The 192370-nt window shown below is 65.8% G+C and carries 149 protein-coding genes, 2 tRNA genes and 2 pseudogenes; 53 read left to right on the top strand and 100 right to left on the bottom strand.

Features of this window, described 5'->3' with window-relative positions; all coding sequences use genetic code 11:
- Window positions 1–72 precede the first annotated feature (72 nt).
- Entirely contained in the window at window positions 73–1557 is a 1485-nt protein-coding gene (gene prpD, locus HU735_RS11200) for a 2-methylcitrate dehydratase (RefSeq protein ID WP_186713564.1), read from the top strand.
- Between the two features lie 183 nt (window positions 1558–1740).
- Here the strand turns inward: prpD and acnB are convergent, their stop codons facing one another.
- Window positions 1741–4350, bottom strand: coding sequence for a bifunctional aconitate hydratase 2/2-methylisocitrate dehydratase (acnB, locus tag HU735_RS11195; RefSeq protein WP_186713568.1), 2610 nt, complete (start codon window positions 4348–4350; stop codon window positions 1741–1743).
- Window positions 4351–4759: 409 nt separating this feature from the next.
- On the opposite strand from acnB, the gene HU735_RS11190 reads away from it, so the two are divergent.
- Window positions 4760–5239, top strand: a complete 480-nt coding sequence (locus tag HU735_RS11190; protein ID WP_186713563.1) for a DUF1289 domain-containing protein — start codon at window positions 4760–4762, stop codon at window positions 5237–5239.
- 67 nt (window positions 5240–5306) lie between these two features.
- Here HU735_RS11190 and queD read toward each other — a convergent pair whose 3' ends face one another.
- On the bottom strand, window positions 5307–5663 hold the full coding sequence (queD, locus tag HU735_RS11185; protein WP_023630589.1) for a 6-carboxytetrahydropterin synthase QueD: 357 nt from the start codon (window positions 5661–5663) through the stop codon (window positions 5307–5309).
- A 53-nt stretch (window positions 5664–5716) separates the two neighbouring features.
- Window positions 5717–6796, bottom strand: coding sequence for a patatin-like phospholipase family protein (locus tag HU735_RS11180; protein ID WP_186713562.1), 1080 nt, complete (start codon window positions 6794–6796; stop codon window positions 5717–5719).
- 311 nt (window positions 6797–7107) lie between these two features.
- Here HU735_RS11180 and HU735_RS11175 point away from each other — a divergent pair, with 311 nt between their 5' ends.
- From HU735_RS11175 to HU735_RS11155, 5 genes are all read left to right on the top strand, one after another.
- Window positions 7108–7416, top strand: a complete 309-nt coding sequence (locus tag HU735_RS11175; protein WP_186713560.1) for a PepSY domain-containing protein — start codon at window positions 7108–7110, stop codon at window positions 7414–7416.
- Window positions 7416–7730: a PepSY domain-containing protein gene (locus HU735_RS11170; RefSeq protein ID WP_186713558.1), complete on the top strand. Its 315-nt coding sequence runs from the start codon at window positions 7416–7418 to the stop codon at window positions 7728–7730. The genes HU735_RS11175 and HU735_RS11170 overlap by 1 nt, the downstream gene beginning before the upstream one ends.
- Entirely contained in the window at window positions 7731–8399 is a 669-nt protein-coding gene (locus HU735_RS11165; protein ID WP_186713557.1) for a response regulator transcription factor, read from the top strand. It abuts the gene before it with no gap.
- Window positions 8396–9715 carry an ATP-binding protein gene (locus HU735_RS11160; RefSeq protein ID WP_186713555.1) on the top strand — a complete coding sequence of 440 codons (1320 nt, stop codon included), beginning with the start codon at window positions 8396–8398 and terminating at the stop codon, window positions 9713–9715. Before HU735_RS11165 ends, HU735_RS11160 begins: the two co-directional genes overlap by 4 nt.
- A gap of 403 nt (window positions 9716–10118) precedes the next feature.
- Window positions 10119–11276: an HPP family protein gene (locus HU735_RS11155; RefSeq protein WP_186713553.1), complete on the top strand. Its 1158-nt coding sequence runs from the start codon at window positions 10119–10121 to the stop codon at window positions 11274–11276.
- On the opposite strand, the gene HU735_RS11150 is transcribed toward HU735_RS11155, so the two are convergent.
- Both HU735_RS11150 and HU735_RS11145 read right to left on the bottom strand, forming a co-directional pair.
- Entirely contained in the window at window positions 11250–12116 is an 867-nt protein-coding gene (locus tag HU735_RS11150; RefSeq protein WP_186713552.1) for a LysR family transcriptional regulator, read from the bottom strand. The genes HU735_RS11155 and HU735_RS11150 overlap by 27 nt on opposite strands.
- A 61-nt stretch (window positions 12117–12177) precedes the next feature.
- A complete protein-coding gene (locus HU735_RS11145; protein ID WP_186713551.1) occupies window positions 12178–13467 on the bottom strand; it encodes a leucine-rich repeat-containing protein kinase family protein in 1290 nt (429 codons plus the stop codon).
- A 153-nt stretch (window positions 13468–13620) separates the two neighbouring features.
- Between HU735_RS11145 and HU735_RS11140 the strand changes: the two genes are divergently transcribed.
- The gene (locus HU735_RS11140; RefSeq protein WP_186713549.1) at window positions 13621–15510 is read left to right on the top strand and encodes a propionyl-CoA synthetase; all 1890 of its coding nucleotides are present in this window, start codon (window positions 13621–13623) and stop codon (window positions 15508–15510) included.
- Between the two features lie 96 nt (window positions 15511–15606).
- Here HU735_RS11140 and zapE read toward each other — a convergent pair whose 3' ends face one another.
- Both zapE and HU735_RS11130 read right to left on the bottom strand, forming a co-directional pair.
- Window positions 15607–16692, bottom strand: a complete 1086-nt coding sequence (gene zapE / locus HU735_RS11135) for a cell division protein ZapE (RefSeq protein WP_186713548.1) — start codon at window positions 16690–16692, stop codon at window positions 15607–15609.
- A gap of 106 nt (window positions 16693–16798) precedes the next feature.
- Window positions 16799–17041: a hypothetical protein gene (locus HU735_RS11130; RefSeq protein WP_050705088.1), complete on the bottom strand. Its 243-nt coding sequence runs from the start codon at window positions 17039–17041 to the stop codon at window positions 16799–16801.
- A 320-nt stretch (window positions 17042–17361) separates the two neighbouring features.
- Between HU735_RS11130 and HU735_RS11125 the strand changes: the two genes are divergently transcribed.
- Window positions 17362–17436 (top strand) — tRNA-Gln (locus HU735_RS11125).
- A 55-nt stretch (window positions 17437–17491) separates the two neighbouring features.
- On the opposite strand, the gene HU735_RS11120 is transcribed toward HU735_RS11125, so the two are convergent.
- The 3 genes from HU735_RS11120 to HU735_RS11110 are packed head-to-tail and all read right to left on the bottom strand — an operon-like array spanning window position 17492 to window position 22642.
- Window positions 17492–19876 (bottom strand): hybrid sensor histidine kinase/response regulator, encoded by a 2385-nt coding sequence (locus tag HU735_RS11120; RefSeq protein WP_186713547.1) that lies wholly within the window; start codon window positions 19874–19876, stop codon window positions 17492–17494.
- A gap of 10 nt (window positions 19877–19886) precedes the next feature.
- Window positions 19887–20348 carry a response regulator gene (locus HU735_RS11115; RefSeq protein WP_050705090.1) on the bottom strand — a complete coding sequence of 154 codons (462 nt, stop codon included), beginning with the start codon at window positions 20346–20348 and terminating at the stop codon, window positions 19887–19889.
- Window positions 20349–20359: 11 nt separating this feature from the next.
- Entirely contained in the window at window positions 20360–22642 is a 2283-nt protein-coding gene (locus HU735_RS11110) for an ATP-binding protein (RefSeq protein WP_186713546.1), read from the bottom strand.
- A 257-nt stretch (window positions 22643–22899) separates the two neighbouring features.
- Here HU735_RS11110 and HU735_RS11105 point away from each other — a divergent pair, with 257 nt between their 5' ends.
- The 7 genes from HU735_RS11105 (at window position 22900) to HU735_RS11075 (ending at window position 29224) form a co-directional block, all read left to right on the top strand.
- Window positions 22900–23427, top strand: coding sequence for a spore coat protein U domain-containing protein (locus HU735_RS11105; protein ID WP_186713545.1), 528 nt, complete (start codon window positions 22900–22902; stop codon window positions 23425–23427).
- Between the two features lie 24 nt (window positions 23428–23451).
- A complete protein-coding gene (locus tag HU735_RS11100; protein WP_050705101.1) occupies window positions 23452–23985 on the top strand; it encodes a spore coat U domain-containing protein in 534 nt (177 codons plus the stop codon).
- Between the two features lie 17 nt (window positions 23986–24002).
- Window positions 24003–24536 (top strand): spore coat U domain-containing protein, encoded by a 534-nt coding sequence (locus tag HU735_RS11095; protein WP_186713544.1) that lies wholly within the window; start codon window positions 24003–24005, stop codon window positions 24534–24536.
- Between the two features lie 3 nt (window positions 24537–24539).
- The gene (locus HU735_RS11090; RefSeq protein WP_186713543.1) at window positions 24540–25043 is read left to right on the top strand and encodes a spore coat U domain-containing protein; all 504 of its coding nucleotides are present in this window, start codon (window positions 24540–24542) and stop codon (window positions 25041–25043) included.
- A 34-nt stretch (window positions 25044–25077) separates the two neighbouring features.
- Window positions 25078–25857 (top strand): molecular chaperone, encoded by a 780-nt coding sequence (locus tag HU735_RS11085; RefSeq protein ID WP_186713542.1) that lies wholly within the window; start codon window positions 25078–25080, stop codon window positions 25855–25857.
- Between the two features lie 68 nt (window positions 25858–25925).
- Window positions 25926–28259, top strand: coding sequence for a fimbria/pilus outer membrane usher protein (locus tag HU735_RS11080; RefSeq protein WP_186713567.1), 2334 nt, complete (start codon window positions 25926–25928; stop codon window positions 28257–28259).
- The gene (locus tag HU735_RS11075) at window positions 28256–29224 is read left to right on the top strand and encodes a spore coat U domain-containing protein (RefSeq protein ID WP_186713541.1); all 969 of its coding nucleotides are present in this window, start codon (window positions 28256–28258) and stop codon (window positions 29222–29224) included. The genes HU735_RS11080 and HU735_RS11075 overlap by 4 nt, the downstream gene beginning before the upstream one ends.
- 215 nt (window positions 29225–29439) lie before the next feature.
- Here the strand turns inward: HU735_RS11075 and HU735_RS11070 are convergent, their stop codons facing one another.
- The 6 genes from HU735_RS11070 to HU735_RS11050 form a co-directional block, all read right to left on the bottom strand.
- The gene (locus HU735_RS11070) at window positions 29440–30588 is read right to left on the bottom strand and encodes a carboxypeptidase family protein (protein ID WP_186713540.1); all 1149 of its coding nucleotides are present in this window, start codon (window positions 30586–30588) and stop codon (window positions 29440–29442) included.
- Between the two features lie 54 nt (window positions 30589–30642).
- Window positions 30643–30996, bottom strand: coding sequence for a DUF6708 domain-containing protein (locus HU735_RS11065; protein WP_310889557.1), 354 nt, complete (start codon window positions 30994–30996; stop codon window positions 30643–30645).
- A gap of 13 nt (window positions 30997–31009) precedes the next feature.
- Window positions 31010–31282 (bottom strand): DUF6708 domain-containing protein, encoded by a 273-nt coding sequence (locus HU735_RS27385; protein WP_346655360.1) that lies wholly within the window; start codon window positions 31280–31282, stop codon window positions 31010–31012.
- Window positions 31283–31479: 197 nt separating this feature from the next.
- A complete protein-coding gene (locus HU735_RS11060) occupies window positions 31480–34737 on the bottom strand; it encodes a T6SS effector BTH_I2691 family protein (protein WP_186713539.1) in 3258 nt (1085 codons plus the stop codon).
- A 344-nt stretch (window positions 34738–35081) separates the two neighbouring features.
- Complete coding sequence (locus HU735_RS11055) at window positions 35082–35597, bottom strand: DUF4880 domain-containing protein (protein WP_186713538.1); 516 nt, start codon at window positions 35595–35597, stop codon at window positions 35082–35084.
- A 431-nt stretch (window positions 35598–36028) separates the two neighbouring features.
- On the bottom strand, window positions 36029–36343 hold the full coding sequence (locus tag HU735_RS11050; protein ID WP_028692517.1) for a hypothetical protein: 315 nt from the start codon (window positions 36341–36343) through the stop codon (window positions 36029–36031).
- Window positions 36344–36432: 89 nt separating this feature from the next.
- On the opposite strand from HU735_RS11050, the gene HU735_RS11045 reads away from it, so the two are divergent.
- Entirely contained in the window at window positions 36433–37140 is a 708-nt protein-coding gene (locus tag HU735_RS11045) for an XRE family transcriptional regulator (protein WP_186713537.1), read from the top strand.
- A gap of 46 nt (window positions 37141–37186) precedes the next feature.
- On the opposite strand, the gene HU735_RS11040 is transcribed toward HU735_RS11045, so the two are convergent.
- The 4 genes from HU735_RS11040 to HU735_RS11025 are packed head-to-tail and all read right to left on the bottom strand — an operon-like array spanning window position 37187 to window position 42739.
- Window positions 37187–39139, bottom strand: coding sequence for an acetyl/propionyl/methylcrotonyl-CoA carboxylase subunit alpha (locus tag HU735_RS11040; RefSeq protein WP_186713536.1), 1953 nt, complete (start codon window positions 39137–39139; stop codon window positions 37187–37189).
- Window positions 39136–39945 carry a gamma-carboxygeranoyl-CoA hydratase gene (locus HU735_RS11035; protein ID WP_028692514.1) on the bottom strand — a complete coding sequence of 270 codons (810 nt, stop codon included), beginning with the start codon at window positions 39943–39945 and terminating at the stop codon, window positions 39136–39138. The genes HU735_RS11040 and HU735_RS11035 overlap by 4 nt, the downstream gene beginning before the upstream one ends.
- 3 nt (window positions 39946–39948) lie before the next feature.
- Entirely contained in the window at window positions 39949–41556 is a 1608-nt protein-coding gene (locus HU735_RS11030; RefSeq protein ID WP_186713535.1) for a carboxyl transferase domain-containing protein, read from the bottom strand.
- A gap of 19 nt (window positions 41557–41575) precedes the next feature.
- Complete coding sequence (locus tag HU735_RS11025) at window positions 41576–42739, bottom strand: isovaleryl-CoA dehydrogenase (protein WP_186713534.1); 1164 nt, start codon at window positions 42737–42739, stop codon at window positions 41576–41578.
- Window positions 42740–43024: 285 nt separating this feature from the next.
- Between HU735_RS11025 and HU735_RS11020 the strand changes: the two genes are divergently transcribed.
- Complete coding sequence (locus HU735_RS11020) at window positions 43025–44719, top strand: AMP-binding protein (protein ID WP_186713533.1); 1695 nt, start codon at window positions 43025–43027, stop codon at window positions 44717–44719.
- On the opposite strand, the gene HU735_RS11015 is transcribed toward HU735_RS11020, so the two are convergent.
- Together HU735_RS11015 and HU735_RS11010 are read right to left on the bottom strand one after the other, a co-directional pair.
- On the bottom strand, window positions 44670–44936 hold the full coding sequence (locus HU735_RS11015; protein WP_186713532.1) for a phosphopantetheine-binding protein: 267 nt from the start codon (window positions 44934–44936) through the stop codon (window positions 44670–44672). The two genes, HU735_RS11020 and HU735_RS11015, sit on opposite strands and share 50 nt — an antisense overlap.
- Window positions 44937–45040: 104 nt before the next feature.
- Window positions 45041–45208 (bottom strand): hypothetical protein, encoded by a 168-nt coding sequence (locus HU735_RS11010; protein WP_186713531.1) that lies wholly within the window; start codon window positions 45206–45208, stop codon window positions 45041–45043.
- 138 nt (window positions 45209–45346) lie between these two features.
- Between HU735_RS11010 and HU735_RS11005 the strand changes: the two genes are divergently transcribed.
- The 3 genes from HU735_RS11005 (at window position 45347) to glgB (ending at window position 53046) form a co-directional block, all read left to right on the top strand.
- Entirely contained in the window at window positions 45347–47365 is a 2019-nt protein-coding gene (locus tag HU735_RS11005; protein ID WP_186713530.1) for an alpha-1,4-glucan--maltose-1-phosphate maltosyltransferase, read from the top strand.
- A gap of 152 nt (window positions 47366–47517) precedes the next feature.
- Window positions 47518–50835, top strand: a complete 3318-nt coding sequence (gene treS / locus HU735_RS11000; protein ID WP_186713529.1) for a maltose alpha-D-glucosyltransferase — start codon at window positions 47518–47520, stop codon at window positions 50833–50835.
- A complete protein-coding gene (glgB, locus tag HU735_RS10995; RefSeq protein WP_186713528.1) occupies window positions 50836–53046 on the top strand; it encodes a 1,4-alpha-glucan branching protein GlgB in 2211 nt (736 codons plus the stop codon). It abuts the gene before it with no gap.
- Window positions 53047–53118: 72 nt separating this feature from the next.
- Here glgB and HU735_RS10990 read toward each other — a convergent pair whose 3' ends face one another.
- The 9 genes from HU735_RS10990 to HU735_RS10950 all read right to left on the bottom strand — a co-directional run bounded on the left by HU735_RS10990 (window position 53119) and on the right by HU735_RS10950 (window position 66846).
- On the bottom strand, window positions 53119–54195 hold the full coding sequence (locus tag HU735_RS10990; protein ID WP_186713527.1) for an autotransporter outer membrane beta-barrel domain-containing protein: 1077 nt from the start codon (window positions 54193–54195) through the stop codon (window positions 53119–53121).
- 320 nt (window positions 54196–54515) lie between these two features.
- Window positions 54516–55298 carry an endonuclease/exonuclease/phosphatase family protein gene (locus tag HU735_RS10985; RefSeq protein WP_186713526.1) on the bottom strand — a complete coding sequence of 261 codons (783 nt, stop codon included), beginning with the start codon at window positions 55296–55298 and terminating at the stop codon, window positions 54516–54518.
- 175 nt (window positions 55299–55473) lie between these two features.
- Window positions 55474–57627, bottom strand: coding sequence for a glycogen debranching protein GlgX (gene glgX, locus HU735_RS10980; protein WP_186713525.1), 2154 nt, complete (start codon window positions 57625–57627; stop codon window positions 55474–55476).
- 145 nt (window positions 57628–57772) lie between these two features.
- Window positions 57773–58012, bottom strand: a complete 240-nt coding sequence (locus HU735_RS10975) for a DUF2934 domain-containing protein (RefSeq protein ID WP_186713524.1) — start codon at window positions 58010–58012, stop codon at window positions 57773–57775.
- Between the two features lie 20 nt (window positions 58013–58032).
- Window positions 58033–60807, bottom strand: coding sequence for a malto-oligosyltrehalose synthase (locus tag HU735_RS10970; RefSeq protein WP_186713523.1), 2775 nt, complete (start codon window positions 60805–60807; stop codon window positions 58033–58035).
- A complete protein-coding gene (malQ, locus tag HU735_RS10965; RefSeq protein WP_186713522.1) occupies window positions 60804–62873 on the bottom strand; it encodes a 4-alpha-glucanotransferase in 2070 nt (689 codons plus the stop codon). The genes HU735_RS10970 and malQ overlap by 4 nt, the downstream gene beginning before the upstream one ends.
- Window positions 62870–64612 carry a malto-oligosyltrehalose trehalohydrolase gene (gene treZ, locus HU735_RS10960; protein ID WP_186713521.1) on the bottom strand — a complete coding sequence of 581 codons (1743 nt, stop codon included), beginning with the start codon at window positions 64610–64612 and terminating at the stop codon, window positions 62870–62872. Before treZ ends, malQ begins: the two co-directional genes overlap by 4 nt.
- A 14-nt stretch (window positions 64613–64626) precedes the next feature.
- On the bottom strand, window positions 64627–66186 hold the full coding sequence (gene glgA / locus HU735_RS10955) for a glycogen synthase GlgA (protein WP_186713520.1): 1560 nt from the start codon (window positions 66184–66186) through the stop codon (window positions 64627–64629).
- Window positions 66187–66678: 492 nt separating this feature from the next.
- The gene (locus tag HU735_RS10950) at window positions 66679–66846 is read right to left on the bottom strand and encodes a DUF6026 family protein (protein WP_220037411.1); all 168 of its coding nucleotides are present in this window, start codon (window positions 66844–66846) and stop codon (window positions 66679–66681) included.
- A gap of 160 nt (window positions 66847–67006) precedes the next feature.
- Here HU735_RS10950 and gnd point away from each other — a divergent pair, with 160 nt between their 5' ends.
- Together gnd and zwf are read left to right on the top strand one after the other, a co-directional pair.
- Window positions 67007–68026 carry a phosphogluconate dehydrogenase (NAD(+)-dependent, decarboxylating) gene (gene gnd / locus HU735_RS10945; RefSeq protein ID WP_256206016.1) on the top strand — a complete coding sequence of 340 codons (1020 nt, stop codon included), beginning with the start codon at window positions 67007–67009 and terminating at the stop codon, window positions 68024–68026.
- The gene (zwf, locus tag HU735_RS10940; RefSeq protein ID WP_186713519.1) at window positions 68027–69520 is read left to right on the top strand and encodes a glucose-6-phosphate dehydrogenase; all 1494 of its coding nucleotides are present in this window, start codon (window positions 68027–68029) and stop codon (window positions 69518–69520) included.
- A gap of 60 nt (window positions 69521–69580) precedes the next feature.
- Here the strand turns inward: zwf and HU735_RS10935 are convergent, their stop codons facing one another.
- From HU735_RS10935 to tssF, 11 genes and pseudogenes are all read right to left on the bottom strand, one after another.
- The gene (locus tag HU735_RS10935; RefSeq protein WP_186713518.1) at window positions 69581–70630 is read right to left on the bottom strand and encodes a 3-oxoacyl-[acyl-carrier-protein] synthase III C-terminal domain-containing protein; all 1050 of its coding nucleotides are present in this window, start codon (window positions 70628–70630) and stop codon (window positions 69581–69583) included.
- Between the two features lie 388 nt (window positions 70631–71018).
- The gene (locus HU735_RS10930; protein ID WP_186713517.1) at window positions 71019–71282 is read right to left on the bottom strand and encodes a PAAR domain-containing protein; all 264 of its coding nucleotides are present in this window, start codon (window positions 71280–71282) and stop codon (window positions 71019–71021) included.
- Between the two features lie 708 nt (window positions 71283–71990).
- Window positions 71991–72245 carry a PAAR domain-containing protein gene (locus HU735_RS10925; protein WP_186713516.1) on the bottom strand — a complete coding sequence of 85 codons (255 nt, stop codon included), beginning with the start codon at window positions 72243–72245 and terminating at the stop codon, window positions 71991–71993.
- Window positions 72245–72688: an SMI1/KNR4 family protein gene (locus HU735_RS10920; RefSeq protein ID WP_186713515.1), complete on the bottom strand. Its 444-nt coding sequence runs from the start codon at window positions 72686–72688 to the stop codon at window positions 72245–72247. Before HU735_RS10920 ends, HU735_RS10925 begins: the two co-directional genes overlap by 1 nt.
- A gap of 180 nt (window positions 72689–72868) precedes the next feature.
- Entirely contained in the window at window positions 72869–73336 is a 468-nt protein-coding gene (locus HU735_RS10915; RefSeq protein WP_186713514.1) for a hypothetical protein, read from the bottom strand.
- A 209-nt stretch (window positions 73337–73545) separates the two neighbouring features.
- Window positions 73546–73807 (bottom strand): annotated as a pseudogene (locus HU735_RS10910) (PAAR domain-containing protein).
- Window positions 73808–73829: 22 nt separating this feature from the next.
- Window positions 73830–74420, bottom strand: coding sequence for a hypothetical protein (locus HU735_RS10905; RefSeq protein WP_186713513.1), 591 nt, complete (start codon window positions 74418–74420; stop codon window positions 73830–73832).
- Between the two features lie 13 nt (window positions 74421–74433).
- Entirely contained in the window at window positions 74434–79029 is a 4596-nt protein-coding gene (locus tag HU735_RS10900) for an RHS repeat-associated core domain-containing protein (protein WP_186713512.1), read from the bottom strand.
- A 10-nt stretch (window positions 79030–79039) separates the two neighbouring features.
- Window positions 79040–81775: a type VI secretion system Vgr family protein gene (gene tssI / locus HU735_RS10895; RefSeq protein ID WP_186713511.1), complete on the bottom strand. Its 2736-nt coding sequence runs from the start codon at window positions 81773–81775 to the stop codon at window positions 79040–79042.
- A gap of 412 nt (window positions 81776–82187) precedes the next feature.
- Window positions 82188–82991, bottom strand: a complete 804-nt coding sequence (gene icmH, locus HU735_RS10890) for a type IVB secretion system protein IcmH/DotU (protein ID WP_186713510.1) — start codon at window positions 82989–82991, stop codon at window positions 82188–82190.
- Window positions 82992–83006: 15 nt separating this feature from the next.
- Complete coding sequence (tssF, locus tag HU735_RS10885) at window positions 83007–84770, bottom strand: type VI secretion system baseplate subunit TssF (protein WP_273018702.1); 1764 nt, start codon at window positions 84768–84770, stop codon at window positions 83007–83009.
- A 358-nt stretch (window positions 84771–85128) separates the two neighbouring features.
- Between tssF and tssM the strand changes: the two genes are divergently transcribed.
- On the top strand, window positions 85129–88701 hold the full coding sequence (gene tssM, locus HU735_RS10880) for a type VI secretion system membrane subunit TssM (RefSeq protein ID WP_238349794.1): 3573 nt from the start codon (window positions 85129–85131) through the stop codon (window positions 88699–88701).
- 210 nt (window positions 88702–88911) lie between these two features.
- On the opposite strand, the gene tssG is transcribed toward tssM, so the two are convergent.
- Window positions 88912–89922 carry a type VI secretion system baseplate subunit TssG gene (gene tssG, locus HU735_RS10875; protein ID WP_186713507.1) on the bottom strand — a complete coding sequence of 337 codons (1011 nt, stop codon included), beginning with the start codon at window positions 89920–89922 and terminating at the stop codon, window positions 88912–88914.
- Between the two features lie 225 nt (window positions 89923–90147).
- Between tssG and HU735_RS10870 the strand changes: the two genes are divergently transcribed.
- Together HU735_RS10870 and HU735_RS10865 are read left to right on the top strand one after the other, a co-directional pair.
- A complete protein-coding gene (locus tag HU735_RS10870; protein ID WP_186713506.1) occupies window positions 90148–91947 on the top strand; it encodes a glycoside hydrolase family 15 protein in 1800 nt (599 codons plus the stop codon).
- Window positions 91948–92306: 359 nt separating this feature from the next.
- The gene (locus HU735_RS10865) at window positions 92307–92561 is read left to right on the top strand and encodes a hypothetical protein (protein WP_186713505.1); all 255 of its coding nucleotides are present in this window, start codon (window positions 92307–92309) and stop codon (window positions 92559–92561) included.
- A 214-nt stretch (window positions 92562–92775) separates the two neighbouring features.
- Here the strand turns inward: HU735_RS10865 and HU735_RS10860 are convergent, their stop codons facing one another.
- Window positions 92776–93192 carry a hypothetical protein gene (locus HU735_RS10860; RefSeq protein ID WP_186713504.1) on the bottom strand — a complete coding sequence of 139 codons (417 nt, stop codon included), beginning with the start codon at window positions 93190–93192 and terminating at the stop codon, window positions 92776–92778.
- A gap of 437 nt (window positions 93193–93629) precedes the next feature.
- Here HU735_RS10860 and HU735_RS10855 point away from each other — a divergent pair, with 437 nt between their 5' ends.
- The 4 genes from HU735_RS10855 to HU735_RS10840 all read left to right on the top strand — a co-directional run bounded on the left by HU735_RS10855 (window position 93630) and on the right by HU735_RS10840 (window position 96792).
- Window positions 93630–93827 (top strand): DUF1737 domain-containing protein, encoded by a 198-nt coding sequence (locus HU735_RS10855; RefSeq protein WP_186713503.1) that lies wholly within the window; start codon window positions 93630–93632, stop codon window positions 93825–93827.
- Between the two features lie 5 nt (window positions 93828–93832).
- Entirely contained in the window at window positions 93833–94297 is a 465-nt protein-coding gene (locus HU735_RS10850) for a GNAT family N-acetyltransferase (RefSeq protein WP_186713502.1), read from the top strand.
- A 539-nt stretch (window positions 94298–94836) separates the two neighbouring features.
- Window positions 94837–95124 (top strand): HigA family addiction module antitoxin, encoded by a 288-nt coding sequence (locus HU735_RS10845; RefSeq protein ID WP_186713501.1) that lies wholly within the window; start codon window positions 94837–94839, stop codon window positions 95122–95124.
- A 63-nt stretch (window positions 95125–95187) separates the two neighbouring features.
- Window positions 95188–96792, top strand: coding sequence for a mechanosensitive ion channel domain-containing protein (locus HU735_RS10840; RefSeq protein WP_186713500.1), 1605 nt, complete (start codon window positions 95188–95190; stop codon window positions 96790–96792).
- A gap of 48 nt (window positions 96793–96840) precedes the next feature.
- Here HU735_RS10840 and glpT read toward each other — a convergent pair whose 3' ends face one another.
- The 10 genes from glpT to HU735_RS10790 all read right to left on the bottom strand — a co-directional run bounded on the left by glpT (window position 96841) and on the right by HU735_RS10790 (window position 107404).
- Window positions 96841–98193, bottom strand: coding sequence for a glycerol-3-phosphate transporter (glpT, locus tag HU735_RS10835; RefSeq protein WP_110739658.1), 1353 nt, complete (start codon window positions 98191–98193; stop codon window positions 96841–96843).
- A 174-nt stretch (window positions 98194–98367) separates the two neighbouring features.
- Complete coding sequence (locus HU735_RS10830) at window positions 98368–98745, bottom strand: cytochrome c (RefSeq protein WP_186713499.1); 378 nt, start codon at window positions 98743–98745, stop codon at window positions 98368–98370.
- 76 nt (window positions 98746–98821) lie between these two features.
- A complete protein-coding gene (locus HU735_RS10825; protein ID WP_186713498.1) occupies window positions 98822–99127 on the bottom strand; it encodes an NIPSNAP family protein in 306 nt (101 codons plus the stop codon).
- Window positions 99128–99289: 162 nt separating this feature from the next.
- Window positions 99290–99865, bottom strand: coding sequence for a hypothetical protein (locus HU735_RS10820; protein WP_186713497.1), 576 nt, complete (start codon window positions 99863–99865; stop codon window positions 99290–99292).
- Window positions 99866–100030: 165 nt separating this feature from the next.
- The gene (locus tag HU735_RS10815) at window positions 100031–101047 is read right to left on the bottom strand and encodes an XdhC family protein (RefSeq protein WP_186713496.1); all 1017 of its coding nucleotides are present in this window, start codon (window positions 101045–101047) and stop codon (window positions 100031–100033) included.
- Between the two features lie 47 nt (window positions 101048–101094).
- Window positions 101095–102429, bottom strand: a complete 1335-nt coding sequence (locus tag HU735_RS10810; RefSeq protein WP_186713495.1) for a cytochrome c — start codon at window positions 102427–102429, stop codon at window positions 101095–101097.
- A 17-nt stretch (window positions 102430–102446) separates the two neighbouring features.
- Complete coding sequence (locus tag HU735_RS10805; protein WP_186713494.1) at window positions 102447–104693, bottom strand: molybdopterin cofactor-binding domain-containing protein; 2247 nt, start codon at window positions 104691–104693, stop codon at window positions 102447–102449.
- Window positions 104693–105148, bottom strand: coding sequence for a (2Fe-2S)-binding protein (locus HU735_RS10800; protein WP_186713493.1), 456 nt, complete (start codon window positions 105146–105148; stop codon window positions 104693–104695). The genes HU735_RS10805 and HU735_RS10800 overlap by 1 nt, the downstream gene beginning before the upstream one ends.
- 149 nt (window positions 105149–105297) lie before the next feature.
- Window positions 105298–106800 carry a glycine betaine/L-proline transporter ProP gene (proP, locus tag HU735_RS10795; protein WP_186713492.1) on the bottom strand — a complete coding sequence of 501 codons (1503 nt, stop codon included), beginning with the start codon at window positions 106798–106800 and terminating at the stop codon, window positions 105298–105300.
- Window positions 106801–106945: 145 nt separating this feature from the next.
- A complete protein-coding gene (locus HU735_RS10790) occupies window positions 106946–107404 on the bottom strand; it encodes a GNAT family N-acetyltransferase (RefSeq protein WP_186713491.1) in 459 nt (152 codons plus the stop codon).
- A 142-nt stretch (window positions 107405–107546) separates the two neighbouring features.
- Between HU735_RS10790 and HU735_RS10785 the strand changes: the two genes are divergently transcribed.
- Window positions 107547–108122 (top strand): hypothetical protein, encoded by a 576-nt coding sequence (locus HU735_RS10785; protein ID WP_062360973.1) that lies wholly within the window; start codon window positions 107547–107549, stop codon window positions 108120–108122.
- Window positions 108123–108146: 24 nt separating this feature from the next.
- On the opposite strand, the gene HU735_RS10780 is transcribed toward HU735_RS10785, so the two are convergent.
- Window positions 108147–109868 (bottom strand): amidohydrolase, encoded by a 1722-nt coding sequence (locus HU735_RS10780; RefSeq protein WP_186713490.1) that lies wholly within the window; start codon window positions 109866–109868, stop codon window positions 108147–108149.
- Window positions 109869–110053: 185 nt separating this feature from the next.
- On the opposite strand from HU735_RS10780, the gene HU735_RS10775 reads away from it, so the two are divergent.
- The 8 genes from HU735_RS10775 to HU735_RS10740 all read left to right on the top strand — a co-directional run bounded on the left by HU735_RS10775 (window position 110054) and on the right by HU735_RS10740 (window position 123374).
- Complete coding sequence (locus HU735_RS10775) at window positions 110054–110971, top strand: LysR family transcriptional regulator (protein WP_062574456.1); 918 nt, start codon at window positions 110054–110056, stop codon at window positions 110969–110971.
- A gap of 100 nt (window positions 110972–111071) precedes the next feature.
- Complete coding sequence (locus tag HU735_RS10770; RefSeq protein WP_186713489.1) at window positions 111072–112142, top strand: C45 family autoproteolytic acyltransferase/hydolase; 1071 nt, start codon at window positions 111072–111074, stop codon at window positions 112140–112142.
- A gap of 28 nt (window positions 112143–112170) precedes the next feature.
- Entirely contained in the window at window positions 112171–113496 is a 1326-nt protein-coding gene (locus HU735_RS10765) for an MFS transporter (RefSeq protein WP_186713488.1), read from the top strand.
- Window positions 113497–114025: 529 nt separating this feature from the next.
- The gene (locus HU735_RS10760; protein WP_186713487.1) at window positions 114026–115735 is read left to right on the top strand and encodes a ShlB/FhaC/HecB family hemolysin secretion/activation protein; all 1710 of its coding nucleotides are present in this window, start codon (window positions 114026–114028) and stop codon (window positions 115733–115735) included.
- A 38-nt stretch (window positions 115736–115773) separates the two neighbouring features.
- Window positions 115774–120009: a hemagglutinin repeat-containing protein gene (locus HU735_RS10755; RefSeq protein WP_186713486.1), complete on the top strand. Its 4236-nt coding sequence runs from the start codon at window positions 115774–115776 to the stop codon at window positions 120007–120009.
- 305 nt (window positions 120010–120314) lie between these two features.
- Complete coding sequence (locus HU735_RS10750) at window positions 120315–120671, top strand: c-type cytochrome (protein ID WP_186713485.1); 357 nt, start codon at window positions 120315–120317, stop codon at window positions 120669–120671.
- 15 nt (window positions 120672–120686) lie between these two features.
- Complete coding sequence (locus tag HU735_RS10745) at window positions 120687–122081, top strand: D-arabinono-1,4-lactone oxidase (protein ID WP_186713484.1); 1395 nt, start codon at window positions 120687–120689, stop codon at window positions 122079–122081.
- Between the two features lie 84 nt (window positions 122082–122165).
- Window positions 122166–123374 carry a DSD1 family PLP-dependent enzyme gene (locus HU735_RS10740; protein WP_186713566.1) on the top strand — a complete coding sequence of 403 codons (1209 nt, stop codon included), beginning with the start codon at window positions 122166–122168 and terminating at the stop codon, window positions 123372–123374.
- Between the two features lie 124 nt (window positions 123375–123498).
- Here HU735_RS10740 and HU735_RS10735 read toward each other — a convergent pair whose 3' ends face one another.
- Window positions 123499–124401, bottom strand: a complete 903-nt coding sequence (locus tag HU735_RS10735; RefSeq protein ID WP_238349798.1) for a transporter — start codon at window positions 124399–124401, stop codon at window positions 123499–123501.
- 283 nt (window positions 124402–124684) lie between these two features.
- Between HU735_RS10735 and HU735_RS10730 the strand changes: the two genes are divergently transcribed.
- Window positions 124685–125719: an AraC family transcriptional regulator gene (locus HU735_RS10730; protein ID WP_186713482.1), complete on the top strand. Its 1035-nt coding sequence runs from the start codon at window positions 124685–124687 to the stop codon at window positions 125717–125719.
- A 9-nt stretch (window positions 125720–125728) separates the two neighbouring features.
- Here HU735_RS10730 and glsB read toward each other — a convergent pair whose 3' ends face one another.
- From glsB to HU735_RS10695, 8 genes and pseudogenes are all read right to left on the bottom strand, one after another.
- A complete protein-coding gene (glsB, locus tag HU735_RS10725; RefSeq protein WP_050705163.1) occupies window positions 125729–126646 on the bottom strand; it encodes a glutaminase B in 918 nt (305 codons plus the stop codon).
- A gap of 335 nt (window positions 126647–126981) precedes the next feature.
- A complete protein-coding gene (locus HU735_RS27070; RefSeq protein ID WP_346655359.1) occupies window positions 126982–127488 on the bottom strand; it encodes an N-acetyltransferase in 507 nt (168 codons plus the stop codon).
- A 6-nt stretch (window positions 127489–127494) separates the two neighbouring features.
- Window positions 127495–128055 (bottom strand): annotated as a pseudogene (locus HU735_RS27065) (HD domain-containing protein); the annotation flags it as partial.
- A 25-nt stretch (window positions 128056–128080) separates the two neighbouring features.
- Window positions 128081–129250 (bottom strand): MerR family transcriptional regulator, encoded by a 1170-nt coding sequence (locus tag HU735_RS10715; protein WP_186713480.1) that lies wholly within the window; start codon window positions 129248–129250, stop codon window positions 128081–128083.
- 104 nt (window positions 129251–129354) lie between these two features.
- On the bottom strand, window positions 129355–130023 hold the full coding sequence (locus HU735_RS10710; protein WP_186713479.1) for an HD domain-containing protein: 669 nt from the start codon (window positions 130021–130023) through the stop codon (window positions 129355–129357).
- Between the two features lie 17 nt (window positions 130024–130040).
- Window positions 130041–130259 carry a hypothetical protein gene (locus HU735_RS10705; protein ID WP_189656992.1) on the bottom strand — a complete coding sequence of 73 codons (219 nt, stop codon included), beginning with the start codon at window positions 130257–130259 and terminating at the stop codon, window positions 130041–130043.
- A 50-nt stretch (window positions 130260–130309) separates the two neighbouring features.
- On the bottom strand, window positions 130310–130693 hold the full coding sequence (locus HU735_RS10700; RefSeq protein WP_186713478.1) for a tautomerase family protein: 384 nt from the start codon (window positions 130691–130693) through the stop codon (window positions 130310–130312).
- A gap of 99 nt (window positions 130694–130792) precedes the next feature.
- Window positions 130793–131110, bottom strand: a complete 318-nt coding sequence (locus HU735_RS10695; RefSeq protein ID WP_050705170.1) for a hypothetical protein — start codon at window positions 131108–131110, stop codon at window positions 130793–130795.
- Between the two features lie 205 nt (window positions 131111–131315).
- Between HU735_RS10695 and bla the strand changes: the two genes are divergently transcribed.
- The gene (gene bla / locus HU735_RS10690) at window positions 131316–132191 is read left to right on the top strand and encodes a class A beta-lactamase (RefSeq protein WP_186713477.1); all 876 of its coding nucleotides are present in this window, start codon (window positions 131316–131318) and stop codon (window positions 132189–132191) included.
- Between the two features lie 108 nt (window positions 132192–132299).
- On the opposite strand, the gene HU735_RS10685 is transcribed toward bla, so the two are convergent.
- From HU735_RS10685 to HU735_RS10645, 9 genes are all read right to left on the bottom strand, one after another.
- Complete coding sequence (locus tag HU735_RS10685; protein ID WP_186713476.1) at window positions 132300–133163, bottom strand: sensor domain-containing diguanylate cyclase; 864 nt, start codon at window positions 133161–133163, stop codon at window positions 132300–132302.
- 163 nt (window positions 133164–133326) lie between these two features.
- Window positions 133327–134244 carry an arginase family protein gene (locus HU735_RS10680; protein ID WP_186713475.1) on the bottom strand — a complete coding sequence of 306 codons (918 nt, stop codon included), beginning with the start codon at window positions 134242–134244 and terminating at the stop codon, window positions 133327–133329.
- 27 nt (window positions 134245–134271) lie between these two features.
- Entirely contained in the window at window positions 134272–135312 is a 1041-nt protein-coding gene (locus HU735_RS10675) for a hypothetical protein (protein ID WP_186713474.1), read from the bottom strand.
- Window positions 135313–135403: 91 nt separating this feature from the next.
- Complete coding sequence (locus HU735_RS10670) at window positions 135404–135934, bottom strand: hypothetical protein (protein ID WP_186713473.1); 531 nt, start codon at window positions 135932–135934, stop codon at window positions 135404–135406.
- Between the two features lie 20 nt (window positions 135935–135954).
- A complete protein-coding gene (locus HU735_RS10665; RefSeq protein ID WP_186713472.1) occupies window positions 135955–136770 on the bottom strand; it encodes an isocitrate lyase/phosphoenolpyruvate mutase family protein in 816 nt (271 codons plus the stop codon).
- Between the two features lie 109 nt (window positions 136771–136879).
- Window positions 136880–137350, bottom strand: a complete 471-nt coding sequence (locus HU735_RS10660; protein WP_186713471.1) for an arsenate reductase ArsC — start codon at window positions 137348–137350, stop codon at window positions 136880–136882.
- Window positions 137351–137365: 15 nt separating this feature from the next.
- Window positions 137366–138649, bottom strand: coding sequence for an arsenic transporter (locus tag HU735_RS10655; RefSeq protein ID WP_186713470.1), 1284 nt, complete (start codon window positions 138647–138649; stop codon window positions 137366–137368).
- Window positions 138650–138670: 21 nt separating this feature from the next.
- Window positions 138671–139015 carry a metalloregulator ArsR/SmtB family transcription factor gene (locus HU735_RS10650; protein WP_186713469.1) on the bottom strand — a complete coding sequence of 115 codons (345 nt, stop codon included), beginning with the start codon at window positions 139013–139015 and terminating at the stop codon, window positions 138671–138673.
- 143 nt (window positions 139016–139158) lie between these two features.
- Window positions 139159–139539: a hypothetical protein gene (locus tag HU735_RS10645; protein ID WP_186713468.1), complete on the bottom strand. Its 381-nt coding sequence runs from the start codon at window positions 139537–139539 to the stop codon at window positions 139159–139161.
- 293 nt (window positions 139540–139832) lie between these two features.
- On the opposite strand from HU735_RS10645, the gene HU735_RS10640 reads away from it, so the two are divergent.
- Complete coding sequence (locus tag HU735_RS10640) at window positions 139833–141491, top strand: colicin-like pore-forming protein (protein ID WP_186713467.1); 1659 nt, start codon at window positions 139833–139835, stop codon at window positions 141489–141491.
- A 21-nt stretch (window positions 141492–141512) separates the two neighbouring features.
- On the opposite strand, the gene HU735_RS10635 is transcribed toward HU735_RS10640, so the two are convergent.
- The gene (locus HU735_RS10635; protein WP_186713466.1) at window positions 141513–141845 is read right to left on the bottom strand and encodes a hypothetical protein; all 333 of its coding nucleotides are present in this window, start codon (window positions 141843–141845) and stop codon (window positions 141513–141515) included.
- Between the two features lie 298 nt (window positions 141846–142143).
- On the opposite strand from HU735_RS10635, the gene HU735_RS10630 reads away from it, so the two are divergent.
- The gene (locus HU735_RS10630; RefSeq protein WP_346655358.1) at window positions 142144–142896 is read left to right on the top strand and encodes a FecR domain-containing protein; all 753 of its coding nucleotides are present in this window, start codon (window positions 142144–142146) and stop codon (window positions 142894–142896) included.
- 68 nt (window positions 142897–142964) lie between these two features.
- Here the strand turns inward: HU735_RS10630 and HU735_RS10625 are convergent, their stop codons facing one another.
- The 4 genes from HU735_RS10625 to HU735_RS10610 form a co-directional block, all read right to left on the bottom strand.
- Window positions 142965–143573: a hypothetical protein gene (locus HU735_RS10625; RefSeq protein ID WP_186713464.1), complete on the bottom strand. Its 609-nt coding sequence runs from the start codon at window positions 143571–143573 to the stop codon at window positions 142965–142967.
- Between the two features lie 72 nt (window positions 143574–143645).
- Window positions 143646–144974, bottom strand: coding sequence for a TolC family outer membrane protein (locus HU735_RS10620; RefSeq protein ID WP_186713463.1), 1329 nt, complete (start codon window positions 144972–144974; stop codon window positions 143646–143648).
- Between the two features lies 1 nt (window position 144975).
- Window positions 144976–146313, bottom strand: coding sequence for an HlyD family type I secretion periplasmic adaptor subunit (locus HU735_RS10615; RefSeq protein WP_186713462.1), 1338 nt, complete (start codon window positions 146311–146313; stop codon window positions 144976–144978).
- 6 nt (window positions 146314–146319) lie between these two features.
- Window positions 146320–148056: a type I secretion system permease/ATPase gene (locus HU735_RS10610; protein WP_186713461.1), complete on the bottom strand. Its 1737-nt coding sequence runs from the start codon at window positions 148054–148056 to the stop codon at window positions 146320–146322.
- Between the two features lie 658 nt (window positions 148057–148714).
- Between HU735_RS10610 and HU735_RS10605 the strand changes: the two genes are divergently transcribed.
- Window positions 148715–159541: a peroxidase family protein gene (locus HU735_RS10605; RefSeq protein ID WP_186713460.1), complete on the top strand. Its 10827-nt coding sequence runs from the start codon at window positions 148715–148717 to the stop codon at window positions 159539–159541.
- A gap of 66 nt (window positions 159542–159607) precedes the next feature.
- Here the strand turns inward: HU735_RS10605 and HU735_RS10600 are convergent, their stop codons facing one another.
- From HU735_RS10600 to HU735_RS10565, 8 genes are all read right to left on the bottom strand, one after another.
- Entirely contained in the window at window positions 159608–162049 is a 2442-nt protein-coding gene (locus HU735_RS10600) for a TonB-dependent receptor (RefSeq protein ID WP_186713459.1), read from the bottom strand.
- Window positions 162050–162182: 133 nt separating this feature from the next.
- Entirely contained in the window at window positions 162183–164423 is a 2241-nt protein-coding gene (locus HU735_RS10595) for a TonB-dependent receptor (RefSeq protein ID WP_186713458.1), read from the bottom strand.
- 182 nt (window positions 164424–164605) lie between these two features.
- The gene (locus HU735_RS10590; RefSeq protein ID WP_186713457.1) at window positions 164606–165664 is read right to left on the bottom strand and encodes an ABC transporter substrate-binding protein; all 1059 of its coding nucleotides are present in this window, start codon (window positions 165662–165664) and stop codon (window positions 164606–164608) included.
- Window positions 165661–166728 carry an ABC transporter substrate-binding protein gene (locus HU735_RS10585; RefSeq protein WP_186713456.1) on the bottom strand — a complete coding sequence of 356 codons (1068 nt, stop codon included), beginning with the start codon at window positions 166726–166728 and terminating at the stop codon, window positions 165661–165663. The genes HU735_RS10590 and HU735_RS10585 overlap by 4 nt, the downstream gene beginning before the upstream one ends.
- An 11-nt stretch (window positions 166729–166739) precedes the next feature.
- The gene (locus HU735_RS10580; protein WP_186713455.1) at window positions 166740–167888 is read right to left on the bottom strand and encodes an LLM class flavin-dependent oxidoreductase; all 1149 of its coding nucleotides are present in this window, start codon (window positions 167886–167888) and stop codon (window positions 166740–166742) included.
- 233 nt (window positions 167889–168121) lie between these two features.
- A complete protein-coding gene (locus tag HU735_RS10575) occupies window positions 168122–169942 on the bottom strand; it encodes an ABC transporter ATP-binding protein (protein WP_186713454.1) in 1821 nt (606 codons plus the stop codon).
- Entirely contained in the window at window positions 169935–171716 is a 1782-nt protein-coding gene (locus tag HU735_RS10570) for an ABC transporter ATP-binding protein (protein WP_186713453.1), read from the bottom strand. The genes HU735_RS10575 and HU735_RS10570 overlap by 8 nt, the downstream gene beginning before the upstream one ends.
- A 111-nt stretch (window positions 171717–171827) precedes the next feature.
- Window positions 171828–173060 (bottom strand): acyl-CoA dehydrogenase family protein, encoded by a 1233-nt coding sequence (locus HU735_RS10565; RefSeq protein ID WP_186713452.1) that lies wholly within the window; start codon window positions 173058–173060, stop codon window positions 171828–171830.
- A 320-nt stretch (window positions 173061–173380) separates the two neighbouring features.
- Between HU735_RS10565 and HU735_RS10560 the strand changes: the two genes are divergently transcribed.
- Together HU735_RS10560 and HU735_RS10555 are read left to right on the top strand one after the other, a co-directional pair.
- Window positions 173381–174427: an ABC transporter substrate-binding protein gene (locus HU735_RS10560; protein WP_186713451.1), complete on the top strand. Its 1047-nt coding sequence runs from the start codon at window positions 173381–173383 to the stop codon at window positions 174425–174427.
- Between the two features lie 15 nt (window positions 174428–174442).
- A complete protein-coding gene (locus tag HU735_RS10555; protein WP_186713450.1) occupies window positions 174443–175174 on the top strand; it encodes a class II aldolase/adducin family protein in 732 nt (243 codons plus the stop codon).
- A 132-nt stretch (window positions 175175–175306) separates the two neighbouring features.
- Here the strand turns inward: HU735_RS10555 and HU735_RS10550 are convergent, their stop codons facing one another.
- The 5 genes from HU735_RS10550 to HU735_RS10530 form a co-directional block, all read right to left on the bottom strand.
- Entirely contained in the window at window positions 175307–175672 is a 366-nt protein-coding gene (locus HU735_RS10550; RefSeq protein WP_186713449.1) for a type II toxin-antitoxin system RelE/ParE family toxin, read from the bottom strand.
- A complete protein-coding gene (locus HU735_RS10545; RefSeq protein ID WP_186713448.1) occupies window positions 175669–175941 on the bottom strand; it encodes a type II toxin-antitoxin system ParD family antitoxin in 273 nt (90 codons plus the stop codon). The genes HU735_RS10550 and HU735_RS10545 overlap by 4 nt, the downstream gene beginning before the upstream one ends.
- Before the next feature lie 216 nt (window positions 175942–176157).
- Window positions 176158–177327, bottom strand: a complete 1170-nt coding sequence (locus HU735_RS10540; RefSeq protein WP_186713447.1) for an LLM class flavin-dependent oxidoreductase — start codon at window positions 177325–177327, stop codon at window positions 176158–176160.
- A 15-nt stretch (window positions 177328–177342) separates the two neighbouring features.
- Window positions 177343–178566, bottom strand: a complete 1224-nt coding sequence (locus HU735_RS10535) for a lipase family protein (protein ID WP_186713446.1) — start codon at window positions 178564–178566, stop codon at window positions 177343–177345.
- A 15-nt stretch (window positions 178567–178581) separates the two neighbouring features.
- Window positions 178582–179649, bottom strand: coding sequence for a PhnD/SsuA/transferrin family substrate-binding protein (locus tag HU735_RS10530; RefSeq protein WP_186713445.1), 1068 nt, complete (start codon window positions 179647–179649; stop codon window positions 178582–178584).
- Between the two features lie 328 nt (window positions 179650–179977).
- Here HU735_RS10530 and HU735_RS10525 point away from each other — a divergent pair, with 328 nt between their 5' ends.
- Window positions 179978–181039, top strand: coding sequence for a sigma-54 dependent transcriptional regulator (locus tag HU735_RS10525; protein WP_186713444.1), 1062 nt, complete (start codon window positions 179978–179980; stop codon window positions 181037–181039).
- A gap of 213 nt (window positions 181040–181252) precedes the next feature.
- Here HU735_RS10525 and HU735_RS10520 read toward each other — a convergent pair whose 3' ends face one another.
- The 4 genes from HU735_RS10520 to HU735_RS10505 form a co-directional block, all read right to left on the bottom strand.
- Window positions 181253–182098, bottom strand: a complete 846-nt coding sequence (locus HU735_RS10520) for a hypothetical protein (RefSeq protein WP_186713443.1) — start codon at window positions 182096–182098, stop codon at window positions 181253–181255.
- A gap of 267 nt (window positions 182099–182365) precedes the next feature.
- Entirely contained in the window at window positions 182366–183112 is a 747-nt protein-coding gene (locus HU735_RS10515; protein ID WP_186713442.1) for a zeta toxin family protein, read from the bottom strand.
- A complete protein-coding gene (locus HU735_RS10510; RefSeq protein WP_186713441.1) occupies window positions 183084–183362 on the bottom strand; it encodes a hypothetical protein in 279 nt (92 codons plus the stop codon). The genes HU735_RS10515 and HU735_RS10510 overlap by 29 nt, the downstream gene beginning before the upstream one ends.
- A gap of 222 nt (window positions 183363–183584) precedes the next feature.
- Window positions 183585–184049, bottom strand: coding sequence for a DUF1348 family protein (locus tag HU735_RS10505; protein ID WP_050705204.1), 465 nt, complete (start codon window positions 184047–184049; stop codon window positions 183585–183587).
- Between the two features lie 182 nt (window positions 184050–184231).
- Here HU735_RS10505 and HU735_RS10500 point away from each other — a divergent pair, with 182 nt between their 5' ends.
- Window positions 184232–184423, top strand: a complete 192-nt coding sequence (locus HU735_RS10500; RefSeq protein WP_186713440.1) for a hypothetical protein — start codon at window positions 184232–184234, stop codon at window positions 184421–184423.
- Window position 184424: 1 nt separating this feature from the next.
- On the opposite strand, the gene HU735_RS10495 is transcribed toward HU735_RS10500, so the two are convergent.
- The 3 genes from HU735_RS10495 to nhaR form a co-directional block, all read right to left on the bottom strand.
- Complete coding sequence (locus HU735_RS10495) at window positions 184425–185066, bottom strand: DUF480 domain-containing protein (RefSeq protein ID WP_186713439.1); 642 nt, start codon at window positions 185064–185066, stop codon at window positions 184425–184427.
- A gap of 123 nt (window positions 185067–185189) precedes the next feature.
- On the bottom strand, window positions 185190–186401 hold the full coding sequence (sstT, locus tag HU735_RS10490) for a serine/threonine transporter SstT (RefSeq protein ID WP_186713438.1): 1212 nt from the start codon (window positions 186399–186401) through the stop codon (window positions 185190–185192).
- A gap of 95 nt (window positions 186402–186496) precedes the next feature.
- Window positions 186497–187390 (bottom strand): transcriptional activator NhaR, encoded by an 894-nt coding sequence (nhaR, locus tag HU735_RS10485; protein WP_050705208.1) that lies wholly within the window; start codon window positions 187388–187390, stop codon window positions 186497–186499.
- 132 nt (window positions 187391–187522) lie between these two features.
- Here nhaR and HU735_RS10480 point away from each other — a divergent pair, with 132 nt between their 5' ends.
- Together HU735_RS10480 and HU735_RS10475 are read left to right on the top strand one after the other, a co-directional pair.
- On the top strand, window positions 187523–187762 hold the full coding sequence (locus HU735_RS10480) for a hypothetical protein (RefSeq protein ID WP_050705209.1): 240 nt from the start codon (window positions 187523–187525) through the stop codon (window positions 187760–187762).
- A gap of 15 nt (window positions 187763–187777) precedes the next feature.
- Complete coding sequence (locus HU735_RS10475; RefSeq protein WP_186713437.1) at window positions 187778–188533, top strand: TerC family protein; 756 nt, start codon at window positions 187778–187780, stop codon at window positions 188531–188533.
- A gap of 78 nt (window positions 188534–188611) precedes the next feature.
- Here the strand turns inward: HU735_RS10475 and HU735_RS10470 are convergent, their stop codons facing one another.
- Window positions 188612–188791 (bottom strand): hypothetical protein, encoded by a 180-nt coding sequence (locus HU735_RS10470; protein ID WP_186713436.1) that lies wholly within the window; start codon window positions 188789–188791, stop codon window positions 188612–188614.
- A 204-nt stretch (window positions 188792–188995) separates the two neighbouring features.
- On the opposite strand from HU735_RS10470, the gene HU735_RS10465 reads away from it, so the two are divergent.
- The gene (locus HU735_RS10465) at window positions 188996–189688 is read left to right on the top strand and encodes a peptidase C39 family protein (protein ID WP_052896440.1); all 693 of its coding nucleotides are present in this window, start codon (window positions 188996–188998) and stop codon (window positions 189686–189688) included.
- Window positions 189689–189741: 53 nt separating this feature from the next.
- Here HU735_RS10465 and HU735_RS10460 read toward each other — a convergent pair whose 3' ends face one another.
- Window positions 189742–191025 (bottom strand): FAD-binding oxidoreductase, encoded by a 1284-nt coding sequence (locus HU735_RS10460; RefSeq protein WP_186713435.1) that lies wholly within the window; start codon window positions 191023–191025, stop codon window positions 189742–189744.
- A gap of 203 nt (window positions 191026–191228) precedes the next feature.
- Between HU735_RS10460 and HU735_RS10455 the strand changes: the two genes are divergently transcribed.
- A tRNA-Val gene (locus HU735_RS10455) sits at window positions 191229–191305 on the top strand.
- Window positions 191306–191399: 94 nt separating this feature from the next.
- Window positions 191400–192209, top strand: a complete 810-nt coding sequence (locus HU735_RS10450; protein ID WP_186713434.1) for a hypothetical protein — start codon at window positions 191400–191402, stop codon at window positions 192207–192209.
- The last annotated feature ends 161 nt before the right edge of the window (window positions 192210–192370 follow it).

Raw genomic sequence — 192370 nt, 5'->3', positions numbered from 1 at the left:
TCGCATAACCTTGTGGGAGCCGGCTTGCCGGCGATGGGCTGCGCAGCAGCCCCTGTTATCAAGGAGCCACGAATGAGCGCAAACGTAGACCTCAACACCCGCCCCGACTACGACCAGGTCCTGCAGACCCTCGCCGACTACGTGCTCGGCTACCGAGTCGATTCCCCCGAAGCCCTGAGCACCGCCCGCCATTGCCTGATGGACACCCTGGGCTGCGGCCTGCTGGCCCTGCGCTTCCCCGAATGCACCAAGCACCTCGGCCCGCTGGTCGAGGGCACCCTCGTCCCACATGGCGCCCGCGTGCCCGGCACCAGCTACCGCCTCGACCCGGTCAAGGCCGCCTGGAACATCGGCTGCATCGTCCGCTGGCTGGACTACAACGACACCTGGTTGGCGGCGGAGTGGGGCCACCCCTCGGACAACCTCGGCGGCATCCTGGCGGTCACCGACCACCTGTCGCAGAAGCGCGTGGCCAATGGCGAGGCGCCTCTGGTCATGCGCGAGGTGCTCGATGCCATGGTCATGGCCCACGAGATCCAGGGCGTGCTGGCGCTGGAGAACTCGTTCAACCGGGTTGGCCTGGACCATGTGCTGCTGGTCAAGGTCGCCTCCACGGCGGTCTGTGCCAAGCTGATGGGCGCCAATCGCGAGCAACTGCTGTCGGCACTGTCCCACGCCTTCGTCGATGGCCAGGCCCTGCGCACCTACCGCCACGCGCCCAACGCCGGGTCGCGCAAGTCATGGGCGGCGGGGGATGCTTCCAGCCGCGGCGTGCGCCTGGCCGATATCGCCCTGCGGGGCGAGATGGGCGTGCCCGGTGCGCTGACCGCCAGGCAGTGGGGCTTCTACGATGTGTCGTTCAGCCACACCAACAAGGACCTGGCGCTCAAGCCTGAGTCGCTGCGTGAACTGCGCCTGCCGCAGCCGTTGGGCAGCTACGTGATGGAGAATGTGCTGTTCAAGATCAGCTTCCCCGCCGAGTTCCACGCCCAGACCGCCTGCGAAGCCGCGGTGACCCTGCACCCGCAGGTGCGCAACCGCCTGCACGAGATCGACCGGATCGTCATCACCACCCATGAGTCGGCGATTCGCATCATTTCCAAGGAGGGGCCGCTGGCCAACGCCGCGGACCGCGACCACTGCCTGCAGTACATGACCGCCGTGCCGCTGATCTTCGGCGACCTGGTGGCCGAGCATTACGAGGATGCCTTCCACGCAGCGCACCCGAGCATCGACCGCCTGCGCGAGAAGATGGTGATCGTCGAGGAGCCGCGCTTTAGCCGCGAGTACCTGGAGGCCGACAAGCGCTCCATCGCCAATGGCGTGCAGGTGTTCTTCAAGGATGGCTCGCACACGCCGCAGGTGGTGGTGGAGTACCCGATCGGGCATCGGCGGCGGCGGGAGGAGGGGATGCCGTTGCTCGAGGCCAAGTTCCGCGAGAACCTGGCGACGCGATTTGCGCGGCAGCGCTGTGAGGCGATCGTGGCGTTGTGCAAGGACCAGGCGAGGCTGGAGGGCATGCCGGTGCACTGGTTTGTCGATCTGTTCGTGATTTGATGTTGCCTGTTGCGGCCTCATCGCTGGCAAGTCAGCTCCCACAGGTTTGGCGCAGACCTTGAGCACTGCGAGATCCTGTGGGAGCTGGCTTGCCAGCGATGAGGCCGGCGGCGCTAACAAAAAAGCCCCGGTATCTCTACCGGGGCTTCTTCTTACCGCTTGTAACTTACCACTTGCAGCTGCTTACGCCTGAACCACCGGGATCTTGGCGTTGGCCGCCGCTTCGCGGAACTCGGCGATCTGGTCGAAGCTCAGGTAGCGGTAGACGTCGGCAGCCATGCTGTCGATGTCTTTGGCGTACTGCATGTACTCCTCGACGGTCGGCAGCTTGCCGATGATCGAAGCCACGGCAGCCAGCTCGGCCGAGGCCAGGTACACGTTGGTGGCGTCGCCCAGACGGTTCGGGAAGTTACGGGTCGAGGTGGAGACCACGGTGGAACCGGTCTGCACACGTGCCTGGTTACCCATGCACAGCGAGCAGCCTGGCATTTCCATGCGCGCGCCAGCCTTGCCGTAGATGCCGTAGTAGCCTTCCTCGGTCAGCTGGTGGGCGTCCATCTTGGTTGGCGGAGCCAGCCACAGACGGGTCGGAATACCACCCTTGACCTTGTCCAGCAGCTTGCCGGCGGCGCGGAAGTGACCGATGTTGGTCATGCACGAACCGATGAACACTTCGTCGATCTTCTCGCCCTGTACCGAGGACAGCAGGCGGGCATCGTCCGGGTCGTTCGGCGCGCAGAGCACAGGCTCCTTGACGTCGGCCAGGTCGATCTCGATGATCTCGGCGTATTCGGCATCGGCGTCGGCCGACAGCAGCTCAGGCTTGGCCAGCCAGGCTTCCATGGCCTGGGCGCGGCGCTCCAGGGTGCGGGCATCGCCGTAGCCTTCGCCGATCATCCAGCGCAGCAGGGTGATGTTGGACTGCAGGTACTCGGCGATGGCCTTCTCTGGCAGCTTGATGGTGCAACCGGCGGCGGAACGTTCGGCCGAGGCGTCGGACAGCTCGAAGGCTTGCTCGACGGTCAGGTCGTTCAGGCCTTCGATCTCCAGGATGCGGCCGGAGAAGGCGTTCTTCTTGCCTTTCTTCTCGACGGTCAGCAGGCCCTTCTGGATGGCGTAGTAAGGGATGGCATGGACCAGGTCACGCAGGGTGATGCCAGGCTGCAGCTTGCCCTTGAAGCGAACCAGGATCGACTCCGGCATGTCCAGCGGCATGACACCGGTGGCGGCGGCGAAGGCTACCAGGCCGGAACCGGCCGGGAACGAGATGCCGATCGGGAAGCGGGTGTGCGAGTCGCCACCGGTGCCGACGGTGTCAGGCATCAGCATGCGGTTCAGCCAGCTGTGGATGATGCCGTCGCCTGGACGCAGCGACACGCCGCCACGGGTGCGGATGAAGTCTGGCAGGGTGTGGTGGGTGGTGACGTCGATCGGCTTCGGATAGGCCGCGGTGTGGCAGAACGACTGCATCACCAGGTCGGCGGAGAAGCCCAGGCACGCCAGGTCTTTCAGCTCGTCGCGGGTCATCGGGCCCGTGGTGTCCTGGGAACCGACGGTGGTCATCTTCGGCTCGCAGTAGGCGCCTGGACGCACGCCCTGGCCTTCTGGCAGGCCGCAGGCGCGACCGACCATCTTCTGCGCCAGGGTGAAGCCCTTGGTCGAAGCGGCTGGCTGCTCGGGTTTCTTGAACAGGTCCGATGGGGCCTGGCCCAGTTCGGCGCGGGCTTTCTCGGTCAGGCCACGGCCGACGATCAGCGGGATACGGCCACCGGCGCGGACTTCGTCGAGCAGTACTTCGGTCTTCAGCTCGAAGTTGGTGACCAGTTCGTCGCTGCCGTGACGGCGCACTTCACCCTTGAACGGGTAGACGTCGATGACGTCGCCCATGGCCAGGTTGGTGCAGTCGAATTCGATCGGCAGGGCGCCGGCGTCTTCCATGGTGTTGTAGAAGATCGGGGCGATCTTGGTGCCGAAGCAGAAACCACCGGCGCGCTTGTTTGGCACGTACGGGATGTCGTCGCCGAAGAACCACAGCACCGAGTTGGTGGCGGATTTACGCGAGGAACCGGTACCGACCACGTCACCGACGTAGGCAACCGGGAAGCCTTTGGCTTTCACGGCTTCGATCTGGGCCAGCGGGCCGACCGAACCTGGCTGCGAAGGCTCGATGCCGTCGCGGGCCATTTTCAGCATGGCCAGGGCGTGCAGCGGGATGTCAGGGCGCGACCAGGCGTCCGGGGCAGGGGACAGGTCGTCGGTGTTGGTTTCGCCAGGCACCTTGAACACGGTCAGGGTGTACTTGTCGGCGATCGCCGGACGGCTGGTGAACCACTCGCCGGCAGCCCAGGATTCCAGCACGGCCTTGGCATGGGCGTTGCCAGCCTTGGCTTTTTCAGCCACATCGTGGAAGGCATCGAACATCAGCAGGGTGTGCTTGAGCTGTTCGGCCGCGACGGCGCCCAGTTCGGCGTCGTCCAGCAGCGCGACCAGCGTCTCGATGTTGTAGCCGCCCTGCATGGTGCCCAGCAGCTCGGTGGCGTGCTTGCGGTCGATCAGCGGCGACTTGGCTTCACCCTTGGCGACGGCGGAGAGGAACGCGGCCTTGACGTAGGCGGCTTCGTCCACCCCTGGCGGAACGCGGTTGGTGATCAGGTCTACGAGGAAGGCTTCTTCGCCGGCCGGCGGGTTTTTCAGCAGCTCGACCAGGCCTGCAGTTTGTTCGGCGTTCAGCGGCTGGGGCACGATACCCAGAGCGGCACGCTCTTCGATGTGTTTGCGGTAGGCTTCAAGCACAGTTATTACCCTCATCAGTGGTCCCTAAAGGGAGTCCGGGACGCTCATCCAGCATTCCCATGCACCCATGCGCTCAAGACGGCTTTTTGGGCCGGCAAGCCAGGGTCGCAGAGAATCCTTACAGAAGCTGCTTTCAAAGTTTTACGCCTGTAGAACGGAAGGCTGATGAGGGGTTGGCCGTGGCCATGCGCGCTTGCATGGACAGGGCCAACGCCGTTCTACCGGATGAACTGTGCTCGTGACGCTTTGAAAACAGCTTCCAACGGACATTGTTGCCTTGAAAAGGCGGAGTGATTCTACGGCAAAAATAAGCCGAAGGTAAGGCGGCGTAGATGACTTTAACGGGTGACCCTGGTTAGACAAAGGGCTAACATGAACCGGTGTTCCACCGCCAAGCCGTTGTTTCTACATGTCCAACCAATCCATCAAGACCCCTTGTGTCGGCCTGTGCTCCACGGTCTACGGCGACCTGGTGTGCCGCGGCTGCAAGCGCTTTCACCACGAAGTGATCCACTGGAACGGTTACGACGACGAGCAGAAGCGCGCGGTCTGGCTGCGCCTGGAGCAATTGCTGGTGCAGGTGATGATGGCCAAGCTGGAAGTGTTCGACAAAGCGCTGCTGCGCCAGCAGCTGGAGCAGCGTTCGATCCGCTTCGTGGCGCACCAGTCGGAGTACTGCTGGGCGTATCAGCTGATCGCCCGCGGGGCGCGGATGATCCGTGACCTGGAGGCGTACGGGATGGCGCTGCTGCCGGAATTCCGCGACTGGGAACTGCCGCAGTTGCGCGATGCCATCGACCGGGAATTCTTCCTGCTGTCGGAGGCGCATTACCAGCGCTACATCGCGCCGAGCTTTTTGCGAGACGCGCTGGATCGCGGGCAGGGCTGACGCTCTGGGGTGAGCGTGTTGGCCTCTTCGCGGTTTTACCCGCGAAGAGGTCGGTGACGATCCGGGATCAGTCGCCGGTGTACTCGCACCCGCTGGTGCAAGTCTCATGGATCCGCACTTTCGACAGCTCCGGCAGCAGCGGCTTGACCTGATCCCAGATCCACTTGGCGATCACTTCGCTTGTGGGGTTTTCCAGGCCGGGAATATCGTTCAGGTAGTTGTGGTCCAGTTGCTCGTAGATCGGCTTGAAAATCGCCTTGATCTCGGAGAAGTCGCGGATCCAGCCGGTGTGCGGATCGAGCGGGCCGGTCAGGTGCAGGGCGACCTTGAACGAGTGGCCATGCAGGCGGCCGCACTTGTGGCCGGCAGGGACGTTGGGCAGGCGGTGAGCCGATTCGAAGGTAAATTCCTTAAAGATTTCCACGCTGGCATAACTCTGTGTGAATCAACAATGCGCGCAGTCTACCAGCATGCCCGCTACAAGGCTTGCAACCGATCCTGCAACCGCCCGGTGGCGATCAGCTCCAGCAGTTCGTCGCCCAGGCGCCGGCTTTCGGCCATGGCCTGGTACCAGTAGCGCCTGCGGCCCGGTGCGTCGCCCATGAAACGCTTGAAGTCGTTGCGGTCCGGCAGCTTGCCGTAGGGCAGGGCGGCCAGGTACTGCGGCGACGGGGTCATCAGCAGCACGTTCTGCAGGCGCGTGGCGTCGCCCTTGCGCCAGGGCAGGGCCTTGTCGAACCAGCCGGGTACCACCTTGTCGGTGAAGTGCGGGTAGAGCACCAGGTCGTCGCCCTGGTAGGGCAGGTCCAGGTGATAGTCGAGCAGGCCGCCGTCGCGGTAGGTGCCGGCGCCGGCGCCGGGGATGTCGCGCACGCCTTCCATGACCATGGGGATCGAGCCCGAGGCGAGCAGGGCGTGGCGCAGGTTGGTCAGCTCCAGCGGCAGGCTGCGCGACGGGAAGTCGGTCAGTGGCTCCAGCGGCGGGGCGGCGCGTTGGTCGTGGAGGATGACCCGCTCGAAATGCCGGCCCAGGCGCGAGCGCCCCAACAGGTTGCTGGCGATCACCGAGGACAGGCCCATGCCCAGGCGGCCACGGTGGTCGTGGGCGAGCTGGCCATGGCTCTTCACCACCAGGATGTTCAGGCGGTAGTGCGGGTTGGCCAGGACCTGCCCGTCGCGGCCTTGCAGCAGGTCGTCGAGCATGCGCTGGCAGCTCTGGCTGATTTCTTTCGGCGTCACGCCCTTGGCGAAGTCCTGCTCGGTGTACAGCTCGCCCAGGCGGCGGAGGCCGGCGACCGGGTCGTCGAGGCAGGCGCTGGCGAAGCGCCAGGCACCGATCGAGGCGCCGATCAGCGCACGCTGGCGCGGCGCGCTGGGCAGCCATTCACCGAACAACGCCAGGTCCAGGCCCTGGATCCCCAGCGGCTTGGGGCCACCGGCGGCGCCGGGCAGCACACCGACATCGGCGGCCCGCAGGCCGCGCTCGCGGATCTGCCGCAGGGCACGCTGGCCGGCCTTGAAGGTCAGGGCGGGGTACTTGATGTGGATGGCGCTCATGGCGGGGTCTCGGGTGAGGCAGGCGGGCAGTATAGAGCGTATCGCTGGGCTGGACGTACACATCCCCCTGTAGGAGCGGCCTTGTGCCGCGAAAGGGCTGCGAAGCAGCCCCAGGATTTCAGTGTTGATGCAAAGATCGCCGGGGCTGCTTTGCAGCCCTTTCGCGGCACAAGGCCGCTCCTACAAAGGGACTGCGTACGGGCACCCACGCGCTGCGCTATCATGCGGCCAGCTGTTTTCAGGTTGAGTTAAGGACCGGTGGTTAATCTTAACCCCGTAGACAAATTACATATCTCGCTGGAGAGAACCTCATGAAAACGTTGACTGCCCTGTTCACCGCCGCTGCCCTCGCTTTCGGTGCCAACGCCGCCTTCGCCAAGGACGTGCAGCCCGACGAAGTGGTCAAGCTGGTGAACGCCAACACCATCAAGTCGCTGGACGAGCTCAAGGCCGCCGCCGTCGCCAAACACCCCGGCGCCACCGTGACCGACTCGGAACTCGAGAACGAGTATGGCCGCTACATCTACAAGGTTGACCTGCGCGATGCCCAGAACGTCGAATGGGACGTGGACCTGGACGCCAAGACCGGTGAAGTCCTGAAGGACGAGCGAGACAACTGATGCCTGCACTACCGCGAACGGCACGCTACCTGGCCTTGGCCCTGATGGCCGTGTGTTCGCTGGCCGCCGCGCGCGACCTGGATCAGGATGAAGCCCTGGCCCTTCGGCAAAAGGGCATCATCCTGCCGCTGGAGCAACTGCTCGAGTCCGCCCTGGGGCGTTACCCCGGGGCGCGGCTGTTGGAAGCGGAGCTGGAAGAGAAGCACGAGCGCTACGAGTACGAGGTCGAACTGCTGACCCCGGCCGGCGTGGTGCGCGAGATCAAGCTCGATGCCCGCACCGGCGAGTTGCTCAAAGACGAGGAAGACGACTGAATGCGCCTGCTGCTTGTCGAGGACAATGTCCCCCTGGCCGACGAACTGACCGCCGCCCTGCAACGCCAGGGCTACGCCGTGGACTGGCTGACCGATGGCCGCGATGCGGTGTACCAGGGCCAGAGCGAACCCTACGACCTGATCATCCTCGACCTCGGCTTGCCCGGCCTGCCGGGGCTCGAGGTGCTGGCGCAGTGGCGCGCGTCCGGCCTGGCCACCCCGGTGCTGATCCTCACCGCCCGTGGCTCCTGGGCCGAGCGGATCGAGGGGCTCAAGGCCGGCGCCGACGATTACCTGAGCAAGCCGTTCCACCCCGAGGAGCTGCAGCTGCGTATCCAAGCCCTGCTGCGCCGGGCCAAGGGGTTGGCCAACCAGCCGAAGCTGGAAGCGGCCGGCCTGCACCTGGACGAATCGCGCCAGTGCGTGAGCCGCGAGGGTGTCGATGTCCAGCTCACCGCCGCTGAGTTCCGCCTGCTGCGCTACTTCATGCTGCACCCGGGGCAGGTGCTGTCCAAGAGCCACCTGGCCGAGCACCTGTATGATGGCGAAACCGAGCGCGACTCCAACGTGCTGGAAGTGCACGTCAATCACCTGCGACGCAAACTCGGCCGCAGCGTGATCGAGACCCGTCGCGGCCAGGGCTACGTGTACGCCGGGAGCGCCGCGTGAAGTCGATCCAGGCGCGCCTGAGCCTGGGCCTGGTGGCGGTGCTGGTGGTGGTGGGGCTGGCCCTGGCGCAGTTGACCCTATGGCTGTTCGAGGCCGGCCTGCAACGCTACCTGGAAGCCGGCCTGCGCAAGGAAAGCGAGAACCTGCTGGTGGCGCTGGTGCGTGGCCCGTCCGGCTTGCAGTTGGACGAGCGACGACTGTCGGCGGCTTATCAGCAGCCGTTCTCGGGCTATTACTTCCGTATCGATTTCGACCAGGGAACCTGGCGCTCGCGTTCGCTGTGGGACATGGACATGCCCAAGCCCGGCAAGCCGGGGCTGGACGATGGCCACGAACTGGGCCCCGAGGGTCAGCAACTGCTGGCCTATCGTGGTGATTACCGGCGCCTGGGGCAGGACATCTCGATCAGCGTGGCCCAGGACTATTCGCCAGTGCGCGAGGGCTTCCGGCACATGCAGCAGATCGGCCTGGGCTTGGGCCTGGTGGCGTTGCTGCTGGTGCTGGTGCTGCAGCGCATCACCGTGACCCGCTCGCTGCGCCCGCTGGAACGGGCGCGCCAGCAGATCGCCCAGTTGCAGCAGGGCCAGCGCTCGCAGCTGGACGCCCAGGTGCCCAGCGAGCTGCAACCGCTGGTGGACCAGATCAACCACCTGCTGGCCCACACCGAGGACAGTCTGCGCCGCTCGCGCAATGCCCTGGGCAACCTCGGCCATGCCTTGAAGACGCCGCTGGCGGTATTGCTCAGCCTGGCTGCCAGCGAGCGCCTGCAGGGGTTGCCCGAGGTGCGTGCGCAGATGCGCGAGCAGCTGGAGCAGATCCAGCAGCGCCTGGCCCGTGAGCTCAACCGCGCGCGCCTGGCCGGCGACGCGCTGCCGGGCGCGCAGTTCGACTGCGACGCCGAGTTGCCGGGGTTGTTGGCGACGTTGGGCATGATCCATGGCGAGGGCCTGCTGCTCGAACGCGATGTACCGCCCGGGCTGTTGTTGCCCTGGGACCGCGAGGACCTGCTGGAGTTGCTCGGCAACCTGCTGGACAACGCCTGTAAATGGGCCGATAGCGAGGTGCGCCTGGGTATCGCACCGACCGCCGAGGGTTACCGGCTGTGGGTGGACGACGATGGCCCGGGCATCCCCGAGACGCAGCGGCTGCAGGTGCTCGAGCGCGGCTCGCGGCTGGATGAACAGGTCGACGGCCATGGCCTGGGGCTGGGCATCGTGCGCGATATCGTCGAGGCCTGGGACGGGCGGATTGCGCTGCTGGAAAGCCCACAGGGCGGGCTGCGGGTCAGCATTGATCTGCTGCGTAAAGGGCGTTGATCCGAGGTACGCAATTCCCTGTAGGAGCGGCCTTGCCGAGGCGTCGGACCGGTCGGAAAGGGCTGCGTAGCAGCCCCAGGATTTCAGCGTTGACGCAAAGATCGCTGGGGCCGCTTTGCGGCCCTTTCCGACCGGTCCGACGCCTCGGCAAGGCCGCTCCTACAGGATTGCGCATGGCCTCAAGAGGAACGGATCAACCCTGCAAAAAAATTGCAGCACAGCCGCAGTTTTTTGAATTGGCCCGTCACTGTCCACACCCGGCACAATCCCTCCCCACGAAACCCTGCGGTTTCCATCTCTCCATGGACGGAGCCCCTTGCGCCATTGCATTGCGCAACACAGGGCCCAGGCCGGTCGCGCTGGGCTTTCTTTTTCCGCACAAGAACACGATCCGAATACCTCGATGCCTGCCTCGCGTCCCCCATCCCGCTTGCAGCGCCTGCTTCCGGCGCCCCTGAACATTCCCCCGAAAGAGTGGCTGCGCGCTGGCCTCGGCGCGCTGCTCGGCCTGTTTCTCGCCGGCTATCTGTGCAGCCTGGCCTACGGCCCATCCATCGCCCTGCACCTGCTCGGCCCGCTGGCGGCCTCGGCGGTGCTGGTGTTCGCCGTGCACTCCGGGCCCCTGGCCCAGCCCTGGCCGGTGCTGGGCAGCTATGCCATGGCCGGCGTGGTGGGCCTGGCCATGCGCCACGGTTTCGGTGATGGCCTGTGGGTCGCGGCGGCGGCGCTGGGTGTCGCGATCCTGGCGATGTGCCTGTTGCGCTGCCTGCACCCGCCCGGTGGCGGCGTGGCGGTGAGCGCGGTGCTGGCCGATCCGGGCCTGGTGGCCATGGGCGACCATCTGCTCGAACCGGTGCTGCTCAATGCGCTAGTGCTGGTGGGCGTGGCGGTGCTGTACAACCGTCTGACCGGCGTGCGCTACCCCAAGGGCGCGGCGCCGCGCAAGGATCCGCACCATACCCACGATCCATTGCCGGGTGAACGGGTTGGTATCCGGGGAGAGGACCTGGACCAGGCCCTGGCAGAGATCGGCGAATTCGTCGATGTCACCCGCGACGAGCTGGAACGCATCATCCTGGCCACCGAGCAGCATGCCTTGCAACGCAGCCTGGGCGGCATCACCGCGCGTTCGGTGATGTCCCGTGACGTACAGGCCGCCACCCCGGCCACCACCCTGGAGCAGGCCTGGCGGATGCTTGCCGACCACCACCTGAAGACCCTGCCGGTGCTGGAAGATGGCCGCCTGGTCGGCATCGTCAGCCTCAGCGACCTGGTCGGCGCGGCCATGGCCCGTGGGCGATTCAGCTGGCGTGGTCTGTTCCGTCGCCAGCCCGTGCGCCTGGAACAGGTGATGAGCCGTCGGGTGGTCAGTGTCGACGGCGCGCAGCCGCTGGAACGCTTGCTGCCGTTGCTCAGTGAGCGAGGCTTGCACTGCCTGCCGGTACTCGACGGCGAGCGCCTGGTGGGGGTGATCACCCAGACCGACCTGATCGCCGGCCTCAAGCGACACCTGCTCAGCGCCGCCGCGTCGGGCTCAGATCAGCGGGTCCCAGCGCTGTGACCAGTCACTCTCGCCGGCGGCCACCAGCCGGCGCAGCACTGCGAAGGCCTGCTGCAGCGCCTCGCTGTCACGCTCGCGGGCATGCACCAGGAAGGTCGGGTAGGTGAACTCTGGTGCCTGGGGCACGCGCTCGAACACGCCGCTCTGCAGGTAGGCCTGCACCACTCGCGTGCGGAAATAGCCGCTGCCGCCGCGGTCTAGGAGGAACTGCAGGGCCAGCGGCCCGAGGTTGAAACTCAGGGCCGGGCGTGACAGGTCGGGCAGGGCGGCATCGTGCTGGCGGCGGAACGCCTCGCCCCAGTCGATGTAGACATAGGGATCGGGCGCATCGACCCGACGCACGCGGATCAGCTTCTCTTCCATCAGTTGTTCGACCTGCAGGCCCGGACCATAGGTCGGCTGATAGACCAGCGCGGCGTCGAGCAGCCCCATCTCCACCTTGCGCAACAGCGATTCGCCGTCGCTGACCTCGCTGCGGATGGCGTGGCTGGGCAGCTCGCAATGCAGGGCGCTGACCCAGTCGAGCAGCATCGGATTGCCCAGGCTCACCTCGGCGCCCACGTGCAGCATCTGCTGGCAGCCCTGGGGCAGCGGCAGGTCGCGGCGCGCCGCTTCCCAGGTCTGCACCAGCTGGTTGGCATAGCTGACGAACGCCTCGCCGTCGCTGGTGAGGCTGGCGCCATTGCGGCTGCGCACGAACAGCTGGCAGCCCAGTTGCTGCTCCAGGCGCTGGACCCGGGCGCTGATCGCGGTCTGCGACACGAACAGGCGCTCGGCGGCGGCGACCAGGCTGCCGCAGCGGACGATTTCCAGGAAGGTGCGGGCCTGCTCGATATCCATGGGGCGGTTCTGTGGCGGGAGGGGTGGCCTATTCTAGAGGCTTTGCACCGTTGTGGGGCGCTTAACCGCGTAATTGCGCCGCCAGGCTGGCGAAGGACGGGCGAGCCATCACATCGGCCTGTTGGCAGCTTAGCGCCAGTGCCAGCAGCACGTGTTCCTGCTCGGTGCACTGCTGCAGCAGTTCCTCCAGGAGGATGCCGAAGGCGCGCACCTCCAGGCGTTCGAGCGCCTGGGCCTGGGCGCCGCCGTCCTGCGGATGGAACGAGGCGGCGCCGAAGTCCCCCAGCAGGCACTGGCCATCGTCGTCGAACAGGATGTTGTGGGCATAGAGGTCGCCATGGCTCAAGCCACGCTCATGCAGGTGGGCGCAGACCGAGGCGATACCGCCGACCAGGCGGCGCAGGGCGGGCAAGCTCAGGCGGCGGTTTTCCGGGTAGCGGTCGCGGGTGCAGCTGTCGAGGCTGGGAGGACCGGCCAGGTTCGACCAGTGCGCGTCGATCAGTTGCATCACCAGGGCCGGCAGCTGTTGCGGGTGGTCGTCGATGCGTCCGGCCAGGCGCACCAGTTGCGGGTGGTCACCGGCGGCGATGCAGGCGCTCATTTCCGCCAGCGGCGAGCCATCGCTGGTGATCGCGCCCTTGTACAGCTTGACCGCCACCGGGGCATCCTGGTCGCGCAGGTGGGCACGGTGAATCACCCCGGAGGCGCCGCGGCCGAGTTCCTGTCCAAGGTCGATGTCCTGCCAGTGCAGCACAGGGCAGTGCCCGTCCGTGGCAGGAGCCACCAGGCCCGGCGACAGTGGGTTGTCGGCATACGCCAGCCAGGCCAGGCGTGGCATGCGCAGCAGCCAGTCGGGCAGGGCCTGCAGGCGGTTGCTGGCGATGCGCAGCAGCTCCAGCCGTTGGCAGCGCGCCAGGCTTTGCGGCAGGCCGCGCAGGCGATTGCCGGCGAGCATCAGTTTCTGCAACTGAGCACAGTCGCCCAAGGCTTCGGGCAGTTGCTCCAGTGCGTTGTCGGTGAGCACCAGCGAGCGCAGCGAGGGCGGCAGCGCCTGGGCGTCGACCCGGGTGATGCGGTTGCTCCTGAAACCTGCGGTCTCGAGCGCCTGGCAGCGGCCGATGGCGTGGGGCAGGTGGGTGAAGCGGTTGTTGGAGCAGAACAGCACCTTGAGCCGGGTCAGGCGGTGCAGGTCTGCGGGCAGGTCGCTCAGCCTGTTGCCGGTGAGGTCGAGCACCTCGAGGCTGTCGGCCAGGTCGAAGATCTCCCGGGGGAAATCGGTCAGTTCCTGGCAGAGGTTCAGGCGGGTGATGCCGCGCAGGCGGCCGGCGCGCAGGTCGTCGAGGGTATGCATGGGACTGTTCTGTATTCAGGGCCGAGCATTGTAAGCGCTCGGGTGCGGCAAATCTGCATATGGGTTGCGACTTAAGTCCGATGGCGGCGCTGTCACCCCGGTCCATACTCAAGGTTCGCCCTTCAATAACAACAAGTACCGGGTTGCGAACCAATGACCTATCAGCACAGCTACGCCCATTCCATTTCCGATCCCGCCGCCTTCTGGCAGGCCCAGGCCGAGCAACTGGCCTGGCAGCGCAAGCCGACCCAGACCCTGCAGCAGAACGCCGACGGCACTCACCGTTGGTTCGCCGACGGCCGCCTCAACAGCTGCCACCTGGCCCTCGACCACCAGATCGAGCTGGGCCGTGGCGAACAGCTGGCGCTGATCTACGATTCGCCGGTGACCGGCGTGCAGCAGAGCTTCACATATAACCAGCTGCGCGACGAGGTGGCGTGCCTGGCCGGGCTGCTGCGTTCGCTGGGCGTGGGCAAGGGCGACGGGGTGATCATCTATATGCCGATGGTGCCCCAGGCGGCCATGGCCATGCTCGCCTGCGCCCGCATCGGCGCGGTGCATTCGGTGGTGTTCGGCGGCTTTGCCGCCAACGAGCTGGCCCTGCGCATCGACGATGCCCGGCCGGCACTGCTGCTCACGGCCTCGTGCGGGCTGGAGTTCGACCGGGTGATCGAATACAAGCCCCTGGTCGATCGCGCCCTGCAGTTGGCCCGCCATCAGCCGCGGCATGTGCTGGTGCTGCAACGCCCGCAGGCGCGCGCTGAACTGCAGGCCGGGCGCGACCTGGACTGGCAGCAGGCGCTGCTCGGCGCCGAGCCGGTGGCGCCGGTGGAGCTGGACGCGGGTGACCCGCTGTACATCATGTACACCTCCGGCACCACCGGCAAACCCAAGGGGATCGTGCGCGAGAATGGCGGCAACGCGGTCGCCCTGTGCTACGCCATGCGCCATGTCTACGGCATGCAGGCGGGTGATGTGTGGTGGGGAATTTCCGATGTGGGCTGGGTGGTCGGCCATTCGCTGATCGTCTATGGGCCGCTGATGAGCGGCTGCACAACGGTGTTCTACGAGGGCAAGCCGATCCGCACCCCGGATGCCTCGGCCTACTGGCGGGTGGTGGAGCAGTACAAGGTCAATGGCTTGTTCTGCGCGCCCACCGCCATGCGTGCGATCCGCAAGGAAGACCCGGAAGGCGAGTTGATCCGCCGTCATGACCTGGGTTCGCTGCGCCAGCTGTTCCTGGCTGGAGAGAAGCTTGATTCGAGTACCCATGAATGGCTCGAGCGGGTCAGCGGCAAGCCGGTGCACGACCACTGGTGGCAGACCGAGACCGGCTGGCCGGTGACCGCGCCCTGCGTCGGTCTCGAAGGCAGCGCGGCACGGCCGGGGTCGAGCAACCGTGCGGTGCCGGGTTATCACGTGCAGGTGCTGGACGACGACGGCAAGCCGCTGGGGCCCAACCAGCAGGGCGCGATCGTCATCGCCCTGCCGTTGCCGCCGGGGTGCAGCCAGACGCTGTGGGGCGATCACGAGCGCTACCTGCAGGCCTACCTGCACAGCTACTCGGGCTATTACCACACCGGTGACGGCGGCTACCTGGACGAGGACGGTTTCGTCTACATCATGGGGCGCACCGACGATGTGATCAACGTCTCCGGGCATCGGTTGTCCACCGGTGAAATGGAGGATCTGGTGGCGCGTCATCCGGCGGTGGCCGAGTGCGCGGTGATCGGCGTGCACGACGAGATCAAGGGCCAGGTGCCGTTGGCGCTGGTGGTGCTCAAGGACGGCCAGGGGATTGGCGAAGCACAGTTGCAGGGCGAGCTGGTGGCCAGTGTGCGCGAGCAGATCGGCGCGCTGGCCTGCTTCAACCGGGTGCGCCTGGTCAAGCGCCTGCCCAAGACCCGCTCGGGCAAGATCCTGCGGGCGGTGCTGCGCAAGATTGCCGATGGGCAGGACTACGTGCCGCCCTCGACACTGGATGATCCGGCGGTGCTGGGCGAGATTGAAGGGGTGCTGGCGGACCTGCCCAGGGCAGGTTGAACTCATCGCGGGGCAAGCCCGCTCCCACAGAAGTGGTGCCGATCTTAAGAGCGGTGCGGACCCTGTGGGAGCGGGTTTACCCGCGAAGAGGCCCGCTCAGCCGATAGAGCACCGTGGCCCCACCTGATGCAACTGTCCCAACCGGCTGCGGGTGCGCATCAGGTCGGCAAGCGACCCGCCCAGGCTCTGTTCCAGTGGCCGTTTGCCGATCACCGTCACCTGGCGATCCTGGTCATACAGCACGTCCACCAGGTTGACGAAGCGCTGCTGCGCCGCCAGCGAGCATTCGGCCAGGTCGTCCAGGCCCTCGATGATCCAGTGGTCATAGCGTTCGGCCAGGGCCAGGTAGTCGATCACCGCGGTGGGCTGCTCGCAGAGGTCGTCGAAGGCAAACATTACCAGCCGTTCCTCGCAGGCCAGGGCGCGCAGCGGCCGCTTGTTGATCTCCAGCACGCATGGCGAAGTTGTCGGCAGCGCCATCGCCTGACGCTGCTCCGGGGTGCCCGGCCAGACATAATGCCCCTGGGTAAACCGCTGATGCGCGCGGTTGGCCGGCAGGCTGCGAAAATCCGTGTCCCCGTTCACTTCCAGCACCTGCATGCGGCTGTTGATCAGGCGGATCACCGGCAGGAAGCGCTGGTGGTACAGTGGGTTGGGCAGCAGCCCCTCGGGGGCGTAGTTGGAGGTGACCAGCAGGAACACGCCACGGGCGAACAGGGCATCGAACAGCCGGGTGAGCAGCATGGCGTCGCCGATGTCGTGGACGTGGAACTCGTCGAAACACAATACCCGGCAATCCCCCAGCAGCTCGTCGAGGGTCGCCTCCAGGGCATCGTCCTGCGCCTGATGGCGATGCATGCCCTGGTGCAGGCGGGCGAAGAAATCATGGAAGTGCAGGCGACGCTTGGCCACGGTCGGCACGGCCTGGAAGAAGCCATCGAGCAGCCAGCTTTTGCCGCGTCCGACCGCGCCGTGCAGGTACAGGCTGCGTGCCTGGCCTGTCGCGAGCGTGGCCAACTGCGTGGCCATTGCCGCGATTACCCGGCGTTGCCCGTTACTCAGGGTGTAGCCGCGCGCCGCCGCGCGATCCTGGAAGTAGCCCGCAAGGGCGCTGTCCGCAGGTGGTTCGTGGCGCAGGCGCTGGCCGAGCAGGCGCAAGGGCGCGGGAATCCAGGTGGACAAGTGGCAGGCTCCTCGGGGCGGATCTGGGGCAGGGCGCAGCTTGCGCGACGCCGGGCATTTTGAGCAATCGAGAATGTGTCGGGCAATGATCGTGAAATGCGATAGGTCAGGCCTTGTGCTCCAGCTGTCGCTCGATCATGTACTTGATCGCCAGGCGGCGCTCCTTGAGGTGGCGCAGGTCGTCGTCCTGGAAATTGCCCGCCGAGATCGACTCGGCGGCCAGCACCTGGTTGTCGATGTCCATGTACTCGTCGAGCAGGCGGTCGAGCTGCGGGTCGTGCTGGCGTCGCTGCTGGACGATCTCGCGGGGGTAGTGCAGGTCCTGGTAGAGGTCATGGGAAACGGGCATGGCGTCCTCCTTGTGATGCGCCGATGGGGTCTATCTGATTGGAAGGGAGGAATGCGATTGTGTTGAAGCGGGGCGGGGGAATTACGACGAATGGTTGTCGTGGGGACTATCGCGGGCTTGCCCCGCGATAGGGCCGGCAGAAACCCAACAAAATCGGGCTGGTACTACTAACCTTCTGTTTTTCTGTGATTTTTTTAAAAAAAAGCTTCCCACCTCGAAAAAAGGTTGTTAAAGTGCCGGCCATTCCCGAGCAGCAACACACGGAGCTGCAAGGGGGTTGTCAGTGAGGCGGTGAATCAGTCACTCGCCAGATCCGATACAGGGGCGTCGCCAAGCGGTAAGGCAGCAGGTTTTGATCCTGCCATGCGTTGGTTCGAATCCAGCCGCCCCTGCCATTCTCAAGCTATACCATCTCCCTAAATCGCCTTTCGGCGATTTTTTCGTTTCTGCCTACCGGTTTTCCAGCAACTCGGCCAGCGTCTGGGCGAGGGCGTGTTCGTGCACCGGTTTCTGCAGCACCTGGCACCCCGGCAATTCCAGCCCTTGCAACTGCGCGTAGCCGGTGAGGAACACCACGGGCAGCCGTGGGTAGCGCTCGCGAGCCGCCAGGGCCAACTGCGCACCGTTGAACTCGGGCATGGCGAAGTCGGTAAGCAGCAAGTCAATGCGCTCGTCGAGCAGCGCCATGGCCTGCTTGCCGTCGTGTGCCTGTTGCACCTCGTAGCCTTGGCGTTGCAGCAGGTCGCAGATCATTTCGCGCACCAAGTGGTCGTCATCCACCAGCAGAATGCGCCGTTCGCTGCCTTGCCTGGACAGCGGACGCAGTTCGTCCTGTCCCGCCGTCAAGGTGTCGGCGCGGGCCTTGACCGCCGGCAGGTAGACACTGACCAGGGTGCCACGGCCCGGAGTCGTGTCGATGCGCACGCCGCCGCCGGACTGCTTGGCGAAGCCGAACACCTGCGCCAGCCCCAGCCCCGAGCCCTTGCCGATATCCTTGGTGGTGAAGAACGGCTCGAACGCCTTGGCCAGCACGTCCTCGCTCATGCCGCAACCATTGTCGCGGATGTTCAGCACCACGTAGTCGCCGGGCTCCGGTTCTTCCGGACGTTGCGTACGGGTGCTGACCCGGGTGTTGCGTGTGGCCAGGGTCAGTTGGCCACCTTCGGGCATGGCGTCGCGGGCGTTGATCGCCAGGTTGAGGATGATCATCTCGGTCTGGGTCGGGTCGGTCAGCGCCTGCCACAGACCGGCGTCCAGCTCCAGGCGCACGGTGATGCTGCCGCCCAGGGTGCGGCGCAGCAGCTCTTCCAATCCTGCGAGGGTCTGATTGAGGTTCAGCGGCACCGGTTCAAGCCGCTGCTTGCGGGAGAACGCCAGTAGCTGGGCGGTCAGCTTGGCCCCGCGCTCGCCGGCCTCGCGGATGTGCTGCAGACGCTTGCTGGCCTTGTCCAGCTGGCCCTTGTCCAGGTCGCTCTGCAGGAAACTGGCGCCGGTGAGAATCACCGTCAGCAGGTTGTTGAAGTCGTGCGCCACCCCGGCGGTGAGCTGGCCGACTGCTTCCAGGCGCTGCATCTGCTGCAGCGCGGCCTCGATGCGTTCACGCTCGGTGATCTGCTCGCGCAGGCGCTTGTTGGCCTCGGCCAGGTCCAGCACCGCCTCGCGTTCGCTGGAGATGTCGCGGGCGACCACGTGCAGCAGGTTGTCGTCCGCCACCACCACCCACGACAGCCAGCGCTGCTGGCCTTCGGCATGCAGGATGCGGCCGACGAAGCGAGCGCTGGTGCGTCCCTGGGACAGCGTGGCCAGCTCGGTGAGGAAGCTTTCCTGGTCGTTCTCTGGCAGCAGCTGCAGCAGCGAGATCTGCGCCAGGCGCTCGCGAGGGAAGCCCAGCGCTGTCTCCCACGCAGGGTTCAGCGCCACGGGAGTCAGGTCCTTGTTGAGTACTGCCAGCAGGTCCTGGGACAGTTCCCAGGCTCGGTCACGCTCGCGGGTGCGGCGCTCGACCCGCTCGCCGAGCATCTCGTTGAGCTGCTCCAGCGCCTGGGTGGCCTGGCGTTGCGGGTGGATGTCCTGCAGCACGCCGGAAAAACGCACGCACAGGCCGTCGACGAACTGGGTCTGGCCGGTGGACAGCAGCCAGCGCGGCTCCAGCGCACCGGCCGGGGCGATGCGGAACTCGGCGCGGTAGTGGCCGTCGCTGTCCGGGCGCATGGCCTGCTCCACGTTGTCGCGCACGCGCGGCAGGTCTTCGGGATGGATGCCAGCGTAAAACACCTCGAGGTTCATCCGCGTGTCGCTGGGCAGCCCGAACAGCATCTTGCAGCGATCATCCCAGACCATCTGCCCGTCCTGCGGGCGGTAGTCCCAGGTGCCCATGCCGGCGGCGTCGATGGCGATGCGCGCACGCGCCTCGGCCTCGGCCAGGGCTTCCTCGGCGCGGCGCCGGCGCTGGCGCTCCTGCACTTCGGTCAGTGCCCGGCGCACCGCCTTGGGCAGCAGCGGCAGGTTCTTCTTCAGCACGTAGTCGGTGGCACCGAGGCGGATCATCTCCACCGCGTGCTCCTCGCCGTAGATGCCCGAGAGGAAGATGAACGGTACGTGCGGGGCGATGCGCTGGGCGGTGGCCAGCACATCGGCACCGGAGGAACCCGGCAGCACACAGTCGCACAGAATCAGGTCGTAGGTGGCTTCGCGCAGGGCGTGCTCGGCGCCGACATGGTCGAACACCAGCCGCGACTGCACCTGCAGCCCGCTGCGCTCCAGGCGCACCAGGATCAGCTCGGCATCCATGGCGCTGTCTTCGACCATCAACAGCTTCAGCGGGGTGTGCTGCATCGTGTTCGCCTCAATTGCTGCCGCGTCGGTTCAGGCGCAACGAACCGGGTGGTGGTTCATTGAGCACCGCCCAGAACATGCCGAGGTCGGAGATGGCGGTGACGAACTCCTTGAACTCCACCGGCTTGACCACGTAGGCGTTGACCCCCAGCTCATAGGCCCGGCGCAGGTCGGGGCCTTCCCGCGAGGAGGTCAGCATGACGATGGGGATGCTGCGCAGCTCGGCGGTGTCGCGCACCACCTTGAGCACTTCCAGGCCATCGACCTTGGGCAGCTTGAGGTCCAGCAGCATCACCGCCGGGTTGCCGTCATCGCGTTCGGCATAGGCGTTGCGTCGCAGCAGGTAGTCCAGCGCGTCGGCGCCGTCGCGCACGACGATGACCTCGTTGGCCAGCTGGCTGCGCTCCAGGGCGAGCAGCGTCAGTTCGAGGTCCCTTGGGTTGTCTTCGACCAGCAGGATAGGCTTGAGCATGGTGTCCGGCCTCAGGCAGACGTGGGTTGAAGGGGGAGGGTGAAGTGGAAGCTGGCGCCCTGGTCGATGCGGCCCTCGGCCCAGACCCGGCCATCGTGGCGCTCGATGATCCGCCGCACGCTGGCCAGGCCGATGCCGGTGCCCTCGAACTCGTCCATGCGGTGCAGGCGCTGGAACACGCCGAACAGCTTGTCGACGTAGGCCATGTCGAAACCCACGCCGTTGTCGCGCACCAGGAACTCGATCTCGTGCCGGTGACGCACGGCGGCGATCTCGATGCGCGCCGGGTCGCGGCCACGGGTGTACTTGATGGCGTTGGCGATCAGGTTGTGCAGGACCATGTTGATGAAGGCCGGGTCGGCGATGACCTTGGGCAGCTCGGCGACTTCCCAGGTGACGGCGCGGCCTGCGTAGTCCGGGGCCAACTCCGTGCGGATGGCATCGATCAGGGTGTTGAGGTCGACGTCGGTCAGGCGCAGCGCCGAGCGGCCCATCTGCGAGAAGTTCAGCAGGTTGTCCACCAGGGTGCCGGCGAACTGCGCGGCGTCCTCGATATGACCGAGGAAGCGCTTGCCGCGTTCGGACAGCTGCGCGCCCTCGATCTCGCCGAGCAGTTCGCTGTAGCCGGCGATGTGCCGCAACGGCGCGCGCAGGTCGTGGGACACGCTGTAGGAGAACGCTTCGAGTTCCTTGTTCGAGCGCCTCAGTTCGCCAGCCAGTTGCGCCATTTCCTCGGCCTTGCGCAGGACGATGCCGAGCACCGCGCCACGCAGTTCCTGCACGCCTTCGATGATCAGCGGGTCCCAGGGCGCGCTGAAGCCGCGCACTTCCTCCTGCCAGCGCTCGAAGCTGTGCCGTGGGTTGAGGTTGCCCTGGGGCGCCACGGTCTTTTCCGGGCGGCCGGCCCAGTTCACCGTATGGGCCTGCTCGGGACGGAACCACAGCAGGTAGTGCGAATGGATCTGCGAGATCGCCACCGCCAGCACGCCGGCGGCATGCCGGGCCAGCTCCGGCAGCTCGTCGACGTCGCGCCGCACGTTGTCGGTATGGAACACCGCGTCGCCGCCACGCTGTGCCAGCCAGTGCGCCAGGGCGTTGACCTGCGCCGCCGGCGGCGTGGCGCCGATCAGGTCGCAGCGCTCGGCACTGATGATCGCCGCGCCCGTGGCCCCGGCGAACTGCAGCATCACCTCGGGCAGGGCCAGCAGGCCGTCGCTGACGCTGTCGTGGTCGGCCATCGCGGCGAGCATGCGCACGATGCGCTGGCGCAGGTCGAGCAGCTGGCGAGTGCTGTCGTGCGACTCGATGGTCTCGATCTGCAGCGACAGCACGTTGGCCAGCAGCTCGCAGGCGGTGCGGGTCTTGAAGTCCACCGGGCGCGGTTGCTCGTGGTGGCAGGAGACCAGCCCCCAGAGCCGGTCGTTGACCACGATGGACAGCGACATCGAGGCCAGGGTGCCCATGTTACGCATGTACTGCAGGTGCACCGGCGAGACGCTGCGCAGCGCGGCGAAGCTCATGTCCAGGGCCTTACCGGTGCGCGGGTTGGCGGCCGGCACCAGGGGCGAGGGCTGGTAGTTGGCGTCCTCGATCACCCGGATACGGTTGATCCGGTACAGCTCGCGGGCCTGGCGCGGGATGTCCGAGGCCGGGAAGCACAGGCCCAGGTAGCTGGGGTAACCGGGGTCGGCGTCCTCGGCCAGGACCGTGCCGGTGCCCTCGGTGTCGAAGCGGTAGGCCTTGACCCGGCCGAAGCCGGTGATGCGCTTGATCTGCCGCACCGACTGCTGCAACAGCTCGTCGATCCGGGTGACCTGGTGCAGGGTGCTGACGAAGGCGCGGACCAGGGGGTAGTAGTCGTCCTTGCCGGCGTTGCCCGGCGAATCGCGGTGGGGTTCGAACTCGAGGATCAGCACCTGGTCGTGACGGTGGGCCAGCACCCGCAACGCGGCCGGCCAGGGGGCGCCTTGGTGCAGGCGCGCATCGCCGATATGAAACGGGAAGATTTCATCGCCGGGCAGGTTCGCCAACCGTTGGCGCAGGTCGAAACCTTCGCCGACCAGTTCGGCGAAGGCCTGGCCGGCCAGGGCGCGGGCCGGCACGCCCAGCCAGCGCTCGGCGTTCTCGCTGGCCTGCAGCACGCGCAGGTCGGTCTCGTCCAGCACCAGCAGGAAACCCTGGGGCTGAATGCTGCCCGGAACCTGGATCGGCTCCTGGGCACAGCGCTCGATTGCCTGCTCGAGCGAGGTCGGGTCGGTCGTCACGGGACTCTCCTGTAGGGTCCGTCCACGCATGGGCCATGCGTATGCACAGGATATTGTGGGTGAACGGTATCAGAATGGCGGCCGCTTTGCCGGGATCTGGTTATTTGAAAGGTGGCGGGCGCCAGGGTTTCGTTGCTGGGGCGGGAAATTTTCGGGGGCGCCTGTGCACTGGCCTGGCTCCCGACTCCGTCCTTTTCATTAATGCCAAAGAGGGGTAGGCCTTCCCCGGCCCTGATCCAATCGCGCTGCTACGCTCAAGCTCAACCCATACGCACAAGGATCGACCGGTGACGGAGCGCTTAGTGGCCATGCTGTTGGGCCTGTGGTTGAGTGGCAACGCCATGGCAGCGGATTTTCTCGTTGAAGTGCAGGTGCGCGTGCAGCGCGGCTGCATGCTGGTCACCCAGCAGCGCGAGGCCGGCCCGCAGGCGCTGGGACGCATCGACCTGGGCAGCGTGGCGCGCCTGGACGGCCCGGGCGCGCCGGCCAGTGGCGTGCTGCTTGCCCAACGCCCGCCGCGCCTGGAGTGCAACCCGGACACCCCATACCAGGTGCGTGTCGATGGCGGCCAGCACGGCGGCGTCGGCGAAGTGCGCTACCTCGCCAGCCCCGATACCCAGGCCCGGCCGATTCCCTACCGCCTGTACCGTGACGCCGCCTGGCGCCAGCCACTGGCGGTGGACGTGGCGCAATCGGCGCGGGTGCCGGACAGCGGCTCGGTGGAGCTGCCCCTCTACGCACGGATCGACACGCTGGCCTGGGCGCCCCGCGCCGGGTTGTATGCCGACCTGCTCAAAGTCACGGTCACCTGGTAGGGAGGCTGCATGCTCATGGACGCGTTGCACCGTGGTTCGATCCTGCTGCTGACCCTCGGCCCGCTGCTGCTGCCCAGTGGCGCGGCCCACGGCACCACCACCGGCTTCATCCAGGCGCGGCTGGTGATCAGCGCCGCCTGCCAGATCAGCAGCGACCCGCAACCGGCCACCCTGGGCAACCCGGGCCTGATGGACTTCGGTGCCCGCGGGCCGACCTGGGACCAGCCGCTGACCAGCCGGGTAGACGAAGCCGGCGGCGAGGGCAGCCTGCAGATCAGCTGCTCGCCGCAGGTGCGCGCCTTCAGCGTGCGCATCAACGGCGGGCAGAACGGCAACGACGGCGTGCGCCGCTTGAGCAACGGCCGCGAACTCATTCCCTATCAACTGGCCATCGACCCGGGCGGCAACAGCCGCTACGGCATCGGCCAGGCCCGTACCTTCACCATCAGCGGCACCCAGCAGGTGCCTGTACCCATCTACGGCGTGGTGGTCGCGCAACCGCGCGCGCTGCCGGCCGGGCTGTATCGCGACACCCTCAGGGTGACCCTGGACTGGTAACACGCAAGGAGATTCCGATGCCCAAGCACCTCACCCGCTGCATCCTCGCCGCCCTTGGCCTGGCCCTGGCCGCCCAGGCCCAGGCCGCCACCGTGACCGGCACCATCAGCTCGACCCTGACGCTGACCGCCGCCTGCCAGGTCAACGGCAGCGGCGGCACCTCGGGGCTCAACTTCGGCAGCCTCAACTTCGGCACCCAGGACTCGCTGTTCACCACCGCCAATGGCCAGGTGCTCGGTGGCGGTGGCGGGGCCATGAGCATCCTCTGCTCGGCAGGCACGGTGCCGACGATCAAGGTGCGTGCCGGTACCCACGACTCGCAGTCCGCCGGCGGGACCCGGGCCCTGGCCGATGGCGCCGGCAATTTCGTGCCCTACGACTTCTACACCGACGCCGGGCACACTCAGCTGCTGGCGATCGACGGTACCATCACCCTGCCGACCAGCACCGGCGTGGCGCAGACCGTCAACCTGTACGGTCAGGCCCGCGGCAAGGCCGGTCTGCCGGCCGGGGTGTACACCGACACGGTGGCGGTCGAGCTGAGTTTCTGAGCCATGCCGGGCACGGCGCGGCTGCTGGCCGTCGGGCTGTGCCTGGCGCTGACCCAGGGTGCCCACGCGGTCACCACCAGCACCTTCCAGGTGACGGCGCAGATCGTCGCCGGCTGCCTGGTGGTCGGCGGCGTGACGGCCTATGGCGTGCTCGACTACGGCACCAGCTCGGCGTTGTCCACCGCCACCCTGAGCACCTCGCTCGGCGGCAGCACGGTGACCTTCCAGTGCACCCCCGGCGTGGCCCTGAGCATGAGCCTGGACGGCGGCCAGAACAGCGCCAGCGGCACGCGTAATCTCAAGCGTTCGGGGGGCACGCAGCTACTGGCCTACCAGCTCTACCGCGACGCCGCGTTCAGCCAGAGCCTGGGCATCGGCAGCAGCGTGGCGGTGAGCTACAGCGACCCGACGGCGATCAAGCTGCCGGTCTATGGCCGTACCACCTTGACCGGCACCCTGCCGGCCGGGACCTATACCGATGTCGTGCAAGTGACGGTGACCTGGTGACAGGCCACTGCGGATAACCGAGAAGGAGAGGGGCATGGGGGCAGGCGCGAAACGGGCGCGTGGGATCATCGGGCTGCTGCTGTTGGCCAGCTGCGCATCGGCCTTCGCGGCCACTTCGGTGCTGATCTGGCCGATCGACCCGGTGCTGGAGGCCGACCAGAAGGCCGGCGCGCTGTGGCTGGAAAACCGCGGCTCGGCGCCGACCAGCCTGCAGGTGCGGGTGTTCGCCTGGAGCCAGGGCGAGTACCAGGAGCAGTTCCAGGCCCAGCGCGAGATCATCGGCAGCCCGCCGGTGGCCACTATCGCGCCGGGGCAGAAGCAGCTGATTCGCCTGACCCGCACCGGCAGCTCGCCCGCAGGGCAGGAGCAGGCCTACCGCATCATCATCGACGAGATCCCTTCGCCGCTGCCGGCCGATGCCGCCAGCGAAGGGCCGAAGGCAGCGATCCGCCTGCAGATGCGCTACTCGGTGCCGCTGTTCGTCTACGGCGAGGGACTGTGGGGCAAGCCCGACCCGGACGGCAGGCGCAGCGTCGAAGGCGTGGGCAAGCCGCAGTTGAGCTGGCGCGCGGTGACGGTGCAGGGCAAGCCCTATGTCGAGCTACGCAACACGGGGCCGGTGCATGCGCGGCTGACCGATGTGGTGCTGCAGCAGGCCGGCCAGGACCGGCCGCTGGTCGAGGGACTGCTCGGCTACGTGCTGCCTGGCGCCAGCATGCGCTGGCCGGCACCGGCCGCGCCGGGCGCCGCCAGCGTGCTCAAGGGGCGGGTCAACGGCCAGGAGGTGGCACAGGCCATCAAACAGGGGCAATGAGCCGCGCTTGAACGGATCACAGGGGCCAGGGAGGACCCGGTAATGGTTGGAAGTCGTGTGTGAGCTGGGTGCGGGTGGCAACGCACCGGTTGTGGCTGGGCCTGGCGGTGCTGGGGCCCGGCCTGGGCGTGGCCGACGAGCTGCCGCCGCCACCCTCGGAACAGACCGCCATCGCCGACGCCACGCTGTACCTCGACCTGCTGGTGAACCAGGTGGCCAAGGCTGAGCTGGTGCCGGTGCAGCAGCGCGCCGGGCGCCTGTACCTGGCCAGCGAGGTGTTGCGCGAGGCGGGCATCAGGCTGCCGGGCGAACCCCAGGGCGAAGTGGCCCTGGACGAGATCCCCGGCCTGCACAGCGACTACGACAGCCAGAACCAGCGCCTGCTGCTGCAGGTGCCGCCGGCCTGGCTGCCCGACCAGCAGGTCGGCGAGCGCAACCTGTACCCGGCCAGCGACGCGCGCAGCAGCTTCGGCGCCTTGCTCAACTACGACGCCTACCTCAATGACACCGACGAGGGCGGCAGCTACCTGGCCGCCTGGAACGAGCTGCGCCTGTTCGACGACTGGGGCACCTTTTCCACCACCGGGCAGTGGCGCCAGTCGTTCAATGGCGCCCAGGCCCAGGGCCGCCAGGGTTTCCTGCGCTACGACACCACCTTCCGCTACACCGACGAGCAGCGCCTGCTCACCTATGAGGCGGGCGACCTGGTGACCGGTGCGCTGCCTTGGACCACCTCGGTGCGGGTGGGCGGCCTGCAACTGTCCCGCGACTTCGGCGCCCGTCCCGACCTGGTCACCTATCCGCTGCCGGCCTTTGCCGGCGAAGCCGCCGTGCCGACCTCGCTGGACCTGTTCATCAATGGCTACAAGAGCAGTAGCACCGAACTGCAGCCGGGCCCCTACACCCTGACCAACGTGCCGTTCATCAACGGCGCTGGCGAGGCGGTGGTGGTGACCACCGACGCCCTTGGCCGCCAGGTGTCGACCACCTTGCCGTTCTATGTCACCAGCAGCCTGCTGGCCAAGGGGCTGTCGGACTTCTCGGTGGCCGCCGGTAGCCTGCGCCGCGACTACGCCGTGCGCGATTTCGCCTATGGTCCCGGCGTGGCCTCGGCGACCTTGCGCCACGGGGTGTCCGACTACTTCACCCTGGAAACCCATGCCGAGAGCGCCGAGTCGATGATGCTCGGCGGCCTGGGCGGCAATCTGCGCCTGGGTACCTTCGGCGTGCTCAACGCGGCGCTGACCCAGAGCCGTTTTGAAGGCGATACGGGCCAGCAGGTGGCGCTGGGCTACCAGTACAACAGCCGGCGCATCGGCTTCAACTACCAGCGCGTGCAGCGCCACGGCGACTACGCCGACCTGTCGTTGGTCGACAGCCCCTTCACCCGCCTGAGCCAGCGCAGCGAGCAGGCCACCCTGAGCCTCAATCTGGACCGCTACGGCAGCCTTGGTGCCGGCTATTTCGACGTGCGCGCCGGCGACGGCACGCGCACGCGGCTGATCAACCTGAGTTGGAGCAAGCCGCTGTGGCGCAACAGCAGCCTGTACCTGTCGGCCAACCGCGAGGTCGGTGACAGCCAGTGGGCGGTGCAGGCGCAGCTGGTGATCCCCTTCGACCTGCGCGGCACCCTGGCCTTCAGCGCCGAGCGCAGCAAGGACGGCCAGGACCTGCAGCGGGTCAACTACAGCCAGGCGGTGCCGGTGGGCGGCGGGGTGGGCTACAACCTGGGCTACGCCACAGGCGGCAACCGCGACGACTACCGCCAGGCCGACCTGACCTGGCGCCTGCAGTCGGTGCAGCTGCAGGTGGGCGCCTACGGCAGCAGCGGCGAGATGACCCGCTGGGCCGACGCCAGCGGCTCGCTGGTGTTGATGGACGCAGGCTTGTTTGCCGCCAACCGCATCGACGACGCCTTCGTGGTGGTCAGCACCAGCGGCTACGCCGACGTGCCGGTGCGCTACGAGAACCAGCAGATCGGCCGCACCGACCGCAACGGCCACCTGTTGGTGCCCTACAGCAGCGGCTACTACCGCGGCAAGTACGAGATCGACCCGATGGACCTGCCTGCCGATGTGCTGGCGCCGCAGGTGGAGCAGCGCGTGGCGGTGCGCCGTGGCAGCGGCTACTTGCTGGAGTTCCCGCTCAAGCGTGTGCTGGCGGCGAGCCTGGTGCTGGTCGATGCTGACCAGCAGGAGCTCAAGCTGGGCAGCCGGGTACGCCATCAGGAAAGTGGTGGCGAGGCGGTGGTGGGGTGGGATGGGTTGGTCTACCTGGAGAACCTGGCGCCGCACAATCGCCTGCAGGTGGACAAGGCCGATGGCGGCCAGTGCCAGGTGGCGTTCGACCTGCCTGAAGGGCAGGGGCCGATCCCGCTGATCGGCCCGCTGGTGTGCCGATGAACCGGCTGATCCGCGGATGCCTGGCAGGGCTGCTGGCGCTGCCGGGAGCGGCCTGGGCGTTGTGCTCGTCGGTGGCCACCGCGCCGGCGGCTTTCGGCTCGGTCAACTCGACGCTGGTGCGCACCACCGTGCAGAATGCCTCGACCACCAATGCCGGCCTGCAGTGCACCGGCTCGCTGTTGTCGCTGTTGACCAGCAATGACCATTTCTATGCCACCTTCACGTCGTCCAGCAGTGGACTGGTGGGCCCGACCGGCGATGTGATTCCCTATACGATCTACGCCGACAACACCACTAGCTACCCGATCAGCCGTGGCGTGCAGTTCGACTTCGCCCGCAACGGCATCATTGATGCCCTCGGCCTGCTCAACGGCAGTACGCCCAAGACCGTGCCGCTGTACCTGAAGACCGTGGTCGGCGCCAATGTCGCCGCCGGCCTGTACCAGGAAACCCTGAACATTGCCTGGAGCTGGAACTACTGCTCGGGTATCGGTATCGGTGCCATCTGCCTGGGGCGCGACATCGGCAGCGGCAACCAGACCCTGCTGGTCAGCCTCACGGTGACCAACGACTGCCAGATCACCACGCCCAACATCAGCTTCGCCAGCGCGCCGGTGGTGGCCGGATTCGGCACGGTGAGCCAGAGCGTGAGTGTGTCGTGCACCAAGGGTAGCAACTACACGGTCGGTCTGGACGACGGGCAGAACGTCTCGGGCGGGCGGCGGCGGATGAAGTCCAGCGCCAACAACTACCTGGCCTATGACATCTTCAAGAGCGCCGGCGTGGTGCGCTGGGGCTCGGTGGGCGCGGCGCGGCGTTCGAGCAGCGATGCCGAGGTGAACCCCGGGGCGGGGACCGGGACCGGGAGCCAGGTGTTCAACTACAACGCCAAGGTGTACACCGACCAGGCCACGCCGCCGGCGGCGACCTATACCGACAGTGTGATTCTGGATGTGCAGTTCTGAGTAGGCTGCCTCGCCTTCCACGGAACAGAACGTAACCTTGTGATTTCACCGGGACAGCGTGGGAGCGGGCTTGCCCCGCGATGTGGTGTATGGCACCGGCTATGCCGGTGATCGCGGGGCAAGCCCGCTCCCACGCTGGTGATGTTTCAACATTGCTCTCTGTACGACAGCGCAGCCTGAAGGGCAGGGCGATTTCCGATAGGAGATCGCGTTGCTCAGCGCAGATCGCCGACCATCTTCAGCAACGTCTCCAGCACCGCCCCGGCCAGCGCCTTCGAGCGCTCGCCCGACCAGCCAGTGCGCGGATTCGGCGCATCGTCATGGTCCTTGAACGGCATTTCCAGGGTCAGCGACAGGCAGTCATGGGCCTGGCCCACGGCATTGCAGGCCAGGGTCATGTTGGCCCGGCCCGGCTCGTCGCGGGTATAGCCGTACTTCGTCTGGAAGTCCGGGGTCAGGCTGCACAGGGTGCTGCGGAACTGCTCTTCCAGTTTGGCGATGCGCGGCGTGTAGCCGGGGTTGCCCTCGCAGGCCGCGGTGAACACATGGGGGATCTCCTCGTCGCCATGGGCATCGATGAACGCATCCACACCATGCAGCTTCATCTGGCTCTGGGCGAAGAACACCTCGGGGCTCAGTTCGACGCTGGCGTCCTGCCAGGCGCGGTTGAGGTCCTTGCCCTTGAAGTTGGTGCGCAGGTGGCCGAGGAAGGCACCGTCCGGGTTCATGTTGGGGATCAGGTACAGGTCGGCCTTGGCCAGCAGTTGCTGGATGACCGGGCCGTTGGCTTCGAGGGCGTCAATCACGCCTTCCATGAACCATTCGGCCATGTGCTCGCCCGGGTGCTGCTGGGCGATGATCCACAGCTTGCGCTTGCCGGTTGCGCCACTGCCCGCGCGCAGCAGCGGAATGTCGCGCCCCTGCACGCTGCGCCCGCTGGCCAGCAGTTCGACGCCGGCGATCTGCCGGGCGCGCTCGATCAGCTGGTTGTGCCGGGCGCGCGGGTAGGGCTCGAAGTAGGCGAACCAGGCCTGCGCCTGTTCAGCCTTGAAGTCGAAGCTCAGGGCCTTGCCGTCGAACTGGCTGGGCACGCGGAACCAGGTCTGCTGGTCGTAGGAGGCCACGGCGTGGTAGCCGGTCCAGGCGTTCTTGTAGGAGGACTCATGGGCGTTGTCCAGGCTGAAGCGATGGACTTGGCCCGGGGTCAGGCCGCTGGCCTTGAAGTGGAACCACTGGAAGTGGTCGCTGTGGCTGTCCTTGCGGATGTTCAGGTGGACGTGCGCAGGGTTGCTGGCGTCCAGGACCAGGATGTTGCCGGAGTCGAAATCGCAGTCAATGTGCAGCGGGGAGAGCGTCACGGTCATTGCCAGCCTCCTGTTGGCGTTGTTGTGGGAGGTACTCTACACCGCGAAAGGTGTTCAGGGTGTCACTTTGTTCGTGGCCTGTGAGTCGGTGGAGGGCTCAGGGGCGGTGCGGGATTCGCGGTCTATGGCTTCCGGCCATTGCACCCTGGGGGCTAATCGGCGAATGGGGGTGAGTTCGAAGTCATTGTCCCAATCGCGGGGTGGGCGAACAAAGGTGGGAAGTGCGTCTGGGCCCTGTTGCATGAACAGTCTGATGATCTCCCAGTATTGCTTGCCATCCTCAAGGTCATGACTGAAGAACAGGCGGTCGATTATTTCGTTGGTACCTGTCTTGCGTACGGCGATGACGATATTCTCAACGAGTCCGCCGTTGCCCATCGGGGCATAAAGGCTATAGACCTCGGCGATGAGGTCGCTCCAGTTATAAACGACAGGGCGTACCCCCCCAGTGCTTTTTGCTGAGTACCCGAACCCTGTCTTGTCTGTACTCGTAAAAATAAACTTTTTGTCGGAGCCGGTTAAAACGGATTGGCTCGTCGCGCGGTAGCTCAATGTCCAGGCGTACGAGAGGTATCGTTACCCAGTAGGCAGCGGTAATTATGGTTAGAATTATTGCGAAGTCTAATCCAATTTTCTCTCCTTCGATTAATGTGGTATGAGCTAAGGTTAAGATTGGTAGTAAACCCAGCAGCATGGCGATGCTTCCACCGATGAGGCCGATGCCCCTGATTTTTAGTGTTGATCTTGGGATCTCTATATAAATATTATTTATTTTGTTTGGAGTTGGTGGTAGTAAGGTTGCGTTGAGTTTCTGTGTGGGCTCCTCATTGGGAAGAGGTAGGTCATACTTCCAGCCTAGAGTACGCTCAGGTAAGTCGTCATTGGAGGTAGTCATTTGTGGGTTTCCAGGATTTCCAGATTTGCATAGGCCTCTGGGGAATTACGATCTGGCCAGTAAGTGACGTTTAAAGTTGCAGCCTGTATGCTGTGCCTGCCAAGGCTTGGGGTGAGTTCTATGTGGCCGGTTATGAACTCGGTGGTAGTGGAATCACCGAAGTGCAACACTGCGGATTTTTTGCTGGTGTTTTGGATGAGGGTATCTGCTCTGTAGTCTTTCACTTTGCGAGAGGGGCGCGACGACGGCTTTTTCTGCGAGGTTGGCAATGGATGTAAAACTGCATGGGATCCTGTGGCGATGATCTCGCCGCTCGTGTAGTTGGACGGAACCCCATCGCCATGTCGGTGAACGGTCAGGGACCAGTGATAGCTGTAGCTTGAAGCATTGACATTGGGCAGCAATATCTTGAATGTTAGTTTTTGCTCGGTGGCTGCCTGAGCAATCCATCCTATTTTAGCCGTGAGCGTGGGGTCGGCTCTTTGGGTTTCGGATTTTACGCCCGCCTCAACACCCAGTGTGGCGGCGTTTAACGCTGCAAAAGCGATGTCAGCATGTTCAGGGAACTCCCAGTGGATGGCAGGGGTTTCATTGGCTTTGCCGAAATAACACCGTCTTGCCCAACGCTCTAATGGAGTTGATTCTTTGCTCTCTGCCCACTTCTTAGTGCTGTAAGCACCTATTGCAAGGGTGATTGCTATACCTAGTGGGCCAAATAGTGCTGGGCTGAAAACTGCATAGATAGCATAGATTGTTCCGGTTAATGATATAAATGCCGTCGCACTATAAGCATTCCGAGCGGTTGTATCCCCATTCGCCCATGTTCGCCTTGAGGCAAACACTGCCTGTGCCGTATCGTAAATCCCGGCCACGGCCCCCATGACGGCACCTACCCTGACTGTTGCCCGCCCCATTTCTATGACTGTGGCCATCCGGGCCGTCCCCGCAGGCGTCATGGGTATCCTGGTGTTGATCTGCGTGGCGCCGGTCCTGATGATCAAACCCAGCGCCTCGATCCCTCCGCCAAGGATCGCCAGCTTGGACCCATGCAACGCTATCACCGCTTCCCTGGATTTCTCGCCGATCTCGATTTCCGCCTTTTCCAGATTCTTCGCCAGGCTGTCGTGGGTCAGGTACAAGCCGCCCAGGGCCAGCAGGAGCTCCCAGCTGCCCGCCACGCCGCGCACGCCGGTGAAGCTGGTGCGCACCAGCTGCGCCGCCTGTTTCGCGGTGATGCGCATGCCGTGGAGCAGTTGCCGGGCGTTGGCGTCGAGGGTTCCCGCGGCGACCGAGAGGTTGACCAGGCTGATCTGCGCGGCGTCGCTGAGCTGGTTGACGCGCAGACCGGCTTCCTGGGCCAGGCGCTCCTGCAGCACGTCGGCGGTGCCCTCGACCCAGACGCTGACGGTGATGACGCTGTGCGCCAGCTTCGGGTCGAGCACCGCCAGGCTCAGCAGCCCGTGCTGGATGACCGGCCGCACCCAGCGCCTGGACGCGCTCACCTCGGCATCGAATTCGCGCAGGCCCAGGAGCATGCGTTCGCGGGCCTTGGCGGTCTGCGCGCTGGCCTGGTGCTGCAGCTCGCGCAGGTGGGCACTCTGCAGGGCGTAGTACTCGCTGAGCTTCATCTGTACCTGCAGCTCGATCAGTTGCACGCCGTTGTACAGCCACTGGCTGGCGCTGTTCAGGCGCATCACGGCGCGCTGCACGCCGGGCGGCAGCAGGGGCTTCAGGCGCAGGCTGGCGCCATTGATCGCGCCTTGCGTCTCTGCGATGGCCTGGCGCAGGGTGTCACGCAGGTTCAAGCCGGCATCGTCACTGGCGATGACCTTGCTCAGCGCCCCATAGAGCTTCTCGCTGTCGCCCCAGTCGGTGGGGTCGGTGGTGGAGAAACTGGGCAGCAGCGCGGCGAGCAGGGTCCGGTCGCGCAGGAGCACGGCGCGGTAGGGCGGGCTGTTGGGATCCTGCAGCCAGCGCTGCCACAGCGCCGCGCTGCTGCCCGGGGCAGGGGCGCGGGCTTCGCCGTCCGCGTCGGGGGCCTCGGTGACGCCGCCGGCCAGGCACAGGGCCATGGTCTTGCTGTAGGCGATGCCGGACTCGCGGTCGTCGCCGTCGTAGTCGTGTTCCTCGATGGCGTGGAACAGGCTGCTGTCGCAGAGTTGGGTGTAGGCCTGGGTGTTCAGGTCGATGTAGCGCTGGTACTCGGCTTCCTGGCGTTCGTACTCGGCCTGGAAGCCTGCGCGCAGGGGCTCGTGGTAGCGCTCCTCGAGCCGGGCGACGCCGTCTTGGGCGCGCCGTTCGACCTCGCGCTGGCGCTCGACCTGCGGGTCGACGAACACCGGCGGGCCATCGCCGCTGTGGGGCTCGAAGGACGGGGTCTGCTGCTCGGCCCAGGGCCATTGCATGGCGCGCAGGGTCTGCAGGATCTGCGAGGTCTGCAGCTGATAGGCGCGCAGCGGGTCCTCGCGCCATTGCTGGCGCCGGGCGATCCAGTTGAGGCGCTGGTGGTTGTACTCCTGGACCAGGCCGACGGTGTCGTCGAGCACCAGGGCGAGCACGCCGTGTTCGAGCTGGTGGCGGGCAATGGCGTTGATCAGGTAGCCGCGGGTGGCGGTCTGGCGCAGGAGGCGGCTGTGAAAGCCATGGACACTGTCGAAGGCGCCGGGCAGTTGCTGGTTGTACTCGAAGACCTCGCGGTCCACCTGCAGCTCGCTGAGGGTCATGGCCATGCCCACCTGGGCGGGGGCGCTGCGGGCGAGGGCGAGGTCCAGCACCTGGAAGCGCTCGGGCGGGGTCTTGGCGTTGCGGTAGGCATTGAGCACGCTGGGCGGCCAGGCGTCGCTGCTGAAGGCGATCCAGGCGGTGGAGAAGGCCTCGGTGTCGACGGTGAGGAAGGAGGAGGGGATGTCGTGGTTTTCGCCCAGGCACTGGCGGGCGAGCAGGCGCGGTGGCGCGGGTGGCGGCTCGATGGGGTTGAAGCGGCGCAGGTGGGCCTCGTCGGTGACTTCGTAGGCGTACCAGATGCGCTGGTCGAGCAGGACATACAGGTAGCCGGTGCGCAGGGTGCGCAGCCCCATGCGGGTGGCGATCTGATCGCCGCCGGCCAAGGGGTAGCGGTAGGCCGGGCGCAGGTCCGGGACCAGGGCGCGGCGAAGGGGCAGGATGGGCAGGCCCTTGCGTTCGCAGGCCTGGCACTGGTCGTGGGGCAGGACGGATTCGGCGATGACGTGGGCGATTCGCTTGCTGAGGGTCATGGGCGTACCCCCTTTGCGTATCGTTGGGGCAGTATGAGTCGCTGGCGCGGATCGCTTGAAGGCGCAATCTCGCAGTCGTTTTTAGCAATGAAGGGCGTTGACCTGTAGCGCAGGTCGGAATGGTTAAGCATGGCGGTCCCTGTCCATTGTTGTCGGGCGCCTCAATGTGGAGAAGCGCGCTCGATGCGTGGCACAAGGCTAGGACCATAGGGGGCGTGCAGGAGGAAGTCTTGCCAACGGCTTCCTACATTGCTGTAGGAAAGTTCTCTTTGAAGGGCTGTTATGACTTCAAACCGCCGGCTAGAGCGGTCGGGGCAGGAATTTTCAGGGGCTGCGCCCCGGGTTCAGGTCAGCAGTCCCAACGCCACGAGGGCGGCAACACCAAGCCCGACGGCAATCGAGCAGCCACCCAGCGATAGCGCCGCACGCCCTTGCCGGTACCAGCCGTCATGGCCGAGCTGTTGCGCCGGGGCGAGCAGGCTGCGCCAGCGCAGTTCGGTTTCGTGGAAGGCGCGCAGGTGCTCGGGGTCGGCATCCAGCCAGCGGCGGAAGTCGATGCGTTCGCTGGCGGTCACCTGCGGGCTCTGCAGGCGCACGTACCATTGGCCGGCGATGCTGGCCAGCGCGTCGCCGGGGGCGCGGGCGGTCTGCAGGGCCTGGTTCATGTGGCGCTCGATGCTGATCAGCGGCAGGTCCAGGCGTTCGGCGATGGCGGCGAAGCCCTGTTGGTCGAGGCGGTTGAGCAGGAAGACTTGCTGGACCCGGCGCGGCAGGCGCTTGAGTGCATGCAGCAGTGCGTCATCGCCATGCTGTTCGGCGGTGCGCGGGTTGTGCTCGAGGGGCAGCAGCAGGCGGGTCATGGACAGCTCCTTGCTCATTAAGGAAAGGGGTGGGGGCATCTTCCTTGACGCGAAGCCAGCTTAGGCTAAACGAGATTGATTCTCAAGTGCTGATTCCGCAAAGATTTGTAATGAGCGTTCACGTCCTGACACAGTTTTGCTATCATCGCCGCCATCAACGATCTTCATTAGCCTGAAGAGCAAAAAAAATGACCCGGCAAAAAGCCGGGTCAAAAACCGTGATTAGCCTGATGAGGAGATAATCTGAGCGTCCGACCTGAGGACGTTGCAGGTTATCCAGCGGGTCTCGCGACCTGCTGAGTGCAATAATAATCGTTATCATTTGCCAGTCAAATGATTTTTCCGCGATTTGCTAAAAATTATCTAACTGACGCACACCTCGTCCCCGGCAATCGGGGCTTTTGCCGTTCGTCGGCTATCACGTTCTCCCTTCAGATCGATGCCTTTTCCGTGGCGTGGCACTGCTCCAGCAGTGCGCGGGCCATGTTGACCATGTGCATCAGCGCAAACACCACTTCCCGCGTCGTGCCCTGCAGATGGTTGCCGGTTTCTTGCGCCGTGGCCGACGCGCAGCGCAGCAGGGCCATGGCATGGTCACAGGCCTGGGCGTTGCTGACACCTTCGCGCAGGGTCCATAGCGAGCGCTCCAGATCGCGGGGCGTGGGGGTGGGGTTGAGGTAGAAATCGAGGGCACGGCGGGCTGCTTCTTCGTCGAGATCTGTTTCCGTTTCTTTCGAGATGCTCATCCTGATTACCTGCGAATACCAATAGGGGAAAGGTGAAGTCTGATTCTAATACCTAAAGTATTGAAATGTGTTTTGGCAAATACTACTTGATGTGTATTGAACGCAGGGAGGCAGTCCGTATCGTGCCTGCGATGAATATGGACAAATGGATAGCCCTGGTCCGGGAACGGATCGAGGAGCTCGATATCTCCCAGGAGCAGCTTGCCGAACGCGTTGGGGTCTCCCAGGGCAGCATCGGCCATTGGCTGAAAAAACGCCGTCAGCCTCGGGTCGACTCGATGAACCGCACGTTCATTGAGTTGGGCATGCCGCATTACCAGGTCAGCATGCAGCTGCGTGTGCTGGGACAGGTGGGCGAGGAGCGGGCGCGTTATGGCCTCGAGGACGAGGATGACGACGACGGGCTGGCGAAATACTTCGTGTGTTTCCGCTATCCGGTACGTGACTGGAGCACGTTGGGTCAGCAGGAGCAGGAAGCGCCGGAGGTCTTCGAGCAGACCGACTACCTGGCCCAGGGCAAGGCGTTCTGGCTGACGGTCGAGAACGACACCATGAGTGCCGCCAGTGGCAGGAGCGTGCCCGAGGGGGTTCGAATCCTGATTGATGATGGTGTGCCCGCCGAGCCGGGGCGTCTGGTGATTGCCCGGCTGCCAGGCAAGTCCGCGATCTTTCGGCAGTTGACCGAGGAGGGTGGGCAGCGGTATCTGAAGGCGCTCAACAATGCCTATCCGAACCTGGTGTGCGAGGAGGGGTGCGAGCTCCTTGGTGTTGTGGTGCGGATGCACGGGGTGCTCTAGATCGTCGGGGCTGCGCAGCAGCCCCTAGCTCAACCTTGAAAGCTCGTTATGCCTCCAGCTCCACCAGCACTGTCCCTTCGCTGACCATATCCCCCTCCTGGCAGAACAGCGCTTTCACCGTCCCGGAGTGGGGCGCCCGAATGCTGTGCTCCATCTTCATCGCCTCCAGCACCACCAGCGCGGTACCAGTCTCGACCACCTGCCCCGGCTCCACCAGCACTCGCACGATGCTGCCATTCATGGGCGCACCCAGCCCGCCCTGGTGGCTGTGGCTGGCTTCCGCCGCCGCAATCGGGTCATGGACGCTGATGGCGTGCAACTCGCCGGCCCACTGCAGGTACAAGGTGCCACCCCGACGCACCGCCAGATGCCGACGGCGCAGGCCATCCTGGTCATGACACAGCTGCTCCCCCTCCAGCCGATAGGTCGAAGGCGCACTGCGCTCCAATGCCACCGCCTGTTCATGCCCTTCGCACTGCAAATGCAGGCTGCTGCGCGCCGGCAAGCCCAGGCGCAGGCCATCGCGGGCCGCCCACGGTGAAGCGCGGTCGTCCTGGCGCAGCAGTGCAGGCTCGCCTTGCAGCCACGCCTCGGCGGCAGCCTCCCAGAACTGCGCCGGCAGCGCCTGGGGCGCAGGCAGCAACACGTCCTGGTGACGCGGAATGAACCCGGTGTCCAGCTCCGCCTCGGCAAACGCCGGGTGCGCAAGGATGCGGCGCAGGAAGGCGATATTGGTCTTCACCCCGCCAATGGCGAACTCATCGAGCATCGCCAGCAAGCGCAGGCGCGCCTGCTCGCGGTCCTGCCCCCAGGCAATCAGCTTGCCCAGCATCGGGTCATAGAACGGCGACACCACATCGCCCTCGCTGACGCCGCTGTCCACCCGACGGCCTTCGCCCGGCGCCGACTCGCGGTACAGCGCCAGGGTGCCGGTGGCCGGCAGGAACTCATTGGCCGGATCCTCCGCGTACAGCCGCACCTCGATGGCATGGCCGATCAGCGGCACCTGCTCCTGGGTGATCGGCAGCGGCTCGCCGCAGGCCACGCGGATCTGCCAGGCCACCAGGTCGAGCCCGGTGATGGCCTCGGTGACCGGGTGCTCCACCTGCAGGCGGGTGTTCATTTCCATGAAGAAGAACTCGCCACGGGCATCGAGCAGGAACTCGACGGTGCCGGCGCCCACGTAGCCGATGGCCTGGGCGGCGCGCACTGCGGCCTCGCCCATGGCCTTGCGCAGCTCGGGGGACAGGCCCGGTGCCGGGGCTTCCTCGACCACCTTCTGGTGGCGACGCTGGATCGAGCAGTCACGCTCGTTGAGGTACAGGCAGTTGCCGTGCTGGTCGGCGAACACCTGAATCTCCACATGACGTGGCTTGAGCACGTACTTCTCGACCAGCATCCGCGCATCGCCGAACGACGACTGCGCCTCGCGCTGCGCCGAGGCCAGGGCGTCGGCCAGCTGGCTCTCGTCCTCGACCACCTTCATGCCCTTGCCGCCACCCCCGGCACTGGCCTTGAGCAGCACCGGGTAGCCGATGCGCTCGGCGGCGGCGCGGAAGGTCTCCAGGTCCTGGGCCTCGCCGTGGTAGCCCGGCACCAGCGGCACGCCGGCGGACTCCATCAGTGCCTTGGCCGCCGACTTGCTGCCCATGGCATCGATGGCGCTGGCCGGTGGGCCGAGGAAGATCAGCCCGGCCTGTTCGATGGCGCGGGCAAAACCGGCGTTCTCCGACAGGAAGCCATAGCCCGGGTGGATCGCCTGGGCGCCGCTGGCCTTGGCGGCGGCGAGCAGCTTGTCGATCACCAGGTAGCTTTCGGCGGCCTTGGTGCCACCGAGATCGACACGGATATCGGCCTCGCGGCTGTGGCGCGCGTCGCGGTCGGTGGCGCTGTGCACGGCCACGGTGGTCAGGCCCATGGCCTTGGCGGTGCGCATCACCCGGCAGGCGATCTCGCCGCGGTTGGCGACCAGCAGGGTGGTCAGCGTGGGTCGGCTCATGGGCGCGGCTCCTTGTTGTCTTGCCAGGCGGGGCGGCGTTTTTCCAGGAAGGCGCGCAGGCCCTCCTGGCCTTCGGCGCTGACGCGGATGCGGGCAATGGTGTTCTCGCAGTAGCGGCGCAGGGCCGGGCTCAGTTCTCCGGCGTCCACCTCGCGCAGCAGGTCCTTGGTGGCGCGCAGCGCTTGCGGGCTGTTGTGCAGCAGGTTGTCGACCCAGGCCTCGACCTGGGCGTCCAGCTCGCTGGCCGGGTACACCTCGGCCAGCAGGCCCAGCTCACGGGCGCGCACGCCGCTGAAGCGTTCGGCGGTGAGGGCGTAGCGGCGCGCGGCGCGCTCGCCGATGGCCTTGACCACGAACGGGCTGATCACTGCCGGGGCCAGGCCGATGCGCACTTCCGACAGGCACAGCTGCGCGTCTTCGGCGCCGATGGCCATGTCGCAGCAGCTGATCAGCCCCAGCGCGCCGCCGAAAGCGGCGCCTTGCACCACGGCCAGGGTCGGCGCCTTGAGCCGGTGCAGGGCGTACATCAGCTCGCCCAGCTCGTGGGCGTCGTCGAGGTTGGTGTTGAAGTCCAGCTGCGCCGACTGCTGCATCCAGGCCAGGTCGGCGCCGGCGCTGAAGTGCCGGCCACGGCCGCGCAGCACCACGAAGCGCAGGCTGGCGTCCTCGGCCAGGCGGTCGAGGGCGACGATCAGTTCGCGGATCATCTGCGCGTTGAAGGCGTTGTTCTTGTCTTCCCGGCTCAGCCACAGGGTGGCGAAGCCGCGAGGGTCCTTGACCAGTTCCAGGGTGGCGAATTCGCTCATGGGTCACATCCGGAAAATGCCGAAGCGGCTCTGTTCGATCGGGGCGTTCAGCGCGGCGGACAACGCCAGGCCAAGCACATCGCGGGTCTGCGCCGGGTCAATGACGCCGTCGTCCCACAGCCGGGCGCTGGAGTAGTAGGGGTGGCCCTGGCGCTCGTACTGGTCGAGGATCGGCTGCTTGAGCTTCTTCTCGTCTTCGCTGCTGAACACTTCGCCACTGCGCTCGCTCTGCTCGCGCTTGACCTGGGCCAGCACGCCGGCCGCCTGTTCGGCGCCCATCACGCCGATGCGGGCGTTGGGCCACATCCACAGGAAGCGCGGATCGTAGGCGCGGCCGCACATGCCGTAGTTGCCGGCGCCGAAGCTGCCGCCGATGATCACCGTGAACTTCGGCACCTGGGCGCAGGCCACGGCGGTGACCAGCTTGGCACCGTGCTTGGCGATGCCGCCTTCCTCGTACTTCTTGCCGACCATGAAGCCGGTGATGTTCTGCAGGAACAGCAGCGGGATGCCGCGCTGGCAGGCCAGTTCGATGAAGTGCGCGCCTTTTTGCGCAGCTTCGGCGAAGAGGATGCCGTTGTTGGCCAGGATCGCCACCGGGTAGCCGTGCAGGTGGGCGAAGCCGCACACCAGGGTGGTACCGAACAGCGCCTTGAACTCATCGAACACCGAACCGTCGACCAGGCGGGCGATCACCTCGCGCACATCGAACGGCTGCTTGGCGTCGGCCGGGACCACGCCGTACAGCTCCTCGGCGTTGTACAACGGCGCGATCGGCGCCTGGCACTGCAGCTTGCCCTGCTTGTGCCAGTTGAGGTTGGCGACGCTGCGCCGGGCGATGGCCAGGGCGTGCTCGTCGTTGTCGGCGTAATGGTCGGCCACGCCGCTGGTGCGGCAGTGCACGTCGGCGCCACCGAGGTCCTCGGCGCTGACCACTTCACCGGTCGCGGCTTTCACCAAAGGCGGGCCTGCGAGGAAGATGGTCGCCTGCTGGCGCACCATGATCGCCTCGTCGGCCATGGCCGGCACATAGGCGCCACCGGCGGTGCACGAGCCCATCACCACGGCGATCTGCGGGATCCCCAGGGCGCTCATGTTGGCCTGGTTGAAGAAGATCCGCCCGAAGTGCTCGCGGTCGGGAAATACCTCGTCCTGGCGCGGCAGGTTGGCGCCGCCGGAGTCCACCAGGTAGATGCACGGCAAGCGGTTCTGCAGGGCGATGGTCTGGGCGCGCAGGTGCTTTTTCACCGTCAGCGGGTAGTAGGAGCCGCCTTTGACCGTGGCGTCGTTGGCCACGATCATGCACTCCACGCCTTCGACCCGGCCGATGCCGGCGATCACGCCGGCGGCCGGCACGTCTTCGCCGTAGACTTCATGGGCGGCCAGCTGGCCGATCTCGAGAAACGCCGAGCCCGGGTCGAGCAGGCGGTCGATACGCTCGCGGGGCAGCAGCTTGCCGCGGGAGGTGTGCCGCTCCTGGGCCTTCGGCCCGCCGCCCTGACTGACCTGGGCGAGCAGACCGCGCAGGGCCTGGACCTGTTCGAGCATGGCCGCGCTGTTGGCGGCGAATTCCGCCGAGCGCGGGTTGATCTGGGTATGCAAGGTAGCCATGGACGCCGGTTCCTTGTGCTCAGCGGGTTTCGTTGAACAGTTCGCGGCCGATCAGCATCCGGCGGATCTCGCTGGTGCCGGCGCCGATCTCGTACAGCTTGGCGTCGCGCAGCAGGCGGCCGGCCGGGAACTCGTTGATGTAGCCGTTGCCGCCAAGGATCTGGATCGCCTCCAGGGCCATCTGCGTGGCGCGCTCGGCGGTGTACAGGATTACCCCGGCGGCGTCCTTGCGGGTGGTTTCGCTGCGGTCGCAGGCCTGGGCCACGGCGTACAGGTAGGCGCGGCTGGCGTTGAGCTGGGTGTACATGTCGGCGATCTTGCCCTGGATCAGCTGGAACTCGCCGATGCTCTGGCCGAACTGCTTGCGGTCGTGGATGTACGGGACCACCAGGTCCATGCAGCTCTGCATGATGCCGGTGGGGCCGCCGGCGAGCACCACGCGCTCGTAGTCCAGGCCGCTCATCAGCACGCGCACGCCGCCGTTGAGCTGGCCGAGGATGTTTTCTTCCGGCACTTCGACGTCATCGAAGAACAGCTCGCAGGTGTTGGAGCCGCGCATCCCGAGCTTGTCGAACTTGTTGCTGCGGCTGAAGCCTTTCCAGTCGCGCTCGACGATGAACGCGGTGATGCCGTGAGGGCCCTTGTCCAGGTCGGTCTTGGCGTAGATCACGTAGGTGTTGGCGTCGGGGCCGTTGGTGATCCAGGTCTTGCTGCCGTTGAGCACGTAGTGGTCGCCGCGTTTTTCGGCGCGCAGCTTCATCGACACCACGTCGGAGCCGGCGTTGGGCTCGCTCATGGCCAGGGCGCCGATGTGTTCGCCGCTGATCAGCTTGGGCAGGTACTTGAGCTTCTGCTCGTGGGTGCCGTTGCGGTTGATCTGGTTGACGCACAGGTTGGAGTGGGCGCCATACGACAGGGCCACCGAGGCCGAGGCGCGGCTGATCTCTTCCATCGACACCACGTGGGCCAGGTAGCCCAGGCCGGCGCCGCCGTATTCCTCAGGGACGGTGATGCCCAAGAGGCCCATGTCGCCGAACTTGCGCCACATGTCGGCGGGGAACAGGTTGTCGTGGTCGATCTGCGCGGCGCGCGGCGCCAGCTCGGCGACGACGAAGGTGCGCACCTGGTCGCGGAGCATGTCGATGGTCTCGCCCAGGGCGAAGTTCAGGCTGGGGTAATGCATGTGCGGGCACCTTCTTGTTCTTGAAATGGGAGCGGTTGTTGCGGCGTTGTGGGAGCGGGCTTGCCCCGCGATGCCCGTCAGAACGGCCAGCGGTATTGCCTGGTCCGGCCTCATCGCGGGGCAAGCCCGCTCCCACAACGCCGTCATGTCTGTGGTTGACGTTAACGTAAACCTGCCTTCCGGGGCTGTCAATCGGAACATCACCTTTACGTAAACGTAAATCTGCGCCAGAGTAATTGCCGCCTGCTTCAGTCATGCCCAGAACAACCACAAGAAGGGACAACCATGCCTCAACCAAGCTACACGCGCGGCCGTCAAGACAAACCATTGCTCACCCTGACCATCGGCCAGGCCTTCGATGCCACCGTCGCCATCCACGGCGAGCGCGAGGCGCTGGTGGTGCGCCACCAGGGAGTGCGCTACAGCTGGCGCGAGCTGGCCGCCGAGGTCGACGTGCATGCCCGGGCCTTGATGGCGCTGGGCGTGGAGGTCGGCGAGCGGGTCGGCATCTGGGCACCCAACTGCGCCCAGTGGTGCATCCTGCAGTTGGCCACGGCCAAGGTCGGCGGGATTCTGGTCAATATCAACCCGGCCTATCGGGTGGGCGAGCTTGAATACGTGCTGCGCCAGTCCGGCTGCCGCTGGCTGGTGTGCGCCGATGCCTTCAAGACCTCCGACTACCACGCGATGGTGCGGGAGGTGGTACCTGAGCTGACGCTACATGCCGTGGGCGAGTTGGCCAGTGAGCGCCTGCCCGACCTGCGCGGGGTGATCAGCCTGGCCGCCGAGCCGCCCGTGGGCTTCTTGCCCTGGACCGCGCTGGCTGGGCGGGCAGGGCAGGTGGAGCTCGCCGCCTACGAGGCCCGGCAGCAGGGCCTGCAGTTCGACCAGCCGGTGAACATCCAGTACACCTCCGGCACCACCGGCGCGCCCAAGGGCGCGACCCTGAGCCACTACAACCTGCTCAACAACGGCTACATGGTCGGCGAGAGCCTGGGCCTGACCGAGCAGGATCGCATGGTGATCCCGGTGCCGCTGTACCACTGCTTCGGCATGGTCATGGGCAACCTGGGCTGCATCACCCACGGCAGCGCCATGATCTACCCCAACGACGCCTTCGACGCCGAACTCACCCTGCGCGCCGTGGCCGAGGAGCGCGCCAGCATCCTCTATGGCGTGCCGACCATGTTCATCGCCATGCTCGATCACCCCAGCCGCGCCGCGCTGGACCTGTCCACACTGCGCAGCGGCATCATGGCCGGCGCCACCTGCCCGATCGAAGTGATGCGCAAGGTCATCGAGCAGATGCACATGGCCGAGGTGCAGATCGCCTACGGCATGACCGAGACCAGCCCGGTGTCGCTGCAGACCGGCCCCGACGACGGCCTGGAGTTGCGCGTGACCACCGTGGGCCGCACCCAGCCGCAGCTGGAGACCAAGCTGGTGGACGCCGACGGGCGTATCGTTGCCCGTGGGGAGATCGGCGAGCTGTGCACCCGGGGCTACAGCGTGATGCTCGGCTACTGGGACAACCTGCAGGCCACCCATGACGCCCTCGATCCGGCCGGCTGGATGCACACCGGCGACCTGGCGGTGATGGACGACGAAGGCTACGTGCGCATCGTCGGGCGCAACAAGGACATGATCATTCGCGGTGGCGAGAACATCTATCCGCGCGAGCTGGAGGAGTTCTTCCACACCCACCCGGCGGTGGCCGAGGCGCAGGTGGTGGGGATTCCGTGCAGCAAGTATGGCGAGGAGGTGGTGGCGTGGATTCGCCTGCACCCCGGGCACAGTGCCAGTGCCGAGGAACTGCAACAGTGGTGCAAGGCGCGGCTGGCGCATTTCAAGACACCGCGGCATTTCCGCTTCGTCGATGAGTTTCCGATGACGGTGACGGGGAAGGTGCAGAAGTTCCGGATGCGCGAGATCAGCGTGGAGGAGCTGGGGGAGCAGTTCGCGCCTTGCGGACCAGCTTGAGCAGTTCATCCAAGGTGACGTCGACGGAGACAGCTTCTTCGATTAGGACATTGAATTCTTCTTCGATCCGCGCCTGTAGCTCGACCATGTCGAAGCTGTCGGCGCCCAACTCGCGCATGCCATAGCCTGCATCTAGGTGTCTATGCCTGCCGTTGAGTTCTAGGAAGTCGTCGATGATCCATTTCAGGATAGATGTATCGCGGTCGTGGGTAGGCATGGCGGATGCCGAAGACAGGAGAAATATCCTGTTTACGCAGCTTTGATACGGCCCGCTACTGGCAAAAATACCAGGTCTCCTGTCAACCTCATCCGCCAGCTTGTCTATCCTCTACCTTTCACTGGCGGCTCCTCGCTCGGCGGGTCGCCCACGGTCGGCGGCAGGGTCGGCTTGATTGGCAGCTCGTCCGGATCCTCTTCAGGCACCGGCGGCGGCAAGGTCGGGTCGTCGATGTTCGGGTCGGGAGTCTCCGGTGGAATGGGAATGTTCATGGGCCTGGCCTCGCGGGATGAATGAAGAGGTGTCGCAGGCTTTGACCCAGGCCTGCGCCCGACGCTCATTTTTTTTGAACCCCCGCGCGCCAACACGGCTCTGAACCCTTACCGCCACCAGCCCAGGGGAGCAGGTCGATGTCTGGTAAAGAGCCGTTCGAAAGCGTGCCCATGGCCAACGATCACCCGGACCAGGCCATCAGCCTGTCCCAGGCGCTGCTGGCGCCGCGCATCGTGATCGAGGACGCAAGCCCGGTGCTCGACGGCGGCACCTTCGCCGCCAAGGCGGTGCGCGGGCACAAGGTCGAGGTGGCGGCCAAGGTCTACAGCGATGGCCACGACCGCCTGGCGGTGAGCCTGAACTGGCGCCAGGCCCACAGCCGGCGCTGGCACTGCGTGGCGATGCACTCGCCGGGCAACGACCTGTGGCTGGCAGCGTTCACCCCCACCGATCTGGGTTTGCACCTGTTCAGCATCGAGGCCTGGATCGACCCGTTCGCCACCTACTGCCACGACCTTGAGAAGAAGTACGCCGCTGGTGTGGATGTGAAACTTGAGCTGGAGGAGGGCCGTCTGCTGCTGGGCCAGGGCATCGAGCGCAGCGACGGGCTTTTGCGCGAGCAGCTTGAAAGCCTGCAGCAGCGCCTGCCGGATTTGCCGGTGGATGACCAGGTGATGTTGCTGTTGCACCCCTACGCGGCCCAGCTGATGGCCGAGGCCGAGCACCGCAGCTACCTCACCCGCAGCCGCGAGTTTCCCCTGGATGTGGACCGCGAGGCGGCGCTGTTCGCCAGCTGGTACGAACTGTTTCCTCGCTCGATCACCGACGATGCCGAGCGCCACGGCACGTTTGACGACGTGCACCAGCGCCTGCCGATGATCCGCGACATGGGCTTCGACGTGCTGTACTTTCCGCCGATCCACCCCATCGGCATGAAGCACCGCAAGGGCCGCAACAACGCCTTGCAGGCCGAGCCCGGCGATCCCGGCAGCCCCTACGCCATCGGCAGCCCCGAGGGCGGGCACGATGCCATCCACCCGCAGCTGGGCAGCCGCGAGGACTTCCGCCGGCTGGTCGCCGCTGCCGCCGAGCATGGGCTGGAGATCGCCCTGGATTTCGCCATCCAGTGCTCCCAGGACCACCCCTGGCTCACGGAGCACCCCGGCTGGTTCAGCTGGCGCCCCGACGGCAGCATCCGTTACGCCGAGAACCCGCCGAAGAAGTACCAGGACATCGTCAACGTCGACTTCTACGCCCCCGAATCGGTGCCGAGCCTGTGGCTGGCCTTGCGTGACGTGGTGGTCGGCTGGGTGGAGGAGGGCGTGAAGACTTTCCGTGTCGACAACCCGCACACCAAGCCGCTGCCGTTCTGGCAATGGCTGATCGCCAATGTGCGCAGCCAGCACCCTGAGGTGATCTTCCTTGCCGAGGCCTTTACCCGCCCGGCGATGATGGCGCGCCTGGGCAAGGTCGGTTATGCCCAGAGCTACACCTACTTCACCTGGCGCAACAGCAAGCAGGAGCTGCGCGAGTACTTCGAGCAGCTCAACCAGCCGCCGTGGAGCCAGTGCTACCGGCCCAACTTCTTCGTCAACACGCCGGACATCAACCCGTTCTTCCTGCAGACCTCGGGCCGTCCCGGCTTTCTCATCCGTGCCGCGCTGGCGACCATGGGCTCGGGCCTGTGGGGCATGTACTCGGGCTTCGAGCTGTGCGAGGGCACGCCGCTGCCGGGCAAGGAGGAGTACCTGGATTCGGAGAAGTACGAGATCCGCCCGCGCGATTTCACCCAGCCCGGCAACATCGTCGCCGAGATCGCCCAGCTCAACCGCATCCGTCGGCAGAACCGTGCCCTGCAGACTCACCTGGGGGTGGTGTTCCTCAACTGCTGGAACGATCAGATCCTGTACTTCGCCAAGCGCACGCCCGAGCGCGACAACGTGATCCTGGTGGCCATCAGCCTCGACCCGTACAACGCCCAGGAGGCCAGTTTCGAGCTGCCGCTGTGGGAACTGGGGCTGGACGATAACGCCGATACCCAGGGCGAGGACCTGATGAATGGCCACCGCTGGACCTGGCACGGCAAGACCCAGTGGATGCGCATCGAACCGTGGCACCAGCCGTTTGGTATCTGGCGCATTGAAAGGGCCCAGTGATGGTCTTGCGCGATCCCTGTGGGAGCGGGTTCACCCGCGAACACCGGCAAAGCCGGTGCCATGCACCGCGGTGTCTGCTTCGCGGGTGAACCCGCTCCCACAGGGATCGCGCAAGGCCGAGAAAGCAAATCTGCAATTGAAAGGAGTCGCACATGGCCAAGCGTTCCCGCCCGGCAGCCTTCATCGACGATCCGCTGTGGTACAAGGACGCGGTGATCTACCAGTTGCACGTGAAATCGTTCTTCGATTCGAACAACGACGGCATCGGCGATTTCGCAGGGCTCATCGGCAAGCTCGACTACATCGCCGAACTTGGCGTCAATACCCTCTGGCTGCTGCCGTTCTACCCCTCGCCCCGGCGCGATGACGGCTACGACATCGCCGAGTACAAGGCCGTGCACCCGGACTACGGCAGCATGGCCGATGCCAAGCGCTTCATCGCCGAGGCCCACAAGCGCGGCCTGCGGGTGATCACCGAGCTGGTCATCAACCACACCTCCGACCAGCACCCCTGGTTCCAGCGCGCCCGCCACGCCAGGCGCGGCAGCAAGGCCCGGGACTTCTACGTGTGGTCCGACGACGACCAGAAATACGACGGCACGCGGATCATCTTCCTCGACACCGAGAAGTCCAACTGGACCTGGGATCCGGTCGCCGGCCAGTATTTCTGGCACCGTTTCTACTCGCACCAGCCGGACCTGAACTTCGACAACCCGCAGGTGCTCAAGGCGGTGATCGGCGTGATGCGCTACTGGCTCGACATCGGCGTCGACGGCCTGCGCCTGGATGCCATCCCGTACCTGATCGAGCGCGACGGCACCAACAACGAGAACCTTCCCGAAACCCACACCGTGCTCAAGGCGATTCGCGCCGAGATCGACGCCAACTACCCCGACCGCATGCTGCTCGCCGAGGCCAACCAGTGGCCGGAGGACACCCGCCCGTACTTCGGCGAAGGCGACGGCGACGAGTGCCACATGGCCTTCCACTTCCCGCTGATGCCGCGCATGTACATGGCCCTGGCCATGGAGGACCGCTTCCCGATCACCGATATCCTGCGCCAGACCCCGGAGATCCCGGCCAACTGCCAATGGGCGATCTTCCTGCGCAACCACGATGAACTGACCCTGGAGATGGTCACCGACCGCGAGCGCGACTACCTGTGGAACTACTACGCCGAGGACCGCCGCGCGCGCATCAACCTCGGCATCCGCCGGCGCCTGGCGCCATTGCTGCAGCGCGACCGGCGGCGCATCGAACTGCTCACCAGCCTGCTGCTGTCGATGCCCGGCACCCCGACCCTGTACTACGGCGACGAGCTGGGCATGGGCGACAACATCTACCTGGGCGACCGCGACGGCGTGCGCACGCCCATGCAGTGGTCGCCGGACCGCAACGGCGGTTTCTCCCGGGCCGATCCGCAGCGCCTGGTGCTGCCGCCGATCATGGACCCGCTGTACGGCTACCAGACCATCAACGTCGAGGCCCAGGCCCACGACCCGCATTCGCTGCTCAACTGGAACCGCCGGCTGCTGGCGGTGCGCAAGCAGCAGAAGGCCTTTGGCCGTGGCAGCCTGAAGATGCTCACGCCGAGCAATCGCCGGGTGTTGGCGTACATACGTGAATACACCGATGCCGACGGCAACGGCGAAATCGTGCTGTGCGTGGCCAACGTCTCGCGGGCGGCCCAGGCGGCGGAGCTGGAACTGTCGCAATACGCCGACAGGGTGCCGGTGGAAATGCTTGGCGGCAGCGCCTTCCCGCCCATCGGCCAACTGCCGTTCCTGCTGACCCTGCCGCCCTATGGCTTCTACTGGTTCCTGCTGGCCAGTCACGACCGCATGCCCAGCTGGCATGTCCAGCCCGCCGAGGGTCTGCCCGAGCTGACCACCCTGGTGCTGCGCAAGCGCATGGAGGAGCTGCTCGAGCCGCCATCGCGCGAGACCTTGCAGGCGTCGATCCTGCCGCAATACCTGCCCAAGCGCCGCTGGTTCGCCGGCAAGGAAGGGCCGATCGACCAGGTGCGCCTGAGCTATGGCGTGCGCTTCGCCACCACGGCGCTGCCGGTGCTGCTCGCCGAGTTGGAGGTGCACAGCGAGGGCGTCGTCACTCACTACCAGTTGCCCTTCGGCCTGCTGCCGGAGGAGCAGATCAACGCGGCGCTGCCCCAGCAGTTGGCGCTGTCGCGGGTGCGCCGTGGCCGCCAGGTGGGGCTGATCACCGACGCCTTCGTGCTCGAACCGTTCATTCGCGCCGTGCTCAAGGGCTGCCAGGAGGGCCTGCGCCTGCCCTGTGGCGATGGCCTGGGCGAGCTGCATTTCCATCGCACCGAGGCCTTGGCCGCGCTGCAGCTCGATGAGCAGAGCGAGGTGCGCTACCTGGGCGCCGAGCAGTCCAACAGCTCGGTGGTGGTCGGCGGCAGCCTGGTGCTCAAGCTGATTCGCCGGGTGAACCCGGGGGTGCATCCGGAGCTTGAAATGAGCGCCTACCTGACCGCCGCGGGCTTTGCCAATATCTCGCCCTTGCTGGCCTGGGTCAGCCGTGTCGATGACAGTGGCCAGCCCCATCTGCTGATGATCGCCCAGGGCTACCTGAGCAACCAGGGCGATGCCTGGGACTGGACGCAGAACACCCTGGAGCGGGCGATCCGCGACCAGATGGAGCCCGGCAGCGTCGAGCAAGAGGCGCATACCGATGCCCTGGCCGAGCTGACCGGTTTTGCCGCCTTGCTCGGCCAACGCCTGGGCGAGATGCACCTGCTGCTGGCCGCGCCGAGCGATGAGGTGGCGTTCCAGTCTCGTCCGAGCGATGCCCAGGACAGCGAGCGCTGGAGCCGGCAGATCAGCACTGAGCTGACCCGCGCCCTCGACCTGCTGTCCCAGTACCGCGACACCCTGGACCGCGACAGCCAGGCCCTGGTCGACGACTTGCAGCAACAGCGTGAAGGCCTCCAGCAGCACGTCGACAACCTCGCCCGCCAGGCCCGGGGCGGCCTGCTGATGCGCGTGCACGGCGACCTGCACTTGGGCCAGGTGCTGGTGGTGCAGGGCGACGCCTACCTGATCGATTTCGAGGGCGAGCCGGCGCGCCCGCTGGACGAGCGGCGGGCGAAACACAGCCCGTACAAGGATGTCAGCGGCGTGCTGCGCTCCTTCGACTATGCTGCTGCGATGATCCTGCGCAGCGCCTCGGCGGTCGACCTGTCCGATGCGGCGCGCCAGGCCCGGCAGCGGGTCTCCCGGCAGTACCTGCACCAGTCGCGTCACGCCTTCGTCGAAGCCTACGGGCTGGCCACCGCCGCCATGCCCCACGCCTGGCAGCAGGCCGAGGGCGAGCGCGCCGCGCTGGAGCTGTTCTGCCTGGAGAAGGCCGCCTACGAAATCACCTATGAAGCCGAAAACCGGCCAAGCTGGCTGGCCGTGCCTTTGCATGGCCTGCATGGACTGATCAGTACCTGGGGAGAGTCATAAATGAACGCAACCACGCGTGACAACGGCGGCCTTCGGCAACGGGATCTCGACGCCCTGGCCCGCGCCGAGCACGCCGATCCATTTGCCGTGCTCGGCCCCCATGGCGATGGCGCGGGCGGCCTGTACGTCCGCGCTTTCCTGCCCAATGCCCTGAACGCACGACTGCTGACGCGCCACGATGGGCAGGTACTTGCCGAAATGGTGCAGGGCAGCGTGCCGGGGCTGTTCACCGCGCACCTCGATGAGGCACGGGCCTACCTGCTGCAGATCGGCTGGGCCGGCGGCGAGCAGGTTACCGAGGACCCTTACAGCTTCGGCCCGCAGTTGGGCGACATGGACCTCTACCTGTTCGCCGAAGGTAATCACCGCGACCTGTCCGGGCGTTTCGGCGCCCAGCCGACCGTTGCCGACGGTGTCGCGGGTGTGTGCTTCTCGGTGTGGGCACCCAATGCCCGACGGGTCTCGGTGGTCGGCGACTTCAACAACTGGGACGGCCGCCGCCACCCCATGCGCCTGCGCCACAGCGCCGGGGTGTGGGAGCTGTTCGTGCCCAGGCTCGGCGTGGGCGAGGCCTACAAGTTCGAAGTGCTGGGCGCGGACGGCGTGCTGCCGCTCAAGGCCGACCCCCTGGCCCGCGCCACCGAGCTGCCGCCGAGCACCGCCTCGAAGGTGGCCGGGGCCCTGGCCCACGCCTGGCGCGACGGCCAGTGGATGGAGCAGCGCGCCCAGCGCCACGCCTACAGCGCGCCGCTGTCGATCTACGAACTGCACGCCGGCTCCTGGCGCTGCGAGCTGGACGATGCCGGCGAAGTCGCGCGCTTCTACAACTGGCGCGAGCTGGCCGAGCGCCTGGTGCCCTACGTGCAGGAGCTGGGCTTCACCCATATCGAGCTGATGCCGATCATGGAGCACCCCTTCGGCGGCTCCTGGGGCTACCAGCCGCTGTCGCTGTTCGCGCCGACCTCGCGCTATGGCAGCGCCGAGGACTTCGCCTGCTTCGTCGATGCCTGCCACCAGGGCGGCATCGGCGTGATCCTCGACTGGGTGCCAGCGCATTTCCCTACCGACGAGCATGGCCTGGCGCGCTTCGACGGCACCGCCCTGTACGAGTACGACAACCCGCTGGAAGGCTTCCACCAGGACTGGAACACGCTGATCTACAACCTCGGTCGCAACGAGGTGCGCGGCTTCATGCTGGCCTCGGCGCTGCACTGGCTCAAGCACTTCCATATCGACGGCCTGCGCGTGGATGCGGTGGCCTCGATGCTCTACCGCGACTATTCGCGCAAGGCGGGCGAATGGGTGCCCAACCGCCATGGCGGGCGCGAGAACCTCGAGGCCATCGACTTCATCCGCCACCTCAACGGCGTCGCCGCCCATGAGGCGCCGGGCGCGCTGATCATCGCCGAGGAGTCCACCGCCTGGCCCGGCGTCAGCCAGCCGGTGCAGCAGGGCGGCCTGGGCTTCGCCTACAAGTGGAACATGGGCTGGATGCACGACACCCTGCATTACATCCAGAACGACCCGGTGCACCGCACCTACCACCACAACGAGATGAGCTTCGGGCTGATCTACGCCTATTCCGAGCATTTCATCCTGCCGATCTCCCACGACGAGGTGGTCCACGGCAAGCATTCGCTGATCGACAAGATGCCCGGCGACCGCTGGCAGAAGTTCGCCAACCTGCGGGCGTACCTGGCGTTCATGTGGACCCATCCGGGCAAGAAGCTGCTGTTCATGGGCTGCGAGTTCGGCCAGTGGCGCGAGTGGAACCACGACCAGCAACTGGACTGGTACCTGCTGCAGTACTCCGAGCACCAGGGCGTGCAGAAGCTGGTGGCCGACCTCAACCGGCTGTACCGTGAACTGCCGGCGTTGCACGATCAGGACTGCCGGGCCCAGGGCTTCCAGTGGCTGATCGGTGATGACGCGCACAACAGCGTGTACGCCTGGCTGCGCTGGAGCAGCCAGGGCGAGCCCCTGCTGGTGGTGGCCAACTTCACCCCGGTGCCGCGGGAGGGTTACCGGATCGGCGTGCCGTTCGGTGAACAGTGGCAGGAGTTGCTCAACAGCGACGCCGGGCTGTATGCCGGGTCGAACGTGGGCAACCTGGGGGCGGTGGCCAGTGAAACGATCGCCAGCCATGGCCAGCCGTTGTCGCTGGCGCTGAACCTGCCGCCGTTGGGGGTGTTGGTGATGAAGCCGGCCTGATGGTTTCCTCTCTCCCTGTAGGAGCGGCCTTGTGCCGCGAAAGGGCCGCTCCTACAGGAGTGCGGTGGTCGTCTACCAACGCATCCTGACCCCCAGGCTACCAATCAACCCATTCAGGTCATTGTCATCCACATCGGAGCTGTAGTCGGCACTGACGAACAGCGCCACGTTCGGCGTCACCCGGGCCACCAGGCCCAAGCCCAGTTCAACCGTGGCGGCGCTGCGCGAGCTGGAGATCTTGTCGACCTGATCCAGCTTCACCGGGTCGGCGTTGCTGAAGTCGTACCAGACGTTGGTGCGCACATAGGGTTCGATGGGCATGCCGCGCACTTCGTAGCGCGCCGACAGCTTGGCACCGACCCGGCCGCTCCAGCTGGGCTGGCTGTCGAAGGCCTGCAGGGTTTCCTCCTGGACCTGGCTACCCGGGAAGAACTGCTGGTTGATCAACTGCGCCTGGGGCTCGATCACCCAGCCGGCGCCCAGGCCGATGGGGTAGCCGCCTTCCACCGAGAAGGTCATCGCGTGGCCGCTGTCGTCGAGCCGCTGGCCGGCCTGGGAACGGCCGTTGACGTCGATGCGCGTGCCCATGGCCACGGCGTCCACGTGCCAGCCCTGTTCGTGGGTCATGCTCCAGTACACGCCCAGGCTCTCGCCGCTGAGGTTGACCGCGTCACGCTGCTTGTCGCCCAGCAGCGGGCGCATGCCGTTGAAGGTGCTCTGCAGGTTGTTGTGGCCGACGAAGATCCCCGCGCGGTGCACGTTGCCGCCACTGGTTTCACGCACGAACAGGTCCGGTCCGATCATCATCTGCTGGCTGGGCGCCTCCACCTGCGCCGGCGGCTGAACGCCCTGGCGCGGCGCGCCGGGGAAGAACTGCGCCCACTGGCTGGCGATATGGTCGGTGTCGGGCTGGCCGTGGCGTTCACCCATGCGCTCGGAGAAGGCGCTTAGCAGGCCCTGGTTGAGGCCGCTGACGCTGACCGGATCGAGCGACAATCGCGGCACCTCGGGCTGCGCCAGGACGGGGGCGAAGGGTTCGCCCTCCTGTGTTTCGAAGGCGAAGGTTTCCACCGGGGTTGCCAAGAGCAGCGACGTGGAAACCGCACAGAAAAAAGCGTCGAAGCGCGAGGGATTCGAGGTGCTTTTCATGGCGGATCTCCTGTTGATGTATGAGTGAACAGCCCACGACCTGGCCTGATGTCACGAGCTGTACGACAAGAACAGGGGGCGACAGGTACCAGCGCACCAGCCTTCTGCAGAGCGCACGAGGGCGCGCGCTAGAGGCCCGGCACGAGTTTTTACGTCTGGTGATTACTGTTCAGCTAAGGAGAGGACGGCGCTTGCGTCAAGAAAGCGTGAAAGGATCGCAAAATGCCTGTTTGACTATGCAACCTGTTGAATTTGCAAAAATTTGAAAGACGCATATCGATAATGGTGATTTGCCGCCACGTGGCTATGCCGAATCGTTGCTACAACCGCACTTCCACCGCCAGCGGCAGATGGTCGGACAGGTGGGTCCAGGGCTTGTTGCCGAGGATCCTCGGTGCGTGGCTGTCGGCGTTGCGCAGGTAGATGCGGTCCAGGCGCAGCAGCGGCAGGCGCGCGGGGTAGGTGCGGGCCAGCAGGCCATGGTGACGCTCGAAGGCCTCGTGCACGCCGTGCTGCAGCCCCAGGGTGTGGTTGCCGCGCAGCTGCCAGTCGTTGAAGTCGCCGGCGATGATCACCGGGGCGTCGGCGGGCAGGGCGTCGAGCAGCCGGCGCAGCAGGTGCAGCTGTTGCTGGCGGTGGCGCTCGAGCAACGACAGGTGCACGCAGATGGCATGCACCTGGCGCTGCCCTGGCACGTCCAGCACGCAGTGCAACAGGCCGCGGCGCTCGGGGCCGGTGATCGACACGTCGAGGTTGCGGTGCTCGATGATCGGGTACTTGGACAGCAGCGCGTTGCCGTGGTGGCCGTCTGGGTAGACCGCGTTGCGGCCGTAGGCGAAGTCGCTCCACATGCTGTCGGCGAGGAACTCGTACTGCGAGGTCCGTGGCCAGCCGGGGTAGCGCGCGGCGTGGCGGTCGTGGCTGCCGAGCACTTCCTGGAGGAACACGATGTCGGCCTCGGTGCTGCGCACCGCCTCGCGCAGCTCCGGCAGGATGAAGCGCCGGTTGAAGGCGGTGAAGCCCTTGTGGGTGTTGACCGTCAGCACCTTGACCCGGTGCACGGCCGGGGCCTGGTTGACGTTGGCGAAACCTGGACTGCTCACGACGGCTCCTGCTGGTAAGTCCCGTTGCGGGGGCGGGTTTCGTGGGAGCGGGCTTGCCCCGCGATGGGGTCCACCTGAACAGCTCGATGGCCTTCTCGGCCCTCATCGCGGGGCAAGCCCGCTCCCACGAAGCCCTATCCCACGCAGTGTAGGACCGAAAACGCCCATTGCAGGTTCAGTCCTCCTCCCGCTGCAGCACCAGCAACAGCAGCGATCGTCCCTTGACCTCGAACACCGTGTCGAACGCCAGGTGCTGCGGCTTGCGCAGCTCGGGTCGGTCGGTGTCCACCAGGCAGCTCCAGTAGTCACCCTCCGGCACCGCCGGCAGGGTGAACGGCACCACATCGTGGTAGGCGTTGACGATCAGCAGCATGGTCGCCTCGGCGCCGGGCCGGGCGATGCCGCTGACCTGGGCGCGGCCGTCCATCAGCATGCCCAGGCAGCGCCCGTGCGGGTCCTCCCACTGCTCGACGGTCATCTCGCTGGCGTCCGGGGCCAGCCAGGTGACGTCCTTGACCCCGATCGCCTCGTTGTAGTCACCGACCAGGAAGCGCGAGCGGCGCAGAATCGGGTAGGCCAGGCGCAGGCGGGTCAGGCGCTTGACGAAGGTCATCAGCGCCTTGCCGTCCTCGTCCAGGTCCCAGTTCACCCAGCCAATCTCGCTGTCCTGGCAGTAGGCGTTGTTGTTGCCGTGCTGGGTGCGGCTGAACTCGTCGCCGGCGACAATCATCGGCGTGCCCTGGGCCAGCAGCAAGGTGGCGAAGTAGTTGCGCATCTGGCGCATGCGCAGGGCGTTGATCGCCGGGTCGTCGGTGGGGCCTTCGACGCCGCAGTTCCACGACAGGTTGTTGTTGGTGCCGTCCTGGTTGTTCTCGTCGTTGTCTTCGTTGTGCTTGTCGTTGTAGGAGACCAGGTCGCGCAGGGTGAAGCCGTCGTGGGCGGTGACGAAGTTGACCGAGGCGTAGGGGCGTCGGCCACGGTTGTTGAACAGGTCGCCCGAGGCGGTCATGCGTGAGGCGAAGTCGGCAAGCATGCCTTCGTCGCCTTTCCAGAAGCTGCGCACGGTGTCGCGGAAGCGATCGTTCCACTCGGCCCAGCCGGGGGCGAAATTGCCCACCTGGTAGCCGCCCGGGCCGCAGTCCCAGGGTTCGGCGATCAGCTTGGTCTGGCTGAGCATCGGGTCCTGGCGGCAGGCGACGAGAAAGCCGTGACGCTCGCTGTAGCCATCGTGATAGCGGCCGAGAATGGTTGCCAGGTCGAAGCGAAAACCATCCACGTGCATCTCGCCGGCCCAGTAGCGCAGCGAGTCGGTGACCAGTTGCAGCACCCGGGGGTGGCTCAGGTCGAGGGTGTTGCCGGTGCCCGAATCGTTTATGTAGAAACGCCGGTCGTCGGGCATCAGGCGGTAGTAGGAGGCGTTGTCGATGCCGCGCATCGACAGGGTCGGGCCGCGCTCGTTGCCCTCGGCGGTGTGGTTGTAGACCACGTCGAGGATCACCTCGAGCCCGGCATCGTGCAGGTGCGCGACCATCTCCTTGAACTCGGCGATCTTGCCGCTGGCCAGGTAGCGCGGATGCGGCGCGAAGAAGGCGATGCTGTTGTAGCCCCAGTAGTTGTTCAGGCCCTTGTCCAGCAAGTGCTGGTCGTTGACGAAGGCGTGGATCGGCAGCAGCTCGATGCTCGATACGCCAAGCTCCTTGATATGCGCCAGCAGCTCGTCGTTGGCCAGCCCCGCGAAGGTGCCGCGCAGGTGCTCGGGCACCGCCGGATGGCGCATGCTGATGCCGCGGGTGTGGGCCTCGTAGATGATCGTGCGTTCCCAGGGGATCAGCACGCGCTGGTCGCGGCCCCAGGTGAAGGCCGGGTCGATGACCTTGCACTTGGGCACGAACGGCGCGCTGTCGCGCTCGTCGAACGACAGGTCGGCGTCGGGGTGGCCGATGGTGTAGCCGAACAGCGCCTCGGACCACTTCAGCGTGCCCACCAGTTGCTTGGCGTAGGGGTCGATCAGCAGTTTGTTGGGGTTGAAGCGGTGGCCGTTCTCGGGTTCGTATGGGCCGTGCACGCGGTAACCGTAGACCAGGCCCGGGTGGGCGTCTGGCAGGTAGCCGTGGTAGATCTCGTCGGTGTATTCGGGCAGCTCGATGCGCTCGATTTCCTCCTCGCCGCTGGCGTCGAACAGGCACAGCTCGACCTTGGTGGCGTTGGCCGAGAACAGCGCGAAGTTGACCCCCAGGCCGTCCCAGCTGGCGCCGAGCGGAAAGGGCAGGCCTTCGCGGATGCGCGACGGGGCGACGGAGCGGGTCTTCTTCGGGGTGCGGGGGCTCATGGCGGTCCTCGGGGTCCGGGGGGAGGGGGGGGGGGGGGGGGGGGGGGGGGGGGGGCAAGCCCGCTCCCACGCACGAACGCTCAGTCACAGAGGCGTGGGAGCGGGCTTGCCCCGCGATAAGGCCGGTACAGGCGCTACACGGCATTCAACTTGCCGGCTTCTTCACTGCCCTGGGCTTCTTCACGGCAAGCGGCTTTTCCACGGAAGTAGCGGCCTTGGGCTTGGCCGCCGCCTTCTTGCGCGGTGCGGCCTTCGGCGCCAATGCCTCGGCCTCGGCCAGCTTGCGCGCCATCTGCCAATGACGGTCCTCCTGGCCCGCCGGCTTACCCTCCGACTCCCAGATCTGATAGGCGAACTCGCGAATACGCTTTTCTTCGACACTCATCTCGACGCTCCTGAATGCAGTTAGGCATGTTCAATCAACACATTGACCGGAAATTCCATCAGCACGGTGCTCAACATCAGCTCCCTTGAAGGGGTGACAGCACCGCCGCCGAAAAGTCCCGAGCAGTTGGCAGGCGACAAGGCAAACGGCAGGACAAGCCGGGTATCGTCCCAGTTCTGTGCCGGGATCAACGGGGTGGCGGCCGGGCCCAGCAGGGTGCTGGCCAGCCGTGGTACGACGATGAGAGCGCGGGCGTCCTCGCCCAGGCGGGCGAAGGCCAGCACCTTGTCGGCATGGCGCCCGCGCACGGCAAGCGGCAGGTAGGCGCCACGCTGGAACAGTTCGGGGTGGGCCTGGCGGGCGTCCAGCACCCGGGCCACCAGGGCCTGCTTGAGGCGGCCGTCGCGCCAGTGGGCGAGCAGCTCGGCCAGGGGCGTGGCGTCGTCCAGGCTGGCCCGTCTTGCAGGGTAGTCCACCGGGCGGCGGTTGTCCGGGTCGACCAGCGACAGGTCCCAGTACTCGTTGCCCTGGTACAGGTCCGGCACGCCGGGCGTGGTCATGCGCAACAGGCATTGCGCCAGACCGTTCAGGGCGCCGGGGCAGGCCAGGCGGCGCGCCGCTTCGTGCAGGGACTGGCGCAGCTGCTGGTTCTCGTCGTCCAGCAGCAGGCCGTCGACATAGGCCGCGCAGGCCTGCTCGTAGCGTTCGTTCGGCGCGGCCCAGCTGCTGCGCAGCTTGGCTTCACGCAGGGCCTTGCGCTGCCATTGACGGAGGCGTTCGGCATAGGCGCGCAGGGCCGCCGGGTCATGCAGGTCGAGGGTCAGTGGCCAGCTGCCGAGCAAGGTCTGCAACAGCAGCAGCTCGTCAGCGGGGCTGGGGGCCTCGCCGTCGTCCAGCGCTTCGCGCAGCGGCGCGGCCAGCTCGCGCCAGTGCTCGACGCGGCTGGCCAGCCAGGGGCCGTGCTCGCTGAGCACGGCCAGGCGCGCGCGGCAGTCCTCGCCGCGCTTGTGGTCGTGGGTGGCGGTGGCCAGCAGGTTGTCGGGGAAGTCGCGCAGGCGCCGCTGGGCCTCGTTGTGGAACCAGGCCGGCGCGGCGCTGAAGCGCTCGGCGTCGAAGCCCACATCGTTGCGCGACAGCAGGCGGGCCGAGCGATAGAACGCGGTATCCTCGACGGCCTTGGCGGCGCTGGGCGCGGTCAGTTGCTGGAAGCGCACGCAGGCATGGCGCAGGTGCTTGCGCGGTCGGCCCGGCGGCAGGCGGCGCCACGGCTGGCCACCGAGCCAGCGCTCGAGCTGCTCGAGCAGCGGCCAGTCGGCTTCGCCCAGCGACTGTCGCGCCCCGGCCAGCGCCTGCTGGAAAAATGCCTCGTCCTCGGCGGGGCGGCCACAGGCGTTGATATAGGTGCGATACACCGGGTAGTGCTCGACCAGCGCCTGCAGCGCCCGGCGAATGGCGCCGAGGGTGAGGTCGCGGGTCATCAGGTCGTCGCGGGCCACTTGCAGCAGGGCCTGGGCCACCGACTCGCAGTCGCCAGCCAGGCTGGCGTTGAGCACCAGGTGGCGGGCCGTGCGCACCTCCTCGGCGAATTCAGGGCGCTCGCTGATGGCGCTCCACAGCTCGCCCAGCGGCCCCTCGCCGGCGGGATCGTGCTGCAGCAGCGATACCTGGTTCATGAACTCGTAGCCGGTGGTGCCGTCGGTGAGCCAGTCGCGGTGCAGGTGCTCGTCGGCGCCGAGGATCTTCTCCACATAGATCGGGAAGTGCGCCAGCGCGGTATCCAGCGGCCGTCGCGCCAGCAAGCGGTCGACCCGGCGGCGCAGGTTGCGGCAGTAGCGGCGCGGGTCGGCCAGGCCGTCGATATGGTCGATGCGCAGGCCGTCCACCAGGCCACGTTCGATCAGCTCGAACAGCTTGGCATGGGTGGCCTCGAACACCACCGCGCGCTCCACGCGCAGGCCGCCGAGTTCGTTGATGTCGAAGAAGCGCCGCCAGTTGATGTCGTCGGCGGCGGTGCGCCAGCTGGCCAGGCGGTAGGTCTGCCGTTCGAGCAGCAGGTGCAGGCGCTTGAAGCCGGCCTCGGTGCGGCTGTCGAAGGCGCCGAGGGCCGATTGCAGGTCCGCGCCGGCGGCGCCCAGGCGCGCCAGCTCGTGGTGCAGGGGCAGGGCCGCGGCCAGTGGATCGTCGGCCTCGCCAAGGGCACTGAAGTGCGCGGCCAGTGCTTGCAAGCGTGGGTCCTCGGCCTGGCCGAGGATGCGCCCGTAGTCCAGCGGGCAGATCGGGAAGCGATGCTCATGGTGGGCCACCTCGAAACGCCCCTGTGGCGCGTCGACGGTCAGCGGGATCTCGCCGTTCTGCAGGGCCGCGCCATAGTCGCTGCCGAGAAACGGCAGCAACAGCTGCCCGGCCAGCAACGGGTCGCTGGAGTGCCACTGGATATCGAAGAATTCCGCATAGGGGCTGCGCCGCCCCCAGGCCAGCAGGCTCTGCCACCAGGGATTGTCGGCGCCGCCCACGGCCATGTGGTTGGACACGGTGTCGAGGATCAGCCCCATGCCGTGCTGGCGCAGGGCGGCCACCAGGCGTTCGAGCGCCGCCTCGCCGCCAAGCTCGGGGTTGACCCGGGTCGGGTCGACCACATCATAACCATGCCGGGAGCCGGCGCGGGCGGTGAGGATCGGCGAGGCGTACAGGTGGCTGATGCCAAGGCGGGCGAAGTAGGGCACCAGCGGCACCGCGTCATCCAGGGTGAAGTCGCTGTGCAGTTGCAGGCGCAGAGTGGCGGTCAAGGGTTTCATCGATCACGCTCCCAGGCCTGTTCGCGGGCCTGGGCCAGCAGCTCCAGGCGGCGGGCGGCGTCCTCGTCGTCGAGCAGGTCGCGTACCGGCGCCTGGAAGCGCCGGCGCCAGTTGGGGTGGCCTTCGGTGGTGCCGGGCAGGTTGGCTTGCTCGTCGCTGCCCAGCAGGTCTTCCAGCGGCACCAGCACCAGCGGCGCGCGGGTATGGCCAACGTAGCGGATCGCTGCGTCGATCAGCGCGTCGTCGCCGCGCAGTGGCCCGTAGTTCTGCTCCAGGGTGCGGCGCAGGCCGTCGCGTTCCAGGGCCCGGGTATGGCGCCAGTGCAGTTCGGTGGCGGCGTCGATCAGTTGCAGGCGATGGCTCCAGTCGATGTCGCGACCCACCAGCCAGCCGGCCAGGGGCGCCAGGTCATGGGTGCCGGTGGTGGCCAGGGCGTTGTCCGGCCAGTCGAGGATCGGCTTGAACTGCCCGGGCCCGGCCTGCTCGAACGGCAGCACGCACATGCCCAGCACGGCCTTGTCGGCCAGGCGTTCGCGCAGGCCCTCGGGCACGGTGCCCAGGTCCTCGCCGAGGATGATCGCCTGGTGCCGCGCCGATTCCAGCGCCAGCAGGCGCAGCAGGTCGTCCAGCGGATAGTCCAGGTAGGCGCCTTCGCTGGGTTTGGCGCCACGGGGGATCAGCCACAGCCTGCGCAGGCCCATCACATGGTCGATGCGCAGGCCGCCGGCATGGGCCAGGTTGGCCCGCAGCATCTCGATGAAGGCGCGGTAGCCGTTGCGCCTGAGGCCCTCGGGGGAGAAGGCGCAGATGCCCCAGTCCTGGCCGGAGCGGTTGAGGATGTCCGGCGGCGCGCCGACCTTGAGCTCGGCCAGCAGTTCGTCCTGGCGGCTCCAGGCCTGGCTGCCGGCGCCGTCGGCCCCCACCGCCAGGTCGGCGATCAGGCCCACCGCCATGCCGTTGCCGCGCGCCGCCTCCTGGGCTCGTTGCAGGCTGCGTTCGGTCAGCCACTGGCAGAAGGCGTGGAACTCGACCCGCGCCGGGTAGGCGTTGGCGAAGGCCTCGACCTCAGGGTGATAGGGATCGTGCCAGGCCTTGGGCCAGCGGCGCCAGTCGGCGCCCAGGCCCGTACTGACCGCTTCGGCCTGCAGCACTTCGAAGCGGCAATGGTGCTCCAGCTGCTCGCCGGCGCTGGCGCGGAAACTCTCAAAATCCTGGCGAAGCGGATGCTCGCCCTGGCTGAACTGCCGGTAGAGCGCCTCGAGCAGGCGCAGGCGGGCATCGGCGGCCCGGGGCCAGTCCACCAGCGTCTGTTGTTCCAGCGTGTCGAGGCTCCCCTGCAGGTCGCAGGCCTCGATGGCCATGCGCACCTCGCGCTCGCCGAAGACGACACCGGGGCTGGCGTAGAGCACGTTGCGCAGCAGCCGGCTGGAGGGCGAGTAGGGGCTGAAGTGGCGCTGGTCGAACGCCGACAGGGTGTGGATCGGGCTGATCGCCAGGGCATCGGCGCCGCGCTCGGCGGCGTTGCGCGCCAGTTGCTCCAGGGCCAGGCAGTCGCCGTAGCCGCCATCGCCTGGGCGGCGCAGGCTGTACAGCTGCGCCGCGATGCCCCAGCAGCGCGGCGGTTGCTGCTCGACGCGGTCCTCCAGGGCATGGCAGCGCGGCGGCGCCACGGCCACGGTGAAGGTGCGGCCATCGATGTCCACGCGGTGGTAGCCCAGCGGCAGCTCGCCCGGCAGGCGCGCCTGGGCGTCCAGGGCCAGGTTGCGCTGGCTGCCGTCCTCCAGGGTGCAGTGCGCCTGGCAGTCGGCGCTGAAATAGCGCTGCAGGTCCAGGGGCTGGCCGACATCGACGGTCAGCAGCGGCGGCAGGTGTTCGCTGTCCCCGGCCTGCTCGACGGCGCGCAGGCTGGCGGCGATGGCGGCGGCATCGTCGGCCGGGTGGCCGAGGCCTGCGAGCACCCGGCGCAATACCTCGTCGCTGACCTGCTGCGGGCGGTTGTTGGCGTCGATCCAGTCGCGGGCCAGGCCGACCCGCGCGGCCAGGCGGTGGAGGGGCTGTTCGCTCATGGCGTCTCCTGGTCGGGGGGCAGCAGGCTGACCACGCAGCTGTGCGCGGCAAGGGTCGAGTCGGGGTGGGCGTTGTCGCTGCTGTCGTACAGGCGCCGTTGCAGGGCGGGCAGCGCGACCGGCTGGGGCTGGGCGGCGAGGTTGAGGTCGATGCGCAGCTCGCAGCCGTTGCCCAGGCGCCAGCGGGCGGTCAGCGCCTGCTCGCCAAGCACCTCGGCACCGAGGGCGCGGGTGCCGGGCAGGTGCGCGACGACATGGCGCCGGCGCAGGTCGAGCAGTTGCTGGTACAGGCCGTGCCAGCCGGCCAACACATCCTGATGCCGGGGCCGGGACGAGGTGAAGGTCGCCTCGGCATTCGGGTCGGGGATCTGTTCGCGCTTGTGCGGATCGGCAAAGGCATCGAAATGGGCAAACTCGCCGCGCCGCCCCTCACGCACGGCGTCGGCCAGCTCATCATGGAAGTCGGTGAAGAACAGGAACGGCTCGCGGCTGCCGTCGTCGTCGCCCATGAACAGCAGCGGGATCATCGGCGCCAGCAGCAACAGCGCGGTGGCGGCGCGCAGGGCCGGCGGCGGGCAGAGGCGGGTGAGGCGTTCGCCCAGGGCGCGGTTGCCGACCTGGTCGTGGTTCTGCAAAAACAGCACGAAGGCGCTCGGTGGCAGGTGGCCGCTGGGCTCGCCCCGGGGCGTGCCGTGGCGGTCGGGCTGGCCCTGGAACACGAAGCCTTCGGCCAGGCAGCGGGCCAGCTGGTCGATCGGCCGCTCCTTGTAGTCGGCGTAGTAGCCTTCGGTCTCGCCGGTCAGCAGCACATGCAGGGCGTTGTGGCCGTCGTCGTTCCACTGCGCGTCGAAGCCCTGTTGCAGCAGCGCGGCCTGGTTGTGCTCGTTTTCCAGCACCAGCCACACCTGCCGCCCGGGCTCGACGGCGGCGCGTACCCGCTGCGCCAGTTCGACGAGAAAATCCGGTTGGTCGATGGCGTGCACCGCGTCCAGGCGCAGGCCGTCGCAGCGATAGTCGCACAGCCACATCAACGCGTTCTGGATGAAGTACTCGCGTACCTCGGCGCGGCGAAAATCGATGGCCGCGCCCCAGGGCGTCTGCCGGTCGTCGCGGAAAAACGGGCTGGCGTAGCGGTGCAGGTAGTTGCCGTCGGGGCCGAAGTGGTTGTAGACCACGTCCACCAGCACCATCAGGCCGTGGCCGTGGGCCTGGTCGACCAGGCCGCACAGCGCCTGCGGCGTGCCGTAGCTGTGCTGCGGGGCGAACGGCAGCACGCCGTCGTAGCCCCAGTTGCGCGCGCCGGGGAACTGCCCCAGGGGCATCAGCTCGATGGCGCTGATGCCCAGCTCGGCCAGGCGCGGCAGCACCTTGGCCACGCCGTCGTAGCCGCCGAGCAGGCCCACGTGCAGCTCCTGGATCACCGCCTCGTGCCAGGGCCGGCCCTGCCACGGGTGCCGCCACGGATAAGCGCCGACATCCACCAGCGCGCTGGGGCCGTGCACGCCCTCGGGCTGATAGCGCGACGCGGGGTCGGGCACCTGCAGCTCATCGTCGATGCAATAGTGGTAGTGCTCGCCCGCCTGGCAGGGGCCGACACCGGTGTACCAGCCATCGCCGTCGGGCCGCAGCGCCAGGGGCGGCCGCTGCCCGATGGTCACGCTCACGCTGCGCGCATCCGGCGCCCAGAGGGCGAAGCGCGCCGACGTGGCGTCCAGCAACTGTGCGCCATGCTTGTGCATCGCCGGCTCTCCGCTCAGTAGTGGGCGTGCTGTGCCTGCCTGACCAGGTCTTCGTACAGCCGGGCATAGGGTTCCACCGCCTGGCACCAGTTGAACGGCTGGGTCATCGACAGGCAGCGCATGGCGTTCAGCAGGTTCTTCTTGCCGTACACGTAGAAGGCACGGGCCAGGGCCTCGCGGTAGCTGTCGACGGTCGAGTCGTCGAACAGAAAGCCTGTTACACCGTTCTCGATGGTGTCGGCCAGCCCGCCGGTGTTGCGTGCCACCGGCAGCGAGCCAAAGCGCTGGGCGTACATCTGGCTCAGGCCGCAGGGCTCGTAGCGCGACGGCATCAGCAGGAAATCGGAGCCTGCGAACATGCGCCGGGCGTCGGTTTCGTTGAAGCCGATGCGCACGCCGATACGGCCCGGATGCCGCAGGGCCAGCTCGCGCATGGCCTGTTCCTCCTCGGGTTCGCCACGGCCGATGATGGCGATCTGACCACCCTGCTGGACGATGTAGTCGGCCACCCCCAGGGTCAGGTCCAGGCCTTTCTGGTAGACCAGCCGCGACACCACGGCGAACAGCGGCCCGTCCGACGGCTCCAGTTCGAACAGTTCGCGCACCTGCTGGGCGTTGCGCGCCTTGCCGGCCCAGTCGTTGAGGCTGAAGTTGTGGTGCAGGTGCTGGTCGGTAGCCGAGTCCCAGCTTTCGTCGATGCCGTTGGGGATGCCACCGAGCAGCCCTTGCTGGGCCTTGCTGGCGAGGAAACCGTCCAGGCCGCAGCCGAACTCGGGGGTGGTGATCTCGCGGGCGTAGGTGGCGCTGACCGTGGTGATGTGGCTGGAGTAGGCCAGGCCGGCCTTGAGGAACGACAGCTTGCCGTAGAACTCCATGCCTTCCTGCTGCATGGCGTGGTCGGGGATCGCCAGCTCCGGGCTGCAGCCGCGGCTGTACACGCCCTGGTAGGCCAGGTTGTGGATGGTGAACAGGGTCGGGGTGCTCAGGCCGCGCCAGTGCATGTAGGCCGGGGCCAGCCCGGCCGGCCAGTCGTGGGCATGCACCAGGTCGGGGCGCCAGTGGGCCATGCCTTCGCCGGCGGCGATTTCCGCCGCCGCCAGGCCCAGGCGGGCGAAGCGGATATGGTTGTCGGGCCAGTCGCGGCCGTTGTTGGCGCCGTAGGGCGTGCCGTCGCGCTGGTACAGCTCGGGGCAGATCAGTACGTAGATCACCAGGCCGTCAGCCAGGTCCATGCGGCCGATCTTGCACGCTGGCAGGGCCGCGTGGCCGCCCAGTTCGCCGACGATATGGATGGGGTTGTCGCTTTCCATCACCTGGCGGTAACCGGGGATCAGCACCCGCACGTCGTGCAGGTGCGCCAGGGCGCGGGGCAGGGCGGAGGACACGTCGCCCAGGCCGCCGGTCTTGACCAGGTCGGCGATCTCCGAGGTGACGAACAGGATCTTGCGCTTGTTCGGATTGTGCTGGCGCTGGGCGCCGGGTGCCTTGACTGTCGGGGCGAGCGCCGATGGCAGCGGCTCGCGGCTATCCGGGTTGAATGACTCTACGTGAGGTTCGACAGCGGCACTGATCATACTTCTCTCCGTCCCTTGTTCTGGTGTGTGCTTAACGTTGGCTCGTGGGTGTGCTCTCTGATCGTTGTTGCATCTTCGTAGTGCGGTCCTTGCCCCAGATTCGTGCGCGCAGGCACGGCACGTTCGGCATTCCGGCCGAAAGACGTATGGACTGGTTGGGGTGGGCGGGCCTGACGTGAGGAAGTCCTTTTGCGTCGGCCCACTTAAGTCCTGACCTGCCCGTGTTTTGCAAAGTTCGACTTTTTTACGTCACTTTTTTATGAGCAAAACGCGGGCCGAAACTGGAGTGTAGGAGACGAAATGCGAGAAAAGTGACCCGTTGGTCATTTTTCTCGAGGACGTTTGCCCGCGCAAACGTTGGCGAGTTGTTGCAAAATATGAGGGTCGCAGCACAACGCAACGGGTTCGACCCGCGACGGGCGCGATACGGCAACAGGAAAGGGCGTCAGCGAGAGGGTGGGAGCCAGGGTGCTCCCACACGGGACGGGTGAATCAGAGACCGGCGGCCTTGCCTTGCACGCGGGCCTGCTCCAGCAGCAGGTTCAGTTGGGCGACCTGCTGGCGCAGCTGGTCACGTTCGTCCTTCAACTGGCGCAGCTCGTCGCGGCGCACGGTGACGTAGAGGGTCTGGGTGGGAGTGGCTGGCATCAGGGTACCCATGGCACACCTCGCATGGCTGGTGACAATTTGAAGCGTAGTCGCTTCGCGCGGCGCGCATTCTGAATTCTTCGCAGGCCCTTGGGAACTTTTTTGTTTATCGTTGTCGCCCCGTTCGTCGGTGAACCCTACGCCAGAACGCTGGACTAATCTGAAATCGTCAATTGTTGTAAAGCAAAACCAACGGGAGCGTCGTCACATGCAACTGGGAATCATCGGGCTTGGCCGCATGGGCGGCAATATCGCAAGGCGCCTGATGCGCGCAGGTCACAGCACTGTGGTCCACGATCGCAACCGCGAAGCCATCACCACCCTGGAAGGCGAAGGTGCCGTGGGCGCCCACGACCTGGGTGCGCTGGTGCAGAAACTCAAGGCGCCGCGGGCAGTGTGGGTCATGCTGCCGGCGGGCGAAATCACCGAGCAGACCATCGCCCAGCTGGCCGACCTGCTCGAGCCGGGCGACGCCATCATCGATGGCGGCAACACCTTCTACAAGGACGACGTGCGCCGCGCCGCCGAGCTGGGCAAGCGTGGCCTGCACTACCTCGACGTCGGCACCTCCGGCGGCGTGTGGGGCCTGGACCGTGGCTACTGCATGATGATCGGCGGCGAGAAGGCGGTGTTCGAGCGCCTGGAGCCGCTGTTCAAGGCCCTCGCCCCGGGCGTCGGCGACATTCCGCGCACCCAGGGCCGCAGCGGCGAGCACGAGCGCGCCGAGCACGGCTACATCCACGCCGGCCCGCCCGGTGCCGGCCACTACGTGAAGATGGTGCACAACGGCATCGAGTACGGCCTGATGCAGGCCTACGCCGAAGGCTTCGACCTGCTGCGCAGCAAGGGTGGCCCGGAACTGCCGGAGGACCAGCGCTTCGACCTGAATGTGGCCGAGATCGCCGAAGTGTGGCGCCGCGGCAGCGTGGTCACCTCCTGGCTGCTGGACCTGACCGCCGACGCGCTGGTCGCCGACCCGCAACTGACCGAATTCAGCGGCTCGGTGTCCGACAGCGGCGAAGGCCGCTGGACCATCGACGCCGCCGTCGAGCAAGCGGTGCCGGTGCCGGTGCTGTCCAGCGCGCTGTTCGCCCGTTTCCGCTCGCGCCAGCAGCAGGGCACCTACGGTGACAAGATCCTTTCCGCCATGCGCCTGGGCTTTGGCGGCCACGTCGAGAAGAAGAAGGACTGAATGAGCAAATCGACCATCCCCGCTGCGCCGCCGTGCACCCTGTTCCTGTTCGGCGCCAGCGGCGACCTGGTCAAGCGCCTGCTGATGCCGGCGCTGTACAACCTCAGCCGTGACGGCCTGCTCGATCGCAACATGCGCATCGTCGGGGTCGACCACAACGCCGCCACGGCCGAGGCGTTCGCCGAGCGCCTGCGTGCCTTCATGGCCGAGCGCAACGCTGGCAAGTGCCTGGACGAAAAACTTTGGGCACGCCTGGCCAAGCGCCTGGACTACCAGACCGGCGATTTCCTCGATCCGCAGACCTACCAGGCCCTGGCCCGGCGCATCGACAAGACGCGCCACGGCAACGCCATCTTCTACCTGGCCACCTCGCCACGTTTCTTCCCCGAGGTGGCCCAGCGCCTGGGCGATGCCGGCCTGCTCGACGAGTCGGGCGGGGGCTTTCGCCGGGTGGTGGTGGAAAAGCCCTTCGGCACTGACCTGGCCAGCGCCGAGGCGCTCAACGCCCGCCTGCTCAAGGTGATGAACGAGCGGCAGATCTACCGCATCGACCATTACCTGGGCAAGGAGACCGTCCAGAACATCCTGGTCAGCCGTTTCTCCAACGGCCTGTTCGAGTCGTTCTGGAACAATCATTACATCGACCACGTGCAGATCACCGCCGCCGAAACCGTCGGCGTCGAGACGCGCGGGGCGTTCTACGACAACACCGGCGCCCTGCGCGACATGGTGCCCAACCACCTGTTCCAGCTGCTGGCCATGGTCGCCATGGAGCCGCCGGCGGCCTTCGGCGCCGACGCCGTGCGCGGTGAAAAGGCCAAGGTGATCGGCGCCATCCGCCCCTGGTCGCAGAAGATGGCCCTGCGCAATTCCGTGCGTGGCCAGTACAGCGCCGGCAAGCAGGGCCGCAAGCAGCTGCCCGGCTACCGCGAGGAGGCCAACGTCGCCCCGCACAGCCAGACCGAGACCTATGTCGCCCTCAAGGTGATGATCGACAACTGGCGCTGGGCCGGGGTGCCGTTCTACCTGCGCACCGGCAAGCGCATGAGCGTGCGCGACACCGAGATCGCCATCTGCTTCAAGCCGGCGCCCTACGCGCAGTTTCGCGAAAGCGAGCTGGAGCGGCCCAAGCCCAACTACCTGAAGATCCAGATCCAGCCCAACGAGGGCATGTGGTTCGACCTGCAGGCCAAGCGCCCGGGGCCGGAGCTGGTGATGGAGAATGTCGAGATGGGCTTCGCCTACAAGGACTTCTTCAAGATGACCCCGGCGACCGGTTACGAGACGCTGATCTACGACTGCCTCACCGGTGACCAGACCCTGTTCCAGCGTGCCGACAACATCGAGAACGGCTGGCGCGCGGTGCAACCGTTCCTCGATGCCTGGGCGGCCGAGGGCGGCGAGGTGCACGGGTATGCGGCGGGGGAGGATGGCCCCGAGGCCGGCGACGAGTTGCTGGCGCGGGACAAGCGCGAGTGGCACACGCTGGGGTGACGCCAGTGGGGATAGCGACCTGCCGCCGTTGCAGCACGGCGGCAGGTTTTCACAGTAGCCCTACAAGGTAAACGACAGCGCCGAGAACACCATCCCGCCACTGCCCGCCCAGCCCATGCAGAACTGGCCTGGCTCGGCTTCGCCCCGGCTCATGGCATCAAAGATGCCGAAGGGGATCGACGCGGTAATGATGTTGCCGGTCTTGTGCCCGACGTGATGCAACTTGTGATCGACGCCGATCATCTGGCCAATGTGTTCCCACATCTTTGGCGAGCCGGTATGGATGAACACCTTGTGCACGTCGTCCGCGGTGAGTTTCTGCAGGTTGAAGACTTTGATCGCTTCGTTGCGCCCGTCTTCGTGCAGGGCGGCGGCATAGGAGTTGAACTGGTACTGGCCACCGGTAGGCTCGATCTTGGCGATATCTTCTTCGTTGCAGAACAGCTTCCAGTCCGGCAAGGAGATCGTCGACAAGTCACTCAGGTCGGGCCTATTGATATAGGAGAACTTGAAGTTCCCCGGTGCCTCGTTACTCAGGATGGTGACGACGGCGGCCTCGCCAATGGTAAAGCTCGGGAACTTGTAGGCCAGTTCGGCCGGCGACTGCAACGAGAAGTTCTTGGGCATCACCGGCCCGCCTTCCGACATGCCGAACTCCATGTTGACGATGGCGGCGTAGCGGATTTCACCGGCTTGCATCTTGCTGTTGATGACGTCCATGGCCGTCACCCAGCCGTTGCAGGCGTCGACCACATCGAAGTTGCGGCAGTTCAGGCCCAGCGCCTTGGCGATGAAGGTGCTGTTGGCCGGCTCGATGAAGCCGCGGGTGACGTTGGGATAGATCAGCAGGTCCAGGTCGGCCTTGCTGATATTGGCCTGGGCCAGCGCCGCGTCGAATGCCGCTTCCATCAGGGCCATCGGCGTCTCGTCAGCCGCCAGCCAATGGCGGGTGTCGCTGCCGCTTTTCTCCAGCAACTTGCCGATGGTCTTCAAGGTTTTCGGCAAGTCCTCCTGGAAGGTGTCCCTGGAGTGTTGTTCGACCAGGTTGATGACGTCCTGGTTGGTGACTTGGCGTGACGGCAGTATTGCGGAAAGCCCGACGATCTTCATATAACGTCCTTGTTGAGGGGATTGATCCTGCGCGGTATGTGCGCATGAGTGGAGGCGTGCTCATCCTTGTAAGCAGCCAATGGCCTGATGCCTGTCAGTCAAGCGAAAAGGGGCCGCTCTGCGACCTTTCGCCGGCAAGCCGGCTCCCACAGGGCGCGTGCATTCCCTGAGCCTGCGCTGTATCCGTGGGAGCCGGCTTGCCGGCGATGGGCTGCGTAGCAGCCCCGGTGACGCCAACTGACCGGCCTATTTCTAGCACAGGGCATTTGCGAACCCATGTCGTGGATCAATGTTCCCGCGTCTCGCCAACGGCACAGCCCAAGTGCTGAGAGTGGCGTGGGAGCGGGCTTGGCCTTCGATGAGCGCCGGGCGGCAAAGTCCAAGAGGCTCAACGTTCGACACTGCCGTGGGATGCGCTTGCAACCAGGCGCGCTCCGCAGGCGGTCTTCATACCGTCGAGCGCGACGGGGACGCCATTGATGCGGTAGGTGCTGCTGCCTTCGATGATTGGGAACTCGCCTTTGCAGAGCGGGCATAGAACCAGGTTGCCTTTGCCTGCTATTGGCTTGCCATTGAGGTTCGTGTGTGGAATAGATTCGATGACCATTCCTCCATGGTCAGTTGTATCCCCCAGCCTCACGATGTTTTTCATTGTCGAAGGTCTCTTTGGGAGGGTTAATAATCAGCTACCGTTATCGTGCTGAATTCGTTCTCTAAAGCTAAAATTTGGCTGATTAGTTGCAGGTCGTTAAATTTTTTGAACTCTGGGAGAGAGTCGTATTCACCGAATTCTTTTTCTGATATCAAGTGACCTTTATGGATGACCATTCGAAGATCTGGCCTGATCTTTGAGACCTGCTTTTTGGGACCGGGCCAAGCGGAGTCTGTATCATTAAAAGGAATATTTCCAATTTGCGGCCATTCGTTTTTTTCAATGGCCGTTCGGAATGATAAGCAGTCTGTGTGGGTGTCGGTATTTTTATGTCGCTGATTTTAATGAGGCCACCTATAGATATTATTGGCAAAATTGCGATATTAGGCTCGATGTACATTCGCACGTAGCCAAATTTTGTCTTTCTTTCATTTAAAGGCACTGCGTAAATGTCGCCTGGGGCTGGCTTCTTTTTGATAGGCTTTTTCATCTTCTCAATTGCCTTTCTGCGCATTTTATATAGGTCGGTTTTTTCTATTTCGGCCCCCTATGGGATTGTTCTTGATGGCGCTCAGGCGGAACTGGTTGCCGTAGCACTGGTAGACCTCCTGGCTTTCATGGCCGCGAAGCAAGGCAGGCTTGGAGCGGAGGCCACAGACATACTGCTTGGATGTCTGTTGTTCGTTTACCCCACTTGGGCTGGTTGGCTCAGCGATGGACGCTGCCATGTGATGCGCTGGCAATCAGGCTGGCGCCGCACGCGGTCTTCATGCCGTTGAGGGCGACAGGTACTCCATTGACCCTGTAGGTCTCACTGCCTTCGATGATTGAGAACTCGCCTTTGCAGAGTGGGCAGAACACCATGTTTCCTTTACCTGTCATTGGTTTTTCGTTGAGGTTAGTGTTTTCAATCATGCCGGTGACTATTCCTCCATGGTCAGTTCTGTCTTTGGTTCTAATCATTACCTTGATGCTTGTGCCGTGTTGAAATACCACTCCAGGAATGCTTGGAAGCTAGCCCATTCCGGATTGCATTTGCCAGATGTAAATTGATCGTGATCGCGAAGGTAGTAGTTGTATACTTCGCCCGTAAATTTTTCATATAGATACATGCCCTCACCCTCATCGGATGTAAGAGGTATGTAGTTTGCTGGTATTTCATATCGATCCTGTATGTATTCCGTCTGATCTGGGATTGTAGGTATTCCAGACCCGATAAGATCCAGGAGTTCAAGCTTTCCCGGGGAAGAAGGGAATCTTCCTTTGAATTTTGTATAAAATTGTCCAAAGTCGCTGAGAGACTTGACCCCGAGTGAATTCAGGATGCCTGTTACTTCGTGTGCATTGCCTCTGAGCCGATCCGGGTATTTACTGGATATCCTATCCGTTAGCCATTTTGTGATCATTGCTAACAGCCTCCTCGTTGCTTTATCTCTGATTCAGTGCGATCTCGTCAGTACTGCTCGTGGTCCTTTCCAAACCCGGCTCTGTCCACAGGATAATCTGGAAGCTGTTTTTTCCATATGGATGCAGAGCTTCGCGGTCTGCCAACTTTATTCGCCCTTTGAGTACTCGTATTTAGTCGCTTATTCAATGACAGGAAATCGCGTAGAGATTCTTTCGATTTGTTCTTTCAGCCCCTTGTCATCTAGCCTGATCATCATTGGAAGGTTATCGTACTCCCCATAAGCCTCCGCTGAAATTATTTGCCCTTTGACGATTACTGTTCTTCTTGTGTCTGCTTTGAATACGGGAGCCTGTCGCCTTGGAGGTGCCCACGAGGACTCTTCGTCTGGGAATGGGATGTTCGCAATTAGCGCCCATTCGCCACTCTCTATGGCATTCCGTAGGGATGAAACATCTAGATTGCTTACTAGAGAAGGCAGCTCAGATTTAGATAGAACTCTTCCTTTAGATATGATGGGAAGTATGGCGACATCTGGGTCCTGGTAGGCACGAATATACCCAAAAACATGACTACCACCAAAGAGCGGGACGGAAAATATATCTCCAATATTCACATGGATTTTCTTCTGGTTTTTTTGATTTTTCATTTCGAAAGATGCACTCCATATAGGTTGGTTTGTTTCTATTTCGGCCCACTACGGGATTGTTCTTGATGGTGCTCAGGCGGAATTGGTTGCCGTATCGCTTGTAGATATCCTGACCTTCATGACCGCGAAGCAGGGTAGGCTTGGAGCGGTGGCAACAGACATACTGCTTGGATGTCTGTTATTCGCTTACCTCGCTTGGGCTGACTGGCTCAGCAATGGACGCTGCCATGTGATGCCCTGGTGATGAGGCTGCCACCGCACGCGGTCTCCATGCCATCGAGTGCAACGGGGATGCCGTTGACGCGGTAGGTGTGGCTGCCTTCGATGATTGGGAACTCGCCCTTGCATTAAGGGCAGAAGACTATGTTGCCTTTGTCCGCCATGGGTTTGCCGTTAAGATTTATATTGTCTATGGAGTCGATCACTACGCCACCGGTCCGTTGTGTCGCCTGTCATAACTATATTGTTCATTATCGAGTTCTCGTGGCGTACATTATAGTTGAAGAAAAAACTTTCCGACTTCCATGTTGCTGGTTGATTCGAAATCGTGGCGCAGGAGTAAATAACCCATGCCGTCAGAAAGAGTCCCTTTATCATGCGGGAGGCATATATCCAGGTCTGCACCATAGATAGATGCGCGCCGGCAGTGATTATCGATAACAATTTCGCGCTGTAGCCAAGCATCTATGCCGTCGACCTTTGATGCTAGGTTTTCATCGTCATCGGCGTCAAGATTTATTGAAATAAAAGCGCTTCCGCCAGCGCTGATTTGATGCGCCTTATCAACGGGCTTTTGGGATTTTTTGTATCCTATAACCACTGCAGGATTGTTAGTGTTTCTCGCGCTCAGGTCTCTATAGTGTGCAGATGAGTTTTTGGTGTACGGTATGAAGATGGAAATGTAGTGATTTCTGAGGCTTGCTTTTTTGGAAAACCAAGACATGGGGATAGCCATTAGATGGCTAAGCGGTTGTCCTTGCTCATTGGTTGGCCAGTTGATCTCTGATGGAAGCCAAACTTCCGGCCCCACATACGCCTGCCCCTCTAAAGGATGGGATGTGCTAAAGATAATTTCATTGTACATAATGATTCCTGTGTTAAGGGCAGCAGCAGGTGAGGCTGCTTAGGAAAGCGTTAGAGTCTTGGCGTAACTTTCTAGCTTGCGATGCTGACATGCCTGATTGCCGAAGGGCGCCTTGCCATACGTCCATCTGTCGCTTTGATGGACTTCCAGTCTTGGAGTCAAAATCAAACTCATTTGGATTCAGGTTAAGATGTAATTTGGCGAGAGAATTCTCGACTATGTGAGTTTCATCGTGATGTGGCCCATCTAAGGCTATTGAAGGATTTCCTCTCATTCTTCGATTTTTAGGGGTGCACCCCATCTGAACAAGCGCCTCGTGGCGAACTAGTTCATGCGCTTCCAACTCATCCCCGACATCGCCTTGTTTACCTCGGCGATTAAGGCTGCCCCACGTCCCAATTTGACCCTTGGCGGCCAAGCCAAGAGGATCTAACCATCCGATGGGGTTCAATCCATAAGCGTAAACATTCATACCCCCTGCGAGTAAAATTGGATCCTTGCCAATATATCTTCCTATTCTGGGTGAGTAGTAACGATAGCGATTGTAGTGTAGCCCAGTCTCAACATCAAAATATTGGCCTTGAAAGCGAATCTCGTTGCGTACATTCTCCCTCGCCCTGTTGGCGTTGATAAGATTAATTGTGGATCCCCAGGCATTATGCATGCCACTCCACGCGACTTCCCTATGCTCGTTAGTAAGCTCTTGAGGCGTGCCAAGGTGGTCACACTGATACCATACAAAATTATCAAATGGCTTCGGAGTCGGCTTGTGTTGCCAAACTGGATCTTGGTCGATGTCATACGGAAACTCATATCTCGGTTGATACAGCATTTCCTCAATATGATTCATCACGCCTTGCGCGACCGGAACGAAGGTCCCAGGCTCAAACACATAGTGTGTAGTCCGCCCCTTGCCACCCCGACCGCGCTGCTCAAACGCCAGTGTGTCGCCGTCCCAGATGAACAACGTCAGATCGCAGCCCAGCTTTTCATCCAGCGCACGCCGCGCGTTCTCGTTCCAGACTGTCCCCGCCTGTACCCGATTGCGGTACTTCGAACGCGAATCCTTGTACACACGGCGACCTAACGCGTCATAGCCAAACTCGACAATCAGCCGGTCATCTTCATACCGCCGCAGCCGGTCATAGAGGTCCCAGGTGAACTTGCCGGTCTTGCCGTTCTCAATCCGCTCCAGCAGGTTGCCGCGTTCGTCATACCGGTACTGCGTGCCGCAGTAGCTGCGCAGCACGTTGTCCATCAGCTTGCGTGGCGAGTGCGGATTGGGGCCCGGTGGTGCCTCGGGGTCCAGCAGGTTGCTGGCCGGGTCGAAGGCGAACGTCTCTTTCTCGTAGTTGCGGCTGGCTTCCAGCAAGCGACCTACCGGGTCATAGCGATAGTGCAGATTGCCGCGGTTCAGGTCTTTGATGTGGTGTAACTGACCCGCTTCGTCGTAGTGATAGCTGCGCGCCGCGATGCGTATGGACTCTCCTTGCCTGGCCAGTGTCTGCTCCAGCAACTGGCCATTCGGGCTCCAGGTTTGTCGCTGGACCAGGCCATTGCCTTGCACGCGGCCGATCTCCCGGTGCAGGTCATCACGCTCGTAGCTGATCAGCTCCTGGTCATCGAGTTTGAGCGCGAGCAGGTGGCCACTGCCGTAGGTCAGCCAGCTGACCCGGTGGCCATCGGGGCGCGTGGTGGCGATGCGTTGGTTGAGGACATCGTACTCGTGCCTGAACACGGCAACCTGTGGTTTGACCAGGTAATCCAGCCACTGATGCTCGCGCGTATTGTTGCCTGCCGCGTCGTAGAACCAGTGCAGCCGGCAGATACCGTTGTTGGCCGCCAGCAGGTTGCCATTGCCATCGTAGGCAAAGGTTTCAACCTCCCACTTCTCACCGCCACGCCGTGCGGCCTTGCGCTGGATGAGCCGGCCCATGGGGTCGTATTCGAAATGGGTGGTCCTGTCGCCATCCACACGGCGGGTGGGCAGGTTGCTGCCGTTGTCGTAGAGGTAGTGGGTGGTTTCCTTGTCGAAGCCGGTTTCCTTCAGCAGGCGACCTGCGGGGTCGTACTTGAAACTGGCTTCGCTGTTGTTCTCGTTGTGCAGGCGTACGAGTTGGCCGAGCTTGTCCCAGTGGTAGGTGAGGGTGGTGTCGTTGGCGTTGAGGCGTTGGTAGATCAACCCGGCTTCGTTGTAGGTCCAGGCGGTGCGACGGTAAAGGGCATCGGTGTGGCTGAGCAGGCGGCCTTCGGCATCACGCTCGAAGCGTTCCATGGTCTTGTCGGGATGGACTAGCGACACCAGCTGACCCGCTGCGTACTGGTATTCGGTCACCTCGCCGGCGGCGTTGATGAGCTTGGTCAGCTGCCCGAGCGCGTCGTACTTCCACTGCGTGGTCTTGCCTGAGCAATCGGTGTAGCTCGTCAGTTGCCCGTCACGGTTGTAGGCCAGCTTCTTTTCACCGCCATTGGCATCGGTGATGGCAACGGGCAGGTTGTCGCTGTTGTAGGTGTAGAGGGTCTTGTTCTCCAGCGGGTCCTGGGTTTCGATGATGTTGCCGCGCTGGTCGTAGTCGTACCGCCACAAGCCGCCCTCGGCATCGCGGGTCTTGAAGCGCTGGTCCAGGTCGTCATAGGCATGGTGGACCGATGGGCCGTCCGGGCGGGTGTGCTGCAGCAGGTTGCCGCGCTCGTCGTAGGCATAGACATCGCTGCTGCCATCGGTATGGATGTGCTGGGTGACGTTCTTGGCGGCATCGCGGTAAAGCCACTCCTCGTTCCTGTCGGGATGGATGATGCGATAGGGGTAGCCGAGAATGTCGCAGAAGTGCAGGGTTTCATGGCCGTTGGCATCCACGATGCGGGTCAGGCGGATGTTCGGGTCCCAGCTCAAGCGGGTGTCCAGGCTGCCATCGTCGCCCCACTCGCGCACCGCTTTGGCATCAGCGCCTTCGCCGAGCCATTCGAGGTTCATGCCCCGGCCGGTGCGATCGGTGTAGCGCGTTATCAGGTGGTGCTGGTACTGGTAGGTCCATTCGGCGCCATGTTCGTCCCTGGCGCTGCACAGGTCGCCTTGGGGGTCATGGGTATAGGACGCCAGCTGGCGTTGCGGCTGGCCTTCGTGCATCAGCCACAGCGCGATGATGCGGCCCTGGTCATCAACCTGCGTGTGAATATGCTGGTGCGGTGTGTCGTGTTGGTAGGTCACCAGGTCGGAGAGGACGGCAGTGTCGGCCACGCGATGTTCGTAGTGCAGGGCAATGCTGGAACCGCCCTTGTTCCTGATGGTGCTCAGGCGGAACTGGTTGCCGTAGCGCTGGTAGATCTCCTGGCTTTCATGACCGCGAAGCAGGGCAAGGGTGTCTTTGGCGATGCGAGCGATAACCACGTTCTCGATGGCATCGTAGTGGCTGGCGTTGAGCTTCGGCAGTGAGTACGTTTGACTGCGGCCGTCAGTGCCATGGTAGGTGAGCTGGTCGTCGTTGAGATCGAAGCGAGCAGCGAACGGCGTGATCCAGCGCGCTCCATATGGCCCGGTATCAAATGCTGCAAGCGAAGAACGGTAGGTGCGGTTCCACTCGATGGGGAAGACGCCAGGCAGTTGGAAATCGGTATGCACGATCGTTTCGCTGCCCGTGGCGAAACTGATGCTGCAATTGGTACCCGCTTTTGCCCCGCGCTTTTTGCAGTTCGGGTCTGCCTTGGTTGCCCGCTGGCCAGGCGCCGCCTCGGTGGCCTGGCGCCCCTGCACGTAGCGGCTTTGGCTGGTTGAGCCAGGTGCGATGTTGCTTTGTCTTGGTGTGTTCGCTCTTCTACTCAATGCCAGGCTGAGCACGCTCAGGATAGAGGCGATGCTGCCTGGGGCCGCCTTGTTACCGATGGCAACGATCTTGTCACCGGCCATCCGGCCGATGCTTTCGAGGCTTTGCGCGACAGGTTCAAGCAGGGCGCGTAGCTTTTCGCTTTCTCCGAAGCCCAGTTCATTTTTGCTGAAGCCAAACCCGGTCTTTCGTTTGAAGTAGTCAGAGGCTTCTGCCACCAACCGCATACCTGGGAACAGGGCCGTCAGGGCAACATCCTTCACCGTTCCATCTGCCACCGAGCGGATCAAGTCGGCGAGGAACCTGCACACCTCGACAATCTTCTCGGCAAAGCTGGTCAGAATGCTCTGCAGCCTGGATTCGATCTCGCCGATGAATGCTTCAAGCTCGCCCGGGCAAACATGGGCAAGTGCGCCTTCAATGGCTTTGAGAAGCGCTTGAGGAATGCCGTCCCTGGATGCGGTTCTCAGCGATTTCAGCGCTGGGCGCATGACCACCCGTGCGGGGCCGACGCCAGGGAGTGGTGCGAGCGCAAACAGATTGATACCCAAGCCCACCCAGTTGAACGGGTCAGCCCGATAGGCGTTGTCACCCTTGGCCAGTTCGATGATGTCGCCAATGGCATCTGTCGCGGCAAAGATGGACCCGGCGACAGGTAGCATCTCGCCTACGGAAATAACGGTCCTCCAGTTGACGGTGTCTCCCGTGAGATCGGTGAGCCATTCGGCCAGCATCTCGGTCCCGACTTTTACGTCTTCTTCATCGAAGGTCTCTTTAGGGGCAACCACCCCGCTGCACCTACCCATGTTGGTTTGTCCTTGCAGTGGGGAGCGGGAGCTCTTTCGACGGGGCGGCGGTAGTGAGCGGTGCCTTCAGGGCGGATTGGAGAAAACGCTTGGCATCGTGAGCGTCCATCTCGCCTGATTGGATGAGTTGGCTCACAGCTTCCTGCATCGCCGCTGCGGGGCTGAGGGGCGTGCTCTGATCGGAAGGCTGTTGCGCAAAGGGTGCCGCGGAAACGGCGTTGGTCTGATCACGGCCAAACCGGACTTGTACGGGCCCCGATGCGAGTCCGGATATGGCGGCAAAGCCATTCTCGTCCAAGGTGCCTTTGACGATCTGGCCCAGTGCATCCTCAACTTCGTACTTGGCACCCTTGAATGCATGGTTGTTCGCGTAGTGCTGGAACAGTTCCAGGTTGCCATTGCCCGCTTTGATGTCTTCGGGAAACGCCGCTGCCTGGCTCTTCGAGCCCTTGTAGATGAAGTCGGTCGCGTGCCCGGTGTACTGGCCGGCCGTGGCGTGAGTAATCCCTGCCGCGTTGTAGGTCGTGCTGCTGCCACCGGCCTGGATCACCAGCTCTTCCTTGGCACTGAGGGTGATGCGCTCTGCCGTGACGCTGACCTTGAGCTTGGCCAGCAGGTTGATGTTGTCCTTCAGCGCGCGCAGGTCGATGTCGCCGGAGGCGGCCACCAGGCGCCAGCCCAGGCTCTGCACGAACTGCCGTACGCCCCGGCTGGCACTCACCAGCAGGCGCTTGCCGATGGCCAGGCTGGTGTGGCCGCCGCTGCTCAGGCCCAGGTGTTCACCGCTGGCGATATGGGTGCAGCCGGGGGTGCTGGTGGCGATCCCGGCCGGGCTGGCGATCACCAGCTGCGGCTCGGCCAGTTCGGGAAAGCGGTTGGCCTGCGGGTTGCCCGCCGCGCCGCGGATGGCGTCATGCTGCGCGGCGAGCGCCTGGCTCACCTCGTCCTGGTCGCCGGCGTCCTGTGCCTGGTGCTCGCGGGCTTCGCTGGCGAAGCTGTGGTGATATTCCTGCGCGGTCTTCAGGCGCTCGGCGGTTTCTGCAAGGTCGGTGTGATGCCCGCTGGCACGCGGGCGCGCTTCGCTGGTCAGCAGCAGCCCGCCACCGGCACGCACCACGCCGTGGCTGTCGCTGCGCAGCTCGAAGCCCTGGCCGCGGGGCTGGCCGCCGCCGTGGCGCGGGTGGGTCAGGTAGCCCAGGTGCAGGGCGCAGTGGTCATGGTCGCTCATCAGCGCGGCGCTGATCTGCCCGGTGGTGTCGTCCAGGCGCAGCTCGTTGTGGCGCTGGCCGTGGTGCTCCTTGCTGCGGATCGGGCTCACGGCCTTGAATTCGGGCAGGCGATACGGCGTGCGGTTGACGACGTGGTAGCTGCGCCCGGTGATCATCGGCTGGTCGGGGTCGCCGTCGAGAAAGCTCACCAGCACTTCCTGGCCGACCCTGGGGATCGCCAGCTGCCCCCAGGTGGCACCGGCCCAGCCCTGGGTCACCCGCACCCAGCACGAGCTGGCGTCGTTGTCCTGGCCGAGGCGGTCCCAGGGGAACTGCACGCGTACCCGGCCATGTTCGTCGCAGTAGATTTCCTCGCCGGGTGGGCCGACCACCTTGGCCATCTGCGGGCCTTCGATCAGCGGCTTGGGCCGGGCCGGGGCGTGCCAGTCGACTTGGGCCGGCACCAGCGTGGCGGTGAGGGTATAGGTGGTGCCTTGCTCGGCCTCGGCGGCATCCTCCTCCAGCACGGTGAACTGGCGGCCGGTGTGCTTGAGGTGTATCGGCCGCCAGAGGATGTTCATGTCCTCGCGGGCATGGCCGGACATCTGGAAGGCAATGCCGGGTTGCAGGCGCGCATCGTCGCCTTCGACCTCGGCGACACGGGCATCGCTGAACAGGGCGTCGACGCGGACCTGGGTGAATGGCCTGCCGCGGGTGTCGTGCTTGTAGCGGCCCGGGTAGTCGTAGCGCTCGTAGTCGTTGCCCTGGTTGCCCGTGTCTGGCACACGCTGGGTCTGCTCGAGGTTGTAGCGCGGGTGGGTGAAGGTGTAGTCGCGCTGCACCTGGCAGCTGCTGCGCACCTGTTCGCTGTAGCTGAACTGCCTCAGGCACGGCTGGGCGGCCTGGCCGCCTTCATTGGCGACGAACAGCACCGGCTCGCCCTCGAGGCGACCGAAGCCGTTGACGCGGTCGACCTGGACCACGCGGTGGCCGCCGGGCGCGTGCTCGAAGATCGAGACCAGGCCTTCCTCGGCCGAGAGGCGCCAGAAGAAGTCCAGGTCCAGGTCGCCGGCCTGGACGCAGAACTCGCGGTGCGCGTGCGGGTGTGCCAGGCGCTGGGCAAGCGAGCCCCACTGGCGTGCCTTGAACAGGTCCTCGAGGATTTCCGGCACCGAGCGGTGCTGGAAGATGCGCCAGTCCGACTGCAGGCCGGCGCGGGCCAGTTGCGGTTCGATGATGGCGCGGTAGCGGGTACGCCGATGGCCGGTCTTGCCCTGTTCGAAGCGGCTGATCAGGCCATGGATGTGGCGCACCGGCTGCTCCTGCTGCCAGATGGTCAGGGCGGCGGGCTGGTCGAGCAGGGTGGCGAAGTCGGCGTCGGCCGAGGCGCTGACCAGCTCGATGTCCAGGCGATACAGCTCGCTGACGCCTTCGGTGAATTCGAAGGCGACCACCTCGAACGCGATTATCGCGTCGGCGGGGGTGCTGAAGGTGAAACGGATATCGTGCAAGTTGCTCATGCGTGCTCCTGCTGATCATTCCTTCGGGCAGTTTTGTGGTGTGCAGTGCAGTTGTTGGATAGGTGCGGTAAGTGCACTCAGGACCGTAGCGAGGAATCCGTTCCGTGTCGCCGAAGTTGCTTCCTAAAGGGCTGTAGGAAGTTTCTCTATAAAGGCTGCTTATATGTTTCTGGATAAGACGCCAATGCCTTAGCGCGGGGGCTGTTGTGCCTACTTCTATTTCAAGACATACCTCAAGGCGGGCACGATTCATTCACAGGAATAACTGGCCCGAAATAAATATGGGAGCGGCCTTGCCGGGGCTGCTGCGCAGCCCTTTCGCGACGCAAGGCCGCTCCCACAGGGACCGGCTAAATCAATGAGTTACGGTTTGTTCCATGAGAGCGGCCTTGTGCCGCGAAAGCGCCCCGCCTCAAGGCGGCAACATCGCCTCCAGCGACGCCAGTACCTGCCGGGTAATGCCGTCGAGCGTGCTGGCCAGGTACAGGTAGATTGCGCAGCAGCACACCCCAACCACCACCCACGGCGTCCACCAGGGCACCTGGCGCTTCATTCGGTAGTGGCGGGGCGCGACATTCGCCAGCGGGTCGGTCAAGGGTTCGCACGGGCGCGCCACCCCGCGCTGGGCAACGATCTGCTCGTGCAGCCGCTTGAGCCACAGGTCCAGCTCGTCATCGCCCCGGGTCTGGTTGGCGTACTTGCCCTGGTAACCCAGGGCCAGGCACCAGAACAGGAAGACAAACAGGTCGTGGCGCCCTTCGGGCGCTTCCAGCAGGCGTTCGAGGACGTTGAAGAAGCGCTCGCCGCCCCCGGTTTCCTGGTGGATGGCGCCGAGCAATGACTGCGCCTTCCACGGCGAGTCGACGCCCCAGGGCGTGGCCATCACCGCCTCATCGACGACACAGCACAGGCAGTAGGAAAACACCACGGGATCACGGGCATCGTGGTGCTCGAGCCGACGCACCTGCTCGACCATCGTGTGGATCTGGTTCTTCACATAGGCGTAGAGCTGCTCGACGTGGTCGTAGCGCTCGGTGCCTTCCAGGCGAACGACCAGGCCAAGCAGGGGCGAGGCAATGTCGAGAAGCGGGTTGTTGGTGTTCGAGCAGGTGTCGAAACCCAGCTCGTCGACCGTGGGGAACAGTTCGTTGATCGGGGGAGACTCACGAACCGTTCGATTGTCCTTGTCATAGGACGTATGTGCGTTGACAGCCATACACGGACCTCCTGGTCACATCACCGGCTGCCGCCCGGTACGGGCGGGCCACAGCTGGCGGTTGTTGTTGCTGGCATTGATGATCTGCAGCTGATGGAATGCATTGCCGCTGGCATACACCGCCATGAAGTGGGACAGCACATTGCCGAACAGCTGCAGCTCGCCCTCGCAGTCGAACCCTGCGGGGTCGATGTGCAGGGTGGTGCGCATGCCGCGCACGGGACGGCCCTTGATCAGCCAGTCACAAGGTTCGTTGGCTACCTGGCGGATGGCCTCCAGGCGCCTGGCGGTCCGGCGTTGCTGCTGCAGGTCATGCGGGGCGACCAGGTCGTAGGCGCGCAGCACCGAGGCAAGGGCGGCCGGGGAGGACAGCGACAGGTTGTTCAGGGCCAGGTTGGAGATCAGCGCCCAGTGCTGTTCGCCATGCCCGGCGCTTTGCAGCAATGGCGGGTAGCTGCGGGTGGGGCGGGTCAGGTTGCGATAGGTGACGAACGATGGGGTGTCCTGGGTCATGGCGTCGATCTGGCCAACGTCCAGTTGCCGGGCCAGGGCACCGTTGCTGCAGGTCAGGTCGATGCTCAGGGCTTCCAGCTGGCCGAGGTAGGGCGAGAGGTCGTGATGCACCAGGCGGATCTGGTGGCGCACCTGGTCGCTGATCGGATCCTGCTCGATATCCACCTTGAAGTAGCGGGAAGGGTCCTGTTCCGCCAGCGGAAATCTGGGCTCCAGGGATTCGTATGGCTTGAAGTGCCTGCGCGGGGTCCTGGCGTTCTGCTGCCGGCTGCTGACCCGATCGACGCTGAATATCTCCGGGTCGGGGCCGTTGCGACGGCTTACCCGCAGCGGCTCGCAGATTTCCTCGCCGTTCAGGACGATGGGGTCGCCCGGGGTACTGAACAGGTTGATGGCGGGGACGCAGTTGAGCAGGATCGACGTTCGGTCGATCCGCAGGTCGGCGGGGAAGGGGGCGTCGAAGCGCAGCTCCAGCTGGAGGTGTTGCGCCGGCTCATCGGGCCAATAACCTGCCAGGCCGTCGATGCGAAATCCAAGGAAGCGCTCGGGGAACAGGAAGTACTCCTGCAGGATCCGGTAGCCGTCCAGCTGCTCGCCCGGGCTGGGCAACAGCGACTCCTCCGGCTCGAAACCCACGAAGGCCACCGACGGCGGCAGGGCAAGGCGCTGCTGGTTGACATGCAGGTAGAGCTTGTCGAGGTGCCGCGCCAGCCACAGGTACAAGCTCAACGCATGGCGCGTGTCGCCGGCCAGGTGAAAACACAGGTGTTCGCAGCGCATGCGCCGCAGCGGCTGCTCGGACAACGCCTCCAGGTCGATGCGCAGCACCGGCGTCTCGGTGCCGCGCTGTGCCGTGATGGCGCTGATCCGCAGCGGTGCCAAGGCCAGCTCCGAGCAGGTGCGGAATTCGCAGCTCACGCCTTCTACCGGCCGGGAGAACACCGGTGTGCCCCTGGCCAGCACCTGGGTCTCGCTCAAGGCGTGTTCGATGGGCTGGAACTGCATCAGCGTGAGGCTGGGCAAGGGCCGCAGGACATTGGGGTAGACCCGCTGCAGCAGCGGATGGGTGATCTCGGGCAGGTGGTCCTCGAGCTTCATCGCCTGCCGTGCGGTCAGGAATGCGAAGCCTTCCATCAGGTGCTCGACATCCGCCGCCGAGCTGTTGGCACCGAGGAACGGGGCCAGCCGTGGCTCGTCCTCGACGAAATCGTCGCCCAGCTCGCGGAGGGTTGCCTTCTCGTGCATGAACCAGTCTTTAAACTTCATGTTTATTGTTTTGAGGCTCTATCTTGAGGTTTGTTTAAAAGGTTGAGTGGTTGTGAATTAAGCTCGTAGGAAGTTTCCGATAGTTGCTGGTTTGTAAGCGCGTGGCGTAATGGGTTTGCATATTTTCTATTGCAAGTAAGTGTGGTGTGTCTGCATAAAAAATGTTAGCTGGTGTTTCTTCGTTAATTTGATTGAACTGAATTTTTAAGTGCTGTTACTGTCTTTGCGCTCATGCGCCGCAATGGCGTTGGAACTCATCAGGATGCAGTGGGTAGGGTTTGCCGCCATGAAGGTTGAAAAGGACAGTCTGCTTCGGGGTTTATCGTTATTGCAGCGCCACGCCGCGCCTGTGCTCGTCATGACGCTGATGCTCGGCGTGGCCGCCGCGCTGGTCTGGTTATGGTGGTGGGGGCCGACGTGGCGTTGGCACGATCGTCAGCCCCTGGCCGAGCTGTCGCTGCGTGTCGCGTTGACCCTGGCGCTGGTGTTGTTGCCGTTGCTGGCCTGGAGCGTGCTGGTGCACCGCCGCAACCGCCAGATCGTCCGCGAACGCCAGCGCCAGGCACGTGAAGAAGTGGATCCGTGCCTGGTACATCTTCAGGCCCAGCAGCGTCTGCTCGACGCCAGCCTGGCCCGGTTGCGTGACTGCCAGGGCGGACGGGGCCATCTGTACGATGTGCCGTGGTACCTCATGCTCGGTGACGAGAACGCCGGCAAGTCAAGCTTTGTCAGCCGCTGCGATCAGCGCTTCGCATTGACCCGCACCGAGCGCAGCGCGGCTCGGCGATCCGCCAGCGACCCTGACCTGGCCTTCGCCATCGACTGGTGGATTGGCGACGAGGCAGTGCTGATCGATCCTCCCGGGGTGTTCATCAGCCAGCCTGAGCGGCCCGTGCCGGTCGAACCCATGGCCGGTGATGCCGAGTCGGACGGGGAGGACGGGCAGGCGGCAGTCGGGCCTGGCGAACCGCCGGGCTTGCCGGTGGACCTCGAGCGACGCCTGTGGCGCCACATGATCGGCTGGCTGGCGCGCAATCGCAGCCGGCGCCCGCTCAATGGCGTGGTGCTGGTGGTGGACATGGTCAGGCTGTTTACCGGCACGCCCGGGCAGCGGCGCGACCAGGCGTTCGTGCTCAGGGCTCGCCTGACGGAGCTGGGGGCCGAGCTGGGTACACGCCTGCCGCTTTACGTGGTGCTGAGCAAGTTCGACCTGCTGGAGGGGTTCGACGCATTGTTCGCCAGGATGGCGGCCCAGCAACGCGAGCAGGTCCAGGGCTTCACCTTCAGCCTGGATTCGGTGCGCGATTTCGATGCCTGGCTGGAGGAACTGGGCCAGGCCTACCTGGCCTTCCTCGCCCGCCTCGGCGAGCGCCTGATGGAGGCCGCGGTCGATGAGCCCCGTGCCGGGCGCAAGCGTGCCTATGCGCTGCTCCGCGAGTTGAGCGGTGCGCAGCACATCCTGCGGGACTTTCTCGGCGATGTGCTGGGCAGTGACCGTTACACCACGCCGGCCCTGGTGCGGGGGGTGTATTTTTCCTCGGTCTACCAGCGCGGTGAAGTGCGCAATCTGCTGGCGGACGCTTCGGCCCGTGCTTTCGCCTTCGCCCCGCCGGTCCTGTCGAGCAGGCCGCAGGGCGCTGGCGTGGTGTACTTCGCGCAGCAGCTGCTGCAGCGCGTGGTGTACCCCGAGGCGGGGCTGGCGGGCGACAACCAGAAAGTCACCCAGCACAAGGCCCGCCTGTTGAAGGGCGGCGCCGTGGCGGCGGGCTGCCTTGGGCTGGCCGTGAGCAGTGGCTGGGTCTACTTCCATGGCGTCAACCGTGACAAGGCCGAGCATGTCCTGGCCAAGAGCCGGGCGTTCAGCAACACCCACGCGGATGCCAAGGACGATCCGACCGGGCGCAGCCTGCTGCTGCCATTGGATGAGATTCGCGATGCGGTGAGCCTGTATGGCGATTATCGCTCGGGCTGGACGATGCTCACCGACATGGGCCTGTACCAGGGCAAGGCGATCGGCCCGCAGGTGGACCAGGCCTACCTGAATGCCCTGTCCCTGCGTTTCCTGCCGGCAATCGCCGGGGGCGTGGCCGCGGCCATCCAGCAGGCCGCGCCCGGCAGCGACGAGCAACTGGCGGCACTGCGCGTCTACCGCATGATCGAGGAACGCGGCCAGCGTCGGCCGGCGCTGGTCGAGCAGTGGATGGCGCGGGCGTGGCAAAAGGCATATCCGGGGCAAGGGCAACTGCAGGCAGCGCTGATGGGCCATCTCAAGTACGCCCTGGCCTATGCCGATGTCGAGCTGCCGGCGTATCGCCAGGTCGTCGGCGAGGCGCAGCAGCAGTTGCGCAAGTTGCCGCTGCCCCAGCGGGTCTACATCGCCCTCAAGCAGCAGGCGCGGGACCAGCTGCACGGCGAGCTGGACCTGCGCAACGAAATCGGCCCGGCATTCGACATCGTCTATGTGCCGTTGGCCGCCCGCGACCACCAGGCGACGGTGGATGCCAACCTGGCGCTGGCGCCCTTGCTGACGGCGCGTGGCTATCGCGACTACTTCGACCAGCACAGCGAGCAGTTGGCCGACCTGGCCTTGATCGACCAGTGGGTGCTGGGTGAACGGCAGGCGGCGGACTATTCGCAGGTCGATCGCCAGGCCCTGACGGAGCGCCTGCGGGCCTTGTACAGCGCCGACTACATCGACAGCTGGCGACGCGTGCTGAACCGCTTTTCGGTGACCCAGTTCAATGACCTTGCCCATGCCTTGAGCGTGCTGGAGCAGGTCACAGGGCCTGCCGCGCCGTTGCGCAGGCTGCTGGAAACGGTACGCGGCAATACCCAGATCTACCCGCCGGCAGCGGGCGGCAGTGAAGAGGCCTTGGTGGACCAGCAGGCCCGCGTCCAGGCCATGGGCATCGCCCGAGCCTTTGCCGGCCTGTCCGGCCTGCTCGATGTGCAGGGCGACAAGCCGTCGTATTACGATGAAACGTTGCAGGCCATCGGCGCCGTGTACGACTACGCCAAGGCGGTGCAGGACCACCCCAACCGCGGCAAGGCCGCCCTGGCGGTGGCCTTGAGCCGTTTCTCGGAGCAGGACCCGGACCCCATTCGCAACCTGCAACGCATTGCCGGCGGTCTGCCGGAGCCGCTCAACCGGCATGTTCGCCAATTGGCGGAGCAGACCTCCCAGGTGCTGATGGTCATGGCCCTGCGTGAACTGGAGCGGCGCTGGGACGCGCAGGTGTATAGCGTCTATCGCGAGCGTCTGGCCTGGCGCTATCCGTTCGACCCTGCCGGGCCGGATGTCTCGCTCAAGGACTTTGTCGCGTTCCTTGGCCCAGAGGGCCAGCTCAAGCGCTTCGAGGAGCAGTACCTCACGCTGTTCCTGAAGGACAACCTCGATGCCTTGTACTCCAGTGCCGATGAGCGTTCCCTGGTGCGTCCCGAGGTCCTGGCCCAGCTCAAGCAGGCAGAAACGATCCGCGATGCGTTCTTCGACCATCGCGGGGAATTGAACGTGGGCTTCGCCCTGGAAGCGCTGGCGGTCAGCCGTGGCGTGCAGGGCAGCGTCTTTGACCTGGATGGGCAACTGCATGGGCTTGCAGGGGTGAGCAGGGCCCCCATGGGCATGACCTGGCCCGGCCCTGCCGGGGAGAACGGGTCCAGCCGCGTCACCCTGCAGCGCGGAACAGGCACCAGCCTCAGCCTGGGGTACCAGGGGCCGTGGTCGTTCTACCGCCTGCTCAGCCGCGCAAGTCTCAATGCCCGGACCCGTACCAGCGTGGACCTGAACTTTCACATCGCCGGTGAGGTGGTGCGCTACCGATTCCACGCCAGGGATGCCAACAACCCCTTCACGCGGCCACTGTTCGCCGGGTTCGCACTGCCGCAGCGGCTGTTGCGTGATGCTCCGGGTAGCGAAGTGGCGCAACAGTAGAGGCGCAGCCGCTGCATAGGGGTTGGAGATCGCCCAGCCCTGCGAGGCTGCGCTGTCGCGCAGGGAGTAGAGTTCCAGCGTGGGAGCGGGCTAGCCCCGAGATCACCGGCGTAGCCGGTGCCAAACGCCGCATCGCGGGGTAAGCCCGCTCCCACGCTGCCCCAGTCAAATCAAAGAATTGTGTTTTGCCCCAGAAGAGTACATTTGTACTCATGCGCGTACCCTGATGCGCACGGGTGGCGGTGTGGCGTCGTGTCGATCGGCAATGAAGCTGGTCCAGCCCAGGTGGGTGCCGTGCTCGGACCTCAGGCTGAAGGGCGGCGCTTCTTCGGCGCGCATGCGCAGTTCCAGGTCGTAGGCACCGACATCCCGCAGCAAGAAGTCGACCAGGCTGCCCAGCTTGGCAAAGTCATCACCGCTGGGCAGGAAGTCGCGAAAGCGCTTCTGGTCCAGGCCGCCGATCACGATGGTGAATTTGCTGCTGCGCGATTGGGTGCTGGCACCGAGCAGGAAGTCCTCGCCGAGCTGACAGTTGCGCGCGCCCAGGCTGTTGCGTTGATTCGGCGCAATCGGCACGGTGCGTTTCTCGAACTCGCGGATGGCGACCTCCTTGAGGTCGAAGCAGTGCGCGATCATGCCGGCCACCATGCTCGGCGAGCGGTTGTGGCTGGCGACGATGCCCACGAAACTGAGCAAGCGGCTCCAGGGCAGCGGCGTGGCGCCGCGCAATTGCGCGTCGTCCAGGCCGATCAGGGCAAACAGATAGCGCGAGAAGCGGTCCCGGGCGCCTGGCTGGAAGCGCCGGTAGTAGCGGTACTTGCGCCAGCCCTGGTGCAACAGGGTATGCAGGCGATGATTGAAGAAGTCGAAGAACGCCGGACGCAGGCCGATGTCCTGGACGTATTCGTAGGCGACCTGTTCGAGGTAGTAGCTGGGCAGCGGCGAGTCCGTGCCGTGCAGGCCCAGAAAGTTGGCCTGGATGCGGTAGCGATCTTGCGCGAGCCGCTCTGCACGCTGCACATCGGCGGCGGGGAAGGCCAGGCTGGGAGAGACCTGCAGTCGCAAGCGCCGACGTGCCTCGGGTGAGAGGGGGCGCTTTTCCAGGTCATCACCGTGCAGGCGATGGAGTGCTTCGAGCAGCTCGAAGTAGGCATACCCGTGGGCACTGTTCAGTACGATATTGGCCAGGTCGCCTTGCAGCGGCTGAGGTTTTTTTTCCATGTGAAGTTCACTGTGGTCTGCTCATCCATGAAGCGGCGAATTGAGTGTATTGGGCGGGGCATTGGCGTTCTTATTCTAGGGCGAAGCGGGCGGAGGCCTCTCAACAGGAAAGGTCTTGATTTCCTGTAGGATTTATCGCGGCGCAGGACTTCACCCCAACGCTCAATGGAACGACCAGCCGTAGCGAAGCATCCAAACCCAGGCCCACCCGCCAGAGGATGCCCGATGCCCGCCCCGATCGAAGACTACGCCCTCATCGGCAACTGCCGCAGCGCCGCCCTGATCAACCGCGACGGCGCCCTCGACTGGCTGTGCCTGCCACGCTTCGATGCCCCTGCGGTGTTTGCCGCGCTGCTGGGCAACGAGGAAAACGGCCGCTGGCGCATCGCCCCTAGCGACCCGGTCGAGCACAGCACCCGCCGCTACCTCGACGACACCCTGGTACTGGAAACCACCTGGACCACCGCCAGTGGCCGCGCCCGGCTGCTCGACTGCATGCCCCTGGGCGAGCGCAACGCCGTGCTGCGCATCGTCGAGGGCCTGGCCGGCGAAACGGCGTTCGAGATGGACCTGGTGCTGCGCTTCGACTACGGCCGCAGCGTGCCCTGGGTGGAAAAGATCGACCCGCTGACCCTGAGCGCCGTCGCCGGCCCCGATCGGCTGATCCTGCGCAGCAGCACCGAAACCCATGGCCGCGACCACCACAGCGTCGCCCGTTTTCGCGTGCGCGCGGGGCAGCGCCAGGTGTTCAGCCTCTGCCACCAGGCCTCGCACCTGCCCGTGCAGCCCGATTGCGACATCGACCACGACTTCGAACAGACCCTCGAGCAGTGGCGGGCCTTCGCCGCCCGCTGCCCTGATGTCGGTCCCTACACCGAGCGGGTGCATCGTTCGCTGCTGACCCTCAAGGCCATGACCTACGCGCCCACCGGCGGCATGGTCGCCGCCGTCACCACCTCGCTGCCCGAGCGCGTCGGTGGCGAGCGCAACTGGGACTACCGCTACTGCTGGCTGCGCGACGCCACCATGACCCTGCTGGCGCTTATGAACCTGGGCTATTTCGACGAGGCCCAGGCCTGGCGCGAATGGCTGCTGCGCTCGGTGGCCGGCAACCCCGAGCAGATGCAGATCATGTACGGCCTGGCGGGAGAGCGGGATCTTCCCGAGTTCACCTTGCCCTGGCTGCCGGGTTACGAGGGCTCGCAGCCGGTGCGGGTCGGCAATGCCGCCGCCGGCCAGTTGCAACTGGACATCTACGGCGAACTGGCCGATGCCATGACCCAGGCGATCAAGGGCGGCCTGCCGCGCCACCCGCGCGGCGCGGCCATCGCCCGCGCGATCCTGCCGTACCTGGAAGGCATCTGGCGTGAGCCGGACGAGGGGCTGTGGGAGGTGCGGGGCGGTCGCCAGCACTTCGTGCACTCCAAGGTAATGGCCTGGGTCGCCTTCGACCGGGCGGCGGGCCTGGCCGGCACCACCGAGGAGGGGCGTGAGCGCAGCCGGCATTACCGCCAGGTGGCGGACGAGATCCGTGACGAGGTCTGCCGGCGTGGGCTGGACGCCGGCGGCCGGCACTTCGTCCAGGCCTACGGCTCGACGGAGCTGGACGCCAGCCTGCTGCAGATCGCCCTGACCGGCTTTCTGCCGGCCGACGATCCACGCTTCCTGCGCACCCTGGAACAGATCGAAAGGCGCCTGCTGCGCAACGGCCTGCTGCTGCGCTACGACAGCGACAATTGCAGCGATGGCCTGACGCCGGGGGAGGGGACGTTCCTGGTGTGTTCGTTCTGGCTGGCGGATGTGTATGTGCTGCTGGGGCGGCAGGACGAGGCGCAGGTGCTGTATGAACGATTGACGGGGTTGTGCAATGACGTGGGGCTGCTGGCGGAACAGTACGATCCGGCGGGGAAGCGCATGCTGGGGAATTTCCCGCAGGCGTTCAGCCATATCGGGATCATCAATACGGCGTTGAACCTGCACCGGGCGCAGTGTCCGGTGCGGGATCGGGTTAAGGGCGGTGACTGAGCCTGCGACTTCTGACGCTGGGCAATCAGTTTTTCCTCATTGCTTGTAGTCCATTTCCGAATCATCCTTTTGCCGCCTTTCAGCCATTGCTACGGCTTTCCCTGCAACCTAGGCTCCCCCGGTCGTTGCCAATTCAGCGACCGGGTCTGCAAGCCCGAGCCAAAGAAGAAGGATGCCGTTGCCAGGCCCCAGGTGCATCAAGGCACCTGGAGGCTTGTTTCATGGTGGCTGCGTGCGGGAGGTCTTCGGACCTGCCGGGTTACCTTCTTCTGCCCCGGTTTTTGCAGCCTGTACGTAGCCGCCACCCCTCCACTGCAAAGGAAGGATGGCGGCGTATCCTTACCGCAGGAGAAGTCGAAATGTTGAAGATCGTCCCCGATCCACCGCCATCCAATCCTTCCCCTCATCACCTTGAAGACACCCTGATCCAGGCCGCGGAATATGTGCGTTGCGCCCTGATCGTGGCCCATCAGTCGGTGCTGGCCTCACATCCGCATTCGCTTGGTGCAACGCTGGCGCTGACGGCGGTGCACGAGATGGAAACCGTGCGTGCGCTGCTGGAGTCCGCGTTGGCGCAGGTGCAGGTGCCAGTTCAGGCGCAGACACACCATTGAGTTTGCGCATCTCGCGTGGAATGTAGTGGTTGAAGTGGGCATGTCTGGCGATGATTGACGTTGGCTGCGTGGGTGGCCGCGCTGGCGCTATCGCGGGGCAAGCCCGCTCCCACAGAGGTGCAGTTCCCAGAGCGACAGCGCAGCTCTAAGGTCCGTGCGATCTTCTACAGATGCCGTGCAGTTTTTGGGTCGCTGGTCAGGCCAGGGCCGACGGCTATGGCACGGACTGAGTGGAAGCAGGTATATGCAGATGCTTTGGACAAAGGGTGGCGTGGGGGGGCGGCTTGAACTGCGTTGGTACGTCATCCAGGCTTTCCAGGCGCCAGGCCATGGAGGGAGACAGGTCGTAGTGCATATCGACGACCCAGAGCCAGTTCTGCTTGAGCAGGTCATGTACAGATTTGTACCCAGCCTTCAATTGCTGGATCTGTGAGGGGCTTGCCGGGGTGACCAGGTAGCGAATCAGCTGCTCTTCCCGGTCTTCCTCGCTTTCGTACCAGAAATATAGGAGGACACCGCTGCCAAGCGTGGTGAATATCTTGGGGCCGTCGAAGTCGTAGAGGACCTCCACAATGTGCAGCCCCTCAAACGACTGTGTGCAGATAGGGGGCGAGGCAATGGGCCACATCATGCTCAAGTCTCCGTCATAAAGAATGGAAGGCTGTACTTGACGTTCTTCAGCAGCCACCAGGTATGCGGCGGGGTCTGATATTGTCGGCGTCTGGAGAGACGTTCTGTGGCTTGGATCGTGTCTGGCATTCTAGGTCCATGGGCGTAGTGCGTCCTTGTAGCATCTTTGCCGAAGTCTGTTCGCATGCCTGATGCATCGGACATGACTGTAGATGCAAATGGATGAGACTGGGGCTGATCTGAGCGTCAGAATCTCTGTCTTCGTTGTAGGGCATTTCCGTGCCGCTGCTGGCGCCATCGTTATCCCGCAATGACGCTGCATGGTTCCGATACCCACCAATGGATTGCGCAGGCCTTACCTAGGCGAATGAAGTGGCAGCTATGGCATGATGCCCGGCCCCGCACGCGATAGACGCCTGCCATGAAAGGAATACTCAGATGCCCTCGACCCCACCCAACGGCCTGCCGGTCTATCGCCTGATCACCGGCAAGGACGACGCCAGTTTCTGCCAGCGCATTTCCGAGATCCTGGCCTTGGGCTATCAGCTTTATGGTTCGCCCAGCGTGACCTTCGATAGCGGCAAGGGATATGTAGTGGCTGCACAGGCGGTGCTGTGGCCGGTAGCCATGGACTGAAACGGATGGATGCCGCAATCCGCCTGCGCCGGGCCATGCTCGACGATGCCGATGAAGTTGCCGTCCTGGTCGCAGAGGCCTACAGCCCCTACATCGCGAGGATCGGTCGGGCACCTGCGCCGATGCTTGATGACTATCGGCAAGTCGTGCAGGACGACGAGGTGTTCGTTGCCATTCAAGACACACGAATCGTCGGGATGCTGGTGTTGCGCCAGGAGGGCAGTGTGATGCTGCTGGTCAACGTCGCGGTGCTGCCGGACTTTAAAGGGCAGGGGATTGGCAAGCGGTTGATGGCGTTTTGCGAGGAGCATGCCCGTGCAACAGGTTGCATGGCCGTTCGGCTCTACACCCATGAGCGGATGGTGGAGAACATCGAGATTTACAGGAAGGCGGGCTATCGCGAGACGCATCGGGCGACAGAGGATGGGTTTGCCCGGGTATTTATGGAAAAGACTATTTTGTTGCCCTGAGGGGTAGGCCTTTTAGAAAAAATGGGCGCTATGGCTATAGACCGAGTGAGGGCCGCAAGGTGTCCGCCGCAAGCCTTGCAGCGCCTATGAGATCGAGCGCCGCCCGCGCGGCGCATCGCGACGCAAGGCCGCTCCCACATTTGTTGCAACGTGCCGAACCTGTCAGGCCATGGTTGCCAGCCTTGGTGCATGTCTTGATACCGGTGGGGCGGCAGTGGCGCCCATGCTGAAACTGCGTCGGGCCAACAAGGCGGACCAGGTAATGGCACAGGATTGACTGGCCCGAAACAGATGTGGGAGCGGCCTTGCGCCGCGATGCGCCGCGCGGGCGGCGCTCGATCTGATAGGCGCTGCAAGGCTTGCGGCGGGCACCTGGTGGCCCTCACTCGATCACTAGTCCTACCACCCAAAGACTTCGAAAGGATAGTTCCTGCGGCTGATGCACCACCATGTGTGAAGCATTGCGTCACAGTAAGCTGCTGGTACGCACCTGATGTACCGGGTGACACTCTCTCGCTCTGAATTGCGAGGACTGGACCATGGCTATGCACAACCCGCCTCACCCCGGCGAAACCCTGCGTGAGGATGTCCTGCCCACCTCGGGTTTGACAGTAAAGGCATTCGCCGAGCACCTGGGCTTTTCCCGGGAGGCGCTGTCCCGGGTCCTTCATGGACGTGCGGCGGTTTCTCCGGACCTGGCGGTACGCCTGGAAATGGCCGGCATCAGCACGGCGCGGCTGTGGCTGACGATCCAGGTGGACTACGACATCTGGCAGGCCCGCCAGCGCCAGCAACCGGTGATCAAGCGGCTTCACCAGGCAGCCTGAAGCCCCCGCAAGGAGCAGCTACGCTTGCGTGCTATAGGTCACGCAAGGCCAGGGAGCTGCCTGATGAAACGCCTGTACTACCTGCTGTTGTCGCTGTTGTTGCTGATACCCGTCGCCATGGCCGACGATGCCGATGGCACAGCACCTGTCGCGGCGCAGCTGACGGTGGCCAACCGCACGGTCTTCACCTTCCATGCCAGCGTGCTCGGCGAACCTCCGGCGGTGCGTGCGCAGCGCGCCCGGGCGGTGGTCGACGAGGCTCTGCGCGGTGCCGAGGGGTTGCAGGTGCGGGTCGATCCGATGATGGACAGCCAACTGGTCCTGATCGGTGACCGGCGCGCCTTCATCGTTGCCCCGCAGGACTTGCCGGGCGGCTCGGGCGATACCCGGGCGGCCGCCGAGCAGGCCGCCGTGGTGCTGCGCCAGGTGGTGGACGAAACCGGCGAGGCGCGCAACCTGCATTTCCTGTTCGTGGCCCTGGGCTACTCGCTGCTGGCCACGCTGATCTACCTCGCGCTGCTCAAGGGCGCCCATGTTGCCCGGCGCAAGCTCACTGGCCTCTTGCCCAGGCTGATGCGCAACCGCGCCTACCAGCTCAAGGTGGGGCAACTGCCGTTGTTCGACATGCAGTACGTCTATGCCCTGGTCGACCGCTTGCTGCGCCTGTTCTATTGGCTGCTGGTGGCGCTGTTCAGCTACCAGTGGCTGAGCTTCGTGCTGTCACGCTTCCCCTACACCCGCCCTTGGGGCGAGAGCCTCAACCTGCACCTGCTCGACCTGTTGCGCTACCTGCTCGACGGGATCGTCCATGCCATCCCGGGCATCGCCGTGGCGATCACCATCTTCTTCATCGCCCGTGGCATCAGCAGCTTCAGTCGCCGCCTGCTGGAGCGCCTGGCGCGCCCCGGCAGCGTGCCCTGGCTGACCGGCGAGACCCTGCAACCGACCACGCGCCTGACCTCCCTGGCCATCTGGCTGTTCGCCCTGGTGATGGCCTATCCGTACCTGCCGGGCTCGGGCACCGATGCGTTCAAGGGCTTGTCGGTGCTGCTGGGCCTGATGATTTCCCTGGGCGCCTCCAGCGTGGTCGGCCAGGCGGCGGCGGGGTTGATCCTCACCTATTCGCGCACGCTCAAGGCCGGCGAGTACGTGCGGGTCGGCGAGCACGAGGGGACGGTGACCGAGGTGGGGATGTTCAACACCACCATCCGCACCGGGCTGGGGGAAGTGCTGACCTTGCCCAACTCGATGATCACCGGTTCCGTGACCCGCAACTATTCACGAGCGGTGCAGGGGCCGGGCTATATCGTCGATACCGTGGTCACCATCGGCTACGACACGCCCTGGCGCCAGGTGGAGGCAATGTTGACCGAGGCGGCGCGGCGCACCGACGGCATCCTCGCCAGCCCCAGGCCGCAGGTGTTCCAGACCGGGCTGTCGGACTTCTACCCGGAATACCGCCTGGTCTCCCAGGCGGTGCCGAGCGAGCCCAGGCCGCGGGCGGAGCTGCTGAGCCTGCTGCACGCCAATATCCAGGATGTGTTCAACGAATACGGCGTGCAGATCATGTCGCCGCATTATCTGGGCGACCCGGCACAGGAGAAGTGGGTGCCGCTTGAGCGCTGGTACAGCGCGCCGGCACGGGCGCCGGATGCGCCCGGGGAGTGAGACCAGCGGCACCGTTACAAAAGGCGCCGCCGATTCAGGGTTTGGCTATCAGGCCACCGCCTCGCGACTGGCAGTTGCCGCCTTGGTGTGCCAAAGGGTCGGCACCATGAACGCGATCGCCAGCACGCACGCGCTCACCAGCAGCACGAAGCCGCCGTCCCAGCCGAAGTGGTCGACGGTGTAGCCCATCGCCGCGCTGGCCGCGACCGAGCCGCCCAGGTAGCCGAACAGGCCGGTGAAGCCGGCCGCGGTGCCGGCGGCTTTCTTCGGCGCCAGCTCCAGCGCCTGCAGGCCGATAAGCATCACCGGTCCGTAGATCAGGAAGCCGATGGAGAACAGCGCGATCATGTCGACAGTCGGGTTGCCCGGTGGGTTGAGCCAGTACACCAGGGTGGCGACGGTCACCAGGGCCATGAACACGATGCCGGTCAGGCCGCGGTTGCCGCGGAAGATCTTGTCGGACATCCAGCCGCACAGCAGGGTGCCGGGGATGCCGGCCCACTCATAGAAGAAGTAGGCCCACGAGGTGGTGTCGACGCTGAAGTGCTTGGCTTCCTTCAGGTAGGTGGGCGCCCAGTCGAGCACGCCGTAGCGCAGCAGGTAGACGAACACGTTGGCCAGGGCGATGTACCACAGCAGTTTGTTGCGCAGCACGTACTCGACGAAGATCTGCTTGGCGCTGAACTCCTGCTCGTGGCTTTCGTCGTAGCCCTCGGGGTAGTCGTTCTTGTACTGCTCGACCGGCGGCAGGCCGACCGACTGCGGCGTGTCGCGCATGGTGGCGAAGGCGAACACGGCCACCAGCACCGCCACGGCGGCGGGCACGTAGAAGGCGGCATGCCAGTCGTTGGTCCAGCCCAGGCCCAGCAGGAACAGCGGGCCGATCAGGCCGCCACCGACGTTGTGGGCGACGTTCCACACCGAAACCACGCCACCGCGCTCCTTCTGCGACCACCAGTGCACCATGGTCCGGCCGCTCGGCGGCCAGCCCATGCCCTGGGCCCAGCCATTGATGAACAGCAGCACGAACATGATCGTCACGCTGGACGTGGCCCAATGCGCGAAACCGAAAATGAACATCACCCCGGCCGAGATCAGCAGGCCGAAAGGCAGGAAGTAGCGCGGGTTGGAGCGGTCCGAGACCAGGCCCATGAGGAACTTGGACAGGCCGTAGGCGATGGCGATGGCGGAAATCGCCACGCCCAGCTGGCCGCGCGTGTAGCCCTCTTCCTCGATCAGGTAGGGCATGGCCAGGGAGAAGTTCTTGCGCAGCAGGTAGTAGCCGGCATAGCCGAAGAAGATCCCGGCGAATATTTGCCAGCGCAGGCGGCGATAGGTGCTGTCGACGCGCTCGTCGGGCAGCGGCGCCTGGTGCGCGGCAGGGCGGAAGAAGGCAAACATGTGAAGCTCCCAACTTGTTATAGGTATGCGAAAACGAATTTTACATTTTCGTTACAGAAAAAATACCGGTTTCGCTGGGAGATTCTGTTGTTTTGTGAACGTGGTCGGCGATGGTCTGCGTGGCAGACCTCGTGACGCGGACTGATAGGGCTCGGGCCGTCACCCGATTCCAGCTCATCGGCTTCTCGCGATCACTCCACTCATGTAGCTGTGCAGGTCGCGCAGGTCCTGAACGCTCCAGGCGTGTGGCGGGATCTTCACGCCATTCTCCTGCAAGGTGCGGGGGATGAGGTTGCCGTTCGGACGCAGGATGACCGAGGACACGATGACCCCCGGGTACTCGTTCAGGCGTTTCTTGAAGGTGGAGGTCGTCAGGTCAGGTGTGGGCGGATTGCTTTTGCCAGCCAGGGGGCCGGTGCCCTTGATATCGGCGCCGTGGCAGACGGCACATCGTTGCGAGTAGAGCTTTTGCCCATTGGCATTGTCCGCAAAGGCCGTTGAAGCCTGGGCGAGGGGCACAAGCGCCAATAAAGCGAGGAACAGCGTTTTCATTGTTGTGCGGCCTTGTTTCATACACGCCCCCTGGCCTGCATCAGAATGCCGGTGTGGGGGCGGCGAGGGCGTTGGCTCAGTTGAGTACGGGGCGCAGGAAACTGCGTTCGTAGCTGAGGATGAAGCGTTGCTCGCTGGCCAGGGCGAAGGCGGCGATGCATTCCGGGTCGGTTTCCGAGGCTTTGCGGTACTGCTCGTAGGCGGCCAGGCTGGGGAAGCTGAACAGGGCGTAGGCGACATTGTTGGCGCCTTCGCTGGGCAGGAAGTAGCCGTGGTGGGTGCCGCCCATGCGGTTGACCAGGCCGATCCACAGCTTGCCGTAGGCCTCGAAGGCTGGGATCTGGTAGGGGTCGATGATGTACTTGAGGTGGCAGGTGATCATTGCACACAATCCTTTGGGTGAGCCGGGTGGCTCACCTTACAGCGGGCGCGGGCGCGGGTGAAGACGCAACAAAACGGCACGGCCAGGCGCATCGCCATGGGAAACCTCCTGAAGGGGGGGAAGGGCTCACATGATGTTCGATGCGCGGGCCGGCCAAAGGTTTTACTGGGCTGGGCGTGAGGTCTCCACGCTCAGCACTTCGGTATAGATGGCTTCGACGGTCTGGTCGAGCTTGAGGTTCTTCATGCGTGCCTGCAGTTCGGGGTCTTCGACCTTGACCACCTGCAGCTTGCCTTCCGGTGGCAGCAGGGTGACTTCGTGGGTGTTCAGGTCGATTTTCTTGATCTGCGAGGTGACCTTGACCTGGCGGAAAGCCTCGCCACCTGGGTTGGGGTTGGTCGCGGTGGCGCGGATGGTGCCCGATTCCTCGGAGGCCTTGGGCGCACCGCCGACATTGGTGTTCAGTACATAGGCGATGGCACGGGTGACTTTGATGTCGACCTGGTCACCGACCTTGAGGTTGGGCAGGGCCTTGGCCTGTTCGGTGAGCTGGAAGGTCACGTCCTTGTCGTGGGGGCCCTTGACCGTGACCTGGCGGTTGGGCAGGTCGATCTTGGTCACTTCGGTGGTGACATGGCTTTCCAGCGCTTCGCTGGCAATGGGCAGTTCGGCGGCGTGGGCGGTGAGGCTGGCGGCAAAGATGAGCGAGGCGAGAGCGATGGCGCGGGTTGGGTTCATTGGCCTGTCTTCCTTGTGGTCGAGGGTGTATGCGAGAAGAAGCATAGACACTGGTTGGCAGATGTGTGGCCAATGCTGCCCTCATCGCGGGGCAAGCCCGCTCCTACAGGCCGGTGCAACTACCTGTGGGAGCGGGCTTGCCCCGCGATGAGGTCCCTGCAGGCATTAAAAAGGTTGGCCGAGGTACTCACCTTTGGCCCCGGACACACTCACCGCCCCCGGCAAGCTCACGGCGTTCTTCGCCGCCAGCACTTCGGCCATCACGCTTACCGCGATCTCCGCCGGGGTCTTGCTGCCGATGTAGATACCAATCGGCCCATGCAGGCGCTCGAGGGACTGTTCGGTTTCGCCGAAGTGCTCGATCAGCCGCTCGCGGCGCAGCTGGCTGTTGCGCCGCGAGCCGATGGCGCCGATATAGAACGCCGGGCCATGCAGGGCCTCGAGCAGCGCCAGGTCGTCGAGCTTGGGATCGTGGCTGACGGCGATGATGCAGGTGCGCAGGTCGGCCTTGAAGTCGCGTACCACATCGTCCGGCATGCCCTTCAGGTATTCGACGCCGGCGACCGACCAGGTGGCCATGTGCTCGGGCCGGGGGTCGCACACCGCCACCCGGAAGCCGTTGAACAGGGCCATGGTCGCCAGGTACTCGGCCAGCGCGCCGGCGCCGATCAGCAGCATGCGGTAGCCGGGGCCGAGGGTGTTGGTCATCTGCCGGCCATCGAAGCAGAACTGTTCCGGGGTGGCGGTGGGTTCGAGGTCCACCGCGCCGTCGGCCAGGGTCAGCTGGCGACGCATCAGCTGGCCGTTGTCGAGTTGCCCCAGCAGTTGTCGCAGCGGGGCGATGGCGGGCATGAATTCGAGGATCAGCTCCAGCGTGCCGCCGCACGGCAGGCCAAAGCGGTGGGCGTCGTCGGCGCTGATGCCGTAGCGGATCACCTCGGGCGCCCCCTCGGGCAGGCCGGGGCCGCCATAGGCGGTGGTGTAGCGGTGGATCAGGTCGTCCTCGATGCAACCGCCGGATACGCTGCCGACCACCCGGCCGTCGTTGCGCAGGGCCATCATCGAACCGACCGGGCGCGGCGACGAGCCCCAGGTGCGGGCGACGGTGGCGAGCAGCACGCGGTGGCCGGCCTGGAGCCAGTCATGGGTGGTGCGCAGGACCAGCAGGTCGATGCTTTCCATGGTGTCCTCGTGAGTCTGTAGCTCGCGCTTTACCCGTGGGAGCGGTATCAGCGCATATGCAGGATGATCGGGCTGCTGCTGGCCGGGTCGGTATGCCCGCGCAACGTGCCCACCGCCTTGGCCTCTACCGCGCCGCCGTGATTGCCCCACGCACTGCGGGCGAAACTCAGCACCTCGGCGATCTCCTGGTCCGACAACTGCTCGCGGAACGCCGGCATGCGGTAGGCGTCCGGTACCCCGGCGGCGACGATGCGCTGCGAGCCGTTGAGGGTGATGTTGATTGCCGAGGCATTTTCCGCGGCCAGCATCGAGGTGGCTCCCGCCAGTGGCGGCATCCACTCGGCCTGGCCCTTGCCGTCCAGGCCATGGCAGCTGGCGCAGCGGGTCGCGTAGGTATGCGCCCCCGGCGTGTCGGGCCCCGCGACAGTCGTTTGATACTGCCAGGGCGCGCCGTCACGCCCCGGGTCGCCGGGCAGCGACTTGAGGTAGCGGGCGATCGCGTTCAGGTCGTCGTCGCTCATGAACTGCGTGGAGTTGTTGAACGCCTCGGTCATCGAGCCGTACACCACCGCGTGCTTGTTTCGCCCGGTCTTGAGGAACTGCACCATCTCCGGCTCGCTCCAGCGCCCGAGCCCGGTGTTGTGGTCCTGGCGCAGGCTCGGCGCGTACCAGCCATCGAGCAGGGCGCCGGCGAGGAACGGCGCGCCGCTTTCGTCCAGGGCCTTCTCGTTGAAGGCCAGGCCCCGAGGCGTGTGGCAACTGCCGCAGTGGCCGGGGCCCTGGACGATGTAGGCGCCGCGATTCCACAACGGGTCCTGGTCGGCCTTCTGCGCATAGGCGCTGGTCGGCGCGAACAGGCCGTTCCACAGGGCGATGGGCCAGCGCAGGTTAAGCGGCCAGGGAATGTCGCTGGGGACATTGGCCTCGGCGACCGGCTGCACGCCCTTCATGAAGAACGCATAGAGCGCCCGCACATCGTCGTCGCTGAGCTTGACGTAGGACGGGTAGGGCATGGCCGGGTACAGCCGTCGCCCACCCGGCGCGACGCCCTGGCGCACGGCGCGGTCGAAGTCGGCCAGGCTGTAGGTACCGATGCCGTGTTCGCGGTCGGGGGTGATGTTGGTGGCATGGATGGCGCCCAGCGGCGTGGCCATTTCCAGGCCACCGGCAAACGGCGCCTTGCCCGGCAGGCTGTGGCAGGCCACGCAGTCGCTGAGCCGGGCGACGTATTCGCCACGGCTGACCAGGGCGGCGTCGGCGCTGTCGGTGGCGCTGAAGGGCGAGGCGGGCTCGCGGGTGACGTACCAGGCCAGCAGGCCTGCCGCGACCAGGCACGGCAAGGCCAGCCAGCCTGCGGTTCTTGCGAATCGGCTGTTGTTCATGGGCTGTCCTTGTCGTGTCAGCTGAAGGTATGGCGGCTCAGGGGCATGCTGCGCACGCGCTGGCCGGTGAGCTGCGCCACGGCGTTGGCCACCGCGGGCGCCACCGCCGGCAGCGGTGGCTCACCGATGCCGCCCATCTTCGCCCCGCTCTCGACGATGCGCACATGCACCCGGGCCATGCGCGACGGCGGCAGCACCGGGTACAGGTCGTAGTTGCGCGCCCGTGGCATGCCGTTGAGCCACACTGATTCCTCCAGCAGCACCTGGGACAGGCCCAGGGATACCGCGCTGTTGACCTGGGCCTCGATGATCGCCGGGTTGACGATGCTGCCCGGGTCGATGGCCTGCCAGATATCGTGCACCCTGACCTGGCCGCCCTCCAGCGACACCTCGGCGATCACCGCTGCCTCCGAGCCGAACGGCGAGGCCATGGCCACGCCACGGGCGCGCTTGCTACCGTCCTCGGCGGTGAACGGGCCGCGTTTCCAGCCACCGGACAATTCCGCCACCGCCTGCAGCAGGGTGGTCAGGCGCGGGTTGCCCTGCAGCAGCTGCAGACGCAGCTCGAAGGGGTCATGGCCGCCCTTGTCGGCCAGCTCGTCGAGGAACGACTCGTAGAAGAAGTCGTTCAGCGAGTTGCCCACCGAGCGCCAGTAGCCGAGCATGGCAGGGCCCTTGACGTAGATCTGCGCGGTGCGCTTGTTGGCGATGGCGTAGGCCTTGCCCGACAGACCTTCGAGGGCGGTGGGGTCGACCTTGTCGCCCTGCTTGCCGGCGAGCGCCTCGGTCGGACCTTCGGTGGCACTGATTGCCTCGATGGCTACCGGCAGGCCTTTTTCGTCCAGGCCGGCGCGGAACTTGACCACGGCCATCGGCCGCATGGCATCGCGCAGGAACTCCTCTTCGCGGCTCCAGATCAGTTTCACCGGCCGGCCCACGGCCTTGGCCAGGGCGATGGCCTGCGGGTAGGGGTTGGCCGAGTCGTACAGGAAGTGACGGCCGAAGAAGCCGCCGAGCAGCGGCGAGTGCAGGGTGATCCGCGCCGGGTCCAGGCCGGTGCGCTTGGCGATGTCATCGCGGAACATGTCCTGGGCCTGGTTCGGCAGCCACACCTCCAGGCTGCCGTCGGGGTTGAAACGGGCGGTGGCGGAGGGCGGTTCCAGCTGAGCATGGTTGAGGTACTGGTTGTGGTAGGTGGCCTCGACCGTGGTCTTGGCGCTGGCCAGGGCGCCCGCCACGTCACCCTGGTTTTCCTCGTCACGGCTCGGCCCGGTCTGGGCGGCCAGGTGGTCGCGCCAGCCGTCAGTGGAAAAATCGGCGGGCATTGGCCGCACCTGGCTGTCGGCTGCCGCCTCCTTCCAGTCTACTTGCAGGGCCTCCACCGCGCGCTTGGCGTTGAACCAACGCTCAGCGACCACCGCCACCGCGCCGGGCAACTGGTGCACCGAATGCACGCCCTTCATGGTCTTGACCTGCTCTTCGTTGCGCAGGCTGCCGACGGTCATGCCCAGGCGCGGTGCGTGCTGCACGGCGGCTTGGAGCATGCCGTCGACCTTGATGTCGATGCTGTAGATGGCCTTGCCGGTGGACTTGTCATGGGCATCGAGGCGTTGCACCGGCTTGCCGATCCAGCGGAACTGGCTGGGGTCGCGCAACTTGACGCTGGCCGGGTCCGGCACCGGCAGGTCCATGGCCTTGGTGGCCAGTTCGCCGTAGCCGAGCGAGCGGCCCGAGGCGGCGTGCACCACCTTGCCCGGCTCGGTGCTGAGTTCGGCGGCCGGCACGCCCAGTTGTTCGGCACCGGCCTGCAGCAGCATGGCCCGGGCCAGGGCGCCGAGGCGGCGCATGGTCGGGTAGCTCATGCGCACCGACATGCTGCCGCCGGTGATGCGCCAGCCGTTCTCCAGCACTACGTAGGCCTCGCCCGGCGGCGCGCTGTCGACCACGAAGGTGGCCGGGTCGGCGTCCAGTTCCTCGCCGACGATCTGCGCCATGGCGGTGTTGATACCTTGCCCGCCCTCCATGAACGGGCTAAGCAGGTGCACGCTGCCGTCCGGGCGGATCTCCAGGAACGCCGGCACCTGGGTGCCGCGCTCGGTGGTCGCGGCGGCGGCCTGCACCCGCGCCGAGCCCAGCGGCAGGCCGAAGCCCAGCACCAGGGCGCCGATGGCGGTGCCGGCGAGGAAGCGCCGGCGCGACAGGTTGACGGTTTCGCCGTTGCGCAGCCGCAGCAGGTCGTCGGGGGAATCGATACGCGCGTTCATCAGGCGTTCTCCCCTTGGGCCAGTTCGTGCACGGCGGCATGGATGGCGTTGTAGGTGCCGCAGCGGCACAGGTTGATCATGGCCGCGTCGATCTGCGCAGCGCTGGGCTTGGGCGTGTGCTTGAGCAGCGCGGTGGCCGCCATCACCTGGCCGGACTGGCAGTAGCCGCACTGGGCCACCTGGTGCTCGACCCAGGCGGCGACCACGCGCTTGCCCACGGCATCGTTCTCGATGGCCTCGATGGTGGTGACCTCGCGGCCGACCACGCCGGCCACCGGGGTGACGCAGGCGCGCACCACGTTGCCGTCCACCAGCACCGAGCAGGCGCCGCACTGGGCCAGGCCGCAACCATACTTGGTGCCGGTCAGGCCCAGGTCGTCGCGGATCACCCAGAGCAAGGGCGTGTCGGCGTCAGCCTCGACCTGGTAGGTCTGCTGGTTGATTCGTAGTTCCATGGGCTCACCTGCTGATCATCGGTGGTGGAAGCGGGGAATACGCTGTTCCCCAATCCAGAAACGCTAGCACAGGGGCCCATTGCGCAACCGATACACCCCGCAGATTCAGAGGATCAGGCAAGCAATCCGGCGGAATGCACAAGTAGCCCTCAATCGATGCGCGGATGCTGTTGCGCGAGGGTCTTGCGCCGGGCCTCGAGCTCGGCGATCTGCGCGTCGATGTCCTCGATCTTCTGCTCGATGTTGTCGTGGTGCTCCTGCAACAGCTCGCGGGCTTCCTCGATATCCGAGGCGGCCGGGGCGGCGCCGCGCAGCGGGCGGTTGGCGGTCTCCTTCATGGTCAGGCCGGTGAGCAGGCCGACCACGGCGATGACCATCAGGTAGTAGGCCGGCATGTACAGGTTGTCGGTGGTCTCCACCAGCCAGGCGGCCAGGGTCGGGGTGAGGCCGGCGATCAGCACCGAGATGTTGAAGGCGCTGGCCAGGGCGCTGTAGCGGATGTGGGTGGGGAACATCGCCGGCAGGGTCGAGGCCATCACGCCGATGAAGAAGTTCAGCAGCACGGCGAGGATCAACAGGCCTGCGAAGATCACCGCCAGCTTGCCGCTGGTGATCAGCATGAACGCCGGGATCGCCAGCAGGAACAGGCCGACGCTGCCAATGATGATGAACGGCTTGCGCCCCCACTTGTCGCTGAGCAGGCCGATGATCGGCTGCACGAAGAGCATGCCGACCATGATCGCGATGATGATCAGCACGCCGTGGTCTTCGCTGTAGTGCAGGTTGTGCGAGAGGTAGCTGGGCATGTAGGTGAGCAGCATGTAGTAGGTGACGTTGGTGGCGATCACCACGCCGATGCAGGTCAAGAGGCTGCGCCAGTGCTGGGTGGCGACTTCCTTGAACGACACTTTCGGGCCGCTGGCCAGTCCTTCGCGGTCGCCTTGCTCGAGCTTGTCGACGTGTTGCTGGAACGCCGGGGTTTCTTCCAGGGCGTGGCGCAGGTACAGGCCGATCAGGCCCAGCGGCAGGGCCAGGAAAAACGGCAGGCGCCAGCCCCATTCGAGGAACTGCTCCTCGCCAAGCACCGTCGAGATCAGCACCACCACCCCGGCGCCAAGGACGAAGCCGGCGATCGAGCCGAAGTCCAGCCAGCTGCCGAGAAAGCCGCGCTTGCGGTCCGGGGCGTACTCGGCGACGAAGATCGACGCCCCGGTGTATTCGCCGCCCACCGAGAAGCCCTGGGCCATCTTCGCCAGCAACAGCAGGATCGGCGCCCAGATGCCGATGCTGGCGTAGGAGGGGATCAGGCCGATGGCGAAGGTGCTCAGCGACATGATCACGATGGTCGCCGCCAGCACCTTCTGCCGCCCGTAGCGGTCGCCCAGGGCGCCGAAGAACAGCCCGCCCAGCGGGCGGATCAGGAACGGCACGGAGAAGGTGGCCAGGGCGGCGATCATCTGCACGCCGGGGCTGGCATTGGGGAAGAACACCTTGCCCAGGGCATAGGCGACGAAGCCGTAGACACCGAAGTCGAACCACTCCATGGCATTGCCCAGGGCGGCGGCGGTGATGGCCTTGCGCATCTTGGCGTCGTCGACGATGGTGATGTCCTTCAAGCCGATGGGCTTGACGGGTTTCCTGCGTGATTTCATGGGCCGTTGTCCTTGAAGGCTTGGGGCGTGGCCATGGTTTGGCCAGCCTTGTACCTAGGGTCAGATACGACGGCGCGCTAAATAATTCCCTGCGGGGGCATTTGCGTAGGTAAACCATGCGCGATTCGTGTAGGAGCGGCGCTGGTCAGAGCGTGCGATACATCAACCAATGGCTATGCCCCCAGGCCTCGAACGGCGCCATGCGCGTCCAGCCGCGCTTGGCGTAGTAGGCGTCCTGGTCGTGGGTATGCAGGTAGAGCGTGGCAACTCCGTTGCTGCGGGCATGCTCGCAGACACCTTCGATGAGCCGCTCCGCCAGGCCTTGGCCACGCGCCTCTGGGGCGACGAACACGCAGGCCAGCCAGGGACCGAGATCGTTGCGTTCGGGCAGATCGTCGCTGGCCAGGGCGGCACTGCCCAGCAGGCGGTCGCCGTCCAGGGCGACCAGGCATTGCCATTGACCGTTGTGCTGGCCTTCGGCGAATTCGCGTTGCCAGTCGGCCAGCGGCACATCCGCGTACTCATAGTGGAACTGTTGGTGCAGCCACTGGGCGAGGGTGTCGCTGTGGGCCATGTGGTGTTTCAGCCAGTCCAGGCGGAGCATGATGATGTCCTTTTCAGGGGCAGGAGGGGCGGACCTTTGCGCGAAGCATACACCGCGGTGCGTGCTCGACGAGGGTGATGGCGTTTTGATTTTAAGGGCATGCAGCCGCTATCCTTGCGCCTGCATTCATCAAGGAAGAACCATGCGTCTGTCGTCCCGCCTCAAATCGCTTGTCGCCCTGTCACTTGCCAGCCTGCTCGGTGCCTGCTCCAACTACCACTACAAGGAGTATCAGGGTGACTGGGCGCCTGAGACGATGACGCCCTATGATCTGTCCGGCAACCAGGCCGACGCACCGGTCGTGTACTTCGCTACCGTCCGTTACCGCGCCCTGGGCGTGCCGTTCCATCGCCTGCTGCTGGCCACCCATGTCGATGACCAGTTGCTCGAAGGCGCCGGGCGCCGCTCGATCCTCGATATCGCGGGCAAGCAGGCGCTGCGGCTGACGCCGGGCAAGCACTCGCTGAGCTGGTGCTGGGCCTCGATGAACGCGCTGGGAACCGGTGGCGGCAAATGCGGTTTCACCGCGCGCGACGTCGAGTTCCGTGCAGGCAAGCGCTACATCGTCGACTTCGACACCGTCGATGCCATCAACGGCCCGCCCGGGCGAGAGACGATGACCATCACCATCACCTCCGAGATTCGCGACCTCGACACCCGGGAGGTGGTCTACCCGCCCAAGGGCAGCGAAGCGTTGACCAAGAGCATGGACGGTTGATCGACCCGCCCCGCGCAAGCGGGCTCAGCGCGTGTAGATGCGTTTTCCGGCAAACCAGGTCTGCAGCACCTGGGTGTCGCGCAGCGCCTGGGGTGCGACGCTGAAGACATCGCGGTCGAGCACGATCATGTCGGCCTGCTTGCCGGCCTTGAGCGAACCGATCTGCCGTTCCAGGCGCATGGCCCGGGCGGCGTTGAGGGTATAGGCCTGGAACATCGTCTCGCGGTCGAGGGCCTCGGCGGCGTTGAGCACGCCCTTGGGGCCGACGCGGCTGATGGCCTGGTAGATGGCCTGCCAGGGATCGGGGGTGCTGATCGGCCAGTCGCTGGCGCCGGCGATGGTGGCGCCATGGGCAAGCAGCGAGTGCGCCGGGAAGGTGTGCAGGAAGGCCATGGCATCGACATAGGGTTTGACCAGCTCCAGATTGGCCTCGTCGGCGCTGGCCCAGTACAACTGCATCGAGGCGATCACGTCCAGCTGCTTGAAGCGTGCGTACTCCTTCGGGTTGACCATCTGCAGGTGGGTGATCGAGTGCGCGATGCCGCTGGCGCGATCGCGGCGGGCCTGGGCCACGCCGTCGAGCGCCGCGCGCACGGCGCGGTCGCCGATGGCGTGCACATGCACCAGCCAGCCACGGGCGTCGGCGGCGCTCACCAGCTCGCCGAAGTGCGCCGGGTCCAGCAGCAGTTCGCCGTGCTGCCCCGAGTTGCGGTAAGGCTCGAGCATCGCCGCGCTCTGCGCCGGCATCTCGGCGACGCCATCGGCGAATACCTTGATGCCGGGCAGGGTGAGGTTGGGTACGCCGAGGAACTGCCGGCGCACCTTGTCCAGCTCATCCAGGTCGGCCGGACGTGCTTTCGAGTCGGCCATCAGCAGCGCGGCCACATGGGCGGTCAGTTCACCGCGCAGCGCGAGGTCCCTGTACACCGGCAGCACGCCGAGCGAATCGTTGTGTACCTCGGCACCGGGCAGTTCGTTGGCCAGCGGGTCCATCCAGCCGGTGACGCCCAGGCTTCGATAGTGCGCCAGGGCCTGGCGCCCGGCGCTCATCAGGGTGTCATGGGTCAGTGCCGGCAGCAGGTCGGTGACTGGGTACAGCCCGGCATCGACGAGAAAGCCGTTCGGCGTGCCGTCCGGGTGCTGGCCGATGGTGTTGCGGGCCACGGCCGGCAGGGCGGCGATCCTTGCCGCATCGATGCCGGCACGGGCGAGCATGGCGCGGTTGGCCCAGCCGGTGTGCATGTCGTTGGCGGCGAACAGGATCGGTTGGTCGGCCCACTCGCCCTGGTTGAAGCGCTGCTCGAGCGCGGCCAGGTCGTCCCAGTAGGTTGGCGGCAAGCCGCCGACGCTGAGGAACTCGCCGCGCCGTGCCTTGCCGTCGTCACGCCACTGGCGCAGGCGTTGTTCCAACGCGTCGAGGGGGATCTGCACACCGGCCAGGTCGGCCAACTCCAGCTGCAGGCCACCCTTGATGGCATGGGAGTGGGAGTCGAGCAGGCCGGGCATCAGCACCTTGCCGCCCAGGTCGATGGTCCGCGTGCCATCGACCTTCAGGCGCAGCACGGCCTGGTCGGAGCCCACCGCGACGATCTTCTCGCCCTCCACCGCCACGGCCTGCTGCAGTGGCTGGCCCGGCTCGGCGGTGTAGACCTTGGCGTTGTGCAGGATCAGGTCGACGGCGGCGAAGCCGGGCAGGGCGGCGCAGGCCAGGCCGGCGCCGAGCGCGATCTTCAGGAACTGCTTCATGCGATGCCTCGTGCTTGATGGGGAGGCGGCAGGCTAGCCAAGCGGGAAGGGCGTTTAAACGGCACGGCAGGCACAACTTTATTCGCGTTCTGGAAAGAGTGCTTGCTGTTCCCCGTCGATTGCCGCCTGCGCATGAATCCATGGATACTCCACGGCGCCCCACGTGTGCCAACCAGGAAGCAACCATGGACAAAATGACGGCCCTGACCATCTTCGTCGCCGCCGCCGAGCACGGCAGCTTCAGCCGTGCCGCCGAGCAGCTGGGCAAGACGCCGTCGGCCATCACCAAGGCCGTCGCCCATCTGGAAGCCGAGCTGGGGGTGCGCCTGTTCGAGCGCACCACCCGGCGCATGGCGCTGACCGAAGCCGGCACCCTCTACCTGGAAGGCGCGCGCCAGGCCTTGATGCACCTGCAGCGGGTCACCGAGGAAGTGGAGCAGTTGCAGCATGAACTGCGCGGCACCTTGCGCATCACCGCACCACCGTCGTTCGGCCCGGCCTTCCTCAACCAGGTGTGCTGCCGCTTCATGCGCGAGCACCCGCAGGTGCGCCTGGAGGTGAACCTCAACGATGCCAACGAGGACCTGATCGACGGCGGCTACGACCTGTCGCTGCGCGACGGTCCCACCGACCAGCCCGAGCTGATCGCCCAGCCGTTGATCGAGAACCGCGTGATCCTGTGCGCCAGTCCCGACTACCTGGCCCGACGCGGCGAGGTCATTACCCTGGACAACTATGCCCAGCACGACTGGCTGCTGCTGCGCCACCCGTTGCTCAACCGCAGCTTCTGGTGGATCGAGCACGAGGGCCAGACCCAGCGCGTGCGCCAGCCGACGGCCAGGCTGGTCAGCGACAGTTTCGACTTCCTGCTGGCCTGCCTGCTCGATGGCCAGGGGCTGCAGTTCATCCCCACCTGGTGCGCGGCACCTTACCTGGCCAGCGGGCAACTGCTGGAGGTGATGCCTGATTACTGGCGGGCGCTGAGCGCGTTCGGCCCCTGGGTGCATGTTCTGTACCTGCCGCATCGGCGCAATACGCGCAAGGTGCAGGCATTCATCGCCCTGTTGCATGAGCACTTGCGCGGGCAGGGCCTGCGCGCCTGAGTTTTTCCTGGTGGGCACAAAAGTTGTGCGGGGCCTGGCGATGATCGGGGCGCGCTCTCGCCGCTAGGCTTGCCGCTTGCGTCCCATCAGGAAAGCCGTCGTGAAGATCCATACCTGCGTCACCGATACCCTCGATCCCCATGCCCGCGGCCGTCAGGTCGGCGAGCGCTTTGCCGGACAGATCGGCGAGACCACCCAGCTGTACCTGGACTTCTTTCCCCGTGTCGGCGTGACGCTGGGCGAAGCGCAGCGTATCGGCGAGAACAGCCTGGCCGCCCTCGAGGCCTGGAGCCCGGACCTGGCGGCCGAGATCGCCGGCTTGGCCAGTGGCAGCGGCCTGCCGTTGTGGCAGTTGGCGAGCCTCAACGCCCGCACCGAGGTGCTGGCGGCACGCACCCGCCACAGCGAATGCTCCACCACCGTGCACGCCCCCCGTGGCCCGCGAGCGCCGCAGACCCTGCAGACCTGGGACTGGCACGACAGCCTGTGCCCCCATGGCCTGATGCTGGCCTTGCGTAGCCGCCAGGGCCTGGCGGTCAAGCTGTTCTGCGAGTTCGGCATGCTGGCCAAGCTGGGGGTCAACAGCGCGGGCTTGGGCCTGCACTTCAACATCCTCCACCACCGCAGCGACAACACCGCAGGCGGCGTGCCGGTGCATGCCATCGCCCGACGGCTGCTGGAGGAGGCACGCAGTGTCGACGAGGCCATCGAACTGGCCCGTTCGGCGCGTGTCAGCGCCTCCACCGTGCTTACTGTGTTCTCCCGCGAGGACCGCAGCCCGCGTGCGGTGAGCATCGAACTGAGTCCCGAGCGCACGGCGCTGGTGCTGCCCCGCGAGGATGGCTGGCTGTTGCACACCAACCACTTCCTCGACCCGCAGCTCAGCGCCGGTGAGCAGGTCGCCGACCGGGCCGAGACCGAGGGCCGGCTGGCCCATCTGCAACAGGTGGTCGGTCAGATGACCAGCGCCGACCCGCGAGCCCGCGCCGAGGCCATGTGCGGCGCCGCGGGTGATGCCGCGCCGATCTGCTTCCATCCGGACCTGGCGCTGCCCGACACCGAGCGCTGGGAGACCCTGCTCAGCGTGGCCATCGACACCGAGCACAGTCATCTCGACTACGTGGCCGGCACCCCGCTGCAACTGGCCAAGGCTGGCTGCCAACGTTTCTGAGCCCATCCGCATCACGAGAACAACAACAATGCATGCACAAGCTTCCCGCTCCGCCTTGCGCACCTTCTGCGTCTCCGGCCTGGGCACGGCCCTCGAGTTTTACGACTTCATCATCTATGGCACCGCCGCCGCGCTGGTGTTTCCCCAGGTGTTCTTCCCCGGGCTGGACTACCTGACCGCCACCCTCGTGGCGTTCAGTGCCTTCGGCGCGGGGTTCCTCGCCCGGCCCTTGGGCGGCCTGGTGTTCGGCCATTTCGGCGACCGCGTCGGTCGGCAGAAGGTGCTGGTCACCACCTTGCTGCTGATGGGGCTGAGCACCTTCCTCATCGGCTGCCTGCCGGGGCACGCCAGTCTTGGCGTGGCTGCGCCGGTCCTGCTGGTGCTGTTGCGCCTGGTCCAGGGCTTTGCCGCCGGGGGCGAGTGGGGCGGCGCCGCGCTGTTCGGCATCGAGTCGGCGCCGCCTGGCCGGCGCGGCCTGTGGGGCAGTTTCACCAGCATGGGCATCGGCGTGGGCGGCATTCTCGGTGCGGCGGTATTCGCCCTGGTCAGCGCCGCGTTCGATGACAACCTGGTGGACTTCGCCTGGCGGATCCCGTTCTGGCTGGGAGGCACCCTGGTGCTGATCGGCCTGTATGCACGGCTGAAGACGCCGCTGACCGCATCCACCGTCAAACCCGTGCGGGCGCCCCTGGCGCAAGCCCTGCGGCAACGGCCACGGCAATTGCTGTTGTGCACCGGTATCGCCTTCGGTTACTGCACCATCGCCTACATCGGCAGCACGTTCTTCCTGACCTACGCCACCCAGGCGGGGTACGGCAGCACCGAGGCCCTGATGTTCGACCTGACCCTGTCGGTGGCCATCGTGCTGTCGGCACCGCTGTTCGGGCACCTGTCGGACCGCCTGGGGCGACGTGTGGTGATGGTGTTCGGGGCGCTGGTCATGGCGCTGGGCCTGTTCGCCTTTTTTGCCCTGGTGGACATGCGCCACTTCGGTATCGCCCTGGTCGCCTACAGCCTGGTCGGTGCACTGATGGGCGCCACACAAGGGCCGATCCCGGCGTTCCTGGGCGAACAGTTTCCCCGGGAAATGCGCTACTCGGGCATTTCCGCCAGCTACCAGGTCGGCGCGGCGCTGGGGGGCGGGACGGCGTCGAGCATTGCCACGGCGATCCTGATTCTCACCGGGCATGACCCACTGGGCGTCGCGTTGTACGGGGCGGCGGCGCTGGCGCTGGTAGCGCTGTGTTCGTTGGGTTTGCAGGAGACGGCGCGGCTGAGCATGGCGCAGATCGATGGGCTGGGCGAGGGGAGTGAAGAGGGCGGATTAATGCGCGGTTCGGCGCTGGAGCGGTGACGGTCAAGTGCTGAATCACGCTGTTCTCGAGATCGAGTGCCGCCTGTGCGGAACTCGATCTTGTTTGCGTTGCAATGCGCCCTCCGACGATCACGGAAAATACAATGTTCAGAGCACAACGCACTCCGCTATATAGCTCGGTTGTTGCGTGATTTTTAATCAGTTCATGTTTTGCTCAATCTGCCCGAAACCAGAAATTTGAACCAGCAGATCGCGTACGACTAAAGTCAGGTGTCTCCCACTCGTGTCTACAAGTACTGTGGGGCCAGACAGTCATCAAGTTCGATTGTTGGACAATTCGATCTCGTCAACCCATATACCCGCTTTACCACAGGCTATCCAGTGACCCTGCGGTCATTCCCGGAGCCATGTAGTAATTAGCAGTCGTTAACTTTTCCGCGAGCGTTTCAACAAACAACGCTCAACTTTCTAAAGTTATTGCGCGTGTGCCGATAACCCTCGGTGACCGTGCTGGGAAGTTCCAAGTACTGCGATTCTCGCTGTGCCTTTGCCTGCGAATGGGTGTTGTATGTCGTACCTGTCTGCTGTTGATCGTCGTCAATTAACGCTGTCTGTCGTACTGGCTTGCCTGTGCGCCGGCAACCTGCATGCCGAGACATTTACCCCCGGCCAGGAAGTGTTGCGTCAACAGCAACAGCAGCAACACGACCTGCAGCAACTGCAACTGGAACAACGTCGCCGGCAACTGCAACGCGGCGCGTTCACCGCGCCCGACACCACCCCACAGGCTCACAAGGCCGCGGCCCCGGATGCGCGTTGCTGGCCGCTGGCCGGGGTGCGCATCGGCGGTGTCACGCTGATCGACCGCGCCACCCTCGATGCCCGCATCGACCCCCTGGTGGCCGCGTGCATGGGCGTGGGGCAGATCAATCAGCTGCTGTCGGGCATCACCGCGCTGTACCTGGAAAAGGGCTATATCGCCAGCCGCCCCTACCTGAGCAGCGCCCCGGCGGCCGGGCAGTCGCTGGACATCCTGGTGGACGAAGGCTACCTGGAAGCCATCGAACTGGCCGACCAGCGCCTGCCGGTATCCCTGGCCGGGGCCTTCCCCGGCATGCTCGGCGAGCCGCTGAACCTGCGCGACCTGGAGCAGGGCCTGGACCAGCTCAACCGCCTGCGTTCGGTCGACCTCACCGCCGACATCGCCCCCGGCAGCCAGCCGGGCGCCTCGCGGATCATCCTGCGTCCGCGCAGCGCCGGCCAGCCACGGGTTTCCGTGGGCCTGGGCCTGGACAATCTCGGCAGCGCCAGCACTGGCCGTGACCGCAGCGTGTACAGCCTGAGCCTGGACAATCCGCTGGCGCTCAACGACCTGCTCAGTCTGTCGGCCAGCGACACCCTCAACCAGGGCGATCGCTACAGCCGCAATGCCAGCCTGTACTACGCGATTCCCTACGGCTACTGGACGTTCAGCCTGTTCGCCAGCCATGCCGAGTACCGCTCGCCGATCAAGCTCAGCACCCTGACTCTGCACAGCACCGGCATCACCGACCAGCTCAGCCTGCGCGGCGAGCGCGTGCTGTGGCGCGACCAGCGCCATCAACTGAGCGCCAGCCTGCAACTGGCGCACAAGGATGTCGACAGCGAGTTCGCCAAGGTCCGCCTGGACGTGCAGAGCCCGACGCTGACGGTGGCCGAGGCCGGGCTCAACCTGTTCTGGCTCGACAGCGCGGTGTGGAACCTGGACCTCAACTACGCCCAGGGACTGCACTGGTTTGGCGCCGACGACGATGCCGACCGGCCGGTGCCCGACCTGCCCATGGCGCAGTTTCGCAAGTACCGCGCCGGCCTCGGCCAGTGGCGCAATGGCCAGCTGCTGGGCCAGGCCTGGCAGTGGCAGAGCCAGCTCAACCTGCAGTACAGCCCCGACCCGTTGCCGGCCATCGAGCAGTTGCTCGGCACCGACGATTCCGCCGTGCGCGGTTACCGCCTCAGCAGCCTGTCCGGGGCCAGCGGCGCGGTGTGGCGCAACACCCTGCGCCTGCCGCTGCAGCCCCAGGGGCCGCTGACCATCACCCCGCGGCTGGGGCTGGACCATGGCTGGATCAAGGCCGACCACGGCGCCGCCAGCCAGCGCCTGAGCGGCGCGAGCCTGGGCCTGAACCTGAGCTGGAAGGCGCTGCAGCTGGACGTTGACTACCAGCGCAGCCTGACCACCCCCAGCGGTTACCACCGCGAGCCCGAAGTCTGGCTGCTCAGGGCCGCCGTGCAGATTTGAGCGCACCGAATTAGCAGTACCGACATGGAGAGTGACCTATGCCCAAGACCCCCTTTACCTTCAACCTGTCCCCGCAAGGCAAGCTGCGCTGGGCGATAGCCAGCCTGTTCCTGGCCGCGAGCCTGCCCCAGGCGCTGGCCGGCGGCGTCGTGGTCGCCCCCGGCCCCGGGGGCACGGCGCAGTTGCAGACGCAGGGCGGCGTGCCCATCGTCAATATCGTCGCCCCCAACGGCGCCGGCCTGTCGCACAACCAGTTCCTCGACTACAACGTCGACCGCCAGGGCCTGGTGCTGAACAACGCCCTGCAGGCCGGCCACTCGCAGCTGGCCGGTGAGCTGGCGGCCAACCCGCAGTTCCAGGGCCAGGCGGCGAGCGTGATCCTCAACGAAGTGGTCAGCCGCAACGCCTCCGCCATCAATGGCGCCCAGGAAATCTTCGGTCGCGCCGCCGACTACGTGCTGGCCAACCCCAACGGGATCTCGGTCAACGGCGCCAGCTTCATCAACGCACCCAATGCCAGCCTGGTGGTGGGCCGCCCTGAACTGGACGCGGGCCGACTCAAGGCCCTGGGCACCCAGGACGCCAACGGCCAGTTGCAGGTGCAGGGCGCCGGCCTGCGCAACGACGGCGGTTCGGTCAACCTGATCGCCCCGCGCATCGACAGCCAGGGCCGTCTGGATGCCCGTGACCAGCTCAACCTTACCGTGGGCCGCAACCAGGTGGACTATGCCAGCGGCCAGGTCAAGGTCGTCGACCACGGCGCGAGCAGTGGCGAGCAGCGTATCGACGCCAGCCTGTTCGGCGCGATGCAGGCCGGGCGCATCAATATCGTCAGCACCACGCAGGGTGCCGGGGTACGGGTCGGGTCGGGGCAGATCGACGGCCGCGACGGCGTGCGCATCGACTCGGCGGGTGACCTGAACGTCAGCGGCGCCGCCGTGGCCGACTCGCTGGACGCGACCCGTGCCGGCGTGCGCAGCAGCCAGGGCGATGTCGAACTGCGTGGTGCCCAGGACCTGACCCTGGCCGCCGCCGACGTGGCCGGGCGCGACGTCAAGCTCGACGCCGGGCGCAACCTCACCCTGAGCACCGTGCAAAGCCGCAAGCTCCAGGAAAAACGCGAGAACTGGCGCAGCGGCGCGCTGGGCATCGACTGGGAGACCTACCAGCGCACCCAGACCGACAGCGACACCCGCGAGCACGCCACCCGGGTCGTGGCCCAGCGTGATGCCGGGTTGCACGCCGGCCAGGATCTCACCCTCAGCGCCGCCAGCCTCGAGGCGCCCGGCAAGCTGAGCCTGGACAGCGGCGCCGACCTGCGTCTGACCGCCGCCACCGAGCGCCAGGTGCAGACCGACCAGGGCAAGCACGCCAAGGGCTTCTGGAAGGCCGACTGGGACAACCGCAATGAAACCCAGCGCAGCGTCACCAGCCAGCTCAAGGGTGGCGACATTGCACTGCACGCCAAGGCCTCGGTGCTGGCCGAAGGTGCCCAGCTGACCAGTGGCCAGGACATCCGCATCGCCGGCAAGCAGGTGCAGATCAGCAACGCCTCGCGCACCGACCAGCGTGACAGCCAGAACCAGCAGAGCAAGTTCTTCGGCGTCAGCCACAACGAAGCCAAGCAGAACAGCCGGGAAAGCACCGCGGTGCGCAGCGAGCTGGTGGCCGGCGGCAGCGTCGGCCTGAACAGCGCCGAGGGCATCGACGTGGTCGGCTCGACGGTCAAGGCCACCGGAGCGTTGAACGCCGAGGCGGCCGGGGATCTCAAGGTCGCCTCGGCCCAGGATACCCACGAACACAACAGCGCCAGCAGCAACCGTGGCTTCGTCGCCTCGGCCAAGGAGACCGCGCCGGGCTCCGGGCAGTATCGTGCTGGCGTCGGCTATGCGAGCGATCGTCAGAGCACCAGTGGCAGCCAGGTCAGCCAGCAGGGTTCCAGCCTCAGCGGCAGCGAAGTTCAGTTGACCGCCGGCGGTGACCTGAGCGTCAAGGGCGCCGCGGTGAAGTCCACTGCGGGCGATACCAACCTGGCCGGCAAGCAGGTGTCGCTGCTGGCCGAGCAGGACAGCCGCAGCGAGTCCCGCGACAGCAGCCACACCGGCGGTGGCGTCTACCTCACCGCCGGCCTGGACCGTGCCGGCGCCGGGGTCGACTTCGCCCATGGCACCCAGCAGGACGCCTCGAGCAGCACCACGGCGAAGACCACCGGCCTCGACAGCGCCGGCAGCGTGAAAATCAAGGCCGACACACTGGCCAGCGAAGGCGCGCAGGTGAACAGCGCCGGCACCCTGAGCATCAGCGCAGGCCAGGTGGACAACCGTGCGGCCCGCGACACCACCAGCAGCAGCCACCAGCAGAGCAGCTGGACGGCGGATGTCGGTGTCAACGTCGAGTACAAGGACATCGCCCGGCCGATCGCCGGGGCGGTCAAGGACGTGGTGGACGGCAAGGTGTCGGTCAAGGATGCGCTCGACGGCAAGCTGCCGCTCAACGACGTCAAGGACGTGCTGGACGGCAAGACTTCGCTGACCGCCGCCCTGGGCAAGCTCGGCACGCCGAACCTGGGCGTTGACCTGGCCGTGGGCCATGCCAGCCAGCAACAGGGCGAGCAGACCGGCACTGCGGTGGTCAGCCAGTTCAATGGTCAGGGCGTGCAGCTGGACGTGGCCGGCGCGCTGAAGGACCAGGGCACCCGCTACAACGCCAACGGCGGCGTGCTGGACGTCAAGGCCGGTTCGCTGCAGGCCGACGCGGCCAGCAACACCCACAGCCGCAGCGAGCAGCAGGTGAACGCCGATGTGTCCGCCCGGATCTACACCAAGACCGGCGAGGACCTCAACGTGACCGCCAACGGTTCCGGTGGCAGCAAGCACCTGAGCGAAGATACATCCACTGCCGTGGTCGGTACATTCAGTGGCAACCAGGGCCTGAACATCCAGGTCGGTGGCGATGCCCGCTTCGAAGGCAGCCGTCTCGACGGTGGCCAGGGCGCGGTGGCTGTCAACACCGGTGGCAAGCTGGCCCTGGACCAGGCCAGCAACCAGGCGCGTCGCGACACCGGCAGCCTCGCTGGCAGTGGTTCGCTGACCGTGGGCACCTTGCCGGTGGGCGACAAGGTCGACCTGGGTGCTGGGTTCCAGCTCGACCATGCCGGCGAGCACAGTGTCGACAGCAAGGCCCAGGTGGCGAGCATCAGCGGCAACGGCCCGGTGCGACTGGGCAGTGCTGGCGACCAGACCTTGCAAGGCACGCGCATCGACGCGGGCGGCCCGGTCGAACTCAAGGCCGGTGGCGCCCTCGACCTGCAGGCCGCCAGCGACACCCGGACCGTCAGCGGCAGCCATCTGGGCGGTGGCCTCAACCTCGGCGGCAAGGCGGCTACCGGTGAGCAAGGCCGTGACTTGAGCGGCAAGCTGGGCGGCAACTTCAATGTGGGCCAGACCAACGAACGCTCGCAGACCCTGGCCGGCGGCCAGCTCAGCAGCCGTGGCAACGTGGACCTGGCCGGCCAGTCGGTGCATTTGCAGGGCACCCAGGTCGGTGCCACGGGCGTCAACGTCGGCGCAGGCGAGGGTGGCCTGGCGCTGGAGTCGGCGCAGTCCACCCAGGGCCGTACCAACTGGGGCGTCGAGGTGAAGGCCGGGAGCAACCTGAGCCGAAATACACCGGCGGACGCCGGGCAAAAGGTCAGCTCGTCCCATGACTTCGACCTGGGCGGCAAGGTGCAGGTGGACCATCTGCAGGCCACCACCCAGCAGAACAGCCATATCACCGCTGGCGATGTGACCCTGAACAGTGCCGGTGCGGCGCAACTCAGCGGCGCACGGGTCGACGGCCAGCAGGTCGGCGGCAAGCTGGCGGGCGGGTTGACGGTCGCGGAACGCCAGGACACCACCACCTCGGTGCGGGTCGACCTGGGCGCGGGCCTGGCCGGCAAGCCGGGCGAGGCGAAGGAGGGCCAGGAGAAGCCAGGCTTCGACTACACGCCATCGTTCAATGCCCAGGGCGAGTTCGTGCGCAAGGCCGGGGTCACGGAGGCTTCGGGCATCTCGGCACAGCGTGGGCTGGAACTGCAGGTCAAGGGCGTGGAGCAGGGCGGTACCACGCTCGGGGCCGAGGTCAAGCCGCTCGGCTACCAGGTCAAGGCCACCCTCGACCTGCCCAAGCTGCCGGAGGCAGGCCTGCCCAGCGTGTCGCTGGAAGGTGGCAAGCTGAAGGTCGGGCCGGTGACGGTCGAAGGCCAGGTTGATGGCCTGACCAACAAGGGCTGACAGGGGCCGCCTCGTGCCTCCAGCCTGAAGAGAGACTACGTGGGAGCGGGCTAGCCTCGCGATCACCGGCGAAGCCGGTGCCATGCACCGCACCGCCTGAATCGCGGGGCAAGCCCGCTCCCACGCAGCGCTTGTCATCTTCTGCTCCCTGCAAGCGGGCTAGACCCGCCTTGCAGGCTTGTCCGATCCCACCCCCCTCGCTGTCCGCCATTGCCCTGAACCCCCAGCCTGTCCCCGCCTTACTGTTGCCCCCTACCCACCACAAGAAAACACCGTGCCCAAGCACGGTAGAAGAGGGGAGCACCATGCCGCTTTTCCCACCGCTGCTGCCTGCAGCCGTCCTGACCACCCTGGCCCTGCTGCTCGGCGGTTGCCGGGACGACAGCAAGCCCGCCGCCACCCAGGCCGCCCCTGCCGACCCTGCATTGGCCGCGCTGTACGCCAACACCTGCCAGACCTGCCACGCCAACCCTGCGTCCGGCGCGCCCCTGGCAGGCGACGCGGCGGCCTGGGCACCGCGCCTGGCCCAGGGCGTCGACCGCCTGCTGGAGCACAGCATCAACGGCTACCAGGGCATGCCGCCCATGGGCCTGTGCATGCAGTGCAGCGAGGCGCAGTTCCTTGCCCTGATCGGCTACATGTCCGGCCAGCCCCTCCACTGAGCGCAAGGTACTTCCATGACGATTCACCTTTCCCGTCGTCGCTGGCTGCAACACTCCGGCGTGGCCTGCGCGTTGCTCGCACTCTCTACTAATCCGGCACTGGCACAACTGCTGCGCGCGCCACGGCTGATCCCCTGGCGCAACTGGTCCGGCGCGCAAAGCTGCCTGCCCGAGGCGCGGCTGGCGCCGCAGAGCCTCGACGAACTGGCCCAGGCCATCCGCCAGGCCCCCGGCAGGGTGCGTCCGGTCGGTTCGGGGCACTCCTTCAGCGCCCTGGTGCCCAGCGACGGCACCTTGCTGTCGCTGGGCTACTTCAACGGCTTGCTCGACCACGACCCCGCCACCTTGCAGGCCGAGTTCGCCGCCGGCACGCCGATGTCGGCGATGGGCGCGGCGCTCAAGGCGGTCGGCCAGGCGCTGCCGAACATGGCCGACATCGACTACCAGACCCTGGCCGGCGCGATCGCCACCTCGACCCATGGCACCGGTGTCGGCTTTGGCTCGTATTCCTCGAAGGTCACCGGCCTGCAACTGGTCACCGCCAGTGGCGAGGTCCTCGACTGCGACAGCCATCGGCACCCCGAGGTGTTCGCCGCGGCGCGGGTGTCCCTCGGCGCGCTGGGCGTGGCCACCCGGATCCGCCTGCAGAACCGCGAGGCCTTCCGCCTGCGCGAACGGCAATGGATCGCCCGCACCGACGAATTGCTGGAGGACGTGGAGAAGAACACCCGGGAAAACCAGCATTGGGAAATGCTGGTGATCACCCATTCCGACTATGCGCTGTCCATCGCCCTCAACGAGACCAATGATGCCGCCACCGCTGACCAGGATACGGCCGGCGGCAGTGGCAACGAATTCGTCAGCCTGATCGAGAAGCTCGACAAGTACGGCAGCGACTTTCCCGAAGCGCGGCGCGTACTGCTCAACAGCCTGCGGCATGTCGCCAGCTTCGACGAGCGGGTCGGTGACTCGTACGAGATCTTCGCCAACGTGCGCAACGTGCGCTTCAACGAGATGGAGTACTCGGTGCCCGCCGAGCACGGCCCGGCCTGCCTGCGGGAGATCCTCGCGCTGATCCGCGAGCGCGACCTGCAAACCTGGTTCCCCATCGAGTACCGCTACGTCAAGGCCGACGATATCCCGCTGAGCATGTTCGAAGGGCGCGACAGCTGCTCGATCTCGGTGCACCAGCACTACAGCATGGACCACCACAATTTCTTCGCCGCCATCGAGCCGATCTTCTGGAAATACGCCGGGCGCCCGCACTGGGGCAAGCTGCACACCCTCAATGCGCGCACCCTGCAGCCGCTGTACCCGCGCTGGAAGGACTTCACCGAGGTGCGCCAGGCGCTGGACCCGACAGGCAAGTTCCTCAATAGCCACCTGGCCTCGATCCTCGGCGTGGGCTGAGCACAAGGAGATGTGATGAACAGACGCAAATTCCTGGTCGGCGCGGCCGGTGCCGGCGTGCTGCTGGCCGCTGCCGGCGCCTGGCTGCGCCCGGGCGCCGAGGGCGCCCCGCACGACGACTATTTCGCCAGGTTGCAGCGCGAGCTGCGCGAGCACGGGCCGATGCGCCCGGTGATGCTGATCGACCTCGACCGCCTGGACCACAACATCGACGTGGTGACCCAGTCGGTGCGCCGTGCCGGCAAGCAGCTGCGCCTGGTGGAGAAGTCGCTGCCCTCGCCGCAGTTGCTCGACTACATCGCCCGGCGCGCTGATACCCGCCGGCTGATGTCGTTCCACCAGCCGTTCCTCAACCACGATGCGCTGCGCTTCCCGGATGCCGACATCCTCCTTGGCAAGCCGCTGCCGGTGCGTTCGGCGCAACTGTTTTACGAAGAGCACCGCGGCGGCTTCGACCCGGCCAGGCAACTGCAATGGTTGCTCGACACCCCCGAGCGCCTGCAACAGTACCTGGCGCTGGCCCAGGGACTGGGCACCCGGCTGCGGATCAATATCGAGCTGGATGTCGGCCTGCACCGGGGCGGGGTCAAGGACTCGGCGCAGCTGGAGCGGATGCTGGCCATCATCGCCGCCAATCCCCGGCACCTGGCCTTCGCCGGCTTCATGGGCTACGACCCCTTCGTCGGCATGGGCGTGCCGGGCATCCTCGGATCGCCCCAGGCGCTGTTCGCCAAGGTCATGGGCTTGTACGACGGCTTCGTCGACCACGCCCGCAGCCGCTACCCCGGGTTGTGGCGTACGGACCTGACCCTGAACACCGCCGGCAGTCCGAGCTACCGCATGCACGAGCACGAGCGCACCAGCAGTGAGGTATCGGTGGGCTCGGCGTTGCTCAAGCCCACCCACTATGACCTGCCGTCGCTGCAGGACCACCAGCCGGCGGCCTATATCGCCACGCCGGTGATCAAGCGCACGGGGGCGGTGCAGATTCCGGCGCTGGACGGCAAGTCGGCGTTGTTCGCCTGGTGGGACCCGAATCAGCGCGAGACCTTCTTCATCTATGGTGGCAACTGGCTGGCCGAGCCCGAGTCGCCCAAGGGACTGCGCTTCAACGGCCTGTACGGGCGCAGCTCCAACCAGGAAATGCTCAACGGCTCGGCGGCGGTGGACCTGCAGGTCGACGACCAGGTGTTCCTACGGCCGACCCAGTCCGAAGCGATCCTGCTACAGTTCGGCGACCTGCTGGCGGTGCGCGGCGGGCGGATTGTCGAGCGCTGGCCGGTGTATGCGTAGCGGTCGTGAGGGGAACAATGATCAGCGCATCATCACCGCCGCTCCCACGCTGGTGACGCTTGCAACTCTGTTCCCCGCGCGACAGCGCAGCTAAAAAAGGGCTTGGTGATCTCCTGTATAGGGATTACAGGCTAAACGGCAAACTCAGCTTGACCCACAGCATCTCCCCCTCCGGCATGTTCTGCACCGCAAATTCCTTGGCCCAGCGCGCCTCGATGCTGGCGTACTCGAGGAAGGTGTAATGCAGCGCCGGGCCGATGGCGAACACCTGCCCGCGCACCCCATCATCGACATCCTCACCCATGAAGCTCACGGTCCGACCAAACTGCCTGTCGTCGCTGGTCTGCTTCACGTAGTAGCCATTGACCCCCAGGCGCAGGTTGTCGGTCACCCGGTAGCTGGCCGAATAGTCGAAGTGGAACAGCTGCCCCGAGCGATAGTCAGTGTCATGGTTCTCTTCGTTGAAGCTGTAGGTGGCCTTGACCGACAGCTCACTGCGTTCACTGGGCAGCCAGGTCGCCGACAGCAGCGGCTTGTAGGTGTAGAAGTTGTTGCTGGTGTTGGCCATGCGCGTGGCCTCGTAGTCGCCGGTGGGCAGGGTGATCTCCAGCGCCGCGCCGAGGGTGAGGTCCGCGCCCATGTCCCACAGGATGATCGGTGCGAGGGTGACATCGCCCTGGCTTTCGCGGCGGCTGCGCTGGCCGAACATCGCCACCTGCTGGCGCATGTAGGGCTGCGCCACGTAGCCGCCGACCCGCCCGCCGAACAGGCGCAGCGGGCTGAGGTAGTCCAGCCGCGGGATGATCGCATCGGAGGTGATCTTCACCTGCTCGACCTTGCCGCCGAGCGAGCTGATATCCAGCTTTCGCGCCTGATAGTGGTTGTAGTAGAGGTTGAAGGCGAACATGTGCGCCGGCAACTGGTCGACGTTCAGCGGCAGGACGAAGAAACCGTCGGTGCCGGGGCCGATGTTGTCCACGCCGTTCTCGGTGGCATGGGCGGGGAGGGTGAGGCTGGCGCTGAGCATCCAGGCGGCTGCCGGGGGCAGCCAGGCGAGGCGGGTCGGGTTCATGGTCGGGCTCGTTCTTATTGTTGTGGGCGAGCGGCGTTGTGCCGCCCTATACAAATAAGCGCTGGCCGCCAGGTGGCGCAGGGCCGTGCCGGACAGGCAGGGGGGCTTTGCCGGACACTCTGCAATATTTTGTTACTCTCGCCTTCGGGGCGCGCCCCTGCGCGATATGATGACGGCGCCGAGCGCAGTGCCCCCGACAATTAGAACCTCAGGCGCCTCGGCCCGGGAGTAGCCTTTCATGCCCAGTACCCCCCTCGACCCGCAACTCGACCTGGCGCTGGCGTCGCCGTTCATGTTGCAGACCCTGGTCCAGCTTGCCAGCGACCGTGGCCTGGATGGCGAGCGGTTGTGCCGCGGCCTGGGCTTCACTCCGGCCGAGTTGCAGGATCCGGCCCAGCGCATCGCCTGTCGTCAGGCGGTGACGCTGATCCAGCGTGCCCTGCAGGCCTTGCCCGGGCAGGGCCTGGGGCTGTGGGTCGGGCATCGCAACGTGCTGGGCACCCTGGGCCTGCTGGGGCACGTGCTGTCGCTGTGCCGGACCCTGCGCGACGCCTTCGAGGTGGGCGTGCGCTACCAGCACGCCAGTGGTGGTATCGCGGTCTACAGCCTGGACGAAGGCGTGCGGGAAACGCTCATCGAGGTCGAATGCCGGCTGCCCTACGCCGATATCCAGGTGTTCGCGGTGGAGGAGTTCTTCGCCAGCATGCTGGTCTACGGCCGGGCGCTGATCGGTGCCGAGTTCCAGCCACTGCGCTTCGAGTTCACCCATGCCGCGCCGGCTTACCGGGACACCTACATACATCTGCTAGGGCCCGCGGTGACGTTCGGCTGCCTGCACAACCGCATGGTGATTGCCAGCCGCTGGCTCGACCGGCCGTTGCCCGGGCACCAGCCGGTCGCCCTGCGCCAGGCGCTCAAGCTGTTGGAGCTGGAATGTGCGCCGCTGCAGCACAAGGCCAGCCTGCTGCAAAACGTGGAGCGCGCCATCGCCCGCGATCTGCCCGAGGGCTGCCGGATCGACAGTGTCGCCGCTGACCTCAACATGAGCAGCCGTACCCTGCGCCGACACCTGACCGAGCACGGCGTGACCTTCGAAGGCTTGCAGGAGCAGGTGCGCCAGTCGCGGGCGATGAGCCTGCTGGGCAACCCGAACATGCCCATCGAACGCATTGCCGAGGCGCTCGGCTACAGCGATGTGCGCGGCTTTCGTCGGGCGTTCAAGCGCTGGACCGGACAGAGCCCCTCGGGTTGGCGCGACAGCCCGGTCCTTTAGGATGTTCGCTCAGACCGCCGAGAACACCGACCCGGTCATCCGCTCGCTCAACAGCTCCAGCGCGCGCAGCCCCGCCAGCGAGTTGCCCGAGGCGTTCAGCGCCGGCGACCACACGCAGATGCTGTAGCGCCCCGGCACCACCGCGACGATGCCGCCGCCCACGCCGCTCTTGCCCGGCAGGCCGACCCGGTAGGCGAAGTTGCCGGCCTCGTCATACAGCCCGCTGGTGGCCATGATCGCATTCACCTGCTGTGCCTGGCGCGGGCTGAGCACCTGCTCGCCGCTGTGCGGGCAGTAGCCGCTGTTGGCCAGAAAGGCAAAGCCGCGGGCCACGTCGGCGCAGCTCATCGACAGCGCGCAGTGGTGGAAGTAGCTGCGCAGCACCGCGTCGACATCGTTGTGGAAGTTGCCGAAGGCCTGCATCAGGTAGGCCATGGCCGCGTTGCGCGCGCGGTGCTGGTATTCCGACTCGGCCACCACGGTGTCGCTGACGATGCGCGGGTTGGCCGCCAGGCGACGGACGAAGTCGCGCATCGACAGGGTGGGGGTGGCATAGCGCGACTGGTTGATGTCGCAGATCACCAGTGCCCCGGCATTGATGAACGGGTTGCGTGGCCGGCCTTTCTCCACCTCCAGCTGCACCAGCGAATTGAACGCCTGGCCCGAAGGCTCGTAGCCCAGCCGCGACCAGATGTCCTCGCCGCTGTGGTTGATCGCCTGCACCAGGCTGAACACCTTGGAGATGCTTTGGATCGAGAACGGCGTGTGCGCATCGCCCGCGCAGTGCAGCTGGCCGTCCAGGCTCTGCACGGCGATGCCCAGCTGGTTCGGGTCGACCTGGGCGAGGGCGGGGATGTATTGCGCCACCTGGCCCTGGGCGAGCAGGGGGCGGACGTGGTCGAGGATCTCTTGCAGGAGTGCTTGCATCGGGAAACCTGGTGCGAAGGAAAGGCGCGTTCGAAAACGTTCAGGTAGACGATGGCTGCTGGCTGCGGAGCACATCTGTTCGCGTTGGCTCGCGTGATGATGCACAGCCTGTAGGCGATCACACAGCCCCTCCGGGCTGCGCTGTCGCGCAGGGCACAGGGTTCCAGCGTGGGAGCGGGCTTGCCCCGCGATAGCGTCGGCGTGGTTGACAAGGTTGTGGCTGCCGACGCCGTCGCGGGGCAAGCCCGCTCCCACACGGGTGATGCTGGCAACCTTGTTCCCTGTGGGATAGAGCAGCCCGGAAGGGCTGGGTGATCGCCTACAGTGAACGCGTTTTACGCGTTGGCGGTTGCCTCGAACGCCGTGGAGTATTGCACGCTGCCCTGAGCCACATCACCGCTGAAGGCCAAGGCCTGGAAGTACTCGGCCGGCACGCCCGGCAAGCTCAGGCCCGGTTGGGCCTTGAAACCGAACCGGCCATAGTACCCCGGGTCGCCCAGCACCACGCAGCCCTGGCCACCCAGCCCGTGCAGGCGGGCCAGCGCGGCGTTGATCAGCGCCGAGCCGATGCCCTGGCCCTGGCGCTGCGGCAGCACCGAGACCGGTCCCAGTCCGTACCAGCCAGCGACGCTCGACGACAGGGTCACCGGGGAAATCGCCACATGGCCGACGATGACACCGGCCTCCTCGGCCACCAGCGATACCGTGAGCGCTCCGGCGCGGCGCAGGGCGGTGACGATGAACTGCTCGGTGTGGCTGCTGTGTTCGGCGTTGGCAAAGGCGGCCTCGGTCAGGTGGCCGATGGTGGTGGCGTCCTCCGGGCGCTCGTCACGCAGGCTGATGCCATTGTCGAGATGCCGGCGCGTATCGGCGTCGATCAGGCCGCGCAGGGCCTCGAACAGCGGCGTGGCGGCGGTATAGCGCTTGCCGTAGTCGAGGTTGAAGGCATAGTCGAAGCCTGGCGGGTTGCGCCCCTGGTTGTGCTGCAGCAGGGTTTCCAGCTTGTCGAGGGCCTTGACTGCCTGCGCTTCGACTGAGGTCGCTGCCTCGTATTCCTCCCACAACGCCATGATCTCGTCGCGCAGGACGGTGTCCAGACTCGACATCAGGTGCAGCAGGTCTTCGCGCTCTTGCCGGCTCTTGTCGGGGAAGCCCTGTTTGCTGACGGCCGGGACGTCGCCGCTGATGGCCTCGCCCAGGTCGTGGACCAGGCACATCTTCAGCACCTTGAGCAGGTCGAGGTCGCCCAGTTCGTCGGCGAAGGTGATGGCCATCAGGCACAGCCGCCAGGTGTGTTCGGCGGTGCTTTCGGCGCGGCCGCTGGAGGTGTGGGCGCTGCGGATGACGCTCTTGAGTTGTTCGGCCTGGCGCAGGAAGGCGAGGCGGTTCTGCAGTTTTTCGATATTCATGGTGACTCCATGTCCTGGGGCGGATTCAGCGTGTCTGCATGACGAACAGATGATACCCGTACTCGCCCAGGTGGTTTTCGTGGATCTCGAGTTCGCGGCGGATGTCGGCCAGGGCCTGGGAGGCGAAGGTCTCGCTCGCCAGGCTGGCCACGCGTTCGCGCAGCGGCTCCAGATAGTTGGCCCAGGCCTGCGCGCTCAAGGGGAAGTGCGACAGGGTGCGATAGCCCAGGCGGGCGATGGCGGCCAGGCGCGTGTCGACGCTGTGCAGGTCGGGGTAGGCGGCCTGCCAGAACGCCTCGGCCGACGGGGCGAGCCTGTCGGCCACCTGCACCAGGTCGCTGACCACCAGGTAACCCTGGGGTTTGAGAAAGGTGCGCCAGTACGCCAGGGCGTTGTCGAAGCCCATGATGTAGGCGCAACCCTCCGCCCAGATCGCGTCGAAGTGCCGAGGCGCGAACGGCAGCTGGGTCATGCTCGCGCAAATCGGCGTGACCCGCGCCTGCAGGCCCTTGGCGACCAGGGTCGCGCGCAGGCAACCCAGGCTGTGCTCGTCGTTGTCCAGCGCAGTGATGTGCGCCTGGCTGTGTTCGGCCAGCAGCACGCTGGAGGCGCCACGACCGCAGCCGATGTCCAGCAGTGTCGCGGGGGCGTGGGGCAGGGCGCGCAGTGCTTTGAGTGAGTCCTGTGCCGAGCCCGGGCCGAGGTACTCGAGGCCATCGAAGATGCGTTCGAAGTCGGCCATGTAGCGGTCGTGTTCGTTCATGTCGCGGGACAGCCATTTCAGGCGCAGGGCCTGTTTCTCATTGAATCCCTGCCGGCGCAGCCACGCCAGGTGGGCGCCGGGTGCCTGCTGCTCGAGGGCCTGGTGCCAGGGGCGCATGGACGACAACCCGAGCATCGCCGCCAGCAGGTCACGCGAGCGTTGCCGGGCGGCGATCTCTTCGTCCAGGGTGTGCAGGCGTTCGAGCAGGGCTGCGCGGTCCAGGCGCGCTTCCAGGCAGGCCTGGCATTCCTTGAGGCTCAGGCCGCCGGCTTGCAGTTGCTGCAACAGCCGCAGCTGCTGCAGGTCCTGCTCGCCGTAGGTGCGATAACCGTTGGCCTGGCGCCGCGAGGACACCAGCCCGAGTTTTTCGTAGTAGAGCAGCGTGGAGCGGCTCAGGCCCACCTTCGCCGCCAGTTCGGAAATGCGATACACCAGTCTTCCCCTCATGCAGTGGGGCGATGATGAACTATGAAGTTATAGACAGGTAAAGCGAATTCTCGCAGAAAGGGACGCGCTGGAGCCCTTCAAGCCTGGTTCTACAGGACGCAGGCCGGATCCATACCGATTTCCTCCATGAATTCAGCCAGGAACGACGCCAGCCGCTGATGCCTGATGGCGGCCAGGCGCGCGCCTTCGCCGGTCTGCAAGCCCGAGGCGAGCTTGAGCAGCTTGGTGTGGAAATGCTCGATGGTGAAGCGGTTGTCGCGATAGTCCCGGCCTGCGGCGGTGGGGTTCTCGACGTCGTAGAGCGCCGACCCCGTGCGCCCGGACACATAGAAGCAGCGGGCGATGCCGACGGCGCCCATGGAGTCCAGGCGATCGCTGTCCTGGAGGATCTTCGCTTCCAGGCTCTGCGGCGAAAGGCCCGCCGAGTAGCTGTGGGTCATCACCGCATGGGTCACCTGCTCGATGCGCGGTTGCGGCCAGCCCATGTCGGCAAGGATCGCGGCGGCGCGTTCGGCCGAAAGCGTCGAGGCCTGCGCACGCAGGGGCGAGTTCTTTTCCACTGCCACGCAATCGTGCAGCACGGTGGCGGCGAGCAGCACTTCGAGGTCGCCGCCTTCCCTGGCCTGGATACGCCGGACATTGCTCCAGACCCGTTGCAGATGGGTGAGGTCATGGGAGCCGTCGTTACTGTCGGCGGGCAGGTGGGGCAGCAACTCGGCCGCGAGGCTCTGCAAGGGGAAGAAGGGCGCGTTGGTCAATGAAGGGCTCCAGCGGATCAGGGGAAAGGCGCAACGTTGAATTGCCCCAGCAACAGCATCAGTAGCAGCAAGAGTACGACAAGGCCGATGGCCGCCGTCCACTCGGACTCGGCACGCTCCGCGTACCAGGCGCCTCTGGACGGGTACCTGCCCAGCGTAGCCAGCTTCACCAGCGGCCAGCCGAGCGGATAGCACAGGCTGCGGAACAGGACATGAACGGACAGTTCGCTGATCATCGGAGGCTCCTGCGGCCAGGGTAAGGACGGTGCCAGGCTGCCCACCGCCGTCAACTGGCGTACTGGGCGATACCGTTGCCGAACGACCAGTTCTCCTTGCGCACCTCGACCAGGTTGATGAACACATCCTCCGGTCGCACGCCGGCCTCGCGCTCGAAACCTTCGGCGATGGCCAGATACAGCGCCTTCTTCTGCTCCAGGGTGCGGCCCTCGTTGAGGGTGATCTGGATGAACACCTGGCCGTCGGAGCGTTGGATGCCCAGGTACTGCGGGTCGTTCACCAGGCGGTCGCCGTCGTGTTCGGTCAGGACCTGGAAATTGTCGTGCTCGGGCACATTGATCGTTCGCCGCATGCAGGCGTAGACGATCTGGCCGAGTGTGCGCAGATGAGCCGGGTCGGGGTGGCGCTTGATATCGATGCGTACCAGTGGCATGTGGACTCCTTGGGCGATGGCCAGGCGAGACGCAGAAGCTGGTAGGGCAGGATCAGGCATGAGCCCGGACAGGCGCCGGGCTCGGGAAGGCAACTACCGTTACTGTGGCAGCAGCTTGAGGGCACGCTCGCTCGCGTTATTGAAGACCTCGATCAGCCTTTTCGCCAGGGCGTCTTCGATGGCCGCGGCGGTGAGCAGGCCCTGGGTGAAACCGATGCCCTGGTCCTTGGCGACAGCCAGCTGCTGGCTGTTCTCTGCCTCGGCCATGTCGCCCAGGTAGTGGGCTGCACGATAGGCGTAGCGCTCGGGGAGTGTCAGCTGTTCGAGGTCCTTGAGCGAGAGGGCGAACTGGCTGGCGGCGGCGGGCTTCAGGCTGAGTTGCTCGAACTGGAGCAGGCTCAGGCGATCGGTAGTCAAGGCGAATCTCCGTTTCATTGCGGGAACACCCGGTTACTGTCCTGCCTTTTGCCGGTCAACGCAAGGGTGGCCAGGGCAGTGGCGCGAAAAGAATCCGCTTTCCCACGGCATGGGTGGTCCTGCTGGAGGGACAAGGCGGTGCTTGGCTCAGGTGCTAAAACGTTCTAGCCTTCGCGTTTTGCTCATTTTCTCAAGGAATGCCTGCATGATCCCCACCCTCAGCCGCCGCCGCGTGCTCCAGGGCGCGCTCGGCTGCTCGGCCCTGCTGACCCTGCCCACCTGGGCGGACAATTCGCTGCGCCAGGCGATGCAACAGCTCGAGGCGGCCAGCGGCAGTACCATCGGCCTGTGGGCCCTGGACACCGGCAGCGGTCGGCAACTGGCCTGGCGTGGCGAAGAGCGCTTCGCCTTCTGCAGCACCTTCAAGGCTGTCCTTGCCGGCGCCGTCCTGCACCGCAGCGTATCCGAGCCGGGTTTGCTGGCGCGGCGCATCGCCTATGGCGCCGAGCAGTTGGTGGTCTATTCGCCGGTCACCGAAAAGCATGTCGGCCCTGGCATGACCGTCGCCGAACTGTGCGCCGCCGCCGTCCAGTACAGCGACAACACCGCTGGCAACCTGCTGCTTGAGCTGGTCGGCGGTCCGCCCGGGTTGACGGCGTTCGTCCGTGGCCTGGGCGATCCGACCTTCCGCCTCGATCGCAACGAGCCGACGCTGAACACCGCCTTGCCGGGGGATCCGCGTGACACCACGACGCCCCTGGCCATGGGCATGACCCTGCAGCGCCTGTTGCTCACCGATGGCCTGCCCGCCGCCGCGCAACAACAGCTGCAGGCCTGGCTCAAGGGCAACACCACCGGCGATGCGCGTATTCGCGCCGGGCTGCCGAAGGACTGGGTGGTGGGCGACAAGACCGGTTCGGGCGACTATGGCGTGGCCAACGATGTCGCGGTCATCTGGCCCAAGGGCCGGGCGCCGTGGATCCTGGTGGTGTTCAGCCGCAGCACGAAACAGGATGCGCCGTGGAACAGCGAGACGATCGCGGCGGCGACGCGGATCGTGGTGCAGGCCTGGAAGGGCTGAGTAAGTATGCCGGCCTCATCGCGGGGCAAGCCCGCTCCCACGAGTGGTTGGGCGCGCGCTCATCAGCGTGGGAGCGGGCTTGCCCCGCGATGAGGCCACAACAGACCATCACCCCACCCGCACCCGCCGCCGCTTCTTGCGGTACATCTCGCCATCGGCATGGCTGAGCAGGGTGTCGGCATCCTCGCCATCGGTGGGATAGCAGGCCACGCCGATGCTGCAGGACGGCATCCTGACATCGCCGAACTCGGCCCCGAGCGGCTCCTCCATGACCATGGCGATCTGCTCGACCACCTCGTACACGGCGTCCTCCGACGGCACGTCGGTCAGCAGCACGATGAACTCGTCGCCGCCGATCCGCGCCACGGTGTCCGCTTCCTGCACGCTGTCCTGCAGGCGTTGGGCGATGGTGCACAGCACGCGGTCGCCGGCCGCATGGCCGTGCACATCGTTGATGCCCTTGAAGTCGTTGACGTCGAGGAACAGCAAGGCCAGTTGGCGCTGCTGATGGCGGGCGGTGCGCAGGGCCGTGGCCAGGCGGTCGTTGAACAGCGAGCGGTTGGTCAGCTTGGTCAGCGGGTCGTGATGGGCGAGAAAGCGCAGCTCCTGCTCGGCCTGGGTGAGGGCGGTGATGTTGCGCGCGACGCCGATCCGTGCGCCCACCTCGTCGGACCAGAAGGCCGCCCAGAGGATATGCACGATATCGCCATCCTTGCGTACATAGCGGTTGCGAAAGTCGAAGTGCGGGGTGCCGTCCATGACCCGGACGATCGAGGCGCGGGTGGTTTCCAGGTCGTCCGGGTGCATGTAGCGGGTGATCGGGGTGCCGGTCAGTTCGTCGGCGCGATAGCCGAGCAAGGCCTCGCAGGCGTTGCTCACGAACACGATGGTGTCGTCCCGGTCGACCACGAACACGGTGTCCAGCATCAGGTGGATCAGCCTGGGGTAGAGCGCTTGCAGGTCGACGGGCATAGGGCAGGGGTGTCCGATACGGGTAGCCCGGTCATGGTCCGATCACGCAGGGCGGCCGCGCGAGGTCCTGCAAGCCGCCGGGGGCCGCTCGCCGCGCCCGTGCAGCATACACAGGGTCGGGGGCGTGGCACACTACCTGTGGGCAAGCAGACCGTCGGCTGCTTCAAGTGCCCTTGTCTGGCGGAAACGGCAACCGCCCCAGCAACTCGACGATTGTCGTCGCGCAGCGCCCATCGGGGTCCAGGTCGGGGTCGAAGACCGTGACCGTCATGCCCCGGCAGCGTCGGTCCGCCACGAACGGGGTGAGGATCCTCGCCAGGTCGTCGGGGGCGATGCCCGGTGACCCGGGGCTGTCGACCGCAGGCATGATCGCCTGGTCCAGCACATCGATGTCCAGGTGTATCCAGAACCCCTGGCCAGGCTCCTGGTCGAGCGTGTCCCGGATTCGAGCGATGACTGCGTCCGGACCGATGGCCAGCGCCTCGAAGACGTCGATGCGGTTGATGGCAGTGTTGTTGATGTCGGGCCAGGCGAAGTCGTGGTCACGGTTCTCGCGCTCGCCCAGCTGGATAACCTGGGCATCGGCCACGAGCGGGCCTGCTATGCCGGGCCAGTCGGTCGCCAGCGCCTCGCCACGGCCAGTGGCCAGGGCCAGGTCCATGCCGGCGGCGGCGCCCAGGCTTTGCGCCGGGTCGTAGTTGCCGGGGTGGCGGAAGTCGCTGTGCCCGTCGATGTGCAGGAGCGACAGGTGGCCTGCGTGGCGCGCACCGGCCAGTGCGCCGAGCAGGATGGAGCAGTCTCCGCCGATGACCAGTGCGAAGTCATCCTCCTGCATGACGGCACGCACCAGGTCCGCCAGGGCGAGGTTGAACGCGCGCAGGGCGTGGCCGTTGCGCAGGCGGGTGCCGGGTTGTGCCTCGGCTGAGTAGAGCGGGCGTGGCAGATGCCTCACGGTGCTGGCGCCGATCGCCTGCAGCAGGCCCGCTGCCAGCAGGGCTGACGGGGCACGCCAGGTGCCGGGTTGATGGCCTGGCCTCAGGGGACTGAGGCCGAGGTTCGAGGGGGCGGCGATGACTTGCATGAGGCAGACCTTCGCTCGGTTGACGGCCTAGAGTTTCCAGCATCCGGCGAAGCGCTTGCAAACCCCTTCGCGTTGATCCAGTTCAGCCATGCTGCGCAGGTGTTCGAGGTTGATCTGCGCAATCGTCTCCTGCAGGACATAGTTGTAGTAGTAGGCCATGTCGCGCATGCGCTGGGCCTTGCTCGGCAGGCCCGCGTCGTTGTTGCCACCGGCCCAGACCTGCAACTGCTCGTCGCGCACGCTGCGCAGGTAGGCGCGGCTGTCGGCATCGTAGCGTTCCAGCGTACGTGCCTTGAGGTTGGCGAGCGCCTCGGCGAGCGTTTGCAGGTTCTGCTGGTACTGCTGCCAGTAAGCCTCTGGCAGATCGAGGCCCAGTTCCCGCTTGCGCGCCGCTACCTGGACTTCGGGGGAGTCTTGCCGAGTGAGGGCGACGGCTTTACGCAACGTGGTCAGTTGCTCCATCTGCGGGGTGACGCTGTCGCGGATGATGCTGTCGATCAACGCGGTGCGCCTGGCAGTGTCGGGCAGCGGCGTGGGTTGTTTCGGGAATAACGCCGAGGTACCCCAGCAGGCGCTCGGGATGGTGTCGATCATCGGATAGGGCTGGCGCTGGTCCTTGCCCTCGACCCGTTGCAGGCGCACCAGCGTCGCCTGGCAGTAGCCAGGCGACTGGTCGAAGCGCAGTTCATATTCAGAGCCTGCCTGCGGTGTCAGGGTGAACGAGGCCGAGCAGACCGTGTTGGCGCCCTGGGTGTTGGCGCGAACATGTACCGGCTGGCCGGGCTCGAGGCGGATCTCGTAGTAGCTGTTGCTGTTTGCCGGCGGCGGCACGCTCATGTCGGCGCGCCGACGCGAGTCGGGCACGAAGAGGTTGTTGAGGATGCCGGTGGTCCGGCCTTCACAGCGCGCGCTGTCGAACAGGTCGAGAGTGGCGCTGCCATTGCCCGAGATGTAGCGCAGCTTGGCGGCATCAGGGCGGGTGCTGTCGATGTAGGTGCCATTGATACTGCAGGCACTGACCAGGGAGAACAGGGCGAACAGGGTAAGCAGGCGGGCGGCGGGGGGCATGATCATCCGTGAGTGAGGCCGTGGGGCGCCGATGCTAGGGCGATTCCGGCGATTCGTCCAGTGGGCCGGCAGCAGGTCTGCTGACGTGTGCCTAGCCACCCGGGGATGGGCAGTTGTCGAATGTGTCGCGCTCCGGCAAATAGTGCATGGGCGGGCTTCGCTCGAGGAACATGTCCGCAAAGCCATCCCCATTTACATCCTCGAAATGCACGCCGGTCTTGGTGCTTATCGTGCAAAGCGCCTTGCCACGCATTGAAATGAGGTTGAAGTTCTCGCTGCCACTGGACCACAGGGTCGCCTCGCTGAGTCCGTATCGATCCAGGTAGACATTGTCCATTACCGCCTGCGACGCCTGAAGAGCCAGGGCCGAGCAGGCCAGCAGGGTGATCAGGCGCCGGCTGCGGCTGTGGAGCGTATGCACCAGCTCACGGCGCAGGACACCGATGCCCCAGAGCAGGCCCGCCGGCAAGGCAACGAGGACCAGGCCGAGGATGATCAACCCAAGGTAGTAGAACTCTTCTCCTTCCTTGTAGAACACCCACTGGTTGTTCAGGTAGAGGAGAGCGTTCGCCAGCGTACAGACACCGACGAGGGCCAGGTATTTCGCGGTCAGCTTGAACACGTACAGCTTTTCCCTACCGTTCAGGAACCATCGGCCTGGCTGGCCATCAGTGCGTTGAGTTCTGCATAGCTGTGGGCCTTCAATCCGTGGGTGTCGAACTGGCCGCTTTCCAGGAAGCGCTGGGCCAGGCCGCTCATGGCGCCATAGAGAAACTCGGCGATGCTCGATCCGGCACTCAGGCGGCGAACGCCAAGCTGTTGCAATTCGGCCGGGCCGGGCAAGCCTGCGCGCCAGAGCAGGTTGACCGGCAGCGTCACCTCCCGGCACAGCGTGGCGATCTCGCCGGGCTCTACCACGCCTGCGGCGAACAGTCCGTTCGCGCCGCCAGCGGCATAGCGCGCGGCACGCCGCAGGAGCTCCTCGAGGCGCTGCTCGGCGGGCAGCAGGTTCTTCAGGTAGACATCGCTGCGCACGTTGATGAACAGGTCGACCCCGCGCCGGCTCGCGGCGTTTCTGGCGGCGTCGAGCTTGCGCAGGAGCTGTTCGGGAGGCTGTGTGCCGTCCTCGATGTTGATCCCCACCGCGCCGGCGGCGATGACCGTGTCGACGACCTTGGCGACCTGTTCGGGGGCGTCCGAATAGCCGCCTTCGATATCCACCGTCAGCGGCACGCTGAGCACCCTTGCCATCGACTCGACGGTGCCGGCCAGCAGTGCCAGGGGCAGCTTGTCGCCGTCCTGGTAACCGTGCGACCAGGCCACGGCGGCGCTGCTGGTGGCGACCGCCTGGCTGCCCTGGCGCTCGACCAGGCGCGCGCCGCCGGCGTCCGCCACGTTGGCCAGGAGTAACAACCCTTGCTGGTGAAGCCCATGAAAAACGCGATCCAGTGCTGCCATGACGACATGACTCCCTTGAACATCCTGTTGATGGTTCACTGCGGGGCCTAGATTGCCATTTTCCCTGGGGTTCGACGAGCGTGTTGCAGCGCCTCGAAAGGACCAGCCCTCAAAGCCTGCCGATCTTCTCCAGCTCAACCCCAAGCTGATCGCGTCCGAGGCGGTCCAGGGGCAGGGCGAGGAACGCCCGGCAGCGCCGTTCGATATGCGCCAGGGTGGCACGGAAGGCGGCGTCGATGGCCTGCTCGTCGCCCACCACCTCGGACGGGTCCGCCAGCCCCCAGTGGCACTTCAGGGCCGGGCCGAAGTACACCGGGCAGGTTTCTCCGGCGGCCTTGTCGCACACGGTGATGACGATGTCCGGCGGGGTGTGCGCGAAGGCGTCGTTGCCTTTGCTGCTCAGCCCCTCGATGGCGATGCCGGCCTGCTGCAGGGTGCTCAGGCTGCGCGGCAGCACCTGGCCCCTTGGAAAGCTGCCGGCGCTCACGGCCTGCAAGCCCGGCGGCGCCAGGTGGTTGAACAGGGCTTCGCTGAGGATGCTGCGGCAACTGTTGGCCGTGCACATGAACAGGACTCGCATGGGGCGCTCCGGGTATCAAAGGCTCAGGCGCAAGGCCAGGGCCGAGAGGGTGATCAACAGGACCGGCAGGGTCAGCAGGATGCCGACCTTGAAGTAGTAGCCCCAGGTGATGCGCATGCCCTTGCGCTCCAGCACGTGCAGCCAGAGCAGGGTGGCGAGGCTGCCGATGGGGGTGATCTTGGGGCCCAGGTCGCAGCCGATGACGTTGGCGTAGATCATCGCTTCGCGCACCAAGCCCTGGGCATCGCTGGCCTGGATCGACAGCGCGCCGATGAGCACGCTGGGCATGTTGTTCATCACCGACGACAGCAAGGCGGCGAGCAGGCCGGTGCCGAGGGTGGTGCTCCACAGGCCGTGCGCGGCCAGGCGGTCGAGCAGTTGCGTGAGCAGGTCGGTGAGGCCGGCGTTCTTCAGGCCGTACACCACCAGGTACATGCCCAGCGAGAAGATCACCACCTGCCAGGGCGCCTCGCGCAGCACGCGGCGGGTGGAGATGCGATGGCCGCGGGCGGCGACGGCGAACAGCATCGCCGCGCACACCGCCGCCACCGCGCTGACTGGCACGCCCAACGGTTCAAGGGCGAACAGCCCGACCAGCAGCACCACCAGCATCCAGCCGCCGACCACGAAGGTGGCGCGGTCATGGATCGCCGCCTCGGGGGCCTTGAGCGCATCGAGGGCGTAGTGACGGGGCAGGTCGCGGCGGAAGAACAGCCACAGCACGCCGAGGGTGGCGGCGACGCTGACCAGGTTCACCGGGACCATCACTGCGGCGTACTCGCCGAAGCCCAGGCCGAAATAGTCCGCCGAGACGATATTGACCAGGTTCGACACCACCAGCGGCAGGCTCGCGGTGTCGGCGATGAAGCCGGCGGCCATGACGAACGCCAGGGTCGTGGCCGCCGAGAAGCGCAGGGCCAGCAGCATCGACATGACGATGGGGGTTAGGATCAACGCGGCGCCGTCGTTGGCGAACAGTGCCGACACCGCCGCGCCCAGCAGCACGCAGAAGGCGAACAGTCGGTAGCCGCTGCCATTGGCCCAGCGCGCCACATGCAGGGCGGCCCATTCGAAGAAGCCGGCTTCGTCGAGCAGCAGGCTGATGATAATGATGGCGATGAAGGTGGCCGTGGCGTTCCAGACGATGGCCCAGACCGCCGGGATATCCTGCAGCGAGACCGCGCCGACGGCCAGGGCGATCAGCGCGCCGAGTGCCGCGCTCCAGCCCACGCCCAGGCCACGGGGTTGCCAGATCACCAGCACCAGGGTGAAGACGAATACCGCGATCGCGATCAGCATGGGTGTTTTCCGGGGGCAGGTTCAGCAGCAGGCGGCGCGTTGCGGGCGGCCGTCCATGTGCTGCAGGCGGGTGGTGTTGTCATGCAGCCAGGCTTCGTTGGCCCGCAGGGTCAGCTGCAGCAGGTCATGTACCCAGGCGGGGAGCTGCGGGGCGAGGCGGTAGTACACCCACTGGCCCTGGCGGCGGTCTTGCAACAGGCCGCAGTTGCGCAGCTGGGCCAGGTGGCGGCTGATCTTCGGCTGGCTGTCGCCAAGGGCGCACATCAACTCGCAGACGCACAACTCGCCCGACTGGGCGATCAGCAAGGTGGCGCGTGCGCGGGTCTCGTCGGCGAGGCATTTGAAAACCTCGGGGGGCGTGAGCATGGTGATGGCCTGTATATATGGAAAATCGAATATACGAATTTCCATATGTAAAGCGCAACCCCATCGCGGGGCAAGCCCGCTCCCACGCGGTGTCAGCTCAAGTCATGTTTGTTCCAGAGGGAAGCAGGCAGCGCATGGACTGTTCAGCGGCGATAGTAGCGGTGGTCGTCGTCATAGCGATGTCGCAGGGCGCGTTCGTGATGGCGCTCCCAGTAGCGCTGCCGTTCCATTTCCCGGCGGTGCTGTTCCCGGCGCCATTGTTCGCGGCGCCACTGTTCCCGACGCCAGTCGTCGCGGTGATCGTGCCAGCGCTCGTCGTGCCGGTAGCGATCGTCATGGGCCAGCAGCGCTGCCGAGGGCGTGCTGGCCAGGCTTGGCCAAGGGGTTTCGCTGGCCTGGCGGTCCGCCAGGTCGAGGGTGTGGGCGGGAGGTGTCGAAGTCTTCATCGGTGTGGCGGATGCCGAGCCTGCGGCCGCGAGTGCGAACAGGCCAACGAGCAGCATGCATGGGGCAGGGAATTTCATGAGTGAAGACAACCTCTGATTGGCAGTTGAGCGTGCGTTTGGTGGCTGTGAAACCACCGTGGAACGCACTCACCCAATAGACCGGTAAAACAAAAAAAGTTCTGCCGGGCCGGTGCCGGCGTAGTCGACGAATTCGACGCGTTACGCTGACAGGGCGGGAATGTATTGGTCAGAAATATGCGTTAATGCATTTATTTCTATTGCATAAATGCATGCAAATGCATAGAATATCTACCTGACGGCAAGCCACATGGCACGCCGGCAGGTATCAGTTTTAGCAAGGAGCAGTACCGATGGCACAAAAAGGATATACAGAACTGCAACCCCTGGTGATCGTTCCGGATCGCGTACAGACCTACGGGCCTGGCGGTGGCGGCGGTTACGTCGGCAACGCCGGAGGGTGGGGATTGCAAGAGGGACCGCGCCGAGGCGAGGGCTCGGGCGGCACGATTCGCGACATCGCCACGCCGAACGTGATGTCCGAGTTCATGAACGAGCAGATCGCCAACCAGGCCGTGATCGATACCGAGTACACCGCTCGTTTCAAGACCCTGACCGCCGACACCGAACGTGAGCTGGAGCAGAACAAACTGGCGGCCAAGGCAGGCCAGGCACTGACCCCGGCCCAGGCGGCTGCGGCCGAACAGCAGGCGGCGGTGAAGTTGATCGAGGCGAAGAAGGCCCAGTACATCACTATTGCCCCCAAGATGTATGGCATGTACGGCCAGAGTCCGTACTTCCTCATGGAAGTACTGCCGCAGCAGATGATGCGTGAGCTTCTCAACTCCCGAAAAATGACCCCCGACAGCCTGATGAAGCTTTGGGCCTTGTATGACGATGTCTACAAGTCGGCACTGGAGGTCAAGGCACTGTCGATGGCCGTGGGCGTGGTGGCGGGTAAGCTGGCAGGGCTGGCGCAGCAGCGTGACCGACTCGAGGCACAGGCGGTACCCAGCGAGGCGCAGCAGGAACAACGCCTGGCGCTGATCGCCCAGGAACGGGATATTCATTTCCAGCAACTGCCGGAGTTCCTGCAGAACGAAGTGATCAAGGCCGCTGGCAGCGTGGCGAGCATGTCCACGGCCCAGGCGTTGAACCACTACAAGGCGCTCATGGAAGGCATGGCCGCAGCCAAACTGGCCGCCGTCGGGCCCATCGTGGCACCACCGCCCTACAGCCGGGGCGGCATCACCATCCGCTTCTCGCCGAACAACCCGAAGATCAACGCACCGTTGAGCAAGCCTGAGCTGGAGGCGTTGAATGAACTGGTCTTCCTGCAGAACAACACCGAGATCGGCCGCAAATGGCTGAGCTACCATGACGCCCTGCTCAAGAAGGAGTCGGCGCGCCAGCTGAATGAAACGGCGGCAGCCATGGGCGGCCTGGCAGAGCGCGCCGGTGATGCCGACCAGATCAAGGATGCGGTCAAGTTCACCGCCGACTTCTACAAGGACCTGACCGCCAAGTTCGGTGACAAGGCATCTGCGCTGGCCAAGGAGCTGGCCGACAAGGCCCAGGGCAAGCGGATTCGCAACGCGCAGGAGGCGCTCAAGGCGTTCGACCAGTACAAGGACATCCTCGACAAGAAATTCAGCGCCAAGGACCGTCAAGCCATTGCCAATGCCCTCGAGGCCTTGGACAAGGAGCGCATGGCCAAGGACCTGGCCCGCTTCAGCAAGGCCTTTGGCTCGGTGGGCAATGTGATGGACTTCGTCGACCTGGCCACTGAAGCCCGCAAGGCGACCCAGACCGGCAACTGGACCCCGTTCTTCGTCAAGGCCGAAACCATCCTGGCGGGCAAGGCGGCCACGGCGGCGGTTGCGGTGATGTTCGGCATGTTGACCGGAGCGTCACTGGGGATCGTCGGTTTTGCCCTGGTGATGGCGATCACCAGCGCGCTGGTGACGGATGAGCGGGTGGCCAAGCTCAACGCGTTCATCATGGCGCTGTAAGGTGGGTTGGGCTGAGTGCGCTCAGCCCTTGGCGAACAGCCGGTAGAGCAGGTAGGCAGTACCCAGGGGGATGGCGAACAGCATGCACAGGAAGGACAAAAGGGCATTGAGGCCCGGGCTGTTCACATCCTCGCTGAAAAAGCCCCTGGTCCAGATTCGACGGCCGGCCAGCCGGTACGCACAAGCCTGCACCAGGTATCTGGCGAAGGGGTAGAGCAGGGTGCTGAGCACCATGAACAATACCCACCCAGGCGATTGGTAGAAGGCGTCACCGCTGGCGGACCAGGCGATACTGACCGCCAGCAGGTACAGGCAAGCCATTGCCAGGTGGCGGGTGAAATACTGTCGATCCATGTGGTACTCATCACGTACAGGCGTTGGCGCATTTCTGCGCCAACGCCTGTTTATATTCGGGCAGGGGGCATCATTGCAGAATTGTGGGTTTCGATGAACCCATCCAGCTGATGGCCATGGCTATGCCTGCGAAGGACTGAACTGGCTGAAAATAAATGATAAGTATTATCATACATGTATTTCGCCTGCCTCCGGAGAGCCGCCGCATGCCTTCAACCAACCAGGGACTGACAGCCAATGTGGGGCGCGGGGCCACGCTTGAGGTTTGCAGGCATCGTTGCTGCGTGGTCTGTTGCTGATGAAGCCGGGCATGGCGGATGAGCGGTGGCCCGGGGCACGCCTCCAGTTATCGCGAAGAACGCTACTTGGTGGCCTGGCCATGGGGGGCGTGCTTGCCGCCACTGGCTATGGCGTTGATCCGCTTAGTCTGAAGCCAGCCCTGTTCAGTGACTGCGCCACTGGCACGGGACAACGACGTGGCTGGCGACTGGCACCGGGCCTTTCGGTGCTACTGGACAGCCGCAGTGCGCTGGACAGCGTTGGCCGCGCCGTGACCTTGCAACATGGGCGGGTGCTGCTGGAGGTGACACAGGGCGCAGGTGTCAGCCTGCGAACCACCCAGGTACGGATCATGCCGGGGCAGACGGCACGCTTGATCGTCCAGCAACAGGCGTCCGCCACCCTGGTGCAGATGCTCGATGGCATGGCATCCATCGCATGGGGTTCGGCCGCTCCGTTGATACTGGGCGCCGGTTGGCAGCAATTGTTCGGCGACACGGGCAGCGCCCCGAGGGTTGCATTGCCAGATGGGGCCGGCGCCTGGACTCACGGACACCTGGTGGCCGAGCGCATGCCCCTGGCCGAGGTGCTGGAGGAACTCGACAACTATCGCCCCGGCGTGCTCAGGTGCGACCCGCGGGTCGCGGGATTGCAGGTCAGCAGATCCTTGTCCCTTGACCAGCCGGACGACAGCCTGGCGCTGCTGAGCGAAGTGCTGCCGGTCCGGGTCCAGCGGGTGCTGGGGTTCTGGGTCAACGTGGTGCCGGCCTGAGCCTGTCGGTTTCCACTTGCGGGACAGTGTGCGGCCGGGACTTGCAACGCGCCGCACGCGTCAGTCACTCACTTCACCTGGCCGTTATAGACCACGGTCGCGGCGCCATCCTTCTTGATGGTCAGCTTGTTGCCCTCGGCCATGCTTTCGACCATTTCCGAACAGCCGTCCACCTCGGCCTTGCCATCCACGTACTCGTCGCTGGTGTCGAAGCTGAAGACATAGGTGGACGCTGGGCAGGCATTGCCGCCTTCGCCCGTGGACACCACCAGCACATAACGGTTGGGGCCGAAGGCGTAGGCCTTCTCGATGGCGACGTAGCCGGTGCTTTCGGCGTCGGCGACGATGGACTCCATGACATTCATCACGCCTGCCCGGGACTGGTAGTTCAACGCGGTGCCCAGTTCCATGCTCTGGACGCTGAACGGACCGGCGCCTTCGTCGCTGATCGGCAGCGGTGCATAGGCGATGCTTGGCGCCAGCGGCGCGGTGACGGCGGGCTTGGCCAGTAGCGCGGCCTGAGGCTGCGGGTTGACGCACTGGCCGCTTTCACAGATGCGCTCACCCTTGCAGTCGGTGTCCTTGGCGCATTGGCCGGACACCGCGGAGGTCTGTTCGGCCTTGTCGCAGCCGGCGATGGCCAGGGTGAGGAGGGTGAGGGCAAGCAGTCGCTTCATCAGCGAAGTCCTTTTCATGGATGAGGGCTGCGTAGTATCGCCAATCCATGGACGGATGTCGTGGGACTGAACCTAGTTATTCACCAACAACTCCGGCCCCAGGTACCGGTTGATCTGGTCGATGTCATCATCCCCCAGGCTGCCCACCGCCGAGGCCAGGCGCAGGCGCGACATCAGGTAGCGCAGCTTGGCCTCGAACAGGTCATGCCGTGCCACGAACAGCAGTTCTTCGGCGTCGAGCACATCGGCATTGGTGCTGGTGCCGCCGGCACTGAAGCCCTTGCGTGCCGACAGCAGCGAGCGTTCGTTGGAGGCCACCGCCTTTTCCAGCGCGTGCACGCGCAGGGCGCCGCTTTGCACGCCGCGAAACTCGCGGGTGGTGCCGGTGATGACTTCCTGTCGCGTGGCATCCAGTTCGTCCAGGGCCTTGGCGCTGTTGGCGCTGGCCTGGCGGCTCAGCGCACTGACGCCGCCGCCACTGTAAAGCGGAATGTTCAGCTCCAGGCCGATCGAGCTGTAGTGGTTGCGCTGGTTCAGCTCGGAGATCGACTGGCTCTTGCCGGCGGTGTAGCCGGCGACGAAGTCCAGGGTCGGCCAGTGGCCGGCCTTGGCGCGCTTGACCTCTTCTTCGGCCAGCGCGTAGCTGTGCCGGCGCGCCTGGATCACCGGGCTGTCGGCCTGGGCCCTGGCCAGCCAGTCGCGCAGGTTGTCCGGCAGCAGCGGCGGAGTGGCGAAGTCCGCCTGCAGGGTGGTCAGCGACACGGGTGTCTCGCCGATGTACTCGGCCAGCTTGCGGCTGGCGTTGGCCAGGTTGTCCTGGGCCTCGATCAGTTCGGCCTCGGCGAGGTCGCGCCGGGCCAGGGACTCGTCGATGTCGGTGATGGTGCCGGCCCCCAGCTGCATGCGTCGCCTGGCCGAGCCGAGCTGCTCCTCGAAGGCGCCGAGCTTGGCCCGGGCCAGGCTGATGGTCTCGCTGGCCAGGAGTACGTCGAAGTAGCTGTCGGCCAGGCGCACGGCGGCGTCCTGGCTCTTGGCGTCGAACACCGCCACGCTGTAGTCGGCGCGTTGCTGGCCCTGGTGGTATTCGGCCATCTTCTGCTTGTTGAACAGCGGCTGGCGCAGGCGCAGGTTGGCGCCGGTGGCGTCATAGTCGAGGTCGTTGTCGATGCCGTGCTGGCGCTGGCTGCCGTCGATGCGGTTGGCGTAGGCCGAGGCGTTGACCTGCGGTAGCAGGCCGGCCTGGCCGATGGCGCGGTTTTCCAGGCCGGCCTGCTGTTCATGCACCGCGGCGCGGTAGATCGGCCCCTGGTACTGCAGCAGGTCCCAGGCTTGCTTGAGGTCCATGGCGCCTGCTGGCGACGCCAGCGCCAGCAGGCACAGGCCAAGGCAGTGGCGGTTCATCTCATTGCTCCTTGAACGCGGCGTCGACGCGTTCGAGCAGGGGCTTGAGCAGGTAGCTCAGCAGGTTGCGCTCGCCGGTCTTGATGGTGACGGTGGCGGGCATGCCGGGGCGGATATGGTTGCTGCCGAGCAAAGCCATGCCCTCGGCTGTGACCTCCACCTGGGCCAGGTAGAACGGCTGCTTGCTCTCCTCGTCGAGTAGACGGTCGGCGGAGACGGTCAGCACGCGCCCGGGAATGTTCGGCGTGCTGGCGTGGTTGAAGGCGGGGAAGGCGATGTCCACGGCCAGGCCCGGGGTCATGCGGTCGATGGCCTGCACCGGGATCATCGCGTCGACCTGCAGCGGCTCGTCGAGCGGGACGACCTCCATGATCCGGCTGCCGGGCTGGACCACCCCGCCGACGGTGGCGATGCTCAAGGCCTGGACCATGCCGTCGATGGGCGCGCGGATGATCGTATGGGTCACTTCGTAGTCCAGGGCGCGCAGGCGATCGGCCAGGGTGGTGCTTTCCTTGGCGGTGTCGGTCAGCTGCGACTGCACTTCCTTGAGGTAGTCGTGGCGGCGCTGCAGGACGCGCAGCCTGAGCTCGTTGATCTGGCTGCGCACCCGGGCGATGTTGTTGAGGTTCTCGGCCTGGCCGGCGGAGAGGTCGGCGTTGCTGCGCTCAAGCTCCAGCAGGCGGTTGCGCGGCACGTAACCTTCGGCCGCGAGCATGCGCGTGCCTTGCAGTTCCTGGCCGAGGAAGCCGATCTGCGAGGCGCGGGCGCCATATACCTGCTGCAGGCCCTTGAGCTGCACCGCCGAGGCGGCGATGTTCTCCTCGAGGATGCCGATTTCGCCGGCCAGGCCCGCGCGGCGGGTCGCCAGCAGGTGCTGTTGCAGGTCCATGGCCGCCAACAGGCGCGGGTCGTCTTCGAACTGGCGCAGCAGGGCAGGGGCGAAGGTCACCGTGTCGTGGCCGTCGCGCTCGGCCTCCAGGCGGTTCTCCACGGTCTTGCTGACAATGTACTGGGCGCTGACCGCGCCTTGCTCGGCCACCGCATGCAGGGCGTCGAGGCGTACCAGCGCCTGGCCTTTGTTCACCCGCTCGCCCTCGTGCACCAGGATCGCCTCGACGGTGCCGCCGGTCAGGTGCTGCACGGCCTTGCGGTTGCTGGTGACCTTGACCGTGCCGGTGGCGACCACGCCAGCGTCCAGGGGCGCCAGCCAGGACCACAGGAGGAAACCGCCGAAGCCGGCGAGCACCAGCCACAGGCCCCAGCGCACGGGTTTGCCGACGTCGAGGTCGATCGGGGTGCCGTCGCTGGGCAGCAGTTCGGTTTGCGTGGAATGGATCATGATCGGTCACTCCCGTACCTTGACGGCAGCCAGTGGGGTCGCGGCGCCAGCGGGGATCACGCTGGCCGTGCGCAGGGCGGCGAACACTTCTTCACGGCTGCCGAGCATCTGCACGGCGCCGTCGCGCAGCATCAGCACCTTGTCGACGGCGCAGAGCACGTTGGGGCGGTGCGAGATCAGCACCACCGTGGCGCCGCGGCCCTTGAGCTCGGCGAGTGCGTCGACCAAGGCCTTCTCGCCGAGGTCGTCGAGGTTGGCGTTCGGCTCGTCCAGCACGATCAGGTTGGGTTCGCCGTACAGGGCGCGGGCCAGGGCGATGCGCTGTTTCTGGCCACCGGACAGCGGGCCGCCGTCGCTGTCCAGGCGGGTGTCGTAGCCCTGGGCAAAGCGCAGGATCATGTCGTGCACGCCGGCGCTCCTGGCGGCGCGAATCACTGCCTCGCTGTCCACCTCGGCGAAGCGGGCGATGTTGTCGGCGATGCTGCCTTCGAACAGCTCGACATCCTGGGGCAGGTAGCCGAGCCAGGGGCCCAGTTCACGTTTGTTCCAGGTGAAGATGTCGGCGCCGTCCAGGCGTACCTTGCCGGCCTGGGCTGGCCACACCCCGACCAGCAACCGCGCCAGGGTCGACTTGCCCGAGGCGGACGGGCCGATCACCCCGAGGCTTTCACCCGGGGTCAGGCCCAGGCTGACGCCGCGCAGGATGGTGCTGCTGGTGCCGGGCGCGCCGGCATAGACGTTCTCCACCGCCAGCATGCCCAGCGGCCGTTGCAGCGACATGCTCGGCGGGCGCTGCGGGTAGTCCTGCAGCAAGCCGTTGAGCCGGCCCCAGGCCAGGCGGCAGCCGAGCAGCGGCTTCCACGCGGCGATCACCTGTTCCACCGGGCCCAGGGCTCGGCCGGTAAGAATCGAGCAGGCGATCATCATGCCCGGGGTGATCTTGCCCTCGATCGCCAGCAGGGCCCCGGTACCGAGGATCAGCGACTGCAGGGTGATGCGCACGAAGCGCCCGATGCTGCCGATGACGGCGGCGCGGTCGGAGGCCAAGGTCTGCATCTGCAGGATGCGCAGGTGGCTCTGGAACCAGCGTTGGCTGATCGACGCCAGCATGCCCATGGCCTCGATCACTTCGGCGTTGCGCAGGTTGTTGTTGGCGTAGTGGGCGCAGGCGAGGGCGGCGTGGTTGGCCTCGCCCAGGGGCTGCTTGGTGGCCTTTTCGGTGAGCCAGGCCAGGGCCGCGAGGATCAGCGAGCCGACCAGCGTGACCAGGCCGAGCAGCGGGTGGATCAGGTAGGCGACGAGCAGGTAGATCGGTGTCCAGGGCGCGTCGAAAAAGGCGAACAGGCCGTTGCCGGTGAGGAACTGACGCACCTGCGCCAGGTCCTGCAGGGCCTGGCCAGGGCTGCCGCCAGCACGGCTGAGGTTGCGTTCGAAGGCGGCGCTGAACAGGCGTCGGTTGAGTGCCATGTCCAGGCGGTTGCCGACCCGCACCAGCACCCGGCTGCGCAGCATCTCCAGGGTGGTCATCAGCAGGAACAGCCCCACCACCAGCACCGTCAGCATGCCCAGGGTCGTGAGGTTGCGGCTGACCAGCGCGCGGTCGTACACCTGCAGCATGTACACGGCGGGCGTCAACATCATGACGTTTATCACCCCGCTGAACACCGCCAGGGCATAGAAACTGCGTCGCAGTTGAAACAGTGCCTCGGCCAGCTCGGAGCGGGTACCTGTTTGCCTGGTCATCGGGGGAGCCTCCCTCTGCGCAAAATGCCGACCGCCGTTGCGGTGGTCTGGCTGAAAGCCTTGTGGTTTCTGGCCTGCAGAAGGTTTTGTCGCTCTTTTGGCGGGTTATTCCGAATACGCTGCAGGGAGCCCACAAGCAGCAGAGTAGGTTGTGTAGAAATATCTTGTAATATCTTTTTGCTCTATATGTTCCTTCAAGTTCCTATTAAAAACAGTGGCTTGAGAAGCATTATCGATGCGAGATATTTTTTGCTGACGAAATATTGACAAGATTTTACCGCGCAACTTTAGTCTTAATCAGTTCGTGGGAACTTTCGCCGCAGGCCTGCTGTCGCCCCGACCCCTCGCGAATCCTTGTCGACATTCCTGTGGGAGCAGAACATGACTCGTCTCCTGTTCTTGTACCGAGTGAATGGGCTCTACAGGACGTTCCCCTGCCATTCGAGAAACCATGGCCCACCCCGGGCCTGGGAGCGCCGCGCCTGAGCGACGGCGAGCCCTGAACCTTCGCGAATCCGAGGCACGTAGCCCGCACGACGGGTAACGCTGTCGCGCACCCGTATTCGCCATAAAAAAACCAACCGCATGACCGTGCACGCCACCGACCGGGCGCGACGGGCGCCTGCGCCTCGCTCCCGACAGACAGAGGTCAACCATCATGGCCAATTTCAGCAAGTCCGACCTGCAATTCATTCTCCAGCAGATTTTCATCGCCGAGGCCCACGCCCAGGGCGCCAGCCTCATCGACTTGCTGCCCAACAGCCAGGTGCCGTTCGGCCTGCGCACCGTCGACGGCAGCTACAACAACCTGGTGACCGGGCAGAGCGAGTTCGGCGCCTCGGACAACGCCTTCCTGCGCCTGATGGATGCCCAGTACCGGGCGGCGTATTCCGGCACCGGCACGGTGAGCGACAGCCAGCCGCGCACCATCAGCAACCTGATCGTCGACCAGACCGCCAACAACCCGGCCGCGGTCGACGCCAACGGCGGCGCCGCCCCGGTGCTCAGCCCCGGCATCGACGGGGTGTTTGGCACCGCCGATGACAAAGAGGTGTTCTTCATTCCCAACCAGTCGCCGGACGCCGGCCTGACTGCCGGCTTCAACGCCTGGATGACCTTCTTTGGTCAGTTCTTCGACCACGGCCTGGACCTGGTCACCAAGAGCAGCAGCCAGATGGTGTTCATCCCGCTGCAACCGGACGACCCGCTGTACGTGGCCAACAGCCCGACCAACTTCATGGTGCTGCCGCGTGCCGTGCGCACGGCCGGCGCCGATGGCGTGGTCGGAACCGCCGACGATGGCCAGCCCAACACCACCTCGCCCTTCGTCGACCAGAGCCAGACCTACAGCTCGCACCCCTCGCACCAGGTATTCCTGCGCGAGTACGCCCTCGACGCGGCCGGTCACCCGGTGGCCACCGGGCGCTTGATCACCAACCGTGACCTGGGCGCCGATGGCAAGTTCGGCACCAGCGACGATGGCAACGGCGAGAACGGCGGCATGGCCACCTGGGCCGTGGTCAAGGCCCAGGCCCGCGACATCCTCGGCATCAACCTGACCGACGCCGAAGTGCACCGGGTGCCACTGCTGGCCACCGACGCCTATGGCAACTTCCTGCGCGGACCCAACGGCATGCCGCAGGTGGTGATCCGCGTGGGCAATGGCGCCGACGGCATTGCCGGCACCGCCGACGACGTCACCCAGTTGGTCGAAGGCAACCGCGCCGCGCCCATCAGCCTGGCCAATGCCGTGAGCACCGGCCATGGTTTTCTCGACGACATCGCCCACAACGCCGAGCCGGTGCTGGTCGGCGGGGTGCTGCAGGCCGATGCCGACAGTGCCGTGGGCAATACCCAGCCCATGGGCCCGGGCGGCAACAACCTGACCTACGACAACGAACTGCTCGACGCCCACTACATCGCCGGTGACGGCCGGGTCAACGAGAACATCGGCCTGACCGCCGTGCACCACGTGTTCCACTCCGAGCACAATCGCCTGGTCCAGCAGACCAAGGACACCATCCTCGCCTCGGGCGACCTGGCGTTCCTCAACGAGTGGCTGATCGACGATGTGGCCGCCTTGCCCGCCACGCCCGCCGAGGTAGCGGCGCTGGTGTGGAATGGCGAACGCCTGTTCCAGGCGGCCAGGTTCGGTACCGAGATGCAGTACCAGCACCTGGTGTTCGAGGAGTTCGCCCGCACCATCCAGCCACAGATCGACGAGTTCCTCGCCCCCAGTGGCTACGACACCTCGATCAACCCGGCGATCCTCGCCGAATTCGCCCATGTGGTGTACCGCTTCGGCCACTCGATGCTGACCGAGACCGTCGACCGCTTCGACCCGGCGTTCAACCCGATCCTCAGCGATCCGGACAACCCGGACCAGCAACTGGGCCTGATTGCCGCCTTCCTCAACCCGCTGGCCTTCGCCGGCAGCGGCGCCACCGCCGATGAAGCGGCCGGGGCGATCATCCGTGGCGTGACCCGCCAGCTCGGCAACGAGATCGACGAATTCGTTACCGAGGCGCTGCGCAACAACCTGCTCGGCCTGCCCCTGGACCTGCCGGCGCTGAACCTGGCCCGTGGCCGCGACACCGGCATCCCCTCGCTCAACGAGGCGCGGCGCGAGTTCTACGCCATGACCGGCGACAGCCAGCTCAAGCCCTATATCAGCTGGGTCGACTTTGCCGACCACCTCAAGCACCCCGCGTCGCTGGTCAACTTCATCGCCGCCTACGGCACTCACGCCTCGATCACCTCGGCGGCCACCCTGGTCGACAAGCGCGCCGCCGCCCTGGCCCTGGTGCTGGGCGGCAGCGGCGCGCCGTCCGACCGCCTGGACTTCCTCAACGGCACCGGCGCCTGGGCCAACGTGACCAAGGCCGGCAAGGACGGCGTGCTCGGCACCGCGGATGACCTGACCGGGGTAACCGTGACCGGGGTCGACGCCATCGACTTCTGGGTCGGCGGCCTGGCCGAGCAGAAGATGCCCTTCGGCGGCATGCTCGGCTCATCCTTCAACTTCGTCTTCGAGACCCAGCTGGAGGCCCTGCAGAACGGCGACCGCTTCTATTACCTGTCGCGTACCGCGGGCCTTAACTTCGGCGCGGAGCTGGAGAACAACTCGTTCGCCAAGCTGATCATGGCCAACTCGGATGTCACCCACCTGTCCAACACCGTGTTCCTCACCCCGACCTTCACCCTCGAGGTCAACCAGGCCAACCAGTTCACCGGCCTTGGCGGCGACGGTCGCGCCGACCCCACCGGAGGGATCGAAATCAACGGCGTGGAGATCGTGCCGCTGGTCATTCGCGACAACCCCGACACCGTGGGACCGGACGGCAACTACCTGCACTACACCGGCGAGGACCATGTGGTGCTCGGCGGTACCTCGGGCGATGACATCATCCTTTCCGGCGAAGGCGACGACACGCTCTATGGCGATGGCGGCAACGACTACCTCGAGGGCGGAGCCGGCAACGATGCCGTGCTCGGTGGCGCAGGCGACGACATCATCACCGATTCGTTCGGCGACAACCGCCTGGAAGGCAACGCCGGCAACGACGTGGTCGTCGCCGGCAGCATGCTCGCCGCCGGCAACCTGATCCTCGGCGGCGACGGCCAGGACTTCATCATCACCACCGAGGACATCAGCACCACCTTCGGCGGACAGGGCGACGACTTCATCCTCGGCGCCAAGACCAACCTGCCGCCCACCGGCAACGAAGGCGACGACTGGATCGAGAAGGGCACCCAGGACGGCGCGCCGGGCGACAACTTCGCGCCGCTGCTTACCGATGAAGTGGTGGGCAACGACATCTTCGTCGGCGGCGGCGGCTTCGACGAAATGATCGGCGAGGGCGGCGACGACATCTTTGTCGGTAGCGATGCCCAGGACAAGATGGACGGCATGTCCGGCTTCGACTGGATCACCTACAAGAACGACCAGGTAGGTGTCACCGCCGACCTGAGCCTGGCCGCGCTGGCGCAGCCCCATGGCAACGCGCCGAATCAGAACGCCGGGGTGTTCAACCCGGTCGGCGCTTCGCCGGCGTCGATCCTCGATCGCTTCGCCGAGGTCGAGGGGCTGTCCGGTTCGCGCTTCGCCGACGTGCTCAAGGGCGACGACGTCGATGCGGTCACCATCCTCAACCATGGCGGCACCACCGGCAGCGCCCTGAGCAATGTCGCGCTGATCCGCGGCTTGGCGCAGTTCCTCACCGACGCGGGGCTGCCGACCACGGGCTTTGCCACCGGCAACATCCTGCTGGGCGGCAATGGCAGCGACCTGATCGAGGGCCGTGGCGGCGACGACCTGATCGACGGCGACAAGTGGCTCAACGTGCGTATCGCGGTCTACGCCGCTGATGACGTCGACCACACGGGGCCAGAAATCGCCAGTTTCGACAGCATGGTCGAGATGATCCCGTTCATGCTCGACCGCACCTACAACCCCGGCCAGCTCAAGGCCATCCGGGAAATCCTGCCCGGCACCTCGACTGGCGGCGCGGCCTTCGACACCGCGGTGTTCTCCGGGGTGCAGGCCGAGTATGTGGTGACCCAGGACACCCGCGGCACCGCCGATCTGGCGGACGATGTATGGACCGTGGCCGATACCGTGGCCGGGCGTGACGGCACCGATACCCTGCTGCACATCGAGCGCCTGCAGTTCGCCGATGCCCAGCGCGTGCTGGTGCCGGGCCTGAACGCGCAGCCGACTGGCAGCCCGAGCCTCAGTGACGGCAACGGTGGCGCGATCACCGTGGGCGATATCCTCAGCGTGAGCATGGCCGGGGTGCGCGACGGCGACAACGTCACGGCGGGCAACCCGCTGGGCACCCTGGTCAATGCCTCGGTGTCCTACTACTGGCAGTTCGAGGCCGACCCCGGCAGCGGCGTGTTCCAGGACATCATCCTGCTGCCGGCCGGCGACCTGGCGTTCCAGAGCGCCGATGGCACCGCGTTCAAGGTGTCGCCGGATCTGGTAGGCCTGTCGCTTCGGGTCAAGGCGATCTACCAGGACGCCCACGGCACCACCGAGGTGCTGTTCTCCGCGCCCACCAGCGTGGTCGAGGCCGGCGCGCCGGTGGTGCCGACCGCGCCCACGCCGGTGGTCGATGCCAGCGCGGGGGGCGAGGGCCTGCACATGGTCCGCTCCGACCTCAACTTCATCCTTGCCCAGATCAAGATCGCCGAAGCGGATGCCGCCGGGCAGGACATCCTCTCGCTGATCCCCAACATCCGCGCACCCTTGGGCCTGCGCGCGGTCGACGGTTCGAACAACAACCTGATGAACCTCAATGGCCATGACCACACCGAGTATGGCGCCGCCGACAATGTCTTCCCGCGCCTGACCGACCCGGTGTTCAATGCCGCCGAGGGCGCGCCTGCCGGGTTCTTCGGCCCCGGCTCACCGGCCATTCCCGGCTCGACCTACCAGCAGACCAGCGGCTACGTGTTCGACTCGGAGCCGCGCACCATCAGCAACCTGATCGTCGACCAGACCTCGAACAACCCGGCGGCCTACGCCAGCGCCTACGACCCCGGCGCCAATGGCGTGCTGGACTTCGGCACGCCCGGTAACGACGACCAGCTCAAGGACGGTGTGCGGGTGGTCGCCAGCCCAGGCATGGACGGCCAGTTCGGCACCGGCGACGACCATGATGTCTTCCTGTTCGAGAACACCTCGGCGGATGCCGGGCTGTCGGCGCCGTTCAACGCCTGGATGACCTTCTTCGGCCAGTTCTTCGACCACGGCCTGGACCTGGTCACCAAGGGCGGTTCGGGAACCATCTTCATACCCTTGCAGCCGGACGACCCGCTGTACGTGCCGGGTGGTGCCGCCAACTTCATGGTGCTGACCCGGGCCACCAACCTGCCGGGGCCGGACGGCATCCTCGGCAACGCCGACGATATCCACGAGCACACCAACACCACCACGCCGTTCGTCGACCAGAACCAGACCTACAGCTCGCACCCCTCGCACCAGGTCTTCCTGCGCGGCTACCAGCTCACCGCCAGTGGCCCCATCGCCACCGGCCGGCTGATCACCAACCGCGACCTGGGCGCCGACGGCAAGTTCGGCACCGCTGACGACAGCGAGATCGGTGGCATGGCCACCTGGAAGGTGGTCAAGGCCCAGGCCAACGACATCCTCGGCATCCACCTGACCGACGCCGACGTCGACAACGTGCCGCTGCTGGCCACCGATGCCTACGGCAACTTCATCAAGGGGCCGCATGGCTATCCGATGGTGGTGATGAAGGGCGCCGACGGCCTGGGCGGTACCGCCGACGATGTGCTGGTCGAAGGCAACCCGCTGGCGCCGATCGACCTGGCCAACGCCGTGCGCACCGGCCACCAGTTCCTCGCCGACATCGCCCACAATGCCGTGCCGGTGTCCATCGGCGGCGTGCTGGCGCCGGATGCCGACAGCGCCACCGGCAACGCCGTGCCGGTCAACCCGCACACCGGCGCCAACCTGGCCTACGACAATGAACTGCTGGACGCCCACTACATCGCCGGCGATGGCCGGGTCAACGAGAACATCGGCCTGACCGCGGTGCATGCGATCTTCCATGCCGAGCACAACCGGCTGGTGGCGCAGACCCAGGACACCGTGCTCGACTCGGGCGATCTGGCCTTCCTCAACGAGTGGCTGCTGACCCCGGTCAGCGCCTTGCCCGCCAGCCAGGCCGAGATCGATGCCCTGGTGTGGAACGGCGAGCGGTTGTTCCAGGCGGCCAAGTTCGGCACCGAGATGCAGTACCAGCACCTGGTGTTCGAGGAATTCGCCCGCACCATCCAGCCGCGCGTCGACCTGTTCTTCGCCCCGACCCAGGTCTACGACGTCGACCTCGATGCCTCGATCGTCGCCGAGTTCGCGCACACCGTGTACCGCTTCGGCCACTCGATGCTGACCGAAACCGTCGACCGCTTCGACATCGACTTCAAGGTGATCGGCGACCCGGCCAGCGCCAACCCCGAGCAGCAGATGGGCCTGATCGCGGCGTTCCTCAACCCGCTGGCCTACGCCGCCAGCGGCGTGACCCCCGAGGAGGCGACCAGCGCCATCGTGCGCGGGGTGACCCGTCAGGCCGGCAACGAGATCGACGAGTTCGTCACCGAGGCGCTGCGCAACAACCTGCTCGGCCTGCCGCTGGACCTGCCGGCGATCAACATCGCCCGTGGCCGCGATGTCGGCATCCCCTCGCTCAACGCCGTGCGCCGCGACATCTTCGGGCAGACCGGCGATACCCAGCTCAAGCCCTACACCAGCTGGGTCGACCTGGTGCAGCACCTCAAGCATCCGGAGTCCTTGATCAACTTCATCGCCGCCTACGGCACCCACGGCTCCATCACCTCGGCCACCACCCTCGACGGCAAGCGCGCCGCGGCCCTGGCCCTGGTGTTCGGTGGCGCGGACGCGCCGTCCGACCGCCTGGACTTCCTCAACGGCAGTGGCAGCTGGGCCAACGTGACGCTGGCGGGCAAGGACGGGGTGCTGGGCACTGTCGATGACCTCAAGGGCGTGACCGTGACCGGCGTCGATGCCATCGACCTGTGGATCGGCGGCCTGGCCGAGGCCAAGACCCCGTTCGGCGGCATGCTCGGCAGCACCTTCAACTTCGTGTTCGAGAACCAGCTGGAGAAACTGCAGGACGGCGACCGCTTCTATTACCTGGAGCGCACCGCCGGCCTGTCGATGAACGCCGAGCTGGAAAGCAACTCGTTCGCCAAGCTGATCATGGCCAACACCTCGGCCACGCACCTGCCGGGCCTGGTGTTCTCCGACCCCGGGTTCTACCTGGAGCTGGACCGCAGCAAGCAGTACAACGACGGCCTGGGCAACGCCGACCCGCTCGGCGACAACGGCCAGCAGGTGGTGTTCCGCGACAGCCCGCTGACCGAAGGGCCCGACAGCAACTACATCCGTTATGCCGGTGACCAGCACATCGTGCTGGGCGGCACCCAGGGCGACGACATCCTGGTCTCCAGCGAAGGCGACGACACGGTCTGGGGCGACGGCGGCAACGACCGTATCGAAGGCGGCTACGGCAACGACCAGCTGCGCGGCGGTGCCGGCGACGACATCATCAGCGACATGGGCGGCGACGACAACATCCAGGGCGGCGACGGCAACGATGTGCTGCATGGCGGCAATGGCGTCAACCTGATCATCGGCGGTTTCGGCAACGACTTCATCGTCACCGGCGAGGATGCTTCCGAGGCCATCGGCGGCCAGGGCAACGACTTCATCCTCGGCAGCAAGGCCAACGAGCAGGACATGGGCAACGAAGGCGACGACTGGATCGAGAAGGGCACCTCGGACGGCGCCCCCGGCGACAACTTCGACCCCCTCGGCAACGACCCGGTGATCGGCAACGACGTGTTCGTCGGCGGCAACGAGAACGACAAGTTCAACGGTGAAGGCGGCGACGACATCATGGTCGGCAGCCTCGGCTTCGGCGATCGCTACATCGGCGGCTCCGGCTATGACTGGGCGACCTTCAAGGGCCTGGCCCAGGGCGTGACCGTCGACTACAGCGACCGCTTCTTCGATGTGCCGCCGGTACCGGGCTCGGGGGCCTCGGCGCTGGTGCGCTTCGACATCATGGAAGGGCTGTCGGGCTCGGCGCACGGTGACTTCCTGCGCGGCGACAACGAGGACGCCACCTCGCTGCCGACCGCCGGGGCCACCGGCAGCGTGCTCACCAACATCAGCCTGATCAACGGCCTGGCCGGGCTGCTGCCCGTCGGTGCGACCTTCTATGATGGCGGCAACATCATCCTCGGTGGCAGTGGCAGCGACCTGATCGAAGGGCGTGGCGGCGACGATATCCTCGACGGCGACAAGTGGCTGAACGTGCGCATCAGCGTGCGGGCCAACAGCGATGGCAGCGGGCCGGAGATCGCCTCGTTCGACAGCATGGAGCCGATGGTGCCGCTGATGCTCAAGGGCACCTACAACCCCGGCCAGCTGGTGATCGTGCGGGAGATCCTCAGCGGTACCGACCAGTACGACACCGCGCTGTTCTCCGGTATCGCCACGGACTACCGCATCGTCGTCGAAGGCAACACGGTGATCGTCACCGACACGGTGGTCGGACGCGACGGCGTCGATCGCCTGACCGGCATCGAGCGTCTGCAGTTCGCCGACGGCGCCCAGGCTTCCGGCGTGGGCAGCGCGGTGAACAACGGCCCCAGCGGCCACCTGGCGATCGTCGACGATGCCACCGGCCTGCGCGATGACACGCCCGTGGCCGGGCAGTTGCTGCGGGTCAGCGACCTGGCGGTGCACGATGCCGACAACCAGGGCGCGAGCAACCCCAGCGGCGCGCTGAGCGGACCGGTGGCCTACTACTGGCAGGTGGAGAACATCCCCGGCACGGGCGTCTACGAGGACATCACCTTCGTCGCCGCCGGCGAGGTCTCGCGGGCGATCGGCAGCACCTACCGGGTGGCAGACGATGTCGCCGGCCTGAACATCCGCGTGCGGGCGGTGTACCAGGATGCCAAGGGCACCCTGGAGATCGTCGACTCCTCGGCCAACAGCGCGCCCAGCAGCGGACCCGCCGTGGCCGGGCTGCTGGTGCAGAACCAGGTGCTGAGCGCCAACCCGGCGACTATCGTCGACGCCGACGGCATCGGCAGCGCGCCGTTCACCTTCCAATGGCAGATGAACAACGGCGCCGGCTGGGTCGATATCGCCGGTGCCACCGCCAGTACCTTCACCCTTGGCCAGACCCAGGTCGGCCAGCATGTCCGGGTGCAGGTGGGCTACGTGGATACCTTCGGCGTGGCCGAGCGCGCCGCCTCCGACATCCTCGGACCGGTGGCCAACGTCAACGACGCGCCGACCGGCACGGTGCTGATCAGCGACACCACGCCGGACCAGGGGCAGCTGCTGATCGCCTCGACCGCCGGCATCGCCGACCTCGACGGGCTGGGCGCCTTCAGCTTCCAGTGGCAGCAGGGCGTGGGTGGCAACTTCGTCGACATCGCCGGCGCCACCACGGCGAGCTACACCCCGGGCTTCGCCCAGGGCAACCAGCAACTGCGGGTGATCGTGCGCTACACCGACGGCTTCGGCGCCCAGGAAACCGTGACCTCCGCCGCGACCACGGCGGTGCGCCTGCTGACGGGCGTCACCCTGGTGGGCACCAACGCGGCGAACACCCTCACCGGCGGCGCGGGCAACGACGTGCTGCGCGGTCTGGGCGGCAACGACACGCTCAATGGCCTGGGCGCCGTGGACCAGCTGTTCGGTGGGGCGGGCAACGACATCCTCAACGGCGGTGACGACGGTGACTTGCTGTTCGGCGAGGACGGCAACGACACCCTCAACGGTGGCGTTGGCGCGGATGCCATGGACGGCGGCCTCGGCAACGACACCTTCGTGGTCGACAATGCCGGCGACAGTGTCGTCGAGGCGGTCGGTGGCGGTACCGACCTGGTGCAGACCAGCTTGCTCAGCTATCAGCTTGGCGCCAACGTCGAGAACCTCACCTTCACCGGCAGCGGCAACTTCACCGGCACCGGCAACGCGCTGGCCAACACCCTCACCGGCGGGGCCGGCAACGACCAGCTCAATGGCGGTGCCGGCGGTGACCGGATGGTGGGCGGTGCCGGCAACGACACCTATATCGTCGACTCCACGTCGGATGTGGTGGTCGAGGCGGGTGGCGGCGGCATCGACACCGTGCTGACCGCGCTGGCCAGCTACAGCCTGGCTGCCAACGTCGAGAACCTGACCTACACCGGCGTCGGCAACTTCGTCGGCACCGGCAACGGGCTGAACAACGTCATCACCGGCGGTGCCGGCAACGACACCCTCAGTGGCGACGGCGGCAACGATACCCTGGTCGGCAACGCCGGCAACGACACGCTCAACGGCGATGCCGGCAACGACCAGCTGATCGGTGGCCTCGGCGCCGACAGCCTGAACGGGGGCGGCGGCGATGACAGTCTTGACGGGGGGGATGGCGATGATTCGCTCAATGGCGGTGTCGGCAACGACACGCTGCAGGCCGGGGCGGGCAACGACAACCTCGACGGTGGCGTCGGCATCGATGTGCTGGTCGGTGGCGACGGCAACGACACGGTGCTGGGCGGTGGCGGCAACGATGTCGTGCAGGGCGGCAACGGCAACGACTTCGTCGATGGCGGGGCCGGTGACGACATCGTCAGCGGTGGTGCCGGCAATGACTCGCTGGTGGCCAACGACGGCAACGATATCTTCCAGTTCGCCGCAGGCTTCGGCACCGACCAGGTGTTCGGTTTCGACGCCGCCCCGGCAGGCGGCCAGGACCGGCTGGATATCACGGCGCTGAGCATTACCGCGGCGAGTTTTGCCGTCAGTGTCAGCATTGCCGATGTCGGCGCCGATACGCTGGTCAGTTTCGGTGGGCCTGACTCCATCCGCCTGGTCGGGGTGGGGGATGCGACCAGTGTGACGGCGGCGGACTTTATCCTCGCGTCTTGAGGGAGCGTGTGCCGCTGTCGCGGGCAAGCCCGCTCCTGCAGGAGTGGACTTGCCCGCGATGGGCCATCAGAAATCGTAGCTCAGGCTGGTGTAGTAGAACGCCCCCTGCGCCCCTTCGGGGCTGGTGATCGAGTACTTCGGCACGCCGTACAACTGCGCGCCCTCGAGCTTGTCGGGGTGGCTGTCGAACAGGTTGATCGCACCCACCGACAAGGTCAGTCCCAGCCCGAAACGGTAGGCCACGTCCAGGTCGGTCACCCACTGCGCGCCGAAGGTCTGGTCCAGCGCCGGATTGGCGGCGTTGCGGTTCTGCCACTGGCCGTAGCGGCGCTGGGCCACGGTCACGTTCCAGCCCTGGTACTGCCAGTTGGCGCTCAGGGTCAGCTTGTCCTTGGGCGTGCCGTCCTCGATAAGCCCCTGGGTGTTGCGGCCGATGATCTGGTCGCCGGCAATGCCGCCGACATCGTCCAGCCCGGTGATGCGCGTGTTGGTGCGCGCATAGCCGCCGTTGAGGTCCAGCCGGCCCCAGGCGCCGAGGTCGAGCTGGTAGTGCCCGGCCAGTTCGATACCGTCGGTGCGGGTGTCGGCGATATTGCTGTAGAACGCCGCGCTCTGGATGTTGGCGTACGGCGTGCCGGCGAAGATCGGCCCGACCACCGAGGCCGGCAGCTGGTCGGACAGGGTGATGCGGTTGTCGATGTCGATACGGTAGGCATCGACGGTCAGCGACGCGTTGGCCAGCGGACGCCATACCAGGCCGACCGAGAAGTTGGTCGACTCCTCGGGCTTGAGCGCCTTGCCGCCCAGCAGCCGCGCCTCGGGGCTGTCGGCGCGCAGGGTGCGCTGTTGCACCTCGACCCAGTTGCCGCTGCCCGGCGGCTGCTCGACCACCTGCACGCTGAACGACGACAGCCCCGACTGCACCAGCGAGGGTGCGCGGTAGCCGGTACTGGCGCTGGCCCGGGCGGCGATCTCGGGGGTGAAATCGTAACGCAGCGACAGCTTGCCGTTGGTGGTGTCGCCGAAGTCGGAGTAATGCTCGCTGCGCAGGGCGAAGCCGGCCTGGAATTGCTCGGTGATCTGTCCTTCGAGGTCGAAGTAGGCGCCGATCACCCGGCGGTCGAGGGCGGCGGCGTCGACCTGGGTGATACCCGAGTAGTAGCCGGGAATGCGCCGCCCGGTCAGCGGGTCGACGGTATTGAACAGCGGCCCGTTCTGCCAGCCCTGGGCATCGCCGGCGCTGAGCTGGTAGTTTTCCTCGCGCCAGGTCAGGCCGGCGGACACCGTCAGTGGCTTGAACAGCAGGTCGGTGGCGAAGTCGCGGGTCCAGTCCAGGGTCAGGTTGGTCTGGTCGGCCTCGCGCCGGCCGGTGTAGAGGGTCGAGGCGCTGGCCGTGCCCCAGCTGGGGTTGATGGCATCGCGGTCGGTGGAGTCGACGCGGTTGTTGCCATGGTTCAGGGCCAGGTCGAAGTGCCCGAGGGTCTCGTCCTCGTAGCGCAGGCCGCCGGTGACGGCATGGTCCTCCAGGCCGTAGCGGGTGATCGGCAGGCGCCCGTCCGGGTAGCGCGCCAGGGCCACGCTACCGTAGTTGCTGCGCAGGGTGGTGGGCGGGTCGAAGAAGTTCTCGGCGTCGGTGTTCTTGTGCGCGTAGGTGGCCAGGCCGTAGGCGCTCAGGCCATCGCCCAGCCCCATTTCGGCGTTGGCGGTGAAGTTGTACTGGTCCGAGACATTGCCCGAGCCCCAGCGCCAGTTGCGGTAGCGGTTGTTCTGCTCGCGCGGGGTCGCGGTGCTGGTGGAGCCGGGGTAGAAGATCCGGTTGTCGTCGCGGGTGTCGCTGGCCGGGTCCTGGCTGCCGGCATCGAAGGCCAGGGTGAGGAATCCGTCATTGGGCAGGGCGAAGCCTTTCCAGCCGCTGAGCTTGCGCTGCAGGCCGTCGCCCTTGTCGTAGCCGCCGAAACGGTAGCCGAGGTTGCCGCCTTGGTCGCGCTCCTTGAGCACGATGTTGATCACCCCGGCGATGGCGTCAGAGCCGTATTGGGCGGCGGCGCCGTCGCGCAGGATCTCCACCCGCTCGACTGCCACCAGCGGAATCAGGCTCAGGTCCACCGCCGCCGCGCCACGGCCGTTGGCCAGGCCCTGGCGGGTGACGTTGGCGCTGGTGTGGCGGCGCTTGCCGTTGACCAGCACCAGCACCTGGTCGGAGGCCAGGCCGCGCAGCGAGGCGCCCTGGGCGATGGAGCCGGCGAAGGCGCCTTGTGGCGACTGCGGGTAGTTGAACGAGGGCGACAGCGCGGTGAGGGCGCCGGACAGGTCGCGGGCGCCGGTTTCCTGGAGCTTTTCGCCGCTGAGCACGTCCACCGGGGCGGCGCTTTGCAGGGCGGTGAGGTCGCTGCGGTGGGTGCCGACCACGACCACGGTGTCGAGGCGGTCGGTGGATTCGGCGGCCAGCGCGGGCACGGCGAGGCTGCCGATGGCCAGGCTCAGGGCCAAGGGGTGGTGGTGGGGCATGGGGATTCCTGCTGAAAAGAAGTGTGGACTGTGCCGGCCCTGTCGCGGGGCAAGCCCGCTTCCACGCCAGACCTGCAACGGCAGCGTTGGCGTGGGAGCGGGCTTGCCCCGCGATAGGGCCGCAAACGGCGACCTAGAACCGGCTGGTAACGCTCATCCCCACGGTGCGCGGGTCGCCGTAGGTGATCACGTACTGCCCGGCACCGCCGTTGGGCCGGCCATGCACCTGGTAGCGGCGGTCGGTGAGGTTGTTGACGAAGCCGGTAACGCTGAGCTTGTCGTCGGCGCTGAACCAGCTCAGACGCGCATTGGCCAGGGTGTAGTGCGGCTGGCTGAGGGTTTGGTCGGCGCTGCTCTGGCGGTCGGCGAGGAAGTACTCCTTGTCGCGGAAACTCACGTCGCCCCCGGCCACCACGCGTCCGGGCACGTCCAGCGGCAGGGTGTAGTCGGCGCCCAGCGACACCACGTTGCGCGGCGAGCGCACGAAGCTGTTGCCGCTGTAGTCGCCGGTCACCGCGCCGGTGGTGGGGTTGGTGTTCTTGAAATCGGTGTACTCGGTATCGAGGAACGACACGGCCGCGCGCAGGTGCAGGCGCTCGGTGGGCTGGCCTTCGATCTCAAGCTCGGCGCCCTTGACCTTGCCCTTGGCGCCGTTGGTCAAGGCGGTGGTGAGCACGCCGTTGTTGACCGTCAGCAGGTTCACCTGGATGTCCGAGTAGTCGTAATAGAAGACGTTGGCGTTGACCGTCAGGCGCCGGTCGAACCACTCGGACTTCAGCCCCAGTTCGTAGGCGTCCAGCTCTTCCGGGTCGACCGTGGTCAGCTGCGCCAGGCTGGTGGAAAGCCCCGTGTTGAAACCGCCGGAACGGAAACCATGGGCATAGCGGAAGAACACCCGCAGGTTGTCGTTGATGCGGTATTCCGGGGTCAGATCGTAGGTCCAGGCTTCCCAGGTCTTGTCTTGCTGGCGGTTGCCGTTGCTGCCGGCGCCGGCGATGGGGATCAGCGGGCCGTTGGCGCTGGCGCGGGTCAACTGCACCAGGTCCAGGTCGATGTCCTTTTTCTCCTGGGTCCAGCGCAGGCCGCCGGTCACGCTGAAGTCGTCGGTGAAGTCATAGGTGACGTTGCCGAACAGCGCGTAGCTGTCGGTGCGGTGGTCGAAACCCAGGTCGCGAAACGCCGTGGTGCCGACCTGGTTGGAGCCGCTGCCGTTGGGTGTCGGGCCCGGGGTGACGATGCGCTGCGAGGCGCTGTCGAGGTCTTCGTGGAAGTAGTGGGCACCGAGCAGCCAGTGCAGCGGACGGTCTTCCGGCGAGGCCAGGCGCAGTTCCTGGGACCACTGGCGGTAACTGTTGTCGGTGATCGCGGCGCCGTTGACCTCGTAGGGGGTGTAGTCGGCGTCGGTGGTGGAGCGGTTGCGGATGTAGTCGTAGGCGCTGATCGAGGTCAGGGTGTAGTCGCCCAGGTACCAATTGAAGGTTAATGACGCGCCGTCGTGGTCGAGGCGGTAGTCCTCGTTGACGTTGAGGGAGATGTCGCGGCCATTGGGGCGCTGGTAGCCGACGTTGTAGTAGCTGCCCACCGGCAGCGAGCCGTTGCTGCCGTCGCCCTTGAACTGGCGGCTGTGGATCTTCAGCAGGGCGTCCAGGTCCGGGTTGAGCTGGGCGAGGAACTGCAGGCGCACGGCCTTCTTGTTGACGTCGCCGTAGCTGTTGCCATCGAAGTCATTGTGCTGGAAGCCGTCGCGTTCCTCGGAGTACAGCGACACCCGGCCGGCCAGTTTGTCGTCCACCAGGGTGCCGCCGAGGGCGCCGTTGAGGATGCGTTCGTTCTTGCTGCCGAAACCGACCGTGCCATAGCCGTCGGTGTCGAAGGTCGGTTTCTTCGAGATCACGTTGACCGCGCCGGCGGTGGTGTTCTTGCCGTACAGGGTGCCTTGCGGGCCGCGCAGGATCTCGATGCGCTCCAAGTCGAACAGCGGCCCGCCGCCGGCGATGGGCGCGTTGAGGTAGACGTCGTCGGCGTAAATGCCCACCGGGTAGACCGTTGCCGCGCCGGTGTCGCCGGTGCCCAGGCCACGGATGTACCAGCGCGGGCGGCCATCGCCGTCGGGGTTCTTGGCCGAGGCGTTGGGCACGAAGGTGGTGATGTCGCCCATCGAGCGCACGCCGTCGGCGACCAGTTGCGTGCCCTTGATCGCCGACACGGCCACCGGCACTTCCTGCAGGGTCTGTTCGCGGTGCTGGGCGGTGACGGTAACGGTCTCCAGGGCCGGTTCGGTCTTGTTCTCGTCGGCGGCGAAGGTGTGGCTGGCGGTGCTGCCCAGCAGCAGCGCGAGGCTGATCTGGCGGGCTAGTGGATGGCGCTGGTGCATGTGGAATCTCCCCGAGTGAAAGCGTTGTTGGGGAAGACAGAGCAGGGACTGTGCCAGGCTCGTAACGCACTGTTTTTATTAGGATTTATTGGTTGTTGAAGCGGTCGATGTGGATGGCGCAGCAGCGGGGTGTTTGGCGGGTGTTGCTGGGGCAGCAGGGCTGCCCCAATGCCCTTGCAGGTTCAGACAGCCAATCGCGATGTGGAGCCGATCACCTGCTCCAGCACGCTCGAATCGATCCACTCGCGCACATCGATGCGCCGCGGGATGAAGCCCCAGCGATGAAGGAATTCGCTGAAGTCCTGCAACGCCGCGATGGAGCGGCCATCCAGCGCCGTGCGCAGGCGCCGATGGGCATCCTCGCCATAGGCCGCCGCCACCCAGTACTCGCTGGTGTTCAGCTCGCGGGCAAGAAAGCGCCGGGTGTCCTCGGGGTTGGCCCAGGCCCATTGCTCGGTGCGCAGCACGGTGTCGACCAGGGTGCGACTGGCCTCGAAATGCTCGTGCAGCAGGTGGGTGTCCACCGTCAGCGTGCGCGGCGTGCCGTTGTTGCTGCGAATCAGCGGGTCGGGGTGGCTGCCGGTGTCGACCACCACCCGCAGGCCGAACTCGTGGGCGAGCTGCACCGCGTGGGCACCCTTGAGGAAAATCGCGTCGATGTCGCCGCGCAGCAGGCCGATCAACTCGTTGTTGCGCCGACTCACGCGGCGGGTGTCCAGCGCCACCTCCGAACCGTACAGATGCTGCTTGGGCTCATCGCTGTAGGTGCCGCCGTAGGGGTAGTCGACCAGCTCGACGTCGGCCACGTTCAGGCCTTCGAGCTTGAGCGCGTTCTCCAGGCCGCGCAGGGCCTGGGCGCGGGTGAAGTCGATCTGCACGTTGGCCCACTTGGGCAGGCCGAAGCGGCGGTTCTTCAGGTCGCGAATGCCACGCACGCCGCTCTCTTCGGTGGTGAGGATCAGCTGTACCTCGTCGATCCAGCTCAGCCCCAGCACCCGGGTCTCGACGCCGCTAGCGTAGGCCCAGATCGCCGGGATGCTGCCGCCATGGCGCACCGAGTTCTGCAGGTGGTGGTCGTAGTGGGCCTCGCGCACCTCGCGCTCGCTGGACTCGCGCAGCGACTGGATGCGCGTGCCGAACGGCGCGAAAGCCTGGGCCAGGCGCCCGGACTGCACGGCGATGCCAAGGCCGGTGGGTACCGGGCTGTGGGTGTACCAGAGGGTTTCCAGGGGCTTGCTCATAAGGCGATGGGTTTCCTGTCCATGGCAGAAGGGGCGGCGAGCAGCGCGTCCAGCGGCTGCCGGTCGATCCAGTCGCGCACCGCGAAGCTGGCCGGGATGAAGCGCCAGCGCGCGAGGAACTGCACGAAGTCCTGCAGCGCGTCGATGGCCTGTTCGTCCAGGGCGGTGCGCAGGCGCAGGTGGGCGTCGTTGCCATAGGCCACGCCGACCCAGTATTCGCTGCTGTTGGTTTCGCGGGCCAGGTAGCGGCGGGTCTCGTCCGGGTGCTGCTGCGCCCAGTGCTCGGCGCGCAGCACGCTGCCCAGCAGCGTGCGGGCTACCTGCGGGTGCCGTTCGAGCAGATGGCTGTCGACCGCCAGCGTGCGCGGCGTGCCGTTGTTGCTGCGGATCAGCGGGTCGGGGTGGCTGCCAGTGTCGATCACGGTGCGCAGGCCGAAGGCGTGGGCCAGCTGCACGGCGCTGGCGCCCTTGAGGAAGATCGCGTCCACCTCGCCGCGCAGCAGGCCGGCCAGCTCCAGGTTGCGGCCTTCGTCCTGGCCGGTGGACACTGGCGTGCCGGCGACATTGCGCACCGGACGGTCGCTGAAGGTGCCGTGGTAGCGGTAGTTGACCAGGTGCAGGTCGCCCACCTGCAGGCCGTGCAGCTTCAGGGCGTTTTCCAGGCCGCGCAGGGCCTGGGCGCGGGTGAAGTCGATCTGCGCCGCGCTCCAGTCGGGCAGGCCGAAGCGCCGGCCCTTGAGGTCCTGCACGCTGTGGATGGCGCTGTCCGGGCGGGTCAGGATCAGCTGCACTTCATCGGCCCAGGACAGGCCGATCACGCGGGTCTCGCAGCCCTGGGCGCGGGCCCAGATCGCCGGGATGCTGCCGCCGTGACGCACCGAGTTGCGCAACGTGTGGTCGAAGTGCGATTCGCGCACGGCCTGCTCGTCGGCTTCGCGCAGCGACTGCACGCGGGTGCCCAGGGCCGCCAGGTCCTGCTGCAGCCAGCCTTGCTGCACGGCGATGCCCAGGCCGGTGGGCACCGGACAGCGGGTGTACCAGAGGGTGTCGAGGGGTTGGCTCATGGTCGTTCTCCTCAGGCGCTGGCCTTGAGCGGCGTGGCGGCGGCTTGCTGCACCAGCGGCAGGACTTCCTGGCCGATGCGCAGGGCCTCTTCCAGGTGCGGGTTGGCCGCCAGGATGAAGGTCGAGAAGCCGGCGTCGCGGTATTCGGCCAGGCGCTCGGCGATGTTCTGGTGGCTGCCCACCAGGCCCACGGTCGGGCCGGGCTTGGCCTTGGCGAAACCGGCCCAGAGATTGCGCGCCAGCTTCAGTTCGTCGAAATCCTGCAGGTGCTGGTGATAGGCCGCCTGGCGGGCGCCGCCGACCGAGTCGGAGCCTGTGACGAAACCCTTGGCGATGGCGCTGCTCTTGCCTTCGAGGCGTTCGAACTGCTGGCGCAGCTCGCGCCAGGCCTGCTCTTCGGTTTCGCGGGCGAACAGGTCGACGCGCAGGCCGAAGCGCACCGTGCGGCCCTGCTTGTCGGCCAGTTCGCGCACCCGTTCGAGATGCGGCTTGAGCGTGTCGATCGGCTCGGCCCAGTTCAGGTAGACGTCGGCGTGGCGGGCGGCGACCTCCAGCGCGGCGTCGGAGAAACCGGAGAAGTACACCCCGGGCTTGCGCTCGTGGGCCAGGCCCGGTGGCAGGCTGCCGTGCTCCAGGCGGTAGATGTCGCCTTCGTAGGAGAAGCTGTCGTTGGTCCACAGGCCCTGAATCACGTCGAGGAATTCGCCGGTGCGCTTGTAGCGCAGGTCGTGTTCGAGGAAGTCGCCGTTGGCGCGCTGGCTGGCCGGGTTGCCGCCGGTGATGATGTTCCAGTCCAGCCGCCCGCCGCTGAGGTTTTGCAGGATCGCTGCCTGCTGCGCGGCGTAGGCGGGCAGGGTCCAGGTGGCCTGGAAGGCGATCAGGAAACGGATGCGTCGGGTCTCGCGGGCCAGCGCCGCGGCGGCGATCCACGGCTCGGGGCCGGTGGGCAGCAAGGCGCCTTCGAAACCGGCCAGCTCGGCGGCCTTGGCCACCTGGGCGATATAGTCGATGTAGGTGAAGCCGTCGGCCTCGCCGCTGGGCAGGCGGCCGGGGGCGATGTGGCCCGGGCGGTGCTGCGGGTTGCCACGGGTGTGGCGGTCGGTGGACAGTTGCGGCCCGTCGGTGCCCAGGGGCAGGCGCCAGAAGAATTCGGTGGTCATGGGAGCTCCTGAAGGGGAGGTTGGCGATGTGGGGGGTGGTGCAACGGCTGTGCCATGGCACTGCAGGGCCGGAACTGCGAGGGATGGCGAGGGTGAGGTGTTGCTGTGGCAGCAGCCGGGCAGCAGTGATTGCATGAGCAGCAGCAGGGCCCTATCGCGGGGCAAGCCCGCTCCCACGCCAGACCTGCAACGGCACAGTTGGCGTGGGAGCGGGCTTGCCCCGCGATAGGGCCCTAGTTCTCGATGGCGACCTCCCCGGCACTGCGCAGATACGTCGCGTACAACCCGGCATACACCCCGCCGGCCTCGACCAGCGCGGCATGCCGCCCCAGTTCGACCACCTGCCCGTGGCGCACCACGGCGATCCGGTCGGCGTCGCGGATGGTCGCCAGGCGGTGGGCGATGATGATCGCCGTGCGCCCCTGGCACAGCCGGCGCAGCGCCTGCTGGATGCGCCGCTCGGTGTGCACGTCGACCGCCGAGGTTGCTTCGTCGAGCACCAGCACCGCAGGGTCGGCCAGGTAGGCGCGGACCAGGCACACCAGCTGGCGCTGGCCGTGGCTCAGGTGGCTGCCCAGCGGACCGACCTCTGTGTGGTAGCCCAGCGGCAGGCGCTCCAGTACCTCGTCGGCACCCAGCTTGCGAGCGGCGGCGATCAGCTGGGCATCGTCGGCGCCGGGCCGGGCCAGGCGCAGGTTGTCGAGGAGGGTGCCGCTGAACAGCACGTTGTCCTGCAACACCACGCCGACGTTGCGCCGCAGGTCGTGCTGGGCCAGTTCGCGCAGGTCGATGCCGTCGAGCTTCACCGCGCCGTGGCGCACGTCGTAGAAGCGCGTGAGCAACTGCACCAGGGTGCTTTTGCCATGCCCCGAGGGGCCGACGATGGCCAGCACTTCGCCCGCCGGGATATGCAGGTCGAGCCCATCGATCACCGGGCGGGCGCTGGCGTTGTAGGCGAAGCCGACCTGCTCGAAGTCCACCTGGCCACGGGCCCGGCCCAGCGTCCTAGGCTGTTCGGGGTCGAGCACCTGGGCGCGGGTGTCGAGCAGCAGGAAGATGCGCTGCGCCGAGGCGCTGCCGGTGGCGTAGCGCTCGAACAGGTCCGACAGCTCCTGCAGCGGGCCGAGGAACAGGAACACGTAGAACAGGCTCTCGGCCACCTGGCCAACGCTCACCTGGCCTTCGGCCAGGCCGAAGGCACCCACCAGCAACAGCACGGCCATGCCCGCCGTGCCCAGCAGCGCGGTGAACGGCGCGAACCAGCTGGTGCGCAGGCTGCCGTGGATCAGCGCCTGGTTGAAGGCCTCCAGCAGGTGCCGGTAGCGCCGCTGGTTGCTGGCCTCGCGCCCGCACTGCTGGATCAGGCGCACACCGCTGACGCTTTCGACCAGGTGCGCGGTGAAGCGGCTGCGCTGCTCGGCGACCTTGGCCCAGTTGCGCTGCGACACCCGCTTGAAGCGCCAGGTCGCCAGCGCCAGCAGCGGCACGGTGGCCGCCAGGCTGTAGAAGAAGCTCGGCTCGATGCGCCACAGCATCACCCCGGCCAGGCCGCAGCGCAGCAGGGCGCCCAGCAGCTCCGGCGGGCCTTGCACCAGCAACGGTTCCAACGCGTCGACGTCGCGGTCGGCACGGGCGATGATGCGCCCGGCGCGGGTCTGGTCGAAGTAGCTCACCGACAGCGCCTGGACATGGGCGAACACCTGCACGCGCAGGGCGTTGAGCACGCCGATGGCGGCGCCGCCGGCAATGAACTGCGAGATGCCTGCCAGCAGGAAGCGGCCCAGCCAGCTGGCGGCCAGGCCCAGGCCGAGCCACAGCACCAGGCGCTCGTCCAGCAACCAGTGGCCGGCGTCCTGGATCAGCCCGCGGTCGAGCAGCTCGCGGACGAACCACGGCCGCAGGAACACGGTGAACACCAGCAGCAGTTCCAGGCCGATCACGCTCAGGATCGCCCCACGGATCGGCCGCAGCAGCGGCAGCAGGCGGCCCAGCATGCCGCGGTCGAGGGCCTGGCGGGCCAGGCGCTGTTCGATGTCGATATCGCTTTCAGCCATGCTCGATCCCCAGCAGGTCGCGGTAGTGGGCGTTGTTTGCCGTCAGCTCGGCGTGGCTGCCGCTGGCGCGGATGCGCCCGCCGTCGAGCAGCAGCACGCGGTCGGCCAGCAACAGGGTGGACAGGCGGCTGGTGATCAACAGCAGGGTCGGTGCACGGCCGGTCTGGCTGCGTTGACGGCGCAGGTTGTCGAGCACGCGGCGCTCGCTCTGGGCGTCCAGGGCGCTGGTGGCGTCGTCCAGGCACAGGATGTCGGGCGCGCCGAGCAGGGCGCGGGCCAGGCACAGGCGCTGGCGCTGGCCGCCGGACAGGGTCACGCCACGGTCGCCCAGCGGTGTGTCCAGGCCGTGGGGCAGGCGCTCCAGCACATCCTCGGTGGCGGCCTGGCGCAGGGCCTCGCGCAGCTCGCTGTCGCTGGCGCCGGGCGCGGCCAGGCGCAGGTTGGCGGCGAGCGAGTCGCTGAACAGGAAGCTTTCCTGTGGCAGCACCTGCACCCGGTGGCGTAAGGCCGCCAGGTCGAGGTCGCGCACATCGTGCCAGCCATGGGTGTCGCTGCCGACCCGCACGCTGCCGCCGTCTACCTCGGCCAGGCGCGGCAGCAGGCTGGCCAGCAGGCTCTTGCCGCTGCCGGTGGCGCCGACCAGCGCCACCACCTCGCCGGGGCGCAGCTGCAGCGAGCAGCCGTGCAGCAGGTCGCGGTCGGCCTGTGGCGCGGCCACGCGCACCTGCTCCAGCTTCAGGCCCAGCGGCCCCGCTGGCAGCGCGCCCTGGCCGTTGCGGATGGCGGGGCGCTCGTCGAGCAGTTGCCAGATGCGTTCGGCGCTGGCGCGGGCGTCGGCGAAGGTCTGCATGACCCGGCCGATGCCTTCGATGCGGAACACCAGGGTGGTGCCCACCAGCAGCGAGGTCACCAGCTCGCCGATGCCCAGGCGCCCGGCGGCCACCTGGTGGGCGCCGTACACCAGGATCCACACATGGCCGAGAGCGACCACCGCCTGCGGCAGGGGAATGCGCGAGCTGGCGTAGGCCAGCGCCGTGCGGGCATGGCCGCTGAACAGCGTCACCTGCTCGGCGAAGCGGGCGATGCGTCGGTCCTCGAGGCCGAACGCCTTGATCACCCGCACACCGCCGATGCCTTCGGCCAGGTCCTGGCTGACCTGGTCGTAGGCCGTGGCCACTGCCCGGTCGAGGCCGACCAGGCGTTCGGTCTGGCGCACGAACAGCCACAGCCCGACACCGGTCAACAGCAGCGGCACCAGGCCCAGCAGCGGGTCGTACCAGGCCAGCAGGCCGACTGCCGCCAGCAGCACCAGCGGGGTCTCGACGATCTGCCGCCAGAAGGTGATCAGCGCATCGCGCACCTTGTCGGCGTCGCGGGTGGTGCGGGTCACCAGCTCGCCCATGCCATGGCGCCAGTGGTAGCCCAGGTGCAGGGCCTGGACCTGTTCGAGAATGCGTTCGCGCAGGCGTGTCAGCAGGGCCTGGCTGAGCACCAGCGACAGCACCGCGGCGGCGTACTGCAGCAGGCCGCGGGCCAGGGCGATGGCCAGCAGGGTCCACAGCCAGTGCCAGCCCAGGCTGGCGTCGAGGCTGCCGTCGGCCAGGCGGGTCACGGCGCGGCCGGCGCCGACATCGTCGACCGCGTGGCCGATCAGCCATTGCTGCCAGGCCAGGCCCAGGTTGCCGGCGATGTACAGGGTGGCGACCAGGGTGAAGCGCCAGGGCATCTCGCGGTAGATCGCCAGGGCGCGCAGGAGGGGGTGTCTGGAGGTCATGCAGGGCTCGGGTCTGGTGGTGGGGCGGGCCTCATCGCGGGGCAAGCCCGCTCCCACGCCAATGGTGTCGTTGCAGGTCTGGCGTGGGAGCGGGCTTGCCCCGCGATGGCGTCAGCGACGTGTAGCGCCTTGCGCTTCCTTGGCATTGAGCACCGCCGTGTACTCCCCCGGATCCACCCCGTTGAGGTAGTAGTTGCCGACGTTGTGCAGGCGCCAGCGGATCGGGTCGTGGGTGGTGTGCACGCGGGCGTCGCGCCAGAAGCGGTCCAGGTTCCACTTGCTCAGCGAGGCGCTGGCCCCAAGTAGCGAGAACAGGTCGCTGGCGATCTTCAGCGCCGCGCCGTCGGCATGCGCCCGGGCGGTGGCCACCGAGAGGATCAGCTCATCCTCCAGCGCCTTGTCCGCCGGGTCGCTCTCGTGGGCGTCGAACACCCGCGCCGCCTCGCGCAGCACCGACTCGGCGCCGCGCAGGGCCACGGCGTATTCGCCGACCTGGCGGATGATGTGCGGCTCGTCGCTGGCCCGCTCAACGCCGCTCTCGACCCAGGCCCGGGCGTGCTCGCGCAGGTAGTCCACCGCCGCCTGCAGGGCGCCGGCGGCGATGCCGCTGTCGATGGCGGCGTGAAGGATCTGCGGGAAGGTCAGGCCGGTGCGCTTCATCGGCCCACTACGGAAGGTGACGAAGCGCTCGTCGAGGACGATCTCGTCGAACTTCACCGTGCCGCTCACCGAGTGCTGCTGGCCGAAGGCGTCCCAGTCATCGACCAGGGTCAGGCCGGGGGTGTCGCGGTGCAGCAACACGCCGGCGCCACCGTCCTCGCTGGCGGCGGTCAGCGAGATCCACTCGGCCAGGTAGGCGCCGGTCGAGTAGAACTTGCTGCCGTTGAGCACCAGCTTGCCGTCGGCGCGGCGTTCGACGCGGGTCTTGAGGGCGAACTTGTTCTTGCCGCCGACCTCGGCCAGGGCATTGCCCAGGCGCTTGCCGGCCAGCACATCGGCCAGCACGCGGTCGCGGACCTCGTCGGGGTAGCCGCCGAGCACCCCGCGCAGCATCACGTTGTGGATCTGCAGCAGCTGGCCGACGCCGCCGTCGGCGGTGGAGACCAGGCGCACGGTCTCGACGATGGTCGCGACCGAGGCGCCGAGGCCGCCGAACTGCGTGGGCACGCCGATGGCGGTGAGGCCGCTGCTTGACAGCAGCTCGGCCTGGCGGCGGGGCAGTTGCCGGTTGTTGCCTGGGTCGGCGGCGAGGGCGGCGATTTCGCCGGCGACCTGGCGGGCGATGTCGATGGCTTCGGCTTCATGGGTGATGCGCCGGGCTGGCGGGTGTTCGATGGTGGTCATGGGTTACCTCGGTGGCAGTGTATGGCCCATCGCGGGTCGGTGTGGGAGCGGGCTTGCCCCGCGATGCCTGCGAACACCAGAGCAACTTCTTTGCCACAGCCCCGAAGTCCATGGAGTACAGGGCTTTCAGCGCATCCTTGCTGCTCCAGCAACACCCCTGGTCGCGGTTTCTGCTGATCTGGCAACACCCGCGCCGCAATCCTGCATCCTGGTCAGCAATCACCACCCTGGTCATCATCGGAAAGCCCCTTGTTCCGGGCATCCCAGCCCTTGGCACGGCCGCTGCAACGGTCCTTGCACGACGTCCAAGGAGCCCACCCATGACCCTCCCTCAAGCCACCCCCAAACCTGAAACCCTGGAACGCCTCTGGTTCACCCGCTGCCCGGTGCCCACCGCCTCGGGCATCGCCTACAAGCTCGGCTGGCTGCAAGACGAGTTCGCCGCCGACGGCCTGCCCATCGATACCCTGCAGGAGGCCCGCCAGCTCGGCCATCACCACTACGATCACCAGCTCCCCGGCCTGTTCCGCGAGGGCGGCAACCTGCCGGCCCTGGCCGCCCGCGCCGCCGGTGCGCCAACGCGGCTGATCGGCCTGACCTGGATCGAGGAATGGCAGACCATCCTGGTCCGCCCAGACAGCAACATCCGTCGCCCGCAAGACCTGCGCGGCAAGCGCCTGGCCCTGCCGGCCTGGGGTGACAACCGCCCCGGCAGCATCGCCCGGGCCATGAGCCTGCACGGCTACAAAGGCGCGCTGGCCTCGGCGGGCCTGGGCTTCGATGACGTACATCTGGTGGAGGTGGCGCTGCTCGACACACTCGACGCCGGCACCCCGCAACTGGGCCTGCAACGGCTGTGGTCGGGCCTGGATCCACTGGTGCGCGGCGAGGTGGACGCGGTGTACGTCAAGGGCGCCGCCGCCGCCGATGCCGCCCGCCGCCTGGGCCTGGTGGTGGGCATCGACCTCGATGCCCTGCCTGACCCGCGCCATCGCATCAACAACGGCACGCCACGGCCGATCACCGTGCACCAGCGCCTGCTCGACGAGCACTTCGACCTGGTGACGCGCTTCCTCGCCCAGACCCTGCGCGCCGCCGACTGGGCCGCCGGCAACCGCGACGCGCTCAACGCCATCCTCGAGGACGAGACCCGCGCCGGCAGCCAGGGTGTGGCCGAAGCCTATCGCGGCGACTTCCACAGCACCCTGGCACCGGACCTGTCGCCCCAACGCCTGGCCTTCCTCGACATCCAGAAGACCTTCCTCAACCTGCATGGCTTCCTGGAACGCGACTTCGACCTCGCCGACTGGGTCGACCACCGCCCCCTGCAAGCCGCCCACGACCTGCTGGCCCAGCGCCGCGCCTGATACCGGAGACCGAGCATGACCGTACTGATCAACGAACGCCCCCTCACCGCCGAGCTGCAAGCCTTCACCGACCAGGTGCTGGCCGAGGCCGAAGCGGCCTTCAGCGTGTTTCGCGAAACCCGCACCATCACCGCCAACGGCACCGTCGGCTTCATCGAGCGGGTGCCCGGCGAGCAACTGCTGGTGTCGGTGAACTACGGCGGCCCGTGGAACCACCGCAAGCCGCTGGAGGCGACGGTCAGCGACTTCGCCGGCAATGTCATCCTCGGCAAGGGCAAGGGGGGACTGGGCCGCTACACCAAGCTGTTCCAGACCCACGCCGACATCACCACCGTGTCCCACGTACACAGCCCCTACCTCGGCGCCTGGGCCCAGACCCACCGCAGTCTGCCGTTCCACTACGTGCCGGTGCAGCGCTACCAGCTGGCCCGCGAGCTGCCGGTGTACATCGACCGCCGCCAGGCCGAGGTGGATTTCATCCTTGAGCAGATCGCCGCCAACCCGTTCAACCTGGCCATTCTTGAAGCCAATGGCGGCGCCACCGTGTGGGGCAAGCAGGGCCTGCGCGCCACCGCCGAATTCATCCTGCTGCTGGAGGAGGGCGCGCAGATCCAGCTACTCGCCGACGCCCTCGGCGGCTCGCGTCCCTATGGCCCGGGCGTGCTCACCCAGCAGTGGAAGATGAGCGGCCTGTACGAGCGCGCCAGCGAACTGGGCCTGGTGCCCGGCATCGACCGCCGCAACTGATCCCCCACCTTTCGCGCATGGAGGTCAAGATCCTCGAGAACCTCACCACTCCCGACTGCCCCCTATTCCTGGCACTCGCCGAGTGTGCATCGGGGGAGGTGATTGTTCCGCTCGCCCGTGAGCGTCGTCCGTTCAGCGGGGTATATCTTGCGGGAGGTGCTTCGACAGCTCCATCGCGTCGTGAAGGACACGTACGACTTCGACGACCTGATCCATCTGTTGTCGATAGAGGATCAGGTGCCTGGGGCGTGCGACTCGTCCTGCCGTGGACACGCTGCGGCAATGCATCAGGTGAAGGCTGCGCAGGCCAGCCGCCACCTCCGTACGTTTGCAACTGCCAGCTTGCTCCGGTGATTCACTGATCGAACGCAATGCCGCCTGGAGCAGCCCTTGGTAGCGTCGCCGTGCAGCGTCACCGAACTGCACCTGGGTGAAACGAAGGATTTCGCTGATGTCATTACGAGCCGCGTGAGACAGGCGGATCGTTGCTGTGGTCATTCTTTGTCAGCCTGCCCCAGGCTCCCCAGGTACTCATCCAGATTGTCCAGGTCGACCTCATCGAACTGACCGGCGTTCAGTTGCATGATGCCGATGCTGGCAGCGGTACGCAGGGCCTCGAGGCGTGCCTGCTCCTGAGCTTCGTGATCGATGAGCATGCGCAGGCCCGCACGCACCACCTCGCTGAAGTTCTGGTAGCGACCCGTTTGCACAAGCTCTTCGATGGTCTGCTCCATGGGGCCTGGGACAATCACATTGTGAGTGGCCATGCTGTGCTCCAGGTAATGAAGGGATATGGCGATTTATGCCATATCCCTGCCTCAAACGCCAAAGGTGACGGCAGGACAACCGACCTATGGCACCCTGCAGGCCGCTTGCGCCTGCGGTTGGCTGCTCCTACAGGGGACAGTGCTCAGCCTTTTAGCCAGAAATTCTCGAAGCGCCATGCACTGAACAGCGAGCGCTCTGGCTGCGCGCCGCCGAGTTCAGGCCTGGCCCGGACGGGTGAGCGGGGCGCGTTGGTCACGGAAATGCGGCAGGATGTGTTCGCCGAGGCGGTAGGCCTCTTCCAGGTGCGGGTAGCCGGCGAGGAAGAACAGGTCGATGCCGATGGCATGGTACTCGCGGATCCGCGCCACCACGTTGGCGTGGCTGCCGACGAGGGCACAGCCCGGCGGGATGCCGATGTAGCCGAAACCGGTCCACACGTTGGGGTGGATGAAGAAGTCGTCGAAGGCCCGCGCATCGTCCTGGTCGGCGTACTCGTGTTCGTAGCTCAGCTTGCGCGCGGTGCGCAGCCCGGCATGGGCGGCGCGGGTCTTGACCGTGCCCTTGGCCACGCCCTCGTCGAAGAAGCGCTTGGCCTCGGTCAGCGCGGCTTGCTCGGTGTCGCGGGTGATGACATCGATCGACAGGCCGAAACGGATATCGCGGCGCCCGTGCTTTAAGGCGCGTGCGCGGATGTCGGCGATCAGCGCGGCGATTTCGTCGGGGTGCTCGGCGCGCATCAGGTAGAAGTCGGCGTGCCGGGCGGCGAACTCCCGCGCCGCCTCGGACGAGCCCGCGGTGCAGATCAGCGGCAGCTCGGCCTTTTTCAAAGGCCCGCGCAGGCCACCGCCTTCGGCGCTGTAGTAGCGGCCCTGGTAGTGGAAGTCGGGGTTGTGCCAGTAACCACGCACCACGTCCATGAACTCGGTGGCGCGGGAGTAGCGCTCATCGTGCCCTTCGAAGTCGCCGACCTGGCGCTGGATCGCGTCCGAGCCGCCGTTGATGATGTTCCACACCAGCCGGTTGCCGGTGGCGCGCTGGTAGGTGGCGGCCTGCTGCACCGCCACCCAGGGCGTGTAGTGGTAGGGCTGGAAGGCGGTGACGAATTTCAGCGTGCGGGTTTCACGGGCCAGCAGCGAACACACCGTCCACGGCTCCTCGCCGGTCGGCGCGTTGACCATCAGCGCGCCGCCGAAGCCGTTGATCTCGGCGGCGCGGGCCACCTGGCCGAGGTAGTCGATGTAGCTGAAGTGATCGCCCACGGCGAAGCCCGAGACGGCCCCGGTGCTGGGGCCGCCGGCATGCCAGTCGCCGCGGTTGCGCGGGTCGCCCGGGAGGAACTGGGTCTCGCCGTGCAGCGGCAGGCGGGTGAAGAATTCGAGGCTCATGGTCGTGCTCCTGGCTTACTGGACACTGGGGTTGCAGATCGGGGTGACAGGCTGGCCGCTGATGACCTGGCGGGCGAACGGGATCGAGTCCCTGAGCGAGGCGTTGACCGTCTCGCTGTGGCCCAGGCCCTTGTACAGGTGGCCCTGGACCACGGAACCGGCCTTGCAGGCGTCCTGCATCAGCGCCACCTGGGTGCTGGCGGCGGGGGTCTTGTCCTCGGCACCGGTGCCGATGAAGATCGGTTGCGCCAGCTTGAGGGTGGGGTACGACACCTGGGCCAGCCAGGCCTTGAGCTGGTCGCCCTGATAGTCCTTCTTGGCATTGGCCGGGGTCAGCCCGCTGCCGACCACATCGCTGACCAGGGCGGACAGGCAACTGCTGCGCGCCTGCTCGAACAGCGGCAGGGCCTTGTCGGTGTAGAAGTCGCGCGGGTCGATGCTCGGGTCGTACTGCTGCGCCGCCAGCAGGGTGTAGAAACCGTAGGCCAGCGCCGGGTCGACCTTGTTCACATCCTGCTCGCCGACGTTCTGCGCGCCGATGGTGTAGATCACCCCGGTGCCGATGCTGCCCTTCACCCCGAGGTCCGGCGCGTAGGTGGCGGCATAGGCGCCAGCGGCGAAGGCCCCGGCGCCGCCTTGTGACTGGCCGACGATCAGCACCTTGTTGGCCAGGCCCGGCACGCCGGCGACCACGGCCTTGGCCGCGTCGAGGATGCCGTAGGCGGCCATGCGGTTGTTCAGCAGCGGGTGGCCGCCGGGCACGCCCAGGCCCTGGTAGTCGGTGGCGACGATGGCATAACCCTCGTCGAGCCAGCGGTTGAGGTACTGCACGTCACGGTACGAGCGGCCGGCCCAGGACGGCGCGCAGATATCGGCGACGCCCACGGTGCCGTGGCCCCAGCTGGCCACCGGCCAGCCGCCGGCGGGCGCTTTGCCCTTGGGGATGAACAGCGCGCCGGAGACCACGATCGGCGTCTTGCCGTCGATGCCGTCCAGCGAGGTGTAGAGGATGCGTTGCGCGCTGGCGGCGTTGGGCAGGCTCAGGGCGCTGTCCAGCGGCTCGCTGCGCAGCAGCTTGCCGGGGGTGGCCGGAATGGCCTTGCTCCAGGTGTAGAAGGCCGAGACCCGGCCGTCGCCCTGTTGCGGGTCGGGCCTGGGGGCGAAGGTGTCGGCGGCCACGGCGGCGATGGACAAGGCCAGGGCCGACAGGCCCAGGGCGAATGAGACGGGCAGTTTCATGGGCGGATCTCTTGATCAGTGTTGGCTGAGCTGGGCGTCGAGGGACGGCCAGTAATGGGTGAGCTGCAGGTCGTTCAGGGCCTGGCGGGTGAAGCCGGTGGCCAGGTCCGGGCCGATGTCGTAGGGCGTGCGGATCAGGCGGTTGTCCAGGGCGTAGCGGGCCAGCGCCTGGTAATGGGCCTTGAGCTGGGCATCGCTCTTCGGCGCCCAGCGCGCCTGCCAGGTCACCGGGTCGTCCTGGTCGTCGCGGCGCAGCACGCTCTCGGCCACGCCCGCGCGGGACGACAGCTTGTAGTAGGCGTCGCGGTTCTGCTCCTGGGAGATCCACCAGGCGGCCTTGACCCAGGCGGTGGCCACCAGCTGGGTGAGGTCGGCGTGCTGCTCGACGAAATGGTCGGTGGCCCACAGGTCCGAGACCAGCCGCCAGTCGTCGGCGCCTTGCTTGGTCGACCAGAGGATGCGCGCCACGCCCTTGTCTTCCAGGGCATAGGCCTCGTTGAGCAGCACCGCCGCATCCACCTTGCCCGCCGACACCGCCGCCGCGCCGACCTGCGGGTTGAGGTTGGCGATCTTGAAGTCGCTCAGTTGCAGCCCCTGGCTGACGAGGAAGTTGCTGAAGGCGAATTCCCATGGCCGGCCACGGTGCAAGGCCAGGCGCTTGCCCTTGAGATCCTGGATGCTGCGGGCGCTGGAGTTGGCCGGCACCACCAGGTACACGTTGTTGCCGCTGCCGCCGGGCACCACCAGCTTGCCCGGCACGTTGCCGGCGCCGGCGATCACCGACGGCAGGTCGCCGCGAACGGCGAAGTCCAGGCTGTCGTTGCTGAAGCCTTCGTTGATCTGCGGACCGGCGCCGGCGTGGGGCAGGGCGACCCAGTCCAGGCTGATGCCGCGCTGGGCCAGTTGCTGGGCGAGCCAGCCATCCTCGATCACCCGCCCGGGGATGCCGCCGAACACCGGCACGCCTCCCTGGGTGAAGGCGACGATGGCGATGCGCACGGATTTGGGTGGCTCGCCGGCCCAGGTGGTGAGGCTCAACAGCAGGCCGAGCAGGGCGAGGCCATGGCGCCAGAGGATTTTCATGATGTTGCGCTCCCGACAGTGTGCGGGCCGCGTGCTTGAGCGGCCCAGGCGTTTGTCAGGCAGGAGCGAAATGCATGCCAGGGCGCTGCGGGCAGGGCTGCAGCCCTTGTGCGGCAAGGGTTACGCGTTACTGTGAAGGCAGTGTTGCGCGGTTCGGGGTGCTGATCGGCAGGCAGGCCGTTGCTGACCGGTTGCTGCTCCAGCAGCAATGCAACGATTGGTTTTCTGTATATTCAATTATCGAATATATAAATATTTATTAATAATTTTTCGGTCTAAATTGTTTCATGCACTATGAGGGCGCGCACACACTGCCAGGAATGCCCCCATGTCGCTGATTACCCATCCCAATGCCCGCGAGCTGACCAAATCCGTGCGCGCCACCGTGCTGGTGTTCAAGGACCCGCGCTCCCAGGAGCTGCTCAGCCGCATCGAGCGCCTGGCCCCCAGCGAAGCCAACACCCTCATCATTGGCGAGACCGGCACCGGCAAGGAGCTGGTGGCCCGCCATATCCACAAGCTCAGTCGCCGTCATCGCGAGCCTTTCGTTGCGGTGAACTGCGGCGCCTTCGCCGAGACCCTGGTGGAGAGCGAGCTGTTCGGCCACGAGAAGGGCGCCTTCACCGGCGCCACCTCGAACAAGGCCGGCTGGTTCGAGGCCGCCAACGGCGGGACGCTGTTTCTCGACGAGATCGGCGACCTGCCGCTGAACATGCAGGTGAAGCTGCTGCGGGTACTGCAGGAGCGTGAAGTGGTGCGCCTCGGCTCGCGTACCCCGGTGCCGATCAACGTGCGCCTGGTGGCGGCGACCAACGTCAACCTGGCCGACGCCGTGGTGGCCGGGCATTTTCGCGAAGACCTGTTCTACCGCCTGCACGTGGCGACCATCCGCCTGCCGCCGCTGCGCGAGCGGCCGGGGGATATCCTGCCGCTGGCCGAGTTCTTCATCGAGGAGCATTGCCGGCGCCTGGGCTACGAGCGCGCCAGCCTGAGCATCGAGGCCGAGCGCAAGCTGCTGGCGCACAGCTGGCCGGGCAACATCCGCGAACTGGAGAACGCGATTCACCATGCGCTGCTGGTGTGCCGGCAGCAGCAGGTGGCGCCGGGGGACCTGCACCTGGTGGACATGCGCCCGCAGGCGTTGGGGCAACCGGAGGTGACCGGATTGCCGGCACCGGGCGCGGTGGCGCCGGTGAGCCTGGAAAGCGCCTTGCTGGCATTGTTCGAGCAGAACATCCCGGACCTGTACGAGCACATCGAGGAGACCGTGTTCCGCGCCGCGTATCGGTATTGCCATGGCAATCAGTTGCAGACCGGACGGTTGCTGAACATCAGCCGCAATATCGTGCGGGCACGGTTGGAGAAGATCGGGGAGTTGGGACGAGTGTAGCAGAATAAAGTTAGGTTAATTAACCTGCTAAAATGTCCTCGTGAGCCAGTAACTTAGCGTTCCGGCTCGCGAGGGAGGGCAAATGGCCTGTCTAGAAGATAAGCTGTTAACTTTTGCAATATCATGGGTGCCTGGCCGGGGTTGTCGTTCCTCACCCTAACACCAATCCAATCACCAAGAAAGAACATATCTTCGAGACGGGTTGCTAAGTGTTTATTTCTTCCTGGTTCCTTCACCGTGTACGAGTATCGGTGACCAGCTGCTGTCTACGCCAACACGCGCGAATTCAGCCCGGATCTGCTCTATGGTGAAGAATGGTTTGGACATGTAAACCACGGCAAAGAAATGTTTCCAGTCTTCGCTTCCCGCATAACCTCGCATGTCTTCATAAAAACCACCGATTACCTTCTTGGCTTCCTCTTCGGTAGTTGCATATTTGTACTCGATCGCTGCTTTCAGTGAGGGGATGCCAAGGTCAGCCTTGTATGTTTTTGTAACTTGAGGAACGGGTACTTCACGCAGGGTGTCAGGGAACACATGAGTCAGCAGCTTGTAAACGCAATTTCTGACTTCTGCCTCGCTAGTTGGAGATACTTGATGGTCATGCACAATTTTCGAGGTGTTTCTTAGAATGGCCGCAAGGAGCGTACGCTGTTTCCTCTCGTCAGTGTCTACAGAATTGCTGTTGATGAGAGCGGAGACCGATTTATGATATCGCCAGAAAAAAGCAAGTGTATCACTATGGTAGTCGCCATCTCTTGTAATTGAGAAGGATGCTGATTTGGTTGAATGCTTAGAATAGCCTAATTTGTATTCTTGTAGTAACTGGGTGTAGCCAAGGGATTCTATGAGAAGGCTTATAGAGAGATGGAGTCGTTCGATTTTTGATAGGAAATATGTTTCTTCCTCGTCATAGTCTTCATTAGTATCGCTTTGGGGGTCGATATACTCACTGAGGGTTTGCAGCTTATAAACTGATCCCCAAGCATCTGAGAGTTGTTCATCTATATCGCCGAGGAGGGATATTTGGGGTGCGTAGTTAACGTTGAGTCCCTGCATGTGCATTGTCCTTAATAAGTTGCTTTCGTTGAGCCACTGGTTAGCCTTTGTACGAAAAGTGCCTGCGCGACGATCATGCTGCGTTGAAAACAAGCTCGGAATGCTCATTGACAACCAGTCAAGTCGTGCGCGACTCCGACCGTTCCTCGCCTGTTTTCGCCTTGCCTGATCGCCGCTAGGCTACTTTTCGTACAAACCCTCGGATCCGCCGGACACGCGAGGTTGAGGCTATCCTCAACGCATTGTGCCAATGCCTTACGCACAGGATCAAGATTCCACCTGATCTATATAAGCCTCGAAGAACCAGTCGGGAATCTCTTCGTTACGGTATTCCAGCTGCACGCCATCGGTTATTTCCGCCAGCCACAACGCGCTCTGGCCGGAGTTGTCGAACACGTAGGCACGATGGCTGGCGGCGATGGCCTCAGGCAGCAGGTCGAGAGAGCGTTCGTAGCGGCTGCGTACCAGGTCGTCCCTGACCGGATGCCCGCCGGCGCGCACGCGAATGGCGACCCGCTCGATATTGATCTGCGGGTTCTCGGTCGAGACGAAATAGAGGTAGGTGCGATAGCCCTGGGCCTGGGCCAGGCGCATGAATTCGATCTTGCTCGGGTGCGACATGACGCTTTCGAAGGTGAAGCTCTGCTTCGCCTCCAGCAGGCGCTGGCGAATGAAATCGGCGATCACCGAGGCGAAGTACGAGTCCACCGGCACCGCACGGTAGTCGATCCGGTTATCGAGCAGTTGCAGCAGCCGGGCCTGTGCAGCCAGCTGCCGGGAAGCGATCAGATGATGCTCGAGATGGAAGGCGTGTAGTTCGGCCTGGGTGGCCTGAATGCCGAACGGGGCGAGGTCGATGAAGCCGGTGTCTTTCGCCTCGTGCTCGAGTTCGTCGGCATTGACGAAAAGGCGTGTCAGCGCCGCAGGCAGGCTGGCCTTGATGGTGCTCTTGCCCGAGCCGTTGGGCCCCGCGAAAACACGCAGTCTAGGCACGCCCGCCGGCCGTCTCTTCATCGACCCTGCGCACGCTGATCACCTCGCCGACCCGCACCTTGCGCCGGGGGCTGGCCTTGCCCAGCACGGTTCGGGCGCCATCGGCCTCGACGCGCACCAGTTCGCCCTCATCGACACACAGGACGCCGCGCTGGCTGGCCTGCAGGGCACGCAGGTAGGCCGAATGCGTGGCCTCGCTGGCGTGCAGGGGGATTTGTTGCTCAAGGGCATCGAGGTCTCGTTCGGAGACTTTCTTCGCTTTTGCTGCCATCGCTGGACACCTCCGCGCAACGCGAAACCGCTTGCGCACATGGGAGGCATCATAGCGCCGACACTGTAAAAAGGCATCATGGAGGGTCATCGGGCTGTCCTGGAGTGGAGTCGCCCTGCAGTCTGGCACAACGCTGCGCTCACCGTTTCCCAGGCTCACGTAGTCCGTTTCCCAAACCTGAAACGGGGCCGTCGAGCGGCCCCGCAGATCCGGCGTCGGTCCTCAGAAGCCGAAGTCGCTCAGCCCAGGATGATCGTCCGGGCGGCGTCCCAGCGGCCAGCGGAACTTGCGCTCGGCCTCGCTGATGGGCTGTTCGTTGATGCTGGCGTGGCGGTTGCGCATCAGCCCGTCCTCGGCGAACTCCCAGTTCTCGTTGCCGTAGGCGCGGTACCACTGGCCGCTGTCGTCGCGGTATTCGTAGGCGTAGCGCACGGCGATGCGGTTGTCGGTGAAGGCCCAGAGTTCCTTGATCAGGCGGTACTCCAGTTCGCGGTTCCACTTGCGGGTGAGGAAGGCCTGGGCCTCTTCGCGGCTGCTGCAGAACTCGGCGCGGTTGCGCCAGTGGGTGTCGAGGGTATAGGCCAGGGCTACCTTGGCGGCGTCGCGGCTGTTCCAGCCGTCTTCGGCCAGGCGCACCTTCTCGATGGCGGTTTCACGGGTAAAGGGGGGCAGTGGTGGGCGGGACATCGTGATCGATCCTTGCGGGAAGTGGGTTTGCAGGACCGAGATTAGACCCGTCGCAGGGCAGTGAGAATCGGTGCCCAGGGCACTTCATAATTGTCCTCGGAGGAACAATCCGCGCGGGAGTGCCAGGCCTGGCTGTCTATAGTTACCGCACCAGCTATTCCCAGCCCCACTGGAGCCCACTCATGACCTTGATCAGCCGCGAACCCTGGTGGCTCGTCCCGCCCAAGCCCGGGCAGACCGAGCGGGACCTGCACTGGGGCTACCTGGAAATCTACGCCGACGGCCGCACCGTGTTCGTCGACCAGCGCCCCAGTGAGCGGGAGCTGGCCGAACGCAAGAGCTGCCGCCACTTCCCCGATGCCGAAAAGCCCTGAGTCAACCTTCGAGCTGGGCCAGGCGCGCCTCCAGCGCCGCCACCCGGGCTTCCAGTGCCTCGATGCGCTCGTCCGCCGCGCTGGCGACGCGGCCGCCGCCATCCTGCTGGCGGGCGGCGAGAATCGCCTCGATTTCGGCCGGGTCGCCCAGGGCGTGGGTGTAGCGGTCTTCGCGCTGGCCGGCCTGGCGCGGCAGATGCAGGGCCAGTTCGCGCGAAACCAGGCGCTCGAGCTGGTGCTGGACCTGATCGACGTCCTCGAAGGCGTACAGGCGGTTGCTGCGGGTCAGCAGCTCGCTGAGGGTCTGCGGGCCGCGCAGGAACATCAGCCCCATCAGCACCAGCTGCGCCGGCACCAGTTCCAGGGCCTTGTCCACCCGCTGCTCCCAGCGGTCGGCGCGGCTGCCCATCTGCAGGCGAGCCATCTCCTGGTTCTCCAGGGCGCGCAGGGCCTGGCCGACCTGGCCGGGGGAGAGGTTCATGACGGGTTCGCGGCTGGTCTTCTGGTTGCAGGCCAGGACCAGGGCATTGAGGGTCAGGGGGTAGGTTTCCGGGCTGGTGGCCTGCTTCTCGATCAGCGAGCCGAGCACGCGGATCTCGATGCTGCTGAAACGGCCTTCGCCGATGGTTTGCTGTTCTGACATGGCCCTGTCTCGTTGCGAGGAAAAGGCCACTAGCCTAGGTAAAGCGCCGGGCTTAAGCAATCACCGGGGCATTGCCGGTCAAGCTCGCTGCCAACGGAAGCGGCTTGACCGGTAACCAGGGCTTCAGGCGTTGCGCCGCTCCATGGCCTGGCACGCCGCCGCGGTGAACAGCACGTCGGTGGAGGAGTTCAGCGCGGTTTCCGCCGAATCCTGCAGCACGCCGATGATGAAACCGACCGCCACCACCTGCATGGCGATCTCGCTGGGGATGCCGAACAGGCTGCAGGCCAGCGGGATCAGCAGCAGCGAGCCACCGGCCACGCCCGAGGCGCCACAGGCGCAGACCGCCGCCACCACGCTGAGCAGCACCGCGGTCGGCAGGTCCACCGGAATGCCCAGGGTGTGCACGGCGGCCAGGGTCAGCACGGTGATGGTGATCGCCGCGCCGGCCATGTTGATGGTCGCGCCCAGTGGGATCGACACCGAATAGGTGTCCTCATGCAGGCCGAGTTTTTCCGACAGCGCCAGGTTGACCGGGATGTTGGCCGCCGAGCTGCGGGTGAAGAACGCGGTGATGCCGCTCTCGCGCAGGCACAGCAGGGTCAGCGGGTAGGGATTGCGGCGGATCTTCCAGAACACGATCAGCGGGTTCATCACCAGCGCCACGAACAGCATGCAGCCGATCAGCACGCCGAGCAGGTGCAGGTAGCCGAGCAGCGCGTCCAGGCCCGATTGCGCCAGGGTGGCGCTGACCAGGCCGAAGATGCCCAGCGGGGCGAAGCGGATCACCACGCGCACGATCAGGGTCACGCCGTTGGACAGGTCCTCGACCACGGTGCGGGTGGTGTCGTTGGCATGGCGCAGGGCCACGCCCAGGCCGATGGCCCAGGTCAGCACGCCGATGAAGTTGGCGTTGAGCAGTGCGTTGACCGGGTTGTCCACGGCGCTGAGCAGCAGGTTCTGCAATACCTCGCTGATTCCACCAGGGGCGCTGAGCGCGGCGTTGCTGGTGGTCAGCGCCAGGTTGGACGGGAACAGCATGCTCGCCGCCACGGCCACCACCGCTGCGGCGAAGGTGCCCAGCAGGTACAGCCAGAGGATCGGGCGGATGTGGGTTTCCTGGCCATGGCGGTGGTTGGCGATCGAGGCCATCACCAGGATGAACACCAGCACCGGCGCCACGGCCTTCAGGGCGCTGACGAAGACCTTGCCGAGGAACGCCAGGTCGCGGGCCACGGCGGGGGCGAGCAGGGCGAGGAGAATGCCGGCCACCAGGCCGATGCAGATCTGCGTCACCAGGCCGGTGCGGTTGATGAGGCGGAGGATGGGGGTCATGTGCAGCGCAATCCAGTTACGTGAAAGCGCGCGACTTTATCACAGACCCGCAGGGCATAGCGTGGGAGGGGCATACCCTGCGATCATCGGCCGCTCTACCAGTGAAACAACTCCCGCCGCGCGCCCTCGGTGATCGCCAGGATCCCCGGGTGCTTGACCTTGCGCTCCACCGAAATGGCGTAGAACGACTCGTTCACCGCCTCGGTCTGGCCGATCAGCCGCACTCCGTACTGGCGGCAGACTTCCTCGGCGATCACGCTGGGGGCGACGAAGATGCCGCTGCCCGACTGGCCGAAGGCCTGCATCAGCGCGCTGTCGTCGAATTCGCCGACGATGCGCGGCTGCACCTGCTGCTCGGCCAGCCAGCGCAGCAGCCGGCTGCGCACCACGGTCTCCTGGCCGGGGATCAGCAACGGCGCGTCGTCCAGGCAGGCGGGGAAGGGCCGGTCGAGACGTTCGGCCAGCGTGGGCGTGGCGAAGAAGCTCAGGCCGCATTCGCCGAGTTTCTGGCTGTAGCCCTTGATGTCCAGGTGGCTGGGCATGGGGCTGTCGGAGATCACCAGGTCCAGGCGCTGGATCGCCAGGTCCGCCAGCAGCCGTTCGAGCTTGTCCTCGCGGCAGCTGATGCGCAGCACCTCGTCCAGCTCCATGGTCGGCGCCAGCAGGCGGTAGACGATGGACTTGGGCACCACGTCGGCCACCCCCACGCGAAACAGGATCTGCTCCTGCGGCCCGGCGCGCAGCATGGCTTCCAGCTCGCCGCCGATCTGGAACATCTGCTCGGCGTAGACCAACGCCTGGCGCCCGGTCTCGGTCAGCTCCAGCTGGCGGCCGACGCGCTGGAACAGCTCCAGGTTCCAGGTCTGCTCGAACAGGCTGATCTGGCCGCTGATGGTCTGCGGGGTGAGGTTCAGCTGCTCGCTGGCGCGGGCGATGCTGCCGGTCTTGGCCACGGCCCAGAAATAGTGGAGCTGGCGGTAGTTGAGCATGGTCTGACTCAGTTCGGAAAAACCGAAGTATACACGCCGAAAAAACGAATTTTCCGGATGTTTCAGCCTCTTTAGAATGCCATCCCATCAGGCGCATGACGCGCCGTCCGGAATTCGACAAGCGAGGACCCCATGCTACAACTCAAATCCATTGGTACACCGCTGGTGCTGGCCCTGGCCCTGTTCGCCATGTCTGGTTGCGACCAGGCCGAGAAATCCGCCCAGCAGATGCTCGACCAGGCCGCCGAAACCGCCAAGCAGGCCATCGACAAGACCAACGACGCCGCCCAGCAGGCCCTGAGCGACGCCATCGGCAGCGATGCCGAGAAGGCCAAGGCCGAAGACGACAAGAAAGACACCCAGGACATCTGAGAGCAGGACTGACCAATGGAATATTTGCTGGAACTCGCCGCAAGCCCCACCGCCTGGGTTGCCCTCGCCACCCTGGTGGCCATGGAGGTCGTGCTTGGCATCGACAACCTGATCTTCATCTCCATCCTCACCAACAAGCTGCCTGAGCAGTACCGCTCCAAGGCCCGCCGTATCGGTATCAGCATGGCCCTGGTCATGCGCCTGGCACTGCTCAGCACCGTAGCCTGGATCGTTCAGCTGACCGAGCCGGTCATCGAGGTGTTCGGCCACACGTTCTCGTGGAAGGACATGATCCTCATCGCCGGTGGCCTGTTCCTGCTGTGGAAGGCGACCAAGGAGATCCATGAAAGCGTCGACCCCCATGGCGCCAAGGAAGAGTCCAAGGCCGGCAACGCCGTGACCATCGGCTTCACTGCGGCGATCTTCCAGATCCTGCTGCTGGACATCGTCTTCTCGATCGACAGCATCATCACCGCCGTGGGCATGACCGAGCACCTGCCGATCATGATCATCGCCGTGATCAGCGCCGTGATCGTGATGCTGGTGGCCGCCGACCCGCTGGCCAAGTTCATCAACGACAACCCGACCGTGGTGATGCTGGCCCTGGGCTTCCTGATCATGATCGGCATGACCCTGATCGCCGAAGGCTTCGGCGCTCATGTACCGAAAGGTTATGTGTATGCGGCCATGGCGTTCTCGACGGCGATCGAGATCCTCAACATCCTGGCGCGCCGGGCGCGCTTGAAGCGTGAGGCGGCCGAGGGCAACTGAGCCGCGAGCTGCAAGTGATAAGCAAGAGGGAGCCTAGGCTCCCTCTTGTCGTTCATGGCTCGAAGTTTGGAGATGCTGTCAATGCGCCTCGGCATGACGCCGGGCACGACGCACCGGCTGGGCCTTGGCCACGGCCTGTGGGGGCAGATGGTGAGGGTGGGAATGCCGGCGCACGATGCGCAATACCCCCCAGAGCATGGCCGCCGCGACGCTGAGCCACATGCCGACCAACACGAGAATTGCCATTGTCAGGCTCATGTGTGCCTCCTTCTCTCTGGCGAGCCGTGCTCGCCATCCAGACACAGCTTCAGTCTAGCCTGTCGGCTGTGACGTTCCATTGACCGAAGGTCTAGTCCTTGGGCCGTTTCGTTCCAAGTCAGCGCCGGGCTATACCCGCGGGCGTCGGCATCCTATGATCGGCTTCTTGGCCGGGCGCTGCCTGCCTGGCCGCGGAACAAGCGAGTGTCCACGTTGCAAAAGCTCTCCAAGTTTCGGGCCTTGGGCCCACGTCGCCTGCTGGCCGCCTGCCTGGTGGCGGCGACCCTGTCCGGCTGCGCCGGCACGCCACCGGCCGCGCTCAAGGGCCTGCCGCAGCGGGTCGAGATCAGCAGCGTGCCGTTCTATCGCGGCAACGCCAACCACAGCGGCTCGATGGCCCTGGCCGCGGTGCTGTCGCAGCAGGGCGCGCCGATCACCCCGGGCCTGCTCGACAAGGCGCTGGGCCTGCCCAAGGCCGCCGAATCGCTGGACACTGGCATCCCCCGGGTAGCCCGCGAGTACGGTCGGGTGGTCTACCCGCTGGACAAGCACCTGGACGCGCTGCTCGCGCAAGTGGCCGCCGGCTATCCGGTGCTGCTGCGTTATCAGGAAGGTTCGGCCTGGTGGAGCGAGCCGCGTTACGCGGTGCTGATCGGCTACGACCGCTACAAGCAACGGGTGCTGTTGCGTTCGGGCATGCATCGGCGCCAGTTGATGGCGTTCGATGATTTCGAGTCGGCGTGGGCCAAGGAGGGCAATTGGGCGGTGCTGCTGCAGTCGCCACGGCAACTGCCGGCCCAGGTGGATCGCCAGCGCTGGTTGCAGGCGGCGGACGAGCTGGCCCGTGCGGGGCAGGAGATCGCGGCGAAGCAGGCGGTCACCAGCCTCGGGCATTGAGGGCTGGGACCGCTTTGCGACCGGAAAGGGCCGCAAAGCGGCCCCGAACTGTCTTAGAAGCCCAGACGATCGCGCAGGCTGTAGTACCAGGCACCAATGGCGCTGAACGGCACGCGCAGCATCTGCCCACCCGGGAACGGGTAGTGCGGCAGGCCGGCGAACGCGTCGAAGCGCTCGGCCTGGCCGCGCAGGGCCTCGGCCAGCACCTTGCCCGCCAGGTGGGTGTAGGTCACGCCGTGACCCGAACAGCCCTGGGAGTAATAGATGTTGTCGCCGATCCGGCCGACCTGCGGAAGACGCGACAGGGTCAGCAGGAAGTTACCGGTCCAGGCATAGTCGATCTTGACGTTCTTCAGCTGCGGGAAGGCCTTGAGCATCTTCGGACGGATGATCGCCTCGATGTTCGCCGGGTCGCGCGCGCCGTACACCACGCCACCGCCGAAGATCAGGCGCTTGTCGCTGGTCAGGCGGTAGTAGTCGAGCAGGTAGTTGCAGTCCTCGACACAGTAGTCCTGCGGCAGCAGGGTGCGCGCCAGCTCCTCGCCCAGTGGCTCGGTGGTGATCACCTGGGTGCCGCATGGCATCGACTTGGCCGCCAGTTCCGGCACCAGGTTGCCCAGGTAGGCGTTGCCGGCGACGATGATGAACTTGGCGCGGACCTTGCCCTGCGGGGTATGCACGACAGGGTTGGCGCCACGCTCGATGCGCACGGCCGGGGTCTGCTCATAGATGATGCCGCCCAGCGACTCGACCGCGGCGGCTTCGCCCAGGGCCAGGTTCAGCGGGTGGATGTGGCCGCCGCTCATGTCGAGCATGCCGCCGATATAGCTGTCGCAAGCCACCACTTCACGGATGCGCTTCTGGTCCATCAGCTCCAGCTGGGTGTGGCCGAAGCGTTCCCACAGGCGCTTTTGCGATTCCAGGTGGCCCATCTGCTTGCTGGTCAGCGCGGCGAACACGCCGCCGTCCTTCAGGTCGCACTGGATGTCGTACTTGGCCACGCGCTCACGGATGATGCGCCCGCCTTCGAAGGCCATCTGGCCCAGCAGTTGTGCCTGCTTGGGGCCGACGGTGCGTTCGATGACGTCGATGTCGCGGCTGTAGCTGTTGACGATCTGGCCGCCGTTGCGGCCCGAAGCGCCGAAGCCGACCTTGGCGGCCTCGACGATGCTCACCTTGAAACCGTTCTCCAGCAGGAACAGGGCGCTGGACAGGCCGGTGTAGCCGGCGCCGATGATGCACACATCGGTTTCCACCTCACCCTGCAGCGCCGGACGTGGCGGCACCGGGTTGGCCGAGGCGGCGTAGTAGGACTGGGGGTAGGGGGTGTTAGCCATGCTCGAGGAACCTCGTGTTTTATATTTTTAACGAATGTACCGATGCTATCAATAATAATAAACACCCGCTAGTCGTCCGGTGAAAATCCTTTACGCCCCCCCTGAAACCTGGCCTTTCTATAAATAGCTTAAGTTTCAGTAGCTTAGCGTGAAAAAAAGTGTTGACAGGGTATCTGGATCGCGTAGAATGCGCCCCACACGACAGGCACATAGCTCAGTTGGTTAGAGCACCACCTTGACATGGTGGGGGTCGTTGGTTCGAGTCCAATTGTGCCTACCAAACATTATCGCTCTTTAGGGCGATATCGAAAAAGGCGATCCGAAAGGGTCGCCTTTTTCGCATGCGCGGTTTTTTCACGGCTCGAGGGCAAGGAATGAAATTCATCGTGATGGCCGCATGCGCGGCGTTGTTGTTCGGTTGCGCGGCACCCCAATCCATGAGGGCGCAGTATGCACCCTCGGATACCTATGTGGACCTGAGGCCCTATGTTTCGCCTGTCAATGTTGCTGTCTACCAGAGTCCGCAAGCGCTGTTGAAGAAAGTCGCCGACCTGGGTGGGCCGCAGGGCAAGATGGAGACCAACAACGAATTCAATGCGCGGATGTCGGCGCTGGGCGGCTCGGTGATCTTTTCCGAGATCAATGATGCAGAGATAAGGTTCAACCAGGAAACCGGTGCTCTGAGCTACGCAAGCGACATGCCGGATGCGCAGACCTTTGGCTTTATGGAAAAAGGGCGGGGTACCGCAGATCCTGGCAAGCTCTATGTGGCAATCAGGCTGAAAGGGGATTGGCAGGACAAGGGCGAGTTCGTCGGCCAGAATGCGTTCGGCGCCACGGCGGCCATGCGTGAAGTCGAAGGGCGGCGGGTGTTCCTGGTTTCTCCGCCCATGCCCGGCCCGCGCCTGGGGATCGTTGAAGTTAGTCTTGTCACCGACCTGAAGATGTCGGCCGCCGAGTTCAAGGCGCAGCGGGAGAACCTGCGGCTGGCGGTGATCTATGAGTCGGTGCCGAACTACCTGCAATACCGCAAGGTGGTGGCCCAGGCCACCATCCGCAACCGCCAGGAAACCACGGCCAACAACTACTTCTTCAGTGTGAAGCTGGCGGCGGCAGGGATCGTCAACATCAAGACTGGGCAGATCTATGCCGACAAGCTACGCGTGCGCTTCAATGCCTTTTGATGGTAGTGATTGAAGTCGCTGATTTTTTTGCAATTTTTTTGCAAGACGGTGTTGACATGGTTGGCCGATTGCGTAGAATGCGCACCACACGACAGGCACATAGCTCAGTTGGTTAGAGCACCACCTTGACATGGTGGGGGTCGTTGGTTCGAGTCCAATTG

It is taken from the genome of Pseudomonas sp. BW16M2, from assembly GCF_014268865.1.
In the GTDB taxonomy this organism is placed as follows: domain Bacteria; phylum Pseudomonadota; class Gammaproteobacteria; order Pseudomonadales; family Pseudomonadaceae; genus Aquipseudomonas; species Aquipseudomonas peradeniyensis.
This window is presented reverse-complemented; position numbering and strand designations above follow the sequence as displayed.

Bases quoted from the DNA above. Each gene is read 5' to 3' on its own strand.
- prpD (WP_186713564.1), top strand. From the start codon at position 73: ATGAGCGCAAACGTAGACCTCAACACCCGCCCCGACTACGACCAGGTC.
- HU735_RS11190 (WP_186713563.1), top strand. From the start codon at position 4,760: ATGTCCAACCAATCCATCAAGACCCCTTGTGTCGGCCTGTGCTCCACG.
- HU735_RS11180 (WP_186713562.1), bottom strand. From the start codon at position 6,796: ATGAGCGCCATCCACATCAAGTACCCCGCCCTGACCTTCAAGGCCGGC.
- HU735_RS11175 (WP_186713560.1), top strand. From the start codon at position 7,108: ATGAAAACGTTGACTGCCCTGTTCACCGCCGCTGCCCTCGCTTTCGGT.
- HU735_RS11170 (WP_186713558.1), top strand. From the start codon at position 7,416: ATGCCTGCACTACCGCGAACGGCACGCTACCTGGCCTTGGCCCTGATG.
- HU735_RS11165 (WP_186713557.1), top strand. From the start codon at position 7,731: ATGCGCCTGCTGCTTGTCGAGGACAATGTCCCCCTGGCCGACGAACTG.
- HU735_RS11155 (WP_186713553.1), top strand. From the start codon at position 10,119: ATGCCTGCCTCGCGTCCCCCATCCCGCTTGCAGCGCCTGCTTCCGGCG.
- HU735_RS11150 (WP_186713552.1), bottom strand. From the start codon at position 12,116: ATGGATATCGAGCAGGCCCGCACCTTCCTGGAAATCGTCCGCTGCGGC.
- HU735_RS11145 (WP_186713551.1), bottom strand. From the start codon at position 13,467: ATGCATACCCTCGACGACCTGCGCGCCGGCCGCCTGCGCGGCATCACC.
- HU735_RS11140 (WP_186713549.1), top strand. From the start codon at position 13,621: ATGACCTATCAGCACAGCTACGCCCATTCCATTTCCGATCCCGCCGCC.
- HU735_RS11130 (WP_050705088.1), bottom strand. From the start codon at position 17,041: ATGCCCGTTTCCCATGACCTCTACCAGGACCTGCACTACCCCCGCGAG.
- HU735_RS11120 (WP_186713547.1), bottom strand. From the start codon at position 19,876: ATGCAGCACACCCCGCTGAAGCTGTTGATGGTCGAAGACAGCGCCATG.
- HU735_RS11115 (WP_050705090.1), bottom strand. From the start codon at position 20,348: ATGCTCAAGCCTATCCTGCTGGTCGAAGACAACCCAAGGGACCTCGAA.
- HU735_RS11110 (WP_186713546.1), bottom strand. From the start codon at position 22,642: ATGCGTGGACGGACCCTACAGGAGAGTCCCGTGACGACCGACCCGACC.
- HU735_RS11095 (WP_186713544.1), top strand. From the start codon at position 24,003: ATGCCCAAGCACCTCACCCGCTGCATCCTCGCCGCCCTTGGCCTGGCC.
- HU735_RS11090 (WP_186713543.1), top strand. From the start codon at position 24,540: ATGCCGGGCACGGCGCGGCTGCTGGCCGTCGGGCTGTGCCTGGCGCTG.
- HU735_RS11085 (WP_186713542.1), top strand. From the start codon at position 25,078: ATGGGGGCAGGCGCGAAACGGGCGCGTGGGATCATCGGGCTGCTGCTG.
- HU735_RS11075 (WP_186713541.1), top strand. From the start codon at position 28,256: ATGAACCGGCTGATCCGCGGATGCCTGGCAGGGCTGCTGGCGCTGCCG.
- HU735_RS11070 (WP_186713540.1), bottom strand. From the start codon at position 30,588: ATGACCGTGACGCTCTCCCCGCTGCACATTGACTGCGATTTCGACTCC.
- HU735_RS27385 (WP_346655360.1), bottom strand. From the start codon at position 31,282: ATGCTGCTGGGTTTACTACCAATCTTAACCTTAGCTCATACCACATTA.
- HU735_RS11060 (WP_186713539.1), bottom strand. From the start codon at position 34,737: ATGACCCTCAGCAAGCGAATCGCCCACGTCATCGCCGAATCCGTCCTG.
- HU735_RS11055 (WP_186713538.1), bottom strand. From the start codon at position 35,597: ATGACCCGCCTGCTGCTGCCCCTCGAGCACAACCCGCGCACCGCCGAA.
- HU735_RS11050 (WP_028692517.1), bottom strand. From the start codon at position 36,343: ATGAGCATCTCGAAAGAAACGGAAACAGATCTCGACGAAGAAGCAGCC.
- HU735_RS11045 (WP_186713537.1), top strand. From the start codon at position 36,433: ATGTGTATTGAACGCAGGGAGGCAGTCCGTATCGTGCCTGCGATGAAT.
- HU735_RS11040 (WP_186713536.1), bottom strand. From the start codon at position 39,139: ATGAGCCGACCCACGCTGACCACCCTGCTGGTCGCCAACCGCGGCGAG.
- HU735_RS11035 (WP_028692514.1), bottom strand. From the start codon at position 39,945: ATGAGCGAATTCGCCACCCTGGAACTGGTCAAGGACCCTCGCGGCTTC.
- HU735_RS11030 (WP_186713535.1), bottom strand. From the start codon at position 41,556: ATGGCTACCTTGCATACCCAGATCAACCCGCGCTCGGCGGAATTCGCC.
- HU735_RS11025 (WP_186713534.1), bottom strand. From the start codon at position 42,739: ATGCATTACCCCAGCCTGAACTTCGCCCTGGGCGAGACCATCGACATG.
- HU735_RS11020 (WP_186713533.1), top strand. From the start codon at position 43,025: ATGCCTCAACCAAGCTACACGCGCGGCCGTCAAGACAAACCATTGCTC.
- HU735_RS11015 (WP_186713532.1), bottom strand. From the start codon at position 44,936: ATGCCTACCCACGACCGCGATACATCTATCCTGAAATGGATCATCGAC.
- HU735_RS11010 (WP_186713531.1), bottom strand. From the start codon at position 45,208: ATGAACATTCCCATTCCACCGGAGACTCCCGACCCGAACATCGACGAC.
- HU735_RS11005 (WP_186713530.1), top strand. From the start codon at position 45,347: ATGTCTGGTAAAGAGCCGTTCGAAAGCGTGCCCATGGCCAACGATCAC.
- treS (WP_186713529.1), top strand. From the start codon at position 47,518: ATGGCCAAGCGTTCCCGCCCGGCAGCCTTCATCGACGATCCGCTGTGG.
- glgB (WP_186713528.1), top strand. From the start codon at position 50,836: ATGAACGCAACCACGCGTGACAACGGCGGCCTTCGGCAACGGGATCTC.
- HU735_RS10990 (WP_186713527.1), bottom strand. From the start codon at position 54,195: ATGAAAAGCACCTCGAATCCCTCGCGCTTCGACGCTTTTTTCTGTGCG.
- glgX (WP_186713525.1), bottom strand. From the start codon at position 57,627: ATGAGCCCCCGCACCCCGAAGAAGACCCGCTCCGTCGCCCCGTCGCGC.
- HU735_RS10975 (WP_186713524.1), bottom strand. From the start codon at position 58,012: ATGAGTGTCGAAGAAAAGCGTATTCGCGAGTTCGCCTATCAGATCTGG.
- HU735_RS10970 (WP_186713523.1), bottom strand. From the start codon at position 60,807: ATGAAACCCTTGACCGCCACTCTGCGCCTGCAACTGCACAGCGACTTC.
- malQ (WP_186713522.1), bottom strand. From the start codon at position 62,873: ATGAGCGAACAGCCCCTCCACCGCCTGGCCGCGCGGGTCGGCCTGGCC.
- treZ (WP_186713521.1), bottom strand. From the start codon at position 64,612: ATGCACAAGCATGGCGCACAGTTGCTGGACGCCACGTCGGCGCGCTTC.
- glgA (WP_186713520.1), bottom strand. From the start codon at position 66,186: ATGATCAGTGCCGCTGTCGAACCTCACGTAGAGTCATTCAACCCGGAT.
- HU735_RS10950 (WP_220037411.1), bottom strand. From the start codon at position 66,846: ATGGGTACCCTGATGCCAGCCACTCCCACCCAGACCCTCTACGTCACC.
- zwf (WP_186713519.1), top strand. From the start codon at position 68,027: ATGAGCAAATCGACCATCCCCGCTGCGCCGCCGTGCACCCTGTTCCTG.
- HU735_RS10935 (WP_186713518.1), bottom strand. From the start codon at position 70,630: ATGAAGATCGTCGGGCTTTCCGCAATACTGCCGTCACGCCAAGTCACC.
- HU735_RS10930 (WP_186713517.1), bottom strand. From the start codon at position 71,282: ATGAAAAACATCGTGAGGCTGGGGGATACAACTGACCATGGAGGAATG.
- HU735_RS10925 (WP_186713516.1), bottom strand. From the start codon at position 72,245: ATGATTAGAACCAAAGACAGAACTGACCATGGAGGAATAGTCACCGGC.
- HU735_RS10920 (WP_186713515.1), bottom strand. From the start codon at position 72,688: ATGATCACAAAATGGCTAACGGATAGGATATCCAGTAAATACCCGGAT.
- HU735_RS10915 (WP_186713514.1), bottom strand. From the start codon at position 73,336: ATGAAAAATCAAAAAAACCAGAAGAAAATCCATGTGAATATTGGAGAT.
- HU735_RS10905 (WP_186713513.1), bottom strand. From the start codon at position 74,420: ATGTACAATGAAATTATCTTTAGCACATCCCATCCTTTAGAGGGGCAG.
- tssI (WP_186713511.1), bottom strand. From the start codon at position 81,775: ATGAGCAACTTGCACGATATCCGTTTCACCTTCAGCACCCCCGCCGAC.
- icmH (WP_186713510.1), bottom strand. From the start codon at position 82,991: ATGGCTGTCAACGCACATACGTCCTATGACAAGGACAATCGAACGGTT.
- tssF (WP_273018702.1), bottom strand. From the start codon at position 84,770: ATGAAGTTTAAAGACTGGTTCATGCACGAGAAGGCAACCCTCCGCGAG.
- tssM (WP_238349794.1), top strand. From the start codon at position 85,129: ATGACGCTGATGCTCGGCGTGGCCGCCGCGCTGGTCTGGTTATGGTGG.
- tssG (WP_186713507.1), bottom strand. From the start codon at position 89,922: ATGGAAAAAAAACCTCAGCCGCTGCAAGGCGACCTGGCCAATATCGTA.
- HU735_RS10870 (WP_186713506.1), top strand. From the start codon at position 90,148: ATGCCCGCCCCGATCGAAGACTACGCCCTCATCGGCAACTGCCGCAGC.
- HU735_RS10865 (WP_186713505.1), top strand. From the start codon at position 92,307: ATGTTGAAGATCGTCCCCGATCCACCGCCATCCAATCCTTCCCCTCAT.
- HU735_RS10860 (WP_186713504.1), bottom strand. From the start codon at position 93,192: ATGATGTGGCCCATTGCCTCGCCCCCTATCTGCACACAGTCGTTTGAG.
- HU735_RS10855 (WP_186713503.1), top strand. From the start codon at position 93,630: ATGCCCTCGACCCCACCCAACGGCCTGCCGGTCTATCGCCTGATCACC.
- HU735_RS10850 (WP_186713502.1), top strand. From the start codon at position 93,833: ATGGATGCCGCAATCCGCCTGCGCCGGGCCATGCTCGACGATGCCGAT.
- HU735_RS10845 (WP_186713501.1), top strand. From the start codon at position 94,837: ATGGCTATGCACAACCCGCCTCACCCCGGCGAAACCCTGCGTGAGGAT.
- HU735_RS10840 (WP_186713500.1), top strand. From the start codon at position 95,188: ATGAAACGCCTGTACTACCTGCTGTTGTCGCTGTTGTTGCTGATACCC.
- glpT (WP_110739658.1), bottom strand. From the start codon at position 98,193: ATGTTTGCCTTCTTCCGCCCTGCCGCGCACCAGGCGCCGCTGCCCGAC.
- HU735_RS10830 (WP_186713499.1), bottom strand. From the start codon at position 98,745: ATGAAAACGCTGTTCCTCGCTTTATTGGCGCTTGTGCCCCTCGCCCAG.
- HU735_RS10825 (WP_186713498.1), bottom strand. From the start codon at position 99,127: ATGATCACCTGCCACCTCAAGTACATCATCGACCCCTACCAGATCCCA.
- HU735_RS10820 (WP_186713497.1), bottom strand. From the start codon at position 99,865: ATGAACCCAACCCGCGCCATCGCTCTCGCCTCGCTCATCTTTGCCGCC.
- HU735_RS10815 (WP_186713496.1), bottom strand. From the start codon at position 101,047: ATGGAAAGCATCGACCTGCTGGTCCTGCGCACCACCCATGACTGGCTC.
- HU735_RS10810 (WP_186713495.1), bottom strand. From the start codon at position 102,429: ATGAACAACAGCCGATTCGCAAGAACCGCAGGCTGGCTGGCCTTGCCG.
- HU735_RS10805 (WP_186713494.1), bottom strand. From the start codon at position 104,693: ATGAACGCGCGTATCGATTCCCCCGACGACCTGCTGCGGCTGCGCAAC.
- HU735_RS10800 (WP_186713493.1), bottom strand. From the start codon at position 105,148: ATGGAACTACGAATCAACCAGCAGACCTACCAGGTCGAGGCTGACGCC.
- proP (WP_186713492.1), bottom strand. From the start codon at position 106,800: ATGAAATCACGCAGGAAACCCGTCAAGCCCATCGGCTTGAAGGACATC.
- HU735_RS10790 (WP_186713491.1), bottom strand. From the start codon at position 107,404: ATGCTCCGCCTGGACTGGCTGAAACACCACATGGCCCACAGCGACACC.
- HU735_RS10785 (WP_062360973.1), top strand. From the start codon at position 107,547: ATGCGTCTGTCGTCCCGCCTCAAATCGCTTGTCGCCCTGTCACTTGCC.
- HU735_RS10780 (WP_186713490.1), bottom strand. From the start codon at position 109,868: ATGAAGCAGTTCCTGAAGATCGCGCTCGGCGCCGGCCTGGCCTGCGCC.
- HU735_RS10775 (WP_062574456.1), top strand. From the start codon at position 110,054: ATGGACAAAATGACGGCCCTGACCATCTTCGTCGCCGCCGCCGAGCAC.
- HU735_RS10765 (WP_186713488.1), top strand. From the start codon at position 112,171: ATGCATGCACAAGCTTCCCGCTCCGCCTTGCGCACCTTCTGCGTCTCC.
- HU735_RS10760 (WP_186713487.1), top strand. From the start codon at position 114,026: ATGTCGTACCTGTCTGCTGTTGATCGTCGTCAATTAACGCTGTCTGTC.
- HU735_RS10755 (WP_186713486.1), top strand. From the start codon at position 115,774: ATGCCCAAGACCCCCTTTACCTTCAACCTGTCCCCGCAAGGCAAGCTG.
- HU735_RS10750 (WP_186713485.1), top strand. From the start codon at position 120,315: ATGCCGCTTTTCCCACCGCTGCTGCCTGCAGCCGTCCTGACCACCCTG.
- HU735_RS10745 (WP_186713484.1), top strand. From the start codon at position 120,687: ATGACGATTCACCTTTCCCGTCGTCGCTGGCTGCAACACTCCGGCGTG.
- HU735_RS10735 (WP_238349798.1), bottom strand. From the start codon at position 124,401: ATGCTCAGCGCCAGCCTCACCCTCCCCGCCCATGCCACCGAGAACGGC.
- HU735_RS10730 (WP_186713482.1), top strand. From the start codon at position 124,685: ATGCCCAGTACCCCCCTCGACCCGCAACTCGACCTGGCGCTGGCGTCG.
- glsB (WP_050705163.1), bottom strand. From the start codon at position 126,646: ATGCAAGCACTCCTGCAAGAGATCCTCGACCACGTCCGCCCCCTGCTC.
- HU735_RS10705 (WP_189656992.1), bottom strand. From the start codon at position 130,259: ATGATCAGCGAACTGTCCGTTCATGTCCTGTTCCGCAGCCTGTGCTAT.
- HU735_RS10700 (WP_186713478.1), bottom strand. From the start codon at position 130,693: ATGCCACTGGTACGCATCGATATCAAGCGCCACCCCGACCCGGCTCAT.
- bla (WP_186713477.1), top strand. From the start codon at position 131,316: ATGATCCCCACCCTCAGCCGCCGCCGCGTGCTCCAGGGCGCGCTCGGC.
- HU735_RS10685 (WP_186713476.1), bottom strand. From the start codon at position 133,163: ATGCCCGTCGACCTGCAAGCGCTCTACCCCAGGCTGATCCACCTGATG.
- HU735_RS10680 (WP_186713475.1), bottom strand. From the start codon at position 134,244: ATGCAAGTCATCGCCGCCCCCTCGAACCTCGGCCTCAGTCCCCTGAGG.
- HU735_RS10675 (WP_186713474.1), bottom strand. From the start codon at position 135,312: ATGCCCCCCGCCGCCCGCCTGCTTACCCTGTTCGCCCTGTTCTCCCTG.
- HU735_RS10665 (WP_186713472.1), bottom strand. From the start codon at position 136,770: ATGGCAGCACTGGATCGCGTTTTTCATGGGCTTCACCAGCAAGGGTTG.
- HU735_RS10660 (WP_186713471.1), bottom strand. From the start codon at position 137,350: ATGCGAGTCCTGTTCATGTGCACGGCCAACAGTTGCCGCAGCATCCTC.
- HU735_RS10655 (WP_186713470.1), bottom strand. From the start codon at position 138,649: ATGCTGATCGCGATCGCGGTATTCGTCTTCACCCTGGTGCTGGTGATC.
- HU735_RS10650 (WP_186713469.1), bottom strand. From the start codon at position 139,015: ATGCTCACGCCCCCCGAGGTTTTCAAATGCCTCGCCGACGAGACCCGC.
- HU735_RS10645 (WP_186713468.1), bottom strand. From the start codon at position 139,539: ATGAAATTCCCTGCCCCATGCATGCTGCTCGTTGGCCTGTTCGCACTC.
- HU735_RS10640 (WP_186713467.1), top strand. From the start codon at position 139,833: ATGGCACAAAAAGGATATACAGAACTGCAACCCCTGGTGATCGTTCCG.
- HU735_RS10635 (WP_186713466.1), bottom strand. From the start codon at position 141,845: ATGGATCGACAGTATTTCACCCGCCACCTGGCAATGGCTTGCCTGTAC.
- HU735_RS10630 (WP_346655358.1), top strand. From the start codon at position 142,144: ATGAAGCCGGGCATGGCGGATGAGCGGTGGCCCGGGGCACGCCTCCAG.
- HU735_RS10625 (WP_186713464.1), bottom strand. From the start codon at position 143,573: ATGAAGCGACTGCTTGCCCTCACCCTCCTCACCCTGGCCATCGCCGGC.
- HU735_RS10620 (WP_186713463.1), bottom strand. From the start codon at position 144,974: ATGAACCGCCACTGCCTTGGCCTGTGCCTGCTGGCGCTGGCGTCGCCA.
- HU735_RS10615 (WP_186713462.1), bottom strand. From the start codon at position 146,313: ATGATCCATTCCACGCAAACCGAACTGCTGCCCAGCGACGGCACCCCG.
- HU735_RS10610 (WP_186713461.1), bottom strand. From the start codon at position 148,056: ATGACCAGGCAAACAGGTACCCGCTCCGAGCTGGCCGAGGCACTGTTT.
- HU735_RS10605 (WP_186713460.1), top strand. From the start codon at position 148,715: ATGGCCAATTTCAGCAAGTCCGACCTGCAATTCATTCTCCAGCAGATT.
- HU735_RS10600 (WP_186713459.1), bottom strand. From the start codon at position 162,049: ATGCCCCACCACCACCCCTTGGCCCTGAGCCTGGCCATCGGCAGCCTC.
- HU735_RS10595 (WP_186713458.1), bottom strand. From the start codon at position 164,423: ATGCACCAGCGCCATCCACTAGCCCGCCAGATCAGCCTCGCGCTGCTG.
- HU735_RS10590 (WP_186713457.1), bottom strand. From the start codon at position 165,664: ATGAGCAAGCCCCTGGAAACCCTCTGGTACACCCACAGCCCGGTACCC.
- HU735_RS10585 (WP_186713456.1), bottom strand. From the start codon at position 166,728: ATGAGCCAACCCCTCGACACCCTCTGGTACACCCGCTGTCCGGTGCCC.
- HU735_RS10580 (WP_186713455.1), bottom strand. From the start codon at position 167,888: ATGACCACCGAATTCTTCTGGCGCCTGCCCCTGGGCACCGACGGGCCG.
- HU735_RS10575 (WP_186713454.1), bottom strand. From the start codon at position 169,942: ATGGCTGAAAGCGATATCGACATCGAACAGCGCCTGGCCCGCCAGGCC.
- HU735_RS10570 (WP_186713453.1), bottom strand. From the start codon at position 171,716: ATGACCTCCAGACACCCCCTCCTGCGCGCCCTGGCGATCTACCGCGAG.
- HU735_RS10565 (WP_186713452.1), bottom strand. From the start codon at position 173,060: ATGACCACCATCGAACACCCGCCAGCCCGGCGCATCACCCATGAAGCC.
- HU735_RS10560 (WP_186713451.1), top strand. From the start codon at position 173,381: ATGACCCTCCCTCAAGCCACCCCCAAACCTGAAACCCTGGAACGCCTC.
- HU735_RS10555 (WP_186713450.1), top strand. From the start codon at position 174,443: ATGACCGTACTGATCAACGAACGCCCCCTCACCGCCGAGCTGCAAGCC.
- HU735_RS10550 (WP_186713449.1), bottom strand. From the start codon at position 175,672: ATGACCACAGCAACGATCCGCCTGTCTCACGCGGCTCGTAATGACATC.
- HU735_RS10545 (WP_186713448.1), bottom strand. From the start codon at position 175,941: ATGGCCACTCACAATGTGATTGTCCCAGGCCCCATGGAGCAGACCATC.
- HU735_RS10540 (WP_186713447.1), bottom strand. From the start codon at position 177,327: ATGAGCCTCGAATTCTTCACCCGCCTGCCGCTGCACGGCGAGACCCAG.
- HU735_RS10535 (WP_186713446.1), bottom strand. From the start codon at position 178,566: ATGAAACTGCCCGTCTCATTCGCCCTGGGCCTGTCGGCCCTGGCCTTG.
- HU735_RS10530 (WP_186713445.1), bottom strand. From the start codon at position 179,649: ATGAAAATCCTCTGGCGCCATGGCCTCGCCCTGCTCGGCCTGCTGTTG.
- HU735_RS10525 (WP_186713444.1), top strand. From the start codon at position 179,978: ATGTCGCTGATTACCCATCCCAATGCCCGCGAGCTGACCAAATCCGTG.
- HU735_RS10520 (WP_186713443.1), bottom strand. From the start codon at position 182,098: ATGCAGGGACTCAACGTTAACTACGCACCCCAAATATCCCTCCTCGGC.
- HU735_RS10515 (WP_186713442.1), bottom strand. From the start codon at position 183,112: ATGAAGAGACGGCCGGCGGGCGTGCCTAGACTGCGTGTTTTCGCGGGG.
- HU735_RS10510 (WP_186713441.1), bottom strand. From the start codon at position 183,362: ATGGCAGCAAAAGCGAAGAAAGTCTCCGAACGAGACCTCGATGCCCTT.
- HU735_RS10505 (WP_050705204.1), bottom strand. From the start codon at position 184,049: ATGTCCCGCCCACCACTGCCCCCCTTTACCCGTGAAACCGCCATCGAG.
- HU735_RS10500 (WP_186713440.1), top strand. From the start codon at position 184,232: ATGACCTTGATCAGCCGCGAACCCTGGTGGCTCGTCCCGCCCAAGCCC.
- HU735_RS10495 (WP_186713439.1), bottom strand. From the start codon at position 185,066: ATGTCAGAACAGCAAACCATCGGCGAAGGCCGTTTCAGCAGCATCGAG.
- sstT (WP_186713438.1), bottom strand. From the start codon at position 186,401: ATGACCCCCATCCTCCGCCTCATCAACCGCACCGGCCTGGTGACGCAG.
- nhaR (WP_050705208.1), bottom strand. From the start codon at position 187,390: ATGCTCAACTACCGCCAGCTCCACTATTTCTGGGCCGTGGCCAAGACC.
- HU735_RS10480 (WP_050705209.1), top strand. From the start codon at position 187,523: ATGCTACAACTCAAATCCATTGGTACACCGCTGGTGCTGGCCCTGGCC.
- HU735_RS10475 (WP_186713437.1), top strand. From the start codon at position 187,778: ATGGAATATTTGCTGGAACTCGCCGCAAGCCCCACCGCCTGGGTTGCC.
- HU735_RS10470 (WP_186713436.1), bottom strand. From the start codon at position 188,791: ATGAGCCTGACAATGGCAATTCTCGTGTTGGTCGGCATGTGGCTCAGC.
- HU735_RS10460 (WP_186713435.1), bottom strand. From the start codon at position 191,025: ATGGCTAACACCCCCTACCCCCAGTCCTACTACGCCGCCTCGGCCAAC.
- HU735_RS10450 (WP_186713434.1), top strand. From the start codon at position 191,400: ATGAAATTCATCGTGATGGCCGCATGCGCGGCGTTGTTGTTCGGTTGC.